Source organism: Streptomyces sp. NPDC051218, assembly GCF_044455475.1.
GTDB lineage: Bacteria > Actinomycetota > Actinomycetes > Streptomycetales > Streptomycetaceae > Streptomyces.
Genome location: NZ_JBITEU010000002.1, coordinates 223,964 through 451,478 on the forward strand (window position 1 = coordinate 223,964; position 227,515 = coordinate 451,478).

Genomic DNA, 227,515 nt, shown 5'->3' on the forward strand with positions numbered 1-227,515 from the left:
CTTCTCCAGGACGACGGTGTGCACGCCATGGAGTCGCAGCTCGCTCGCCAGCATCAAACCGGTGGGTCCGCCGCCGACCACGATCACGTCAATCATTGTTCTCATTTCGCTCAAGTCTGGCTCAGGCCGTCCTGGCTCAGGCGGATGATTGTGCGGCAGGACCGGGGCCTTGCCGCAAGGCCCCCCATGCGTTATAAGTTAAGAGTGGCAAGGAGTTCGAACACTCCTTGCCTTTGTCATGTCGGGCGTCGGACGCAGGACGCCGGGCTCACCGATGACTCACCACATTGATGACCCGCCCATTGGGATCACGTACGAAGAACCGGCGCACTCCCCACTCCTCGTCCCGCAAGGAATGCACGATCTCCGCGCCACTCTCGCGCACCGCCGCGTAGACCGTGTCCACGTCGTCCACTTCGACGCTCATGTCGGGCACGACGGGCGCCGTCTTGTCGTGGCTCATGAAGGTGACTTGGGCCGTGGGGTTGGATGGCGAGCCGAGCGTCATCACCCAGCCGAGGTTCATGACCTCCTCGAACCCCAGCAGGCCGTAGAAGTCCCGGCTCTCCTCCATGGCCTCGGTGCGGATGTCGGGCATGGCACGGCGGATGGGCATGGGGGCTCCTGACGGCTGAGGGGTCCGGCGTGCCCGTGATTCTCTCAGTGCGCCCGGCGCCGGCAACGGAACTTCGAGGGGCGGGGAGGCGTTGGCAGGAGGACGCGTGGAACGCGCGCGGACGAGCTAACAGGCAGTCGAGGTGGCACGGATGGCGATGTGGGACCGGATCAAGGACCAGGCCAAGGGTCTGCAGCAGTCGCAGGGGGCACGGAGCTCCGGCGGTCACGGACGCCCGGGGCCGGGATCGGGGTCGGGGTCAGGGTCCGGAGGGGGGTCGAAGGCGCAGCTCGTGGGCGTGCTCAAGTCCCAGCTCGCCTCCCTCAAGACGGAGCTCAAGAGCGGTGCCTACCGTGACGCCAGCATGGCCATGTGCGCCCTCGTCGCCGCGGCCGACGGCTCGGTCGACCCGGCCGAGCGCCAGCACGTGGAGTCGCTGATCCTGCAGAACGACGTCCTGAAGAACTTCCCGCCGGAGCAGCTGCAGCAGCGGTTCAACAAGCACGTGGACCAGCTGTCGTTCAACTTCCAGCAGGGCAGGACCGAGGTCATGCAGGAGATCGCCAAGGCGGCGAAGAAGCCGATGGAGGCCAAGGCGGTGATCCAGACCGGCTTCGTCGTCGCGGGCGCGGACGGGTACATCGCCCCGGCCGAGGAGCAGGTCCTGCGCGAGGCGTGCGCGGCGCTCAACCTCTCGCCGCAGGAGTTCGGTCTCTGAGGTCCGCACTCAGGAGGGGCCCGCACCCGAGGTGCGGGCCCCGGCCCCGCTAGAAGGTGTAGCGGGTGTGGCTGAACACCTGGCCGTCGTGCCCGAAGCCGTAGGCCGTGCCGGGTGCCACCGCGAAGAGCAGGTCGTCGCCCGTGCGGATATTGTCGCCGAAGCCGTGAAAGACGCCCTCCGGCGAGGTGATGTGGTCTTGGTACTGCGCCTCGAACGCGGTGATGACCGCCTCCTGCCGCGCCGGATCCGTTACCCGCTCGGCCGTGCCCTCGACCACGATGTCGAGTCCCTCGGAGAGCGAGTTGTGCCCCGTGGTGAGTACGCAGTGGGCGTTGCCGGCCAGGTTCTTCACCTTCTGCTCGCCCTGTCCGGAACTGAAGTGCAGCGCCCCGTCGTGCCAGGCGGCGATCAGCGGCGTGACGTGCAGCCGGCCGTCCGGCCGGACCGTGGTGATCCAGAAGACCTCGGCGGCACGCATCCTGCGCTGGGCTTCGGCCCAGTCGGTGGCGGTGACGTCCTCCGCTCCGGGGCGCGGGTTGAGCGCGGAACTGTAGCGGGCGTCCAGCTCGGTCTTGGGCTGCTTCAGAGCCATGCGGAACTCCTCTCTCCCTGTGACCAAGGCTACGCAGCCCGGGCCGGCGGCGCTCGGTGGACGCGCCCGGAGTGGAGTGGGCGAAGCCCTTGCTACTTCAGCACCTGACGACTAGTCATATGGCTAATCGGAACAAGGGTGGCCGTACCGTAGCGGCTCAACTCGCTGGAGGGCACGTGAAGTTCTCCGTCATATTCGAAGCGCAGCTCGCCGACCCCACCGTCGAGCGCGAGCATCAACTCATCCACGACAGCGTCGAACAGGCCGTCCTGGCCGAGGAGATGGGGTTCGACCGGGTCTGGGCGGTCGAGCACCACTCCCTCAAGTGGTACGCCCATATGAGCGCCCCGGAGATCTTCCTGACCTGGGTCGCGGCGCGTACCAGCACCATCCGCATCGGGCACGGCGTGGTCTGTATGCCGTTCAAGTTCAACCACCCGGCGCGTGTCGCCGAGCGCGCCGCCATGCTCGATCTGCTGTCCGGCGGACGGCTCGACCTGGGGGCGGGGCGTGGGGGGACGCTCCAGGAGACCTCACTCTGCGGCGTCGACAAGGAACGAACGACCCAGGAGGTCGAGGAAGCCCTCCAGATCATCGGCAAGGCCTGGCAGGGGGAGGAGTTGGAGCATCACGGCGCTCTGCTCGACATCGACCCGCATCCGATCCTGCCCCGGCCGCGGCAGACTCCGCACCCCCCGCTCTTCCTCGCCTGCAGCAGGACCGAGACCCTGACCCAGGCCGCCGAACTCGGCGTCGGCGCGCTGGTGATGGGCTTCGCGGGGCCCGAGTCGATCGCCGAGATGCGTACGGCGTACGACACCGCGATCGCGACCCGCGGCGACGCGCGCTTCGTGTCCAGTGTCGTGAACGACCACTTCTCCGTGCTCTGTCCGACCATCGTGCTCGACGACCGCGACGCGGCTCGGCGCGTGGGCATCCGTGGCCAGCGGTTCTTCGCGCAGTCCATCGGGCACTGGTACGGCGGCGCCGGCATCCCCGACGAGGCCGTGGTGGAGGGGGCCGATGAGGCGGCGGCGATGCGTGCGGCCGCCGAGCAGGTCGTCGCGCGGCTGCACGAGCACGACATCCCGGTCCGGCCCACCTCCACGGCCACCTTCAACGCGGACCACGCCTACGGGACCGCCGACGACGCCATCGCCTACGTGGAACGGCTCCGGGACGCGGGCGCCGACGAGATCATGTGCCTCATCCAGATGGGCACCGTCCCGCAGGACGCCTGCATGGAGACCCTGCGGCAGTGGGGCGAGAAGGTCATCCCGTACTTCCGAGCCCAGGAGGCGGGATGATGCCGACGAGCGGGGACGGCAACCCCCGGGAACCTGCCTCGCGTCCGCACGCCGCGAGTACGGGCGCCGCGAGCACGGGCGTCGCGAGGACGGACCCCGCGGGCACAGGCGCCGCGGGCACAGGCGCCGCGAGTTCGCACGCCGCGAGTCCGGCGGGGGCTGGCACGCACGCCGCGAGCACGCACGCCGCGAGTACGGCCGGAGCGAGCCCGGACCTTGCGAGTACGGACCCTGCGAGTCCGGCCGGGGCGCGCACGTACCCTGCGAACGCGGACGCCGCGAGTGCGACGGGGGCTGGCACGGGCGTCGCGAGTTCGCACGCTGCGAGTACGGACGCCGCGAGTGCGGCGGGGGCTGGCACGGGCGTCGCGAGTTCGCACGCTGCGAGTACGGCCGGGATGAGCCCGGACCCTGCGAGTACGGACCCTGCGACCACGGCCGGGGCGCGCACGGACCCTGCGAACACGCACGCCGCGAGCACGGCCGGAGCGAGCGCGCGCGGCGATCGCCTCGCCCCGGAGGCGCGGCCCCTGGTCGATGCCCTCGGTGCCGCCTTCCCCGACCTCGGCGGCACTGTCACGGACGCGGTCGAGGCTCGCCGCATCCTTGCCGCGACGCCTTCCGCCGCGAAGGCCGTGCCGACGGTGGGCGCCGTCGGAGACCGGCGCATCCCCGGCCCCGCCGGAGCTCCTGACCTGCCCGTACGCGTCTACCGCCCACCAGGGCGGACCCGCCCCCGCCCCACCGTCGTCTTCTTCCACGGCGGCGGCTACACCCTCTGCGGCCTCGACACCCACGACGCCACCGCCCGCACCCTCTGCGTGGAGTCCGGGGCCGTCGTGGTCTCCGTCGCCTACCGCCTCGCCCCCGAGCACCGCTTCCCCGCGGCCACCGAGGACGCCTACGCGGCCCTGTGCTGGGCCGCAGCCGAGGCGCGGGTGGGTGGCCTCGGCGGTGACCCGGGGGCCGTGGTGACGGCCGGGGACAGCAGCGGGGGAGCCCTCGCCACCGTGGCGGCCCTGATGGCGCGGGACCGGGGAGGGCCCGCCGTGGCGCTCCAGGTGCTGATCTACCCGTTGCTCGACGCGGGGCAGGGCAGCGGCTCGTACCGGTCGAACGCGACCGGCTACTTCCTCACCGCCGCACACCTGCGCTGGTTCTGGGAGCAATACATCGGCCCGGACGGCGACGGTGCCCACCCCTACGCCTCCCCGCTGAACGCCGACGTCACCGCGCTGGCGCCCGCGCACATCGTCACCGCGGGCTGCGATCCGCTGTGCGACGAGGGCGCCGCGTACGCGGACAGGCTGCATCTGGCGGGGGTGCCGGTGACGCGGGGGCATTACCCGGGGATGTTCCACGGCTTCCTGGGCTTCCCGAAGCTCCTGGACGATGCGCGGGCAGCGGTGGCGGAAGTGGCAGAAGCAGTCGCCTCGACGGTGTCCGACAGGAAAATCAGCGGTGATGTTGGGGGTGTCACAGGATAATCTCCCGAGCCCCCTCTTGTGGCGGAGAACCTCGCCCGCATACGGTGTTCTGACGCGAGGTTCTCCCGTGGAGGTTGACAAGTGACGGAAATTCTTGTGCAGAGGGTTGCGGAAGAGGCGGTTTCTCCCGCGAATGGGGGTGCCCCCATCGGAAGGGTCGTGGAGCACCCGGCCTGGCCGATGCTCAAGGACGCCGTGGAGGAGATCCGCCCGTGGCAGTCCGCGGACGGTTCGATCGACTTCGACGCGGAGGACGCCCCGGCGAGGTCCGTGGCCGAACTCGCCGTGGACCGCGTGATATCCGGGATCGAGCAGCTCGCCCCGCTCCTGCCGCACGACGCCGCGTACCACCAGGCGCTCGGCACGGACCTGCGGCGCTGGGCGGACGGCGGATTCCAGGTGCCGGACTTCCTCGACTCGCTGCTCGCCTTCCAGCCCGCGGCGCACCGCGAGGACGGCCTGCAGCACCTCGTGGTCTTCCCCATGTACACGCAGAACGGCAACCCGGACCGCAATCTCGAAGCGGTCGTGCTGCGCATGGTCTGGCCGGACTGGCTGGCCGAGCTCGAGCGCACGCGTTACGACAACCCGCTGTTCTGCGGCATCACCTTCGAGGACTTCACCGCCGGGTACGACACGAACTCGGCCGTGCTCTTCCCGGAGACCATCGCCGTGCGCGAGGCGCCCGAGCGCTTCAGCTGGGGCGGCATCTTCTGTGACCGCGAGGCGGCCCGTTTCCGCCGCGTCACCGAGGCCTCCGTGGAGATCCTGGGCCTCGAACTGCCCGACGACATCCGCGAGATGATCGGCGACCAGGACCGCTGCCAGCAGGCGTTCGTCCTGTGGGACATGGTCCACGACCGCACCCACAGCCACGGCGACCTGCCCTTCGACCCGTTCATGATCAAGCAGCGGCAGCCGTTCTGGATGTACGGCCTGGAGGAGCTGCGCTGCGACCTCACCGCCTTCAAGGAGGCCGTGAAACTGGAGGCCGAGGGCGTCCCGCAGGCGCGTGACGTGCAGTACGCCGTCCTCTTCGACCGGATGTTCCGCTTCCCGGTCACCGGCGACCGCGTCAAGAACTACGACGGTCTCGGGGGCCAGCTGCTCTTCGCGTACCTCCACAAGCACGACGTGGTCCGCTGGACCGACAACAAGCTCAAGATCGACTGGCAGCGCGCGCCGCAGGTCACCAACCAGCTGTGCGCCGAGATCGAGGAGCTGTACCGCGCGGGCATCGACCGCCCCAAGCTGGTGCACTGGTTCGCCGCGTACGACCTGGTGTCCCAGTACCTCGCCCCGCACCCCGGATCGCGCTGGGCCAAGGGACCCGACGCCCTGGATGTGCAGCTTCCGCCAAGGAAACTCGTCGACGACGTGCTTCCTGATGAATTTCCGCTCAGCATGTTCTATGAGGCGCTCTCCAAGAAGCTCAAGCATGTGATCGCCTCCACCAAGGGGATCACCGCGGCGCGCGCCGAGCAGGTCGCCGCATGAGCGACCGCACCAAGGAGGCGAGGACGATGTCCGCACTCGATGGAGCCGTGGTCGCGGTCGCGGGGGCTGCCGGGCCCGCGGGCCGGGCCACCCTGCTGAGGCTCGCCGAGGCCGGCGCCACGGTCGTGGCGTCCGACGCCGACGCGGCGCGTCTCGCGGAGGCCGTGGACGCCGCGCGGTACGCGCACGGCGGGGCCACCGTCATAGGCGACACGGTCGACCTCCTCGACCTGGGCGCGGCCCGGGAGTGGGCCACCCGCACCGAGAAGGAGTTCGGGCGGATCGACGGCCTGGTCCACCTCGTCGGCGGCTGGCGCGGCAGCGCGACCTTCGCCGAGACCGACCTCGCCGACTGGGACCTGCTCGAAAAGCTCCTGATCCGTACGGTGCAGCACACCACGCTCGCCTTCCAGGACGGCCTGCAGCGCAGCGACCGCGGCCGCTATCTCCTGATCAGCGCGGCCGGCGCCTCCAAGCCCACGGCGGGCAACGCGGCGTACTCCGCGTCGAAGGCCGCCGCCGAGGCCTGGACCCTCGCCCTCGGCGACGCCTTCCGCAAGGCGGGGGCCGAGCAGGGCCTGACGTCTGCGGCTGCCATCCTGGTGGTCAAGGCGCTGGTGCACGACGCGATGCGCGCGGAGCGGCCCAACGCGAAGTTCGCGGGCTTCACGGACGTCAAGGAGCTGGCCGAGGCCATCGCCGGAGTCTGGGAGCGGCCCGCCGGAGAAGTGAACGGAACCCGCCTGTGGCTGACCGAGAAGCCGTGACCGCTCGCGACACCCGTGACAGAGAAGCCGTGAACCCTCCGAAGACCGACGCACGCCGTCACCACGACCCGGGTGTACGGGGGTTCGCGAGCGACAACTACGCGGGCGCCCACCCGGAGGTGCTCGCCGCCATCGCGCTGGCCAACGGCGGTCACCAGATCGCGTACGGCGAGGACGACTACACGGCCAACCTCCAGCAGGTCATCCGCGGCCACTTCGGTCCCACGGCCGAGGCGTTCCCCGTCTTCAACGGCACCGGTGCCAACGTCGTCGCGCTCCAAGCGATCACCGACCGCTGGGGCGCGGTGATCTGCGCCGAGTCCGCGCACATCCACGTCGACGAGGGCGGTGCCCCCGAGCGCATGGGCGGCCTGAAGCTGCTCACGGTGCCGACGCCCGACGGCAAGCTCACGCCCGAGCTGATCGACAAGCAGGCGTTCGGCTGGGACGACGAGCACCGGGCGATGCCGCAGGTCGTCTCGATCGCGCAGAACACCGAACTGGGCACGCTCTACACGCCCGACGAGATCCGCGCCATCTGCGAGCACGCGCACAAGCTCGGCATGAAGGTGCACCTCGACGGCTCGCGCATATCGAACGCCGCCGCGTCACTCGACGTCCCCATGCGGACGTTCACGAACGCGGTCGGCGTGGACATCCTGTCCCTGGGCGGCACGAAGAACGGCGCGCTCTTCGGGGAAGCCGTCGTCGTCCTCAACCAGGACGCCGTCAAGCACATGAAGCACCTGCGCAAGCTGTCCATGCAGCTCGCCTCCAAGATGCGTTTCGTGTCGGTGCAGTTGGAGGCGCTGCTCGCCAAGGACCTCTGGCTGCGCAACGCCCGGCACGCCAACGAGATGGCGCAGCGCCTGGCCGAAGGGGTGCGCGCCGTCCACGGCGTGGAGATCCTCTACCCGGTGCAGGCCAACGCCGTCTTCGCGCGCCTTCCGCACGACGTGAGCGAGCGGTTGCAGCAGCAGTACCGCTTCTACTTCTGGGACGAGGCGGCGGGCGACGTCCGCTGGATGTGCGCGTTCGACACGCGCGAGGAGGACGTGGACGGGTTCGTCGCGGCCCTCAAGGAGGAAATGGCGCGCTGAGCAGCGCCCCTCGCTGACTGCATAGGTATACGGCTGGCCGCAATTGCATTGACTCACGGTCGGTCGTATTCCTATGCTCCCGTGCCATGCAGCTGATCCAGGAAAACCCTGACCTGTCGGCGTACTTGGCCGCCGACGAGGTGGTCGACCACCACCATCCACTGGTCCGCGAGACGGCGGCCGGTCTCGCACAAGCATCCGCCGATACATACGCATACGCCCACGCGGCCTTCGAGTTCGTGCGCGACGCCATCCCGCACTCGCAGGACTCGGGCCGTATGGAGGTCACCTGGCGCGCGTCCGACGTCCTGCGGGAGCGCACCGGCATCTGCACGGCCAAGTCCCACGCCCTGGCCGCTCTGCTGCGCGCCGAGGACATCCCGACGGCGTTCTGCTATCAGCGGCTGCGGGACGACAACACCAGCGGCTACTCCCTGCACGGCCTCGTCGCCGTACGCCTCGACGGCGCGTGGCACCGGCAGGATCCGCGCGGAAACATGCCGGCCGGGGTCGACGCACAGTTCCGTCTCGGCGAGGAACGGCTGGCCTGGCCCGTGAACCCGCAGTCCAATGAAGTGGACTATCCAGTCCTGTACGCTAAACCGAGTCCAGTGGCGCTCGGTGCGCTCAGGCAAGCCCGCGACCGGCTGCACCTCTGGAAGATCTACCCCTCAGAACTCTGACGCCCGAACTCTGACGCCCGAACTGTGAGGCACGACGGACCATGACCATCGACCTGACCGTCTCCGACGAGGTCCGCGCCCTCGCGCCCGGCTTCACCCACGTCGCCATCGAGGCCCACGGGCTCGTCAACGGCCCCAGCAGCGACGGGACTTCGGCCCTCCTCGACGAGGCCGCGCGCCGCCTCACCGAGCGGCTCGACGGCCGCGCCCCGCACGAGGACCCGCACATGGTGGCCTGGCGCGCGGCGTACACCGCCTTCGGCGCGAAGCCGTCGCGTACGCGCAACTCCGCCGAGGCGCTGGCCAAGCGGGCCCTCGCCGACGGTGGTCTGCCGCGGATCAACACCCTCGTCGACGTCTACAACGCGATCAGCGTCGCCCATCTGATCCCGGTCGGCGGTGAGGACCTCGACCACATCAAGGGCGGCATGCGTCTGGTGCGGGCCGACGGCACCGAGGACTTCGCCACCATGGCCGCGGGGGAGCAGGCCGTCGAGCATCCGGACGCGGGGGAGGTCGTCTGGTGCGACGACGAGGGCGTCACCTGCCGCCGCTGGAACTGGCGCCAGGGGCCGCGCACCCGCCTCACGGAGGAGTCGGTCAACGCCCTCTTCCTGCTGGAGGGGATGGGGCCGGACTCGGGCGTCGAGGAAGCGGGCGCCGAACTGGCCGAGCTGCTGGCGAAGTTCAGCCCCGGCGCGCGGCTCACCGTCCGCGCGCCGGAGCGGGCGTCCGACCGGCCCGCATAAGGGCCGAGCGCCCCGAGTAATCGATTCAGCTCGCCTCGGCGGCCTTCACCTCGGCGGGCGTCGGCGCGGTGCCGCCGAGGTGCGCCGGCATCCACCACGTGTCGTCCGGGCCCTTGGGGCGTACGGGATAGGCGCGCTGCGCGGCTTCGAGAAGCTCCTGGCAGCGCTCGCGCAGGCGCCGGGTGATCGCCCCCGCGAACTGGTCCTTCGGCGCCTCGACCGGCTCACCGACCCGGATCGTGATCGGGATGTGGCTGCGCTTGAAGTTGCGCGGCTGGCCCTTGGTCCACAGCCGCTGGGTGCCCCACAGCGCCATCGGGATCAGCGGGACGCCGGCTTCCTGTGCCAGGCGTGCGGCGCCCGACTTGAAGCTCTTCAGCGTGAACGACGGAGAGATCGTCGCCTCGGGGAAGACGCCGATGATCTCCCCGGCGCGCAGCGAGTCGAGCGCGTGCTGGTAAGCCGTCTCACCCTGCTTGCGGTCGACGGGGATGTGCTTCATCCCGCGCATCAGCGGACCGGAGATCTTGTGCCGGAACACGGACTCCTTGGCCATGAAGCGCACGAGCCGCTTCTGCGGCAGAGCCGCGAGGCCGTCGAAGATGAAGTCGAGATAGCTGATGTGGTTGCTGACCAGCACCGCGCCACCGGTGCGAGGGATGTTCTCCGACCCCTTGCAGTCGATCTTCAGGTCCCACGCCTTGAACAGCGTTCTGGCGGCACCGATGACCGGACGGTAGACAAGCTCTGCCATGGGAGGGGATGACCCTTCGTTTCTGCCTGGGGAGGGGGTTCCCGGCGGGAAGTTACGCAGCCGTAGGTTTTTCGGCGTTGCGCAGATCGTGCCCCAAGAACGGACCGCTGGCCACCCATCGTTCCCGGCGAGCGCGAGATTCTCGTCACGTTGGGAATGTCCACGGGCGCCGGGACGCTGAAGGCGGGGACGGTTGGATCATGACGCGAGGGGCGGGAGGCTGACGTGCGGATACGCGAGGTGGAGCTGGGGGAGCGGGCCACGCTCGTGCAATTCTCCAGCGCCTTCTGTCAGCCCTGCCGGGCGACCCGTCGTGTCCTCTCCGAGGTGGCCGCCATGGTCCCCGGCGTGTCCCACGTGGAGCTCGACGCCGAGGCGGAACTCGATCTCGTACGGGAACTGCGCATCCTCAAGACGCCGACCGTGCTGGTGCTCGACGCGGACGGACAGGTCGTGACGCGCGCGACCGGGCAGCCGCGCAAGGCCGATGTGATCGCCGCCCTCGGCAAGGCCGTGGGAGACCCGGGCCACGGGGGAGGAGGGGCATGACCCATACGCCTTTCACATCGCGGAACGGACTTGACTGCACCCCGCATCCATCGCCAGCCTGCTCCCATGCCTCCGGAGCTCCTTCTCCACGAGCGCGTCCACGTGGACCTCGCCCGTCATGCAAGTGCGCGCTGTCCGGGCTGCTGAGCAGCCACGGAATCGCTCGTACCTCCTGCAGAAGGACACGTCCATGACGGCCACGCCCGACCTCCGCACGCCCCAGCTCGCCTCCCCCGACCTCCTGCGCTCCGTCTTCCGGCAGCATGCGGCGGGGGTCGCGGTGATCACCGCGCAAGGCCCGTCGGGTCCCGTCGGCTTCACCGCCACCTCGCTCGTCTCGGTCTCCGCCGAGCCCCCGATGCTCTCGTTCGGCATCGGCACGCAGGCTTCCAGCTGGCCCGCGGTCTCCGAGGCCGAACACGTCGGCGTCCACATACTCGGCGAGCATCAGCTGGACCTCGCCACGACCTTCGCGCGCAGCGGCGCCGACCGCTTCGGCGGGGGCACGCGCTGGTACGAGGGGCCCGAGGGCGTCCCCGTGCTCGACGGCACGCTGGCCTGGCTGGTCTGCAGGGTCGCGGCGCGGGTGCCCGCCGGAGACCACCGGATCGTCGTAGCGGAGGCGGTGGTGGGCGACCCCGCGGGCGCCGGCCGACCGCTGCTGTACCACCAGGGGCGCTTCAACGCGCTGCGCGACTGATGGCCGGCAGGAGTTCCCGGACGACCCACTTCGCGACTGATTACAGAGCGTTGGGAAGGTCACAGTTCAAAGCGCTTGCTTAGTGGGAATGCAATAGGTGTACTGGCGAGTAATATTCTGGTCGGAGCGCGGGCCGCCCCGACCGGGATCCGCCCCTTCAGGCGCCTATGCTGCCTGCAGGAAGGCAGTGGCCAGAGCAAGGCAGCAGCCGAGTAAAGACGATGCAGTAGGAGAGCCGGCGTGAGCTTGAGGATCGTTGTCACCGTGAAGTACGTGCCTGACGCCACCGGCGACCGGCACTTCGCCGATGACCTGACCGTCGACCGGGATGACGTGGACGGCCTGCTGTCGGAGCTCGACGAGTACGCGGTCGAGCAGGCCCTGCAGATCGCCGACGAGGCGGATGACGCGGAGATCACCGTGTTGACGGTGGGTCCGGAGGACGCCAAGGACGCGTTGCGCAAGGCGCTGTCGATGGGTGCCGACAAGGCGATCCATGTCGAGGACGACGACCTGCACGGTACGGATGCGCTGGGTACCTCGCTGGTCCTGGCGAAGGCGATCGAGAAGGCCGGCTATGACCTGGTGATCTCGGGTATGGCGTCCACGGACGGGACCATGGGTGTGGTGCCGGCGCTGCTGGCCGAGCGTCTGGGTGTGCCGCAGGTGACGCTGCTGTCCGAGGTGTCCGTCCAGGACGGTGTGGTCAAGGGCCGCCGGGACGGTGATGCCGCGTCCGAGCAGCTGGAGGCGTCGCTGCCGGCGGTGGTGTCGGTGACCGACCAGTCGGGCGAGGCGCGTTACCCCTCGTTCAAGGGGATCATGGCGGCGAAGAAGAAGCCGGTGGAGGCTTGGGATTTGTCGGATCTGGAGCTGGAGGCCGAGCAGGTGGGTCTTGAGGGTGCCTGGACGAAGGTCGAATCCGCCACCGAGCGTCCCGCGCGTACCGCGGGCACGATCGTCAAGGACGAGGGCGAGGGCGGCAAGCAGCTCGCTGAGTTCCTCGCGGGCCAGAAGTTCATCTGAGCTTCAGCCACCCCTGAAATCCGCCCTACTTCTTCGTAACCGCAGGAGATTGAAGTCCCATGGCTGAAGTTCTCGTCTATGTCGATCACGTGGACGGTGCCGTCCGCAAGCCCACCCTGGAGCTTTTGACGCTGGCCCGCCGGGTCGGTGAGCCCGTCGCTGTCGCGCTGGGCAATGGCGCAGGCGAGACCGCTGCCGCGCTGGCCGAGCACGGCGCGGTCAAGGTCCTGACCGCCGATGCCCCGGAGTTCGCCGACTACCTGGTCGTGCCGAAGGTCGATGCGCTGCAGGCCGCCTACGAGGCGGTGTCCCCGGCCGCGGTGCTGGTGCCCTCGTCCGCCGAGGGCAAGGAGATCGCCGCGCGCCTCGCGCTGCGGGTCAAGGGCGGCATCATCACCGACGCCGTCGACCTGGAGGCCGACGGAGAGGGTGTGGTGGCCACGCAGTCCGCGTTCGCCGCGTCGTACACGACCAAGTCCCGGGTTTCCACGGGCACTCCGGTCATCACGGTGAAGCCGAACTCGGCCGCGGTGGAGGCCGCGCCCGCCGCGGGCGCCGTCGAGGCGCTGGCCGTGTCCTTCTCGGAGCAGGCCACCGGCACCAAGGTCACCGCGCGTACGCCGCGTGAGTCGACGGGCCGTCCGGAGCTGACGGAGGCCGCGATCGTGGTCTCCGGCGGCCGTGGTGTGAACGGGGCGGACAACTTCCACCTCATCGAGTCGCTGGCCGACTCGCTCGGTGCCGCGGTCGGCGCCTCGCGCGCGGCGGTGGACGCGGGCTGGTACCCGCACTCCAACCAGGTCGGTCAGACGGGTAAGTCCGTCTCGCCGCAGCTGTACATCGCTTCGGGTATCTCGGGCGCGATCCAGCACCGGGCGGGCATGCAGACCTCCAAGACGATCGTGGCGATCAACAAGGACGCCGAGGCCCCGATCTTCGACCTGGTCGACTACGGCGTGGTCGGCGACCTCTTCGACGTCGTCCCCGCCCTCACCGAAGAGGTCAACACCCGCAAGGGCTGAGCCTCTTCAGACGGTACGAGTACGAGGCCTTCGCCACCGCGCACAGCTGCGGCGGCGAAGGCCTCGCCGCGTCACAGGCTCAGCGAAGCCTGCACCGGCAGATGGTCGCTCGGGAACTGCCCGCCCTGCGAGAAGGTGTTGATGGCCGCCGAGTGGACCCGCACCCCGGGCGTCGCCAGGATCCAGTCGATCCGGTCGCCGTCCGGCACCAGCGGCTTGTATCCGTGGAAGGTGGCGTACGCCTTGCCGCGCTCGTCCGCCGCGTCCCACGTGTCGACGAGACCGGCGCCCAGCATCGTGTCGTAGACCGGGTTCTTGTGCGCCGCGACGTTGAAGTCACCCGTGACCAGGAGCGGCAGGGACGGGTCGAGCGCGGCGATCCGTTCGGCGATCAGACTCGCGGCACGCGTGCGTGCGTACTGACTCGCGTTGTCGAGGTGGGTGTTGAGGACGTACAGCTCTGTGTCCGTGCGCAGGTCGTGGAAGCGGACCCAGGTGACCATACGGATGGAACCGCCGCCCCAGGTGTTCGACCCGATGACGTCCGGGGTGTCCGAGAGCCAGTAGTGGTCGTACTCGACCGGCGCGAGTCTGCGGGTGTCGTAGAAGACGGCCATGAACTCGTCCCGGCTGCCGCCGGCCCGTCCGGTGCCGATCCAGTCGTAGTGCGGGCCCAGGTCCTGGTCGATGTCCCGTACCTGCTGGTAGAGGCCTTCCTGGGTGCCGATGACATGAGGGCGCGCGCGGCGCAGCAGTTCCCGGGTCACCGGACGGCGGTCGGCCCAGGTGTTGGGCGGCGTGGTGCTCGCGTAGCGGAGGTTGAACGACATGACCTCCAGGCGGCGTCCCGCGCGTTCCACCGCGTGGACGGGCGAGGCGGCCAGCGCGGTGGTGAACAAGGGCACGGCCACCGCGGCGAGCGCGGTCTGCAGGCCGAAGCGGCGCGTTACTCGGGTGTCATTCGGCACGCGGTCTCCTTCAGTGGGTGGCGGTCAGGATGAGGTGCGGGCACGCGAGTGCGGAAGCAGGATCTGAGACAGGGATGAACGGACGAGGTCCGGCAGACGAGAGGGTGTTGACCAGCGGGAAGGTCGCCGGATAACTTCGCCATGCGGATTGTTGATTCCGTGAAGCGGAAATCGAGCGATTTCGAGTAGTGGTCCCGAGTGTGTGGTCCCGAGTGTGTGGAGGGTGCAGGAATGGGTCAGCAAGAGAAGGTGGCAACGAGCCTCGCGGGCGCGGTCAGCGAGGGCATCAGTGCCTCCCTCGCCCCGGTGGACGCGGAGCTCGAGCGCCGCTACCCCGGAGACCCGGGCACCCGCCAGCCGGTCCACACCGTGTACGTCCCCGGTGAGCTCTTCGGCGCCGACACCATCCGTACGTGGGGCGACCAGGCCCTGAAGGCGCTCGACGAGCACGCTCCGGACGCCGCCACCTTCGCGTCCGTCCTCGGTCTCGCCGACGACCTGGCCGCGCCGGTCTACGACCGCGTACGCGCCAAGCTGGAGCGCGAGCCGATCGAGGACCTGCGCATCGACTTCGAGGACGGCTACAAGGGCGCGGACGAGGACCAGGACGCCGCCCGCGCGGCCCGCCTGATCTCCGAGGCGTACAAGAACGGCACGGCGGCCCCGTACATGGGCATCCGCATGAAGTGCTTCGAGGAGAATGTGCGCGACCGCGCCATCCGCACCCTCGACATCTTCCTTTCCGGCCTCATGGAGGCCGGTGGCCTTCCCGACGGCCTGGTCCTGACGCTGCCCAAGGTCACCTACCCCGAGCAGGTCACCGCGATGGTGCGCCTCCTGGAGGAGTTCGAGAAGGTGCGCGGCCTGGAGCCCGGCCGGATCGGCTTCGAGATCCAGATCGAGACCAGCCAGTCCATCCTCGCCACCGACGGCACCGCCACCGTGGCCCGCATGATCGGCGCCGCCGAGGGCCGCGCCACCGGCCTGCACTACGGCACCTTCGACTACAGCGCCTGCCTCCACGTGAGCGCCGCCTACCAGACCAGCGACCACCCGGCCGCCGACCACGCCAAGGCGATCATGCAGGTCGCCGCCGCGGGCACCGGCGTACGTGTCTCGGACGGTTCCACCAACGTCCTGCCCATCGGCACCACGGAGAAGGTCCACGACGCCTGGCGGCTGCACTACGGCCTCACGCGCCGCGCCCTGGCCCGCGCCTACTACCAGGGCTGGGACATGCACCCCGGCCACATCCCCACGCGCTACGCCGCCGTGTTCGCGTTCTACCGCGAGGGCTTCGAGCAGGCCGCCGCGCGCCTCTCCGCGTACGCCGCCCACCGCGAGGGCGGCGACGTGGCGGACGAGCCGGCCTCGGCCAAGGCGCTCGCCGGATACCTCCTGCGCGGCCTGGACTGCGGCGCCCTCGACGTCGGCGAGGTCACCCGGCTCACCGGCCTGACGCTGGCCCGCCTGCAGAGCTTCTCGGGCCCGCGCCGCGGCGACCTCACGCCGCACGGGAAGTAACTCCCGGCACGCAGTGTCACCCCTGCCCCGTCGTCTGTGCGCCACGCAAAGTGGTGTCACAGGGACGGGGCAGCGGTGACTTCGGGGGACAGGGAACAGACGGGCAGTGTGGGCAGCCTGGCTGCCGGGTGCTACCGCGTGACCGCGCGGCTCGGACGCGGCGGCATGGGCGTCGTCCGGCGCGCCGTCGACGCGGTGCTCGGCCGCGACAACGGCAAGCCGCTGCCCGGCCTCCCGGTCCGCTGACCGCGCGCCGCACCACCGGCCACCCACCGCGACCCGCCAATCGTCAGCCCGCGGGCGGCAGTTCACCCGACCCGCGCTTGATGAGGCGCGTCGGGAGTTCGATGCGCTCCGGGGCGTCGGACGCGCCGTCCAGCTGCCGGAACAGGCGCTCGGCGGCGGTCCTCCCGAGCTGCGCGGCGTCCTGCGCGACGACGGTCACGCCCGGCTGCAACAGATCCGCCAGCTCGATGTCGTCGAAGCCGACGAGGGCCACGGGGCGGGTCAGCCCGGCGAGCACCCTGACGACCGTCACCGTCACACGGTTGTTGCCCGCGAAGATCGCCGTGACGGGTTCGGAGCCGCCCAGCATCGTCCTGGTGGCCTGCTCGACGCGGTCCGGGGCGGTGGGGCCCAGGGACATCCACGCGTCCTCGACGGGGATGCCCGCGTCCTCCATGGCCGCGCGGTAGCCGCGCAGACGCTCTATCGCGGTGTGGATGCGCGGCTGGTCACCGATGAACCCGATGCGGCGGTGGCCGTGGGCGATGAGATGGGCGACGCCGTCGCGCGCGCCGCCGAAGCTGTCGGAGAGCACGACATCGGCGTCGATCTTCCCGGCAGGGCGGTCGACGAAGACGGTCGCGACACCAGCCGCGATCTCCGGCTCCAGATAGCGGTGGTCGTCGCCGGCCGGAATGACGACGAGACCGTCGACCCGGCGCGCGCACAGCGCGAGCACCAGCTCCTGCTCGCGGTCCGGGTCCTCGGCGCTCGACCCGTTGATGAGCAGCGCGCCGTGCGCGCGGGCCACTTCCTCCACGGCGCGGCTGAGCGGCCCGTAGAAGGGGTCGGCGAGGTCTTCGAGCACGAGGCCGATGCTGGCCGTGCGGCCCTTGCGCAGGACGCGCGCGCTGTCGTTGCGCCGGAAGCCGAGGGCGTCGATGGCCTCCTGCACACGGCGCTCGGTGTCCGGGGTGACGCCCGGCTCGCCGTTCACGACCCGGGAGACCGTCTTGAGGCCGACTCCGGCGCGGGCAGCCACGTCCTTCATGGTCGGACGGTTGCCGTAACGGGGCTCGGGTCGCTCGGGTCGGCTGGCGGTCTCGGCCACGGTGCGCTGTCCTGTCGTCGACGAAGGTGAGCTGAAAGTGGTGCGTAAGTGATGTGGCGTCGAGCATAGAACCTGGACAACGTTGTCAGATGCGAGAGAGACTGTCCATCACATTCTCCGGCCTGCCCTTTCACCAACAGAGCGGCCTGTCCATCCACCAGGAGATCTGACACTGATGCACACGGACCTCGTCGCCGCACTCGACATCGGCGGCACCAAGATCGCCGGCGCCCTGGTGGACGGGCGCGGCCGGATCCTGCTGCGTGCCCAGCGGCCCACGCCCGCGCGCGAGGACGGCGACACCGTGATGCGGGCGGTCGAAGAGGTTCTCGGCGAGCTCACACGTGCCCCGCTGTGGGGCAGGGCGCGCGCGGTCGGCATCGGCAGCGCGGGCCCGGTGGACGCGTCGGCGGGGACGGTCAGCCCGGTGAACGTCCCCGGCTGGCGCGGCTACCCCTTGGTCGAGCGGGTGCGCGCGGCCACCGGCGGCCTCCCGGTCGAGCTGGTCGGGGACGGCGTGGCGATGACGGCGGCCGAGCACTGGCAGGGCGCAGCCCGAGGGCACGACAACGCGCTGTGCATGGTGGTGTCCACCGGCGTCGGGGGCGGACTGATCCTCGGCGGCAAGCTGCACCCGGGCCCCAGCGGGAACGCGGGCCACATCGGGCACATCAGCGTCGATCTGGACGGCGACCCCTGCCCGTGCGGGGCGCGCGGGTGTGTGGAGCGCATAGCCAGTGGCCCGAACATCGCCCGGCGTGCGCTGGAGGGCGGATGGCGTCCGGGGCCCGACGGGGACACGTCCGCCGCCGCGGTGGCTCTCGCCGCGCGGGCCGGGGACCCGGTCGCCGTCGCCTCCTTCGAGCGGGCGGCGCAGGCGCTTGCCGCGGGCATCGCCGCCACGGCGACGCTCGTGGAGATCGACATCGCCGTGATCGGCGGCGGGGTGGCCAAGGCAGGGAACGTGCTCTTCGACCCGCTGCGCCGGTCCCTCAGGGACTACGCCACGCTTTCGTTCGTACGTCATCTGACCGTGGGCCCGGCCTTGATGGGGACGGACGCCGGCCTCGTGGGGGCCGCGGCGGCCGCGCTCAGCCAGGAGGACAGGGCTGTGGATCTGCGGCCCGCTGTGGGGAGTTGACCTCACGTGGGCCGGGCCGAACGACGTCGGCCCGGCCCACGGTCAACGGTCCACGCCGCTCAGCAGCTGAGGACGGGGTCCGCCCAGTCCGCGTGGTCGGAGTCCGAGCCGTCGCCGCCGTCCGTGACGACGAGGCGTACGACCTGGGCGCCGCTCACGTCGGCCGAAATGCCTTGTGCGGCATCGGCGTTGGTGAGGACGCCGGTGGACGCGGCCTTCTTGCCGTCCGCCCAGATCTCGAAGGCGACCGTGCCCTTCGGGTCCTTCTCGTCGTCGACGCCCACCTGCGCGGTGAACTTCTCGCAGGACGCTCCGGTGTAGTACTCGACGGCGCTGTCGGCATGCACCCCGAGTCCCTTGGCGTGGACGGCCCCGCCGATGGTGATCGGCTGGCCGTCACCCGCCTCGCTCTCGCCGTTGCTGGTGTCCTTCTCGACGGGCCCCCAGCCGTTGGCCGTCGACATCCACGGCAGGTCACTGACCGCCGAGTCGCCCGCGGGCGGCGCCACGACGACATGCGCCGTCAGCGGCAGCACACTCTCGGCGCGGCTGCCCGCGGGGGAGCGGTAGGTGGACCTGAGCGTGAGGTCGTACGCTCCCGGGGCCGTGCCCCGCGGTGCGGTCACCGACCACGACGTACTCAGTGACTTGCCCGTGGCCAGGGAGTTCGCGGTCGAGGGCGACGTCGCCCTGATCTGCCAGCCGGAGGGTCCCGCGAAGGTGGTGGACACCTTCCGCGCGGAGGTACGGCCGAGGTTGGTGACCTTCGACGTCAGCTTCGCGGGCTCACCCGCCTCCACCAACGGGGCGCCGCCCAGGCCGAGTTCGACGGCGGGCGGATTCTTCGCCCACGCTCCGTCGGCCGAGACGCGCAGCAGGACGGTGCCGTGCGCGGGGACGGTCGCGGAGATCTTGCCCGCCGTGTTGTAGCTCTTGTGCTTCCACAGATCCCGCAGCGTGTATCCGTCGGCGTCCGGGAGTCCGACGGCCTTCGCCGACGTGGCGATCGACTGGGCACTGCCTGTCTCGTTGAACAGCGCCACCGCCCGGCTGCCGTCCTTCATCTCCTTGGCGACGACCCAGCGGCCGCCCTCGGACGACAGGACCTCGCCCTGCTTGCCCAGCGGGTCCTGGTCGACGGCGATGACTTCCTTGTTGCCGATGATCTCGAACGTCTCCGGTGTGGCCTTGCGCAGGTCGGAGCCGATGAGCAGCGGCGCGGCCATGATCGACCACATCGAGAAGTGCGTGCGGTACTCGGTGTCCGTCATGCCGCCGTTGCCGACCTCCAGCATGTCGGGGTCGTTCCAGCGGCCGGGGCCCGCCGACTCGGCGAGCGGCAGGTTCTGCTTCATGATCGAGAGCATCGAGGACCAGTTGTCGCTGATGTCGCCGGTGGTGCGCCACAGGTGCCCCACGTCGGCGGCCCACTCCCAGGGCTTGTTCTCGCCCCACTCGCAGATGCTGTAGACGATGGGACGGCCGGTGGCCTTCAGCGCGTCACGCATCGCGATGTACCGCTTCTTGGCGTCAACGCCTTGGTTGTTGCAGTTGTCGTACTTGAGGTAGTCGACGCCCCAGTCGGCGAACTGCCGTGCGTCGCTGACCTCATGGCCGAGTGCCCCGGGGAACCCGATGTCGCTGCAGGTCTTGGTTCCGGCGCTGGTGTAGATGCCGAGCTTGAGTCCCTTGTCGTGCACGTAGTCGGCAACTGCCTTGATCCCGTTGGGGAATCGCTTGGGATCGGGCACCAGCTTGCCGTTCGCGTCCCGTTCGGGCAACGCCCAGCAGTCGTCGAGGTTGACGTACTGGTAGCCGGCCTCCTTGAGGCCCTTCTCGACGAAGATGTCCGCGATTCCCTTGACCATCGCCTCGTCGAAATCGGCCCGGCAGTGGGTGGAGTTCCAGTTGTTGAATCCCATGGGCGGGGTGAGGGCGAGACCGTCGGGGAGCTTCGCCCCGGCGGTGGAGGGCCGTGCGGCCGCGCTCCGTTCGCCCGTGTCACTCGCGCCGCCCGCGCCGTTCGCGCTGCCGGTGTCGCGCGCGGCGGCCGGGGCCGCGAGCCCTGCGGCGCACAGCAGAGCGGCGGCCAGCGATCCGACGACTCTTCGACGTGTGGTCCGGGATGAGATGCGGGGTGAGAGGTGACGCATCGTTACATTCCTCCGTACTCGCAGAAGTTGGGGGCTGCATGTACGTGTCAAAGGTGCGCGCTTACGGTAGGCCGTGTTGGACTCTGTTGGAAGAGGAGCCGTAACGGTTCGAGTATCCGGATGCCTAAACCCTTGACTGTGGGGGCGCTTGGGAGTGGGATCGCAACCCTCGCGTTCGGTTGTGTTCGTTTGCACCCCGAGGAGGGGGACATGGCACAGTCATCGTCCATGGGTCCTGCCACGCCTCGCAGCCTGTCAGGACATCGGATGTCCCGGCGGAACGTCCTGCGCGGTGCGGCCGCCGGAGCCGGAGCGGTCACCCTTCCGGCCCTGCTCACGGCCTGTGGTGAAGGCCCGGGCGGCAACAAGGACGAAGTCACGATGGGGTCCAACTCCTCGGACGCGGTGCCCAAGAAGGCGTTCGCGGCGGCCTTTGACGCCTATGAGAAGAAGTCGGGAAAGACCGTCAAGGTCAACACGACAGAGCACAACGAGTTCCAGCAGAACATCACGCGCTATCTGCAGGGCACGCCGGACGATGTCTTCATGTGGTTCGCGGGGTACCGCATGCAGTACTTCGCCGAGAAGGGCCTGCTGATCGACATCAGCGATGTCTGGAAGGGATTCAACGGCTTCTCGGACGCGCTGCGGGAGCAGTCCACACACGAGGGCAAGCAGTACTTCGTGCCGTATTACTACTACCCATGGGCCGTCTTCCACCGCAAGAGCCTCTTCGCGAAACAGGGCTACGAACAGGCCAGGACCTGGGACGAGTTCATCGCGCTCGCCAAGAAGATGAGCAAGGACGGCATACCGGTCGCCTTCTGCGACAAGGACGGCTGGCCCGCCATGGGCACCTTCGACTACATCAACATGCGCTTGAACGGATACGAGTTCCACAAGAGCCTGATGGCCGGCGAGGAAGCCTGGACCGACCCGAAGGTCAAGAAGGTCTTCGACCTGTGGCGTGAGCTCATGCCGTACTACCAAAAGGGCGCGCTCGGCCGTACCTGGGAAGAGGCGGGCCAGGGACTCCAGCAGCGCAAGACCTCCATGGCCGTCCTCGGAATGCCGCACCCCGGCCAGCAGTTCCCGGCGGACGAACGGGACGACATCGACTTCTTCGCCTTCCCCGAGATCGACCCGGCGCACGGTCAGGACGCCGTGGAAGCGCCGATCGACGGATTCCTGGTGGCGAAGAAATCGAAGAACGTCGAAGGCGCCAAGGAACTCCTGAAGTGGCTCGGAACACCGAAGGCGGAGGACGTCTATCTGGCCGGTGACCCCAACAACGTCGCGGTGAACGACGGCGCCGACACCAGCAAGTACAGCCCGTTGCAGAAGAAATCGGCCGAACTTGTCGCCGGGGCGAAGCAGATCTCCCAGTTCCTCGACCGCGACACCCGGCCCGACTTCGCGCAGACGGTCATGATCAAGGCGCTGCAGGACTTCATCGACAATCCCAAGGATGTCGACGGCCTGGTCAACAGCATCGAACGCCAGAAGAAGGACATCTTCTCCTCGGACGTCAGCTGAGTAGCGAGGGATCGCGCCCGTGCCGCAGAAACTCGTGTCGCAGAAGACCGCGCGGCGCGTCGGACGGCGGGGACCACGGCGCTTCACACGCCGTGACATCGCCGTGCTCGGCGTGCTTCTGGGAATTCCCGTCCTCCTTGACATCTTCATCATCTGGGGCCCCACCCTGGCCTCCGTCGGCCTGTCCTTCACGTCCTGGGACGGCATAGGCGAGATCCAGTGGGTGGGCGGAAAGAACTACGAGAGCCTGGTCGACAACTACCCGGCATTCTGGCCCGCCGTCCGCCACAACCTGCTGTGGATCGCGTTCCTCGGCCTGGTGGCCACGCCCTTCGGCCTGCTTCTCGCGGTGGTCATCGACCGCGGAGTCCGCTTCAGCCGCTTCTACCAGTCCGTGCTCTACATGCCGGTGGTGCTCTCGCTCGCCGTGGTCGGTTTCATGGCCCAGCTGATCCTCGGCACCGACCAAGGCGTGGTCAACACCATCCTCGACAACCGACAGGACCCGATCGACTGGCTCGGGAACTCCGACATCAACCTCTGGATGATGATGCTGGCCGCGAGCTGGAGGCATACGGGCTACGTCATGATCCTCTACCTGGCCGGGCTGAAATCCGTCGACCCCGCCCTCAAAGAGGCCGCGCAGATAGACGGCGCGAACGCCCGCCAGACGTTCTTCCGCATCGTCTTTCCGACCCTGCGCCCCGTGAATGTCATCGTCGGCGTCATCACGGTCATCGAGGCCCTGCGCGCCTTCGACATCGTCTACGCCGTCAACAAGGGCCGCAACGGCCTGGAACTGCTCTCCGTACTCATCACCGACAACATCATCGGCGAGGCGAGCCGCATCGGATTCGGCTCCGCCATAGCGGTCGTACTCCTGACCGTGTCGCTCGGATTCATCGTGACGTTCCTGGTCCAAGAACTGCGAGGTGCGCGCGACCGATGACCGCCGACATCCACACCACGCCGCTCTCCGGCACCTCCGCACCACCGGCCGAAAAGCCCACCGGCCGCAGCCGCCGCCCCGGCCGTTTCGGGGTGCACATATTCCTGATGGCGGTGACACTCGGCTTTCTGACACCCCTGCTCCTGGCCGTCTACGCCTCCCTGCGCCCGTACGAGGAAACAGCGGAGCACGGCTACTTCTCGTTCCCCAAGAGCCTGTCGTTCGACTACTACCGCCAGGCCTACAGCGATTCCGGGATGGGCAAGTACTTCACCAACACCTTGCTCATAGCGGTGCCCGCGGTCCTCGTCACGCTCTTCCTCGCCGCGTTCGTGGCCTTCGCCGTGTCCCGCCTGCGGTTACGCGGCGGGATGGTCCTCCTGATGCTGTTCACGGCGGGAAACCTGCTGCCGCCGCAAGTCCTCGTCACCCCGCTCTACGTCCTCTTCCTGAAGATCCCCCTGCCCTGGTGGATGTCCGATTCCCTCACCCTGTACGACTCGTACTGGGCGATCATCATCGTCAACGTCGGCTTCCAGATCGGCTTCTGTGTCTTCGTGCTCGCGAATTTCATGCGGACGCTGCCGCAGGAAATCCTGGAGGCGGCGATCGTGGACGGCGCGGGGGTGTGGACGCAATTCTGGCGCGTCACTCTTCCCTTGTGCCGCCCCGCGCTCGCGGCGCTGGGCACCCTGGAATTCACCTGGATCTACAACGACTTCCTCTGGGCCCTCATCTTCATCTCCAACCCCGACAAACTCCCGATCACGTCATCCCTGAACAACCTGCGGGGCCAGTTCTTCACCGACTACAACCTCCTGGCGGCGGGCTCGGTCCTGGTGGCGCTCCCCACGGTCCTGGTCTTCCTGCTCCTGCAGCGGCACTTCATCGCGGGACTGACGCTGGGGTCGAGCAAGGGGTGAGGGCGGCCGTCCGCATGATCCGGTCCGTGTCATGGGCCGGTGTTTCCCGCGCCGACCAGCCGGGTTGAGAGGGTCGCGGTGTGGCCACCGACAACCCTCGGCAGACGGAGCGCTCCGCATGAAAGCCCCGAAGCACGCGCGTGACATCCCCGGCCTGTGCTGGGACGAGAGGCCCGGCGACGTCCTGCACTGCACCCTCGGTCAGGACCACGCCGGCGACCACTTCCACGCCTACACCCGAACCAGGTGGCCCAACCGCGCCCGCGTTGCCCGGCCCGCGGCGAAGCCACGGTGAGTGCGCCTTTCACACGGGGTGTGAACGGAATGCATATATGCACCGTGCGCGCTCTCTCCCGCCAACGGCCTTCGCGAGGCAGGCTGTTGATGCTGCCCGGACCCCGCAGCGCCCCCCGAGCCGCTCCCCCCAGCGGCAGTGGAGAGCCCGTCGCCCCCCTGGCGCGGGCTCACCGCTGCCGGAGCGCTTCCTCCAGCGTGGAGACCGGCGACAGCATCGGGTTCAGGCCCGTGAGGCGCAGGACACGGAGTGTCAGGGGATCGGTGCAGACCACGGCGAGGCGGGCGCCTCTCGCCTTCGTGCGACGGCGTGCGCGGACCAACAGGCCGAGGCCGGAGCAGTCGAAGAACGCGATGTGGGTCAGGTCGATGACCACCGTGGTCGCTGTGCCGGCGGTGATGGGATCGAGGAGCGGGGCGATCCGCTGATAGGCCAACAGGTCGACCTCGCCGTGCAGTTCGAAGACGACAGCGCCGTCATGGTCGTACACCCGCGGTTGTTGCTCGGAGTCCTCGAAGGCGAATTCGTTCAGTGCATCGAGTTGCACGGTTCCCCCAGTGTCGGACATCGACCGGATCCTCGCGTGAGCGGAGCGCGTCGGAAGAGCCGGGTTCAGGTCACCAGGGGCTGGGGCGTCTGGCGGATCACGCTAGCGGGGGAGGGCACGCCCCGCAGTGAGGGAACGATTCATACAGGGCGACTGCCACTCGATGAGGTGAAGTGAAAACGAATCGCTTGACACTTTGTGGCGCCTTTCCGTCCAGAGAGCGGCCGCCTCATCAGGTGCTGGTTTCCATGGCAGGGTGTTGCGGGCAAGCCACAGGGGGCCAACAGAAGAGGGGGAACCGTGATCGTCTGGATCAACGGCGCGTTCGGTGCGGGAAAGACCAGCGCCGCACGGGAACTGATCGAGCTGATCCCGAACAGCACACTCTTCGACCCCGAGGTCATCGGCGGCGGACTGCGCGACCTGCTGCCGCCCAAGCGCCTCGCCGAGGTGAGTGACTTCCAGGACCTGGCGCTGTGGCGGCGGCTCGTCGTGGACACGGCGGCGGCTCTGTTCGCCGAGGTCGGTGGCGTCCTCGTGGTGCCGATGACCCTGCTGCGGCAGGACTACCGCGACGAGATCTTCGGCGGGCTCGCCTCGCGCAGGATCGCCGTACGACACGTCGTCCTCGCCCCGGGGGAAACGATCCTGCGCGAACGAATATCGGGGCGTCCCGCCCCGGATCCGCCGGACGGCGAGACGCGCGTACGGCAGTGGTCGTTCGACCACATCGAGCCGTATCGCGCCGCGCTCGCGGGCTGGCTCGGCGCCGACGCCCACCGCATCGACACCGGCGCGCTCACCCCCGTCGAGACCGCCGAGCACATCGCCGAAGCCGTACGCAGCGGGGCCGCGTCCGTCTGCGACATCGTGCAGACCCCCGAGCCCACCGCGGAGACACTCGCGGCCGGCGTGCTGCTCTTCGACGAGCGGGACCGGGTGCTGCTCGTCGACCCGACGTACAAGGCGGGCTGGGAGTTCCCCGGCGGTGTCGTCGAGCCGGGCGAGGCGCCCGCGCGCGCGGGCATGCGCGAGGTGGCCGAGGAGACCGGCATCCAACTCACCGACGCCCCCCGGCTCCTGGTCGCCGACTGGGAGCCGCCAAGACCGCCCGGCTACGGAGGGATGCGGTTCCTCTTCGACGGCGGCAGCCTCGACGGCACGCAGGCGCGGCAGATGCTGCTGCCCGGCCCCGAACTGCGCGACTGCCGCTTCGTCACCGAGGAGGAGGCGGCCCGCCTGCTGCCGTCCGTGCGCTACGAACGGCTGCGCTGGGCCCTGCGCGCCAGGGAGCGCGGGATTCCGCTGTACCTGGAGGCAGGGGTGCCGGTCGGCAGCCGGTGAGGGTCAGCGCGCGGCGTACTTCCGGAGGAAAAGCGCCTCGGCCACCGAGAGCCGCTCCAGCTCCTGGGGCGACACACTCTCGTCGACCGCGTGGATCTGCGCCTCGGGCTCGCTCAGGCCGATCAGCAGGATCTCCGCCCGGGGGTAGAGCGCCCCGAGGGTGTTGCACAGCGGGATCGAGCCGCCCTGGCCCGCGTACTGCATCTCCTCGCCCGGGTACGCCTCGCCCATCGCCTCCGCCATCGCCGCGTACGCCGGGCTCGTGGTGTCCGCGCGGAACGGCTGGCCCTGCCCGATCTGCTCGGTGGTCACCTGCGCGCCCCAGGGGGTGTGCGACTCCAGGTGCGCCTGGAGGAGCTTGGTGGCCTCGGCCGCGTCCACGCCCGGCGGTACCCGCAGGCTGATCAGTGCCCGCGCGGCCGCCTGTACGGACGGGGTCGCGCCGACCACCGGCGGGCAGTCGATGCCGATCACGGTGGCGGCGGGGCGGGACCAGATGCGGTCGGCGACCGTGCCCTTGCCGACCAGACGGACGCCGTCGAGGACCTTGGCGTCCTTGCGGAAGACGTCCTCTTCGTACTGAAGCCCGTCCCACACCTCGTCGCCCGTGAGGCCGTCGACCGTCGTCGAGCCGTCCTCCGCGCGCAGCGAGTCGAGGACTCGCACCAGCGCCGCGAGCGCGTCCGGGGCCGCGCCGCCGAACTGCCCCGAGTGCAGATTGCCCTGAAGAGTGTCGATGCGGACGCGGACGAGGGTCATGCCGCGGAGCGTCGTGGTGACCGTCGGCAGGCCGACCCGGAAGTTGCCCGCGTCGCCGATGACGATCGTGTCGGCCGCAAGGAGATCGGGGTGCTGCTCGGCGTACCGCTCAAGACCGCCCGTGCCCTGCTCCTCGGAACCCTCGGCGATCACCTTGACGGTCACCGGGACGCCGCCGTTCGCCTTCAGGGCGCGCAGCGCGAGCAGGTGCATCAGGATACCGCCCTTGCAGTCGGCGCTGCCGCGCCCGTACCAGCGGCCCGCGCGCTCGGTCAGCTCGAACGGCGGGGAGGTCCACGCCGCCTCGTCGAGCGGCGGCTGCACGTCGTAGTGCGCGTAGAGCAGCACGGTGGGAGCGCCCTCGGGGCCCGGCAGCACGCCGTACACCGACTGCGTGCCGTCCGGGGTGTCGAGCAGGGCCACGTCCTGGAACCCCTCGGCGCGCAGCGCGTCCGCCACCCAGTTCGCGGCGGCCTCGCTCTCGCTCCTGGGGAACTGGTCGAAGTCCGCCACCGACTTGAAGGCCACCAGTTCGGTGAGCTCCGCCTTCGCCTTCGGCATGAGAGCGGCGACGGTCTCGGCGATCGGATTCGGCGACATGGGCACGCTCCTCGTAGGTGCGACGTTGTTACGTATGTGGGTGTGTGATCCTCCCACAGGAGGGTGCCAGAGGTGCCCGCCGTAGGATGCCTTGGAAAGCGCGGCCAACAGCTGGATCGGGAGCGGTAGACCAACGTGAGCAGCGAGAACTCAGCGGACGACGCGCAGTACGTGTGGGACGTCGTCGTGGTGGGAGCAGGGCCCGCGGGGGCGTCGGCGGCCTATGCGGCAGCCGTCGCGGGACGCAGCGTCCTCATCCTGGAGAAGGCCGAACTGCCCCGGTACAAGACATGTGGCGGCGGCATCATCGGCCCCTCCCGTGACGCGCTCCCGCCCGGGTTCGAACTGCCCTTCAGGGACCGGGTGCACGCGGTGACGTTCTCCCTGGACGGCAAGTTCACCCGCACCCGCCGCTCGAAGCAGATGCTCTTCGGGCTGATCAACCGCCCCGAGTTCGACCAGCAACTGGTCGAGCACGCGCAGAAGGCGGGAGCCGAGCTGCGCACCGGCGTCACCGTCGCGCGCGTGGAGCAGCACGGCTCGGCGGTGCCCGACCGCCGGACGGTCGCGGTGGTCCTGCAGGGCGGTGAGGCGGTGCTCGCCCGTGCGGTCGTCGGGGCCGACGGCAGCGCGAGCCGCATAGGAGCACATGTCGGGGTGAAGCTCGACCAGGTGGACCTGGGCCTCGAGGCCGAGATCCCGGTGCCGCAGAGCGTCGCCGAGGACTGGGCGGGCCGGGTCCTCATCGACTGGGGCCCGATGCCGGGCAGTTACGGATGGGTGTTCCCCAAGGGCGACACCCTCACCGTCGGTGTCATCTCCGCGCGCGGCGAAGGCTCGGCCACCAAGCGGTATTTGGAGGACTTCATTGCCCGCCTCGGTCTCGCGGGCTTCGAGCCGAGCATCTCCTCCGGGCATCTGACGCGCTGCCGGAGCGACGACTCGCCTCTGTCGCGCGGCCGGGTCGTGGTGTGCGGTGACGCGGCGGGGCTCCTTGAGCCGTGGACCCGCGAGGGCATTTCCTTCGCGCTGCGCTCGGGTCGGCTCGCGGGGGAGTGGGCGGTGCGGATCGGCGAGGCGCACGACGCGGTCGACGCCCGCCGCCAGGCCCTGAACTACGCCTTCGCCATCAAGGCGGGACTCGGCGTCGAGATGAGCGTCGGGCGGCGCATGCTCACCGTCTTCGAGCGCCGTCCGGGCGCGCTGCACGCGGCGATCACCGGGTTCAGGCCCGCGTGGAACGCGTTCGCGAGGATCACCCGTGGCTCGACGACGCTCGGCGAGCTGGTGCGCAACCACCCGCTCGCGGGCCGGGCGCTGAGCGCGATGGACCGGTAGGCAGGGGGCTCACCTCGGCATGCAGGGGCCTCACTCCGTCATGGTGACGCGGAAGACGGGGTGGTCGTCCGCGGCCGCCACGATCTCCGCGTCCGTGGACTTCGCGGTGACGCCCTTGAAGTACTGGTTGACCTCCCAGCCCCACTTCTCCAGATAGCCGCGCAGCAGCGGAAGCTTCTGGGCGGCGGGGACCTCCTCGACCGTGAACGCGCGCACCTTGCGCCCCACGCGCAGCTCGCCGCCGCCCGCCACCCGCATGTTGCGCACCCACTGCGAGTGCCCACGGGCCGAGACCAGGTACTGGGCGCCTTCGTACGTGAACGGGTTGACCGGGATGCGCTGCATCTGGCCGCTCTTGCGGCCGCGCACGGAGAGCTCGGCCGAGCCGGCCAGGCTGATGCCGCGCCGCGCCAGCCAGCCGATCACGCTGTTGAGCCGCACGGCGAGCGGGCTGCCCTTGAGGTAGTAGGGGGAGCCGGAGTTCGAGCCGGTGCCGTGGGAGGGGGACGTGGACATGGTGACCGCCTGAGTCGGGGGGGCTTCCGAGAGCACTGCTCTCGCTTATGAGCAGTGTGCACGAGATGGGTGCTCCATTTCAAGAGCAGTGCTCTCGAAAATGTGCGGCGTTCTTGGAAGGGAGCGCTGCTCTTGTCTTGGTGCACCGCTCCGGTCTCATGGCACACTGCCTGTATGAGTAGCGCCACCAGCGGGGCCAGGGCCCGCGCCCGAGTAGAAGTCACCGCCGCCATCAAGGACGAGGCGCGCAGACAGCTGGCCGCCGACGGCGCCGCCAAGCTCTCGCTGCGCGCCGTGGCCCGCGAGCTCGGCATGGTCTCCTCCGCCCTCTACCGCTACTTCCCCAGCCGCGACGAACTCCTGACCGCGCTCATCATCGACGCCTACGACTCCCTCGGCGCCGCCAGCGAGGCCGCGCACGCCGGGGTCGCGTCGGCCGAACCCGTGCGGCGCTGGACGGTCGTGTGCGAGGCCGTGCGGTCCTGGGCGCTCGCGCATCCGCATGAGTACGCCCTGATCTACGGCTCGCCCGTCCCCGGTTACAGCGCGCCCGCCTCCACGATCGAAGCCGCCGCGCGCGTCGGGCAGCTGCTCATCGGCATCGTGCGCGACGCCCATCGGAGCCGCGGTGTCGCCGTGCAGCCGCTGCCGGGCGGGCTGCGCACCGAAGCCGAGCGGATGGCGGCCGATCTCGCGCCCGATCTGCCGCCGGCGGTGGTCACGGCGCTGGTCGCGGCGTGGGCCCAGCTGTTTGGGCTCGTGGGCTTCGAAGTGTTCGGACAGTTCAACCGCGTCGTCGAGGACCGCCCGGCGTTCTTCTCGTACGCGTCCGCTCAACTCGCGTACGGTGTCGGGCTGTTGGACCAGAAGCAGAGCTAGAGCTCCGCCCGGCGGGCACGCGCGCTCAGGCCGCCGGCACGGGAGGTGACGTTCGCGAGGTGAGGAGCTCCGGGTCCTGGCGCAGCATCCGCTCGTGCAGGGAGCGCAGCGCGGGGCCCGGGTCCGCGCCCATGGCGTCAGCGATCCGGCGCCGTGCCTCCTCGAAGGCGAGCAGGGCATCCGATGAACGGCCGGTGCGGTACAGGGCGTTCATCAGGAGCTCCACCGTGCGCTCGCGCAGGGGGTGCGCGGCCACGAGCCGGATGAGTTCGTGGACGTACTCGAAGGAGCGGCCGAGTTCGATCTCCCCCGCGATCCTGGCCTCCACGACGGTGAGCCGCTTCTCGCGCCACCGGAGCCGTTCCGCTGCCAGGTACGGGGCATTGAGGCCCTCCGCGAATTCGCCGCGCCACAACGTTTCGGCCCGGTCGACGAGTTCGCCCGCGTACCGCAACTGCCCGGCGCCACGCGCGGCGAGCGCCGCGTCGATCAACTGGCGCCGCTCCCGCAGGTCGTCGGCCGCCGCGCCGGAGAGGCGGTAGCCGCTGCCGGTCCACGCAAGGATCGGGCCCGCCGCGTTCGCAGCCCCGGCCCCACTCGCGAAGGCCCGTCGCAGCCCCGAGACGTACTTCTGCACCAGGTTGCGCACATGGGCGGGCGGTTCGTCGCCCCACACCGCGTCGACCAGGCCCTCGTACGAGATCGGGTGTCCGTCCTGCAACAGCAGTACGGCGAGCACCGCCCGCTGCTTCGGCGGCCCCAGTGGCACCTCTTCGCCGCTGCGCACCGCCCGCAGCGGACCCAGAAGTTCGAAGCGCATCCCCTCACCGACCATATGCCGAGGGTAACCCGGCGCCCACCTTCCAGTGGATCTTCCAGCGGCCCTTCCAGCGGTGACCGCGACCGTGACGGCACCGGATCGATCCCGCACGGGGATCGCGGGAGAGAGGCAGACAGCGATGCTGACCCGGCTCGGCCGTTTCGTGGTGCGGCGCAGCCGCGCCGTACTGATCGGCGTGGTATTGGCCTTCCTCGGCCTCGGCGCCTACGGAGCCGGCGCCCAGGCCGACCTCGACCTTGCGCGCTGGGACGCGCCGGGCACCGAATCCGTGCGCGCGGCGGACATCCTCCGGCAGGAGTACGGCACGGGCAACCCCAACCTCGCGCTCCTCGTCACCGCCCGCGACGGCGACGTCGACTCACCGCGTACGACCACTGCTGCCCGCCAACTGGCCGCCGAGGTACGGGACGTCCCCGGCGTCACGGATGTCAGCGCGTACTGGGATGGCAGAAGCCGGGCGCTGCGCGCCTCCGACGGCGAAAGCGCCCTGATCCTCACCCGCCTGGAGGGCAACGCCACCGACACCCGCGAGCAGCTCGCCACGCTCTCGCCCCAACTCGCCCGCACCACAGCCGATCTGACGGTCTCCGTCGGCGGTCAGGAGGAGATCTCCCGGCAGGTCGGCGAGCAGGCCCGCACCGACTTCCTGCGCGCCGAGATGTTCGCCCTGCCCGCCGTCGTGCTCCTGCTGATCCTCGTCTACCGGCGCACGGTGGCGGCCCTGCTCACCGTCGGCGTCGGGCTGCTCTCGGTCGTCGGCACACTCGCCGGGCTCCGGGCGATCGCGCAGGTCACCGAGGTGTCGACGTTCGCCGCGAATCTCGCCCTCGTCCTCGGTCTCGGGCTCGGCATCGACTACGGCCTCTTCGTCATCAACCGCTACCGCGAGGAACGGAACGCGGGGCACGCGCAGCCGGAAGCCGTGGTCCGCGCGACCGCCGCCGCCGGTCGCACCGTGATCTTCAGCGGGGTCACCGTGGCGGTCTCGCTCTGCGCGCTTCTGGTGTTCCCGTTCTTCTTCCTGAGCTCCTTCGCGTACGCGGGGGTCCTCGTCGTCGTCACCGCGGTGGCCGGAGCGCTCCTGCTGCTGCCCGCCGCGCTCGCCCGCTGGGGCCACCGCGTGGAGCGCCCGCGGCGCGCGGCGGCGAGCGGGTTCTGGCATCGGGTCGCACGCGCCGCGATGCGCCGCCCGATCGCCGCGGGCGCGGTGGTGATCGGGGTCCTGCTGCTCGTCGCGTCACCGCTGCTCGGCCTGCGGTTCGGGCTGCCGGACGAGCGCACGCTGCCCGCGGGTACCTCGTCCCGTACCACCTCCGAGACCATCCACGAGGAGTTCCCCGCCGAGCCGACCGACACCGTCCAGGTCGTGCTCCGGGAGACGCCGAGCGCCCAGGACACACGGCGATACGCCGCCGAACTCTCCCGCATTCAGGGCGTGTTCCAGGTCGACGCCCCCACCGGCAGCTACCAGGACGGCCGCCGTACGGGGCCTTCCACGGTCACCACTGGACCGGACGGCGCCCGTATTGCCGTCATCCCGTCCCAGGCGGCGATGTACGGCGATGTACCCGCCTTCGTCCACGCCGTCCGCGACACCCCGGCCCCCGCGTCCGCCCTGGTCGGCGGCTACCCGGCCGAGACCACCGATTTCCGTGCCACCCTCCTGGACCGCCTCCCGTACGCCGTCGGCCTGATCCTCGTCGCCACCTTCGCCATCCTCTTCCTGATGACCGGCAGCCTCCTCCTGCCCGCCAAAGCCACTGTGCTCAATCTGCTGAGCCTGTCGGTGATGTTCGGATGTCTGGTGTGGGTCTTCCAGGAGGGCAACCTGTCGGGGCCGCTCGGTTTCACGCCCACCGGGTCGATCGAGCCGAGCATCCCGGTGCTGATGTTCTGCGTCGCCTACGGACTGTCGATGGACTACGAGGTGTTCATGCTGGCCCGGATCAAGGAGGAGTACGAGCGGGTCGGCGACACGGAACAGGCGGTGGCCACCGGGATCGGGCAGAGCGCCCCGCTGATCACCGCGGCGGCCGCGATCCTCGCACTGTCGTTCCTCACGTACGCGACCGGAGGCGTCGTCTTCCTCAAGGAACTCGGCGTCGGCACCGCTCTGACGATCCTCGTGGACGCCACCCTCATCCGCGCCGTCCTGCTGCCCGTCGCCATGCGCCTCGCGGGCCGCGCCAACTGGTGGGCGCCGGGTCCGCTGCGCCGGCTGCACCGGCGCCTCGGCCTGCACGAAGGCGCCGAGGGGGACACGGAGAGCGGCAAGGCCCCCGACGTACTCCCGCGGGAGTATGCGTGATCGCCACGTCCGGCTGACGCCCGCCGCCCGCCGCGCGGTCTAGCGTGGCCGACATGGATGAGCAGCGCGAACACGGGCGCCGCCGTCCGCCCCTGCCCTGGGGCGGACCGGCGATGTGGCGGCAGGGGCCGCCCTGGTGGAACCGGCGCGGCGAGACAGGCGAGACAGGCGAGACCGGGGGCGCCGGCAGGCTTCCGTGGCTGACGACACTGGCGATCACCGTGTTCGTGCAAGTCGGCTCCAAGTACGCCACGGAGGGCCAGCTCGACGACCGGGAAGCGCTCGACACTTACGCCCGGCTGCTCCTGCTGGCGGGCACGGCCTCGCTCCTGCTCCGCCACCGCTACCCGATCCCGGTCGCGTACTTCACGGCCGGGACCGCGCTCGTCTACCTCGGGGCCGGGTACGCGTACGGCCCGGTCCTGATCACCGTCGCCGTCGGCTGCTTCGCCGCGGTGGTCGCGGGGCACCGGCGCGCCGCGTGGGGGGCCGTCGCGATGCTGTGGGCAGGGCATCTGCTGGTCGCGCACTGGCTCTATCGATGGCTGCCGCCGGACGGCGTCGGACAGCGGACCTGGGGCCAGGAAACCGTCGTCGCCGTCTGGGTCGTCGCCATCATCGCCGTGTCCGAGCTGGCCCGCGTACGGCGTGAGCAGTGGATGAGGGAGCGTGCGGAGCGCGCGCAGGCCGCCGAGCGGCGGGCCGACGAGGAGCGGCTGCGCATGGCCCGCGAGCTGCACGACGTCCTCGCGCACAGCATCTCCGTGATCAACGTCCAGGCGGGCGTCGGCCTCGCGTTGCTCGACTCCGACCCCGAGCAGGCGCGCACCGCCCTGACCACCATCAAGGCCGCGAGCAAGGAGGCGCTGGGGGAGGTCCGGCAGGTCCTGGACACCCTTCGCGCCCCCGGTGACGCGCCGCGCGCCCCTGCTCCCGGGCTCGACCGGCTGCCCGAGCTCGTCGAACAGGCCGCCGCTACGGGGCTCACGGTCGACGTCGACACGGAAGGCACCGCGAGGAAGCCGGCACCCGGCGTCGACCTCGCCGCCTTCCGCATCATCCAGGAGGCCCTCACGAACGTCGTACGCCACTCGGGATCGCGGCACGCGCGCGTGCTCGTGCGGTACGAGGCGGCGGCGCTCACCCTCAGGGTGGACGACGACGGCCCCGCCACCGGCGCGGACGCGGGCGGCAGCGGCAACGGACTCGCGGGGATGCGGGAGCGCGCCGCCGCCCTGAATGGCACGATCGAGGCGGGCGCGCGCCCGGACGGGGGCTTCCGCGTCACCGCCGTACTGCCCACCCGCACGGCACTTCAGGAGGACCAGTGATCCGCGTACTGCTCGCCGACGACCAGTCACTGGTCAGGGCCGGTTTCAAGGCGCTGCTCGACGCCCAGCGTGACATCGAGGTGGCCGGGGAGGCCGCGGACGGTGAGGAAGCCGTGCGCATGGTGCGTGAACTGCGCCCCGATGTCGTCCTGATGGACATCCGTATGCCGCTGCTCGACGGGCTCGCCGCGACCCGGATGATCACCGACGAGCCGGACCTGCACGAGGTCAAGGTGGTCATGCTGACCACCTTCGAGCTGGACGAGTACGTCTTCGAGGCGATCCGCTCCGGAGCATCGGGCTTCCTCGTCAAGGACACCGAGCCCGAGGAACTGCTGCGTGCCGTCCGCGCGGTGGTCGACGGCGATGCGTTGCTCTCGCCCGGTGTGACGCGCCGCCTCATCGCCGAGTTCGCGGCCCGCTCCAAGGAACCCGCGGGCGCCGAGCCGCTCGGTGAACTCACCGAGCGGGAGCGGGAGGTGATGGCGCTGGTCGGCATCGGCCTGTCGAACGAGGAGATCGCCCGCCGTCTGGTCGTCAGCCCGCTCACCGCGAAGACACACGTCAGCAGGACCATGGTGAAACTCGGCGCCCGTGACCGTGCCCAACTGGTCGTCCTGGCCTACGAGTCGGGTCTGGTCCGACCCGGCTGGCTCGGCTGACGCGTCTCGCGCCGGTGGCGTACGAGGATCGTCACCAGGACCGCGACGAAGACGACGGCCCCCGCGATGAGACCGGCCCGGACCAGGGCGCCCTCGCTGGGTGATGTCACGCCGAAGAAGAACGCCGGTGAGGCCACGGCCAGGCTCGTGAAGCCCGCGAAGGAGGTCGCGGCGAAGAGCGCGAAGCCGATCTCGACGGTGTCGGCGTCGCGCTCGGCCTGCGTTCTTCGCCCCATCCTCCGAGTGTGCGGTGCGAGCTCCCGGCGGGCAAGCAACTGCGCGCCGGGAGCGTTTCGTTGACCGCATGAGCGGTCAGTCGTTGACGGCCACCGGCTCCTTCTCCACAGCCGCGGGGGCCGACTTCGTGACGACGACCGTCTGCCGCGTACGCCTGGTCCGGGTCCGCACCCCGGTGAGGGTGATCAGCAGTCCCGCGACCGCGATCGCCGTGACCACGACCAGGCCGGGCCGGTAGCTGTCGAGCACGGCCTGCGGAGAGGCGTCGGCGCCGTGCGAGGAAGCGGTGATCACGGCCGTGACGACGGCGAGGAAGATCGCGCCGCCCACCTGGATCGAGGTGTTCAGAAGGCCCGACACCATGCCCTGCTCGTCGTCGTCCACGCCGTTGGTGGCCTGGATGTTGAGCGAGGGGAAGACCAGGGCGCACGCGAAGCCGAGCAGGATCATGGACGGCAACACCATGGACGCGTACGACGGGGTGAGGCTGACGCGCAGGAACAGCACGTACGAGGCGACGAGCAGGACGAAGCCCGCCACGATCACCCGCGGTGTGCCGAACCGGTCGATCACCGAGCCGACCTTCGTCGACGACAGGGCGACCAGGGCGCCCGCGGGCAGGAAGGCGAGCGCGGTCTCCAGGGCGGACCAGCCGAGCAGCGTTTGGAAGTACTGCGTGGCCAGGAACTGGAAGGAGACGTAACCGCCGAAGAACGTCATCGCGCCGATCTGCGCCCGGAGTTGAGGTCCCGAACGCAGGACGCCGAGACGGATCAACGGGCTCGGGCTGCGCAGTTCGATGCGTATGAAGACGGTGAGCAGCACGGCCGCGGCCAGGAACGACAGGAGGGTGCGGGCCGAAGCCCAGCCGGCCTCCGGTGCCTCGACGACGGTGAAGACGAGCAGCAGCATCGCCGCCGTGCCGGTGACGGCGCCCGGCACGTCGTAGCCGCCGACGTTCTTCTCGCGGGCGCTGCGCGGGATCAGCTTGAGTCCGGCGATCAGCGCGATCACGGCGATGGGCGCGGGCAGCAGCATCGTCAGGCGCCAGCTGGCCTCGGTGAGCAGACCGGAGAGGACAAGGCCCATGGAGAAGCCGGTGGCCGCGCAGGTGGTGTAGATGGTGAGCGCGCGGTTGCGGAGCGGGCCCTCGGCGAACGTCGTGGTGATGATGGAAAGCCCCGCGGGCGCGGTGAACGCCGCGCTCAGGCCCTTGATGAAGCGGCTCGCGATCAGCAGCGGGCCCGAGTCGACGAACCCGCCGAGCAGTGAGGCGAGCGCGAAGACGGCGAGGGCGATGAGGAAGACGCGGCGCCGCCCCAGCAGGTCGGCCGCCCTTCCGCCGAGCAGCAGGAGGCCGCCGTAACCGAGGATGTAGCCGCTGACGACCCACTGGAGGGTCGAGGTGGAGAGGTTCAGTTCGGAGCCGATGGAGGGCAGGGCGACGCCGACCATCGATACGTCGAGCGCGTCGAGGAACATCGCGGCGCAGAGCACGAGAAGAGTGCCCCACAGACGTGGGGACCAGCGCTCCGGGGACGCGGAGGCAGCTGTGAGCGGAGAAGTCATGCGGAGCACAGTACATGCACGTGCATTGAGTGCAAGTGCATTTAATGACGGTGCAATAAAGGACGCATTCTCTGCTACCGTGCGATGTCATGGCGGCGAAGAAGGCCGAGCAAGAGCTCGACAAGGCCGAGCAAGAGCTCGGAACGGCAGAGCGAGAGCTCGTGGACCGATGGCGCGGCATCCTCGCGGTGCATGCGCGCACCCTGTGCGAACTCGACTGCGCGCTGCGTGACTTCGGCCTCGGGGCGAGCGACTTCGAGGTGCTCGACGTGCTGTCCGAGGGCGCCGCGGCGGACGGCGACTGCGCCTACCGCGTGCAGGACATCGCGGGCCGGGTGCATCTGAGCCAGAGCGCCCTCTCCCGTCTCATCGGCCGCCTGGAGAAGGACGGCCTGGTGGAGCGCGCGATGTGCAGCGAGGACCGGCGCGGGGTACGGGTCGTACTCACCGACAAGGGGCGCGCACTGCACGCGAAGGTGCGGCCGCTGCAGCGCGCGGTCCTGGAGCGGATGCTGGCGGAACCCAGCTCCAAGTAGCCCGGGGCTTTCGCTCACACGCCCGAGGTCTCGGTCCACAAGGCGCTCAGCGTGGTGTCGCCGGTGACGTGCGGGATCGGCCCGCGGTTCCACAGCGCGAGGTAGAGGTGCTCCGCGGGCCCCGACAGCTCGCACTCGGCCGGACCACCGTCGCCCTCGCCCCGCACTGTGACGGGCGGTTCCTGCGACAGGTGCACGGTCCACACGGCGTCCGCGCCCGCGTCGGTGGCCCGGACGCGCAAGACCCGCGGTTCCTGCGTACGGACCCTGCTGCGCGAGCGCGCGTGAAAGCCGCGGAGCAGCTCGTCGATCCCGTCCGCGGCGAACTCCGTACCGATCGGCGACGGTGCGCCCCCGCGTGCGGACTCGGCGTCCACGCGGTGGATCGTCGTCTCGTGCGCCTGCCGCCGTGCCCAGAACTCGAGCGGGGAGGGTGCGGGCAAGAACGCCCAGCACCGCACGTCGGGCGCGGCGGCACGCAGCGTGGCGACCAGACCGCCGTGCGCCTGCCGGTACCAGTCGACCAGCTCGGCACCGTCCAGATCGGGCGCATCACCCAGGGGCAGCCGGTCATCGTGGCCCTCGGTGACATACGACGCGGCCCAGCGGTGCACCGCCCCCGTGTGCTTCAGCAGGTCCCGCACCGCCCAGTCCGGACAGGTGGCCACCTTGGCCTGAGGCCCGGCCGCTTCGGCGACGCGGGCCAGCAACTTGCCTTCGGCATCGAGAACTTCAAGGTGCTCGGAGATCTTCATGTGCGGGATTGTGCCGGACGGGGTGCGATCGAGCGCCGGCCGACCACCTTGCGGACACCGGCCTCATCGCCCGAGCTGATCCCGGCACAACGCCACGGTGACGGGGTCGGCCACACCGTCCGCCATCCTGCACACCACTTCGCCGTCGTAGGTCTGCCGCGGCCGCGCGGGACGCGGCGTCTCCGGGGCGGGAGGCCGCTCCGGACGCCGCACTGCGGGCCGGGGCGGTGACGGGGCCCGGTGGACGGGAGGCTGCGAAGCCGCAGGCGCCGGACGACTGTGGTCGACGCGGGCGGGCTTCGCGGGGCGGGGCGAATTCGCCCGGGATGGCGTGTCCTTCTTCCTGCCGGCGGGGTCGCCGACCTCGCTCTTCACCAGCGCGTCCCGGGCCGGGGGCTGCACGGCCGGGGAGCGGGACGGGACGGGGGCGGGGGCCTCACCGCCCGCAGCTGTGAGCGGTCGGCGAGGCGGCGGGCGATCCGGATCGACATGCGGTGTCAGGGAGGTACACCCCGCGGTACTCAGCAGGGCGAAGGCTACGAGGATGACGATCCGGCGGCGCACGGGACCCACCCTCTCCCAGGCCACCGGTGGAAGACGGACGGGTGCGAACGGACCACCGGACCGAGTGATCACGGTGTCTGGTGATGACGACGTGGGACGCACATGGCGCCACCTACGCCGACTGCAGCCCGGCGCGCAAATGCTCCACGGGTCCGTCAGTGGCGGGTCGTGTAGCCGATGAGGGCGGCGAGTGCTGCGAGTACGGCGACGCTGGTCAGGGCTATCGGCAGGGTGAACCAGTCGGCCATGAAGCCGATGGCGGGTGGGCCGAGGAGCATGCCGCCGTAGCCGAGGGTGGAGGCGGTGGCGACGCCGTTGGGGCCCGCGTGGGCGCCTGCGCGTTCGACGGCCACGGGGAAGATGTTGGCGAGGCCGAGGCCGGTGATGGCGAAGCCGATGAGGGCCAGCCAGACGGTGGGGGCAAGCGCGCCCAGGAGCATGCCCGCGGCGGCCGTGGTGCCGCCCGCGACCAGGATGGGGGTCTGGCCGAGGCGTTCGAGGAGGGTGGTTCCGCTGAGCCGGCCGATGGTCATGGCGAGGGCGAAGCAGGAGTAGCCGGCGGCGGCGATGCCGGGGTGGGCGGCCAGGTCCTGTTCGAGGTGGAGGGCGCCCCAGTCGGCGAGCGCTCCTTCGCCGAAGGCCGTGCAGAGCGCGATGAGGCCGAAGATGATCACGAGTCCGCGGGTACGGCTGTCCAGGCGGCGCGGGGTGCTGTCCTCGCCGCGGGCCTCGCTCGGCGCTGCCGGAGGTTCGAGGCGCAGCAGGGTGCGTCCCGCTACGGCGGTGACGATCAGGCCGATCACGGTGAGGCCGAGCAGGTGGCGGGTGGGGGAGAGGGAACCCGCGATGAGTCCGCCGAGCCCGGCACCGACCATGCCGCCCAGGCTGAACGCGGCGTGGAAGCTGGGCATGATCGGGCGCCGCAGGGCGGCCACGAGGTCGACGGCGGCGCTGTTCATCGCCACGTTGATGCCGCCGTAAGCGGCGCCGAATATCAGAAGCACGAGCCCCAGCGACAGTGCCGAGTGCGTCAGCGGCGGCAGCGCGATGCTCAGCGGCATCAGGACCCCGCAGGCCACGGTCACCGGATGGCTGCCGAAGCGGCGGCAGAGCCGTCCGGTCAGGGTCATGGTGATGACGGCGCCCGCGGAGACCCCGAGCAGAGCGAGCCCGAGGTCGCTCGCCGATGCGCCGGTCTGTTCCTTGATGGCGGGGATGCGGACGACCCATCCGGCGAAGATGAAGCCGTCGAGCGCGAAGAAGACGGTGAGTGCGACACGGAGCCGGGCCAGGCCCGGGGGAGTGGCCCGCGACGCTGCGGACGTGGTTTTGTTTAGTAGCGGCACAAAGTCAGAGTAGAGGTGCGCCCCCATGGCGTACAAGACAGTTCTCGTGAGGCGGCGGTCACCGATGGGCGGCCGACGTGCTCGGAGGGTGCTCATCGGAGGCGGCAGGCATGGGTGAGCGGAGCGGAGCGCTTCTGCGCGGGCGGGTGGGCATGCGTGAGTGGGAGGTTTTCGTGAGGTGGCTGTGGTGGGCGAAGGGCAGTGGGCCGGTGGTTCACGCGCAGATGACGACTGAACGGCGAGGCGGCGTACGGATCATGGGAGACTCGCCCTCATGAACGGCAAGGCTGCCCCCCGCACCGAGGGGGATCTGTCCACGCGTACGCGCCTGGAGCGAGGGCGCGGCGCGCTCGGTCCCGCTCTTGAGCTCGTCCACACCGGGCGCGCCCCGACCCGTGCCGTGCTCACCGCCGAACTCGGCGTCACCCGGGCCACGGCGGGCGCCGTCGCCGCCGAGCTGGAAGCGCTCGGCCTGATCAGGATCGACGCGAGGCCGAGCGCGCCCGCGGGCTCCCAGGGGCGCCCCTCGCACGGCCTCTCCATCGCGGACGACGGCCCGGTGGCGCTTGCCGCGCAGGTGCACTCCGATGGTTTCCGCGCCGCGCTCGTCGGGCTCGGCGGCCGGATCGTCGCCACCGCGCCCGGCTGCGAGACGATCGACGCCGACCCGGCGCAGGTGCTCGGCTCGGTCATCGACGCGGGAGCGCAACTGCTGCGGGAGACCGGCAGACGGTGCGTCGGGGCGGGCCTCGCGGTGCCATCGGCCGTCGCGGAACCGGAGGGCACCGCGCTCAACCCGCTGCACCTGGCGTGGCCCGCGGGCTCGCAGGTCCGCCAGATCTTCGCCGACTGTGTACGGGACGCGGGCATCGCGGGACCCGCGTTCGCCGCCAATGACGTCAACCTCGCCGCGCTCGCCGAGCACCGGCACGGCGCCGGGCGCGGCGCCCGCGATCTGCTGTGCGTGGCGACCGGGCACCGGGGGGTCGGCGGCGCGCTCGTCCTCGACGGGCGCCTGCACACGGGCAGTTCGGGCCTCGCGCTGGAGGTCGGCCACCTCACCGTCAACCCCGAGGGCCGCCCCTGCCACTGCGGAAGCCGAGGCTGCCTGGACGTCGAGACGGACCCGCTGGCCTTCCTCACCGCGGCGGGCCGCGAGCCGGGCCCCGAGGGACTGTTGCTGCAGGCCCGCGAACTGCTCCGGGACGGGGGCGCCGACCCGGCGGTCCGCGCGGCGGCCGAGGAACTCATCGACCGCCTCGGCCTCGGGCTCGCCGGCCTGGTGAACATCCTCAACCCGGACCGCATCATCCTGGGTGGCCTGCACCGCGCGCTCCTTGAGGCCGACCCCGAGCGGCTGCGCGCCGTCGTCGCGGACCGGAGCCTGTGGGGACGCAGCGGCGGCGTACCGATCCTGGCCTGCACCCTGGACCACAACAGCCTTGTGGGAGCCGCCGAGTTGGCCTGGCAGCCAGTCCTCGACGACCCCCTCGGGGCGCTGGGTTAGACGCGGGCGGCCTCCTTAGAGGAGGGCGTCTCCTTCGCGGAGGGGACCTGGGAATCAACTCCCGTCGCGGCGGGCTTGGTTCGGATATCGCGCAGCCGCTTCAGGTCGGGCAGCAGCGTGACCAGGCCGAGTGCGGCGAGTGCGGCGCCGATCCAGAGCGGCGCCCGCAGACCGAACGTATCGATGGCGGGGCCGCCCACGGACGTCGCGATGATGATGCCGAGGGTGATGAACGAGGAGTGGACCGTGTTCACCAGGGGCCGCGCGTTGCCCGTGCGCTGGACGCGGGTGACCAGGGCCGGGTTCATGGTGACCCCGACGAGGCCGATGCCCATCATCAACACCACTGCGGCCACGCTCAGTTGGGCGAACAGGGCGAACCCGGCGAGAAACGCCAGGTTGAGCAGCAGCCCCGTGAGCAGGACGGGCACGGCGTGCTGGTCGGCGAACCGGCCGACGATGGTGTTGCCGATGACGGTGGCCGCTCCGTACGCGATGAGCAGCAGCGGGACGGTGCCCGTGGAGAATCCGGTGACCTCGGTGAGGATCGGGTTGAGGTAGCTGAAGGCGGAGAACGTGGCGCCGATGATGAAGGTGCTCGTGGTGAGAGTGAGCCAGAGCCTTGGGTTTCGGAAGGCGCCCAGTTCCTGGCGCAGGTCGCCCCCGCCGTCGTCGGCGCGTTCCGTGCGGGGCACCCCGGCGAGGGTGGCGAGCGCGGCGGCCACGGTCAGGCCGGTGATGGCCCAGAACGCGGCGCGCCAGCCCAGGTGTTCACCGATGACGGTGGAGAGCGGAAGGCCCAGGAGCGTGCCCAGCATCAGCCCGTTGAGGGCCACCGCGATGGCCCTGCCCCGGACTTCGGGGCTGGTGAGCTGTGCGCACATGGAGATGGATACGCCGAAGAAGGCCTGCGACGCGATGCCAGTGATGACGCGGGCCACCAGCATGGTGCGGTAATCCGGGGCCAGGGCGGCGAGGACGTTGCCCGCGAGGAAGACCCCGAACAGGACCAGCAGGGCGGACTTCTGACGCATCTTCAACAGCGCGATCGTGAGAAAGGGCCCGCCGAAGGCCATCGCTGCGGCGAACGCGGTGATCAGATAACCGATCTCCGGAATCGTGGCGTCGAGTCCGTCGGCCATCTGCGGCATCAAACCGGCGACCACGAACTCACTGGTCACCATGGCGAAGATGCCGAGGGCCAGCAGATAGACGGCGCGGGGCATGGGGGCTCCAGTTGGTGGGTTGGGTAGGCGTGGGTTGTGTATGGGTGGGTTATGTACTGATCAGTGCAAAACTCGGGCATGCGGGAGCGAGGGTCGGGCGTGGTCGAGCGAGGTCGGGTGGTGCCGCACAGGCCGGTGAGTCAGTGCGTCAGTGCGTCAGTGCGTCACTGCGTCAGCGCATCCAAGGCGGTATCGGCGATGGCCGTCAGGGCCGCGCGATCGGCGCCGCCCTGCGCGGCGATCCGCATGCCTCCGATGATGGCGTTCAGGAAGCGGGCCAGGTCGTCCGGGTCCCGCGTGGAGGTGATGTCGCCGCCGCTCTGTCCTGTACGGATGACACCGCCGATGGCGGCCAGCCGCACGGCGAGGTCGCGTGCGAGCATCTCGGCGGTCTCGGGGTCGCGCCCGGCCAGCTCCACCGTCGTATTGACGGTCAGGCAACCGAGGCTGTGCCCGTCCTCCCCGTCCTCGCGGCATTCGAACTCGGAGTCGATGATGCGCGTGAACAGGGCGCGCAGGCGCTCCATCGGGGGGCGCTCCGCGTTCTCCAGGATCTCGACCTGGATGGCCGTCATGGAGTCCATGTAGCGGGCCAGGGCCCGCTGGAACAGTTCGTGTTTGCTGCTGAAGGTGTTGTAGATGCTGCTGCGGCCCAGGCCGGTGGCTTCACACAGATCCTGGGTCGAGGTGGCCTCGTAGCCGTTCGCCCAGAAGGCGTGCATCGCCGCGTCCAGGGCCCGTTCCTCGTCGAAGGTTCTCGGTCGGGCCATGTCGGAGACCGTACAGGTTTTGGAACGCCCAGTGCAATACCGATACCCGTGCGCCGGGCGGGGGTTACTCGGTAGGGGTTACCCCTTAAGCGGCTCTACTGGTAACTTCGATCGGCGGGGCGACAGGGCGAGAAGACGAGCGGATTCCCAACCAGCGGGAGGTCACCAGTGGCATGGCACTTGGCGGAGACATTCGAGACGCCGGACGGTTACGTGAAGTGGGCATCGTTCGGGAAGGGCGCCCCGGTGGTCCTCCTGCACGGTTCGCCGTTCTCGTCCTACATCTGGCGCGAGATCGCCCCCGCCCTGGCCCGTACGCGCAGGGTCTATGTCTGGGACCTGCTCGGCTTCGGGCAGTCGGAGCAGCGGGAGGGGCAGGACGTCGGTCTGGCGGCGCAGGGAAGGATCTTCGCCCGCCTGCTCGCGCACTGGGGGCTGTCCCGCCCCAGCATCGTCGCGCACGATGTGGGCGGTGCGGTGGCGTTGCGGGCGCTGCTTCTCGAGGGTTCGGAGTACGGGGACCTCACGCTGGTGGACGCGGTCGGCGGCGGTCAGTGGGGGACGGGTTACTTCAAGCTCATCCGTGAGAACGCGCACGTCTTCGAGCAACTCCCCGACTACGCCCACGAAGCGCTGGTAGCGAGCCACCTCCGTCACGCCACGCACAGCGGGTACAGGCCGGGCGTGCTGAGCACGTACCTCGACCCGTGGCGCGGCCCGCAAGGCCAGGCGGCCTTCTACCGCCAGTACCGCCAGTTCGCACAGTCCCAGACGGACGAGCTCGAGCCCCTCCTCGGTGGGGTGGCCGTGCCGACCCGCATCATCTGGGGCCGCGAAGACCGTCTGCTGCCTGCGGAGTTCGCCGAATACCTGCGGTCGCGGATCCCGGACGCCGCCCTGACCTGGGTGGAGGGTGCGGGCCACACCATCCAGGAGGACGCACCCGCCCGGCTGCTTTCCCGCTTGGCGGCGGACTTCCCCACCCCGGGCCTCTGAGCACGCCACCGCGGACGCCCTTGCGCCCACGCCACCGCGGACGCCGTTACGGCCACTCCGCTGCGTACGCCCCTACGCCCCTACGCCCCTACGCCCACGCCACCGCGAACGCCCGCGCCGGGTTCTCCCGCAGCATCCGCCCCACCACGTGCTTCCCCACGGCGAGTTCGAGCCGTGGGCGCACCCTGCGCAGCAGATGGGGCAGGCCGGGACCGCCGTTCACCGCGCGGGCCTTGGCCGTCGTCGTGTCGCCGCCCAGGAGCAGTTGGTCCGCGAATCCTGCCTCGGTCAGAGCCTGTACGGCATCCGGCATGCGCCAGTCCGTGGCGTGGTTGGCGCGGGAGGGCCCGTCGAAGGCGAGGTACGCGCCGGCTTCGGCCACCTGGTGATGGATCGCGAGGTCGGGGGAGCGGTTGAGGTGCCCGAGGACCAGGCGCTCCGGCGGGACGTTCAACTCGCCGCACAGCAAGTCGATCACGTCCAGTGCGCCTGTGCCGAGTTCCAGGTGCACGGTGATGGGCGCCCCCGTCGCGTGGTGGGCCTCGGCCGCCGCTTCCATCGTCCAGCGGGCGTGCGCGTCCAGACCGTGGAACCCGCCCGCGACCTTGATCAGCCCGGCCCGCACGCCGGTGTCTGCGATGCCCATGGTGATCTCCCGGACGAAGAGGTCCGCGAGTCCGTCGGTGCGCAGCCGGTCGAGCAACTCCGGTGTGTAGTTGCCCGCTTGGTGAAGCCCCGTTGCCGCGACGATTCCTACGCCCGCGGCCCGGGACAACTCGGGCAGGTCACCGGCGCGGCGCCCCATCCCGTGCGGCGTCCACTGGATCACGCTCTCGCCGCCCACTTCTCGGAAGGCCGCGAGCTCCTGGGCCGCCGCGGCGGGCGAGTCCAGCTCTTGGCCTGGGAGTTGAGGGCTCGTAAGGAAAAGATGGTCATGGGCGTCGCAGGTGCCGAGGTCTGCCGGATCGACATCCCCGAGAACTGTCCGGACTGTCCGGACTATCTGGTCTGTCGGGGCTGAGCGCGCCGCATGCACCCTCCGAACCGGGCTCACCACTGCTGCCCCCTGGGAAGTGCGTGTCGCTCCGGCGCGGACAGGTGCAGCACCTGGAAAACATCCCCCTGGCCCTTGGGCGACGGGTGGTCCCAGACCGAGAATTGCAGGGCCTCCCAGGTTCGCGGGTCGATGGCCGCGGCCGCGTAGATCAACCCGTCCTCGCGCGCCAACTGCCCTATCTCAGAACCGAGTTCGGCGGCGAGATCCCCGACGCGTACGCCCGCGGGGACACGCACACGATGTCGCATCGCCGACTTCGCTGTCGAGGCGGCATCCGAGGCGGGCCCCTCCGTGAACGCCAGGCCCGTCCAGTGCTGCACCTCCGGTCGCCCGAAGTCGTCCACGATGCCCTGGAACCCGGGGCCCCAGAGGAAGGAGTTCATGCCCTCGGGGGTGTTCCAGAGGTAGAACGGTGCGTACTGGTTGACGGGGGAGCCGTCGACGCCTCGTTCGCGGATCAGGTACGCCTTGGCGCCGAGACCCGGGTAGTCGTCCAGGAGATGGCCTTTGGTGGCGACCCTGTCGCGGATGACAGCCATGTCATAGTCGGCGGGTAGCGTGATCTCGTACTGCATCGCGTGCATGGTGGTTCGCTCCTCGGGCTCAGACCGCCGGGTACTCGTCCGCGCCCACATGGGCGTCCCAGTGCGTGGTCGTGCCGTCTTCCGACGCCTCGACAACTGCCAGGTGTGTCATAAAGGTTCGGGGCGCGGCGCCGTGCCAATGCCATTCGTCCGGCTCGATCCAGACGGTGTCGCCCGCGCGGATCGTCTCCGCCTCACCTCCCTTGCGCTGCACCAGGCCCTCACCCTCCAGGACGTGCAGGACCTGGCCGTGCGGATGGCGGTGCCATGCGGTGTGCGCTCCGGGGGCGAAGTGGACGTTGAACAGCCGTAGCCGCGAGGGGGACGGCGGCGCCGCGATCTCATCCAGCCATACGGTGCCGGTGAAGTTCTCGGCGGGCCCCGCCTGACTGTCGGGGCGGTTGCGAGTGATGTGCACTGCTCTTCAAATCCTTTACGGAGAAGGGGTGGTGGCTGCGAACAGGAGCGCGAGAAGGCCGCGCACGCCGGTGTCGAAGGCCGCGGGCGACCCCGAGGCGCGGGCCAGCACATAGCCGCCCTGAACCGTCGCGACGACCGTCGCCGCGACCGCCGGCGCGTCGAGCGTGGCCGCGAACTCGCCCCGCTCCTTGCCCTCTTCGAGAATCCCGGCGACGCGGTCGCGCAGCCAGTCGAGCGTCTCGGTGACGGGCGCGCGCAGTTCATCGCTCGCGATGACGTCCGGGTCCATCGTCAGCCGCCCGACCGGACAGCCGCGCAGCACGTCGCGCTCGCGCAGCAGATACGCCTCGATGCGTTCGTACGCCGATCCTGTGCCGCCGAGCGCACCCTCGGCCACGGCGCGCATCTCGTCCGCCGTACGCCTGATCGCGGCGAGCGCCAGGTCGGGCTTGCCGGTGAAGTGGTGGTACATGCTGCCCTGCCCGGCGCCCGCATGCTGCTGGATCGCCTTGGGGCTCGTGCCGACGTAACCGCGCTCCCACAGCAACTCGCGGGTGGACTCGATCAGACGCTCCGGGGTGCTCATGGAACTCACTGTACATACTAGTAGGTACAGAACGCCAGAGGTGCAGAGTCCAGCCCTCAGAAACGCAGCGCCCCGCCCCCGGAGGTACAGAGCCCCGCCCCCACGTACTCCCCCAGTGGTATGCGCAAAGCCGCTGGCCGTACGACGACTCGGACCCCCTCGGAGCGCGAGTCTCGAGATATCGCACGAGACCCCGCGACCCCGCACAAGTGACACGCTCCCGAGGAGATGGACACCATGAACACCCTGGCTCACTTCGACGGCGGGCCCGGCCCGTGGATCCTGTTCTTCCCGCTCATCTGGGCGGCCGTCGTCATCGGCGGCATCACCCTCCTGCGCCGCACCGTCTGGAAGGGCCGCCGCGCACCGTGGCAACGGGACGGCGCCGAGCGGAACGTACGCATCGACGAGAACTCGCCCATCGCCGTGCTCGGTCGCCGCTTCGCCTCCGGCGAGATCGACGAGGACGAGTACTGGCGGCGTCTCTCCGTCCTGAACGAGGAGTTCGGACGCACCTCCAAGGGTGGTGCGGCATGACCACCGCGACCGGGCGCCGCAGCGGCACCGCCACCGTCGATGCCGCCCGCGTCACCGATGCCGTCAAGATCTACGGCAGCGGCGACACCGCCGTACGGGCCCTTGACGGGGTGAGCGTCGGCTTTCCCGTCGGACGCTTCACCGCGATCATGGGCCCGTCGGGCTCGGGCAAGTCCACCCTGATGCACTGTGCCGCGGGCCTCGACACCCTCACCTCGGGGAGCGCCCACATCGGCGACACCGAACTCGGTGCGCTCGACGACCGCCACCTCACGCTGCTGCGCCGCGACCGTATCGGTTTCGTCTTCCAGGCCTTCAACCTGGTGCCGACGCTGACCGTCGCCGAGAACATCACACTCCCGATGGACCTCGCGGGCAAACGTGGTGACGCAGCGTCAGCTGAATGGACCGACGCCCTCATCGACGTGGTGGGGCTGCGCGACCGGCTCCACCACCGGCCCGCCGAACTCTCCGGCGGACAGCAGCAACGCGTCGCCGTGGCGCGGGCGTTCGCGGGCCGGCCAGATGTCGTCTTCGCCGACGAGCCGACCGGGAACCTCGACTCGCGCTCCGGCGACGAGGTCCTGCGCCTGCTCGGCCGCGCCGTACGACAGATGGGCCGCACCGTCGTCATGGTCACTCACGACCCGGTGGCCGCCGCCCACGCCGACGAGGTCGTCTTCCTGGCCGACGGCCGACTCGTGGACCGGATGGCGGATCCGACCGCCGACAAGGTCCTCGACCGGCTCAAGGCCTTCGATGCCAAGGGGGCACCGCCGTCATGAGTTCCACCTCTGCCATGAGTTCCCTCCGCTCGTCCGCACGCATCAGCTTCTCCTCGCTGCGTGGCCACAAGCGACGTTTCGCCGGTACGTTCCTCGCGGTCATGCTCGGTGTCGCCTTCCTGGCGGGCACGCTCGTCATGGGCGACACCCTGCGCGGCAGCTTCGACACGATGTTCGGCAACGCGACGAGCGGCACCGACGCCGTCGTCCGCAGTGCCGACACCATCACCACACCCGACGACAGCCAGGGCACCCGGCAGCCCGTCAAGACCTCGCTCGTCGAGAGGATCGAGCAGGCCGAGGGCGTCGCCGCCGCCGCGCCCAGCATCCAGGGCGCGGGCCAACTCCTCGGCAAGGACCGCGAACCCATCGGCGGCGAAGGCCCGCCCACCCTCGCCGGCAACTGGATCGACGACAGGGAGCTGAACGCCTATCAACTGGCCGACGGCCGTGCCCCCGCCAAGCCCGGCGAGGTCGTCGTCAACCGTGGCGCCGCCGAATCCGGCGACCTGAAGATCGGCGACACGACCACGCTGCGCACGCCGGACCCCGTCCAGGTGACGATCGTGGGCCTCGCGACCTTCGGCGGCGAGGACGGCATGGCGCAGACCACCTTCACCGGCATGACACAGGCCGACGCCGAGAAGTACCTGACGCCGAAGGCCGGTGAGGCCGCTTCCATCCAGGTGCGGGCCGGGCCCGGCGTGACTCAGCAGGAACTCGTCGACGCGCTGGATCCCGTACTGCCCAACGGAGTTGAGGCCATCACCGGCGAGGCGTCCGCGGCGGAGAACACCGAGAACATCTCCGGCCAGTTCCTGACGCTCTTCACCACCTTCCTGCTGGTCTTCTCCGGGATCGCCCTGCTCGTCGCCACCTTCAGCATCCACAACACCTTCGCGATCGTCGTCGCCCAGCGCACCCGCGAGAACGCCCTGCTGCGCGCGCTCGGCGCCTCGCGCCGCCAGGTCACCGCGGCGACCCTGGTCGAAGCGGGCGTGGTGGCCGTGGTCGCGTCCGTCGCGGGCCTGGCGGGCGGCATCGGGATCGCGGCCGGTCTCCAGGCCCTCTTCCCCGCCATCGGATTCCCCTTCCCCGAGGGCGACTTGGTGATCAGCGGCCTGTCGATGCTGCTGCCGCTCGTCGTCGGCATCGTGGTCTGTCTGGGCTCCGCCCTGCTGCCCGCCGTGCGCGCCGGACGCACCGCGCCCCTGGCCGCGCTGCGCGAGACCGCGGTCGACCACTCCGGGGCCTCGCGGAAGCGCGCCGTCGCGGGCACGCTCATCGCGCTCGCCGCCGTCGGGCTCTCGCTGACCGGCGTCCTCGTCAGCCCGTCCGTGTGGCTGGCGGGGGCCGGGGCGGTCCTCGCGCTCGTCGCGTTCGTGGTGCTCGGCCCCGTCGCTTCCTCACGAGCGGTACGTATTCTCGGCGGGCCCCTGGACCGGCTGCGCGGCGTCACGGGCGGGCTCGCCCGGCGCAATGCCCTGCGCAGCCCCAAGCGGACCGCCGCCACCGCGAGCGCCCTGATGATCGGCGTCGCCGTCGTCTCGCTCTTCACGGTCTTCGGCGCCTCCCTGAAGGCGACCATGGACCAGACGGTGAACCGCTCCTTCGCGGGCGACCTCGCCATCAGCACCCCCGGCTTCGGCGCCGGCGGCAGCGGACTCAGCCCCAAGCTGGCCCCCGCGCTCGCCGAGCGGCCGGAGGTCGCCACCGCGGTCGGGCTGGGCAAGGGCGCCGCGGAGGTCGACGGGGAAGGGCGCGCCCTGACGGTCACCGACCCGGGTCCCTTCGCCAAGTCCTTCGACCTGGGCAGGGTCGACGGGACCCTGGACGGCCTCGGCACCAACGGCATCGCGATCACCCGTGCGGAGGCCGAGAAGCAGGACCTGAAGGTCGGCTCCACGACCGAGCTCGCCTTCGCCGACGGCAAGAAGGCCACCTTCACCGTCCGCGCGCTGTACGGCCGGTCGGAGCTCGCGGGGGACTACGTCATCACCCGCGAGGCCTGGGCGCCGCACCGCATGCAGGACGCCGACAGCCTCGTCTCCGTCAGCTTCAAGGACGGTGTGAGCGCGGCCGACGGCAAGGCCGCGGTCTCCGAGGTGGCCCAGGAGTACGGCAATCCGGATGTGCAGACCCGAGGCGAGTACGCACAGTCCGCGGCGGGCGGCATCGACATGATGCTCACGCTGGTCTACGCCCTGCTCGCGCTCGCGGTCCTGATCGCCCTGCTGGGCATCGCCAACACGCTGACCCTCGCGATCCACGAACGGACCCGTGAGCTCGGCCTGCTGCGTGCCGTCGGACAGACCAGGGCGCAGCTGCGGGCCATGGTCCGCTGGGAGTCGGTGCTCGTCGCCGCCTTCGGCACGGCCGGTGGCCTGGTGCTCGGCGGCTTCCTCGGCTGGGTGCTCGTCAAGGCCTCGGACGGCGCGACGAGCAGTGCCTTCGCGTTCGCGGTGCCACCCGTGCAGCTGGCGGTGGTCGTCCTGGTGGGCCTGACGGCGGGAGCCCTCGCGGGTCTGCGTCCGGCACGGCGGGCCGCACGCCTGGACGTGCTGCGTGCCATCGCCACCGAGTGACGTAGGACGCCCGCTGCGCGGAGCCTGTCACCGCCCGGTCAGCCGACAACGGCCGACCGGGCGGGAGCATGTCCGGGCGCGTGCCCGTCGGCGAGGGACCGCGGTCCGACGCCCAGGTCCGCGAAGGGGCCCGGGGTGGCCGCGCCGTACGCCGCGAATCCGGACGGCACCGCCGCGGCGGTCGTGGGGGCCGGGAGAGTGAACCAGACGACCTTGCCCGTGTCACCGTCGGGGCGCACCCCCCAGCTCTCGCTGACGGCGGCGACCATGGCGAGGCCGCGGCCACAGGTCGCGAACGCCTCGGCGTCGTTGACCTCGGGCAGGCGGGGATCGTGGTCGTGCACGGAGACCGTGAGGCGGTCGAGCAGCAGCTCGATCTCCACGGTGCACGCCTTGTCCGGCTGTGCGTGCCGGTGCACGTTGGTCAGGAGCTCGGTCACACCGAGCGCGGCCTGGTCTATCAACGGATCGAGATGCCAGTAGCGCAACTGCGCCGATACGATTCTGCGTACCTGGCCGATCCGCGACGGCAGGGCCTGAAGCTCTACCGTGCAATACCTGCTTGGCTGGCTGATCACGGCTGCGACTCCCCGAATTGCGGTCCGGAAGAAGACGACGATCGGATCCAGCAGCGGCCGCGGGGTCTGCCGGCTGCTGTTCGCGGCCGGCGGGCTGGTTCGCAGCGTCATCGCCGGTGAACCCAGAGTGATGTGTGACCAGAGTGACTCAGGGGGTGCGGGCGTGCAACTCGCGCCGTCCCGGCCGGGTGAGCGGGGGCTCCTCAGGCGCGTGCTCTGCGGCCTCCGGCCCTGCGGACCGCGTCGATGAACCTGCCCACCGTGGGCGGCCCCGATTTGCCGGGTGCCGGATCGTGGTCGGCGAGGGTGAGCTGATAGCGCGTGCCGTTCAGTTCGGCAAGGGCGCGGTCGTCGGCGGCGAACCACGGCTTGCCGGCCCGCACCGCCTGCACCGGCGCGCTGTCGATCTCCCTGCCGTAACTGGTCAGCAGCTCGAACCTGCCGTCGGTGATACGGATTTGGCCCGCCCGGGTGAGGGAGCGCAGCCGTCGCCCGATCCGCACGCCTGTGGCCGTGAACTCCGGATCCGCCATGACGTTCCGCCCCCTTGAGCTTCGCTGTGTCGTTCCGTACGGGAACGCCTTCCCGTGCGGTGCAGTCTGCACGCATGGCAAGGCGAGCACCAGTGCGTATGAAGACGTGGTCACGGGTGGTCCACGTTCCCTCCCCAGTGTGCCGCGCCGCTGTGCCCACCGGGTGCGCCAGGTGTGCCTTTGAGGTGCTCAAAGGTGTGTTTATGCAGGTGAGAAGCGTGTGGAAGGTGCCTATGATCGAGGTGTCCTGCCCGCTCCGAGCGCGGCCAGGTTGACGCCAAGGAGCTGCCCGGTGAGCACCCCACAGCAGGATCGAGCCGACGAACCGATGACCACGCTCGACGTGGACCGCAGCGATGCGGAGTACCGGTCCTGGCTCAAAGAAGCCGTACGCAAGGTGCAGGCCGATGCCAACCGTTCCGCCGACACGCACCTGTTGCGTTTTCCGCTGCCGGAACATTGGGGCATCGACCTGTATCTCAAGGACGAGTCGACCCACCCGACCGGCAGCCTCAAGCACCGCCTCGCCCGCTCGCTCTTCCTCTACGGCCTGTGCAACGGCTGGATCCGGCCGGGGCGGCCGGTCATCGAGGCCTCCAGTGGCTCGACGGCCGTCTCCGAGGCGTACTTCGCGAAGCTGATCGGGGTGCCGTTCATCGCGGTGATGCCGCGCACGACGAGCGCCGAGAAGTGCCGGCTCATCGAATTCCACGGCGGCCAGTGCCACTTCGTGGACGACTCACGCATGATGTACGCCGAGTCGGCCGCCCTCGCCGTCGAGACCGGCGGGCACTACATGGACCAGTTCACCTACGCGGAACGGGCGACGGACTGGCGGGGCAACAACAACATCGCCGAGTCGATCTACCAGCAGATGAGGCTGGAGCGCTACCCGGAGCCCGCGTGGATCGTCGCCACGGCGGGCACGGGCGGCACGTCGGCGACCATCGCCCGCTACGTCCACTACATGCAGCACGACACCCGGCTCTGTGTCGCCGACCCGGAGAACTCGTGCTTCTTCGACGGCTGGACCCGTCACGACCCGGACGCCACCAGCGACTGCGGCTCCCGCATCGAGGGCATCGGCAGGCCGCGCATGGAGCCGAGCTTCGTGCCCGGCGCGATCGACCGCATGATGAAGGTGCCGGACGCGGCGAGCGTCGCCGCCGTGCGCGCCCTGGAGCAGGCGATCGGCCGCAAGGCGGGCGGCTCGACCGGCACCGGCTTGTGGAGCTCCCTGAAGATCGTCGCCGAGATGGTGGCCGAGGGCCGCACGGGCAGCGTCGTCACGCTCATCTGTGACCCGGGCGACCGCTACCTGGACAAGTACTACTCGGACGCGTGGCTCGCCGAGCAGGGACTGGACATCGCACCGTACGAGGCCGCGATCAAGTCACTGCTCGCGAACGGTACGTGGACCTAGGCGGCCTTCAACTCCCTTACCGAGGTCAGGCGTTGGCCGCGGTGAGCCGCCGGTCGAGGGCGGTGACGGCATCGCGGAAGGCGCGGCCCATGCCCGGCCTGCCGAGCTTCATGGCGATACGGAAGGGGGCCGTGCCGTCCGCGGCGAACGTCCACTGGACGCGGGTGCCGGTCCCGGCCGGGGTGAGCCGCCACTCCTCGAGGAGGGCGCGCAGCCCCGGGGCGTTCGACTCGTCGACGCGGTAGGCGTACCGCTGCGGCGCGTCCGCCGCGACGATCGTCTCCCAGAAGCGTGTGCCGCCCTTGAGCCTGACCTCGCGGCCCTTGCCGCCGTCCGCTCCGTCGGTGGGGCGGCACAGTGTGACCGCCGTGAACCACTCGGGCCAGCCGGCCGTGTCGTCGGCGAGCGCGCGGTACACCGTCTCGGGGGGAGCGCTCACCTTGCGTGCGAAGACCAGACGCAGCGGAGCGGATTCGGCGAACTCGAGCCCCACGGGCCTCAGTCGGCGTGCCATCGAACGCAGCCCCCAAGCGGAATCGGGTCGTTGACCGGGCACCGACACCATAGCTGGCGGGCCGTCAGATGTCTGCGGTGCTCCCGGCGTTCCCCGCCTGCCCGGCGCTCTCGTCCCGCTCGCCCCGCTCATCGGCCCCCGGCTCCTCGCGCTCACCCGTGACCACCAGGCGCCTCAGATGCTCGGAGACCTCCACCCGCGCCTGAGCGGGCAGCCCCGCATCCGTCACGAGCGTGTCGACCTGCTCCAGGGTGGCGAACGAACTCAGGCCCACCGTGCCCCACTTGGTGTGGTCGGCGACCACGATGACCCGCCGCGCCGACTGCACCAGACGCCGGTTGGTCTCCGCCTCCGCGAGGTTCGGTGTGGACAGACCGGCCTCCGCCGATATGCCGTGCACACCGAGGAAGAGCACGTCGAAGTGGAGCGCGCCGATCGCCTGGTCGGCGACCGGGCCGACCAGCGAGTCCGACGGCGTGCGCACACCGCCCGTGAGGACGACGGTGGCCGCGCCCTGACGCTGTCCCGACGTGCGCTGCGCGGAGTGGAAGACATCCGCGACCCGCACCGAGTTCGTCACCACCGTCAGGTCCGGCACGTCCAGAAGATGGTGGGCGAGCGCGTACGTCGTCGTGCCGCCCGAGAGCGCGATCGCCGTGCCCGGCGCCACCAGGGAGGCCGCGGTGCGCGCGATGTCCTCCTTGGCGTTCAGCTCCAGGCCCGACTTGGCCTCGAAGCCCGGCTCGTGCGTGCTCGCCTCGACCACCGGCACGGCGCCGCCGTGCACCTTCTCCAGGACGCCCTGGCGGGCGAGGGCGTCGAGATCGCGACGGATCGTCATGTCCGACACACCCAGCTTGCGGGTCAGTTCATTGACCCGGACCCCGCCCCTGCGGCGAACCTCGTCGAGGATCAAGGCGCGGCGCTGCTCCGCGAGGAGGTTCTGATTCTCACTCACGTCCGTCCCGGCCCTTCTGCCTCGTCACACCCGTCACCCCTGTCCATGGCGCTGCCTCATCCTCGCACGGGCCGCCGACAGGCGGGCCACCGCCCGATTCCGCGCGCTCACCCGGAACGGGGAGATTACGTGAGGGGAGGTGTGGACAGGGCCGGGAGCGGAGATCCTTGTTGCCTGACCACGCGCACGTTCGGGGGAACACGCGCACATCGGGGGAAGTGAACAGTGGCAGCTGAGCACAGAGAAGAGACGGCTCTCGAACTCCTCGTCCACGGAGTGGGGGGCACCACGCCCGAGGAGATGCTGGGCGATCCGAGGACCGTGCGGGTCTCCGGCGACGAGACGGCGGCCGTGTTCCGCCGCACCGAGGACGCCGACGCGGAGAAGCGACCGGACGACTACCGCGGCAAGCCGGTCCCGGAGGCCTACGTCTGGTGCAACCTCACCTCGGGGAACGGCTCGCGGGCCCTGTGGCTCCTGCTGCTGCCGTTCATGGTGGTCAACCTCGCGCACTGGATGCGCCCCACCTCCCGGCGCATGCGCAGGACGGCCCGGGTGTACGGCCTCCTGGTGCGCCTGACCGGACTCAGCCTGACCGTCCTGCTCGTCGCCGCCGCCTGCGAGGTCGCCATCGACCTCACGGCATGGCAGTGCGCCGGCACTCCCGCGTGCTCCGCCGACCGTTCCTGGCTCGGCTTCCTCGCGACCGACGCCTCCGGAGACGGCGGCTGGTGGAGCCGGCCCGGACGCCGCCTCGCGTTCGCCGCCCTGCTGCCCGCCGCACTCACCGGGCTGCTCTGGTACCTCTCCCACCGCACCTGGAGCGCGTACGAGTCGCAGACACCGCTGCCCCACCAGGCCGACCCGGAGGAGGAGGCCGGACGCACCGCGCTCGGCAAGCCCGGCTTCTGGTACGGGCGCCGCCTCGTGGCCCGCCTGCGCGCCGCGCACACGGCCGCCGGATTTCTCACGGTGGCCGCCGCGGTCGGCTCATCGGCCGCGCGCCACGACCGGCGCGCGGGAGGGCCCGCGCTGCTCGACGCCCTCGGCTGGATCCTGGACGTGACGCTCGTCCTGGGAGCGGGCATCGTCGTCCTGGTGGTCTGGCGCAGGGGGCGCAGCGAGAACAAGATCGACCGGCACCTCGACGAGAAGCTGATCCACCGACTCCCCCTTGGCGCGCTCACGCTGCTCGTCCTGACTCTCCTGTACGCCGGGTGGTCACGCCCCGACTGGACCTCCGAGGGCAGGCTGCCGGGCAACGCCACCTTCGGGGCCATCGCCCTCGGCCAAGGGCTCCTCGTCATCGCCCTCGCGGTGGTCGCCCGCCTCCTCTACCGCACGGCACCCGACCCGCGCACCGCCCTCCGCGGCTTCGCGGGCCCCGCCGTCGCGATGCTGGCCTGCGCGCTCGGCGGAGTGATGTCCGGAGGCGGCGCCCAGCGCGTCGCCGACTGGCTCGACGGCGGCGGAGAGCCCGGCTCCGGCGGCACCATCGACGGCCCGCCCGTCCTCCTGACCTGGCAGGCGTCCGTCATCCCGCCCCTCCTGGTGGTCCTTGCCGCGCTCTGCGGCTGGCTCGGCGTCCGCACCTGGCGGCGGGCACGCCGCGACCGCGCGACCATCCCACTCGAATACCCGGGCGAGCCGAAGGACACGGCCCGCAGCCGCCGCATCGCGGGCACGCGCGCGCGTGCCGCCCTCACCGACCGCGCCCCGCTCCTGGTCGGCATCTCATCGGCGGTGACACTCCTGCTCGGCGCGGGGGCGCTCGCCGGCGCCTGGATCAGCGGGGAAGTCCCCAGCGAGGCCGCCCAGGGGCTGCCCCTCTTCTTCGAAGGAGCCGCCGAGACCTCGCAGGCGCTCGGCTCCTGGCTGATCGGCTTCGGCTTCATACTGTTCGTGACGTGGGGCCGCCGCGCCTACCGAGACCCCTCCGCCCGCCGCACCATCGGCATCCTGTGGGACGTCGGCACCTTCTGGCCGCGCGCCGCCCACCCCTTCGCCCCGCCCTGCTACGCCGAGCGTGCCGTCCCCGACCTCACCTGGCGCATGCACACCTGGACCCGCGCGACGCGTGCCACGGGCGGCAGGCTCGTCATCTCCGGGCACTCGCAGGGCAGCGTCCTGGCCGCCGCAGCCGCCTGGCAGCTGTGGCCGTCCGTCCGCAAACGTGTCGCCCTCCTCACCTACGGCTCACCTCTGGAGCGGCTCTACGGACGGTGGTTCCCGGCCCACTTCGGCCCGGCAGCCCTCAGCTCCCTGCACCGCGAGGTCGACTGCTGGCGCAACCTCCACCGCACCACCGACCCCATCGGCGGGCCCGTCCGCGTCCAGCCCGACGGCGAAGGTCCGCAGGTCGACCGCGACGCCCTCAAGGACCCCCTGGCCTACGGCCGCACGGCGGAACACCCGCTGCCCGCACCGATCCTGGGCCACGGCGACTACCAGGCCGATCCCGCCTTCGCCGAGGAACGCGCCCGACTGCTCGCCCGGCTCAAGCCCGCCGTGCCCGCGCCACGCCCGCAGACCGCCGAGGGAACTCCAGGGCCCGCCGCGACGGTCACGGCAGCTCCGGCAGATCCTCCGGATACAGCAGAGTGAGATCGTCCGTGCTCGGCTCCTCGAACTGCGCGACCCGCCCCGCGTGCCGCTCCACCATCGCCTCGAACGTCTGGCGCGCGGTACGGCCGTTGCCGAACGCGGGGCCCTTCGGAAGCGCCGTGAAGTACTTCAGGAGGGCCTCGCCCGTCCCCTTGTCCAGGCGGTACTCGTGCTCATCGGCCTGCTGCTCGACGATCCGCAGCAGCTCCTCGGGGGAGTAGTCACCGAAGGTGATGGTCCGTGAGAAGCGGGACGCCACACCGGGGTTGACCGAAAGGAAGCGCTTCATCTCCGCGGTGTAGCCCGCGACGATCACCACCACCGCCTCGCGGTGGTCCTCCATCAGCTTCACCAGCGTGTCGATGGCCTCGCGGCCGAAGTCACGCCCGGAGTCCTCGGGCGAGAGCGCGTACGCCTCGTCGATGAACAGCACGCCCCCGCGGGCCCGGTCGAACGCCTCCTGGGTGCGGATCGCCGTCGACCCGATGTGCTCGCCCACCAGGTCGACCCGCGACACCTCGACCAGATGCCCGCTCTCCAGGACGCCGAGCGACGCGAGGATCTCGCCGTACAGCCGGGCCACGGTCGTCTTGCCCGTGCCGGGGGAGCCCGTGAACACCAGATGGCGGCGCACGGACGCGGCCTTGAGCCCCGCGAGCCGCCTGCGCCGCCCCACCTCGATCATGTCCGTGAGGGCACGCACCTCGCGCTTGACGCTCTCCAGGCCGACCAGGGTGTCGAGTTCACCCAGCACGTCCTTCGAGGAACGGGACGGCGGCTCGGGGGCCGCGGCCTTCGCGGGTGTCTGGTCCGCGCGCTGACCGGGGATCGCACCGAGCAACCCCACGGTCTGCGTGGCCGTCTGCGGGGCCGCCTCCTGCGCCGTGCCGGCCGCCGTCCGCACCCCGCCGCTCTCGTCGCTGGTGCAGTCCTCGACCAGCGGGCCATCCTCGGCGAACTCGAAGCCGCCGCGCGCGCACCGCTCCGTACGGCACTTCTTCAGCGTCGTACGGCAGCCGTCGATGACGTGGAAGCCGTACCCACCGCTGTCGTTCACCCGGCAGCCGTGCAGGCTGCCGCGGCCGCCCGCGGAGACGTAGAACCCCGCTTCCGCGGGTGAAGTCACCGTGCAGCGCTCGATGGTGGGGTCGGCGCCCTTGGTGACGATGACGCCCGTCTGGACGCCGTCGACCGTGCAGTTGGCCAGATTGCCGCCGCTGCCGTGGTCGCGGAACCACGCGCCGGTGGCGGCATCGCGGATGCGGCAGTCGTCCAGCTGCGCCGTCGCGCCGTCACTCACGGACACCGCCGTGTTGCGCACCTGGGAGAGATCGCTGTCGACGACGTCGGCGCGTGAGCCACGGTCCAGGACGAACAGCGCGTCCGGCACGTCGTGCACCCGGCAGGACTCCAGGACGACCGTCGCGCCGTCACTGACCCACACCGCGGGGTAGTCGCCCGTGCTGTCGTGGATCTCGCACTGATTGGCGTCCACGCGCGTGCCCGGGTCCCAGACCGAGAGGCCGTTGCGCCCGAACTGCCGCACGGTGGAACGCGTCAGGGTCAGGACCGAGCGGGAACGCAGATCGATCGCGTTCTCCGGGATGTCGTGGATACGGCAGTCGGCGAGCGTGAGGACGGCGTCCGTGTCGAGCGTGACGCCGTCGGACGTCGTGCGGTGCACGTCGCAGTCCGTCAGGTGCGCCGCGGCCCGGCCGGTGATCTGCACGCCCGAGCCCTTGACCTCGTACACCTCGCAGCCGATGGCCTCGAGGCCCGAGTGCTCACCGGTCACCGAGAGGCCCGCGCCGGACGCGTGATGCACCCGGCAGCGCTCGAGACGGGGGTGCGCGCCGCCGCGCACCGCGATGCCCGACTGCCCGGCCGATACGACCTCGCACTCCTCGAAGACACCGCCCCCGCCGTCGAGCACGGCAATGCCGATGCCGCCGGGATTGTCGACCGTGCAGCGCCGCACGGTCGGGCGGGCCCCGCCGCGCACTTCGATGCCGGCCGCGGAACGCGTCACCACGCGTACGTCGACGAGTTCGGGCGCCCCGTCCTCGACGAGCAGCGCGGGCGCGGCCGAGTCCTGGCCCTCCACGTGCAGGTCCTGCACCACGGCGGACGACCGGACGGTGAGCGGCACCCCGTCCGAGGGCGCGATGCGGACGGAGCCGGGGGAGCCCTCGGGGCCGCGCAGCGTCACCGCCCGCTGGACGACGAGGTTCTCGCGGTACGTGCCGGGGGCGATGGTGAGGACGTCACCGTCGCTCGCGGCCTCCAAGGCGGCAGCGAGCGATACGTACTCACCCGTGCGGCGCCGCCACCGCGAGGTGCCGGTGTGCGTCACCTGGACCGTGCCCTGTGCCATGGAGTTGCTCTGCCCCCACCTTGTCGTACGCGGGACCTCACGACCTCGCGCAAGGCGCCGAAGAGTTCGGCCGGTCCACCGTAGCGCGCGCGGCGAGGGCGAGTTGACCCGATCGCCAGGCTCTCACCTGGTCATCGCCGGTCTCCCACCGGCCCCGGGAGCCGGCTCCGGCGTCTCAGGAGCCGGTGCCGGTCCGCCCCCAGTCCGGCCCTGCCTTGTCCCAGGCCTGGTCCCAGCGGTCGTAGCGCCGCTGGACGATCCGCCAGACGACCAGCCGCCTGGCCCCTTCGACGAGTCCGGCCACCGCCACGGCGGCGCCTATTCCGGCCAGTGCCGCGTGCGTGCTCGCGGTCGCGTCGTCCAGCGGGCGGCCGACCACCTGGCCGCGCTCGTCCGTCCAGAGCCGGAAGCGGTCGCCCGGGTCGGGGGACCGGAGGGAGGCGAACACCGTGCCGGAGTGCGCGGTGCCGTCAGGGGCGGTCCATTCGGCGAGCACACGGCTGTGCCTGTCGCGCGCCGACGACGTCTCGGGGTCGGGGTCGACCGGGGGTCCCGACACCTTCTTGACCACCGTGCCGACGACTTCGTGCCGCACCTCGTGCTGTTTGCGCACCGACTGCTGCAGCGTGTCCCGCGAGGCACCGCCGATCGCGAAACCGGCCAGCGGCGCGGCGACGGCGATGAGCAGCACGGCCGCACAGGCCACCCAGGCTTCGACGAGGTCGGTCCTGCGGCGCAGCGGATTGTGCCGCCAGCGCCAGAGTCCGACGAGTGCTCGCACAGTCCTGCACCCCCTTCCGCCTTCCGCGTCCGTCATAACCGCGTACGGCACGGATCACGCGTCGACGGGGAGAAGAGAGAGGCACATCACTCTTCTCATCCTCGCTCAACGTCCGTGCCGTGCCTTCGAGTTCCCGGGCTGCGGACCTTCAATCGAGGACGGTGAACGCGTCACCGATCCGGATCGATCCGGTCGTTTCCGGCACCAGATTCTGGCCGAAGACCAGCTGGTCACCGAAGCGGCGGTGCTGGGCGAGCGTGCGCAGCGGCTCCTTGCCGCGCTCCGCGCTGCGCTGGTCGGTGGTGGTCACCACGCAGCGCCCGCACTTCTTGACCACGCGGAAGGTGACATCGCCGATCGCGACGCGCGACCAGTCGTCCTCGGCCCAGGGCGCCGTCCCGTCCACGACCACATTCGGCCGGAAACGGTTCATGGGCAGCGGCCCCTCGTCGGAGTGATCGCCCTGGGCGATGAGCGAGTTCAGGGCGTCGAGGGAGGAGAGCGTGGTCAGGAGCAGGGGATACCCGTCGGCGAAGGAGACGGTCTCGCCTTCGAGGGAGTACGCGGGATCGATGGGGCGCCGGGTGGCGGGGTCGTCGAGGTGGACGAGCCGGACGTCGGTGTCCAGATAGGCGCTGAACCACGCGTGCGCCGCCGCGTCGGCGGGCACCGCATCGACCTTGTCCTTCCAGATCTCCACCGTGAGGGTCTCGCCGGAGGGCGGCACGGCGACCGTCAGCGGCTCAAGGCCGGGCGCGGACATGCGTATGCCGCCGCCGGGCAGGAGCTCGGCGGTGGCCAACGCCAGCCTCGGATGCGGCCGTTGCGTGATGAGTTGCCCCGCGCTGTCGACCAGCATCCACCGTCGGTCACCCGCGAGCCCCCAGGGCTCGACGACGGCCTCACGCGGAGCGTGTCCCCCGACCGCCTTGAGCGGGTAGAAGTGGATCGAGTGCAGCGCTGGATTCGGCATGCCGCCATCCTGCCAGCAGCCGCTGACAGGGACGCATGCGGGCGAATCAGTAGCCGCGGTAGGGGCGGTTGTAGGGGTCCTCGTACGTCGCCGGGGCGGGGCGGGGTGCCGCGGGGCGCATGGCCTCGTAGCCCGTACCGGCCGGGGGACGCTGTTGTTGCTGCTGCTGGGGGCCCGGGTAGCCGCGCGGTGCCGATGGCTGCTGCGGGATGTACGGCGCGGGCGCCTGCTGCAGCGGTGCGGGCTGCTGCGCGTAGCCGTACGGGGGGTTGTGGTGGGACGGGGCTGCGGGCAGCGCGGGCAGGGCCGACTGCAGTGCGGGCAGGTGACTGCCCGTGTCGTACGCGGAGGGGACCCGGATCGGGGCGATCTGAGGAGTACCCCGCTCGGCGACAAGGGAGTCGTAGATCGGAGTGTCCGGGAAGGACGGCGCGGAGTAGTAACCGCCGCCATAGGTGGAGCGGGGGGAGGTCATGACACATAAGTTAAGCCCTTGATGTGCTGGTTGGGGAGACCGATAAGAGGGTTGTTTTACGTGCCGGTAGTGACCTGGAGTCCCCAATGCGAGCGAACTTAGGAAAAATCGGTCGCGCGGCGGCGTAGGGATCCTGTAAAAGCCAAGCTCCGTACGGGTTACCGGCGGTCGACGCACGGTTGACGTGAAGGCCGTGCGGCGGGGTGTCGTCGAGGGACATGGGCCTCCCAGGGGTCCGGGTAATAGGTTGGTCATGAACGGGACGGCGGTCCGGCCGGAAGTGGCGGCTTGCGATGCGAACTTGTGATGCGAACTTGTGATGGGGGCGGACATGACAATGCCTAAAGGATCGAATGTTCCCGTGCCGGCACCTGCCGTACGGGTCGAATTGGGATGGGCTTCAGGAGCCGGGGTGCCGGACGCCGACGCGTCGGCCCTGCTGCTCGCCACGACCGGGAAGGTCCGCTCGGACGACGACTTCGTCTTCTACAACCAGGCGGTCCACTCCTCCGGAGCGGTGCGCCACGAGGGCAAGAAGGCGGACGGCGGCCGGGTGACCGACGCGCTCGTGGTGGACCTCGCGCGCGTGGAGCCCGCCATCGAGACCGTGGTGCTCGCCGCCTCGACGGACGGCGGCACCTTCGGCCAGGTCCCCGGCCTCTTCATCCGGGTCGTCGACGCGGCGAGCGGCGCCGAGATCGCGCGTTACGAGAGCGAGGACGCGACCGTGGAGACGGCGTTCGTCCTCGGCGAGCTCTACCGCCGCCAGGGCGCGTGGAAGTTCCGCGCCGTCGGGCAGGGGTACGGCAGCGGCCTCCAGGGACTCGCCACCGATTACGGGATCTCGGTGGACGAACCGCAGCAGGCGCCGGCGCCCGCCCCTGCCGCGGTACAGCCTCCGCCGGCTCCCGCGGCCCCGGTTCAGGCCCCGCAGCCGCCGGCCCAGGCGCCCGCCGCCCCCGCGGGCCAGCCCGTGCGCCTCACCAAGGTCACGCTCACCAAGGACGCGCCGTCCGTCTCGCTCACCAAGCAGGGCGGCACATCCGGAGCGATGCGCGTGAACCTCAACTGGGAGGTGCGCAAGCAGTTCAAGGGCTGGGCCAGCAAGCTCGGCCGTGCCGTGGCGATGCACGCGGACCTCGACCTCGACCTGTGCGCCCTGTACGAACTGTCCGACGGCCGCAAGGGCGTCGTCCAGGCGCTCGGCAACGCCTTCGGATCCCTCGACCAGCCCCCGTACCTGCTGCTCGACGGCGACGACCGCACCGGAGCCGTGTCCAGCGGCGAGAACCTCACGGTCAACCTCGACCACATCAAGGACTTCAAGCGCATCGTCATCTTCGTGACGATCTACGAAGGAGCGCGCAGCTTCGCCGACCTGAACGCCACGGTCACCCTGCAGCCGCAGCACGGCGCCTCCATCGACTTCTCGCTGGACGAGTGCACGGTGCCCTCCACGGTGTGCGCGCTCGCGCTGATCACCAACAACAACGGCGACCTCTTCGTCCAGCGCGAGGCCCGCTATCTCGTGCCCGAGCGTGGCGTGAGCCCGCAGCGCACCATCGACTACGCGTACAACTGGGGCATGAACTGGACGCCCGGCAGGAAGTAGCCGCCTTCGAGGGGGCGCTTCACCGCTGTTCGGGAGCGGGGTCGGGGCGGGTGTACGTCCGCCCCTTCCACGCCGCTCCGCGCCCCCTGTAGTGCTGCACCGCCGAATCCACCGTCATGAGGAGATAGAGGAGAGCGGTGAACGGCAGCAGGGGAGCGAGCCAGAGAGTCTGCCGGTAATAGCGCAGCATCGGGAGGTACGTCGCCGTCATCACGCACCACGCGGCCCCGCCGAGCGCGGCGGGCACCGCGCGGCCGGTGAGCAGACCGCCGAACAGCACGGCCGGGGGCGCCAGATAGATCAGGGCGAGCCCCAGGACCGTACCGAGCAGGATCAGGGGACTGTGGCGCAGTTGGGCGTAGGCGCTGCGCGAGACCATCCGCCAGAGGTCGCCGAGCCCGGGGTAGGGGCGCACGCTGTCCACGCGCTCCGCGAGGCCCAGCCAGATGCGGCCGCCCGAGCGCTTCACCGCCCTGGCGAGCGTCACGTCGTCGATCACCGCGTGCCGGATGGAGTCCGGGATCCCCGCGCGCTCGGCCGCGGCCGTGCTCACCAGGACGCAGCCACCCGCCGCCGCGGCCGTGCGCGAACCCCGCTCGGCGATCCAGCGGAACGGATACAGCTGCGCGAAGAAGTACACGAACGCCGGGACGACGAGCCTCTCCCACCCGGTCGCGACGCGCAGCCGCGCCATCTGCGAGACAAGTGCGAAGCCGGCCGTCTCCGCCGCGGCGACCAACTCCCGCAGACTGTCCGGCTCATGGGCGATGTCCGCGTCCGTGAGCAGCAGATACCGCGGCTCACGCGCGCGTGCCAGGGCGATTCCGTGGCGCACGGCCCACAGCTTGCCGGTCCAGCCGGGCGGCGGCTCACCCGGTGATCCGACGGTCAGCGGCAGGCCGCCGTGCCGGTCGGCAAGGGACCGGGCCAGTGTCCCGGTGCCGTCCGAACTCCCGTCGTCGACAAGGAAGATCTCAGCTTGCCCCGGATAGTCCTGCGCGAGCAGCGAGGGCAGGCTGTCCGGCAGCACGGCGGCCTCGTCACGAGCGGGGACGACGACGCAGACCGAGGGCCAGGTGTCCGGGTCGCTGCGCGGCGGCAGCCGCAGGTCCGTGCGCCAGAAGAAGCCCTGCCCCAACAGCAGCCACAGCCAGGCGGCAAGCGATGCGACGGCGGTCCACACAACGGCGTCCATCCGCCGCAGTCTGCCCCACACCACCGGGCGCCGCAGGCCCATCGACTATGGTGACCGGGTGAAGATCGCGCTCATTGACTCCGGTATCGGCCTGCTACCCGCCGCGGTGGCGGTGCGTCGTCTGCGGCCGGACGCCGATCTTGTCCTCTCGTCGGACCCCGACGGGCTGCCCTGGGGACCGCGCACCGCCGAGGACGTCACGCAGCGCTCGCTCGCCATCGCCGAGGCGGCCGCCGCGCACCGGCCCGACGCCCTGATCGTCGCCTGCAACACCTCTTCCGTGTCGGCCTTGCCCGCCCTGCGCGCCCGGTTCGAGCCGGACCTGCCGATCATCGGGACCGTACCGGCGATCAAGCCGGCCGCGGCGGGCGGCGGGCCCATCGCCATCTGGGCGACCCCCGCCACCACCGGAAGCCCCTACCAGCGCGGCCTCATCGAGGAGTTCGCCGGTGGCGTCGGCGTCACCGAGGTGCCCTGCCCCGGCCTCGCGGACGCCGTGCAGTCCGCCGACGAGGCGGCCATCGACAGGGCGGTCGCCGCCGCGGCTGCCCTCACCCCGCGTGATGTAAGGGCCGTCGTCCTGGGCTGCACCCATTACGAGCTGGTCGGGGAGCGCATCCGCGCCGCCCTCCAGCAGCCCGGACTCCCGCCCCTGGTCCTGCACGGCTCGGCCGGAGCGGTGGCCGCCCAGGCACTGCGCAGGGCCGGGCAGCTCCCCGGCACCGGCACGGAAAGCGGCGCGGAAGGCGGCCTGACGGTGATCCTGAGCGGCCGCGCCGCCGAGCTCCCCCTCGCCGCCCACACGTACGCCGAAGGCAGGCTGCTCGCGGCGGCGGCTCCCGCCCGCTGAGGCCCCGCCCCGCCCCCGCGTACAGAGCGGTCCCGTCCGTACAAACGGAGTGGTAACGCTCCGCGATGCCGTGCCTTCCCTCCGGAACGTCGGTACTCTCGGTCGCATGAGGGACCACACTCACGGTGAGCGGGGCAGCACAGAGGCCCCGCCGGACGTCTGGACCGGAAGCGCGACCAACCGCGTGCAGTGGCTGCTGGCGCTCGCCGGCGCCCTGTGCCTGGCGCTGGGGATCGAGCTGGCCGTCGACAACATGTGGACGTCCGGGATCGCGGCCCTCGCCATGTCGGTCGTGGGGTGCATCGCCGCCGGACTGCTGATCCTTTTCGGCACCCTCGCCTTCGTCCATGTCGCCGTGAAGGTCGACAAGGACTGCCTGGAAGTGCGCTGCGGGCACATGGGCGTGCCGCGCCGCCGCATCCTCCTCTCCCACGTGGTGGGGGCCGAGTTCGCGCAGGTCGTCTGCCCCAGACAGTGGGGCGGCTGGGGTTACCGCTCGCGGCCCGACATCGGCACGGCCGTCGTGGTCAGGCGCGGTGAGGGCCTCGTCCTCAGCCTGGGCGACGGCCGCAAGTTCACGGTCACCGTCGACGACGCCGAAGCGGCCGTCCGGTTCATCCGCCGCCGCCTGTCCACGGTGCGGAGCCCGGCGGCCTGATCTGCGCCTGTTCGTCGCCCAGCGGGCGCGCCGTGGCGATGCCCGCGAGATAGCCCGCACCCGTCGTCACCGCCGTGAGGCTCAGCGCGTTGCCGACCGAGGCCACGGAGGCCAGCGCCGTCAGGGCCGCGCCCGCCGAAAGGACGACCTGGGTGGAGCGCGGCGAGCGGTACAGGGCGTACAGAAGCCAGCAGAAGACCGCCGCGAGGAGACCCACGCCCACCAGGCCCTGCTCGGCAGCCTGCTGCCACAGCGCCGAATGGGGCTTGCCGTCGGCAAGGAGATGCTCGGCCACCGTGGGGCTGGCGTCGGCGAACCGGCCGGGGCCGACCCCGAGCGCCGGTTCCCGGCCCGAGAGCGCGAGCGCGTCCTGCCACAGCTGGACCCGGTGCCCGTCGAGCTGCCCCTCCAGGGACGCGCTCAGCCCCTCCGGAAGTACGTCGTCGGCGATCGCCCACGTCAGTGCGGTCACCACAGCCGTCGCCAGAGCGAGGCCCGCGAGGCCGAACACCCTGCGCCGCATCAGAGCGGTCGCCAGCGAACACAGCAGGATCCCGGCACACGCCACGAAACCGGCCACCGAACCGAGCACCGCGGCGGCCACCATGACCCCCACGGCCAGCAGCCGCATCGCGAGCCGCGCCGAGGGCCCGCGGGCGGCCCATGCCGCGGAGCAGGCCGCCCCCGAGGCCAGGATCAGGAGCGCGGCCGTGGCGCCGGTGTGGCCGAGCGGCGCCGCGCTCACGGGATCGGGCGAGAGCTGCGGGGCCGCCGCCGCGAGGCCGACCCCGACCAGCGCACCGGCGCAGGGCGCGGCGACCGGCAGCAGCGCACCGCAGATCCGCCCGCCCGCGTACCCCGCGGCCACGGCGAGCACCGCGAGGAGCACGCCCTCGGGACGGCCGCCGTGCACTCCCGCTGTGATCAAGGTCCAGGCCGCGCACACGCCGAGCAGTGCGCAGCCGGTCGCGTCGGACGCGCTGCGCCGCTCGTACGTTCCTGATGGCCCCGCCGTCGCGGCCGTCCCCGCTGTCCCCACCCCGTCGCCCCCCGCCGTTTGACGGGCCCCGAACGCTGTGGCTCGATCCGGCCGCAGGTCAGGGACTCGGGCACACCGTAGTCGCTGGGACCGTGAGATGTGGACATCTTGCGCAGGAACGATCCGTCGATCGTTAGGCCGAAGCCTTCAGCGACCGGCGACCGGCGCCCGCGGTGGCGGGTGCAGCACCGGCAGCCGGGCACGACCGTCCTGTCTCAGTCCACGTGACGCGCCGTAGACTCCCCGAGTGACCGCCACCACCACCTCCGTAGACGAGTCGGAGCAGCTCGGACCGCGGCCCGCGCCCACATCGCGCGGGGCCCGCTTCCTGCGAGCGCTCGTCCCGGCCGCCGCGGCGGCACTCTCCGGAGTGCTGCTCTACGTCAGCTTTCCGCCACGCACCCTGTGGTGGCTCGCCCTGCCGGCTTTCGCGGTGTTCGCGTGGTGTCTGCACGGCCGCAGCTGGAAGGCGGGCCTCGGACTCGGCTATCTCTTCGGCCTCGGCTTCTTGCTGCCGCTCCTGGTGTGGACCGGAGTGGAGGTCGGGCCAGGACCCTGGCTTGCGCTCGCCGCCATCGAAGCGATGTTCGTCGCCCTCGTCGGAGCGGGCATCACGGCCGTCTCCCGGCTGCCCGGATATCCGCTCTGGGCCGCCGCCCTCTGGATCGCCGGTGAGGCGGCACGCGCGCGCGTGCCCTTCAGCGGATTCCCGTGGGGGAAGATCGCCTTCGGGCAGGCGGACGGTGTCTTCCTGCCGCTCGCCGCGCTCGGTGGCACCCCAGTACTCGGGTTCGCGGTGGTCCTGTGCGGCTTCGGCCTGTACGAGGTCGTCCGGCTGGTGTACGCCGCCCGCGGCACCCGGGGCGTACACCGCGGCGCCGCGGCCGCCGCCCTGCTCAGCGTGCTCGTACCGGTCGCCGGCGCCTTCGCGGCGCGCCCGCTCGTCAACGACGACGCCGAGGACGGCACCGCGACCGTCGCCGCCATCCAGGGCAATGTCCCGCAGGCCGGCCTGGAGTTCAACGCCCAGCGTCGCGCCGTCCTCGACCACCACGTGCGCGAGACCGAGCGGCTCGCGGACCGGGTGAAGGCGGGCAAGGCGAAGCAGCCCGACTTCGTCCTGTGGCCGGAGAACTCCTCCGACATCGACCCGTTCACCAACCCCGATGCCCGCGAAGCCATCGAGCGCGCGGTCAAGGCGATCGGCGCCCCCATCTCGGTGGGCGGGGTCGTCGAGACCAAGGAGGGCAAGCTCTTCAACGAGCAGATCCTCTGGGACCCGAAGAAGGGCCCCACGGACACCTACGACAAGCGGCAGATCCAGCCCTTCGGCGAGTACATCCCGATGCGCGGCATCGTCGGCTTCTTCAGCAGCGACGTCGGCATGGTGCGCCAGGACTTCAGCCGCGGTTCACAGCCCGGTGTCTTCACCATGGCGGGCACGAAGGTGGGCCTCGCCACCTGTTACGAGGCCGCGTTCGACTGGGCCGTGCGCGACACCGTCACCCATGGCGCGCAACTGATCTCCGTACCCAGCAACAACGCGACGTTCGACCGCAGCGAGATGACCTACCAGCAGCTGGCCATGTCGCGGATCCGCGCCGTCGAGCACAGCCGCACGGTCACGGTCCCGGTGACCAGCGGCGTCAGCGCGATCATCATGCCGGACGGCCATGTCTCGCAGAAGACGAAGTGGTTCACCGCCGACTCGCTCGTCCAGGAGGTGCCGCTGCGCTCGTCGCAGACCCCGGCCACCCGGCTCGGCGTCCTGCCCGAGGGCATCCTCGTGCTGATCGCCGCCGGCGGTCTCGGCTGGGCGGTGACGGGCGCCGTGCGGGCCGGGCGCACCCGTCAGGCCGGTTAGGGTCGACGGCATGGCAACTCCTGACTTCATCCACACGATCCGGGCCGACGCGGGCCAGCAGTTGTTGTGGCTCCCCGGGGTCACTGCCATCGTCTTCGACGACGAGGGCCGAGTGCTCCTCGGGCGGCGCTCCGACAACGGCAAGTGGTCCGTCATCGGCGGCATCCCGGACCCGGGGGAGCAGCCCGCGGCCTGCGCCGTGCGCGAGGTCTTCGAGGAGACCGCGGTGACGTGCGTGCCCGAGCGCGTCGTGCTCGTCGAGGCCCTGGAGCCGGTGACGTACCCGAACGGCGACACCTGCCAGTTCATGGACATCACCGTGCGCTGCCGCGCCACCGGCGGCGAGGCCCGCGTCAACGACGACGAGTCACTCGAAGTGGGCTGGTTCGCCGTCGACCAGCTGCCCGACCTGCACGAGTTCGGGGTCTTCAGGATCAAGCAGGCCATGGCGGAGGAACAGCCCACCTGGTTCGACCGCTCCTGAGCCCGATTCGACCGCCCTGAGCCCGCCGGGACGGAGGTGTCAGCCCGCCTTGATCATGTCGGCGCACTTCTCGCCGATCATCATGGTGGTGATGCACGGGTTGACCGCGGGCAGGAACGGCATGACCGACGCGTCGGCGACGCGGAGCCCGCTGACGCCCTTGACCCGCAGTTCGGGGTCGAGCGGCGAGTCCGCGTCGTCCGTCGCCCCCATCCGCACGGTGCCCGCCGGGTGGTAGACGGTGTTGTGGGTCTGGCGGATGTAGGCGAAGAGCTCGTCGTCGGTCGTGGCCTCGGGGCCCGGCGCGAGTTCGGTGCCCGCCCAGTCCGCCATTGGGGCCTGCGCCGCGATCTCCCGGGCGAGCCTGAGGCCGTACGTCATCACGCGGATGTCGTGCTCGTGCGTGAAGTAGCGCGGGTCGACCATCGGCTTGTCGCGGAAGTCGCGGGTGCGCAGCCGGACCGTGCCCATGGAGCGGGCCCGGGTGACGTTCGGGGTGAGGCAGAAGGCGTTGTCGGTGGTCGGGTAGCCGCGCCGGTAGGTGTTCATGTCGAAGGGCACCGAGCCGTAGTGGAACATCAGGTCCGGGCGGTCGAGGCCCGGTTCGGTGTCCGCGAAGATGCCGATCTCCCACCACTGGGTGGAGGAGGTGACCATCGGCTGCTTCGCCTCCCACATGATCACGCCCTCGGGGTGGTCCTGGAGGTGCGCGCCGACCCCGGGGGAGTCCACCCGCACGTCCACGCCGCACTCCCGCAGATGCCCGGCGGGGCCGATCCCCGACAGCATCAGGAGCTTCGGCGAGTCGATGGCACCGCAGGACACGATCACCTCGCGGCGCGCCGTGACGCTGCCGCTGTGAATGGTGTCGGGCTCCAGGTACTCGACGCCCGTACAGCGTCGGTTGTCGTCGAACAGCAACTGCCTCGCCTGGAGGCCCGTGCGTACCTCGAGGTTCGGCCGCTTGCCCAGGATCGGGTGCAGATACGACACCGATGCGGACGAACGGGTGCCGTCCGGACGGGAGTTGATCTGGAACCAGTGGGCGCCGCGCACCACCGTCCTACCGGTGTTGAACGGCGTGGTGGGGATTCCGGCCGCCGCGCACGCCTCCAACAGGGCTGAACCGCAGGGGTCGTTCGGCGGGACGTTCATGATGTTCACCGGGCCGGAGCGGCCGTGGTGGTCGCCGGGCGCCTCGTTGGTCTCCAGGCGCTGGTAGAGGGGAAAGCAGTCCGCCGCGCTCCAGCCCGTACAGCCGAGTGAGCCCCACTCGTCGAGGTCCTCGGCAGGGGCCCAGAAGGCGATGCAGGAGTTGTGCGACGAGCAGCCGCCGAGCACCTTGGCGCGGGCGTGCCGCATGAAGCTGTTGCCGTTCTCCTGCGGCTCCACCGGGTAGTCCCAGTCGTAACCGGACTCCAACAGGGCCATCCACCGGTCCAGTTGCAGGACGTTGTCGTCGCCGACGTCGGAAGGCCCTGCCTCCAGTACGCAGACGCTGACGTCCGGGTCCTCGGTCAGCCGCGCGGCGACGACGGCGCCTGCCGTGCCGCCGCCGACCACCACGTAGTCGTACTCGGACCGAGGGCTCTTAGCGGGCATGGTGACTCCAGATCAGCGACGGATCAGCGGGGTTCAGGGGGCGGCCGGCGGCGACGGGGGAGTGGTGGGGTCGGCGGCCTCTTCTTCGAAGCGGTGCTCGGCGAGTACGCCCGCCTTGTGCCGCTGCACGAACCAGTAGTAGGCGAAGCCGCCGCAGGCCACGATGCCGATGAAGAGGAACGCGCCCCAGCGCAGGTACCAGTGCTGCGGTCCCGTCGCGTTGTAGACCTCCGCGCGGGGCCAGGCCAGGTTGAGGGACATGGCCGCGCCCCAGAGCACGGCCAGGATGTTGACGGGCAGGCCGAACCTGCCGAGCGAGAACTTGCCCTCGACGGGCTGCCACTGCCCGCGCAGACGCCTGATCAGCATCGGCAGGGTGACCAGCAGATAGGCCAGGTAGATCATGATGATCGCGATGCTCGTGATCACCGAGAAGATCTGCGGCTGGTTGATGTTGATCACCAGGATGGCTACGCCGACGACACCGATGACGATCGCGGGCAGTACGGGGGTCTTGAAACGCGGGCTGACCTTGGCGAGCAGCGAGGAAGCGGGCAGCGTGCCGTCGCGGGCCATGGCGAACGCGAGCCGGATGCCCGCCGCCTGGACGGCGAGCTCGCAGACCGTGATGGCGACGACCACGCACCAGAGCACGATCTCGCCGATCGTGGAGCCGAGCGTGCTCAGGACCACGTACTGCAGGCCGTCCACGGACAGTTCCTCCGCGTGCAGGTCCGGCACGGCAAGGAGCGCGAACAGCAGGATGAGCCCGCCGATCAGGAACGAGAAGATCAGCGCCCGCAGGATCGCCCGCGGGGCGTTGCGGCTCGGGTCGAGTGACTCCTCGCCGAGCGAGGACGCGGTGTCGAAGCCGTACATCACGTACGCCGAGGCGAGCGACGCGGTCAGGAACGCCCCGAAGTAGCCGAGGTTCTGGCCCTGGCCCAGGCCGCCGGTCTCGGTGATGGCGCTGGGGCCGCGCGTGATGTGGGCGGCGAGCAGCACGATCAGGACGACGGCCGCGATCAGCTCGATGAGCACGCCCGCGGAGTTGATCCGGGCCATCAGCTTGACGCCGAACGCGTTGACCAGGGTGGTGAACAGAATCAGCACGGAGCCGAGCAGCACCGCGTTCTTCGCCGCGTCGGTCGTACCGCTGCCGTCCCCGATGAACTGGAACGTGTCGGAGATCTGCGGCAGCGTGATCTGGTACGCGAGGGCGACCGCCGCGAGGGACACCATGGTGGCCGTCAGCATCATCCAGCCGCCGAGCCAGCCGACGTGCTTGCCGCCGAGCTGCTTGGCCCAGTTGTAGACGGACCCCGCGACCGGGAAGCGGGCGGCCAGCTCGCAGAAGCAGAGGGCCACCATCAGCTGGCCGGCGAAGACCATCGGCCAGGACCACCAGTAGGCGGGACCGCCGAAGCTCACACCGAAGTAGAAGAGCTGGAAGGTACCGGTCAGGATCGAGATGTAGCTGATCCCGGCGGCGAAGGTGTGGAAGTTGCCCAGGGTGCGCTTGAGTTCGGGCCGGTAGCCGAGCTTGCCGAGCGCGGCGTCGTCGTCCTGGTGCTGCTGCCGGGCTGCGTCGGCGGCCTCGGCGCCCTTGCCGGGATCCGTGCTCATTCGAACCACCTCTGTGGTGTCGGGGCGAGGTTGCGCCAGATGTGCTTGGCCTCCTGGTACTCGGCGAGACCGGCCGGTCCCAGCTCGCGCCCGAAGCCGGACTGCTTCATGCCGCCCCACTCCGCCTGCGGCACGTAGGGATGGAAGTCGTTGATCCATACGGTTCCCGCGCGCATCCGGGAGGCCACGCGGTGGGCCTTGCCGGTGTCCTGCGACCAGACGGCGCCCGCGAGTCCGTAGACGGTGTCGTTGGCGAGCGCGACCGCCTCGTCCTCGTCACGGAACCGCTCGACGGTGAGCACCGGGCCGAACGACTCGTCGGTGACCACGGACATGCCGGGCGTGCACTCGTCGAGCACGGTCGGCGGGTAGTAGTAGCCGTCCCGCAGCGCCGGATCGTCGGGGCGTGCGCCACCGCAGCGCAGCACCGCGCCCTCGGCGACGCCGGCCGCCACGTACGCCTCGACCTTGTCGCGGTGCGCGGCGGAGATCAGCGGCCCCGTGCGGGCGTTCAGGTCGAAGGGCCCGCCGAGCCGGATCTGCTGCGCGCGCTCGACCACGGCGTCGACGAACGAGTCGTGCAGCTCGTCCTGGACGAGGAGCCGTGCCCCGGCCGAACAGACCTGGCCCGAGTGCAGGAAGATCGCCATCAGGGCGTAGTCGACCGCCGTCTCGAAGTCCGCGTCGGCGAAGACGATGTTCGGGTTCTTCCCGCCCAGTTCCAGGGCGACCTTCTTCACCGTGGGCGCCGCCGCGGCCATGATGCGCCGCCCGGTGACGAGCCCGCCGGTGAACGACACCATGTCGACCCGCGGGTCCTCGCTGAGCGGCGCGCCCGCGGTGGGGCCGGCGCCGAGGATCAGGTTGGCGGCGCCGCCCGGCAGCCCGGCCTCGGTGAGCAGGCGCATCAGGATGATCGAGGTGTGCGGGGTCAGCTCGCTGGGCTTGAGGACGAAGGTGTTGCCCGCGCCCAGCGCCGGGGCGACCTTCCACGCGGTCTGCAGCAGCGGATAGTTCCAGGGTGTGATCAGCGCGCACACCCCGACCGGCTCGTGCACCACCCGGCTGTCCACCTCCGGGCTTCCGGCGTCGACGACCCGGTCGGTGCCGCCCGCCGCCGTCAAATTGCCGAAGTAGCGGAAGCAGTTCGCGATGTCGTCCATGTCGTACTCGCTCTCCACGAGCCGTTTCCCGGTGTCCAGGGATTCGGCGCGGGCGAGCGCGTCCTTGTCGCGTTCGAGGAGGTCGGCCACGCGCAGCAGCAGACTGCCGCGGTCCGCCGCAGGGGTGCTCGGCCACGGCCCGCGGTCGAAGGCCTCACGCGCGGCGGCGATCGCCGCCGCCGCGTCCTTGGGCCCGGCCTCGTCGACGGTCGCGACCAGGGTGTTGTCCGCGGGACAGCGGATCTCCCGTGTCTGCCCGTCCACGGCAGTGGTCCATGTTCCGCCGATGAACAACTCCGGCATGACGGCTCCTCGGGGGTGGGATGCGCGGGTGCTCCACGAATGGACGGTAAGGAGAACGGGCCGCGAACGCACTACAAGAGCCGCTATTCGGCGCAGCCGCTTCTTTCCGTCCCCTCCGGCCCCCGCGGGACCAGGCGTCCCAGTTGATCGGGTGCGGGCTCCTTTCGATAGCCTGAAGGCACGATGAACCGGCTGATCACGTCATGGGGCGCGTACGACCTCACACGATTTCCCGAGGACCCTCGCGACCCCCTGCGCGCCTGGTCCGCCGCCGACGCCTACCTGCTGCGCCATCTCGCGGGCGAGGACGGCGGGCCCGCCGGGTCCGAGGAGGCGGCGAAGCCCGTCGACCTCTCCGGCACCGTGGCCGTCGTCGGCGACCGCTGGGGCGCGCTGACCACCGCGCTCGCCGAGCACGGGCCGACGCTGATCACCGACTCGTTCCTCGCGCGGGAGGCGACGCGGGCCAACGTGGCGCGCGCCGGGTTCGCGCCGGACGCCGTGCGGCTCTCGACGACCGGGGACGCCCCGCCGAGCCGGATCGACGTCCTCCTGGTCCGGGTGCCGAAGAGCCTCGCCCTCCTGGAGGACCAGCTGCACCGGCTCGCGCCCGCCCTGCACGCGGGCACGGTCGTCGTCGGCACCGGCATGGTCACCGAGATCCACACCTCCACCCTCGACCTCTTCGAGCGGATCATCGGCCCTACGCGGACGTCACTGGCCCGGCAGAAGGCGCGGCTCATCTTCAGCACGCCGGATCCGGAGCGCGAGGCAGGCCCCAGCCCCTGGCCGCGCAGCTACGTCCTCGACGACGACTCCGGGGCGGGAGCGGGCCTGACGGCCGTCAACCACGCCGGGGTGTTCTGCGCCGAACGGCTCGACATCGGCACCCGCTTCCTTCTGCAGCATCTGCCGACCGGCAGGGGAGCCGAGGGGAGAGGCGCGCACATCGTGGACCTGGGCTGCGGCAACGGCGTGCTCGGCACGGCCGCCGCCGTCGCCGACCCCGAGGCCACGGTCACCTTCATCGACGAGTCCTACCCCGCAGTCGCCTCGGCGGAGGCCACCTTCCGTGCGAACGCCGCCGAGACCACGCGTGCGCGATTCATCGCGGGCGACGCGCTGTCGGCGGTGCCTGCGGGCTCCGTGGACCTCGTCCTGAACAATCCGCCGTTCCACAGCCACCAGGCGACCAGCGGCGCGACCGCCTGGCGGATGTTCGCCGGGGCGCGTGCGGCGCTGCGCCCCGGCGGTGAGCTGTGGGTCGTCGGCAACCGCCATCTCGACTACCACGTGAAGCTGCGGAAGCTCTTCGGCAACTCTCAAGTCGTCGCGGGCAACCCGAAGTTCGTGGTCCTGCGGGCGGTCAAGCGCGACCGTTGACCCCCTCTCGCGGGGTGCGTCCCTTCCGCCTCAGGCGTCGAAGGCGGTCGCCCGGGTCACCTTCTCCCAGGCGGCGATCTCCGCGCGGACCGAGTCGAGGTGCCCGACGACCGCGTCCACGGCGTCCTCGCCCAGCGGCAGGCGAAGGGGCGTCTCGTCGGCGTCGAGCGCGGTGATGATCGCCGCGGCGGCCTTCGCCGGGTCGCCGGGCTGCTCGCCGTCGCCGCCCGCGACCATCGCGCGGGTGGCGCCCGCGGTCTCCGCGTAGTCCGGGATCTCGACGGGGCTCGCGCTGGTGTTGCCGAACAGTCTCGTCCGGAACGCGCCGGGCTCCACGACCAGGACCTTGATGCCGAGCGGTCCCACCTCGGCGGCCAGTGCCTCCGACATCCCTTCCAGGGCGAACTTCGTGCCGCTGTACGCCGAGAAACCCGCGAAGGACATCTGGCCGCCCATGCTGCTCATCTGCACGATCGCTCCCGAGCGCCGCGCCCGCATGTGCGGAAGGACGGCGCGGGTCAGCGCGGCGGGACCGAAGACGTGCACATCGAACAGGGCGCGCAGCTCGGCGTCCGAGTCCTCCTCAAGGGCGCCGACGTGGCTGCGTCCCGCGTTGTTCACCAGCACGTCGATGCGGCCGTGCCGGTCGGCGATGTCACGCACGGCGGCCTCGATGCCGGCCGTGTCCGTCACGTCGAGGGCGAGGGCCTCGACCTGGTCGGGGTGGGCGGCGACCAGGTCGTCCAGGGACGACGCGTTACGGGCGGTGGCCACGACCACGCCGCCCGCGGCGACGGCCGCCTCGGTGATCGCCCGGCCGAAGCCGCTGGTCGCGCCCGTCACGAGCCATACCTTCGTCATCTCGAACTCCCTTGCGGTGTCGGCCGGTTCGTTCGTCCCCGGCTCTGTGGATCATCCTGCGGCCGAATGGGATGGACCGTCCAAGACTTGACGTGATAGCTGATGGTTATGGACCTTCACGGCAGGGACGTGCACAGCAGGGATCTCCGCTATTTCGTCGCGGTGGCACAGGAGTTGCACTTCACGCGCGCCGCCGAGCGGCTCTTCGTCTCGCAGCCCGCGCTGAGCAAGCAGATACGGGCGCTGGAACGGCAGCTGGGCGCCGAGCTGTTCGCGCGGGGCCACCGCGGCGTGCGCCTCACCTCCGTGGGCGCAGCGCTCCTGCCGCAGGCGCAACGGGTGCTCGAACACTGGCGGTCGGCGATCACGGCGGTGGAGCACGCGAAGGCCGGGGAGCGGGCGACCCTCGCCGTGGGCATGAGCACGCGACCGGCGCGCGGGGGTCTCCTCCCGGCGATACGGTCCCGCTTCGGCGACTCCCTCCCGGAGGCCGAGATCAGGCTGCGTCAGGTGAGCTGGGAGGACGCGAGCGCGGGCCTCGCGGACGGCACGGCGGACGTGGCCTTCATCTGGCTGCCGCTTCCCGACCTGGAACGCTACGACTGGGTGGTGGTCGCCGAGGAGCCGCGCCATGTCGCCCTACCCGTGACGCACCGCCTCGCGGACCAGGACGAGGTCGACTTCGCCGACCTCGTCGACGAACCCTTCCTCGCGCTGCCCGAGAGCGCGGGTGCGCTGCGGGACTACTGGCTCGCCCTGGACGCCCGCGCGGGCCGCCCGCCCCGCGTCGGTGCGGAGATCGCCGGCACCGACGAGACGTACGAGGCGCTGGTGGACGGCAGAGGTGTCTGTCTGGTCGCGGAGGGCAACGCCCCCCTGATCACGCTCGGCGGTGTCGTCACACGCCCGGTCCGCGGCATCACGCCCAGCAGGTTCGCCCTGGCCTGGCGGGCGGGCGAGGACAGCCGCCCGCTGGTGAGCGCGTACATCAAGGCGTGCGGGGAGGCGCTGGGGCGGGCGGCGTAGAGGCCCGCGAGCAGGCTGCGCGGACGCCCGCGGACACCCGCCCAGACGCCCGCGGACCCATCTCGTCGCATCTCGCCCCAACCGTTGACCTTGCCCCAACGCCCCCTTACCGTTTCGGCGTTCGGAGTATCAGATGGCGTTCGAAATAACGGACGTCGGCGCTAGGGGAGCCGCATGAGCCACAGTGAAGTACCCAGTCGCAGAACCGTGTTGAAGGGGACGCTGGCCGCAGGGGCCCTCGCCGCCGCACCCGCCCTCACCCAGGCGCCCGCCCACGCGGCAACCGGGGCCCCGGCCTCCCGGGCACCGGCCTACCGCAACCCGCTCGTCGAGCAGCGTGCCGACCCGCACATCCAGCGCCACACCGACGGCCACTACTACTTCACGGCGACGTCCCCCGAGTACGACCGCATCATCCTGCGCCGCTCCCGCACCCTGCGGGGCCTGACGCGGGCGGACGAGTCCGTCATCTGGCGGCGGCACACCAGCGGCGACATGGCCTCGCACATCTGGGCGCCGGAACTGCACCACATCAACGGCAAGTGGTACATCTACTTCGCCGCGGCACCCGCCGACGACGTGTGGAAGATCCGCATCTGGGTCCTGGAGAACGCCAACGCCAACCCTTTCAAGGGGACGTGGACGGAGAAGGGGCAGCTCACCACGGCGTGGGACACCTTCTCGCTCGACGCCACCACCTTCACGCACCGCGGCAGCCGCTACCTCGCCTGGGCGCAGTACGAGCCCGGCATGGACAACAACACCGGCGTCTTCCTCTCCCGCATGGCCGACCCATGGACCCTGACGGGCCCTCAGACACGCCTGACCACACCCGAGTACGCCTGGGAGTGCATCGGCTTCAAGGTGAACGAAGGACCCAGCGTCATCCAGCGCAACGGCCGCGTCTTCCTCACGTACTCGGCGTCCGCGACCGACTTCAACTACTGCATGGGGCTGCTCACCGCCGGCGCCCGCAGCGACCTCATGGACCCCGCGTCCTGGACCAAGACACCCACCCCCGTCTTCACCAGCAACGACAAAACCAAGCAGTACGGCCCCGGCCACAACTGCTTCACCGTGGCCGAGGACGGCCGCACCGATGTCCTCGTCTACCACGCCCGCCAGTACAAGGACATCGTCGGCGACCCCCTGAACGACCCCAACCGGCACACCCGCATCCAGAAGTTCGGCTGGAAGCCGGACGGCACACCGGACTTCGGCATCCCGGTCGCCGACGCCGCGTCCTAGAGCAGCGGCCCGAGAAAACGCCGCACGAAGGCGTTGCGGAACTTCCCCGCCGGGTCGAGGCGTGCGGCGAGCGCGGCGAAATCGGCCGCGTGCGGATATCGGGCGCCCAGCTCGGCGGGGTCGGCGGCGAACACCTTGCCCCAGTGCGGCCGGGGCGAGAACGGGGCCAGGCTCTCCTCGACGCGTGCGACCACCGGGAGCACGGCCGACGCGTCAGGCACCCAGGTGAAGTGGAACGCCACGGTGTCGCGGCCGTGCGCGGGGCTGAGCCACTGGGTGTCGGCGGCGACCGTGCGCACCTCGCACACCTGAAGGACGGGCGCCACCTCGCCCCTGTGGGAGTCCAGGGCGTGCAGAGCCGCCAGGGCGTGCTCGCGCGGCAGCAGATACTCCGACTGGAGCTCGGCACCACTGCTCGGCGTGAACTCGGCCCGGAAGTGGGGCAGCCGCTCGTGCCACGGCCCCGGAACGCCCAGCTGCTGGGTGCAGTTGACGGCGGGCATACCCGGCACCGGATGCCGCGGGGCGGTCGCGGGCGCCGCCCAGGGAAAGTCCACAGGCGCCTCGCCGCGCTGCTTGAGCCACACCTGGTCGAAGCGCGGCCCGCGCCAGTCGGTGAACAGACTCACGCTGTAGGCCGCCGACGTCACCGCATCGAAGTCGAGCCCCTCCAGCGGGAGTTCGCCGAACACACGCTGGCTCACCCGGAAATCCGGCTCCAGGTCGAGAGTGAGCGAGAGGATCACGCCGAGCGCGCCGAGAGAGACGACGGAGCCGTCGAACCCGTCGTCGCCGCGGTTCAGCACGACCGTCTCCCCATCGGCGGTGACCAGCTCCACCGCCCGCACGATCTCCGCCAGCGACTGATTGCCGTTGCCGGATCCGTGCGTCCCCGTGGCGACCGAACCGGCCACGGAGATGTGCGGCAGCGAGGCCATGTTCGGCAGCGCGAGACCGAACGAGGCCACATACCGGGCGAGTTCGGCGTACCGCACACCGCCGGACACGCGCACGGAGGACGCCGAGGTGTCCACGTCGATGGACGGCTCAAGAGCGGAGAGGGAGAGCAGGGCCGCCCCCGCCGCGCCACCGTCCACGTCGGCGATCCGGTTGAACGAGTGGCCGCTACCGAGCACCCGCACCTGCCGACTGCCCGCGACGAGCGCCCGCAGGGCGGCCAGTGACGCGGGCCGGTGCAGCTCACGCGCCGAGAAGGTGATGTTCCCGGCCCAGTTGGTCACGGCGCGGTCCCGCCCGGTCGCCAAGCCGTCGGTCATGTTCGGGTCCCTCCCTCACGGCCGCGGAGAGGAAGCAGTCCGCGGCCTCGTGCTTGTACGGCAGCGTGCGTCAGATGCGTCAGGCCGAGCCGCGGATCACGAGCTCCGTCGGCAGGATGACCGCGGCCGGATCCTCGCCGCTTATCCGGGCGAGCAGCACCCGCACCATCTCGGCGCTGATGCGGTCCCACGGCTGGCGGACCGTCGTCAGCGCGGGGCGGGCGGTCAGGGCTGCGGGCGAGTCGTCGAACCCGCCGACCGCGACGTCCTCCGGGACGCGGCGGCCCGCGCGGTGGAGGGTGGTGAGTACGCCCTGCGCCATGAGGTCCGATGCGACGAACACGGCGTCCAGGTCCGGGGCCCGTTCCAGGAGCTGGGCCGCCGCGGCCTCACCGCCCGCCCGGCTGTAGTCGCCGGACGCGATGAGCCGTTCGTCGGCCTCGATGCCCTCCTCGGCGAGGATCTCCCGGTAGCCCGCGAGGCGGTCCACACCGCCAGGGGTGTCCAGCGGCCCGGTCACCGTGCCGACACGGCGCCGGCCGAGGGAGAGGAGGTGGCGCACCATGTCACGGGCGCCGTCCCGGTCGTCCGCGGCGACATAGCTCACCTTCGACGCCTGGCCGATCGGCTTCCCGCACGCCACCATCGGAACCCCGGCCTCCCGCAGCTCGTCCGTGACGGGGTCACCGGAGTGGCTGGAGACCAGGAGCACCCCGTCGACATGGCCCGCGGTGATGTAGCGCATGATGCGGCGCCGCTCGTCCGGGGTGCCGGCCAGCATCAGGAGCAGCGGGATGTCGTGCGCGGCGAGCGCCTGCGTACAACCCCTCAGCAGGACATTGAAGTTGGGGTCCTCGAAGAAGCGCTCCTGCGGTTCGGTCAGGAGGAAGCCCACCGAGTCGGAGCGGCCGGTTATCAGCGAGCGGGCATGCCGGTTGACGACGTAACCGGTCTTGCGGATGGCCGCGTTCACGGCCTCCTGGGAGGAAGGGCTCACGTAGTGACCGCCGTTGAGTACGCGGGACACCGTGCCGCGCGAGACACCGGCCTCGCGGGCCACGTCATGGATCGTCGGCGGCCTGCGCCTGCCCCCCGTTGCGTTCATGGTCACGACTTTACGGCTCCGGACAGCAGGTCCAGGCTCCAGAAGCGTTGGATGACCAGGAACAGGGCGATGAGCGGTATGACGGCGAGCAGTGCGCCGGTGATCACGAGGGTGTAGAGCGCGGGGGTGTTGGAGCCCTGCTCCAGGAGCGTGAACAGGCCCAGCGTGATGGGGAACTTCTCGTCGTCGCTGAGCATGATGTAGGGGAGCAGGAAGTTGTTCCACACGGCCACGAACTGGAAGAGGAACACGGTCACCAGGCCGGGCACCATCATCGGCAGCGCGATCCGGGTGAAGATCCGCCACTCGCTCGCGCCGTCCATCCGTCCCGCTTCCACGACGTCGCCGGGGACGGCCGAAGCGGCGTAGATCCGGGCGAGGTACACGCCGTAGGGGGAGAGGATCAGCGGCATCAGGACCGAGGCGTACGAATCGGTGAGGTCGGCCTTCGCGAGCAGGAGGTACTGCGGGACGGCCAGGATGACCGGGGGCATCAGGACGCCCGCCATGAGGACGTTGAAGACGGTCTCGCGTCCTCGGAACCGGTAGATCGCGAGGGCGTAGCCGCTGATCGCGGAGACGGCCGTGGACAGGAGCGCGCCCAGGCCCGCGTAGAGCGCGGAGTTACCCATCCAGCGCCAGTAGACGCCGTCGCGGTAGGCGGAGAGGTCCGTGATGTTGTCGGTGAAGCCGCTGCCGGGCCAGAAGGTGAACGTGGAGAAGAGTTCGCGGCCCGACTTGGTGGAGGCGATCACCACCCAGAGCACGGGCAGCAGGCAGTACAGGGCGCCGAGCAGCAGTACGGCGGTCGGAAGGACGGCGATCCTCCGGGGCGCGGGCGGGCCCTGGGCGGTGCCGGGGGTGGTGCCCGCGGCGGGCGCGGCCTTGCGGACGGCGAGCACACTCATCGGGCCGCCTCCTTCTTCGTGCGGGAGTTCGCGGCGCGCAGGAACCCGAAGGACAGGACGAGCGTGGCGACCGCGATGATCACGGCGGTGGCCGCCGCGGAGCTGATGTCGCCCTTGCCGAAGGCGTCCTGGTACACCTTCATCAGTGGACTCCAGGTGGTGGAGACGGAGTTGGTGAGGGGCTTGAGGGTGGTGGGCTCGCTGAACACCTGGAGCGTCGCGATGATCGAGAAGAAGAAGGTGAGCACCAGTGAGGGCGCCACCATCGGGATCTTGATCCGCAGCGCGATCTGCAGCTGGGAGCAACCGTCCAGCTTCGCCGCCTCGTGCACCTCGGCCGGGATGGACCGCAGTGAGGTGTAGATGACGATCATGTTGAAGCCGGTGCCGCCCCAGACCGCGATGTTGGAGAGCGCGAGGTAGAGGGGGCCACCGTCGAGCAGGTCGGGCTGTGGCATGCCGAGCTTGTCGAGGACGTGGAAGAAGGGGCTGACGTCCTGGAGGTAGAGGAACCCCCACAGGAGCGCGGCGATGACCCCCGGCACGGCGTACGGCAGGAAGATCGCGAGGCGCGTGAAGGGCGTGAGGCGCACCCGCTCGGTGTCCAGGAGCAGGGCGAAGAGCAGGGCGAGGCCGAGCATCACCGGGATGACGATGGCGCCGTAGCCGAGGACGCGCAGCGTGCCGTGCAGGAGCTCGGGGTCGGTGAGTGCGTCGGTGTAGTTGCCGATCCCGGCCCAGACCTCGCGCCGGGCGTCCTTGCCCAGGCCGAGGCCTTTCACCTCGACCTTGTGGAGGCTGAGCCAGAGTGCGTAGCCGATGGGCAGCGCGAAGAAGAGCGCGAAGAGCAGGGTGGCGGGGAGCAGGAACGCGTACGGGGCGCTCTTGAGTCCGTACGCGGACCGGCGGTGGGGGCGTGCGGGTGGCGCGGGGGTGGTCACGGCGCGACTCCGAAGCCCTGCTTCTTCAGGTCGGCGACGGTGGTGTCCTGCATGGTGTCCAGGGCGCCGCCGAAGTCGGACTTGTTCTTGGCGGCCGAGCCGAAGGCGTCCTTGAAGGTGGTGTAGGCGACGTTCACGTTCGGGCCCCAGGCGCCGGGGGCCGCGGTCTTCGCGATCTCGGCGGCCTGCGGGTAGAAGTCCTTCTGGTCGGCGAAGAAGGCCGGGGGCTCGGCGAAGGCGCCGCTGGTCTGGGCCGCGGTGGCGGCGGGGTAGATGCCGCCTTCCTTCGCGAGCGCGTCCAGTGCCTTCGCGTCGGTGTTGAGCCAGGCGGCGAACTTGGCGGCGGCCGTCTTATGGTCGCTGTCGGTGGTGACGGCGGTCGAGGAACCGCCCCAACTGCCCGTGGTCTTCTTGCCCTTGGTCCACTGGGGGAGCGGGGCCATGGCCCACTTTCCCTTGGTGTCGGGGGCGGCGGTGGTGAGGGTGCCGGGCGCCCAGACCGCGCTGACCCAGGCGATCTGCTTGCCGGTGTTGAGGGCCTTGTTCCAGGCGGGGGTGTACATCGGCTGGTTGTCGATGGCGCCCTCCTTGACGAGGCCGCCCCAGAAATCGGCGACCTTGCGCGTGGGGCCGTCGTCGATGCCGACCTTCCATTTCTCGCCCTTGGTGGTCCACCACTTGGCGCCCGCCTGCTGGGCGAGGCCCGCGAAGAGCCCGGAGTCGTTCGCGGAGAACGTGGTGAGATCCTTGTCCGGGGCCTTCTTCTTCAGCGCGCGGGCGGTCTCGGCGAACTCGTCCCAGGTGGCGGGCGCCTGGAGGTCGTACTTCTTGAAGAGGTCGGCGCGGTAGTAGAACATCATCGGGCCCGAGTCCTGCGGCACCGCGTACACCGCGTCCGAGCCGAGCGTCGTCTGCTGCCAGACGCCTTCGGGGAACTCGCCCTTCACGTCGTCCACTTCACCGGAAATGTCGGCGAGGGCGTCGTTGCTGACCAGGGTCGGCAGGGCCTGGTACTCGGCCTGGACCAGGTCCGGGGCCTTCTTGGCCTTGTGGGCGGTGAGGATCTTGGTGACGAGGGTGTCGCCGGACGCCTGCTTCTTGACCGTGACCTTGATCTGTTCCTTCTTGCCGGGGCCCGCGTTCCACAGGTCGACGACCTTGTCCATGCCGGGCGTCCAGGCCCAGTACGTCAGGGAGGCGGGCCCCGATTCCTCCTGGCTGCCGTCGTCCGACGAGCCGCAGGCGGTGAGGGTGGCGGCGCCGAGGGCGAGGGCGAGCGAAGTGGCGTGGAAGCGGCGGTGCTTCGTGAACGGCATGGATGGTCTCCCCTTACCGGGTGGCTGTGCGCCGACTGCGTCGAGCGGCCTGCCACGCATCTGTGAGCGTTCACAGTAGAGAAACATCCAGGACACTTGTCAATGGTTGTTGCTGTGCGGTTATGTTGAACTCGGAACCGCGAAAGTGTGTGTGCACGTTCCCAATTGATGTGTCCAACCGATGCTTCCCATTGATCGACGACTCGGGAGAGATCCATGCCGGAGAACACCCCCACGGGCCTGACCGGGCTCGCCTTCGGTGGGGATTACAACCCCGAGCAGTGGCCGGAATCCGTCTGGCCCGAGGACATGGCGCTGATGCGCGAGGCCGGCGTCACGATGGTGAGCGTCGGGATCTTCTCCTGGGCGCTGCTCGAACCGTCCCCCGGTGTCTATGAGTTCGGCTGGCTCGACCGGGTCCTCGACCTCCTGCACGAGAACGGCATCCGCGCCGACCTCGGCACCCCGACGGTCGCGCCCCCCGCCTGGTTCTACCGCGCACACCCCGCCGCCCTGCCCGTCACCGCCGAGGGCATGCGCCACGAGTTCGGCTCACGCGGCGCCATCTGCCACAGCAACGCCGCCTACCGCGAGGCGTCCTCCGCCATCACCGAGCAACTCGCACGCCGGTACGCCGAGCACCCCGCGCTCGCGATGTGGCACGTCCACAACGAGTACGGGGTGCCGGTCTCCGCCTGCTACTGCGCCTCCTGCGCCACCCACTTCCGGGGTTGGCTGCGGACGACGTACGGGACCGTGGAGGCGGTCAACGAGGCCTGGGGCACGGCCTTCTGGGGGCAGCGCTACGGCTCCTTCGAGGAGATCGAGCCGCCGCGTGTCACGCCCACGGTCGGCAATCCCGCGCAGGCCCTGGACTACCGCCGGTTCGCCGACGCGACCCTGCGCGAGAACTTCGTGCGCGAACGCGACATCCTGCACCGCCTGGCCCCCGGCGCGCCCGTCACCACCAACTTCATGACCGCCCTCAGCCAGTGCGACTCCCTGGACTACTGGGCCTGGGGCCGTGAGGTCGACCTCGTCACCAACGACCATTACCTGATCACCGACGGCCGCCGCACCCACGTCAACCTCGCCATGGCCGCAGACCTCACCCGCTCCGTGGCGGGCGGTGCACCCTGGCTGCTCCTGGAGCACTCCACGTCCGGCGTCAACTGGCAGCCCCGCAACCCCGCGAAGGCCCCGGGGCAGATGGCCCGCAACTCCCTGGCCCACGTCGCGCGCGGCTCCGAGGGCGCGCTGTTCTTCCAGTGGCGGCAGTCGCGGCGCGGCGCGGAGAAGTTCCACTCGGCAATGCTGCCGCACGCCGGAACGGACTCCCGGGTCTGGCGCGAGGTCGTCGAACTGGGCGCGAGCATCGCCGAGTTGGCGCCCATGAAGAGCACCCGAACCGTCCCGGCCGTGGCGATGCTGTGGGACTGGCACTCCTGGTGGGCGCAGTCCCTGCAGTGGCACCCCAGCGAGGACCACGACGCCCGGGAGCGAGCCGACACGTTCTACGAGGCCCTGTACGACCGCCACCTCACCGTCGACTTCGCCCACCCCGAGGCCGACCTGTCGGCGTACCCCCTGGTCATCGTCCCCGCGCTGTACCTGGCGACGGAGGCCGCGGCGCTCAACCTCGAGGAATACGTGGCCCGGGGCGGCACCCTCCTCGTCTCCTACTTCTCCGGCATCGTCGACGAGCACGACGCCGTGCACCCCGGGCCCTGCCCCGGCGCCCTGCGCGATGTGCTCGGCCTGACGGTCGAGGAGTTCTCGCCGCTGCTCGACGGAGAGACGGCACGCATCACAAGGCCCGACGGCGCCGAAATGACCGCGGACGTGTGGACGGAGTTCGTCGTACCGCGGGGCGCCGAGACCGTGTGGACCTACGCGGACGGCCTGGCCGCGGGGCACCCCGCCGTCACCCGCAACCAACTCGGCGAAGGCACGGCCTGGTACCTCTCCACGCGCCTGAGCGCCCACGATCTCGACGCCCTGCTCGGTACCGTCTGCGCCGACGCGGGCGTCACCGATCGGCCCGAACTCCCGCGTGACGTCGAGGTGGTGACGCGGCGGGGCGCCACCGGCACCTACGTCTTCGCCATCAACCACACCGAGACCGACGCCAAGGTGCCGCTCGACGCCCACGGCACCGAACTCCTCACCGGCGAGCGCGCCGCCGGACGGTTGGGCGTGCCCGCGGGCGCCGTTCGGGTCGTCCGCCTCGACGGCTGACCCGAAGTCCATCTGATCACTTCACCCGACCCCATGTACCGCGAAGTCGAAGGGACATCGACGATGCACGGAAACGGAACATTCAGCTCAGGCACCACCCGCAGAGCGGCCCTGGCAGCGGCACTGGGAGGCGCCGCCGCCATGGCCCTGCCCGCACGGCCGGCGAGCGCCGCGTCCACCCTCACCAACGGTGGCTTCGAGAGCGGCACCACCGGCTGGAGCACCTACGGCACCTCCGCCGCCTCCTTCGCGGAGGCGGGCGGCCGCACCGGGAGCCGGCGCCTGACCCACTGGTCGGCCTCGGCGTACAAGGTCGAGACGTACCAGTACCTCACCGGTCTCACCAACGGCACGTACACGCTCACTGCCTGGGTCCGCTCCAGCGGCGGACAGAGATCCGCGTACCTGGCTCTCAAGAGCGGCACCACGGAACAGCGCACCGACCTGCCGCCCACCCCGAACGGGAAGTGGCTGCGCATCGTCACCTCCGTCAAGGTGACGGGCGGCGCATGCACCGTGCGCCTGTACTCCGACGCGCACGCGGGGAACTGGGCCAACTTCGACGACATCACCCTCACATCTGGGACAACCAGCCTGTCCATCAAGGGTGCTGACGTCTCCTCACTCAAGAAGAACGAAACCTTCGGCGGCGTGTACCGCACCGGCTCGGGCGCCACCGCCGACGCCCTCGCCGTACTGAAGTCCGCCGGGATGAACTACGCCCGCCTGCGCGTATGGGTCGACCCCGCCGACGGATACTGCGACAAGGCTCGCGTCCTCACCGTGGCCGAGCGCGTCAAGGCGCACGGCATGAAGCTCCTCGTCGACTTCCACTACTCCGACACCTGGACTGATCCCGGCGCCCAGACGATCCCCTCGGCCTGGTCGGGGCACTCGTACGCCCAGTTGAAGACCGACGTGTACGACCACACGTACGACGTACTGAACGCACTCAAGGCGCAGGGCACCACCGCGGACATGGTGCAGATCGGCAACGAGCTGAACGGCGGCATGCTGTGGCCGACCGGTTCGACCTCCGACTGGGCGCAGCTGGCGGGACTGCTGACGGCGGGCGCGACGGCCGCCAAGGACGTCTCGTCGAGTACGCGGGTCGCTCTCCACCTCGCCAACGGCGGCGACAACAGCCTTTACCGCACCTGGTTCGACAACGCGGTCTCCCGCAACGTGCCGTTCGACATCATCGGCCTTTCCTTCTACGGCTACTGGCACGGCGCCCTGTCCGACCTGCAGGCCAACCTCGATGATCTCGCGGCGCGCTATGCCAGGCCGCTCTTCGTCGCCGAGACGGCCTACCCCTTCCGCCTGGACAGCGACGACGGCTGGGAGGACGTCATCGACAGGGCCGACGAACTCGTCGGCGGCTACCCCGCCACCGAGGCGGGCCAGGCGGCATGGTTCCGCGACATCCAGAGCGTCGTGGAGGCGGTTCCGTCCGGCCGCGGCCTGGGTGTCTTCTGGTGGGACGCCACCTGGACCGCCGTCAAGGGCAACGGCTGGGATCCGACGGACCCCTCGACGGGCAACGCCTGGGAGAACCAGGCACTCTTCGACTACGACGGTGTGCCCACCGAGGCGATGGGCGCGTTCACGCACCGCTGAGTCGGCGGCTCAGGCCCGCATCACCAGCCGGTCCACCGCGGGGTTTCCCGAGGCGTAGGGGACCGGCAGGAGGCCGGGGTCGGCGGCGCCGGTCGTGTACAGCGCCTGTTCCAGGCCGGTGATCAGGGGCTGTACGTCGACCGGTGGGCGGACCACCAGGCGCAGGAAGCGGCTCGAGCTGCCGATCTTGTTGCCGCACTCGCGCACCAGGATGCCGTGCTCCGCGAGCAGCCGGTCCCGCAGGACCGCTCCGTCGACCCCGTCGGGCAGGCGCACGTACACGAAATTGCCCTGCGAGGGATAGCTGGTGAGGCCCGGGAGCCGGCCGAGGAGCCAGATCATCTCCTGGCGGTCACGGCGTACCTGACGCAGGCTCAGGTCATAGGCGTGGCGGTGCTGTCTCAGCATGAACACCACGGTCTCCGCAAAGGAGTTGAGGTTCCATTTCGGCAGTGCGGCGCGCACCCTGCCGGCCAGTCCCGGATTGGCGACGAGATAGCCGAAGCGCACGCCGTGCAGTCCGAAGTTCTTGCCGAGGCTGCGCAGCACGATGACATTGGGCCGCAGGACCGCCTCTTCGGCGACACTCGACTCCGGTCCCGCGTCGGCGAACTCCAGGAACGACTCGTCCACGACGACCAGGTCGAGATCGTGCAGCGCGTCGATCAGGGCGAGAACGGAGCGGCGCGGCAGGAGGCCCCCGTCCGGGTTGTTGGGATTGCAGATGACCGCGGTGCGGGAGCCGCGGGCCCGTACGAAGTCGACGAAGGCCGCCGGGTCGAGCGCGAAGCCGTCGGCCTCCGGAAGGAGGTACATGTCGACCCGCTTGCCGGTCTCCATCGACTGATCGGTCCACCGCCCGAACGTCGGTACGGGCACCGCGAGCGCTTCGCGCACCAGCAAATGGTCGATCCAGGTGATGAGTTCGGTCGAACCGTTGCCCATCACGACGGTCTGCGGATTGAGCCCGAGAACGGCACTGAGCTCGGCGGTGATGGTGTCGGCGCCGCTCGGGTAGTACGTGAGGATGTCCCGCAGCCGCCCGCCGAGCTCCTCGTACATCTCGGGTGTGGGGAAGTACGGATTGCACGGGATGCAGAAGTCGACGAGCGGCCGTCCGCTGTCCGCCGCCGCCCTGTTCAGCGCGGAGTACGAGGGGCTGTGCGCGGTGGACGCGCGGAAGAGTGCGGTGACGTTGCCCGCGTCTGCCATGGGAGGACTCCGGATGGGGGAGGGTGGTGTCTCCCGTACATACGTACGCGGGTGAGGGTGCGCTCAACTCGTGTGCCGACGGCTCGTGTACCGACGACTGTCAGCTCCGTGGAATCCAGACCCGCATGGCTCCGTCGTCGCGGTTCGCCCACGCGTGGTACGGCACCGCGGTCAACGGCGTCGGCGTCCCGTCCGAGCGGTGGTGGCCGGTGGTGGTGACGACCGTGACGCCGTCCAGGAGGTCCGGGCGGTGCTCGGCGACGGTGCGGGCGGCGGGCTCCAGCGTCACCTCGTCCAGGCGCAGGCCCGGCCGCTGATCGACGCTCTCCAGGCAGTACACGAGGGGCCCGCGCTCGATGGCCAGGCAGCCGCGTACGGCGTCGACCCGTGGGTCCGGTTCCGTGAGCCGCACGTCGAGGGCGAGATCCAGGACGACCCGCTCGCCCGGGAGCCAGCGGCGGCGTATCCGCAGCCAGCCCCCGTCGGTCTCGGTGCGGTCCTGCCCGTCCGGTGCGGACACCGTGAACTCGGCGCACCAGGAGGGGATGCGCAGCGAGAGCGTCCATGCGCGATCGACGGGCGCCGCGTCGACGGTGACCGTGACGCGGCCCTTCCAGGGGTAGTCCGTCTCGACCGTCACGGCACTTCCCGCGTCCGTCGCGTACGACCCCGTGGCGTACTGGTGCAGTTGCAGGCCCTCCGTGTCGCCGCTCGCCACGTAGTGGGGGAGGGAGGCCAGCAGCCGCATGACGTTCGGCGGGCAGCAGGCGCAGCGGAACCACGACGTGCGGCGGGCCGAGCTGTCTCCGGGATGGCTCTCGTGATCGTCGCGCACCTGGAGCGGGTTGACGTACAGCCAGCGGTCCCCGTCGAGAGCGACGCCGGACAGGAAGCCGTTGTAGAGGGTGCGCTCGACGAGGTCTGAGTAGCGGGTCTCACCCGTGAGCAGCGCCATCCGCCAGGACCACTGCACGGAGGCGATGGCCGCGCAGGTCTCCGCGTACGCACGGTCCGGCGGCAGCTCGAAGGGTTCGCCGAACGCCTCGCCCTCGTGACGTGCTCCGACGCCACCGGTGAGATAGGTCTTGGTGGCGGCCATGGCGTGCCAGAGCCGCTCCAAGGCATCGCGCAGTGTCGCGTCGCCGGTCTCCATGGCCAGGTCGGTGGCCCCCGCCAAGAGGTACAGCTGGCGCACGGCGTGCCCCGTGACGGTCGGCGCCTCCCGCAGGGGCAGGTGGTCCTGCCAGTACGCCGGGCCCGGATCGCGGGCGCGGTCGATGCCCTGGGCGAGCAGTCCGTGGCCGCGGCGGTCGACGAAGTGCCCGGCGAGATCGAGGAACCGCCGTTCACCGGTCTCGCGGTACAGCTCCACGAGGGCGGTCTCGATCTCCGGGTGGCCGCACACGCCGTCGAGCTTCTTGTCCGCCCCGCTGTCCCTGCCGAGGACGGAGTCGACATGAGTGGCGAACCGGACGGCCACGTCGAGGAGTTCACGTCGGCCCGTGGCCCGGTGGTGGGCGATACCCGCCTGGATCAGATGCCCCGCGCAGTACAGCTCATGGCCCCAGTCGAGCTCGCGCCAGCGCCGTTCGGGGTGGGCGACCTGGTAGTACGTCTGGAGGTAGCCGTCTGTGTCCTGGGCCTCGGCGACGAGCGCCGTGAGGCGTGCCACCTCCGCGGCGAGACCGGACGGGCCGGGTGCGTCGGCCAGCTGCCAGGAGGCGGCTTCCAGCCACTTGTGTACATCGGAGTCCTGGAAGGGGAAATCCCCGGTGAAGGTCACCGAACCCTCCGCCGCCGCACGGAGGTTGGCGAGGTTGCCCGCCTGTTCGAGGCGCTCGGGCCCCTGCGGGATGCTCACCGAGGCGTTGGTGTGGCGTCGGGCGGCCCAGAAGCCGCCGACGATGCGTGCGGTGGCCGCAGGGCGCAGGACGGTGGGGGCGTGGGCGTGAAGCCGGATCGGCCCCTGAGTGGTGTCAGGGCCGGGGGAGCCGCGCGGCCCAAGGGGGCCAGGGGAGCCCGGGGGTATGTGCGGGGGCGTGAGATCGGGCATGGGTGCCATTCCTCGGTGCCAGGGCGCGTTCGATATCCAGAACATCGTTCGGACATCAGCTGGTGCCGCTGACGCTACCGTGGGGCGCCCGGCGCGGGGGAGGGGTCGACCGCATCCGTGCGGGCATGGCGGGGATGGCGGGCATGGGCGAGCCCCCGCCCGATGGGGGCGGGGGCTCATGCACCAGGTACTGAGGGTGCCCGTGGGTGCTAGAGGGTGCCCGAGGCGGAGATGGCGATCTCGGCCTTGGTGGCGCCCGACTGCGAGCCGAAGCTCTCGATCTTCTTGACGAGGTCCATGCTGGCCTGGTCCGCGACCTCACCGAAGACCACGTGCTTGCCGTCGAGCCAGCTCGTGACGACCGTGGTGATGAAGAACTGCGAGCCGTTCGAGTTCGGGCCGGCGTTGGCCATCGAGAGCAGGCCCGGCTTGGTGTGCTTGAGCTGGAAGTTCTCGTCGGGGAACTTCGCGCCGTAGATGCTCTTGCCGCCCGTGCCGTCGCCGGCGGTGAAGTCGCCGCCCTGGAGCATGAAGTCCGGGATGACGCGGTGGAACTTCGAACCCGCGTAGCCGAAGCCCTGCTCACCGGTGGCGAGCGCGCGGAAGTTCTCCACCGTCTTCGGCACGACGTCGTCGAAGAGGTTGAACGTGATGCGGCCTTCCGGCTGGCCGTTGATGGTGATGTCGAAATAAGCCTTGATTGTCATGGTCCTCATCCTGTCATTGCCCTGTCCCCACTCGCCAACCGAACCCCCCGAAGAGCCTGCCTCTACCCCTTTGACCAGGCATGACGGCGTTTGTTCCCAGGGTGCGCGCCGCGCCGGACGATCTTCTTCAGCCGGTTCTGACCCTCATGAAGGTGATCGAGTTCGCCGGGAACGTGTAGGAGAACGTGTCGGACACACCCCGGAACGTCGAGGTCACCGGCTTGACCGGAGTCGCGTCCTTCGTGTTCTCCGCGGCCGGGTCGGCGGCGAGCGTGGTCACCCTGGCGCTCGGCCCCACCTTCGTGGCCGTGCCGAGGGCGATCTTGGTGCGCGCATCCGAGCCCTGCGCGTTGACGACCTTGACGATGAGGTCGCCGGTGGCCTTGTCGCGGGTGACGACCTGGCGGAACGGCTCGGCGGGCTTGTCGTCCGTGAAGGAGCCCCACTTATCGCCGTCGATGAAGAGGGTCACCTGACGCCCGCGCACCTCCACGCGCAGGTCGTAGCTGCGGCCCGTCTCGATGGTGGTCGTGTCCTGGACCATGGTCTGCTTCGCGCCGTCGACGCTCTTCTCGACGGCCGACTGCGTGTTGTTCCAGCCGCCCAGGTTCCACCAGTAGTGGTTGCCGGTGTCCTTGACCCCGAAGGCGACCATGAAGCCTTCCTTGCCGGACTTCTTGGTGGCCTTCACGCTCAGGTCGTAGTTCTGCCAGCTCTTGTCGCCCGCCGTGACCAGAGTGTTCTCCGCGGCCTCGTCGGACTGCACGTACGCACCGTCCTGGACGGCCCACGTGCCCTTGTCCGCAGCCTTGCTCCACTGCTCGTCACCGCCGGAGAAGTCGTCGGTCAGCAGCGTCCTGCCGTCCTCACCGGTGACCTTCACGTCGTCGTACGCGGCGCTGGTCGCCCACGTGGACAGGCCGACGGCGCCGGTGATGGGGCCGGACGTGGCGGGGGTGCCGGAGGCCGTGGACGGCACGACCTCGTCGCCGACGTTGCGCATGAAGAGCTTCTGCGTCTCGTAGTTGGCCGAGCCCCATGACTGGTCGTTGTCGTACCAGATCATGTTCGGCTTCCACTGGACGTAGTCCTCGTTGGCGAGCAGCGGGGCGTACGAGGCGAGCTTGACGACGTCGGCGTTGCGTTCAATGCCGGTCATGAAGGCCGCTTCGGACAGGGCGTTGGAGAACTTGTTGCCCTGCGAGGCGTACTCGCCGAGGAAGACCTTCGGGTCCTTGCGGTCGTAGGAGTCGTAGCGGTCGTTGTTCTCCAGGAACCACTGCGGGCTGTTGTAGTAGTGCTCGTCGACCATGGCCACGCCCGCGTCGCGGTTCAACTGCCAGGCCTTGTCGAAGATCGAACCGCTGTCGTCGGGGCCGGAGTTGGAGATGACGGTGAGGTCCGGGTACTTCGCCTCGATGGCCGCGCGGAACTCCTTGAAGCGGGCGAAGAACTCCTCGGGGAGGTTCTCCTCGTTGCCGACCTCCAGGTGGGTGAGGCGGAAGGGCTTCGGGTGGCCCATCGCCGCCCGCTTCTTGCCCCACTCGCTCGTCGCCGGGCCGTTGGCGAACTCGATGAGGTCCAGGGTGTCCTGGATGTGCCGCTTCAGGAGGGCCGGGTCGTCGGTGGCCTTGTTCTGTCCGCAGCCGGTCACCAGGGCGGGCACGACGGGCAGGGGCATGGCGCCGGTGTCCTCGGCGAACTGGAAGTACTCGTAGTAGCCGAGTCCGTAACTCTGGTTGTAGCCCCAGAAGTTTGCGTTGGTGGCGCGCTGCTCGACCGGCCCAATGGTGTCCTTCCACTGGTACGAGCGCTTGCGCTGCCAGCCGGTCGTCTCGTCGTACGCCTCGTGGGAGCCGGTGTTGACCAGGCAGCCGCCGGGGAAGCGCAGGAAGCCGGGGTCCAGGTCGGCGATCTTCTCGGCGAGGTCCTTGCGCAGGCCGTTCGCGCGCCCCTTGTAGGTGTCGCGCGGAAAGAGGGAGATCTCGTCGAGCGCGACGGGGGCGCCCGAGGCCACGGTGAGCCGGCCGGTAGCCGAGGTGCGGTCCGCGGTGAAGGAGGCCCGGTACTTCGCCCAGCCGCCGCGCGCGGTGACACGGCGGGCCGGGGCCAGGTCGCCGGAAGCGTCGCGCAGGCCGAGGGTCAGCGGGGCCTTCCGCGCGCCGCCGGTGCGCGCCCAGACCGAGAAGTCGTAGCGCTTGCCCTTGGTGACCGCGATGCCGGTGTTGTAGCCGGAGTTGGTGACGGAGGAACCGCCGTCCAGGGACAGGTAGTTGCGGTTACGGGCATTGAGGCGGCCCTCGTCGTTCACCACCTTCGCTGAACCGGAGCCGGCCGTGTCCCACGAAGTCAGCGGCGTATAGGCCGCATTGTCGGCGGTGGAGTACTCGAAGGAGCGGTTCTGGACGAGTTCGGCGTAGAGGCCGCCGTCCGCCGCGCGGTTGATGTCCTCGTAGAAGACGCCGTACATCGAGTCGTCGATCTTCGCGCCGGTGCGGGTCGGGTCGACGTCGATGGTGTAGTCGGTGGGCTCGGCCGCGGCGGTGGGTCCCGCGGCGAGCGTTCCGGCGAGCAGAGCCCCCAGCGTGAGCCCGAGCCTCCATCGTCTGCGTGCCATGCGTACCCCAGTCTTCGTGCGGTATTTCGAACATCGATCAGTGGGTCGAACGGCAACTTAGGTAGCGAGGGGCGGCGCGTCAACGCATTGCGCAGGAAGAGGCCCAGGTGCGTCCTGGGGTTCGTGATGTCGAACAACTTCCCAGTAATTCGGGGGACTTCGCCCCTGGCTCTGTCCGAACCGTTGACGCGCCCCGCGATCGACCTTACGGTCCCGTTCGAAGTTGCGAGCAGCATTCGAAATATCGAACAGAAGTGAGCCGCAATGTCACCACCCCTCCCCAGCCGACGAGGTGTGCTCGGCTCCGTCGGAGCGCTCGCCGTCGCGGGCAGCTTCGGACTCGCCGCAGCGAACCGCAGCGCGTCCGCGATCGCGTCGGACGCGGACGTACGGGTCCGCTACTGGAACCTGTTCTCCGGCGGCGACGGCGCCAACATGATCGCGATGCTCGACGCATTCCGGGCCGCGCATCCCCGCGTCGCCGTCAAGGACTCGACCCTCCAGTGGGGCAACCCGTACTACACCAAGCTCGCGATGGCCGCCTCGGGGAATCGCGCACCCGACCTCGCGGTGATGCACCTGGGCCGCATACCCGGCTTCGCTCCCGGACAGCTCCTCGACCCCTGGGACGTGCGGCTGCTCGCCAAGTACGGTGTGCGCGAGGCGCACTTCGACCCCCTGCTGTGGAAGCGCGCCCTGATCGACGGCAAGCTCTACGGGCTTCCCCTCGACATCCACGCCTAGCTCTGCTTCTACCGCAAGGACATCTGCCGGCAGGCGGGACTGCTCGACGCCGACGGCGATCTGGCCGATGTGACCTCGCCCGAGGAGTGGTTCAAGGTGCTCAAGGCGGCGAAGAAGGCCGTCAAGGGCGACGTCCACACCATCGGCATCAAGGCCGACGAGCCGAACTTCTCCTGGTGGTTCTTCCTGTCCTTCTACACCCAGCTCGGCGGCACCTGCCTCAGCGCCGACGGCCGGGACGTCACCCTCGACACCGACAAGGCCACCCAGGTCCTGGAGTTCCTGCGCCGGCACCTGACCGACGGCTACTCCACCGCGATCGGCATCGCCGACGCCGAGGCCTTCGTCAACGGCTCCGCCTTCACCTGGGAGGGCAACTGGTCGGTGCCCGTCTTCAGCGGCGCGAAGCTGAAGTATGGCGCGACCCCGCTGCCACCCGTCTTCGGGAAGCCCGCCACCCACACCGAGTCGCACTGCTTCGTCCTGCCCCACCAGTCGCAGCGCGGCGGCGCCACCAACGAGGGCGCGCACCAACTGGCCGCATACGTCGTCAAGAACGCCACCGCCTGGGCGCGCGGCGGGCACATCCCCGCCCACCTGCCGACGCTCGACGACAAGAAGTACCTGGCCCTCGAACCACAGTCCGAGTACGTCTCCGCGATGGAGCACATGGCGGTCGAACCGCCGGCCTGGTTCGCGGGCTCCACCGGCCTCCTCGCCCAGCGTATCGGCCCCGTCATCGCCTCCTCCAACGTCGGCTCCGCCAAGCCCGACGCCACCGCGCGGCGCATGAAGGACGTACTCGAACAGCTGGTCGCGATGAAGAACCCGATGGAAGGCAGATCCGCCACCGAGGGAGGGAGCGCCGCATGAGCGCCGTCGACACGGCGGTCGCCCCGGCCGCCGTACGGACCGCCCCTGCGGCGGACGCCGATTCGCTGAGGGCCCGGCTGACGCGTCGCGTCCAGCACGGCGGCTGGTTCGTCGCCCCGTTCCTCGCCCTGTTCGCGCTGTTCGTGCTGCTCCCGATCGGCCGTGGCCTGTGGCTGAGCTTCACCGACGCCAACATCTCCGGCACGGGCGCACGCTTCGTGGGCCTCGACAACTACCGCGAGGCCCTCGACAGCCCCCTCCTGTGGGACTCCCTCGGCCACAGCGCGTACTTCACCCTGCTCGTGGTGCCCTGCATCGTCGTCCTCGCCTTCCTCCTCGCGATGCTCGCCCACCACATCGAGCGCGCCAAGTGGCTCTGGCGGCTCTGCTTCTTCGCCCCTTTCCTGCTGCCGTCGACGGTTGCGGGAAACCTGTGGCAGTGGCTGTTCAACCCGGCCACCGGGATGATCAACCACGTCTTCGGCCTCGACACGCCCTGGCTGACCCAGAAGTCCACCGCCCTGCTCGCCGTCGTGATCACCACGCTGTGGTGGACGGTCGGCTTCAGCTTCCTGCTCTTCCTCGCCGCCCTGCAGAGCATCCCGCGACACCTGTACGAGGCCGCCGAGCTCGACGGCGCGGGCGCCTGGCAGCGGATGGTGCACATCACCCTGCCCATGCTGCGCAACATCACCGGCCTCGTGATCACGCTGCAGATCCTCGCCTCGCTCCAGGTCTTCGACCAGGCCGTGGTGATGCAGGACTTCGGGCCGGGCCCCGAGGAAAGCACCCGGACGTTCGTCCAGTACACCCTCGAAGAGGGCTTCACCGCCTACCGCGTGGGCTACGCCTCGGCGATCTCCATCATCTTCTTCGTGCTCATCGCGGCCGTCGCCCTCGGCCGGATGTGGCTCCTGCGCAAGCGTGAGGAGGGCGTGCGATGAGCACCACCACCCTGAGCAAGACGGCCGTACGCAAGAAGAAGTGGACCCCGAGCCAGATCGTGCTCACCGCGCTCGGCGTTCTCGTTTCCGCGCTGTGGATGACACCCCTGCTGTGGGCCCTGTTCACGTCGCTGAAGTCGGAGACCGAGGCCGTCGAGGTGCCCACCCACTGGGTGCCGGAGGAGTGGACGGGCCAGGCGTGGAAGGCGCTCTTCGACAGCGGCAACATCACCAACTGGTTCGTGAACTCACTCGTCGTCTCGGTCTGCGTCACCTTCATCGTGGTGTTCGTCAGCGCGCTCGCCGGGTACGGCTTCGCGCGCACCGAGTTCCGGGGCAAGAACGTGCTCCTCGGCCTGGTGATGGCGGGCCTGATGGTGTCGCCCGCCGTGCTCGGCGTCCCGCTCTTCACGACCGTCCAGTCCATGGGGATGGTCGACACCTACTGGGGCATGATCCTGCCGCAGTGCGCGCCCGCCGCGATGGTCTACATCCTCTACAAGTTCTTCCAGTCGATCCCGCACGAGCTGGAGGAGGCCGCGTACATCGACGGCGCCGGACGCTGGCGGGTCTTCTTCACCATCGTCCTGCCGCTGTCCAGGCCCTCGCTCTCGGCCGTCGGGATCTTCACGTTCATCGCGTCCTGGAACAACTTCCTGTGGCCGTACATGGTGACCAACAACCCCGACCTGATGACGATGCCGAACGGCATCGCGACCGTCATGAACTCCTACGGAATCCAGTGGGCGCAGCTCATGGCGGGCGGCCTCATGGCGGGCCTTCCGCTGATCGTCGTCTTCGTCTTCTTCCAGCGCCAGATCGTCAGCGGCGTGGCCCACACGGGCCTGGCCGGCCAGTGACCCCCGTACGTACCCCTGCACAGCAGCCCCGTTGAAAGGTTCCGCATGGCGCCCCGCACCGCACGCTTCACCCTCGACCCCGCCTTCACGGTCGGCGAGGTCGCCCCCCGCCTCTTCGGCTCCTTCGTCGAGCACCTCGGCCGCTGCGTCTACACCGGCATCTACGAGCCGGGCCACCCCGCGGCCGACGAGGACGGGCTGCGCACCGACGTGCTCGGACTGATCCGCGAGCTCGGCGTGACCGCCGTGCGCTACCCCGGCGGGAACTTCGTCTCGGGATACAAGTGGGAGGACTCCGTCGGCCCCGCCGACGAGCGCCCGCGCCGTCTCGACCTGGCCTGGCACTCCACGGAGACCAACCGCTTCGGGCTCTCCGAGTACATCGCCTTCCTGCGCAAGATCGGCCCGCAGGCCGAACCGATGATGGCGGTGAACCTCGGCACGCGAGGCGTCGAACAGGCCCTGGAACTCCAGGAGTACGCCAACCACCCCTCCGGCACCGCCCTGTCCGACCTGCGTGCCGCGCACGGCGACAAGAACCCCTTCGGCATCCGCCTGTGGTGCCTGGGCAACGAGATGGACGGACCGTGGCAGACCGGCCACAAGACCGCCGAGGAGTACGGGCGCCTGGCCGCCGAGACCGCGCGGGCGATGCGCCAGGCGGACCCGGACGTCGAACTGGTCGCCTGCGGCAGTTCCGGTCAGGCCATGGAGACCTTCGCCGCGTGGGAGGCCACGGTCCTGGCCGAGACCTATGACCTCGTCGACCACATCTCCCTGCACGCCTACTACGAAGAGACCGACGGCGACCGGGACTCGTTCCTCGCATCCGCCGTCGACATGGAGTCCTTCATCGAGAACGTCGTCGCCACCTGCGACCACGTGGGCGCCCGCCTGAAGTCCAAAAGGAAAATCAATCTGTCCTTCGACGAGTGGAACGTCTGGTACCAGTCCCGGCCGCACCCCGAGGTCGAGGAGAGTCTGCGCGACTGGCCCGAGGCGCCGCGTCTCCTGGAGGACAACTACACCGTCACCGACGCGGTCGTCGTAGGCTCGCTCCTGATCGCTCTCCTGCGGCACGCCGACCGTATCGCCGTCGCGTGCCTGGCCCAACTGGTCAACGTCATCGCGCCGATCATGACCGAGCCGGGCGGGCCCGCCTGGCGGCAGACCACCTTCTTCCCCTTCGCGCAGGCGTCGCGGCACGGCCGCGGCAAGGTACTCGACGTACGCGTGGACTCGCCCGCGCACGAGACGCAGAAGTACGGCGAGGTGCCTCAGCTGCACGCGACGGCCGTCCGCGCCGCCGACGGCACCGTCACCGTCTTCGCGGTCAACCGCAGCCAGAGCGAGTCGCTACCCCTCGAAATCGCCCTCCATGGCCTTGAGTTGAGAGCCGTCATCGAGCACAGCGCCCTGGCCGACGCGGACCCGGACGCCCGCAACACCCTCGCGGAGCCGGAGCGCGTGACCCCGCACGGCGTCACCGGAACCACACTCCAGGACGGCACGCTGCACACCGTCCTGGAGCCGCTGTCGTGGAACATGATCCGGCTGGGCTAGAGCTTGCCCGAAGCCGACCGGCACGCCCGCCACCGCGGCCACGCCCATCCGTCCGGCCTTCGCGCTCGTCCTGCGCGCTCTGTGAGCGGGCTCAGTAGGCGACGGGCCAACCGGAGCTCCAGTTCAGGAGGTTGACGCCGAACTTCGGAGTGCCGTTGTCCTGACCGTCGTAGTAGTGGTAGGCGAGCAGGTCGCCGTCGGTGTCCTTCAGGATCGACTGGCCGCCGGGGCCGATGTAGCGGCCGTGGCTCTCCTGGACCGGGGTGCCGCCGTTGTTCATCATGCTGACGCCGTTCTTGTCGACGTACGGCCCGGTGACGCCTGAGGAGCGGCCCACCTTGATCTTGTACGTGGAGCTGGTGCCCGCACAGCACGTGTCGTACGAGGCGAACAGGTAGTAGTAGCCGCCCCGTTTGACGATGTAGGGCGCCTCGACGGCCTGGGTGCCGGTGGGCCGAGAGGCGAGTGAACGCCGGGCCGTATCGCCCGCGTACTGCTTGCCCGTCGAGGGATCGACCCTGATCATCTTGATCCCGGTCCACCAGGAGCCGAAGGACAGCCACCACTTGCCGTCGTCGTCGACGAAGAGGTTCGGGTCGATGGCGTTGTAGTCGCTGGAGGTGGTCGAGGTGTACACGGCGCCGTAGTCGGTCCAGGAGCCGGGCTCACCGGTCGTGGAGGCCGCAAGGCCGATGGCCGACTTGTTCGAGCCGAACGACGAGACGGAGTAGTACATCAGGTACTTGCCGCCGTGGTGCGAGATGTCGGGCGCCCAGACGTCCCCGGTGGAGTTGTAGTTGTTCCACCAGCTCGGCCGGGAGGGGAAGGCGGAGCCGTTGCGGCCGAAGGCGATGCGGTCGGTGGACGTACGCAGTTGCAGGCCGTCCCCGGTCGAGTAGAGCAGGTACTTGCCCGACGAGGTGCGGGCCATGGTCGGGTCGTGCACGACGATGTCACCGGTCACCCGGCCGGGGTTCGGGTAGGCGGTCGCGCTGCTCGGTACGAGGGCGAGCAGGGCGGCGGCAGGCAGCGCGACCAGGGCTCTGCGCCGGAAGGTGGGCCGGAAGGCGGTGGGGGTGCGGCTGGGGCTGTGGGTCACTCCGGTCTCCTGGGGGATCGACCACGGGGTTGGCAGGGGCCCGGAGCGTGAGCACCGGGCCCCCAAGGGGTGCGGGCTGTGACGTGTGCGGCTCCGCCGCGCGGGCACGGTCGGCCGCGGTGCACCCGCAGACGAATGCCAGTTGCGCTACAGCTGCGGGTACGCGTTCTTCAGGAGCTCCTGGAACTGGGCCGAGAACCACTTCCCGGAGATCGGAGCGTCCGCGAGCGCCCCCGAGGGGTTGAAGCCGTTGCGGGGGTTGCCCTCGTACGTCGGGTCACACATGCGGTCGAAGCCCTTGCCCTCGTCGTTCGGGATCTCCTTGCTCGACCCGTCGGACTCGCCCGGCGGCTTCATCCACACGTAGGCGTCGATGCCGGACTCCGGAGCGGTCGTCGGCCGTTCGCCGAGGCCCGCGCCCGACTGGTTGCACCAGTTGCCTATGTGGATGCGCCGGTCGTAACGGCCGCCCTCCACATAGGTGTTGACGTCCGTGGTGGGGCCGGGGCCCGCAGGGCGGTCCGCGCCGCCCCAGCCGTTGCGCGAGGTGTCGATGAGCATGCCGATGTCGGACCTGAAACCGGTGGAGACGAGCTGGTTGCGGAATGTCCGGGCGAAGGTGAGCTCGTCGACGGAGCGGTTCCAGTCGACCCACGTGGACTCGCGGACCGACCGGCCGTTGACGGTGTCGCCGATCTTGAAGTTGTTCTCCTTCAGGGCGCTGTAGTTGGCCGTGTTGGTGATGAAGCCGTGCACGTTGTCGACGCTGCCACCGTCGGAGGTCGCCGCCTGGTGCATGACCTGGGCGGACGCGGCGAAGTTGTCGTCCCAGCCGATCCAGCCGTGGTGGCCCGCGTCCACGTAGTTGTAGACGTTCGGCACGGCGCCGAGCTCGCGCAGCGCGTAGCCGACGCCCTTCACGTAGTTGCCATTGGCCTTCATCACGTCGCACTCGGGCGTCGCGGTGGGGCGGCTGCCGGTGTTGGTGACCAGGTTGGGCAGCGAGTCGATCTCGACGGTCGTGACGACGCGCAGGTTCGCGTACTTGGTGTCGGCGAGGATCTCCGCGATCGGGTCGATGTAGCCGGTCTTGTACTTGTCGATCTCGGTGGGGCCGAGCTCGCCGTTGGAGGCGAGCGCGGCACAGTCCCGTCCCGGCAGGTTGTAGATGACCAACTGGATGACGCCCGCGCCCTGTTGGAGCGCCTCGTCGAGGTGGTCGCGCAGGCCCATCGAATCGCCCGCGCCCTCGATCGCGGCTATCCGGTCGAGCCAGACGCCGGTGGGCTGGTTCGCGATGGCGTCGCCGCCCGGCTCGGCGGCGGCCTTCGCCGACCACTCCGGGTTCACATAGGGCTTGGCGCCCGCGTACGGATTGTCGACGCGCGCGGCCGCTGCCTGGGCCGTGGTCGAGGTGCCCGCGCTGTCGCTCACGGCGAGGGCGGTGCCGCCGGTGGTGGCGAGGACGGTGGCGAGCGCGGTCAGGAAGAGGGCGCGGGATCTGCGGTGCCCGGTGTGCGTACGGCTCATGGTGGGGGTGGTTCCCTTCGGGTGTGGGATGACGGGTCAGATGGGTGGGACGGACGGTCGGGTGCGGGGTGGACGGGTCAGCCGGCGAGCGCGGCCAGATGGTCGCGGAGTCCCGCGCCGAACGCGGTCGGCGTGCCGTCGTAGGAACTGATCAGGGCGGGGCCCGACGCGCAGTTCCAGGTGTTCCAGGTCCAGCCGAGATACGAGGCCTGGTGCGCGTCGAGCCACTTCATGACGGAGTCGATGAAGCCGTGGGAGCAGGTGTTCTCGCCGATCTCACCTGCCACGAGCGGCACTTCGGCGGCGACCGGAGCGAGCTGTGCGTCCCAGCAACTGCTGGTGGAGCACGCGTTGAAGTTGTAGACGTGCCAGGCGGCGGCGAGATTGCCCGCCGGGTCCGTGGGCTTGTGCTCCAGCCAGCCGCCGAGGTCGTTCGAGTACGCGATGCCGGCCGCGAGGACGAGATTCTCCGCGCCCGTCGCGCGCACCGCGTCGAGCAGGTCCTGCATACCGGCGACCTCGTAGCCGATACCGGGGCAGGATCCGCCGTCCCGCCAGCAGTCCCATGCCTGCTCGGTGGTGGGCGTCGCGCGGTCCGGGTAGGGCTCGTTGAACAGGTCGAGGACGACCGCCGGATCGTCCTTGAAGGTGTTCGCGACCGAGGTCCAGAACTCCGGGGTGTATCGCGCGTTGGGCATCGGCTTCTGGCAGCTTGCGTGCACGTCCGGGCAGCCCGCCGAGTCGCCGGTGTACTGACCGTGGGACCAGTGCAGTTCGACGATCGGTGTCATGCCGTGGTCCTGGACGCGCCGGACCAGTTCCTCGATGGCGGATGTGTAGTTGGCGCCCGCGTAGCGCGGGTCGATGTTGTCGGTTCCCAGCCAGCACTCCTCGTTGAGCGGGATGCGTACGGTGTTGGCCTTCCAGTCCGCGATGGCCTGGACGGAGGCGTCGTCGACCGGGCCGTCGAAGATGCCGTAGCCCTGGACGCAGGCGAACTCGCCGCCGGAGCGGTTGACTCCGAGCAGGCGGTGCGTGGCGCCTTCGGCGTCGACGAGGCGGTTGCCGTCGGCGTGCAACACGGGGGGTGGTGTGGCCGTGACGGGCGCTGCGCCCGCCGTCGGCAGGGCGGAGGGCATCGCGAGTCCGGCGGCGATGAGGACGGTGCCCGCAAGCACGGCGAGGGTCCGGAGCAGACATGGGGGGCGGGGCATGAGCGACTCCTCGGATTGAACCGGAATCGCTCCCACTGGTGCCGTGGAAGCTAGCAGGAAGTCGCCGCCGAGAACAGAAAGGTTGGCGGATTTCTCAGATTCCCTGGATATCCACTGTCGAATTAATTCGACAACTCCCTTTCGTGTGAGGGCTCTTGACATCGGGCCCGTCCGGCTGAATTTTGGGAGCGCTCCCACTGGTTCCCCCGCTCCCCAAGCGGAGCCCGCCCCCCATCGAGCCGCGCTGGCCCCCGTCCTAGTGGCGCTCGACCCCGCAGGCCAGACCACCTCTACGCGAAGATCACGGATATGCGAACGGCTATTTATCGCCGGACGGTATTCCCTACCACTCCGTCGAAACCCTCGTTGTCGAAGCCTCCGATCACGGTCATGAGACGCAAGGCCAGCGGCGACCGGGCACGTTTCAACGCGGCCTGGGAAACCATGGAGAAATTCATGATCCCGACCCACGCCGACCAGCCGACGAACAGTTTCTACAATGCGGCGAAACCGGCCACGTACGCCCCCGACGCCGACGCCCGTGATCCACGGATCTACGGGCGGGTGTACATGTCCACGAACGGGCGTGGCATCGTTTACGGGGACGGCAACTCCCTTGGCTGACAAGGCCAGTCGAAGCGCTTCGACGTGCCTATGGACAGTGCATGGGTGTCCCTCTAGGGTCGAGGTGGCGGCCCCAAGTCGAAGCGCTTCGCCACCGCCTCACGCCCCCCAGGAGAGCCGAATGGTCACCCTTGCCGAGGTAGCCCACCACGCCGGAGTCTCGGCCAGCACGGTGAGCTACGTACTCAGCGGCAAGAGGTCCATCTCCGCCTCCACCAAGGACCGCGTCGAACGGTCCATCCGCGAGCTCGGCTACCACCCGAACGCCGGGGCCCGCGCCCTGGCCAGCAGCAGGTCCAACATCATCGCGCTGATGGTGCCGCTGCGCACCGACATGTACGTGCCGGTGATGATGGAGATAGCCATCGCCGTCGCCACCACCGCACGCACCCACGGGTACGACGTGCTGCTCCTGACCGGCGAGGAGGGGCCCGACGTGGTCCGGCGCATCGAGGGCAGCGCGCTCGCCGACGCGATGATCCTGATGGACGTGGAGCTGCACGACGAGCGCCTTCCGCTCATCCGAGAGGCCGACCGGCCCGCCGTCCTCATCGGCCTCCCCGCCGACGCCACGGGCCTGACCTGCGTCGACCTCGACTTCGTGGCGACAGGCGCCCAGTGCGTCGAGCACCTCTCCGGGCTCGGCCACCAGGAGATCGCCGTGATCGGCGAGGCGCCCGCCGTGTACGAGCGGCACACCGGGTTCGCCGAGCGCACGCTGGACGGGCTGCGCGGGCGGGCCCGGGAGCTCGGCGTGCGGGTGCTGCACCGGCCCTGCGACGGGTCGTACGACGCGCTCGCCGCGACCCTGTCCCGGATCTTCGACGAGCGCCCCGGCACCACGGGGTTCGTCGTGCAGAACGAGTCCGCCGTGGAACCCCTCCTGAGCCTTCTGCGCCAGCAGGGCCGTGCCATCCCGGAAGACGTATCCGTCATCGCCATCTGCCCCGACCAGGTCGCCACCCAGGCCTCGGTGCGGCTCACCTCCGTCGCCATCCCCGCACAGGAGATGGGGCGCCAGGCGGTGGAACGGGTGGTCGCGAAGCTGCGGGGGCAGGGAGATGACGAAGTGGCTCTGCTCGTACCGGAGTTGACGGTGCGGGCGAGCTCGGGGCCTGGGCCCGCGAAGGGCTGACGCGGAGCCGTGGGGTGAGTCGGCCGCGGTGCGGCCGATTTCTGTTGTCGGTGCCTCACTCAGGGAGTGGAGAGCGTCGGCCGCGGCGCCTTCGCCATGCCCGAGCCGATGAAGAAGCTCGGGTGCGGCGGTTGGTTGTAGGCCGTGTTCTGCCAGGCGAGCGCGGTGCGGTACTGGAGGTCGTGGAGCAGTGTGGTGATCTTCGTGCGCGTCTCGTGCGGGGTGGAGTAGATCCGCAGCGCCTTGTTGTCGGAGGTGCGCCACACGACCTCCTCGCGCCAGTCGCCGAGGATGTCGCCGGACAGGGCGGGGGTCGCCTTCGTGCCGTTGTTGGACGCCACGGACGCCCCGGTCAGGAGGCGGGTCTCGCCGCCCGTGCCGTACTTGTCGATGCGGGTGCCGTCGAGGAGTTCGCGGGTGGTGTCGCCGTCCCACCAGTTCACGAAGTTGATGCTGGAGGGCTCGCGGCCGACCGAGGCACCGGCCGGCGAGCGCAGGGTGCTGTCGGCCGCCGACCACGACTCGGCGCCCGCCGAACCGGCGTGGACGTCGGCCGACACGCCCCGGCCGTTGTCCGAGCCGGACGCCGTGGTCCACAGGCGCTGCCCCGTACGGGCGTCGGCCATCCAGGAGCCCGGCTTGGAGCTGTCCTCGGACACCTTGAAGTACTCCAGGCCCGTGCGTGAGGGATCGAGGTCGCCGACGTGCCCGGCGTCGCCGTGGCCGAGCTTGGTCGTCCACAGGCCGCTGCCGTTGTCGTCGACGGTCATCGCGCCGTAGACGATCTCGTCCTTGCCGTCGTCGTCGACGTCCGCGACCGACAGGCTGTGGTTGCCCTGGCCGTCGTACCCCTTGCCGGTGTTGGTCGAGGAGTTGGTGTCGAAGGTCCAGCGCCGGGTCAAGGCCCCGCCCCGCCAGTCCCAGGCGGCGATGACGGACCGCGAGTAGTAGCCGCGCGCCATGATCAGCGACGGCCTGCTGCCGTCGAGATAGGCGGTCCCGGCGAGGAAGCGGTCCACGCGGTTGCCGTAGCTGTCGCCCCAGCCCGCGACGTTGCCGCGCGCCGGGACGTAGTCGACCGTGTCCATCGCGGCGCCGGACCTGCCGTCGAACATGGTCAGGTACTCGGCCCCGGCCAGGACGTAGCCGCTGGAGTTGCGGTGGTCGGCGGACGCGCTGCCGATCACCGTGCCCGCGCCGTCCTTCGTGCCGTCCGCCGTCTTCATGGCGACCTCGGCCCTGCCGTCGCCGTCGTAGTCGTACACCTGGAACTGCGTGTAGTGCGCGCCCGAGCGGATGTTCCTGCCCAGGTCGATCCGCCACAGACGGGTGCCGTCCAGCTTGACGCCGTCGATGACCGTGTTGCCTGTGTAGCCGGACTGGGAGTTGTCCTTGGCGTTGGTGGGCTGCCACTTCAGTACCAAGTCCAGGGCGCCGTCCCCGTCGAGATCGCCGACGGAGGCGTCGTTCGCCTCGTAGGTGTACGCCACGCCGTCCGGGGTCGTGCCCCCGGCGGGCGGCGTGATCGGCACGTCCTTGTAACCGGCGCGGAACTGCACCGCGTGCACGGAGTCGCCCCCCTGCTCGGTGCCGTCGACCACCGCGCGCACGGTGTAGTCGGCGCTGTTCGGGGCGCCCGCGTGGAAGTAGTTCGTCGAGCCGGTGACGGGGGAGGAGTTGACCTTCGTACCGCCTCGGTAGACGTTGAAGGCCACGTCGTCGTCATCGGTGCCGAGCCAGCGCCAGCTGACCAGGTTGCCGGCGTCGGTGTGCACGCTGACCACACCCCGATCCAGCGCCTCGGCCTGGCGGGTGGTGGCCGCGGACGAGGTCGACGACAGGGCGATGAGCCCACCGGCGGCGAGGGCGCCCGCGACGACGGCGGTGATCAGGACCCGGACGCGGGCCCGCCGTCCTCTTCGGCCTCCGGGACGGTGGCGTTCGGTGTACGGGTGCTCGGCCATGGGTGCTCCTGCGGGGAGAGACAGTGCCTCGACTCAGTCGCCGCGGGAGCCACCAAAGGTTGCCGCTTGTACGAACCCTTGGCGGAAGAGGTGACCTACCGTCAGGTCGAGGGCGGCGACGGCCGCCACCTGACCGTGCGGTCCGAGGGGCGGGTGGAGGCGAACCGTGCCGGATGACTCCATACCGCCGGGCTCAGATCTGACTGGGATCCCGTACGTTGTTCGATCTCTCGCACAGACGTTGCTATGCTCGCGCACCGCACTTCGGCGGCACGGGGGCCACCAGCGCGTGTGCAGAGCCGCGCGAGCGCAGAAAGAGGTCACCCGTGGGCACAGCCGTCGACGACGCAGCCGCCGCGGAGTTCCACGACTTCTTCGAGCGGCACTACGCCGAACTCGCCCGCCTCGCCCACATGTTGACCGGAGAGAAGGACGCTGCCGACGACCTCGCGGCGGACGCCCTGGTCGCGCTCTGGCACCGCTGGGACCGGGTGCGCGCCGCCGACCACCCGGGAGCGTACGCCCGTGGAGTCGTCGCCAACATGGCGCGCAGCCGCATCCGCAGCGCCGTCCGTGAGCGCCGACGCGTGGCGCTGTTCTGGGGGCAACGCGCGGAGGGTGTGGACGACCCCGACGTACCGGCGGTCGTCGATGTCCAGGAGGCGTTGCGGACGCTGCCCTTCCGTAAGCGGGCCTGTGTGGTCCTGCGGCACGCCTTCGACCTGTCGGAGAGGGACACCGCGCTCACGCTCGGAATATCGGTGGGTACGGTGAAGAGCCAGACGTCCAAGGGGATGGCGGAGCTGCAACGGCTTCTGGGTGACCTGGCCGCGTCGCAACTCGTGGGAGGGAGGCAGTGATGGACGACGTACGCAAGCAGCTGCGCGATGCCGCGTCCGAGCACCACCCCGACCGGGAGCGGATGCTCGCCCGGGTCGAGCGAGGCATGGAGCGTGACGCCGTCGACCCCGGTGCCCCGTCCCGCGGCAGGCTGCCACGGCCCGCCCCCTGGCTGCGGATCGCGGGCGCGACGGCCGCCGTGGCCGGTGTCTTCGCACTCGGCGGCTACGCCGTCGCCTCCGTCGTCCAGGGCGAGGAACCGCCGCCCAGCACCGTGGGCACCCCGCCTGCCCCCGACTCCTCGTCCGCGCCCGGCCCCGCCACTTCCGGGGACGACGAGAACGCCAAGCCGAGTTCACCGGCCGAGCCCCCGCACCGTTCGGGCGACGCGACGACGAAGGCGCCGGACAAGGGCAAAGGCAAGGACAAGGGCAAGGGCAAGGGCGAGGGCGAGGGCGAGGGCCAGGACGCGGACCGGCCGCCGGAGAAGGCCGACCCCCCGTCCGGCACACAGCGCGTGGCGCCGGACGCCAAGAGCGTCGAGGACGGCTACCTCTGGAGCGACGGTTCCATCGACCCGCAGAGCAACGACTTCTGGGCGCAGAGCACCCTCACCTTCAAGACCGAGAAGCCGCTCGCCGCGCTCACCGTCGAGCTGCGCGTGGCGCAGACCGGTGGCGTCACCGACACGGGCAACTGGCGCTCTCCGCCCGCCGACGACTTCACCGTCTCCGTGCGCGAGCAGGGCGGTGAGCTGGTCTACCGCTGGACGCTGAAGGCGGGCCGGACCGTCCCCGCGGGGGAGCACGTCTTCGCGGGGCAGTACCACCACGCCGAGGGCGGCAGGGACGCCGGCGATGACACGTACGCGGCGGAGGCGACCGCGTCGGGCCAAAGAGCAGCAGTACGCGGCGACTTCGCCCGCACGTCCTAGGGGCCCGCCGAAATATCTGGCGGAGGCGGCAACCTTCCGCATCCGGGCGGCGACCAGCAGACGCAAGGTCATCCCCCCAGCGAAAGAGCGGTCCCCATGACCACGCAACGAGCCGAACTGCGCAAGAGCCGCAAGCGCCGCCTGACCCGCCGCCGTGTCGTGGGCGCGGCGGGCGGCGCGCTCCTGCTGACCGGCGCCACCCTCGGCGCCAACGTGCTGCTCTCCCCGGCGGGAGCTGCGACCGCCGCGGCCGACTGGCCCACCCCCACCGGCGACAAGGCCGTCACCAGGACCATCGAGGTGTCCGGCACCTACGACGGCGGACTCCAGCGCTTCTACGGCAGCGGAGACCTCGGCGGCGACGGCCAGGAGGAGGGCCAGGACCCGATCTTCAAGCTGAAGGACGGCGCGGTCCTCAAGAACGTAGTGATCGGCAAGCCGGCCGCCGACGGCGTGCACTGCTCGGGCAGCTGCACCATCCAGAACGTGTGGTGGGAGGACGTCGGCGAGGACGCGGCCAGCTTCAAGGGCACGTCGACCAGCTCGACGTACACCGTGACCGGCGGCGGCGCGAAGAAGGCCGACGACAAAATCCTCCAGTTCAACGGCGCGGGCAAGCTGCACATCACCGGCTTCCAGGTCTCGGACTTCGGCAAGCTGGTCCGCTCCTGCGGCAACTGCTCCAAGCAGTACAAGCGCACGATCACCATCAACGACGTGGACGTGACGGCGCCCGGCAAGTCCCTGGTCGGCATCAACACCAACTACGGCGACACGGCGACCCTGAGCAAGATCCGCATCCACGGCGACGACGACAAGGAGATCGAGCCCTGTATCCGCTACACGGGCAACGACTCGGGCGACGAGCCCGACGAGACGGGCAGCGGTCCTGACGGGACGTACTGCAAGTACAGCGCGTCGGACATCAGTTACCAGTAGGCGCGAGGTCCGGGCCACCGGCGACCGGCAGGTCACCGGTGGCGTCAGGAGGGTGTCGCAGGCGTGGCCCGTGCGAGCAGCCCGTCGACGAACGCGCGGAGCCCCTGGGGGTAGATGTCCCGTGCGGCCAGCGCGGCCCATCGGACGCCGATGGCGGCCAGGTGGGGCACCCGGGAAGGGTCCAGGTCGTCGCGGTAGGCGAAGGGCCGGCCGGCGGAGAGCCTGCGGGCGGAGTGGGCGCGGACGAGCACCTCGCCCCGCATGCCCGAAGCTTCGCGGCTGTCGTGGGCCTGGCACCGCTGCTGGCCGTCGTCGAACTTGGGCGCACTCTGCTGGGGCCGGGGCCGGTCGACCGCGGGCATGTCTGGACCGTCGTCATCGCGGGTGCGGCCGGTCTCTTCCTGCGGCTGCTGTTCTCGGCCGCGTCGTCCGGGATCGGGCACATCGTCGACGGGCAGGTGCAACTGACGTTCCGTCGGCAGCTGGCAGCCCGCCTCGGGCGCGTGCCGATCGGCTGGTTCTCCCGGCGCCGGACCGGCGAACTGGCCAAGGTGGTGGGGGAGGACGTGGGCGCCGTGCACCCGTTCATCGCCCACACCCCCGGCGAACTCGTCTCCGCGTTCGTCGTGCCCCTGGTGTCGCTGGTCCATCTCTTCACCGTCGACTGGCGGCTCACCCTGATCACGCTGATTCCCGTGGTCCTCGCGGTGGCGCTCGTCCCCCTGATGATGACGCCGACGCGGCTGCGCGAGCAGGAGGAGTTCGACGCGGCCATGGGGCGGATCTCCAGCTCCGTCGTCGAGTTCGTGCAGGGCATCGCGGTGGTCAAGACGTTCGGCGGATCCGGGCGCGCCCACCGCACCTTCCGCACGGCCACCGACGCATTCGTCGGCACCTTTCACCGGTGGGTGCACGGCATTTCCCGTATCGCCGCCGGGATGCAGCTCGTGCTCTCGCCGCCGTTCGTCCTGCTCGTCGTCCTGATCGGCGGTGCGTCCCTGATCACCGAAGGCGGCCTGGCCCCGGCCGATCTGCTGCCCTTCCTGCTGCTCGGCCTCGGCCTGACCGCTCCGGTGGCGGCCCTGGGCCACGGCTTCGACGAGATGCAGGCGGCCCGGCGCGCGGTCGGCCGGATCCGGGACGTGCTCGACGTGGAGCCGCTGCCGGAGCCCGCGCACCCCGCCGTCCCACAGGGACACCGGGTGGAACTGCGGGACGTGCGCTTCGGGTACGAGGCCGATCACGAAGTGCTGCGCGGGGTCGACCTGGTGCTCGAACCGGGGACGGTCACCGCGATCGTCGGGCCGTCGGGAAGCGGAAAGTCCACCCTGGTGCAGCTCTTGCCGCGGTTCTTCGACCCGACCCACGGCTCGGTCGCCGTCGGCGGTGTCGACCTCCGCGAGCTCGGCAGCCGTGAGCGCCTACCTCGCCCTCGACGGCGACGTCGGTGTCGCCGAGGTCCTGACGATCCTGGTGCTCGCCGCCCGCCGCGCCGACCCGCTCCTCTCGCTGTCGGACATCGGGGGAAGACTCCGCGGCGCGCGTTCCGTGCTGGTGAAGCTCGACACGGTCCTGAGCACCGAGCCGCTACCGGAGCCCTCCGAACCCGTCGAACCGGCAGGTCACGGCCTGGAGTTCGCGTCCGTCACCTTCCGGCACGGGGAGCGCACGGTATTCGACGACGCGTCGCTGTCCGTGCCCCAGGGGCAGCGGCTCGCCGTCGTCGGACCCTCGGGTGCGGGCAAGAGCACCCTGCTGCACCTGCTCGCGCGGTTCTACGACGTGGACGCGGGGGCGGTACGCGTGGGAGGCGTGGACGTGCGCGCCGTCAACACCGAGGCCCTGATGGCGCGGATCGCGATCGTCTTCCAGGACGTCTACCTCTTCGACGGCACGATCGAGGAGAACATCCGCATCGGCCGTCCCGACGCCGACGAGACCGAGGTGCGGGCGGCGGCGACAGCGGCACACCTCGACGAGGTGATCGAGCGACTGCCCGGCGGATGGGGGACCCACGTGGGCGAGGGCGGCGCACTCCTCTCGGGCGGTGAACGCCAGCGCGTCTCGATCGCACGAGCGCTCCTGAAGAACGCGCCCATCGTGCTCCTGGACGAAGTGACCTCCGCCCTCGACCCGGTGAACGAGGCCGCCGTCCACGAGGGCATCGAACGCCTGATGGCGGGCCGGACGGTCGTGATGGTCGCGCACCGCATGCGGACCGTCCAACGCGCCGACCGCCTCGTCTTCCTCGACGGCGGCCGGATCGTGGAGGAAGGCAGCCACGACGAACTGCTGCGCCACGGCGGCCGCTACGCCGATTTCTGGAACATCTCCCTGACATCGGCGGCGAGTGATTGAGTCGATCTCATGAATCGGTGCCCCATGCATCGGCTCCTCGGGATCGAACACTCAGGGGGACCCGCTTGCTCCGCTCGCATCTGACGGCCGCCACGCTGCTCAGGGTGTCCGCCGAGGGGGCCGCGACCGCGCTGGTGCTCACCATGCAGGCGCGCACCGGGGACGCGGCGAGCGCCGGATTCGTCCAGACCGCGATGATGCTTCCGTACGTGCTGAGCGGGCCGGTCATCGGCCACGCGCTCGACCGGACGGACCGGCCGCGCCGTCTCGTGATCGCGCTGGCGTGCGGCTACGCCGCCGCGATCGCCCTGCTGATGACGTCGGCGGGGCGCTCGCCGCTGGTGCTCGTGCTGATGGTGGCCGCCGTGGTCGGCTGCGTCGAGCCGATCGTGGCGGCGCTCACCAGCCTGCTGCCCAGGTTCGTGCCCGCCCAACGGCTCTCGCGCGCGTACGGCCTCGAGGCGTCGAGCTACAACGTCGCTGCCCTCGCCGGGCCGGGGCTGGCAGCGATGATCGCCGCGTTCGCGGGAGGAGGGCAGGCCGGGATCGTGACCGTGGCCGCCGCCGTGCTCGGCCTGCTCTTCCTCCCTCTGCTGCGGATCCCGCCACCGGAGGCCCGGCCGGATGTCGCGCGGGAGCGGACGCGGACCGGAGTCGCACAGGTCGTGACGGGCGGACTCTCGGTGCTCGGGGCCAACCGGGTGCTGCGGGCCCTGACGGTGTCGACGATGTTCGCCTGGTTCGGATACGGCGGCTTCGCGGTGGCGGCGGTGCTGCTCGGCCAGGACATCGGGGCGGGGCCCGCGGCGGGCGGGCAACTCCTCGCCTTCTTCGCCGTGGGATCCCTCGCGGGGACGCTGGCCGCGTCGCGGTGGCTCACGCCACGCGGGGCCGAACGGGTCGTGCTCATGGGGCTGTTGGGGTTCGGTACGGCCGTGGCCGCGTTGACCATGGTGCCGTCACTGCCCTGGGCCTGGGCCGTCTGCATCGGGGCGGGTCTGGCCGAGGGGCCGCTCTTCGCCGCCACGTTGATGCTCCGTCAGCGCGAGTCGCCGCCGGACCGGCTCGGGCAGGTCAACACCACCGGCGGCAGCCTGAAGATCGGCGCGTCCGCCGGTGGCGCCGCGCTGACCGGGGTGTTCGCCGGTCAACTCGGCGCGGACGGCCTGATGCTCGGCATCGCCGTGTTCCAGCTCGTGGGGGCGGCGCTGTGGCTGTGGCTGCTCAGTGGCCCTTCCATGCCGGTGTCCAGCCCGCCAGGTAAGCGGCGCGCGTCGCGGATCCGGCCTGGGCGCGGGTGAGTTGGGGCCGGTTCGCGGGGACCGTCACGGCCGCGCCCGGCCCCGAGTTGCGGTACTCGGCGAACCGCTGGGCCTGCCACGGATGGGCGTCCCGCATGTTCGCGTACGGGCTCACCGCGTCGATGCCCGGCCCCAGACGGGTGTCGCGCACCGTCAGCATGGGGCGGGCCGTCGTGTCCGAGCTGGGGACCCAGGGCCGGGCCAGCTTGTAGTACGCGTCCGGGGCGCCGCTCGTCACCCGGCTGCGGGTGACGAGGTAGCCGCGCGGATTGGCGACGGCGGTGGACGGCGCGAAGACGAAGCCGTGCGGGGCCGATGGCAGGTCGCTCCGGGAGAGCGTGTGGAAGCGGCAGTACTCGAAGACCGCGGTGGCCCGGCCGAAGACGAAGTCGACGTCGCCCTCCACGTAGCAGTCACGGAAGTACTGGCGGGCGAAGGCACCCAGGTCCGCGCTGTCGGCGTACAGCGTGTCCTGGTGTCCCAGGAATCGGCAGCGGAAGAACGCCGAGCGGTCGCCGGTCACCTTCAGGGCGACGGCCTGGGTTCCGGTGTAGTCGGGGTGATCGGCCCGCAGCCAGTCGTTGGCGAACGTGATCGCGTGGGCCGTGAAACCGGCGGCCCGCACAGACGTCGTGGCCGAGCCGCTGGTGCCGTGGGTGCCGGACCCGTCGGGCTTCGGGGTACCCGCCGCGTTGTCGTACACGATCACTGTGTCGCGCGGGTCGCCGCTCGCGCCGACGAGCGTGAGTCCAGCCTGCGTCTCGGGCACGGTCACCGTCTCGCGGTACGTGCCCGGGGCGAGGACCAGCGTCCAGCCTGGACCGGCGGCGGCGTGCACGGCGGCCTGGACGGTGGTGTGGTCGCCGTGGCCCGTCGGGTCGACGTACAGCGTCCGCCGGGCGGGGCGGGGTGCGGAGGCACGGGCTGCTGCGGTGTGGCCGAGGGCCAGGGCGGCGCCGGCGCCCGCGCCCGCGGTGAGCAACGTGCGGCGGCTGAAGCTGGATCCGATGGGGACGGGGGAGTGGTACGACGGCATGGCTGATCCTTCGCTGTGCGGCTCGGTGAGGAGGTACCGGGGGAGGGAGAGGCGTCAGCGGCTCTTGCCCGCGCCCGCCCGATGCGCCAGCAGGGCGGGCAGCTTGCGCGGATTGTCCACCCGCGTCCGGAGGTTCGGGGTCCAGCCCGCACCCGAGGCGAGGGCCTCCTCGGGCATCTCCGCGTTGTGGACGGCGATGAGATCGACGCGCTTGCCGTTGACGTAGTTGGCGGCGGCGGTGACCGGCGCCTCCTTCCACTTCTTGAGGATCCTCCCGGCGCTGACCCCTGCCGGAAGCGTGAACGCGTTGTTCTGGGCGACCAGTTGGGATTCCTGACCGATGCCGAACGAGTACTGATAGCCGCCCGCGGGGACGATGTAATGGTTGTTGTAGGCGTCGACCTGCCCGAAGCGGACGCGCGGTGCCCGCTCGACGATGTTCCGGAAGACGTTGTGGTGCAGGGTGACCCGCAGCTTGCCGCGGTCCGTGTCGCCCGCACTGTCGCTGTTGCCGATCATCAAGGTCTTGTCGTGGTCGGCGAAGACGTTCCAGGAGACGGTGACCAGGTCGGCGCCGCGTACGACGTCCAGCTCGCCGTCGTGCTGCTGGTAGAGCTCGCCGTAGTAGGACGGCAGCGAACGGTCGGGGTGCTCGCCGTCGGTGAACGTGTTGTGGTCGACCCACACATGCGTCGAACCGTGGACGACCATGCTGTCGTACTCGGAGTTCCAGGCCCCTCTGTCCCCGTCCGTGGGATCCCACTGCGGGAAGCAGTCGAGTGGGCTCTCCAGCGTGAGATCGCGTACGACGACGTTGTCCACGCCTTGGATCTGGAGGCTGCCGCCGACGATTCCGGCGTCCCTGCCCACGCCCACGATGGTGGTGTCCGCCGGGACGTACGCCTTGATCGCCGCGCCCTGCCGGGCCGCCGAGGCCGCGCGCAGGTCCTCCTGCGCACCGCTGACCGGCGTGTCACGTCCCCACACGGCGGGGTCGTAGTCCGCGAGGTACCGGTCGAAGTCGTAGCCATCGGCCTCGAACGCGGAGCAGCCCGCGGCCGTGGCGTTCAGCGTGCCCTCGACCTTGATGATCCGGGGAGCGCCGGGGTCGTCCGCGAGCGCGACCCGCAGGTCCTGCCAGGTGCCGACGGTGTAGACGTGCGCCCGGTCGGCCCCGGCGCCGCCGGTGGTCCCGCCGTCGGCGGACGCCCAGCCGTCGCGGGGCGGCAGCACATCGCGTGCGTCGGCGGCCGATGCCGGGGCGCTCGTGACGGCCACGACCAAGGCGGTGCATCCCGCGAGCAGCGCGAGAGATCTTCGTGCAGCCACGCTCGTCCTCCTCGTCATCCTCGTCGTTCTCGTCGTCGTCCTCATCGTCACGGTCCTTCCGGCCAGGTGATCCAGGAGTCGGGTATCGGGGCGTCGAGCCTGCGCACGTCGCGTGGCGCGAGCCCCCCGCGGTGCAGCAGCTCGGCCGCCACCAGGCGGGCCATGGCGATCGCGCCCGGCGGATTGAAATGCGTGTTGTCCTGCTCGACGGCGGTCCAGTTGAAGTACGCCTTGGTCTCCTCGACGCCGAGCTTCTGCCACAGGGCCAGCGACAGGGCCTGGACGTCGAGCAGCGGCACGTCCTCGGCCTCGGCGAGCGCCCGCATCGCCGCCGGGTATTCGCCGTGGGTGGGCAGCGCGGTGCCGTCCGCGTCGAACTTCCTGCGCTCGACGGCGGTGGCGAGCACCGGCCGCGCGCCACGGGACCGCGCCCCGTCGACGTATTGCTTCAGGTAGTCCTGGTAGGTGGTCCAGGGCTCGGTGTAGCGCGTGGGGTCGGCGCTCTTCTCGTCGTTGTGCGCGAACTGGACGACCAGGCGGTCGCCGGGCCTGATCGCCTCCAGGATCACGGCGAGGCGGCCCTCGTCGACGAAGCTCTTCGAACTCCGGCCGTTCATCGCGTGGTTGGCGACCTTCAGGCGGCGGTCGTGGAGGAAGAAGGGGAGGGCCATGCCCCAGCCGGTCTCGGGCGCCGCGTCGGAGTACTTCTGCGCGGCGGTGGAGTCTCCGGCGATGTGGAGCGTGCTCGCGGGAGCGGTCTTCGACGAGCGGGCGAGGGCGGCCGGGGCCCCGGCCGCCGCGAGCGGAAGGCTCGCGAGGGCCGCGACCGCACGGCGTCGGCCGACGCCGTGCGCGGGGCGCGATGTCACTTGTTCTGGTCCTTCCACTCGGCCTGAGCCTTGTTGAGCTGCTCGGCGAGGGTGTCGAGGAAGTCCTTCGCGGACATCTTGCCGAGCAGGACCTTCTGGTAGTTCGGCTCGTTGTCGGCCTTGCTGATGGTGTTCCAGTCGGGCAGGTAGTACGGCAGCTGAACGACCTTCAGAGAGCCGTCGTTGAGTGCGGCGGCGGCCAGCTTCGTGGGCTCGGCCTCGGTCACCCAGGCGTCCTTGGAGGCGGCGGTGTTGGAAGGGATGGCGCCCGCCGACTTGTTCCACTTGCTGTTGGACTCGTGCGAGGCAGCGAACTCGATGAACTTCCAGGCGGCGGCCTTCTTCTTGCTCGACTTGAACAGGCCAAGGCCGTCGACGGGGTTGGAGACCTGGACGCGGACGCCCGCGTCGGTCGTCGGGTTGGGCAGACCGCGGAATTTGCCCTCGCCGAGCGCCTTCACGTGGTCCGCGTAGGAGCCGAGGTTGTGGCTGAGCATGCCGATCTGGCCCGTGTCCCACTGGGCGTTCATCTTCTTGAAGTCGTTGTTGACGTCGGCCGCGGGTGTGTTGTTCTTGTAGAGCGCGACGTACTTCTTCAACGCCGCTACGTTCTTGGGGTCGTTGACGGTGGTCTTGTCGCCTTCCCAGAACGACCCGATGCCGGACTGGCCGTAGGCAGCGTCGAGCGCCTGCGCGATGGAGCCCTCGCCGCCGCGGATGGTGTACCCGAACTTGTTGTCGCCCTTGGCGGTGAGCCTCTCGGCCGCCGTGTAGAACTTGCCCCAGGTGGTGGGGGCGTCGAGGCCCGCGGCCTTGAACAGGTCGGTGCGGTAGTACAGCACGCCGTTGCTCGCGGACGTGGGCACCGTGAAGAGCCGGTTGCCGCCGCCCGCAGCGCGGACGCTGTCGACCATGCCCGGGTTGAGCTTGCCCTCCAAAGAGCTCTCGCTCAGCCGGTCGTCCAGCGGCTCCAGGGCGTCCTGCGCGGAGATCCCGGCGAGCATGGCGGCGCCGACACCACCGACGTCCGGCAGGCCGCCGCCCTGGATGGCGGTGTCGTACTTGGACTGGACGCTCTCGGCGGGGATCGGCACGTACTTGACGTGGATGTCCGGGTTCTTCGCCTCGAAGTCCTTGATGATCTCCTTCCAGACGTCGGTGCGGACACCGCCGTTGTTGTCCCAGAAGGTGATCTCGCCCTTCCCGGAACCCTCCTTGCCCTTGTCCCCGCCGGCGCCGCTGCCGTCGTCGCCACAGGCGGCTGCGGTCAGCGCGAGCGCGGCGGTGAAGGCGACGGCGGCCACGGCACGACGGCTTCTGTCTCTGCTGCTGATTCCACGGATGGTGATGTTCATGGTCGGCTCTCTTCGTCGGGTGTACGGGGGTCGTGCGAGGTGATGTCAGGTCAGGGGCGGGTCGTTCCGATCGCCTTCCGCGGTCCGGAGAACCTCTTCACCAGGCGGGGCACGGCTGCCGCCGGGTCGAGGCGGTAGGCGTAGAAGTCGCGCGGCTCGAAGGCCGCGCCGTGCGCGTCGTGACGGCCCGTCGTGTTCTTCGTGATCGAGCCGCGCTGCACCAACTCGGCCGTCGCGTCGGCCTGGTAGGGGTGCTGGACGTCCTCGTAGAAGCTGTTCTCGATGACCATCCGCGTCCTGCCGCGCGCCCAGTTGCCGTAGGTCCACAGCGGGTCGCCGTCGGTGACCTGCGCCGACACGTAGTTGTTGTAGAGGTGCGCGTAGGCGCAGTTGTCCGCCGAGGGGTTGCGCTGCTTGGTGCCGCTGAACCAGTTGTGGTCGATGGTCACCTGCGTCTTGACCTGGTCGGTCCAGCCGATGCCGAACGCCTTGTTGTGGTTCTCGAAGCGGTTGTACGAGACGGTGACGTACTGGCTGTCCTTGCGCAGGTCGATCAGGCCGTCACCCATGCGTGTGAGCCGGTTGTGGTCGATCCAGACGTGGTCGACGGAGTCCAGTTGGATCGCGTCGAAGTCCTGCGTCTTGCCGTCCCAGTCGCCCTCGACGTACGAGTCGCGGATGGTCAGGTTGCGGATGATGACGTTGCTCGTGCCGGGGTTCAGGTGCAGCTCGCCGTGGACGATCTCGCCGGATCCGCCGACGCCGACGATCGTCTTGTCCGATGCCACCACGATGTCCGAACCGAACGGCTCGACGGCGACCGTGCCCTTCACGCGGATGACGTAGGGCTCGTCGGCGCCCGCGTACTCGGCGAGCGAGGCCTGGTCGGTGACGGTGACGACCTTGCCGCCCGCGCCCCCGGTGGTCCCTCCGGCCAGCGAGGCGAAGCCGTGCGCGGTGCCGGAGAGGTTGTCGTGGGCCGGTGAGGCCGCGGCTCGAGCCGGCGGGTCGTGCACGGTGCTCAGGCCGAGGACGACGGCCAGAGCGGCCACCGCTGCGAGGGCGCGGGCTCCGAGGCGTCCGGTGCTGTGCAGGTGTTGCTCCATTGCGGCTCCCAACAGGCTCACGGGTGAGGTCGGTCATGCGTGATCCGGAAGTGCGTGAACAGGGCGGTCCCGGCCCCGTTCCGGCCCGCCGGGGCCGTGGCGAACAGGCCGAGCAGCGCGCCCACCCACCGCCACGGCGTCGCGGCGAAGACCTGGCCCGAAGGGCGGAATCCGTCGCCGGTGTCGGCGGAGAAGCGGCAGCGGGCGCCGTCCGCGATGTCGATCCGCAGCCGCGCGGTGCCGTCGGGGGCGGGGCGCGGATGCTCGGCGTCGCGCTCCCGTTCGGCGACGGACTCGGCGAACCGGTGGACGAGCCGGGCCGTCCCGTCGCCGTCGCGTGCGAGGCCGATCCAGTGGAAGGCGTCACCGAGCACCGCGAGCCCGGCCCTGGCATCGGCCGCGGTGCCGTCGAGCCGCAGGCCGACCTCGACGGTGCATGGCGTGAGCGGAAGCCGCTGGGTCAGCACGTGCGGCAGGAGGCGCAGGTCGTGGGCGTCCGCCGACCGGACACAGGCCAGTCGCAGGCCGTCCGCCGCGTGGGAAGTCGTCCAGCCCGCACGGGGGTTGGCGGACCACTGCCACTGGCGGCCGTGGCGTCCACCGGGGAAGTCGTCGTCGGTGGCGGGCGCGGACGTGGGCTGCGGGGGCAGGGCGGGCTTCTCGTGTACGTCGACGGGGGCGCCGCCGTCCCCGATCACCGGCCAGCCGTCCGTGCCCCAGCGCAGCGGCTGGAGGTGGACGACGCGCCCGTATGCGCCGCGCTGCTGGAAGTGCAGGAACCAGTCGTCGCCGGACGGGGTGCGCACCCAGCCGCCCTGGTGGGGGCCGTTGACGGCGGTGTCGCCCTGCTCCAGGACGATCCGCTCCTCGTAGGGGCCGTGGAAGGCCCGGGAACGGAAGGCGCCCTGCCAGCCGTGCTCCACGCCACCGGCCGGGGCGAAGATCCAGAACCATCCGTCGTGCCGGTAGAGCTTGGGCCCCTCCAGCGTGAACCAGCCGGGGAGCCGGTCGGCGTCGACCAACACCGCTCCCTCGTCGAGGAGTTGCCGTCCGTCAGGGCTCATGCGGTGACCGGTGAGCCGGTTCTTGACGCCGGAGCGCGACTTGGCCCAGGCGTGCACCAGATATGCCTCGCCGCGCTCCTCGTCCCACAGCGGGCAGGCGTCGATGAGGCCCTTACCCGCCTTGACGAGGTGCGGGGCGCTCCAAGGTCCGCGGATGTCGGGGGAGTTGACCTGGAAGACGCCGTGGTCGGGGTCGCCCCAGAAGATCCAGAAACGCCCCTCGTGGTACCGGATCGAAGGCGCCCACACCCCGCAGTCGTGCCGCGGCGCGGCGAACGACTCCGCGGGTTCCAGGCGCTCCAGGGCGTGCCCGATCAGGGTCCAGTTCACCAGGTCGCGCGAGTGCAGCAGCGGCAGGCCCGGGGCGCGCCCGAAGCTGGACGCGGTGAGGTAGAAGTCGTCGCCGACCCGGACGACATCGGGGTCGGACCAGTCGGCGGCGAGGACCGGATTGCGGTAGGTCCCGTTGCCGAGGTCGCCCGGGCCGAGGTCGCCCGGCCTGATCGCCCCCGCCGCGTTCACGCGGTCACCGCCTTGCGGACGAGCCCCGCGGCCTCGGTCCGGCTCGGGCGGCCGTCGGAAACGACGGTGATGACACGGCGTACGACGGTCTCGCCGGGGCCGATCGGCAGGCGCCGCGTATGCGCGAGCGAGGAGCCGACGCCGGGATACTCCGCGGTCCGCACGAACCACGGGTCACGCCGCGTCTCGGGCGTGGCCCCGGCGAAGACGAGCGTCCAGCCCTGGCCGGTGAGGGCCACCCAGTCGGCCGTGGCCCCGTGCGCGGCGGCCTCGCCGTCGGCGTCCGCGGTGAACACCTCGGGGGCCTGCCGTTCCTTGGGGGCACGCCAGAAGAAGCCTCCGTAGGCGGCGCCGGGGCGGCCGTTGGTGGCCGGGCTGCCGATCGAGATCTCCGCAGCGGCCGGGTTGGTGAGGGAGAACGTGAAGTCGAGCGCCCAGGCGGACGTGGTGAGGGGCGTGACGGCGACGGTGCGCCGCTCGCGCAGCAGTTCGCACTCACCGTCGAGCCAGCCGATCTCCTCGACGAACCCGTCGGGGTCGCGCAGCTTGAACTCCAGGTGGCGCTGTTCGCCGTGGTTGTCGAGCTCGGTGGGCCCCTGGTCGCGCACGTAGGTGCGCCCGCCCCAGAAGTTGCGGCCCGCCGCGTCGGGCACGGCGACGCCCACACCGAAGTGGTGCGGGTGATCGGCGGGGCCGAACTCGGTGACGGGCAGGCCGCCGAAGGTGCGGACGGGGTGGAGATAGGGGCGGGGCGCGAGGCGGGGGCCCGCCGAGGGGTGGATGACGTAGCGGCCTACGGGGCGGCCCGAGCAGCGCAGCAGGAGCGCGGTGTCGGTCGCGGTTCTGTTCATGGCGTTCTCACCTCGGTGGGGTCTCGGCGGGGGAGGAGTGAGCGGTTGAGGGGTGAGCGGTTGAGGGGTGAGTGATGGAGGGGTGAGCGGTGGAGGATGTGGGGCCGGGCTGGCCGGGCAGCGCCCAGAACGTGCCGAGCTCGGCGAAGCCGCACAGCGTGTCGGCGCTCGCCGCGACGAGCCCGTCGATGCCGTGCACGACCCGGCGCCGCACGCCTTCGTGCTCGCCGGGCACCGTGCGCCACGCCTCGGCCGGCAGGGGGCGCGGACCGGGCGCCACGCGGATCGCCTCGACGACCTTCATGAAGGCGCCCGTCGACGCCGGCGGAACCAGCAGCTCGGCGCGGCCCGCGAGATGGTCGACGAGGTTCTCCAGGAGGTCCGTCCGCCCGTGAAGGACCTCCTGGGGCCCGTGCCCGGCGCGCTGCACGAGCACCCGGTCCTGCTTGTACCAGAAGGTGATGCGGCCCCGGGTGCCGTGGACGATGACGTACGGCTCGTCGGACCGCTCGGCGCAGAGGGTCGCGGCGACACCGATGCGGCCGCCGCGCGCGGTGGTGATCCCCACGAACGAGGTGTCGTCGGACTCGATGGCGTTGGCGCGAAACAGCTCCGGTTCCACCCGCGTGACGTCCTCGCCCCGCGGGGACCCGTCGACCGCCAGGGCGGTGGCGACGGCGTGGGCGAGGGGGTTGGTCAGGACCCCGTCCACGACGTACACGCCGTCCAGGCGGCGCCGCCCGGCCCAGGGAGCGCGCCGGTAGTACGCCTCGTCACGGGCCCAGGCACCCGCCGCGCCGACGCCCATCGGCTGCCCGATCACCCCGTCGGCGACCAGGGCGCGGATGGCGGGCACGGCGTGCGAGCCGAGCGACTGGAACCCGACCTGACAGGCCACCCCCGCGGCGGCCACCGCGTCGGTGATCCGCCGGAAGCCGTCGTACGAAGGGGCGGGCGGCTTCTCCAGGAGCAGGTGCACGCCTCGCTCGGCGGCGGCCACGGCCAGGTCGGCGTGGGTGGGGATGGGCGTGCAGATCACGGCGACGGCGGCTCCGGTGGCGTCGAGCAGTCCCGCGAAGTCCGCGGACTGGGCGGGCTGGCCGAGCCCGTCGAGCTCCGCATCACTCAGCGGTGCGAGCTCGCAGATCCCCACGAGGCGTACGAGACCCGCCTGTTGAAGACGCCGGATGTTCTCCAGGTGCCATCTGCCATGCCCGCGCGCACCGGCAAGCACGACGGGGACAGGAGCGGTGCTCATCCCTTCACCGCCCCGGCGCTGAACCCCGTGACCAGCCACTTCTGGATGAAGGCGAAGACGATCACGACGGGCAGGGCGGCGATGACGCCGCCGGCCGCGAGCGCTCCGAGGTCGACGCTGTCGGCGCCCATCAAGGTGGCGAGACCGACCGGGATCGTCTGCTTGTCCTGGTTGGAGAGGAACATCAGGGCGAACAGGAAGTGGTTCCAGCTGTGCACGAAGGCGAAGGAGCCGACCGCGATCAGACCGGGCCGCAGCAGCGGCAGCACGACGGCGCAGAAGGCGCGGAAGCGTCCGCAGCCGTCGACCCAGGCGGCCTCCTCCAGGGAGTACGGCACGTTCTTGATGAACCCGCTGATCAGGATCATCGAGAGCGGCAGCTGGAAGACGGCCTCGGCGATGATGACGCTGCCGAGCGAGTTGATCATCTGGAGGTTGGCGAAGATCTGGAAGAGCGGCACCAGCATCAGCGCGCCGGGGATGAACTGCGAGCACAGCAGCGCCAGCATGAAGCCGCGCTTGATCTTGAAGTCGAAGCGGGCCAGGGCGTAGCCCCCGGCGAGCGCGACGAGCGTCGTCATCAGCATCGACAGGACACCGACGATGAGGCTGTTCTGGAAGAAGAGCGCGAAGCTCCGCTCGGTCCACACCTTGTCGAAGTGCTCGAAGGTGACCGGCCAGGGGAGCAGCGAGGTCGAGCCCGCCGGGCGGATCGCGAAGAGCAGCATCCAGTAGAACGGGATGAGCGTGAAGAGGAGGTAGAGGCCGAGCGGGAGATAGATCTGCCAGCGGGGCGCCTCGTCCCAGGGGCGCCGCCTGGGTGTGCGCGGGCCGCCGTCGCGCGGCCTGACGGGAGCGGTGGTGTCCGCCATGGCGGCGTCCCTGTCCAGGTGCTGAGTGGTCGTCACTTGTCCTGACCTCCGAACTTGCTCAGCCGCAGATAGACCATCGAGCAGAAGAGGAGGATCACGAACGCGATGGAGGTCAGTGCGGAGGCGTAGCCGAAGTCGTGCGAGTCGACGGCGATGGACGCGATGCGCAGGGGCAGGGTCGTCGTCTCACCGGCGGGTCCGCCGCCGGTGAGGGTGTAGAGCAGGTCGACGTTGTTGAACTCCCAGACCGCGCGAAGGAGCGTGGAGAGGATGATCGCGTCCTTCAGGTGCGGCAGGGTGATGTGGAAGAACTGCCGGAAGCGGCTTGCGCCGTCCACCTCGGCGGCCTCGTACAGGTCCTTCGAGACGGACTGCAGGTCGGCCAGGATGAGGATCGCGAAGAAGGGGACCCCGCGCCAGAGCTCGGCGACGACGACGGCGGGGAAGACGGTGCTGGTGTCCGAGAGCCACGACGTGCCGTACGTGCCGATCCCCATGTCCGCGAGGTAGCGGGTGATGCCGGTCTGGGAGTTGAAGATCAGCAGCCAGATCGTCGAGGTGAGTACGCCGGAGACGGCCCACGGCGAGAAGACCAGGGCGCGGGCCATCGCACGGCCGATGAAGGTCTGGTTGACGATCAGCGCGAGCCCCAGGCCCAGGAGCAATTGCAGGACGACCTCGACGGCCACCCACTGGAGGCTGAAGCCGAGCGTCTGCCAGAACTGCGGGTCCTCGGTGAACGCGGTGACGAAGTTGTCGAACCCGGCGAAGCCGTCGCGCCAGGGCTTGGTGGGGTTGTAGTGACGCAGGCTGTAGTAGAAGACGCTGATGACCGGGTAGGCGATGAAGCCCAGCATCAGGAGCCCGGCCGGCGCGATCAGCAGATACGGGAGGCGGCGCGGGGTCGCTCCCGTTCGGCGCCGGCGCGTACCCGGCGTGCGGCGCCGGGGCGGTGGCTGCGGTGGCGCTTTCGCCACGGCTGAGGCCATGTCTGCTTCTCCGTTCTCATGGGCGGCACACAGTCCGCGAGATGAAGCGCTTCGCAGACGTTGTTCGAGATCTCGTACAAATAGAGAGCTGCCGGGGCGGGGCTCAGCCCGCGTACGGGTCGGGGACCTCGCCCTCGCGAGCCAGGAACTCGAAGTCGCAGCCGGTGTCGGCCTGGGTGATCTGCTCGCTGTAGAGCGCGCCGTAGCCGCGCCCGTAGCGCGCGGGCGGCGGCGTCCAGGCATCCCGCCGCCGCGCCAACTCATCGTCGGACACGGCGAGATGGAGCGAGCGCGCCTCGACGTCGAGGGTGACCAGGTCTCCCGTGCGCACCAGGGCGAGCGGGCCGCCCACGTGCGACTCGGGCGCGATGTGCAGGACACACGTGCCGTACGACGTGCCGCTCATCCTCGCGTCGGAGATCCGCACCATGTCGCGCACCCCCTGTTTGAGCAGGTGATCGGGGATCGGGAGCATGCCGTACTCGGGCATCCCGGGGCCACCCTTGGGGCCCGAACCCCGCAGCACGAGGACGTGGTCGGCGGTGATGCCGAGTTCCGGGTCGTTGATGGTGCGCTGCATCTGCTGGTAGTCGTCGAAGACCACCGCGGGGCCCGTGTGCCGCTGCAGGTGCGGCTCGGCGGCGATGTGCTTGATGACGGCGCCGTCCGGACAGAGGTTGCCGCGGAGCACCGCCACTCCGCCCTCGTCGGCCAGCGGCTTGTCGCGCGGCCGGATGACCTCGGGGTTGTGCACGACGGCGCCCGCGAGCTGCTCGCGCAGGCTGTCATGGGCGACGGTCGGCCGCTCCAGGTGCAGTACGTCGGTCAACTGGGCCAGGAACGCAGGGAGTCCGCCCGCGAAGTGGAAGTCCTCCATGAGGTACTGCCCGCCGGGGCGCAGGTTGGCGAGCACCGGCACGGTCCGCGCGATCCGGTCGAAGTCGTCGAGCGTGAGCCGGACGCCGCTGCGGCCCGCCATGGCGATCAGGTGGATCACCGCGTTGGTGGAACCGCCGAGCGCGAGCACGGTGGCGACCGCGTCCTCGTAGGCGTCGGAGGTGAGGAACCGCGACAACTTCAGGTCCCGTCGGACGAGTTCGACGATCCGCATGCCGGATGCGGCCGCCATCCGGTCGTGCCCGGAGTCCACCGCGGGGATGGAGGAGGCCCCGGGCATCGTCACGCCGAGGGCCTCGGCCGCCGCGGTCAGCGTGGAGGCGGTGCCCATGGTCATGCAATGGCCGGGGGAGCGGGCCAACCCGCTCTCCAGCTCGGCCAGTTCACAGTCACCGATGAGGCCGGCGCGCTTGTCGTCCCAGTACTTCCACATGTCGGTGCCGGAACCGAGCACCTCGTTGCGCCAGTGGCCGGGGAGCATGGGCCCCGCCGGCACGAAGACCGTCGGCAGGTCGACGCTCGCGGCGCCCATGAGCAGGGCGGGCGTCGTCTTGTCGCAGCCGCCCATCAGCACGGCGCCGTCCATCGGATAGGACCGGAGCAACTCCTCCGTCTCCATGGCGAGGAGATTCCGGTAGAGCATCGGCGTCGGCTTCTGGAACGTCTCCGAGAGCGTGGAGACGGGGAACTCCAGGGGGAAGCCGCCCGCCTGCCACACCCCGCGCTTGACCGCCTGGGCGCGGTCGCGCAGGTGGACGTGGCAGGGGTTGATGTCGGACCAGGTGTTGAGGACCGCGATGACGGGCTTGCCCAGATGCTCCTCGGGCAGATACCCGAGCTGCCGGGTGCGCGCCCGGTGGCTGAAGGACCGCAGGCCGTCCGTGCCCCACCACTGGTGGCTGCGCAGCTCTTCGGGCCTCATGCGGACCACGCCTTCACCAGGGCCGCTATCTCGTCGCGCCGCTCCTCGGGCAGCTCCCGGCTCGGCGGGCGCACCTCGCGGCGGCACAGACCGAGCGCCGCAAGGGCTTCCTTGACGACCGTGACGTTGTCCGCGGACTGGTCGGCGGCGCGCAGCTCCTCGAAGCGGCGGATCCGCTCCCAGACGTCCATGGCCGCCGGATAGTCCCCGGCGCGCAGCGCCTGGAGCATGCTCAGCGACACCTCGGGGGCGACATTGACCAGGCCCGAGGTGAAGCCGGTGGCGCCGACGGCCCAGTAGGCGGGCGCGTACAGCTCGGCGAGCCCCGCCACCCACACGAACCGGTCGAGCCCCGCGTCCCGGGCGAACGCGGCGAAGGCGGCGGCGTCCGGAGTCGCGTACTTCGCGCCGATCACGTTGGGGCACAAGTCCCCGAGATCCGCCAGGCGTTCGCCGGCGAGGCGCGGATTGCGGATGTACGGGACGACACCCAGCTCGGGCACGGCGTCGGCGACGGCACGGTGGTAGTCGACCCAGCCGTCCTGCGACACGTACGGATGCACGGGCTGATGGACCATCACCATGTGAGCGCCGGCGTCCCGCGCATGCCGGGCCGCGGCGATCGCCGTCGGCAGATCATGGCCGACGCCGACGAGCACGTACGCGCCGCCGCCTCCCGCCTCCTCCATGGTCAACTCGGTCACCAGGCGCCGCTCCTCGGGACTCAGCGCATAGAACTCGCCGGTGTTCCCGTTCGGGGTGAGCGTGCGCACGCCCCCGTCGGTGAGCCGCCTGACCAGGGCGCGGTAGGTGTCACGCTCCACCGATCCGTCCTCGGCGAACGGAGTCACCGGGATCGCGACCACATCGGCGAGCGCCGAACGCAGCTCGCCGAAACGGGAGAAGCGGGAGTCGGGGGTCGGGCCGGTCATGAAAGCTCCCCTTCCGGGAACGCCCGCCGCACGAACGAGGCGATGTGGTCATGGAGTCCGCGAGCCGCCGCGTCGGCTTCCCCGGAGAGCGCGAGCCGCAGGATCTCCCGGTGCTCGGCCGCCTCCCGCTCCCAGGAGGGCAGCGTCGCCCAGGCGACGGCGGAGACCAGGGCCGCCTGGTCGCGCACGTCGTCGAGCATCCGGGAGAGCAGCGGGTTGCCGCACGGGACGTAGAGAGCGCGGTGGAACTCCCGGTTGGCCAGGGAGCGTTCGGCCGCGTCGGCGGCCGAGTCAGCACGCTCCAGTGCGTCGCGCGCCTCCTCCAGGAGGGCGCCGCTGCGGACGGTGCGCCGCAGGGCCTCCGGTTCGAGGAGCAGACGTACGTCGTAGACCTCCTGCGCCATGGCCGCGTCGACCGTGCGCACGGTGGCGCCCTTGTACTGGCTCATGACGACGAGGCCGGTCCCGGCGAGCGTCTTCAGCGCTTCCCGTACGGGTGTCTTGGAGACGGCGAACTGGGCGGCGAGCTCGGTCTCGACGAGTGGCTGGCCGGGTGCCAACTGCCCGGTGAGGATGCGGTGCTTGACCGCCTCGAGCACGTACTGCGTGCGCGAGGGGATGGGGTGGGGCGCAAAGTTCATCGATGCTCTCAGTCGTCGTGCGGCCTTCGTGCGGTCATCGCTCAGGGCCGTCGTGCAGTCATCGCGTATCGCGTCTCATATATGACGTACGAAGTACGACGCGATGAAGCTAGGGCGCCGACCGGTCCGCGTCAACGTTTCGCGCAAGAAAACTCGTTCGAAATATCGGAGTTGGAGCCCGCTGCCTCGAAGCGCTTCGACTGTTACCGCCCGAACCGTTGACGTACTCGTCGCGGCTCCCTACCTTGTCCCGGCAAGCGCTTTCCTAAAACGATTCAATCGCGTAGCGGAGGACGAACTGTGCCGACGAATGGGGAAGTTGACAGGCGCGGCCTGTTGAAGCTGGCCGGTGGCTCCTTGGCGGCCCTCGGGCTTACCGCGGCGGGCTGCGGTGGCGGAAGCGGATCCGGGGACGGGACCGTCACCATCCGGTACGCGTGGTGGGGCTCCGACGACCGCGCCAAGCGGATCAACCGCACCATCGAGCTCTTCGAGAAGAAGCACCCGAAGATCAAGGTGAAGACGGACTTCCAGCCCTACCTCGACTTCTGGAAGAAGTTCAACACCCAGGCGTCCGGCGGGAATCCGCCCGACGTCTTCCAGAACGCCATCGGCTTCCTGCGCAAGTACGACCAGCGCAACGTGCTGCTCGACTTGAACGCGCAGGCCAAGGCGGGCAACTTGCGCCTGGACGGATTCCGGGCCGGTCTGGAGAAGTTCGGCGAGGTCGACGGCAAGCTGCTCGGCGTCCCCGTCGGCAGCAACTCCATGGCCCTGGTGATCGACAAGCCGGTCTTCGAGAAGGCCGGTGTCACCCCGAAGATGGGCTGGACCTGGGACGATTTCCACACCGCGATGGAGAAGATCCACCAGCAGGGCAGGGCGGGCGACAGCGGACTCTACGGCGTCATGTACCTCTACGACCCCTACCTGCGCCAGCAGGGCAAGGCCTTCTTCACCAAGGACGGCCTGGGCTTCGACGAGGCCGACCTCAAGGAGTGGTGGACCAAGGGGTACGCCGGGGTGAAGTCGGGGATCTACGCCGACCCCAAGAAGGTCGCCCAGATCAAGCCCAAGTCGGCCGTGGCCGCCGAGATCGCCGCGTCCGAGTTCACCTGGGACAACTTCACCGTCCGCTACAGCGCCGAGGGCAAGAGCACGTACGGTCTCGCCCCGCTCCCGACCACCGACGGCAAGAAGACGGGACAGTACCTCGGCTCGCTGATGCTCAGCGGCTCCAAGCGCACGCAACACCCCAAGCAGGTCGCGCAGTTCATCGACTTCATGGTGCACGACCCCGAGGTCGCCAAGATCATGGGCTACGACCGCGGTGTGCCCACCACGACCGCGCAGTACGAGGCGTACAAGCCGGCCGGGGAGAAGGACAAGGTGATCGCCTCGGTCAACAAGGAGATCGCCGCGTACGAGGAGCAGCTGGTCGACTCCGGTGTCCTGGAGACCATCACGCCGCACCCGGCGGGCGCGGACGTCTGCGAGGCGGCGTTCCTGCGCATCGCGGAGGAACTGGCCCTGGGGGAGCGGTCGGTGGACGAAGCGGTGAAGCAGTTCTTCACCGAGTGCAAGACCGCGCTCGGTTCCTGATGGGCGGCACGATGACGTCCCCCCAGGCCTCAGTGGCCCCGCCCACCCCCGAGAAGCCCTCGCCGCCGGGCGGCCGACGCCTCCCCGAGGCCGCCCGGCGGCGACGGCGGGGCGAGAACATCGCCGGGTTCCTCTTCATGTCGCCGTGGCTCGCGGGCTTCCTGCTGCTCACGGCAGGACCCATGGCCGCCTCGCTCTACTTCGCGTTCACCGACTACAACCTGTTCGACGCACCCAAGTGGATCGGCCTCGACAACTTCACCGAGATGTTCGGCGACCCGCGATGGCGCAAGTCGGTGGAGGTGACACTCTGGTACGTCGTCGTCGGCACCCCGCTCAAGCTGGCCGCGGCCCTCGGCGTGGCGCTGCTGCTCAACCAGAAGCGGCGCGGCCAGGCCTTCTACCGGGCCGCGTTCTACGCGCCCTCCTTGATCGGGGCCAGCGTCTCGATCGCCGTCGTCTGGAAGGCGATCTTCTCCGACGACGCCATCGTCGACCGTACGCAGCGGGCGATCTTCGGCATGGACGTCGGCGGCTGGACCGGCGACCCGCAGTGGATCATCTACAGCCTGGTGGCGCTCACCGTCTGGCAGTTCGGCGCACCGATGGTCATCTTCCTGGCCGGCCTGAAGCAGGTGCCGCGCGAGCTGTACGAGGCGGCGGAGGTGGACGGCGCGGGCACCTGGCGGCGGTTCTGGAACATCACGCTGCCGATGATCTCCCCGGTCCTCTTCTTCAACGTTCTCCTGGAGACCATCCACTCCTTCCAGATCTTCGCCTCGGCGTACATCGTCGGCGGCGGTGCGGGCGGCAACGCCTGCGGTCCGGCGGACGGTTCGCTCGTCTACACCTGCTATCTCTACGTCCAGGGCTTCGAGAACAGCCGGATGGGCCTCGCTTCAGCCATGGCCTGGATGCTGCTGCTCGCGGTGGCACTGGTGACGGCGGTCCTGTTCTGGTCCCAGAAGCGCTGGGTGCACTACGAGGAGGGCGCCCGATGACCGCGTCGCACGCAGCAAAGCCGGCCGCGGATCCGGGGCTCGCTTCCCATCCGCGACCCGGCCGCCGACGGCGATCGGCCGGTTCGCTCGCCTGGCACATCGGGTCCCTGGCGGTCCTCGCCGTGGTCCTCTACCCCGTGATCTGGGCGCTCGGCGGTTCGTTCAAGCCGAACGACGAGATCGTCGGCAGCCTCGACCTGTTCCCGACCGACCCCATCGTCGCGAACTACGCCGGTCTGGCCGACGGGATCGCCGACATCTCCATCGCCACCTTCTTCTCCAACTCCCTGTATCTGGCGCTCGGTTCGGTGGCGGGAGTGCTGTTCTCCTGCTCCCTCGCGGCGTACGCCTTCGCGCGGATCAGGTTCGCGGGCCGCAATCTGCTGTTCGCCCTGATGATCGGCACCCTGCTCCTCCCGTACCACGTGCTCCTGATCCCGCAGTACGTGCTGTTCCAGAAGATGGGCCTGATCAACACCTACACGCCGCTCCTGCTCGGCAAGTACCTGGCGGTCGACGCCTTCTTCGTCTTCCTGATGGTGCAGTTCATGCGGAACCTGCCCAAGGAGCTGGACGAGGCGGCGCGGCTCGACGGCTGCGGGCACCTGCGGATCTACTGGTCGATCGTGCTTCCGCTGTGCAGGCCCGCGCTCATCACCAGCGCGATCTTCACCTTCATCAACTCCTGGAACGACTTCATGGGGCCGCTGATCTATCTCAACGACCCCTCGAAGTACACCGTTTCGCTCGGCCTGAAGATGTTCGTCGACCAGGAGGGCCTTGCCAACTACGGCGGCATGATCGCCATGTCCCTCGTCGCGCTGCTGCCCGTCCTCGCGTTCTTCCTGGCCTTCCAGCGCTACCTGATCGACGGTATGGCCACGTCGGGACTGAAGGGCTGAGGCCGCGTGAGCGGGACATCCATCAGAAGGTCCGTCTTCATGGACCGCTTCGGCACCTTCGCCGAATGCCTGCTGACCGGGGTGTGGATCGCGCTCGCCGCCCTGCCCCTGGTCACACTCCCCGCCGCCTTCGCGGCGGGGTCCCGCCACCTGAACCGGCACCTGGCCCACGAGACCTCCGGGTGGCGGGAGTTCACCGCGGATCTGCACGCGGCGGCCCGGCGCGGCTGGCTGGTGGGCCTCGCCGGCTGGGCGGCGCTCGCCCTGCTCCTCGCCGACATCGCGTTCGTACGGGCGGGGCTTCCCGGCGGCGCGTTCGTCGGCGCGGTCGGGGTCGTCGCTCTGTTCGTCCTCGTCGTCGCGGGGCTGCGGGCGGCCGCGACCTGGGGCCCCGGGGCGTCGTGGCGCGCGCTCCTGACCGGAGCGGTGCGCCGCACGCTGCGCGACCCCGCCGGTTCGCTGGTGATCGTGTGCGGATTCGCCGTGGTCGTGGGGTCCGCGTGGTTCGCACTGCCGCTCGCGGCACCCGCCCTGGGGATGGTCGCGGCGGCCGCTCTGGCCGTCGAGCGGCGTGGCGCGGCGGCCTGACGCCCGCGTTCCGCAGCTGATCCCGTCCCCGCCCGCACGTCTGGATCTGTCCTGCCCATGCAAAGCCATCCAACGAGAAAGGACCACCATGTCTCCGATCCCCCGCAGGTCCCTGCTCAAGGCCGCCGCCGTGGCCGGTGCCGCCGCGCAGTTCAGCTGGGTGCTCGGCCGTGGCGACGCCGAGGCAGCACCCCGTGTGGCAGCGGACGAAGGGCCCGTCGCCATCGGCTGGCTGGAGAAGGGCGGGCTCGGTGCCGCACCGGGCTCCACCTTCGGCGTCCCGTGGCCCAAGGGCGCCCACCCCGCCGGGCAGAAGTTCGCCCTCGCCACCGCCGACGGCAAGGACGTTCCCGTACAGACTTGGGAGACCGCACACTGGCCCGACGGCTCGCTCAAGTGGAGTGCGCACGCGGTGGGCCCGACGGCGGCAGGCACCGAGAAGTTCACCCTCAAGGCGGGGACACCCGCTGCACCGGACAAGAAAGTCAAGGTCACCGAGACCCGTCGGGCGATCACCGTCGACACCGGCGTCATCAAGGCCGTCATCGCCAAGGACGGCGAGCGGCTCGTCGAGTCCGTCACCCGCGACGGCGTGCAGATCGCCACCGACGGACGGCTCGTTCTGCTCCGGCAGGGCGATCTGGACGACGGCGACCGGGGCGACGCCAAGTGGGACCGCTTCGACGGTGAGGTCAGCGGGGCCAAGGCCGAGCAGGAGGGTCCGGTACGCGCCGTGGTCCGCATCGACGGCAAGCACCGCAGGGGAAGCCGCAGTTGGCTGCCCTTCAGCGTGCGGCTCTACTTCTACGCGGGCGCCGACTCCTTCCGCATGGTGCACACCATCACCTACGACGGCGACGCGGAGAAGGACTTCATCCGCGGCCTGGGTGTCCGCTTCAGCGTGCCGATGCGCGACGCGGCGTACGACCGGCACATCCGCATCGCGGGCGAGGGCAAAGGTTTCCTGACCGAAGCGGTCAAGGGGATCACGGGCCTGCGCCGCGACCCGGGCGCCGCCATCCGCACCGCCCAGGTCAAGGGCGAGAAGCTGCCGGACCCGGCGACCTGGGACCAGCGGGTCACCACCCGCCTGCAGTACATCCCCACCTGGGGCGACTACACCCTCTCCCAGCTCTCCGCCGACGGGTTCACCCTGCGCAAGCGGACCAAGCCGGGGCACACCTGGATCACGGCGGGAGGCGGCGGCCGGGCGAGTGGATTCGGGTACGTCGGCGGGGCCGGCGGCGGATTCTCCTTCGGCCTGCGCGACTTCTGGGAGAAGCACCCCGCCCAGCTGGACATCCGGGGCGCCGCCGGTGACGAGGCCGAGGTCACCCTCTGGCTCTGGTCGCCCGAGGCGCAGCCGATGGACCTGCGCACGTACCACGACGGCATGGGCCAGGACACCTACCCCAAGCAGATCGAGGGCCTCGACATCACCTACGAGGACTACGAACCCGGCTTCGGCACCCCGTACGGCATCGCCCGCACCAGCGAGCTGATGTTCTGGGCGAACGCGGCCACGCCCTCGGCGGCCACCCTCGTCGGCCAGGCCGCCGCCGTCCGTACCCCGCCCCAGCTGGCCGCCGCCCCCGAACACGTGACGAAGGCGGGCGTCTTCGGCGGTCTCTTCTCGCCCGTCGACCGCTCCACGCCCGCGAAGGCGACGATCGAGGACCACCTCGACTTCCTCTTCACGTACTACAAGGACCAGGCTGAACAGCGCCGCTGGTACGGCTTCTGGGACTACGGCGACATCATGCACACCTACGACGAGGACCGACACCAGTGGCGGTACGACGTCGGCGGCTACGCCTGGGACAACTCCGAGCTCTCGCCCGACCTGTGGCTCTGGTACGCCTACCTGCGCTCGGGCCGCGCCGACATCTTCCGCTTCGCCGAGGCCATGACCCGGCACACCGGCGAGGTCGATTCCTACCACCTCGGCAAGTGGGCGGGCCTGGGCACCCGGCACGGTGTGCAGCACTTCGCGGACAGTGCGAAGCAGCAGCGGATCTCCACGGCCGTCTACCGCCGCCCCTACTACTTCCTCACCGCCGACGAGCGGGTCGGCGACCTGATGCACGCCCTGGTCGACTCCGACGAGACGTTCCTCGTCCTCGACCCCCTGCGCAAGATCCGCACGGAGCCGTACGAACCCGACCGCAACGCCCTGTCCATCGGCTTCGGCACCGACTGGAGCGGACTCGCCGCGGCCTGGCTCACCGAGTGGGAACGAGGCGGCCCCAAGGCGGACAAGGCCGAGGCCCGCCTGCGCTCCACCATGGAGACCATCGCCGCCCAGCCCAACGGCTTCGTCCAGGGCAGCGGTCTCTACGACCTGGACACCGGGAAGTTCGCGGTGGCCGCCGAGCCCGCCGTGAACGTCTCGCACCTGTCGGCGATGTTCGGCCTGGTCGAGATGTGCGCCGAACTCATCGACCTCGTCGACCAGCCGAAGTTCAAGGAAGCCTGGCTGGACTACTGCCGCTATTTCAACGCCACCAAGGCCGAGCAGAAGGAGCGCTACGGCAAGGACTTCGGCAGCCTGCTGCTCTTCCAGGGGCACTCCCGCCAGGACGCGTACGCCGCTTCTCAACTGGAGGACGAGAAGCTCGCGGCGCGCGCCTGGCAGAAGTTCCACGAAAGCGACGGCTACACGAAGGCGATGAGCTGGGCCAGGACGGACCTGGAGGGCCCTGCGGTCCTGGAGCCCGGATACGAGAACCTGCGGATCAACACCAACGAGACCGCGCTGTTCGGGCTCGCCGCCATCCAGAACCTCGCCCTGGTCGGCGACGAACTCCCCGGCTAACCGCCGGACACGGTCAGGGAGTTGGTGGTGAAGTCCAGGCCGCCGGCCGAGCCGCTGATCTCGTAGCCGAACTGCACGTCGCCGATGGTCTCGTTGCCCATCCAGCCCTTGGTGTTCTTGATCCACTTGAGGATCGGGAGGATGTCGACGGTCCCGGACGAGGAGTCGGAGGTGCGCAGGAAGGAGAACACCTCGTTGGCGCCGTTGGTGCCCTTGTAGACCGCCCAGGTGTGACCGCCCAGGCTCACGGTGCCCTGGGCGGTGCCGAGGGGGCCGACGTTCCCGTTGTAGTTGACCCAGAGCATGATCTCGTAGTCGTAGCCGGTGTCCCAGATGTCGTACGAGGAGTTGTAGTCGCCCGCCGACGGGACCTTGACGTCGTACGAGCTCTTCAGCGAGGACAGCGAGTCGACGGGCTTGCCGATGACCTTCTTGGAGTTCGGGTAGGACTTGATGCCGCTGGTGTTCGGGTGGTCGGCGCGCACGCTCCACTTCGTGCCCGAGTCCGCGGATATGCACTGGCTGCCCGCGCCCGAGCCCCAGATGTTGTTGTAGAGGGTGTAGCCGTTCAGGCTGGTGTTGCCCCACTGGTCGCAGGAGCTCCAGACGGCGGCCTGCGCGGGGGCGGAAGCCATGCCGAGCACCGCGCCCAACGCCAGTGCGGGGGCGAGCAGCAGGCGGGTGAGGGTGCGGCGGGGGTGTCGTGTCATGTGTCGTCTCCAGGGTGGGGGGAGGGCCGTGGGTCCGGGTCGGAACCGCGGTCGTCTTGGGCGGTGGGGCGCAGGACGGCCACACCGTGGCGGCCCAGGGTGATCGCACCCTCGGCCGCGCGGCCGGTCAGCAGATCGAGATGCCGGCCGGGCAGGGGCACGGTCACCGGCTCGCGGCCGTGGTGCAGGAGGAACAGGAGGTCGCCACGGCGTACGGCCTCCACCGCGCGGGGGAGGCCTGCGAGCGGGGGCCGTACGCCTGCTTCGGCGGCCACGCGCGCGAGCAGGTCGCGCAGGGCCTCGGGCTCGGGGAGCGTGGACAGGTACCAGGCGCGGTCGCGGCGCAGCAGCGCGGGAAGACCGTCGAGTTCGCCGCCCCGGTAGGCGGCGATCGTCTTCGCGCTGTCGTCGGCCTGCAGCTCCTCCGACCAGAGGGTGCCGGTGAACTCCCCGCAGTCCACGCTCTCCCCGGCCTCCAGCGGCCACCATTCGTGCACGGTGCGGATGCCGAACAGCGCGCGGAGCCGGGCGTCCATCCCGCCCGGCCGCACCCGGTCGTCCGCGTCGGCGACGCCGGTGAGGAAGCCGCAGACGAGGGTGCCCCCGTCGCGCACGTACGTCAGGAGGTTGTCGATCGCGGCGTCGGTGAGGAGATAGAGGTGCGGCACGGCGACCAGGCGGTACGGGGTCAGATCGTGCTCGGGGTGGGCGAAGTCGACGGGGGTGTTCGCCTCCCACAGGGCGCGGTGCCAGGCGCCGAGCACCTGCGCGTGGTCGACCAGGGAGGAGGGACGGCCCTCCTGGCCGCTCGCCCACCAGGAGTCCCAGTCGTGCAGGACGGCCACCTCGGCGGTGACGCGGCTGCCCGCCACCTCGGGGCCCACCCGGGCCAGCTCGGCGCCCAGCTCCTTGACCTCCTGGAAGGCGCGGCCGTGCTCGCCCGCGTGGCTCAGCATCCCGGAGTGGAACTTCTCCGCGCCCTGCCGGGACTGGCGCCACTGGAAGTAGCAGACGGCGTCCGCGCCGCGCGCCACCGCCTGCCAGGACCAGAGGCGGTTCAGGCCGCGCGGCTTGGGATGGTTCACGCCGCGCCAGTTGACCGGGCCCGCCGCCTGCTCCATCAGCATCCACGGGCCGCCGCGCGCCTGCGAACGGGTCATGTCCTTTACCAGCGAGCCCTGTTGGGCGCCGAGCGGGTCCTTGGGGTCGGGGTAGATGTCGACGGAGACGACGTCTTCCTGGGTGGCCCACCTCCACGCGTCCTGCCCCGCCCACAGCGGCATGAAGTTGGTGGTGACCGGCAGGTGCGGGGTGTGCGCGGTGACGATGTCCCGCTCGGCGCGGAAGCATTCGAGGAGGGCGTCGGACGTGAAGCGCTTGAAGTCGAGCACCTGGGTGGGATTCTTCAGGTAGTGGGCGCGGCGGGGCGGCAGGATCTCCGCCCAGCTGTCATAGCCCTGGCCCCAGAAGGCGCTTCCCCAGGCCGAGTTGAGCGCGTCGATCGAGGGGTACTTCGCCCGGAGCCAGCGGCGGAACGCGGCCGCCGCCTCGTCGCCCCAGTCGTAGGTGCAGTACTCGTTGTTGATGTGCCACATCGTGAGCGCGGGGTGGTGCGCGTACCGGGCGGCCAGGTCGTCGGTGATCGCGGCGGCGTAACTGCGGTAGACGGCACTGGAGTGTGCGAAGTGCTGGCGCGATCCCCACCACTCGACCTGCCCGTTCTCGTCCCTCGGCAGCGTCTCGGGGTGCAGCCGGCCGAGCCAGGGCGGGGGAGCGGAGGTCGGGGTGGCGAGGATGACGCCGATGCCGTGCGCGTGCAGCAGGTCCATCAGCCGGTCCAGCCAGCCGAACTCCCTTGCACCCGGGCGCGGTTCGAGTCTCGCCCAGGAGAAGACCCCGACGGTGACGGAGTTGACCGAGGCCTCGCGCATCAGGCGTACGTCGTCGAACCAGACCTCCTCGGGCCACTGCTCGGGGTTGTAGTCGCCGCCGAACAGGATGCGGCCGCGGGTGGTGTCGTCGAGGGAAGGCATCGGTGGGGTCAGCCCTTCACTGCGCCGGTGAGCATGCCCTGCTTGAAATGCCGCTGCACGAACGGCGAGAGGACGGCGACCGGCAGCAGCGCGAGGACCATCACGGCCATCTGGATGGCGAGCGGCGACAGATGTCCGGTGTTGATCGCCTGACTCAGGCCCGTCGGCCGCTGCTGCTTGATCACCAGCTGCTGCATGACGTTCTGCAGCGGCATCATGTCCGGGTCGCTGAGGTAGATCGACGCGTTGAACCAGGCGCTCCAGTAGCCCACCGCGTAGAAGAGAGTGATCACCGCGATCACCGCGCGGGACAGGGGCATGACGATCCGCCACAGGATGCGCAGGTCACCGGCCCCGTCGATGCGGGCGCTCTCGATCAGCTCCTGGGCCGTGCCCATGAAGAACGCGCGAAGGACGAGGATGTTGAAGACGTTCAGGGCGCTCGGCAGGATCAGCGACAGATAGGTGTCCGTGAGACCGAGGCCCTGCACCACCAGGTAGGTGGGGATGAGCCCGGCGCCGAAGAACATCGTGGCGACGACAAGGAGCAGGATCGGACGGTGCAGGACCGACCCAGGGCGCGAGAGACCGTACGCGCACAGGACGGACACCACCATGCTGAAGAGCGTGCCGACGACCGTGACGCCCACGCTGACCAGGGTGGCCCGCGACACCTGGCCGCCGCCGAGCAGCTCCTGGTAGTGGACGAAGGTGACACCCCGGGGGATCACCACCAGGCCGCCGGTCTCGGTGATCGTCCTGACCGAGGAGAGGCTGGTGACGACCACCACCCACACCGGGAAGAGGACCGCCAGACAGACCAGGGTCAGTGTCACGCCCTTGGTGGCGAGGCCGGCCCGCGTCGGGGGCTCCTCCCACACCGGACGCAGACCGGTCCTGCTGCCCGGCTTGATGCCGAAGTTCAGCACGCTCACCGCTTGTACACCCCCTGCTCGCCCATGAGGTGGGCGGCCTTGTTGGCGCCGAGCACCATCAGGAGGCCGAAGACGCCCTTGACGATGCCGATGGCGGCGCCGTAGCCGAAGTTGCCGTTGTCCAGGCCGGTGTTCCACACATAGGTGTCCAGGACCTCGGAGGCCGTGGGGCCCACGGCGGTGCGCTGGAGCAGGATCTGCTCGAAGCCGACCGTGAGCGCGTTGCCGACCTGGAGCACGAGGAGCAGGGCCACCACCGGTCGCAGGGCGGGCAGTTGGATGTGCCACATGCGCCGCCAGCGGTTCGCGCCGTCCATCGCCGAGGCCTCGTACAGGTCGGGGCTGACGGCGGCGAGCGCGGCGAGGAAGACGATGACGCCCCAGCCCGCGTCCTTCCAGACCATCTCGAAGGTGACCAGGAACTTGAACAGGCCCGGGTCGGTCATCAGGTCGAAGCCCTCGTGCCCGTGGTCCCGCAGGACCTGCGCGACCAGGCCCGCCCCGCCGAACATCTGCTGGAAGACCGTGATGACCAGGACCCAGGAGAAGAAGTGCGGCAGATAGAGGATCGCCTGCGCGACCGCCCGCACCCGGGGGCGCACGAAGCTGTTGATGAACAGCGCGAGCGCGATCGGCAGCGGGAAGAACAGCGTCAGCTGGATTGTGAAGATCGCCAGGGTGTTCCTGACCGCCTGCCAGAACAGCCGGTCCTCGACCATGTGCCGGAAGTGCTCGACGCCGATCCAGGGGCTCTGCGTCATCGCCCGGAACGCGTTGTCGGCGATGTAGGGGTCGTAGTCCTGGAAGGCGACGACGTTGCCGATCAGCGGCACGTAGTTGAAGACGAGGAGGAGTAGCAGCGCGGGCAGCACCATCAGGAGCAGTACGCGGTCGCGGCGCAACCGGTGCCGCAGCGGGACGCGGGGCGGTGCCTTCTTCTTGGCGGGGGGCGCGGCTTCGGCCGGCGGCTCGGGCGCCGACCGGGTCTCGTCACGCGCGTGAGCGGTGCTCTGTGCCATCTCAGGACGCCGAGTCGCTGGTCGCCCCGGTCTCGTCGAGCAGCTTCTGGTACCAGTCGCGCAGCTTGTCGCCGCCGCCCGACTTCCAGTCCGAAGCCGCCTGCTGCATGTCGGAGACCTTCTTGCGGCCCCGCACGATGTCCTTCTCCAGGTCCTCGAACTCGGCGTTCAGCTCGGTGTACCGGGTCGGCTCAATGATCATCATGCCGTGGAAGAGCGGCTTCTTCGTGTGCCCGCCCTGGCGCTGCTGCCACCCGACCATGCCCTCGGTGACGTCCGGCAGATCGGGATAGGCCACGAAGGGAGCGGGCGACGCCAGGTACTCGTACGTCGAGAAGACCTCGTTGTTGCCCTTGCCGTTCTTGGTGAGGACGCCGTCCTCGTACGTGTGGTGGACACCCTCGACGCCGTACATGCGAAGGCGCTGCTCCTTCGAACCGTAGGGCGCCGCAGTGAAGTTGGCGAGGGCGAGGATGTCGCGGACGGTCTTCTCGTCGGCCTTCTCGCTGATGAACGTCCAGATGTCGGCCGGCGGCCGCGCGTACAGCGTCGGTGCTCCGCCGTCGGCGGCGAAGTAGTCGAAGGCCTCCATGCGGAACTTCTTGTTGTCCACGCGCTGCACGGCAGCCTTGCCGTACCAGTCGGAGAGGTCCTGGCAGTACATCCAGACCTTGCCCGCCGCGCACAGGTCGCCGATGCTGCCGGTCTCGGCCTTCGCGTCGGGGTGGACGAAGCCCGCCGAATAGAGCTTGCGCGACCACTCCAGGGCTTCGAGGTACTCGTCGGTCTCGTAGCGGTTGACCAGTTTGCCGTCGACGAGCTTCCAGTAGTACGGCTTCTCGGGCAGCACCCCGAAGATGTTCCAGGCGGCCCAGGACATGTCACCGCATGCCCACACCTTGCTCTTGGGGGCGTTGAGCTGCTTGCACAGGTCGTAGAACCCCTGGGCGCTGGTGGGTGCTTCGAGCCCCTCCCTCTCGAAGAGGTCGGTGCGGTAGAAGGGCGCGATGTTAGGGGTGGTCGCGGAGGGCATCGGCAGGCCGCGCAGCTTGCCGCCGAAGATGGAGCGCTGCCAGGCGCCGCTCGGGATCGCCGCGAGGTTCGGGTACTCCTTGACCTTGTCGCCGCTCAAGTACGGCCCGAGGTCGAGGAACTTGTTGGCGATGGCGCTCGGTATCTTGCCGGTCAGTTCCCAGCCGGGCACGACCACGGCGTCCGGGACACTGCTGGAGGCGAGGACGGCGCCCAGCTTCTGGCCGTACGTGTCGCCCTGCTGGTTCTGCCACTTGACGCGGACACCGGCCGCCTCGTCCATCGCCGTCCAGTAGGGGTTGCCCTGCTTCGGGACGTTCCCCCAGATCGGTGCCATGACGGTGAACTCGCCGCCCTTGCCCAGCTTCTGCGACACCGAGGTCTTCAACTCCGCCGCGGGCAGGGCCTTGGTGAAGCCTGCCGCCGAGCCGTTCTTGGCGGGGATGTCCGGGCCGACGAGCTGCGACGCGGTGTACGCGGGGAGCAGGTCCTTGAGCTTCTTCCCCGTCGTGGTGCCCTCGTTCTTCGACCCGCTGCCTCCGCAGGCCGCGAGCAGAGGCGCTCCGCCGGCCACCGCGATCGCGGCGAGGCCCGAGGAGGCGAGGAAAGATCTCCGGCTCGAACGAGAGCTGCTGGAGAGGGAGTTCGGCGTCATTGCGTCAACCCTTCGTGGCGCGTGCCCGGACACACGGCGGTCACCGCCGGTCGGCTTTCGAAGCGCTTCGATATTGCTGCGAGGTTAAGTGAAGGCCTGGGCCGTAACAAGAGGTGTTGCGCGAATGCCGCCTTGACATCGGCTTGAGCTGGGCCGAGCATCGAAGCGCTTCGAAGAACAAGTCGAAGAGCAAGCCGAAGAACCAGCCGAAGAATGACCACGCGTCACTTCCACCGTGCCCACCGCTCGCCAAGGGGACCCGCACGTGACCGCAAGCCCGCCGCCTTTCCGTGACCCCGAACTGCCCCTGGACCAGCGCGTGGACGACCTGCTGTCCCGGCTGACCACCGACGAACGCGTCGCGCTCCTGCACCAGTTCACGCCCGGCGTCGAAAGACTGGGCATCGCCCCGTTCCGCACCGGACAGGAAGCCCTGCACGGCGTCGCCTGGATGGGCCCCGCCACCGTCTTCCCGCAGGCCGTCGGGCTCGGCGCCACCTGGAACGACGACCTCGTCCGCCGCATCGGCGAGGCCGTCGCCACCGAGGCGCGCGCCATGCGCGCACGGGACGACCGCGTCGGCCTCAACCTCTGGGCGCCCACCGTGAACCTCCTGCGCCACCCGCTGTGGGGCAGGAACGAGGAGGGCTACTCGGAGGACCCCCGGCTCACCTCCGCGATCGCCGTCGCGTACACCCGGGGCCTGCGCGGCGACCATCCGCACCACTGGCGCACCGCCCCCGTGCTCAAGCACTGGCTGGCCCACAACAACGAGACGCGCAGGGACACGTCGTCCGCCTCCGTGCGCCCGCGCGTCCTGCACGAGTACGATCTGCGGGCCTTCCGCGCCGCCGTCGAGGCGGGCTCCGTGGCCGGGGTGATGCCCGCGTACAACCTGGTCAACGGCCGCCCCAACCACCTCTCGCCCTACCTCCGCGAGCACCTGCGCACCTGGACCGACCAGGATCTCTTTGTCTGCTCCGACGCGGGCGCACCCAGCAACCTCGTGGACTCCGAGAAGTACTTCGACACCCACGAGGAGGCCACCGCGGCGGCGCTCGTCGCGGGCGTGGACAGCTTCACCGACCACGGCACCGACGCGAGCATCATCACCGGGCGCATACAACGGGCCCTGGCACAGGGTCTGTTGAGCCAGAACGACATCGATACGGCGGTGCGCCGTCAGCTGTCCGTCCGCTTCCGGCTCGGCGAGTTCGACCCCGGCCAGGGGCCGTTCGCGGACCCGGCGTCGCACGCCTTCGACACCCCCGGACACCGCGCGCTCGCCCAGGAGGCGGCCGAGCAGGCCGTCGTCCTGCTGAAGAACGACGGGCTGCTCCCGCTGGACGAAGGGACCCGGATCGCGGTCGTCGGACTCCTCGCCGACGCGTGCAAGACCGACTGGTACAGCGGCACCCTGATCCACCGCAGCACCCCCCTCGACGGACTGCGCGAGCGCTTCGGCGCCGAAGGCGGGGACAGGGTCACCTTCACCGAAGGCGTCGACCGGGTGCGCCTGAAGTGCGCGGACGGCTGGCTCCAGGTGCCGCACCACGAGGAGGGCGAGCGTGCCGACGGCGCCGGGATCGCCCTGGACCCGGCGCTGCTCGCGGGCCGCACCGACCTGCCGCCGCTGACCTGCGGCCCCGAGCCCACCGAGTTCGCCCTCGTCGACTGGGGAGGCGGCGCCTGGACCCTGCGCGCCCCCGACGGCCGCTACCTCTCGGTCGCCGACGACGGCTTCGTGCGCGCGTCGGCGGACCAGCCCGGCGGCTGGGTCGTACAGGAGACATTCACGCTGGTCGACCACGGGGACGGGTACCTCATCGCGCACACAGGGACAGGTGGGTACGTCTCTGTCGCCGCCGACGGCGTGAAGGTTGCCGACGAGCCGCAGCTCTTCACCGTCGAGATCCTGGAGCGCGGCGAGGACGCAGTGGCTCGTGCCGCCGCACGGGCCGACACGGTGATCGTCGTTGCCGGGAACGACCCGCACATCAACGGCCGCGAGACCGAGGACCGCACCACGCTCGCCCTGCCGCCCCACCAGGAACGGCTGTGGCGCGCCGCCCGCGCCGCCAACCCCCGCACCGCCCTCGCCCTGGTCTCCGCCTACCCGTACGCGGTCGCCGACGCCCACGCCCAGCTCCCCGCACTGCTGTGGACCGCGCACGGCGGCCAGGCCGCGGGCTCCGCACTCGCCCGGGTGCTCGCGGGTGACGTGTCCCCGGCCGGCCGCCTCCCGCAGACCTGGTACGCCGCGGACACCGACCTGCCGGACCTGCTCGACTACGACATCATCGGCTCCCGGCAGACCTACCTCTACTTCGACAAAACCCCGCTCTACCCCTTCGGGCACGGCCTGGGCTACTCCTCCTTCGCGTACGAGGACTTGGTGGCCGCCCGCGAAGGGGAGCGGCTGCACGTCGCGTTCACCGTCACCAATACCGGGTCCCGCGCCGCGGACGAGGTGGCTCAGCTCTACACGCGGGCGCCCCGGGAAGCCGCCTCGCTCTTCGCCCTGCCGCACCGACAGCTCGCCGCACACCGCCGCGTCCATCTCGCGGCCGGTGCCGCCTGCCGTCTGGAGTTCCAACTGCCCGTGGCCGACCTGGGGTTCTGGGACGTGCGGCACGACCGCTGGGCCCTGGCTCCCGGCGCGTACGAGATCCAGGCCGGGGCCTCCAGCGCCGACATCCGGCTCAGCACCGCCGTGGACATCGACGGGGACCCGATCGCCGCGAGGCCGGTGCGGGGTGCGGGTCTCGCGGCGACCGGTTACGACGAACAGCACGGAACCGAGATCGTGGACCGCGCCAGGACATCGGGTGACGCCGTACGGTCACTGGACGACGGAACGGGGGAACTCCTCTTCCGCGCCTGCGACTTCGGCGAGGGAGTGAGCGGCGTGTCGGTCGAGGCCGCGGGGTCCGGGGCTGTCGACCTCATCTCGGGCAGCACCGCCACCACCGTCACCGTCCCCGCGACCGGCGGCCCCTACGACTACGCCACACTCACCTCCGGCTTCACCGTCTCCGGAGTGCGCGATCTGCGCGTGCGGCTGCGCGGCCCCCTGCGGCTCGCCCGGCTCACCTTCACCGCAACCACCCGTACCACCGACACCACCGCCCGGCCGAGGGAGACCGCATGAAGTTCACCGACGGCTTCTGGCTGATGCGCGACGGGGTGCGCGCCTCGTACGCGACAGACGTGCGCGAGGTGCGCGAAGGCGAAGGACGGTTCACCGCGTACGCCGCCGTCCACCGGGTCCGCGAGCGCGGCGACACCCTCAACACGCCGCTCGTCACCGTCGAATGCTTCTCGCCCGCCGAGGGCGTGATCGGCGTACGGGCGACACATCACGCGGGAAAGGCGGCGCACGGACCGGAGTTCGGCCTGAACGCCACCGAAGGCGCGGGGCGCGTGAAGCGCGAGGGCACGGTCACCGAACTCACCAGCGGACCGCTCACCGTACGCCTCGACAGCGACGAACCCTGGGGCCTGGAATTCCTCGACGCCGACCGGCGGCGGCTGACGGCCGTCGAGCGCAGGGGCACCGGCTTCGCCACCGCCCCCGACGGCAGCCACCACATGATCGGTCAACTCGCCCTGGGTGTGGGGGAGTACATCTACGGCCTCGGCGAACGCTTCACCCCGTACGTCAAGAACGGCCAGAACGTCGACATCTGGCAGGCCGACGGCGGCACCAGCAGTGAGCAGGCCTACAAGAACATCCCCTTCCACCTCTCCTCGCGGGGCTACGGCGTCTTCGTCAACCACCCCGGCAGGGTCTCGTACGAGATCGGCTCCGAGTCCGTCGGGCAGGTCCAGTTCAGCGTCGAGGACCAGTCGATCGAGTATTTCGTCATCGCCGGCCCCACCCCCAAGGACGTCCTGCGCCGCTACACCGCGCTGACCGGCCGCCCCGCGCTGCCGCCCGCCTGGTCGTTCGGCCTGTGGCTGACGACCTCCTTCTGCACGCCCTACGACGAGGAGACCGTCACGGCCTTCGTCGACGGCATGGCCGAGCGCGACCTCCCCCTCGGTGTCTTCCACTTCGACTGCTTCTGGATGCGCGAGTACCAGTGGACCGACTTCCGCTGGGACCCCGAGGTCTTCCCCGACCCCGAGGGCATGCTGCGCAGGCTCCGCGAACGCGGCCTGAAGGTCAGCGTGTGGATCAACCCGTACATCGCGCAGAAGTCCCCACTGTTCGCCGAGGCGGCCACCGAGGGCTACCTCGTCCGACGGCCGAACGGCGACATCTGGCAGTGGGACCTCTGGCAGCCCGGCATGGCGCTCGTGGACTTCACCAACCCGGCCGCCCGCGAGTGGTACTCGGGCCACCTGCGTACCCTGCTCGACCAGGGCGTCGACTGCTTCAAGACGGACTTCGGCGAACGCGTCCCCACCGACGTGGTCTGGCACGACGGTTCAGATCCCGCACGCATGCACAACTACTACGCGCAGCTCTACAACAGCACGGTCTTCGAACTCCTGGAGAAGGAACGCGGCCCCGGGGAAGCCGTCCTCTTCGCCCGCTCCGCGACGGCCGGCGGTCAGCAGTTCCCCGTGCACTGGGGAGGCGACTGCTTCGCCTCGCTGGGTGCCATGGCCGAGTCGCTGCGCGGCGGCCTCTCCCTCTCGCTGTCCGGCTTCGGCTTCTGGAGCCACGACATCGGCGGCTTCGAGGGCACCCCGGACCCGGCGGTCTTCAAACGCTGGCTCGCCTTCGGACTGCTGTCCTCGCACAGCCGGCTGCACGGCAACGTCTCCTACCGGGTGCCGTGGGCCTTCGGCGACGAGGCGGTCGAGGTGGCCCGGAAGTTCACACGGCTCAAGCACCACCTCATGCCGTACCTGTACGCCACTGCCGTCGAGGCCCACCGCACGGGCGTCCCCGTCATGCGCCCGATGCTCCTGGAATTCCCGGCCGACCCCGCATGCCGCGCCCTGGACCGCCAGTACATGCTCGGCCCCGACCTCCTGGTCGCCCCGGTCTTCACCGCCGAGGGCGACGTCGAGTTCTACGTGCCCGAAGGCACCTGGACCCACCTCCTGACCGGCGAGACGGTCCAAGGTCCGGGTTGGCGCCGGGAGACCCACGGCTTCGACAGCCTCCCCCTGTATGTGCGCCCCGGCGCGCTGCTCCCGCTGGGCGCCGACACCCGGCGCGCGGACGGCGACTGGCTCCAGGACCTCACGCTCCTGGTCACTCCGGACACACCGGACGGTACGCAGATCACCGTGCCTGACCTGGCGGGCCGGCCCGCGGCCGTATTCCGCGCCGCACGGGACGGCGCGGAGGTCAAGGTCACGGTGGAGGGGAGCGCACGCCCCTTCGCGGTGCGGACGGCGGCGGACTGGCCGGACCTGGGCGGCAACACTTCGGCGGTCGGCGGCGACAAGGACATGTAAGCAAGGGGACGTCGACGGGCTCGACGTACACCGTCTACGGCGGTGGCGCGAAGAAGGCCGACGACAAGGTCTTCCAGTCCAACGGCGCCGACCCCCCCAAGACAGGCACGGGCCCCTACGGCAAGCGCTGCAAGTTCACGTCGGCGGACATCAGCTACAAGTAGCGGACACGGCTCTGCGGCACGGCCCGCATCGGGCCGTGCCGCAGAGCAGTTGTCAGGAGCGCGGATGCCTATGTGCCGAGCAGCCGGTCGTACTCGGCCCGCGTCACCGGCAGGACCGTGCCGTGCCGGGCCCCTGGGGGCAGGCCGGTGTTCTTGGTCTCGGTCCACTTGCCCGACGCGAGGTCCGTCGTCTCGAAGAGGACGTAACCGCGCCCGCCGAACTCGTCGATGAGCATGTACCACTTGTCCCCGGTGTTGGACCTGAACACCGCGGGCCCCTCACCTCGGTCGATGACGCCCTTGCCGATGCAGTCGGCCACGAAGTCGTACGACGTGTCCGTCAGGCTCCGCGACCTCTCCGCGGTGATGAACTTCGAGCAGGGGGTGCCCGAAGCCGGGTCACGCTCGTCCTTGGTGAAGCGGTAGTAGTCGCGGCCGTCCTTGACCACCGTCGAGTCGATCACCGAGTAACCCGGGTCGTTCCAGACCTTGGCCCTGCTGAAGGTGCGGAAGTCCTTCGTCGTCGCGTACAGCATCTTGTTGTACGTCGACCCTGTGTGGCCCGGATCGTCGGCGGCGTACACCTTGGAGGCCCAGAAGACGACGTACGCCTTCTGCTTCTCGTCGTAATACGCCTCCGGGGCCCAGGTGTTGCCCGCCGTGTCCGGGGCGACCTTCACCAGGCGCTGGTCGGTCCAGTGGACCAGGTCGGTTGACTCCCACACCATGATGGACCTGCTGCCGGTGCGCTGCACCTGGTCCCAACTGCCGCCGCTACCGCCGTACATCCGCAGGTCGGTGGCGATCTGGTAGAACTTGTCGCCCTTCGGGGAGCGGATGATGAACGGATCGCGCAGCCCCTTGGTGCCGAGCTGCGAGGTCAGCACCGGCTTGCCGCCGTTCAACTCCCGGTACTGGGTGGGGTCGTTGCCGTGGCTGAGTGCCATGCGGATCTGCTCGCCGTCCGCGGTGCCTTCGCCGGTGAAGTAACTGAACAGGTAGCCCGCGTACTTCTGCTTGGCATGGGCCGGCTCCGCGTGCGCGGGCGCCGAGAGCAGACCGGCCATCAGGGCCAGGAGCGGGATCAGAATTCTCGGGCGCACGGCTCAGCGCGCCGAGAAGGTGTGCACCGTGCTGGACCGGTAGGTCTGGCCGGGGCGCAGCACCGTCGAGGGGAACTTCGGCTGGTTGGGGGAGTCCGGGAAGTGCTGGGTCTCCAGGCACAGGCCGTCGCCCTGCCGGTAGGTGCGTCCCGAAGGCCCGGTGAGCGTGCCGTCCAGGAAGTTCCCGGAGTAGAACTGCACGCCCGGCTCGGTCGTGGCGATCTTCAGGGTGCGCCCCGACTCCGCGTCCCGCAGCGCCGCGAAGTGCTCGGGGCGCTTGGTGATGCCCTTGTCCAGGACCCAGTTGTGGTCGAAGCCCTTGGCGGTGACGAGCTGCTCGTGCGAGACCCGGATGTCCTCGCCGACCGTCTTCGCGCGCCGGAAGTCGAACGGCGTGCCCGCCACCTTCGCAAGCTCGCCCGTCGGGATGAGACCGGCATCGGTGGGCGTGAACCGGGAGGCGGCCAGGGCGAGTTCGTGGCCGTAGATGTCGCCGCTGCCCTCGCCCGCGAGGTTGTAGTACGTGTGGTTGGTCAGGTTCACCACGGTGGCCTTGTCCGTGGTCGCCGCGTAGTCGATGCGCCAGTCGCCGCGGGCGGTGAGGGTGTACGTCACCTTCACGCGAAGGGTCCCCGGATAACCCATCTCGCCGTCGACGCTCACGTACCGCAGGACGAGACCCACGCCCGTGGAGTCCGCGAACGGCTCCACGTCCCACACCCGCGTGTCGAAGCCCTTGGCCCCGCCGTGCAGGCTGTTCTCACCGTCGTTCACGGAGAGCTGGTGGGTCCTGCCGTCCAGGGTGAAGCGGCCCTTGGCGATGCGGTTGCCGTAGCGTCCGATCAGCGCGCCGAAGAAGGTGGTCCCGGCGACGTACGCCTCGATGGTGTCGTAGCCGAGGGAGACGTTGGTGTACCGGCCGTGGCGGTCCGGGAGTTCGAGGGACTGCACGATACCGCCGTACGAAAGCACCTTCATCCGGGTGCCGCCGTTGGCGAGGGACCAGCGGTACACCTTGGTGCCGTCGGCCAGCTTGCCGAAGAGTTCCTTGGTGGGCGTACGGCCGGAACCCGGTGACGCGTACGAGGCGCCCGCGCCGGCAACGGTGAGGCCCACGGCAGCGGCCGAGGCCAGGACGGTACGTCTGCTCGTTTCCATGTGCGGCTCCAGACAGGGAGGTTGGGGAGAGGACTAACGACCGACCTTGCGTTTGTTCCAGACGTCGAAGCCGACCGCGGCCAGCAGCACCAGACCCTTGATGACCTGCTGGTAGTCGGTGCCGATGTTGACCAGGGACATGCCGTTGTTCAGGACGCCGAGCACCAGGCCGCCGATCACGGCGCCCATCACCGTGCCGACGCCGCCGCTCATCGACGCGCCGCCGATGAACGAGGCGGCGATCGCCTCCAGTTCGAAGTTCAGGCCCGCCTGCGGGGTACCCGCGTTCAGTCGCGCCGCGTAGACACAGCCCGCGAGGGCGGCCAGCACACCCATGTTGACGAAGATCAGGAAGGTGACGCGCTTGTCCTTGACGCCGGACAGCTTCGCCGCCGCCTTGTTGCCGCCGAGCGCGTAGACGTGGCGGCCGACGACCGCGTTGCGCATCACATAGCCGAGGGTGATGAGCAGGCCGCACATGATGAGGAGGACCACGGGTACGCCGTGGAAGCTGGCGAGAGTCAGCGTGAAGGCGATGACGGCGGCGGAGATCGCCACCAGCTTGGTCACCCACAGGCCCGTCGGCATCACGTCGAGGTCGTACGCCAGCTGCTGCTTGCGGCTGCGCCATTCACGGAACAGCAGGAAGGCGACCGTCACCAGACCCAGCACCAGCGTCGGGTTGTGGTACTGCGTGTACGGGCCCATCTCGGGGATGAACCCCTTGGCGATGTTCTGGAAGCCCTCGGGGAACGGCGAGAGCGACTGGCCCTCCAGGACGATCTGCGTGAGACCGCGGAAGAGCAGCATCCCGGCCAGCGTCACGATGAACGACGGGATGCCGACGTAGGCGATGAAGAAGCCCTGCCACGCTCCCGCCACCGCGCCGATCAGCAGCGAGAGGACGAGCGCGAGCACCCACGGCATGTCGTGTTTGACCATCATCACCGCGGACATGGCGCCCACGAAGGCGACCAGCGAGCCGACGGACAGGTCGATGTGGCCGGCGATGATGACGATCATCATGCCGATGGCCAGGATGAGGATGTAGCCGTTCTGCTGGATCAGGTTGGACACGTTGTTCGGCAGGAGCAGCGTGCCGTCGGTCCAGATCTGGAACAGGATGACGATGAAGGCCAGGGCGACGAGCATGCCGTACTGGCGCATGTTGGAGCGCACGCTCTGCAGCAGCAGAGCCCCGGCGGACTCCTTGGCGGACGGCTTCGACGACGTGTCGCTCGGTGGCGTGGTCGTGGTGGTCATGGCGGATGCCTCAGCTTCTGTTCTTGGTCATGTGGCGCATCAGGAGTTCCTGGGTGGCGTCCGCGCGGTCGACCTCACCGGTCAGCCTGCCCTCGGCCATCGTGTAGATCCGGTCGCACATCCCGAGCAGCTCGGGCAGTTCGGAGGAGATGAACAGCACCGCCTTGCCCGAGGCCGCCAGCTTGTCGATGACGGTGTAGATCTCGTACTTCGCGCCGATGTCGATGCCGCGCGTCGGCTCGTCGAGGATCAGGACCTCGGGGTCGGCGTGGATCCACTTGCTCAGGACGACCTTCTGCTGATTGCCGCCGGAGAGCCGCCCCACCTGCTCGAACACGGTGGGTGCCTTGATGTTCATCGACTTGCGGTAACGCTCGGAGACGGAGCGTTCGCGGTGCTCGTCGACGAAGCCGTCCTTGCGCCGCATGCCCGGCAGCGAGGCCAGGGAGATGTTGCGGTTGATGTTGTCGATGAGGTTGAGGCCGTACTGCTTGCGGTCCTCGGTGACGTACGCGATCCCGGCGTCGACCGCCGCGGGGACGGTCTTCGTCACGACCTGGCGCCCGCCGACGGCCACCGTGCCCGCGACGTACTGCCCGTAGGAACGCCCGAAGACCGACATCGCGAGCTCCGTGCGGCCCGCGCCCATCAGGCCCGCGATGCCCACGATCTCGCCGCGCCGCACGGTCAGCGACACGTCGTCGACGACCTTGCGCTGGTGGTCGACCGGATGCCGTACCGTCCAGCCGCTCACGGACAGGGCGAGGGAGCCCGCATCATCGCCTTCGTAGGTCGTGCGGTCGGGGAAGCGGTGGTCGAGGTCGCGGCCGACCATGCCGCGGATGATGCGGTCCTCGGCCACCTGCGGTTCGGACGTGGGGGTCTCGCGGACCGTCAGGGTCTCGATGGTCCGCCCGTCGCGCAGGATCGTCACGGAGTCGGTGATCGCCCTGATCTCGTTCAGCTTGTGCGAGATGATGATGCAGGCGATGCCCTGATCGCGCAGCTCCAGGATGAGGTCGAGGAGCTTCGCGCTGTCCTCGTCGTTCAGGGCGGCCGTCGGCTCGTCGAGGATGAGCAGCTTCACCTCCTTCGACAGGGCCTTGGCGATCTCCACGAGCTGCTGCTTGCCCACACCGATGTCGGCGACCGGAGTCTGCGGCTTCTCGCTCAGACCGACCCGCTTGAGCAGCGTGCTCGCCCTGCGCAGCGTGTCGTTCCAGTCGATGAAGCCGCGGGTGCTCTGTTCGTTGCCGAGGAAGATGTTCTCGGCGATGGACAGGTACGGGACGAGCGCGAGCTCCTGGTGGATGATCACGATGCCGTGCTTCTCGCTGGCGCGGATGTCCTTGAAGGCCACCTGCCGGCCCTCGAAGTGGATCTCGCCGTCGTAACTGCCGTGCTCGTGAACGCCGCTGAGGACCTTCATGAGCGTCGACTTGCCCGCGCCGTTCTCGCCGCAGATCGCGTGGATCTCCCCGGCGCCCACGGTCAGGTTCACATCGGAGAGCGCCTTGACGCCGGGGAACGTCTTGGTGATGCCGCGCATCTCCAGTACGGGGCCGCTCATGAGAGTTGTCCGGCCTTGAAGTAGCCCTCGTCCACGAGGAGTTGGGTGTTGGACTTGTCGATGCTGACCGGGTCGAGGAGAAAGGACGGCACGGTCTTCTTGCCGTTGTTGTAGTCCTTGGTGTTGTTGACCTTGGGCTTCTTGTCGTTCAGGACCGCGTCACCCATGGACACCGTCTGCGCGGCCAGCTTGCGGGTGTCCTTGAACACCGTCTGTGTCTGCTCACCGCGGATGATGGACTTCACCGAAGCGAGCTCCGCGTCCTGCCCCGTGATGATCGGCAGCGGCTGGCTCTTGGAGCCGTACCCCGCGCTCTTCAGTGCGGAGATGATCCCGATCGATATTCCGTCGTACGGCGACAGGACCGCGTCGACCTTCGCGGAGCCGTAGTTCTTGCTGATCAGGTCGTCCATGCGCTTCTGCGCGGTGCCGCCGTCCCAGCGCAGCGTGGTGGCCTGGTTCATCTTCGTCTGCTTGCTGCGGACGACGAGCTGGCCGCTGTCGAAGTACGGCTGGAGCACCTTCATGGCGCCGTTCCAGAAGTACTTGGTGTTGTTGTCGTCCGGCGAGCCCGCGAACAGCTCTATGTTGTGCGCGTCGCCGCCTTTCTCGGGCTTGCCCAGCTTCAGCTTGTCGACGATGTACTGGGCCTCAAGGCGGCCGACGCGCTCGTTGTCGAACGACGCGTAGTAGTCGACGTTCTCCGTGCCGAGGATGAGGCGGTCGTACGAGATCACGGGAATGTCCGCGTCCGCCGCGCGCTGCAGGACCTCGGAGAGGGCGGAGCCGTCGATGGCGGCGACCACCAGGAGACTGCGCCCCTTGGTGATCATGTTCTCCAGCTGGGCGATCTGGTTCTCGACCTTGTCGTCGCCGTACTGCAGATCGGTCTTGTACCCGGCCTTCTCGAACTGCTTCGCCATGTTGTTGCCGTCGGCTATCCACCGCTCGGATGACTTGGTGGGCATGGCGAGTCCGATGGTGCTGCCCTTGCCCTCGTCCGGCTTGTAGCGGCTGCCGCCCAGGGCCTCCTGGCCGCAGGCGGTCAGGGAGCCGAGCAGGACGACGGTGGCCGCGGCTGCGGTGAGACGCACTTTTCTGGAGGTGCGGTCGGTCATGGATCAGTCCTCTTCCGGGACGGGGAAGCGCTGGAGCTCGCCGGGCAGCCGTGCGCCGAGCGGGGACATCCCGCCGTCCGCGCCGTGCCGGACCAGCAGGTCGAGGGCGAGACGACCGCGGCGGACCCGCTCACGGGCGGTGGCCAGGGTGTGGTCGCGCAGGTGGGCACCGTAGGGGTAGATGCCGGGGGACTTGCTCAGGCCGAACTTGAGGTAGAGCGGGGCGCCGCGCCTGATCAGCTCGGCCGCCTCGTACATCCGGACGTAGCCGCCGAGGTCGTCGGGCGCCTCGACGTACAGGTCCATCGGGGCACGGCTGGCCCGGCGGATCTCCGTGAGGTGGTCCAGGGTCAGGTCGGAGGGGATGTTGAGGGAGTCCGCGCCGAGCCGCTCGTGGACCGCGTAGGAGGCCGGGTTGACCGGGCCGATCAGGGCCGACACCTTGAAGGTCGTGTCGGCGGGAAGCACGCCCGCGACGCGCAGCCGGTGCAGCGTCCACAGCACGCCCTCGTCGGCGACGAGCAGACAACGCACCCCCAACTCCGTTGCCCGTACGGCGTCTTCGACGCACCCGGCGAGCGCGTCATGGCCGCGCGAGCGAAGACCGGCGCCGCCGGAGTCGGTGCGGGTCGCGGCGCCGATGTCCCAGGTGCCGCGTGGCCCGGTGAACAGGCAGAGCTCGATGTCCCGCTCGGCGCAGGCCTCCACCATCTCGGTGATCTCGTCGTCCGAGAGCATCCAGATGCCGCTGCCCTGGCTGATGCGGTGAATTGGGACGTCGAGCCGTGAACTCTCCTTGAGGACGACGGCGAGCGCCTCGGGCCCCTCCACGGAGGGGATCTCGGTGCGCCAGGTGCCGCCGTCGGGGAACGCGTGCGGCGACGTGTCGGCCGGGTCGACGGCGGGTACGGGGTGCCCGATGCGGGCGAGGGCGTCGACGCCGGGGCGGCGGGGTGCTGACGGGCTGGTCACGGGGCTCCCATACGCTGTGAATTCCGCTGTGTTCGATATTTCGTACGTCGGTCGGTTCAAGGGCGCTGCGTTTCACGTGGTCCGCGGGGGCGTCTCAGGGGCGGAGCAGCACCTTCCCGGTCTTCGGGTCGCCGCCGCCGACCAGCGCCACTGCCTCGCCGAACCGCTCCAGCGGGAACTCGTGCGTGATGAGCGGCGCCGGGTCGAGCAGTCCGAGCCCGAACGCGCGGACCGCGTCCGACCAGGCGCAGGACGGTGCGCCGAAGACGCTGCGCACCTGAAGCTGACTCAGCGAGAGATGCACCGGATCGATGCCGACGGCGCCCGGCGTGAACATGCCGGTCAGCACCACCCGGCCGCCCCTGCGTGCGAGGAGGCAGGAGGCCGCGGCCGTGCTCGGCGCGCCCGCGGTCTCCACGACCAGGTCGAAACGGCCGTGGTACGCCTCCGATTCGGCGGGCGTCAGGCTTTCGCTCGCCCCGAAGTCCAGCGCCTGGCGGCCGCGCTCGGCCCGCGGGTCGACCACGACGAGTTCGCCGGGCGACGAGGCGGCGAGCAGCTGCACCGCGAGCATTCCGAGGGTGCCGGCGCCGACCACCGCGATCCGCTCGCCCGGCATCGGCCGCCCCGTCCGTACCGCGCCCGCGATCACCGCGGCGGGTTCGAGCAGGGCCGCGGCGGCCAGGTCCGCGTCGGCGGGTAGGAGGTGCAACAACCGGGCGGGTACGACGACGTGGTCGGCGAAGGCGCCGGGCTCGGTGAAGCCGGTCTCCGCGTATCCGCCGCCGCACAGGCTCGTCTCGCCCTCGCGGCATCGCTCACAGGTGCCGCAGGCACGGAACCCCTCCGCGACCGTCTTCTGCCCGACGAGGGCCGGGTCGACGCCCGCGCCGGTGGCCTCGACGGTGCCGGACCACTCGTGCCCGGGGACCACGGGATAGCGGACGTAGGCGGCGTCGCGACGACCCTCGTACACCTCGCGGTCGCTCATGCAGATCCCGGCGGCGGCCACCCGGACCACGACCTCACCGGGTCCCGGCTCGGGCCGCGACCCGACCGTGAGCCGGTGCGAGCCCGGCCGGTCGATGACGATCGCACGCGAACCGGTGAGCGCGTGTGAGTCGGTGCTCACTTCGCGGCCGCCTTGGGGGCGCGCTTCTCCCAGCCCTCGGCCCAGAGGTCGAACCGAGCCTGCTGCTGCGGGAACTCGGCTGCCGCGTCCGTGTCGAGCTCGACACCTAGGCCCGGCTCGTGCGACACCTCGAAGTAGCCGTCGACCACCTGCGGCGCCCCCTTGACCACCTTCTTGATCTCCGCGTCCGCGAAGTCGTTGAAGTGCTCCAGGATCTTGAAGTTGGGCGTGCAGGCGGCGACTTGGAGCGATGCCGCCGTCAGCACCGAGCCGCCGACGTTGTGCGGGGCGACCAGCGTGTAGTGAGTCTCCGCGGTCGCCGCCAGCTTGCGCGTCTCCAGGATGCCGCCGATGTGACCGAGGTCAGGCTGGATGACGTCGGCGGCCTGGGACTCGAAGAGCTCGCGGAACTCGATCCGGTCGTGGATGCGCTCGCCGGTGGCGATCGGCATGTCCACCTTGGCGGCGACCTTCTCCAGTGCCTTGAGGTTCTCCGGCGGCACCGGCTCCTCCAGCCAGGCCGGCTTGAACGGGGCGAGATCCCGCGCGAGGCGCACGGCGGTGGACGGGCTGAACCGTCCGTGCATCTCCAGCATCAGCTCGGCGTCCGGACCGATCGCGTCCCGCACCGCCTCGATGAGCGAGACCGCGTACGACGTGCCCGCCTGGTCGAGCTCGTAGTGACCGGTCCCGAACGGGTCGATCTTCAGGGCGCGGTAGCCGCGCTCCATCACGGCCTGCGCGGCCTTGTGGTAGGCCTCCGGAGTGCGCTCGGTGGTGTACCAGCCGTTCGCGTACGCCTTGACCTTGTCGGTGACCTTGCCGCCCAGGAGCTGCCAGACCGGCACCCCGAGCGCCTTGCCCTTGATGTCCCAGCAGGCCATCTCCACACAGGCGATGCCCGACATGACGATCTCGCCGGCCCGGCCGTAGTCGCCGTACTTCATCCTGCGCACGAGGTCCTCGACCGCGAACGGATCGGACCCCACGATGTGATTGGCCGCCGCCTCGCGGAGGTAGCCGAGCAGTGCGTCGGTGTGGCCGAGCATGCGGGTCTCACCGACGCCGGTGAGCCCTTCGTCGGTGTGGACCTGGACGTAGGTGAGATTACGCCACGGCGTTCCCACCACGTGCGTGCTGATTCCCGTAATACGCAAGGCAGTTGCCCCTTGGTTGTTCGGTATTTCGTCACACGTTCGAAATGTTGGCGTGACCGTATTCACGCAGGCGGCAGGGTGTCAATGGGTCGAGCGAAACGCTCTTGGGTTCGCGGGTGCGCCCCTCGGGGCCGTTGCGCATCGAACGTCGCTGTGTCTAGCCTGTGTTCGTCATATCGATCGTTGACCGAAGTTTCGGACGCATCTGCAGGCCTGACGCGGACGCGATTTCGGCCGCACGGGTGGGAGGCCGACCATGGGACGACTCGTTCCCGCGGTGACCAGGGCGCTGGACATACTGGAGCTGTTCCTGGAGGGCGACGGGACACTGTCCGCCCCCGAGGTCACCCGCAGACTCCAGCTGCCGCGCACCACCGTGCACGAACTGCTCACCACCCTCGCCGCCCGTTCGTACCTTGTCCAGATCCCGGACCAGACGGGCCGCTACCGCCTCGGCGTGCGCGCCTATCAGCTCGGCAGCCGGTACGCCGAGCAGCTCGATCTGGCCGCCGAGGGCCAGCAGGTGGCCCGCGAGGTCGCCGAGACCTGCGACGAGACGGTCCACGTGGCGGTCCTTGAGGACACGGACGTCATCTACATCGCCAAGGTGGACTCCACGCACGCCGTGCGCATGGTCTCCGCCGCCGGCCGCAAGCTGCCCGCCCACTGCACGTCGGTCGGTAAGATGCTGCTCGCCTCACTGCCGCAGACGGAGCTCGAATCCCGGCTCGCGGGGCGGGAGTTGGTGGCCATGACGCAGAACAGCATCACGGAGCCGGACGCACTGCTCGCCGCGCTCGTCGACATCAGGGAGCGCGGTGTCGCGGCCGAACACCGGGAGTCGAACCCGGACGTCAGCTGCGTGGCCGCCCCGGTCCGTGACAGCGCGGGCCACGTCGTCGCGGCGCTCTCCATCTCCGTGCCGATGATCCGCTGGAGCGAGCAGCGTGAACAGGAACTGGCGGAGCTTGCCGCCAAGGGCGCGGACGACCTCTCGGAGCGCCTCGGCCACCGGGGACGCTAGTGCGCCGACTCCAGGTCCAGCAGCCGCCGCTTGGCCTCGAGGCCGCCCGCGTACCCGGCCAGCGAGCCGTCGGCACCGATGACCCGGTGGCAGGGGCGGACGACGAGCAGCGGGTTGCGCCCGATCGCCGTGCCCAGCGCGCGGACCGCCATGCGCGAGAGGCCGAGCTGTTCGGCGAGCTTCCCGTACGTGGTGGTCGTGCCGTACGGGAGGGTGTCGAGGGCCTGCCAGACCCGCCGCTGGAAGTCGGTGCCGACGCCGCTCGCGTACTGGATGTCGAAACGCGTCAGCGTCCCGTCGAAGTACGCGCACAGCTGCCCGGCGATCACGGCGAAGGCCTCGTCGTCGCGCACCCACCCGTCCTGGACGACGACGCCGCCCTTCTGCCCCGGCAGGGACAGCGAGGCCAGCGCGGTGCCGCCGGACGCGGTGGCCGACTCCTCGCCGACCAGCAGCAGCTCGCCCAGCGGGCTCTCGACGGTCGTGTAGACGGCCTTGGCCATGACCTTGCTCATCAGATGCTCCCTCTTACCCCGGCGACCTGACCCCGGTGACGTCCCCAATTCTGCGGGGTGCGGGAGCGCGCGGCTGGCGGGAATCGGACGTGGCGCTCATGAGGGTGTCAGGGTCAGACAGGCGCCGTTCGTGCGGTCGGACGAAGGTCCGGTCTCCAACAGCAGCTCGCCGGGCTCCACGACGGACTCAAGTGCGCGGTCCAGCGAGGCCAGGGTATCCGCCTCGACGACGAAGGCGACCTCGGCCCGTTCGCCGGGGGCCAGGTCCACGCGGGCGAAACCGCGCAGCTCACGGACGCGCGGCCAGGAGCAGGACCCCGAGAGGCGGCGCACATAGAGCTGCACGGTCTCCCGCACGGCACGCTCGCCCGTGTTCCGCACGGTGACCGAGCAGGTGAGGGCCGGATCGCCGACCGGGGCCTCCGCGCGCGAGAGCCGGGGCTCCCCGTACTCGACGGTCGTGTACGAGAGCCCGTGGCCGAAGGCGTGCAGCGCGGTGGCGGGCTGGTCGACGTAGCCCCGGTAGCCGTGATCCTTGGCGTTGTAGAACACCGGGAGCTGGGCCGCCGAACGCGGCACGGAGACGGGCAGGCGTCCCATGGGCTCCGCGCACCCGAAGAGCACGTTGGCGAGCGCCCGCCCGCCCCACGGCCCCGGATACCAGGCCGAGAGCACGGCACGGGCCCGCCCCGAAAGCTCCGGCACGGCATGCGGCCGCCCCTGGACGAGGACCACGACGACGGGAGTGCCAGTGGCGGCCACGGCGTCGAGCAGCGCCAACTGGGCTGACGGGAGACTCAGTTCGGCAAGGTCGACTCCCTCGCCGCACGTCATCCCCGCCGGGGCGCCGGATGCCACGAGCGCCGCCCCATTGCTGTCGAAGCGCGTGTCGGCCTCCCGCGCGCTGGACCCGCCGAGCACGAGCACGGCCGTGTCGGCGCCGGCGGCCAGCGCCACCGCGTCCGCGATCTCGCCCCGGTCGCCGCCGACGAGATCGCACCCTCGCGCGTACGTCACCTCGACGCCCGGCGGCGCCACCGCCCTGATGCCGTCGAGGACGGTGAGCCCGGTGCCGGGGCGCTGCGGCGCGGTGTAGTCGCCGAGCTGCTGGGGGAGCGAGTCGGCGTTGGGGCCGATGACGGCGATGCGGGAGGGAGCAGCCGCCAGGGGGAGGGTCGCCCCGTCATGGCTGAGGAGGACGACGGACTCGCGGGCCAGGCGCTCGCTCAACTCCTCCAGGGCATGTGAGTTCTCGCGGGGCTCCCCGCCGACGTAGGGCCGCTCGAAGAGACCCAGACGGAACTTCAGCGTCAGGACGCGGGTGACCGCGGCGTCCAAGGCGTCCTCGGAGACCAGGCCCCGCTCCACCGCCTCCGCGAGCCGCGGGAAGCAGCCGTCCCACAGGCTCAGATCCGTGCCCGCGTGCAGGGCGAGCGCGCCCGCCGCCACCGGGTCACCGGCGAGGCGTACGAGGCGGTCGAGCGCGCACCCGTCGGCCATGACCAGGCCGGTGAATCCCCAGCGCTCGCGCAGCAGACCGGTGAGCAGCTCACGGTTGGCCGCGCAGGGCAGACCGTCGTACTCGTTGTAGGCGGCCATGGCGCCCGCGGCTCCGGCGCGGATCCCCGCCCGCGCCGCGACCAGGTGGATCTCGTGGAGTTCGCGCGGTCCCAGCTCCGTGGCCGCGCTGTTGCGCCCGCCGACCGTCGCGCCCTGCCCGGCGAAGTGCTTGAGGACGACCGCGGCCCGGTCCGGGGCGTACGAGGTGCCGTCCCCCTGCATGCCCCGCACCAGAGCCTGGGTGAACCGCGCCGCCAGGTAGGGGTCCTCGCCGAAACACTCCTCCGCGCGGCCCCAGCGCGGGTCGCGCACCAGGTCCAGCGCCGAGACGAGCGCGACGTGGGCGCCCCTGGCGCGCAGCTCGGCCGCCGCGCCCGCCGCCGCGGCCTCGTACAGATCCGGGTCCCAGGTCGCGCCCACGGCGAGGTTCACCGGCAGGACGGTGCCGTCCAGGGCCTGGTGGCCGTGCGGGACCTCCTCGACCAGGAGTACCGGGATGCCGAGCCGGGTGTGGGAGACGACGTGCCGCTGCACCGAGTCGGCGACCCGCGCCGCGTCCGCCGCCGTGATGCCGTCGGCGAACGCCACCCCCGACCACGGGTCGGCACGCTGCAGTCCGTACAGCGCGCCCATCCCGTCGAACGCGGCGACCTCGGCACGGAAGGCCTCCGTCAGGCGGTGGCCTTCCCAGGCGTCCGCCGTGCGCTCGTAGGCGTCCCAGCCGTACATCCGCTGGTTGACCTGGCCCACCTTCTCGGTGAGCGTCATCCGGGAGAGCAGGTCCCGCACCCGCTCGGCGACCGGGGCGGCGGCATCCCGGTACAGCGGCGCGCTCATCGCTGTTCGAGGACGCGCACGCCGAACGGGGCGAGCCGCACCTCCTCCACCGCCTCTCCCGTCTCCAGGTCGTGCAGCGAGCCGTCCACCGCCGGGTGCACCGTCAGCTCCTCGTCCGACTGGCCGACCAGCCACACGAACCGCCGCCCGTCCTCGTGCACCAGGACGTCCGCCGAGACGTACGGGTCGTCGACCGTCACCGGGCGCTTCACGCCCGCCAGTTGAGCCAGCGCCGCGTACAGCCGGTGCGTCTGCTCCGGGTTGATACGGGCCGTGCGGGCGGCCATGTGCTCCAGGGGGTAGGTGGCAAGGACCGTGCGGCCGCGTCCCGTCTCGTTCACCAGCAGTGCCGGGCGGCCGTGCGCGTCCTTCGCCACGACGCGCGCGCCCGTCGGGATGACCGGCAGGTAGGCGCGGCTGTCCTCGTTGCCCGCCACCGGGAAGCGCAGTGTCTCGCCCGCCGCGATGCCGCCGAACTCCTCGGTGAACGTCAGATCGAGAACGTCGTCCTCGATGGGTTCGGCCACCCCGTAAGAGAGCTGGAGCTCGACCCCGAAGAGTCCGTCCAGGCCGTCGAACCACGGGCCGCGCGTCCCGGGGTGCTCACCGGAGCAGAACGACAGGTACACGGTGGCGCCCTCGCGGGCCCGCCGCTCCAGCTCGCGCCGCGTCCGGGTCGTCAACTGCCGTGTGGACGGCAGGAGATACAGCGCGGCCTCTCCCGGGAGCCCGTCCGCCTCCCGCGTGAGGGCCACCGGCAGATCGGCCCCGCGCGCGGCGACGTACCCCTGATGGAGGGAGGTGAAGATCAGGGGCCGGTCGGCGGGGCGGCTGTAGGGGTAGCCGCGCTCCAGGAACGCGGGCACGACGAGCGCCGCGTCCGCGTCCGAGCGGCGGCAGCGGGCGAAGTCGACCTGCTCCAACACGCGTGAGAACGAGTGGAGTTCGATGAGCGGGGTCTTCGGGGCGCCGGTGTTGTCCGTGATGCCGAAGTGCATCTCGAAGGGGTGGTGGTCGTACGGCGACTGGTCCCACAGGTCGTCGTAGTCGGTGTTGTTCCACGCCATCCAGCCGGTCGCGCCGCCGAGGAGGGAGTTGTGGAGCGTCTGGCGGTAGTAGATCCCCGCGTTCTCGGCCGACACGGTGTCCGTCGAGAGGCCGAACTCCTCCAGGATCACGGGCTGTTCGGTGACCGCTGCCAGCTCGCACTCGAAGGCGGCGCGGTAGTGCTGACGCACGCGGTCCGTGTCGGAGCGGTACACGTGCGGGCCCACGAAATCGACGTACTCGGCGGTGTCCCGCAGCGAGAAACCGTTGTCGCGGCCCGTCACCTCGATGCCCCACGCGCCGTCGCCGAGCGAGACCGGCTGTGTGCCGCCCGCGGCGCGCACCGCGTCGCACATGAACTGCGCCCAGGCGGTGACGACGTCGCTCGACGGCGGATCCACCTGGTAGATACGGCCGTAGCCCGGCATCTCGTTGGTGATGAGCCAGCCGGTGACCCCCGCGTGGTCCTTGAAGCGGCGCGTCATCTGCGACACGAACCACGCCTGGCGGCCGACCAGCCACACGTCCTCGTAGAGGTCGCGGCCCCCGCGCCACGCCGGGTCCCAGTTCTCGCCGGACATGTGCCCGACGATGAAGGTGGGCACCGTCCCCATCCCCAACTCGGTGTGCGCGTCGAGAAAGTCACGGAAGCGCTCGCACAGCTCCTCGTCGATGCGGTGCGGCTCGGGGTGGAAGTCCGGCCAGTAGAAGAACGAGCGGGTCATCGTCAGGCCGTGCTCGCGCAGCACGGCCAGTTCCTCGCGGACCGTCTTCGGGTCGTAGTTCCGCCACATCAGCGGACCGCCGGTGCGGGACCAGAAGTTGGCGCCGATCCAGGGCAGGACGGCGGAGTCATGGGTGAGGTGGGCGCTGTGGCGTCGCATGGGGTACTCAGGTCTTTCCGTACGGGGGTGAAGAGGTACTCAGAGGTGCTTGATGGTCACGAGGCGGGCCCCGTCGACTCGCGGACGACGAGGCGGGGCCGGTCGTCGAGAGGAACGTGCGGCACGTCCTCACCGCACTGGGCGAGCAGCGCCCGCGCGGCAGCCGCGCCGACCCGCTGCACCTGCTGGTCGACGGTCGTCAGCCGCGGATGCAGCCAGCGGCCGATCGGGAGGTTGTCGTAGCCGACGACGGACAGGTCGTCCGGGACGCGAAGGCCGGAGCGCTGAGCGGCTCCGATACCGCACACCGCCATGGAGTCGTTCGCGTACATGACGGCGGTGGGACGCTCCGCCATGCCGAGCAGCTCCTCGGTCGCGGCGACGGCCGCCGCCTCGGAGAAGTCGGTGCTCAGGACGGCGGCGGGGTCAAGTCCCTTGCTCCGCAACGTCTCTTCGAAGACCGCGCGGCGCTGCCCGGTGTGCAGCAGTTCGCCGGGCCCCGACACATAGGCGATGCGCCGGTGGCCGAGCCCCATGAGGTGGTCGACGGCTTCGTGTATGCCGGCGCCCTGGTCGCCCAGACCCACGGTGGGCACGGGTGTGTCCGGGTGGGGCGCGCCGAGCAGCACCGCGGGCAGACCCAGACCGCGCAGCAGCGGCGGGCGAGGGTCGTCGGCGCGGGCGTCGGTCAGGACGGCGCCGTCGACGCGGCCCTCGGCGGCCAGGCGTTTGTACAGCGCGCTCTCCTCCGCCACGTCCGTGACCAGGTGGAGGAGCAAGCCGTAGCCGCGCGGGGCGAGTTCGCCCTCCAGACCGGTGATCAGCTCGCCGAAGTGCGGGTCCGCGCCGAGTACGTCGGTGGGGCGGCGCACGACGAGGGCCAGCGTGCGGGTCCTTGCGCTGCGCAGCGCCGTGGCCGTCGCGCTGGGCGACCAGCCGAGCTCGGCTGCGGCGTCCAGGATGCGGCGCCGGGTGGCCTCCGAGATGCGTCCCTTGGCATTGAAGGCCTGCGAGACAGCCGCCGTGGAGACCCCGGCCGCCGCGGCGACGGCCTTGATCGTGGGGCGCCCGCCGCCGTCCCTCCGGGATGCTTCCGACCCGCTCACATCTTCACCGCCCCACTGACGAGGGCCTGCTGCATCCGCTTCTGCAGCACCGTGTAGACGGCCCATACCGGTACGAGAGTCAGTACCGTACCGGCGGTCAGCACCCCGTAATCCGTCCCCGTCAGGGACTTGAGGGTGGGCAGGGCGACCTGCACGGTGCGCTGGGACGGGTCGGGGCCGATGATCACGAGCGAGTACAGATACTCGTTCCAGAAGGTCAGGAAGTTCAGGAGCAGCACCGTCGCGATGCCGGGCAGGCACATCGGCGTATAGACGTGGCGCAGGACCGCGAAGGTGGAGGCGCCGTCCATCCGCGCCGCCTCCTCCATCTCCTTGGGGATGGTCCGCATGAACTGCACCAGGATGACGACGGACAGCGGCATCGCGGTGGCGGGCAGGAAGAGCACCATGAACATGCGCGTGTGGAACAGACCGGTGGCCGCCGCGAGCAGGAACGTCGGAAAGAGAGCGGCGAACGTCGGGATGAGGAAGCCCAGCGAGAAGACCTTCTCCACGAACGCGCCGAGCGGGCCCGTCGCACGGGCGATCGCGAAGGCGGCCGGAATCGCCAGGGCCAGCGTCAGGGCCAGCGAAAAGGCCGTCACCAGAGCCGAGTTGACGACCGCGAGCCCCAGATCGGCGCTCTCGAAGGCGGTGCCGAAGTTGCCGAAGGACAGCGAGGTGGGAAGCGAGAAGGGGCTTGCGAAGATCTGCTCGTTGGTCTTGAAGGCCGAGGCGAGCAGGTAGTAGAGGGGGACGACGAGCAGCGCCGCGTACGCCCACGCCAGGATGTGCGCGGGCAGCCAGGACTTTCCGTGCTTCAAGGTGACCGGCTCCGATCGGGGTCAGTAGTTCTGGCGGAACGCGCGGCGGATGGTGAGCAGACCGACGAGACCGACCAGGAAGAGGATCACGCCGACGGTCTGGCTGTAGCCGAGGTCGGCGGCGATGAACGCCTTCTGGTAGACGAGGAACGACAGCGTGGTCGACGAGCTGCCGGGCCCGCCCTGCGTGAGCAGCAGGACGTGCTGGGCCGACCCGAAGAACGTCCAGAGGAACTGCAGCATCGTCACCACGCCCACGTACTCCCGGATGACCGGGAAGTGCACGCGCCACATCGTCCGCCAGTGCCCGGCGCCGTCCAGCTGTGCCGCCTCACCGAGTTCCTCGGGCACACTGCCGAGCCGCGCGGCGAACAGAACGGCCGTGAAGCCGATCCCGCCCCAGATGTCGAGCACGATCAGACAGCCGAGCGCCGTCGAGGGAGAGGCCAGCCAGGCATCGGTCACCGAGCCGAGCCCCACCGACTTCAGCGCGCCGTTGACCAGTCCGTCGGGGGACAGGGCGGCGTAGAACACCATTGCCTTGGCCGGGGTGGAGATCAGGCCGGGTATGAACAGGAGGTAGCGCAGGACACGGTGCCCCGGCGGCTTCTGCGCCACGTAGTAGCCCAGCATGTACGCGCACACGATCATGATCGGGAGCGCTACGGCGAGCTGGACCGCCGTGTTGCGCACGGCGTCCCAGAACACCGGGTCGTCGAGGACCGTACGGACGTTGTCGAACCCGGCGAACGAGACGGGCTGGAGCATGCCCGGCCAGCGCAGGGCCGCGATCACGAAGATCGCGATCATCGGCCCGACCATGAAGACCAGGTACCAGACCAGGGCGGGGACGGCGAGGATCGTGCCGCCTTCCTGGCGGCGTTTGCGGGTCGGGGGCTCGGCGGGGGCAGCGGGGCGGACCTCGGTCCCGCCCGGCGTCGACATCGTTGTCGTCATCTCGGGTGACTCCCAGAAGGCTCGGGCAGCTCGGACGGACGGCGGCTCATGCGGTGCGGTACGCGGCTTCGAGCACGGAACGCACCTTGGCGGGGCTCGTGCCGCGCGTGAACGCCGTGCTGGTCGCGGTGATCAGCGGCTGCGTCGCGGCCGGCGGGACGTATACGTCGGGCAGCAGGGCCTCGCTGACGTCGTCGCCGAGCTTCTGCGCGTCGGCGACCAGCGGGAAGTCCGTGCTGAGCGTGTCGGAGCGCAGGGCCATGTCGCGCCCGCTCTCCTTGATGAACCGCGAGACGGTGTCGGGCCGGTACATGAAGCGCAGGAACTTCTCGACCGCGTCGAGCTTCTTCGTGCCGTTCGGGCTGATCCAGAAACCGATCAGGGTGTACGTCCGCAGGATCGTCGGTTTGGCGTGTGCGGCGTCCGGCGCGAGCGGCCAGCCGCCGACCTCGGTGTGCCGGGCGACCTTCTCCGGGACTTTCGCCAGTGCCGACGACATCGCGGACTGGATGGCCGCCGCTTCGGTGTTGAACTGCGTCGTCATCGTGTCGGACGTCAGGCCCTGCGCCTTGTCGGCGAAGACACCCGCGTCGCGCAGCGCGGTGAAGTACTCGATGCCGTCGCGGGCGCCCCGGCTGCCGCTGAAGTCGCCGCTCGTGAACACCTTTCGCGCCTCGTCGGGGGAGAGGAAGGTCTGGATGATCTGCGCGAGGAGCTTCTGGCCCGTCCAGTCGTTGCCGCCGACGGTCACCGGCGCGATGCCCTTGGCGCGGAGTTTGCGGGCGGCGGCGATCAGCTGGTCGCCGGTGGTGGGGACCGCGTCGACACCGGCCTTGCCGAGCAGCGCGGTGTTGTAGGCGACCGGCCAGTTGGTGGCGAAGTACGGGAAGGCCCGAAGCCGTCCCTTGCCGTCGGTCCAGGCGTCCAGGGCGACGGGCAGGACGCGCTTTCGCAGCCCCCAGTCGTCCATGTACCCCTTGACGTCGACGGTGGCCCCGACATCGGTCCAGGCCAGCGTCTTGTCGTAGAGGTTCACCATGACGACGTCCGGCTCCTTGCGGGCGAGCCGTGAGGTCTCGTAGACCTGCGCGAGGTCGTCACCGTTGACGAGGTTCTTCACCTTCAGGCCCGGGTTCTCCTCCCGGAAGGTGTTCAGGGCGGACAGATACGTGGGCGAGCCCGGCGCGGTGGTGCCGAGCTGGCTGTGCACCACGAGTGTGTCGGGATCGGAATCCGCCGACGCCAGCGTGGAGCAGCCGGCGACGGCGGGCAGGGTGGTGGCGGCGGCCAGGCCTGAACCTGCGGCGAGGAAGCCGCGCCGACTCATCGTTGAGCGCACAGCGGGATGTCTCCAACCAGGACGATGACAACCAGGGGTTAATCGATATACCTGCGGGGGTGCGAGGAGCGTAGGAGGGCTTCGCCGAACGGTCAATGCCCTGTTGCGCACCGTGAATCTTCCGGCGAATGCGGCAATCCGGGCGCTGGTCGGGCGCAGGCTCGGCGCACGCTTTTATGCAACTAGTTGCACAACAGGTGATGCGTCGTCTAGAACAGTCGTGACGACCATCGCGCACGGAGGCCCCGCATGAGCCGCTACCCGAACCTGCTGAACCCCCTGGACCTGGGCTTCACCACCCTGCCCAACCGGGTCCTGATGGGGTCCATGCACGTGGGCCTCGAAGAGGCGCCGGACGGCTTCCGGCGGATGGCGGAGTTCTACGCGACCCGTGCGCGCGGCGGCGTCGGCCTCATCGTCACGGGCGGCATCGCCCCGAACGAGCTCGGCCGCCCCTGGGACGGCGGCGCCAAGCTGACCACCGAGGCGGAGGCGCAGGAGCACGCGGGCATCACGGCCGCCGTGCACGCCGAGGGCGGCAAGATCGCCATGCAGATCCTGCACTTCGGGCGGTACGCCTACCACGAGGGCCTCGTCGCGCCGAGCGCGATCAAGGCGCCGATCAGCCCCTTCGTGCCGCGCGCGCTTGAGGACGACGAGGTCGAGCAGACCATCGAGGACTTCGTGCGCGCAGCCTCGCTCGCCAAGCTCGCGGGCTACGACGGCGTCGAAGTCATGGGCTCCGAGGGCTACTTGATCAACGAGTTCATCGCGGCCCCCACCAACCAGCGCGACGACCGCTGGGGCGGCGCCTACGAGAACCGCATCCGCTTCCCCGTCGAGATCGTGCGCCGGATACGCGAGCGCGTCGGCGCGGACTTCATCATCATCTACCGCCTCTCCATGCTGGACCTCGTCCCCGGCGGCTCGACCCTCGAAGAGGTCGTCCACCTCGCCAGGGAGATCGAGGCCGCGGGCGCCACGATCATCAACACCGGCATCGGCTGGCACGAGGCGCGCATCCCCACCATCGCCACGTCGGTGCCGCGCGGCGCGTACACCTTCGTCACGAAGAAGGTCATGGGCGAGGTCTCCGTCCCGCTCGTCACCACCAACCGGATCAACACCCCAGAGATCGCGGAGCAGTTGCTCGCCGACGGCGCCGCCGACATGGTGTCCCTGGCCCGCCCGCTGCTCGCCGACCCGGACTTCGTGGCCAAGGCGAAGGCCGAGCGGTCCGATGCCATCAACACCTGCATCGGCTGCAACCAGGCCTGCCTGGACCACACCTTCAACCTGCAGATCACTTCCTGCCTGGTGAACCCGCGCGCCTGCCACGAGACCGAACTCGTCCTCGCGCCGACCCGCACCAAGAAGCGCGTCGCCGTCGTCGGCGCGGGCCCGGCAGGCCTCGCCTTCGCGGTGTCGGCGGCCGAGCGCGGCCATGACGTCACGCTCATCGACGCCGCGTCCGAGATCGGCGGCCAGCTGAACGTCGCGCGCAAGGTGCCCGGCAAGGAAGAGTTCGACGAGACCCTGCGCTACTTCCGCACCCAGCTCGAACTGCACGGCGTGGACGTCAAGTTGAAGACCCGCGCCACGGCGGAGGACCTCGCGAAGGCGGCGTACGACGAAGTGGTCGTCGCCACCGGAGTCACCCCCCGCACCCCCGAGATCCCCGGCATCGACCACCCCAGCGTGGTCGGCTACCTCGACGTGCTGCGCGACAGCGCGCCCGTGGGGGAGCGCGCCGCGATCATCGGCGCGGGCGGCATCGGCTTCGACGTGGCCGAGTACCTCACCGACAGCGGCGACAAGGCGAGCCTTGACCCGGCGACGTACTTCCGGCAGTGGGGCGTCGACATGGACTACAAGGACCGCGGCGGCCTGACCGCGCCCGACCGCCCCACCCCGCCGCGCTCCGTGCACCTGCTGCAGCGCAAGACCTCCAAGGTCGGCCAGGGCCTGGGCAAGACCACGGGCTGGATCCACCGCACCGAGCTGCGCCACCGCGGCGTCACGATGGTCGCCGGCGCGAGCTACGACCTCATCGACGACGCGGGCCTGCACATCACCGTCGACGGACAGTCCACCGTCATCCCCGTCGACACGGTCGTCCTCTGCTCGGGCCAGGACCCGCGCCGCGACCTGTACGAGGAGCTGCTCGCCGGCGGGCACAGCGCACACCTCATCGGGGGCGCGGACGTGGCGGCCGAGCTGGACGCCAAGCGGGCCATCAAGCAGGGCACGGAGCTGGCTGCGGCGCTGTGACCGCCGCGCCGTAACCCCGGGCGCCCGCTCCGGGTGCCGTACCTAGGATGGCCGCCATGTCACTCCCGCACGCGATCCTCACCGCCCTGCTAGAGAAGCCTTCGTCGGGGTTGGAGCTGACCCGCAGGTTCGACAAGTCGATCGGCTACTTCTGGTCGGCCACGCACCAGCAGATCTACCGCGAGCTGGGAAAACTGGAGCGGGACGGGGCCATCCGCGCCCTGGAGCAACAGCAGGCGACCCGCGGCCAGAAGAAGGAGTACGAGGTCCTGCCCGCGGGCCGCGCCGAGCTGGCCCGCTGGACGGCGGCGAGCCAGGACCCCAAGCCGCTGCGGGACACGCTGCTGCTGCGCCTGCGGGCGGCGGCGGTCGTCGGAACGGACGGCATCGAGGCGGACCTGCACCGCCATCTCGCTCTACACCGGCGGCAGTTGGCCGAGTACGAGGAGATCGAGAAACGGGACTTCCCGCCGGGGAAGGACGCGGTGGAGGACCGGCTGCGGCATGTGGTGCTGCGGGCCGGGATCGACCTGGAGACGTTCTGGACGCAGTGGCTCGAGCAGACCCTGGAGGAGCTCGGGGCGCCGGAGGCGTGAAGCCTTCCTCGGGTGTTCCTCGGGTGTTCCTCGGGCCCTCGGTGTTCCTCAGGATGACGGCTGCCGTCGGCCCGGCGTGACGGGGTCGACGGCAGCTGCCTCTTCGGTGGCCCTGGATCAGAGCCGGTGCTGCGCGCCGCGGCGACGCAGGTACCAGGCGCCACCGCCGCCCACGGCAAGGACCACCAGGGCCCCGCCCGCGGCGAGGGTGAAGGTGCCGTAGTCCTCGCTGCCGCCCCCGAGACCGCCCCGGACGCCGCGCGGGGGCGCCGTCGTGGAGCGGGTCGTCGGCGACGCCGATGCCCCGACGGTGATCGTCTGCGAACCGGCTGTCGTACCGTCCTCGCAGATCACGGCCACCGTGTGGAGACCGGTGCTCACGTTCTGCCAGGACGCGCTGCCGCCGGTGAGCGGCATCTGCCTGCCCGCGGCGAAGCTTGCCTGGCCATTGCTCATCAGCGAGGCGTTGCCCCCGTCGGGGCAGGCCGCCGTGGTCACCGTGACCGTCGTTCCCCTGGCGGTGACCGAGATTCCTCCGGGGGCGGCATGCGCCGACGGAGCGGTCAGTGCCATCGGAAGCGCAGCCGCGGCGGCGATGGTCAGGCCGGAGCGGACGAATATCTGAAGTGTGCGCATGAGTGTCTGCCCTCCGGTGGCACGGGAGGCGGTACATCCCATGCGCCGCCGGGGGTCGGGGAGCGCCCGTGCTACCTGCCGATGAGTCAACGTGCCAATCTCCCCGGCCGCATGCGGACAGCGACCGGGCAGGTGACGGAATCCTCCGGACGGCCGACAGCTGATGGGCGGGACACGGCTGACCCGGTGTCAAGGGCGTCGGCCCGTGGTGACCTTCCGCTCGGGGGTGAAGCCGCCCCACGTCCCGTCGGGGAGCTTGGCCCGGAGCCTCACCCGGTGGGTGTCGCCGGGCTCCTTGCCGATGTAGAAGCTGTGCGTGGCCTTCTTCCGTGGCGCCGTACCGCCGAACACCAGCGAGGTGGCGCTCTTCCCGTCGAGGTGGATCTGGTACTCGGCCACCGCGCCGCCGGTGTCCGGCGGCGTCCAGGCCAGCTCGATGTAGTACGCCCCGTCGGTGTGCCGCGTCTTCGCGCGGAAGTCCGTCGGCGCGGTGCCGCGCCCGTCGTCCCGGCCCGCCGCGGTGGTGAGACGGACGGTACGGCTGGCGGGGGACGCGTTGTCGGCCGCGTCGAGCGCCTTGACGGTGAAGCGGTAGGCCGTGCCGGGACGCAGCCCGGTGACGAGGGTGCGCAGCTCGCTCCCGCCCACACTGTGGATCTTTGACGTGCCCTGATAGATCTCGTACGAGGCGACGCCCTGGTCGTCCTTGGACGCGCCCCAGGACAACGTCACCGCCCGGCTCCCCTCCACCGCGCCCCGCGGTGAGCCGGGGCGCGAGGGCGGCTTCCGGTCCGCGGCGGTCGCGGCCGGCGTGGTGACCGTCAGCTTCTTGCTGGCCTCGCCGACGTTCCCCTCGGCGTCCCGGGCGCGGACGGTGAAGGTGTAGGCGGTGGACGGCTTCAGACCGCCGACGTCCACCATGTGCTTGCCGCCGGACACGCGCTCGACCCTGGTGGACCCCCGGTACACGTCGTAGCCGGTGACTTCGGTGTCGTCCGTCGCGCGGTTCCACATGACGTGGGCGGTGGTGGCGCTGCCCGCCTGGACCGTGACGCCTCTGGGGGCTGCCGGGGGCCGCACGTCCTTCGCGTCCTTGTCGCCGCCCCAGGCGCAGGCGGTGAGGGTGCAGGCGGTGACGGCGAGGAGTGCGGAGAGGGCGGGGAGGGCGGAGAGGCGGGTGAAGGGGGTGGACAGGTGGGGGGTCCGTCGCACGGTCGTGCCTTCCACTCGGGCGGCATTGGTCCGGACCTATTTCCACACAGGTGTCGGGTGCACATCAAGGGGTGCGCGTGCACCGTCCGGGCATCGCGCGGGTGGCCGAGGTGTAGGACCCGGGACAGCTTGGGATGTCTGGTCAGGTGCTACCGGCTGCCGGCCGCCGGTCCCCACTTGCCCGACCGGCCGTCAGTTACCTCCCAGGGAAGGCCCTTTCACATGCGTATCGGAGACGCGGCACTCGCCGCCGCTGTCGGAGTCGTCCTGCTCGTCCCCGCTTCACTGCCCGCCGCGGCGTATCCGCAGGAGCGTAAGTCGCCTGCTGTCAGGGATGGTTCACCGGCTCCGGTCAGCCAGGAGGGGCCCGTCTCCGCGGCCGCGCTCCTGGCCAGGACCACGACCTGTCAGCAGATTTCGCTCGGCAAGTACCGTACGGACGCCGGAGCTCCCGCGAACGTACCCGTCTGCGGAAAGCGGGGCGCGGTGTTCTGGAAGGCCGACATGGACATCGACTGCGACGGACGGCCGAGCAGGGCCTGCAACCGCCGCACGGATCCGCTGTTCCAGGACGCCACCGCGTTCCAGGAATCGGGCGGCCGCCAGCTGAGCGCCGAAGGTCTTCCGTACGTCGTCGTGCCGGGCGCGAGCCGCATCTGGAGCCACACGCGGCACGGCATCACCGGCGGCTCGGTCGCCGCCGTCATCCACGGGGGCAAGGTCCTGTACGCCGTCGTCGGCGACACGGGACCCACCGACCTCATCGGCGAGGCGTCGTACGCGGCGGCCAAGTCCCTGGGCATCAACCCCGACCCCCGGTCGGGCGGCACCGGCGCGGGCGTCACCTACATCGTCTTCAACGGCCCCAAGGCGTCCCCCATCGAGAGCCACCGGGCCGCGGTCGCCCGGGGCGACGCGCTGGCCCGGCAGTTCCTCGCCCAGAACTGACCGCCCGGCCTCACACCTTCCGGTAGGAGTACGCCTCGACCGCCGCGGCCTCCACCGCCGCGATGTCGGCGCCCGCGGAGGCGGCCACCACCGCCGCGACCGCGCCCTCCACGAAGGGGGCGTCCACCAGGCGGGCGCCCTCCGGGAGCTCGTCACCCTCGGCGATCAGCGCCTTCACGGTCAGGACCGCACTGCCCAGATCGGTGAGGATCGCGATGCCCGCGCCGCCGTCCACCTTCGCGGCGGCCGCGGCGATGAGCTCCGAGCTGGTGCCGAGGCCGCCGTCCTCGGTGCCGCCGGCGGCGGCCACCGGCGCGGTCGTCCCGCCGCCCGCAAGCCCCGTGGCAAGGGCGGCGACGGATTCGGCGACGGGGCCGCTGTGCGAGACGAGGACGATGCCGACCAGCTTGTCGTCATGCACGGCCGGCCTCCGCGGTCTGCGCGAGCGCGTCGAAGAGCAGCGCCGACGAGGTCGCCCCGGGGTCCTGGTGCCCGATGCTGCGCTCGCCCAGATAACTGGCCCGGCCCTTGCGCGCCTGGAGCGGCGTCGTGGCCAGCGCGCCTTCGTCGGCGGCGGCGCGCGCCGCGCCGAACGACTCCGAGAGCGCGTCGACCGCGGGCACGAGGGCGTCCAGCATGGTCTTGTCGCCGGGCGCCGCGCCACCGAGCGCGCTGACGGCGTCGACGCCGGCGCGCAGCGCGTCGGCGAACTCCTGCTCGCTGACCTCGGCCGCGTCACCCAGGGCCTTGCCGGTACGGCGGAGCAGCGTCCCGTACAGCGGCCCCGACGCACCCCCCACGGTCGAGATCAACTGCCGTCCCGCCAAGGTGAGCACGGCCCCGGGCGTGGCCGGTGCGTCCTTCTCCAGAGTGGCCACCACGGCGGCGAACCCGCGCTGCAGATTGCTGCCGTGGTCGGCGTCGCCGATCGGCGAGTCCAGCTCGGTGAGCCGCTGCGCCTCCCGGTCGACGAGTGCGGCGGCCGAGGTCAGCCAGTGACGGAAGAATGCGGCATCGAGCACGGAAACTCCTTGCGCGGTAGAACAGTCGGGCACGGTCGGGTACGGAACTGCCATGTGTCGTACGTGGTGACGGCTGGGGGATCAGATACCCCAGCGAAGCCCCGCCGTACGCACCGGGGCGTTCCAGAGCCGCAGCAGCTCCTCGTCGACCTGGCACAGGGTGACGGAGGCCCCGGCCATGTCGAGCGATGTCACGTAGTTGCCGACCAGCGTGTGCGCCACGACGACACCGCGCTCGGCGAGGACGCGCTGGACCTCGGCATTGAAGCCGTACAGCTCCAGGAGGGGAGTGGCCCCCATGCCGTTGACGAGCACGAGCACGGGATTGCGCGGTTGCAGGTCCCCCAGCACCACGTCCACGGCGTAGTCCGCGATCTCGCTCGACGTCATCATCGGGCGCCGCTCACGGCCGGGCTCGCCGTGGATGCCGACGCCCAACTCCAGCTCGCCGGAGGGCAGATCGAAGGTGGGGCTGCCCTTGGCGGGCGTGGAGCAGGCGCTGAGCGCGACGCCGAAACTCCGCGCGTTCTCGTTCACCTGCCGCGCGATCGCCTCCACCCGCTCCAACGGCTGGCCCTCGTCGGCCGCCGCCCCCGCGATCTTCTCCACGTAGAGCGTCGCGCCGGTGCCGCGGCGGCCCGCCGTGTAGAGGCTGTCGGTGACGGCCACGTCGTCGTTCACGAGGACCTTCGCGACCTGAATGCCCTCGTCCTCGGCGAGCTCCGCCGCCATGTCGAAGTTGAGGACGTCCCCCGTGTAGTTCTTCACGACGAACAGCACCCCCGCCCCGCTGTCCACGGCGGCAGCGGCCCGCACCATCTGATCCGGCACGGGCGAGGTGAACACCTCACCGGGACATGCGGCGGACAGCATCCCCGGACCGACGAACCCACCGTGCAGCGGCTCATGACCGGAGCCTCCGCCGGAGACGAGGGCGACCTTCCCCTCGACGGGGGCGTCCCTGCGCACGATCACGCGATTGTCCACGTCGATCGTCAGATCGGGATGCGCGGCCGCCATACCCCGCAGCGCGTCCGCCACGACCGTCTCCGCCACGTTGATGAGCATCTTCATGGGTACCTCCTGTGAGCTGTGCCGGTCTGCGATGGAGTCTACGAGTGCGGCTCGCCAAGGGCATCGGAGACGCGGGGGCACAGCTGGCTCACGGCCGCTCCCGGGTGCGGCGCCGGCCGGCCGGCAGGGGTACGGGCTCGACTCCCGGGATGACGGTGTTGGTCAGGGTGCCGATGCCCTCGACGGTGAGGCCGACGGTGTCACCCGGCCGCAGCGGCCGCGGGGTCCGCTCGCCGCGCAACCCCCACAGTTCGGCGAGGCATCCACCGTTTCCGCAGGTCCCGGAGCCGAGGACGTCACCGGGCACGACCCGGGTGCCGCGCGAGGCGTAGGCGGTCATCTCCTCGAAGGTCCAGCTCATGTTGGACAGCAGGTCCTTGCCGACCACCTGGCCGTTGACCTCGGCGGTCAGCGCCAGCCGCAGGAAGCCGTCGGCATCCCGGTAGGGCTCCAGTTGGTCGGCGGTGACCAGGTAAGGGCCCAGGGTCGTGGCGGTGTCCTTGCCCTTGCACGGGCCGAGGCCGACCTTCATCTCCGCCGACTGCAGGTCGCGGGCCGACCAGTCGTTGAACACCGTGTAGCCGACGATGTGGTCGCGCGCCTGCTCGGGGGTGAGGTCGCGGCCCTCCCGCCCGATGACGGCGCCAACTTCGAGTTCGAAGTCCAGCACGGCTGCCCCGGGCGGCACCGGCACATCCTGGTGGGGGCCGTAGATCGCGTGGGGGTTGGTGAAGTAGAAGGTCGGAGACGCGTACCACTGCTCGGGTACGCCGCCGGTTCCCTCCACGGAGCGGCGTACGCCCTCGACATGTTCCTCGAAGGTGACGAAGTCCCGTACCGACGTGGGCTGGAGGGGAGGGAGCAGGCGAACCTGCGAGACATGCGGGCCGGGCGGCGCGTCGAGGGCGGCAGCGCCCGCGGCGAGCAGTCCGGGAAGGCCGCCGGTTTCCGCGAGGAGAGCGGTGAGCGAGGTGACCCGGGGCAGGGGGAAGAGGGTGCCGTCGTCTTCCACGACGGCCACCCGGTGGCGCTGTTGATGCTCGTAGGCGGCGAAGCGCATGGTGCGGCTCCCGGCGGAGTGGAGGGCGGATCAGACCGGCGGCGCGACGAACACGCCGCGGTCGACGTCGTTGAACGACTCCTTGGCGATCAGCTCGTTCATGGCGTTGGCGGTGCCCCACTGGTCGGTGACCTCGGGCTCGGAGAAGTCGTAGACGTGGGGATGCCAAGTGTCCTCGTCCAGGTCTTCCAGCTCGGTGGTGTACTCGACGGTGTTGCCGTGCGGGTCGAGGAAGTAGGTGAAGGTGTTGTCCCCGGCCAGATGCCTGCCAGGCCCCCAGATCTTCCTGAACCCGGCGCGCATGACCCGCCCCGATCCGCGCATGTACTCGTCGATGCCGCGCATCTCGAAGGAGATGTGGTGCAGGGCGGTGTGCGGGCCTCGGGCGATGGCCATCGAGTGATGCTGGTTGCTGATCCGCATGAAGTGCATGACCTCGCCCATGTGCGGCGAACTCAGGCTGTCCGAGAGGCGGAACCCGAGGTGGCGCTCGTACCACTCCCGAGTCCTGTTCAGATCGGGGGAATTGAGCACCACGTGCGAGAGCTTGACGGGGATGGCCTCCTTCTCCTCGATCTTGCGGTGCTCCCGGACCTCGACATCGGCGGAGACTTCGATGGTGCGCCCGTCGACGTCGAAGAAGCGGAAGCCGTAGCCGCCTCCGGGGGTGTCGACCTTGCCGGGCTGCGAGACCAACTGGACGTCAGCGGACAGGAGTTGTTCGGCCAGTGCGTCGACATCGGCCGCGCTCGCCGCGCCGTAGGAGACGAGGTCGAGGCGCTTCTCCTCGGCCTTGCGCAGTCGGACGACGTACTGCTCGGGCGAGCCCTCCGCTGCCAGGAACGAGACCCCGGAGTCCTCGGCGACCTTGGACAGGCCCCAGACGCCGGAGTAGAAGTCGAGTTGCTTGTCGTAGTCGGGTACGGCGAGATCGACGTGCCGCAGATGGGTGAGCAGACGTGCGCTCATGGGTTTCTCCTCAGGCGGGGTTGATGTCGAGCAGGGCGGCGGCGTTCGCGCCGCGTACGGCGTCGAAGTGGTCCTCGGACAGGCCGGCCGACCGCAGGGCCCCGACCGGGTCGCCGCTCCCCATGTCGAAGGGGAAGTCGGACCCGAGCAGGACACGGTCTGCTCCCGCGACGCGGACCAGTTCCCGCAGGACGTGCGGGTCATGGACGAGGGAGTCGAAGTACAGCCGGGCGAGGTAGCTGCTCGGCGGGTGCGCACAGCCCGCGCGCGCGTCGGGGCGGGCCGACCAGGCGTGGTCGGAGCGGCCGATGTGGGTGGGCAGATAGCCGCCGCCGTGCGCCGCGATCACCTTCAGGCCTGGGTGCCGGTCGAGGACTCCGGAGAAGATGAGATGGGAGAGGGCGACGGCGTTCTCGGTGGGCTGGCCGACGGTGTTGGACAGGTACCACCGGTCCAGACGGCCGTCGAGCGTGCAGCCGAAAGGGTGCAGGAAGATCAGCGCGCCCGTCTCATCGGCGCGGGACCAGAACGGCTCGTAGACCGGGTCGGACAGCTCGCGCCCGGGTGCGTGACTGGAGATCTCCACGCCGGACAGGCCCTGTTCCAGGGCGTGTTCCAGGGCGCGCACCACGTGAGCGGGGTGCTGGAGCGGCACGAGCCCCAGACCGCGCAACCGGCCGGGAGCGGCCGAACAGTGCGACGCCGTCGCCTCGTTGGCCAGCCGGTACACCTTTTCGGCCGTCTCCTCACCGGTCCAGTAGTGGTAGTGCGAGGGGGAGGGGCTGACGAGCTGGAGATCAACGCCCTGCTCGTCCATCGCGGCCAGACGTACGGCGGGGTCGGTCAGCGCGGGGATGCGTTCGCGCACCATGGGGCCGCTCACCGCGAGGGCCTCGGGGCCGTTGCGGCGAGTGTCCAGGGCCCGGGACGCCTCGTGTCCGGGCAGGCCCGCGACGAGCGCCTCGACCTCGGGCAGCAGGACGTGGGCGTGCACGTCGACGGTGGGCGTGCTCACGGCAGCTGCCTGAGCATCGCCATGGTCCGGCCCATCACGCCGGGCACGTCGGCGTCGCGTACCCCGTCGAGCTGCCACTGCCCGATCTGTACGGACGCCTCGACCACCGGACGCACCCGTGCGACGCGCCGCTCGAAGTACGCCTGGAAGAGCGCGTCGTCCCAGACGTCGGACCCGGTGAGCAGCTGGGCGAGTACCCAGGCGTCCTCCAGCGAGAGGGCGGCGCCCTGCGCGAGGGTGGGCGGGCAGCAGTGGGCCGCGTCGCCGATGAGCACGACGCGTCCGCGGTGCCAGGAACCCTCGACGAGCATCCGGTCGAACCACGTGTAGTTGACCTGCGCGGGGTCGGTGATGTGCTCGGTGATCTCCGGCCAGAAGCCGCCGTAGGCGGAAGCCAGGCGGCGCATCTCGTCGGCGTAGGACTCGGCCGGTATCGCGGCGCGGTCGCGGTTGGCCTCGACGACGAAGGCGTACAGGGTGGTGTCGCTGGTGGGGCAGTAACCGGCGATGTAGGCCGGGCCGCCGTAGGCCAGGTCGGCGCGCGTGACGCCGGCGGGGCGCGGGGCGGCGACCCGCCAGATGGCCATGCCGGTGGGCTCGGGAACGGCCGTGATGCCGATCGCCGCGCGGGTGGCGGAGCCAAGGCCGTCGGCGGCGATCACCAGGTCGTAGCGCTGTTCGGAACCGTCGCTGAGGCGGACCAGGACGCCGTTCGCGTCCTGGTCGACGAGGTGGGCAGTGGTGCCCAGGCGGACGGATGCGCCGCTGGAGCGCACGGCGCCGATCAGGATCTGCTGAAGGTGGGGGCGCTGGATGCCGACGGTGGCGGGCAGGTCGTCGCCGCCGGTGCGCAGGTCGTCGGCGGCGTGCAGTACGGCACCGTCCGGCGAGACGATACCGACCGAGCCGAAGCCGAAGCCGGACGCCTCGACCTGGTCCCACACGCCGAGTTCGCGCAGTACGCGCAGGGCGTTGCCCTGGAGGGTGATGCCGGAGCCTGCGGTGGCGTTCCAGTCGTCCTTGGCCTCGATCAGGTCCACCGCGACACCGGCGCGGCGCAGCAGGATCGTGACGGCGTTGCCGGCCGCGCCGCCGCCGACGACCAGGACACTGCGGGGTTGAGTCATGTGAAGTTCCTTGCTTCTGGCGCTACTTGACGGCGTGGGGCTACTTGACGGCGATCGGATTGACGGGCGAGCCGACCGCGCCGGTGATGGGCAGGGGCGCGGCGGTGAGCCAGAACTCGTACACGCCGTCGGCGGCGCAGTCATCGGCGAGCGCGTCCAGGTCCCACATCTCGCCGATCAGCAGACCGATGTGGGGGATGGCGACCTGGTGCAGCGGCTGGAAGGCGTGCTCGAACTCGCTGGGCCGCACCTCGAACCCCCAGGTGTCGGTCGCGATCGCGGCGATCTCGCAGCCGTGCAGCCAGCCTGCGGCGGTGAAGGAGAGACCGGGGGCCGGGCCGCCCGCGTAGTCGCCCCAGCCGTCGCGGCGCACCCGGGCGAGCTGTCCGGTACGCACCAGCGCGATGTCGCCGCGGCCCACACGCACGCCCTGGGCCTCGGCGGTCGCCGTCAGCTGCTCCCCGGTGATGGCGAAGCCGTCGGGCAGCTCGCCCTCCGCCCCGAGAAACCGGCCGACGTCCAGGAGCACGCCCCGGCCGGCGACATGCGGCGCCATGTGCTCGATGCCGGTGACCAGATCGCCGTCGGAGGTGACGACCTGCTCGGCGGCGCGTCCGTTCCACGCCTTGCCGTGGTCGAAGATGTGGCCGAGGCCGTCCCATTGGGTGGAGCACTGGAGCGGCATGGCGATCACGTCGTCCGCGCCGCCGATGCCGTGCGGGAGCCCTTGGTTGCCGAGGGCCGCGTCGGTGCCGGTGTCCAGCATGGTGTGGACGGGGTTGGTGCGCCGCCGCCAGCCCTTCTGCGGGCCGTTGATGTCGAAGGCCTGGGAGAGGGAGAAGCTCACACCTCGCCGGACCAAGGCGGCGCCTTCGCGGCGCTTGGCCTCGTCGAGGAAGTTGAGCGTGCCGAGGACGTCGTCCTCGCCCCAACGGCCCCAGTTGGAGGTCGCCTTGGCGGTGCGCGCGATGGAGCCCTCGGGGTCGTGGCGATCCGGATTCACCGCGCCGCCTCCGCCACGCAACGGGTGCGCTGGCCGCCGAGCCCGGTGATGGAGCCCTCCATGACGTCGCCGTCGCGCAGCAGCCGGCCCCAGTGCATGCCGTTGCCGGCCGGGGACCCGGTCAGCACCAGGTCGCCGGGGAGCAGGCGCGCGGCCTGGGAGGCGTAGGACACCATGCGGGCGACGTCGAAGATCATGTCCTTGGTGGACTCGTCCTGCATGGTCTCGCCGTTCAGCCTGAGCAGCAGCCGCAGGTCGCCGGGGTCCGCGATCGACGCGGCGGGCACGATCCAGGGGCCGAGCGGCGTGAAACCGGGTGCGTTCTTGCTGCGCAGCCAGTCCGTGCCGATCTGCGGCATGTCACGGCGGAAGACCGTGGCCCGGTCGGTGAGGTCGTTGGCGATCGTGTAACCGGCGACGTGCTCCAGGGCCTCCGACACGGAGACCCGATGGGCCGGCCTGCCGATCACGGCCGCCAACTCCAGCTCCCAGTCGGGCTTTTCGGCCCATGCGGGCAGCATGACGTCATCGTACGGGCCGGTGATGGCGCTCGGCAGTCCGATGAAGACGTACGGCAGATCCTCGGCCGCCCGGCGGTCCATGATCTCGGCGGCCTCGGCGCGCCGCTCCTCATCGGTCCGTTCGTCGGACGGGTCGCGGTGGGCGACATGCAGGTCGATGACGTGCTGCCGGTAGTTGGCCCCGGACTGGAACACCTGACGTGGCTCGACGGGGGCGTGCACGCGGAAGTCCGTCAGAGGCTTCCACCGTGCGTGCGCTCCGCCGCCTTGACCGGCCAGCGCGGCCAGACGCGCTTCGGCCGTGGCCCAGTCGTCGAGGAGCCCCCGAATGGACAAGTGCCTGTCGTTGAAGGCGTCTTGGAGGTTGGTCACCTGGCGGTCCGGCGTGACGAGAGCGGGGAAAGGGGGCCCGTCCGGGACCGAGAGCGTGGCGAGGGCGAAGGGTCCTGCGAAGGGTGCGGACGCGGCTTCAGATTTCACGGACATGTCCTCCTGGGTGCGGTGTGACTAATCTGGACCCGTCACACGCAATCAGGGAAATCGATTCTGTGGATGACAGGCATCCACAGCAGTTATCTCCGCTGGTCAACCGCGGTTGTTCCCCCTGGTCAACGCCCTGCAGCAGAAGGAAGTCCGGTGAATCTGGCCAGCCTCGACCTCAACCTCGTCGTCGCCCTCCGTGCGCTCCTCGAAGAGCGCAACGTCACCCGCGCCGGGGAGCGCGTCGGCATCAGCCAGCCCGCGATGAGCGCGGCCCTGGCCCGGCTGCGCCGGCACTTCGACGACGACCTGCTCGCGCGCGTCGGCGGCCACTACGAACTCACCGCCCTCGGCCAGGTCCTCCTCGACCGCACCTCCACCGCGTACGACCTGCTGGAGCGCCTCTTCGCCAGCCAGGCCCATTTCGACCCGGCAAGGGAGCGACGCGAGTTCAAGCTGGTGGCCTCCGACTACGCCGTCGCCGTCTTCGGCGCCGAACTCGCCCGCGTCGTGCATGAGGAGGCCCCCGGCATCCGGCTGCGCTTCACCCAGACCCCGGCCACCGTGGTCGACGACACCGCCAGCCTCCTGAGCGCCACCGACGGCCTGCTCATGCCGCACGGCGTCATCAGCGGCTTCCCCGCCACCGACCTCTACGCGGACCGGTGGGTCTTCCTCGTCGCGGACGACCACCCCGACGTCGGCGACCGCCTCACCCGTGAGGACCTGGCCCGGCTGCCCTGGGTCACCTACCAGCGCACCTACGACGCGCCGGCCGTGCGCCAACTCAGCATGCTCGGCGTCGAACCCCGGGCGGAGGTGTCGGTCGACAACTTCCAGCTGCTGCCGCTCATGGTCGCGGGCACCCGGCGCATCGCCCTCGTACAGGCCCGCCTGGCCCGGCTCCTCGCGCCGGTCACCGCCGTGCGCGTCCTGGAGCCGCCGTACGACGCGGTTCCGCTGCGGGAGGCCCTGTGGTGGCACCCCGTGCACACCCACGATGCGGCCCACATCTGGCTGCGCGAGACGGCGGCCCGGGTCGGCGGCCGCATGATCGATTCCCGCACCCTCGACTGATCGTCGCTCCTGCCGCGGCATGTGCCAGTGGCCTCTTTCGGCCGTTGTTGCGGGGTGTCCCCCTGGCGGTCTTCGGCCGCCAAAACGGCTTGTTGGAGGGGGTGTCGGGCTCTCTGCGGACACCTGCACAGTCGGTGTGCCGCAGGGGGTGGCGGTGCTTGGGGCGGGGCGTTCGGGTGAGTCCGGCCAGAGCGTGTGAGCGGCTTATTGCAATCAGGTCGCAACTACTTATTGATGGCCAGAAGGCGACCGGGGGGCCTTTGCGGCGCCAGGGGCCAGGGGTGATCGTGTGGGAAGCGGAGGGCTTCCCTCTGCGGCAGGAGCCTGCTGCGGTCGATCCCCGCGGCATGGTTCGAATGCACCTCATCCCGACGTGACATTCCCTCCCCGTACTCACCCGACAGGGGCCACACCCCGGCCCCGGCAAGGGAGTTGGTCAAGACGATGCATGGTGAACGCCCTCCGGACCGGCGAGACGTCCGGGATGATCCGGTCACCGTCGCGGTCGCGGGCGCCGAGTTCGGCTGGGGCAGCTCGGGCAAGCTGAGCGCCGTCCTGACCGCGCTGCGCGAACGGTCCGCTCGCCCGCTGAGGTTCATCGGCCTCGCGACCGGCCTCGGCCGCCCGTTGCTGTCTCGGCACGGGGTCGAGCACTGGTACGACCTGCCGGCCGAGGCTTCCGCGGGCGACAGGGCCGATGCCGTGGCCAAGGTCGTGGAGGCGGAGCGGATCGGGGCGGCCGTCGTCGTGCTCGACGGTCCCGCGGCCGTGGCCCTGGAGACAGCGGGCGTGCCGACCGTGTTCGTGGACAGCCTGCCGTTCCTGTGGACCGAGGGCGACCTGCCCGAACTCCCGCTCGAGGTCTCCGTCTACTGCGCGCAGCAGTGCGTCGAGTTGCCCCAGGAGTGCATCGGCGTCCTCGGATCCGTACGCGACCTGCGCTGGGTCGAAGCGGTGATCGGCGCTCCCCCCGAGGTGCAGCGGCCCCGGCGCAGCCGCCCGGAACCGTTCCGGCGTGCCCTGGTGAACCTGGGCGGTCTGCGCGCCCCCGGCCTGGCCGACTGGACGCGCTATCCGGAGATCGTCCTGCCCGCGGTGCTCGAAGCCCTCGGAGCCCATGGTGTCCGTGAGGCGCACGTGGCGGGCAATCTGCCCGCCGAGCTGGCCGAGCGGCTCCGTGCGGCGGGCCACGGGGGCCTCGGCGTGACGGCGGGCCCGCTGTCCCACGCCGAGTTCCTCCACCGCCTCGCCGACTGCGATGTCCTGCTGACCTCGCCGGGGCTCACCACCTTGCTGGAGGCCGGCAGCCTCGCGGTGCCCACCGTCTGCCTGCCGCCGCAGAACCTCAGCCAGATCTTCAACGGCCGCTTCCACAGCAGTGCCGTCCATGGCGACGTCAGAACCGTCTGGCCGCCGGAGGTCTTCGCCGAGGACGAGGCCCTGGCGCGCCGGTCGCAGGGCGAGGACGCGGCCCTGCGGGTCATCTACGACGGAATCGCCGCCGCCGCCGAGCCGCGCAATGCCCCACGGAACGTAACCGCCGTACGCGAGAGCGTACTTGAGGCTCTGGGGCGGGCGTCGTCCGGCGCCGCATGGGGAGGCCTCGCCGCCCAGGTCGGCACCCGTGGCGCCGCCCAGGTGGCCGACGCCCTGCTCGACGTACTCGACAGGGAGCCGCGCCCCGGCCCCGCCGGGCCCACGGCTCCGCGTACCGTCCAGGAAGGCATCGACGTACATGACTGAGCGTCAGCGCTATCTCTTCATCAGGATCCTGGAAGCCTGCAACGCGGACTGCTTCATGTGCGAGTTCGCGCTCTCCCGTGACACCTTCCGCTTCTCACTCGACGACTTCGCCGAACTGCTGCCCAAGGCCCGCGCGGCCGGCGTGGGCTATGTACGGTTCACCGGCGGCGAACCCCTCATGCATCAGGACGTCGTCGAGCTGGTACGGGCGGGCACGGACGCGGGCATGAAGATGTCCATGATCACCAACGGCATGATGCTGCCGAAGAAGGCTCCGCAGCTCGCCGACGCGGGGCTCGCCCAGGTGATCGTCAGTCTCGACGGCGGCTCCGCGGCGACCCACGACGTCTACCGGCGTTCCCCGGGCATGTTCGACAACGGCCTGCGAGGGCTGCGCGACGCCGCGGCACTCGGCGTCCTGCCCCGGGTCAACACCGTGGTCGGGCCGCACAACTACACGGAGATGCCGGACCTGCAGAAGGTGCTCACCGAGGCCGGCGTCGAGCAATGGGAGCTCTCCGCCCTGAAGTTGGAGCGCTCCATCACCTACCCCGACCCCGATCATGTGCGCGCGATCTGCGACCCGATCTACGACGCGGACCCCAACGCCCTCCTCGTGCCGCTCGGCAAGCGCTTCTACGGAGACACCCCGCAGGAGCAGGAGCGCTATTTCGCCGAGTCATTGACCCCACGGGCCTCGGAACCGCTCTGCCACGTCGTGGACGACGTGATCTACATCGACGGGAAGTACGGCCGCATGTACGCCTGCAGCTGCCTTCCGCACCGGGAAGGGGAGGACCTGGGCGGTGCCCCGCTGCGCGAAGGCGGCGCCATCCACCTGGACACACCGGTCTTCCGGACCCACGCGAACTTCTTCCGCGAGCGGGGACCCGACATGTGCGGCGGCTGCTCCACCACGGCCGCCGGTTACAGCGACGACGTCGCCCGGCTCGGGGTGGCGGCGCCGTGGCAGTACTGAGCTCCGGCGGGGCCGCCCCGCCGCCGTCCGGTCCCGCCCCGCGCCGGGCGCTGCTGGTGTCACGGGACGATGAACTCGACTCGCTGCTCGCCGGGCGACGTATCGCCGCGCACCTGGGCGAACTCGAGAGGACGGAGGACGGGGGCGGGACCGGCGAAGACGGGCCGCCGCCGGACGTGGCCCTGGTCTGCGACGACGATGCCGCCACCTGCCGCCTCCTCGACCTGGGCGTACCGGTCGTGCAGTTGTCCTCGGGACACCGGGTCACCGTCACCCCCCTGACAGAACGGGCCGAAGGAGCACTGCACCGTGTGCACCGCCCGGGATGGCTCCCGGGGCCGTGGCCCGCGACACCGGGCGGCGCGCGCACCACCGGCGTGCTCGCGCCCGCACGCATGACGCGCGGGCGCCGGCGGAGCGGCACCCTGCTGCTGCTCTCGCTGTGGGGCGCCCCGGCCGGGGACGTGGAGACGTTCACCTCCGATGTGCTGCGGCAGCTCGCCGCGGAGGCCGTCGGCCGCACCCAGCGGTGCGAGGTGGTCTGCGACACCCGCGTCGAGCGGGTGCGTGCCGCCCTCGAAGGGATGGACGGCGTACGAGTCATGCGCGCCGCCGACACCGACGTCGACGCCCTGCACGCCGACACCGAACTGCTCCTGGCAAGCCCCACGTTGGGCGCGGTGGCGCTCGCCCAGGCCCGGCGCGCGCCGCTCGCCTTTCTCCCGCCGCTCGGCGACGCGCAGCGCGACCTGGCCGACCGCGTCGCCCGCGCGGCCCACATCCCCATGGCCGCCGATCCGGGAGACCCCGCCCTCTGGGATCCCGAGGCGCCGGACCTATGGGCCTCGCTCGACGGCGCCGCGGACGACCTGCGGGGCGCACAGCGCGTCGCCCGCACCCTGCGCCAGCTCTCCCTCGCACCCCTGTGACAGGTCACCCACCCGCCGAACCTGGAGACACCATGTACCGCACTCCTGGAGCCACAGACGCGGACCGCCACCCCGTACCGGACCGGCCGGAGATTCCCGAGATCACAGAAGCGGAGTGGAACGACTGGCGCTGGCACATGCGCAGGCGTGTCACCAACGTCGACAAGGCACGGCAGTGGATCAACCTCACCGCCGACGAGGAACGAGCCATCGACAAATCGGCGGGCAAGTACCGCTGGAGCGTCACCCCCTACTACGCGTCCCTGATGGACCCGGACGACCCCACCTGCCCGATCCGGCAGCAGGCCGTACCCGCGCTCGGTGAACTTGCGGAGTTCAGCGGCGCCGAGGTCGACCCCGTGGGCGACATGTTCTACCGCAGGACGAACCGGGTGGTGCACAAGTACCCGGACCGGGTGATCATGCTGATCACCGAGGCCTGCCCGGTCTACTGCCGGCACTGCACGCGCAAGTTCCACACGACCGACGTCGACGGCAGCTACTTCCGGGACAACGAGGGCGAGTCCTTCGAGGAGGACCTGCGCTACATCGCCGAACACCCCGAGATCCGGGACGTGTTGCTCACCGGCGGCGACCCGCTCTCGTACCGGGACGGCAAACTGGAGGAGATCATCTCCGGCCTCCGGGCGATCCCCAGCGTGGAGATCATCCGGATCGGCAGCCGCTTCCCCGTCCTGCTGCCCCAGCGCGTCACGGACGAGCTGTGCGAGATGCTCGCGCGCTACCACCCGGTCTGGCTGAACACGCACTTCAACCACCCGAAGGAGATCACCCCCGAGTCCGCGGCCGCGGTCGACCGACTGCTGCGCCACGGCATCCCGGTGGGAAACCAGACCGTGCTCCTTCGCGGAGTGAACGACGACGTCACGACGATGCGCACGCTGATGACCGAGCTCCTGCGCATCAGGGTCCGGCCGTACTACCTCTACCACTGCGACAACGTCACCGGCGTGTCCCACTTCATGACCTCCATCGAGAAGGGCTGGGAAATCATGGAGGGCCTGCAGGGACACATCACCGGCTTCGGCGTCCCGCAGTACGTCCTGACGACGAAGATCGGCAAGATCCCCATCGCCCAGCCGTACTTCTCCCGCGTGCCCGAAGGCCTGCTCCTCCGCAACTACCGAGGCCAGGAGATGGTCGTCGACGCCTCGGTGCACCCCATCACGGAGGCTGACGCGACATGACCCTCGACAAACGGCTCGGGCTGCGCTTCCTCCCGTATGGCGCCAACTACCTCGACTGGCCCGACATGCACGAGCTGCGTGCGGCGATCGAGCACGGGGTTCTCTTCCGCTACCAGACGGAGACCGAGAGCGTCGCCTCGCGCCTCGAACGGCGGGTGGGCGAACGGCTCGGCGCGGGCCATGTGCTCGCGGTGCACAACTGCACCGAGGCGCTGCGGCTCGCTCTGGTGTCCACCCGCCCGCGCGTCGGCGATGTCGTCCACATACCGGCGGTCACCTTCGTCGCCGTGGCGGGCGCCGTCCTCTCCAGCGGCCTCATCCCGGTCCTGGTGGACGTCGACGATTCGCTCTCCATGGACACCTCGCTGATCCCGGAAGGCGCTCAACGGGCCATCGTCGCCCACATGGAGGGCACCGTCGCGCCCCTGCCGGACGGCGTCCCGTACGTCATCGAGGACAGCGCGCAGGCACTCGGCGCCACGTTCCCCGACGGGCGGCACACCGGGACCCGTGGCTACGCGGGAACGTTCAGCTTCCACCACAACAAGGTGCTGACCTCGGGGGAGGGCGGCCTCCTCGTCACCAACGACCCGGCCGCCTGGGAGACGATGCGCTGCTACCACGACCACGGCTCCGCCCGGGTCCCCGGCCGCTACCCCACCTGGAACGAGGACGCCTACTACGGCGAGAACCTGGTCACCAGCGAGGCGGTCGCGGCGATCCAGTACCAGCAGTTCCGCCACCTCGACGAGGTGCTCTCCGGCCTCGAGCGCCACCACGCCATCGCCATGGACGATCTGCCCGAGCGCTCCGGGCTCGACCTCCTGCCCCGGGCGGCGGGTGACGTGAAGATCAGTCTCCGGTTCCGTTGCGAGAGCCGGGAGTTACGCGACGCCGCCGTGACGGCACTCACCGAACGGTCCATCGCCAACTGGACGCTCAACAAGTACCTGTTGCCCGACCATCCCGTGGTCGCGGGCCGGCGATCGCTCTACGCCGACGGCTTCCCCTGGAACCTCGCCCCCGACAAGACGCTCGCCCTCAGCCGCGACGGGTTCGCCAGGACCCGGGACCTCCTCGACCGCACCCTGTGCGTGCCCCTCTCCCCGGAGCTCTCCGAAGCCGAACAGGCCCTCGCGGTCAAGTCGGTCCGGCAGGCACTGGAGGCCGCGTGAACGCGCCGCCGGTGCTCCTCATGGCGGACGACCGCGCCTCCACCTTCACCCGGTACGCGGTGGACGCCCTGCCGGGCCGGCTGGCTCTGCTGCGGTTCGCCTCCGCGCGCCATGACCTCACGGACGCCTACGTACGCCAGACCGCGCACATCCCCGCGTTCTGGGTGAACGAACGCCTGCCCCTGGAGGAGGAGGCGGCCCGCTACCGTGCCTGGGCCGCGGAACTCCCCGCGTTACCCACGCGGTTCTGCAATCCCTCCGAGCCGCGCCAGGACATCGCCCAGCGGTTCGCCTCGCTGGTGGGTCTGCCGCACCTGACGGAGCATCAAGTGAGCTGGGTGCGCGACAAGGAGGCGATGAAGGACAAGTTCCGCGAGCTGGGCCTTCTCACCGCACGGTACGCGCGCGTCTCCACCACGGACGAGGTCGAGAGGTTCGCCGCGCGGTGCGGCTGGCCCGTCGTACTGAAACCCGTGGACTCCTTCGCGTGCGTCGACACCTTCCGGCTCACCGGCCCCGAGCAGCTTCCCGACCTGGCCATCAACGGCCGTTCCTGGCTGGTCGAGGAGCATCTGGGCGGCACGGAGTGGGAGGTGTGCGCGCTCATCCACGCGGGCGAGGTCCTGGACGCGTGGCCGAGTGCGATGCCGTGCCGCCCGCTGGACATCGTCGACGGCGCGATGAACGCCAACATCAGTGTCGCCACCGACGAGGGCCCGCCGCTCGACCTGCGGGGCATGCTCCAGCGGATCGTCACCGGCATGGGGATCGACCACGGGTACGCGCACATGGAGTTCTTCGTCGTCGGTGCCGAGGTGTACGCGGGCGAGATCGGGGTGCGCCTCGCGGGCTGCGAGATCACCGCCAACCACGGGTACGCCTACGGCTTCGACGTGTTCGGCGCCACGCTGGACGTCCACCTCGGCCGCCGCCCCGCCCTGGAGTACTCCGATCGGTGCTGCGCGGGCGACCTGCTGCTGCCGCTGCCGGGCTCGGGCCTTGTGCACCGGATCACTCCCGAGGAGGAACTCCTCGGCCTGCCCGGGGTGGTCAGGAGCGTCCTTCGATACCGCGAAGGGGACCTCGTGGAAGCACGGCGTGCCTCGCACAACGCGTCCGGGTACGTCCACGTGACCGGAAGGTCGATCGCCGAGGTGGAACAGCGCATGCGCGACGTACTCGACGCCTTCACGATCGAGGTGACGACCCAGGCGCCGGCGGCCAGAACGCTCCAGCACTGAGCGCCCTCCCGGTACACACCGGGTCGACCTCGTTCGCACTCACCACCATCACCACGGAACAGGAACCATGGAAGTGAAGCCGAACGGTCTTGCCCGCCGTCTCGTCGCCCTGCTCACGCGCCGCCAGGTCGCGGGACCCGCCTGGTGGAGCGTGGTCTCCAGGCTGCCTGTCTATCTCATGTCCCTCGCCATGGTGCTCGTCGTGCGCGAACAGGGCGGCAGCTACGCCCAGGCCGGGCTCGTCTCCGCCCTCTACACCATCGGCATGGCGCTCGGCAGTCCGCTCATCGCCCGCCGGGTCGACCGGCGGGGCCGCAGGGCCGTCCTGGTGGCGACCGGAGCGCTCTACCCGGCGGCGCTCGCCGCGCTGGTGTGGACGACCGAGCCGGGCGACTGGACGCAGCCGGTGCTCGCGGTGCTCGCCGGGATCACGCTCCCCCCGGCGAACGCCTGCATGCGCTCGCTGTGGGCGCGGCTCCCGCTGCGGGACGACGAGCGGGAGACCGCCTACCTGTGGGAGGCGCTGCTCACCGAAGTCCTCGTGATCGGGGCGCCGTTGATGCTCGCGGTACTGATGCTGACGGGGTCCGCCGGGGCGGCGCTGACCACCGTCGCGGTGATCGGCGGCGCCGGAGCGATCGGGCTCGCCTTCACCCGCGTACCCGAAGGCACCGACGGCGCGACGAAGGCGGCGGACGCCCCGGTGGACGAGGCCGGCCGCAGCGGACTGCTCGGCCCGCTGCGGTCTCGGCCGATGCTCGCACTGACCGCCGTGATGGCGCTCAGCTCCGTGCCCATCGGGCTGATGACGCTGGCCATCCCCGCCTTCGTCGACGACCACGGCTCACAGGGCAGCACCGGCCTGGTGTACGCGTGTTGGGGCATCGGCAGTGCGCTCGGCGCCCTGTGGCTCGGCCGCTCCCAGTCCGAGGTCGCGGTGCATCTGCGCTTTCCACGCCTGGTGCTCGCGTTCGCCGTCGGCACGGGCCTTCCGCTGCTCGCGACGTCCCAGCTGACGCTCGCCCTCGCGCTCGCGGTCGGCAGCGTACCCATCGCGCTCGTCTCCGCGAGCGAGATGACGCTGGTCAGCCTGCTGGCGGACGGCCGTTCGCTGACGGAGGCCTTCACCTGGGCGTCCCTGGCGACGGTGGTGGGGGACGCGCTCGGCCAGCAGGCGGGCGGCCTCCTCATGGAACCGGCGGGCCCACGGGGCGTCTTCGCCGTCGCCTTCGCCACGTCACTCCTCGCCGCCTGCGTGGCCTTCGCCTGCCGAAGCCTCATGGGACGCCCGGCAGCGGCCCGCGTGCCCACCGAGGCGGGGGAGCGGTGACCGGGCATGCAGCGGCACGCCCGCCCCCGGCGCCCCCGTTCCCGAACAGCCGTCCGCCCCTCACGCACGTCACTCCTCGCAGGGCCAGCGTAAGAACACGAGGTAACGCTTCATGAAGTCTGCCGTCTCCCGACAACACCACGAGCCGTCGCGCACCGTATCGGGCACCGCGCTGTTCAGTCCGGTGAAATTCGCCGATCTCCCCGTGGCCGTACGGGAGTTCCTTGCCGACCCGGACCGGCAGCCGATCCCCGTCCCGGTCGACGAGCGGGATGACCTGGTCCACAGCGTCGGGCTCGCCTCGCGCCTCTACTCCGGTGTGCGACGGCCCGCCCCCCTGGACTTCGGTGTCGTGCTCGGCCGGGCGGAGCTGGCCGACGGGGTCGTGGAGCTCGCCCGGCCGCTCGCTCGTGAGTGGCTCACCGAGGACGACCTCGCCGGGTTCCGCGAACGGCCCCCGGGCACGCTCCTGTTGGTGGGCACCTACGCCCGGCTCAACCTCGACCCCGTGCGCCCGCTGCTCCTCGCCACCTACCGGGACGCCCGGCGCGGACTCTCCCTGCTGAGCGGCCGCGACGGCGCGTCCGTGGCCTGGAACGTCGCCAAGCAGTACGCCCACGTGTCCGAAGACCTCGACGCGCTCGGTCTGTTCACGGACACCGACCGGCCGCCGCGGCTCCCCGGGGTCAAGGTCTTCGACGACCGTGACTTCGAGCGCGACGACATCCAGGCCGAGATCCTCGGCACCCAGTGGCGCCGCGTCGTCTTCCAGGGCCACGGCAAGGACGACAGCATCAACCTCGGCGAGTTCACCATCTGCGGACTGAACGAGTCCGCGACCGCCCGGCCGGGCGTCCTGGCCCCTCGCTGCGCCTACGGTCTTCCCTGCTACAAACCCGAGGACAAACTCGTCCCGCTCAACAAGGTCGAGGCGACGGAGCTGGTCCTCAGCGCCTGCAACAGCGGCCCGCTCGCCGACCTCGCGCTCTACGACCCCAAGTACCAACTCCTGCTCAACGCCCTCGACAGCCCGGCCCGCACCGTCGTCTCCGCCGTCTCCGTGCACGACTCCGACCGGCCCGAGAACGTCGCCTGGATGCTCGCCGCCGCCACCGGCGCCGACTCCGTCGACACCCTCAACGCCAGCCTCGCGGGCTCGCATCCGTACCCCGCGTTCATGCGCTTCGGGCTCCCGGGCAGCCCGGACGAAACGCCTGCGCCACCGGCCCCCTCCGACCACGCGCCCGACCCGCTGGTCCTCACCGTCGGCCGCCGGCTCTCCGCCCTGCTCGGCTCGGAGCTGCTGCCGCACAACCACTCCCTGCGGCCCCGCCTCGGCAAGCTCGCCCGCAAGGTGGACCTCCTGGTCTCCCGGCCCACCCACCTCGCCGACCAGACACCGGACGAGATCCGCTCCTCCCTCTCGGCGGACCTCCAGAGCCTCGACCATGTGATCGCCGGGCAGGTCTCGGAGAACCCCGAGAACGAGATCATGAACTACCCCGCGCACTTCGGCGACCGCAGCTCACTGGACCCCGATGTGCGCGAGGTCGTCTGCCACTGCGGGCGTCCCGCCCAGGAGTTCGCAAGGCGCGGACTCCTTCCGCACGTCCTCGACACCCTCTGCGTGGTGTGCATGCGCTGCGGCGATGTCACCTTCCGCGTTCCCGACGCGCCGCAGCTCCTCGCCCACGCGGCCGACGAGGTGACCCAGGGCGGCGTACTCGAAGTGCGCGCCTCCCTCACCGCTGCCCGCCCCGGCCCCGTACGCCTCGGTCTGTTCCTGCCGAGCTATCTGCGTGACGACACCACGGTGGAACCGGCGAAGGTCAAGGTCCGCGCCTCGGACGAGCACGCGCGGGACGTCGTGTTCAAGGTGCGGTTCGCACCCGACACCGCCCCGCAGGCCTACTACTTCACGGTTTTCGCCGTGCAGGACCTCGCTGTCTCCACCGCCCGGCGGCACTTCGGCGTCGTCCCGGGCCATGACTGAAGAAGGCGCCACGACCACCACCCCGGCACTCACCCGACGAAGGACGGTTGTCATGGAGAAGACCCCCGAGAAGAAGACCTCCGAGAAGAAGACCCCCGAGAAGAAGACCTCCACGCCCGAGATCGAACTCATCGACCACGACGGCGAGTTGACCCTCAGCATCGGCGGCGAGCAGGCCATGCAGGCCTGGGAACGCGACCTGATGTGGGCCAGCGCCGACATGCTCTGCGGCCACGGCAAGGACTTCTACGAGGTGGGCCTCGGCCTCGGCCTCTCGGCCCTGCGCATCGCCGAGCACCCCGCCACCCGCAGCCACCGGGTCCTCGAACTCTTCGGAGAGGTCGAAGACCTGTTCCGCGAACAGCACCCGAAGCTCCCCGAGACCCTCTCCATCGAACGCGGCGACTTCTTCCAGCGCGTCTTCGATCTCGACACGGAGAGCATCGACGGCATGTTCTTCGACCCCGCGCTCGACATGGAGGTGTGGAAGGACGCGGAACTGTGGCGCAAGACCATGCCGGAGGTCGTCCGCGCGCTGCGCCCCGGCGGGGTCTTCATCCCCTTCTTCAGCACCAAGCCCGAACTGCGGTGGCAGTACGTCGAGCACTTCCGCACCATCCGCGTGGAGCGGCACCCGTACACCGCGTACGCCACCACCGAGTACACGTACGGCACCTCGGGTGACGCATACATCCAGTGCTTCTACAAGGACTGACGGGGGCCACGTGCACAGCACCTACGAAACCGTCGAGGACGCCTACCTGACGGAGCTGCGCAGCACCTATCTCGGCGCGGCGTTCCGCAACGCCCCGCGCGGCTTCCCCAGCCGTGAGCGACTGGGCGCCGGCTTCCTGGTCCGGGATCCCGTGCAGCGCCATGTCGCGCTGCCGGGGCGCAGGTCCAACCTGGTCTTCAACTTCGCCGAAGCCCTCTGGTATTTGTCGGGCTCGGCCGACCTGGAGCTCGTCGCCCACTACGCGCCGAGCATGCGCAAGTACTCGTCCGACGGCGCCACCCTGACCGGCACCGCCTACGGGCCACGGATATTCGACTACCGGGGGACAGGCCTCGACCAGTGGCGCAGCGTCATCGATGTACTGGCGGACGACCCGGACAGCAAACGCGCGGTGGTGCAGATCTTCCACCCGGGCGAGCTGCGCGAACCGGGCAACATCGACGTCGCGTGCACCCTCGCCCTGCAGTTCATGCTCCGTGAGGGGAAGCTGCACGCGGTCGGCTACATGCGCGCCAACGACGCCTACCGCGGCATGGTGAGCGACGTCTTCTCCTTCACCTTCCTCCTGGAGATGCTCGCCAGACAGCTGGGTGCCGAGGTGGGAAGTTACGTCCATCAGGTGGGCTCCCTGCATGTGTACGACAGTGATGCTTCGCTCGTGGAACGGGTCCTGCGCGAGGGCGCCGGCGACACCGACTCGGAGCCGTTCCCCGCGATGCCCGCAGGGGACAACTGGCCGCACGTGCGCGACGTGCTGCGGATCGAGGCACAACTGCGCGCCGACCGGCTCCGGCTCGGCCCCGCCGCGCTGCGCGCCCTGGACCTGCCCCGCTACTGGCAGGACGTGATCGGACTCTTCGAGCTGCACCGTCAACTGACCTTCGAGCCATTGACGGACCGTGAGCTGCTCGACGAACTCCCGCCCCTGTACCGCCGGATGATGCTGTGCCGATGGCCCCGTACCGCTGCCGACCAGGAGGTCTCCGCATGACCACGACTCCCGCCCGCGAGCTCGCCGGTGAACTCGGCGTCGACACCCTGTTCCTCGCGGGGCCTTTCCTCCAGCTGCTCGATCCCGCCACCGGCGAGATGCCGTCGCGGACGCGGGCGCCCTTCGCCTCCCTGATCGAGCACTTCGAGGGGCACGGGTTCAGCGTCCACAACGCACACCGCCGTGAGGCATGGGGCGCCGAACTGATGGCCCCCGCCCAATGCACCCCGCTCGACCAGGAGGAGATCCGGAAGGCCGACGTGTTCGTGGCCTTCCCCGGACTCCCCGCCTCTCCCGGCACCCATATAGAGATGGGCTGGGCCAGCGCCTTCGGGAAACCGATCGTGCTGCTGCTCGAGGAGGGCAAGGAGTACGCGTTCCTCGTCCGCGGGCTGCACGCGGTGGCGACGGTCGAGTACGTCGTCTTCAGCGACCTGGAGGCGGCGCTTCCCGACGTCGACGAGGCGGTACGGCGTGCGATCTCGCGGCAGCGGGACGCGGCGGACCTGAGCGGCTGAGCCGGAAGAAGCCCCCGTCAGTGCGCTGACGGGGGCCACTGCCTACGCGAAAGGCACGGGCGAAGAGGCGGGTCTACGGTGAGAAGCGGGGAACCCGATCCCCCTCTGCACCTCGAGACGCGGGAGGCGAACCGCCCATGGCGATCGCGACCTACACCCTGGTTGCGCTGGACTGCCCGGAGCCCGAGCCACTGGCCCGGTTCTACCAGGCCGTGCTCGGCGGTGAGATCCGGCCGTACGACGAGGACTGGTACGACCTGCATGTGCCGGGCGGCGCACGCATCTCCTTCCAGCGCGCACCGGACCACCGGCCGCCCAAGTGGCCGCAGGGGGCGTCGGATTCGCAGCAGCTGCACCTCGACTTCACCGTCACGGACATGGAGAAGGCGCACGACGAGGTACTCGCCGTGGGGGCGACACCGCTCGACCTCGACGACAACGGCGGAAAGCGGGGCTGGCGTGTCTATGCCGACCCGGCGGGACACCCCTTCTGCCTCTGCCAGGGGTGACTTCTGACCTCGGCCTAGGAGGCCTTGGGCTGCCGCACGCCGCGTAGAGCCTCGATCAGCTCGTCCCGGTTCATGGACGAGCGGCCGGGGACATCGGCGTCGGCGGCCCGGCGCTGGAGCTCGGCCTTCGTCAGTCCGTCGAGCTCCGCCTTCTTCGTGCCCGCGCCCTTCTTCGCGTGCGAACCCGCGGACTTTTTCGAACCTGGGGACTTCTTCGACCCCGCGGACTTCTTCGAGCCTCCCGGCTTCTTCGCCCGGTCCACGCTTGCCTTGAGGGCATCCATGAGGTCGACGACGTTGGTGGACTCCGCGGCCGGCTCCGCCTTCTCGACCTTCTCGCCCTTGCGCTTGGCGTCGATGAGGGCGGCCACCTGCTCCTGGTAGGTGTCGTGGAAGTCGTCGGGGTTCCAGTCGATGCGGAGCGTGTCGACCAGCTGGCGTGCCATCTTCAGCTCGCGGTCGGTGACCTTCGTCTTCCCGGGCAGGTCGTCGATCTCCTTGCGCGGGTCACGGATCTCGTCGGCCCAGTGGAGGGTGTGCAGCGTCAGGAGACCGCCCTCGGCCTTCACCGCGACCAGATACTGGTGATTGCGCATCACGAACGTGGCGATCCCTGCTCTGTCCGCCTCGGCCAGAGCCTTCTCCAGCAGGGCGTAGACCTTGGCGTACTCCTTGCCCTTCGGGCCGAGGTAGTAGGTCTTGTCGAAGAAGACCGGCTCGATCTCCTCCAGGTCGACGAAGCCCGTGATCTCCAGTGTCTTGGAGCGCCCCGGCGCGATGTCGTCCAGCTCGTCCGGCTCGACCAGTACGTACTCGTCCCCGGCGTCGTAGGCCTTGACGATGTCGTCGAGCGCCACTTCGTCGCCGGTGCGTTCATTCACCCGTTTGTTGCGCACCCGGTCGGACGTGCCGCGCTGCAACTGGTGGAAGCGGACGGTGTGGCTGTCCGTGGCGGTGAACATCTGCACGGGCAGGGAGACAAGGCCGAACGTGACGGTCCCGCTCCACACCGGACGTGCCATCGCTGCGTCACCCCTTTCGGTCTCCTCTCATGGCACACCGGGAGGGGGCGTGGCGCATCCCGAAGAAGAGGGCCCCGGGACACCTCACGAGGCGTCGCGGGCGGCCTCCGCCAGCTTCCGGTCGAGGGCGGCCCGGACGAGCGCCGCGGCGGTCACGCCCGCCTTCTCCTCGCCCGCGAGCCGCAGCAGCGCGGACGTGTCCCGGGGCAGCCCGAGGCGCTCGGCTCCTTGCAGCACCTTGGCGTCGAAGCGGGGCGCGTACTCGGTCCACACGTCCTGCACCTCGCGCAGGAAGATGTCCGCGCCGGTGGGCCCGAGGCCCGGCACTTCACGCAGCAGCCGTTCCAGGGCCGCCGCGTCGCCGTCGGCCTTCTCCCGCAGCCTGCGCAGGTCCCCGCCCCACTCGTCGAGCACGATCCGGGCTCCGTCGCCGAGCTGGGTCGCGGTCCGCTCGTCGTAGCGCCGGTAGCCGCCCCGCCCCAGGGCGTCGACCCGCTGCTGCCAGGTGGCGTCGGCCATCTGCCGCGGACCTCGCATCCCGGCCTCGTACAGCGCACGGGTGCTCGCCACCGCTACGGATGCCCGGATCCGGGCGCTGAGCAGGCAGGACAGGACGAGCGTGCGATAGAGCGGCTGAGGGGTGTCGGTCAGTCGGATGCCCGCCTCCGCCGCGTACGTCCGGCCGGACGTCCTGAGCAGTTCCCTCATCACAGCCTTCTGAGCAGCCTTCTGACCGGCCATGTCCACCCTTCCTCGTTCAGTGCCGCGGGCCTTTGTGGTCCTGGTGACGGTGGTGCAGGGCCGAGAGGACGGCCAGGGCGAGAAGGGCGAGGAGAGCGAAGAGGATCGCGAGGCCCGCCAACGCCCATGGGCTGGGAGGTTTGCCGCTCACGGAACGCGTCGCCCACACCCCGAAGAGCACGGCGAGAGCCAGGAAGAGCGGTGTGTAGAGGTAGGTGAGCAGGTGGCGCAGACGGTGGGCGCGGTGCGTGTGCGGCCCGGCGCTCGTCAGGCCGGGCTCCGGCCGCGGGCGTGACTCCGTCTGCGGGTCCGACTCCGTCTGCGGGTGCCCGCGGCGGCCGGGGCGTTCGCCTTTCATGGCTACCTCCAGCAGCTGAGGGCGCAGGCTGCCGTGAGTCCTTGTCAAGCTCAAGGATAGTCCTGCCGGGCCGCCCTGCCGGGATCATGCCGGATGGCCGGGGGAGAGGTCGGTGACGTCGCTCAGGCGCAGCAGCTCCCCGTGCGGCGGCGGGTCCGCGCCGGCTTCCACCGGCGTGAGATGAAAGCCCACGTGATCTCCCCAGTCGGCATGCCGCTCGATCCTGCCGACCCACCAGGCGCAGGAGTCCATGAGCACGGGAGCCCCGCCCGTGCGCGGCTCCCAGCGGACGTCGGCGAACTTGTCGACTCGCTCGCCGCACTCGCCACCGAACAGTTGTGCGAGTCGATGCTGGTCGCGTCCGATGAGATGCACGCCGAGGAACGCGGCGTCCCGGGCCACCTGATACGTGTGGTTCGCCCGGGACAGCCACACCACGAAGCGAGGCGGCTTCAACGCGCACTGCGAGGCGAAACCGACCAGGCAACCGGCCGGCGCACCGCCCTCGGCAGCCGCCGTCACCACGTACATCGGGTAGTCGAGGCGGTCGGTGAACCCGTCGACATCCACCACGGCGTCCACCTTTCCTAGGCCGGGGAATCCGGGGTCTCGCGCGGTTCCAGGGGATGTGTGGCGGGGCCGTGCAGGACCGAGCCGTCCGTCGCGAAGCGTGAGCCGTGGCAGGGGCACTCCCAGACCCGCTCCGCGTCGTTGAACTGCACCAGACAGCCCAGGTGGGTGCAGCGCGCGGACAGCGCGGTGGCGTTCCCGTCCTCGTCGCGGTACACCGCGCAGCGCTTGCCCTGCAGGCGTACGACGGCTCCGCTGCCCGGGGGGATGTCGGTCAGCGAGTCGACGTGGCTGGTGTGCAGCCGGTCGCCGATGAAGTGCTTCGCGGCGGACGCCTGGTAGGAGGCGATGCGGCCCGCGTCGCGGACGGGTGGCAGGCGGCGCGGGTCGTACAGATCGGTCCAGGCGGGCCGTGGTCCACCCGCGATCTGGGCGGTGAGCAGGCGCCCCGCCATCACGCCGTTGCTCATGCCCCAGCCGCCGAAGCCGGTGGCGACGAAGACGTGCTGGGTGCCGGGGTGGGCATGGCCTACGTACGGCAGCTGGTCGGCGGAGTCGTTGTCCTGCGCCGCCCATCGGTAGGCGTCGCCCTGCTCGGCGAAGTGCGGCAGATGCTCGCGCGCCCAGGCCTCCAGGCGGTCGAACCGTCCGCGCACACCGCCCGCGCCCGGCTCGAACGACTCCCCGGTGACGATGAGCAGCCGTCGCCCCTCCTCGTAGGGGGCACTGCGCAGCGAACGCGTCCCGCCCTCCGGGGTGATGTACATGCCCGTGGGCGCCGCGTCCGAGGGCACGGGCGCCGCGATCACCAGCTCCCGGTGGGGCTTGATACGGGTGAAGAGCAGGGTGCGGTCGAAGACGGGGTAGTGCGTCGCGATGACCGTGTCGCGTGCCTCGACCGTGACACCGGATTCCGTGGTGACCCGGCACCGGGCGCCGTCATGCAGGTCCGTGACCCGGGCCCGCTCGAAGATGCGTCCCCCCTCGCGGGTGATGTGCTCGGCCAGGGCAAGGAGGAACTTCCGTGGATGGAACTGCAGTTGGCCCTCGACGCGTACCGCACCCGCGACATCGAAGGGCAGCTCCGTCTCGGTCACGAAGGACGCGTCGAGACCGGCCCGCCGGGCGGCATCCGCCTCCTGCCGCAGCTCGTCGACGCGTGCGGGGTCCTGGAGGTAGGTGAAGGCGGGGGCGCGCTCCAGCTCCGCGTCGATGCCGAGCTCGGCGCAGAGGGCGGCGGTCCGCTCGACCGCCTCCTGCTGCGAGAGGGCGTAGAGCCGGGCGTCGTCCGCGCCGTGCTTCGCCTCGATACCGGCATAGATGAGGCCGTGCGCCGCGGACAGTTTGGCCGTGGTGTAGCCGCTCACGCCCGCCGCGATCCGGTCCGCCTCCAGGACGACGACGTCCAGACCGGCGCGGACCAGGTCCCAGGCGGTGCAGAGACCGGCGATACCGCCGCCGACGACCACGACGTCCGCCGTCAGATCCGCGTCGGGTGCCGGATACCCGGTGCCGGGCGTGGTCGCCATCCAGTACGACTCGTCAACTGTGCGGCGTGGGGTGGTCATGTCTTCTCCTGGGGGACCGGTGGCACGTGGTCATCACTGCGCTGATGGGGACGGGTACCCCCGGCGAGGAGTCTCAGTGATCGGGTATCCGCCTCGGACGTACTGCCGAGGGGCGCACCCAGTAACTGGGTACGCCCCTCGGGGGATCACGCGGTCCGCGCGTCAGACCAGGTCGTCTTCCATGCCCTGGCGGTGCTGCGCGCGAGCGTCGCCCGCTTCACGCTCCTGCTGGCGGCGCTGGCCCGGCTGCGCCGGGTCCTGCGGGCGCTGACCCCGCTGCGGGGGCTCCTGGCGCCCGGGGGTCTGACGGGACGGATCGGCGGACCGCTTTTGCTTGCCCATGAGTTCACTCCTCGTGAGGGCGGATTGGTTTTCTCATCGTGGCACGCGTCGTAACTCACTGCATGTCAAGCGATTGCATAGCGTGATTATGCCTGGTGGGGGAGGGTATGGAGGCCGGGTCATCCGTTCCGTCCGGCGGCCGAGCACGCCGAGCACCGCGGACCGCCAACTAGCTGGCCGTGCGCGGCAGGACGCCCCCGGGAGATGGTGGAGCCGAGGAGTTACCCGAGGGCCGGAGGTTCCCATGGAGAGCGGCGAAGGCGCGCAGGGGCTGCGTTGTCTGGTGACCGGAGCGACCGGATACATCGGCGGGCGGCTGGTGCCCGAACTGCTCGACGCCGGGCACCGGGTGAGGTGCCTCGCCCGCTCGCCCGCGAAGCTGCGCGACCACCCCTGGGCCGGGCGGGCCGAAGTGGTGCGGGGCGACGCTTCCGACGCCGAGTCGATCGGCGCGGCCATGCGGGACATCGATGTCGCGTACTACCTCATCCACTCGCTCGGCACCGGCCGCGGCTTCGAGAAGACGGACCGCACGGCGGCCCGCATCTTCGCCGAGCAGGCCCGCGCGGCGGGCGTGCGGCGCGTCGTCTACCTCGGCGGGCTCATCCCCGCCGGAGTCCCGGAGGAGGAGCTGTCGCCGCATCTGCGCTCCCGGGCCGAAGTGGGCCGCATCTTCCTGGAGTCCGGCGTGCCGGCCACCGTGCTCCGCGCCGCAGTGATCATCGGCTCCGGCTCCGCGTCCTTCGAGATGCTGCGCTACCTCACCGAACGCCTGCCGGTGATGGTCACGCCGAGCTGGGTGCGCACCCGGATCCAGCCGATCGGCGTGCGCGACGTCCTGCGCTATCTCGTGGGCAGCGCCACCATGCCGGACGACGTCAGCCGCCCTTTCGACATCGGCGGCCCCGACGTCGTCACCTACGCCGACATGATGCGCCGGTACGCGGCGGTGGCGAAGCTGCCGCACCGCCTCATCCTGCCGGTGCCCATGCTGTCCCCGCGCCTCTCCAGCCACTGGGTCGGCCTCGTCACCCCCGTACCGGCGTCGATCGCCCGGCCCCTCGCGGAGTCCCTGCGGTACGAAGTCGTCTGCCGCGAACACGACATCGCCCGCTACGTCCCCGACGAGCCCGGCGTCCCGATCGGCTTCGACAGGGCACTCTCGCTGGCCCTGGAACGCGTCAAGGACGCCCAGGTCAGCACCCGTTGGTCGTCCGCGTCGCTGCCGGGCGCCCCCAGCGACCCGCTGCCCACCGATCCCGACTGGGCGGGCGGCAGCCTCTACGCCGACCGGCGGGAACGGACCGTGGACGCCTCGCCGCAGGCCCTGTGGCGCGTCGTGGAAGGCGTGGGCGGCGACAACGGCTGGTACTCCTTCCCGCTCGCCTGGGCGGTGCGCGGCTGGCTCGACCGGCTCGTCGGCGGGGTCGGCCTGAGGCGGGGACGCAGGGACGCGCAGCGGCTGCGGGTGGGGGACTCGCTGGACTTCTGGCGGGTCGAGGAGATCGAACCGGGGCGGCTGCTGCGGCTGCGCGCCGAGATGCGGCTGCCGGGCCTGGCCTGGCTGGAGATGTACGCGGAGGAGGACGGCGAGGGCCGTACCCGCTACCGGCAGCGGGCGCTGTTCCACCCGCACGGCCTGCTGGGGCACGCGTACTGGTGGAGCGTCTCGCCGTTCCACGCAGTGGTCTTCGGCGGCATGGCCCGCAACATCACCCGCACGGCCGAACAACGCACTGCGAAAACCGCCGCCACAGCGGCTGCGGAGCCCACCCGGGAGTCGTGAACCCCTGACGTCCTCCGGCGCTGGGGGCGGCGGTGTGCGCCGCGGGCGGCTGTGCGCGACGCGGGCCGGGGCGTCCCGCTGTTCGTGTACGGCGACGGGCCAGGGGAAGCGCTTCGCCCCGGGCGGCGGTTGCGTGCGCCCCGGCCCCATCGCCGAACTGGCCGAGGGCCGCGACCGCTTCGGGCAGGCTCGCGGCGCTCGGCCGGCTCGGTCCTGCCGCGCGCAGAGCTTTCGGCCGGACGTTCCTATCCGAAGCCGAGTTCGGGGTCCGTGCCCGTCAGTTCGCAGCTCGCGGCCCACAGGTGAGCGGCGACGGCCGGGTCGGTCATGTGTGCGGGGACGGGTTCGAGGCGTGGCCGGCCGCGCAGGCCGAAGGCTCTCGGCCCCCACAACTGACCTCCCCGTACCTCCGCGTCGAGAACGGCACGCACGACGGGCCACGCGCCCGCGTCCTTGCCCTGCACCAAGAGCCCGGCGGGCAAGGACCGCAGCCGCTCGCCGGGGGACGTCGCGTGTACCGGTGGGCGGGAAGGGGTGAGGGAATTCAGGGCGCCGCCCGGGTGGGCCACCACACTCAGCACCGTGCTACCGACCGCACGCAGGCGGCGGTCGAGTTCGAAGCCGAAGCACATCTGCGCCAGCTTCGACCGGCCGTAGGCGCGCTTGGGCCGGTAGTCCCGGGAGGACTGCAGATCGCCCAGGTCCAGCCGCTCGGAGCGCGCCGCGAAGCTGCCCACCGTCACGACGCGGCCCGCCGGAGCCGAGGACAGCAGGGGAGCCAGCCACTGGGTGAGCGCGAAGTGACCGAGGTGGTTGGTGGCGAACATCAGCTCATGCCCTTCCTCGGTCTCGCGCCGCGGCGGGTCGTCGAGCGCGACCCCCGCGTTGTGGACCACCGCGTCGAGATGCGCGAGATCCAGTCCGTCCACGGCGCTCTTCAGGGACGACAGGTCGGCGACGTCAAGTCGCAGGTGCCGCAGCCGTGCGCCGGGGACGCGCGAGCGGATCGACGCCATGGCGGCGTCGGCCTTCGCGGCGTTGCGGCTGCCGAGCACGACGACGGCACCGGTGGCGGCGAGCTGCTCCGCGGCGAAGTAACCGATTCCGGCGTTCCCCCCGGTGATCAGGAAGTTCCTGCCCTCGGCGGTCGGCAGCCGGTGAACGTCCCACGCTCGGCTCTGGGATACGGAATTCACGGTGGGCTCCTGGCGTTCGGGGTGGCGTGCTCAGGGGGAGCACCGATCGACCCGCCCAAGGTCGCATCCCCCACCGACACACCGCCGACAGATCAAGGTCACCGCCGACATGCGTCCGACGCCCCCGCCGGGCGGCTGATCGCCCCCGCGTCGGAGTGAGAGCCTTGGCTCGACGAAAGGACAGCACCACATGACTCCCCCCACCGATCTGGCCCCCGCCGAGGCGGCCGCACGCCTCGACCGCTACACCGTCATCGACGTCCGCAGCCCCGGCGAGTACGCCTCCGGCCACCTGCCCGGAGCCCACAACATCCCCGTCGATCACCTGCACATGGCGCTGCCCGAGCTCAAGGCCGCCGCTGCCCGTGGCGAGCTCCTGATGGTCTGCGCCTCCGGGAAGCGCTCCGCGTCCGCGTGCGACGAGCTGGCCGCCGCCGACATCCCCGCCGCCACCCTCGCGGGCGGCACCACGGCCTGGGCCGAACAGGGCCACCCCCTGCACCCCTCGGAGGGCGCGCCGACGGCTTGGCCGATGGAGCGCCAGGTGCGGCTCGCCGCCGGGGCTCTTGTCGTCCTCGGTTTCGCCGCCGGAACCCGCTTGCGGCCCGCGCGCTGGCTGGCCGCGGGTGTCGGCGCCGGCCTCGTCTTCTCCGCCGTCACCGACAGCTGTGGCATGGCCGCCGTGCTCGCGAGGCTTCCCCACAACCGCCCTCGCGCCACTGACCTCCGCACCACGCTGGAAGCCCTCTAGCCTCCCGGCGTTTCAGCTTCAGCGAATGCGCCGCACCCGGTGCCGCCGGGTCGTGAGGCGAACGTCCGCCTCCAGGACGCGGGGTCCGGTCGCCGCCCGTGCCTCCGCGATGGTGCCCCGGGCGAGCTCGCGCAGCACCGCTTCGGGGGAGCCGTCGGGCTCCAGGACCAGCGTGATGCGGGCGTGCAGCCGCCGGGGGCGTCCGAGGAGTCGTACGTGCGCGCGGGCCACGCCGTCGACGGCTCGGGCGCGTTCGGCCATCGCGGAGGCCAGGGCCGTGGCGGAGAGCGTGATCCCGGGCTGCCCGAGCGGGAGTTCGCGCAGCCGGCCGGTGCGGATCTGGGCGGCCGCCCAGCAGAGGAACAGGACGGCGAGGAGGGCCAGCGCGGCGATCACGACGGGCGGCCACCAGCCGTGGTCACGCCACCGGCCGAGCATCTCCTGGTCCAGCCACACCCGGTCGGCGCCGAGGCGGGGCAGGGACGCCGGCAGCCGCTCGCGGACGGGAGCGACGCTGGAGGCCAGAGCCGCCCCCAAGGCCAGGAGAACTGCCGCCGCACAGAGCAGAGTCACCCGGTTCGTGCCACTACGGAGTCGGCTCATCAGAGACACTCCTCCCCCTCGCGCCGGCCCCGCTCCCGGGCTCGGCACCACTCCTGGGCCCTGCCCTGCTCCCGGGCCCTGTCTCAGCCCCGGGCCCGGACCCTGCCTCGGGTACGGACCCGCACCCGGGTTCTGCCGCGGGCTCGCTCCCTGCCCCGGACCCGGACCGTGCCTCGCTCCCTGCCCCGGACCCGGACCGTGCCTCGCTCCCTGCCCCGGACCCGGGCCCGCTCCCGGACCCTGCCCCGCTCCCTGCCCAGGGCTCTGCCGAGGCCCCGGCCCCCGCAGGGTCGCGCCAGCCAGGTGCCGTGCCTAGGCGCACGCGCAGCCGCAGTGGTCCGGCGAGGCCGAGTTTCGCTGTCGTCGTGTCGGCGGCCTCGGTCATCGCCCGGCGCGCACCCTTCAGCTCGCCGAACTCGAGCCCGGCGCGCACCCGCGCCGTACGGCGGCCGACCTTCACCCGGACCCTGCCGACGCCCGGTACGCCGGTTACGGCATCCCGCAGCAGGACCGCGACCGCCCGCCGGTCCAGGGCCGCGCGCACCCCCGGCAGCGGCGGCCTCATCGGGAGGACGCCGCGACGGCCCGGCGTGAGGGCGAGGGCCAGCAGCCAGACGCCGAGCGCGAAGACGGCGATCGCCACGAGGACGCCCGAGGTCGTGCCGCCGTAGGGCCCGTGCGTGCCGAGCCACTCCATCAACCGGACCCGCCATCCTGCGGGAGCCTGGCCGGCCGCGTGCACGGACACCACGTCGTACAGCAGCACCCCGCAGACCGCGGCGGCGAGCACGGCCAACACCCCGACGGGCAGGCGGCGTTGAGACCAGGGGCGGTGCGCACGCCCAGCGACCTGCCCGGCGGCCTCGATGGGCGATGCGGGCCGCTCGCGGCGGGACAGGCCCCGGGACAGCCCCCGTACGCGAATCCGCGCCGAGGACACGGTGAGTCCGGTGAGCCGCTCCGTGCGCTCGGCGACGTGCGACCGTACTCTCTCGCCCGCCTCGTCGAGCACGGCGGGATAGGCCAGCGTCACCGTGACGCCGACCTGCGCCCGCCTGCCGCGCACGGCCGCCGAACCCCCCTCGACCTCGACCGCGCCGGGCGCGAGCGCCTCCGTCGCGGCGCGCTGCGCGATGCGGCGCACCGCGCGGACCGCGACGGTCGTCGTCCCGCGCTCCGCCGCCGGCGTGGTCACCGCCGCTCCCGGTCACGCCCGCCGAGGAAGGCGCGTATGTCCGTGCCGTTGTCGACAAAGCGCCCCAGGACGAAGCCGACCGCGCCGAGCGCGGCGACCAGAAGGAATGCGCCGAAGCCGCCGAACCACCCGGCGAATCCCAGGGCCATGCCCGCCATGAGGCCGACCAGAGCTGTGCTCACCACTCACCTCACACCACAGAAGGGGATCGTCACGTTTTGCCCGCGGGGCGGCGCCCCGCCCTACTCGACGCGGGTCTCGGCGCCGGAGTCCGCGCTGTCGTCCTCGGGCAGATGGACGTCGTTGACGGCGACGTTCACCTCGACCACTTCGAGCCCCGTGATGCGCTCCACCGCCGAGATGACGTTCTCGCGCACGTCGTGGGCGACGTCGGTAATGGGCACGCCGTACTCGACGACGATGTCGAGGTCGATCGCTGTCTGCCGCTCACCGACCTCGACCTTCACCCCACGGCCGACGTTGGGGCGCCCGCCGGGAACGCGGTCGCGCACGGCGCCGATGGTGCGGGACAGGCCGCCTCCCATGTCGAAGACGCCGGGGATCTCGCGGGCCGCCATGCCGGCGATCTTCACGACCACGACATCGGCGATGGACGTCTTGCCCCGCGTCGCCGCGGGCTGCGCCGCGCCGGTGGCTCCGCTGACGGTGGTGGCTCCCGGAGTGGTGCGGCGAAGCTCACCGCCGAGGTCCTTCTCGGTGCTGCCGGGTGCTGCTGTGTTGGAGGTGAGGTCCTGCGTCGTCATGGTGGCGTCTCCTCGTCGTCGGGTTGTCCACCTCTTCATCTGCTCCGACCCGAGTACCCCGGCTCCGTTACGCGCCTCGCGGGAATTTCCCGCCCCGGCATGTAGCGTTCCTGGGCCGCGTAACGCGGCGGGCCCTTCGTGTGTCGTAGGAGCACGACCGGAGTGAGAGGAGCCGCGTGTGCCGGGCGACCGGGGCGGAACAGCCGAGGAAGCGGACGCGAAAGCCGACGAAGCGGACGCGAAAACCGAGGAAGCGGACGCGTCGTCCACACATGACGACGGACTGCTCGCCGTGCGGGCCGCGGAGGGCGACGAGGAGGCCTTCGAGGCCCTCGTGCACCGGCACGCGCCCATGGCGCTGCGCCTCGCGACGCGCCTGCTGGGGAGCCGCCCCGAGGCGGAGGACGCCGTGCAGGATTCCTTCGTCAGCGCCTGGCGCAAGCTGCCTGAGTTCCGCGGGGACGCGCGGTTCGGCACGTGGATCTACCGCATCGTCACCAACCGCTGCCTGAACCTGCTGCGCTCGCGGCGGCCGGTCGTGGCCCTCGACGCACTGCCCGAGCCCGCCGCGCCGGAGCACGAGGTCTCGCCGGCGCGGGCGGCCGAAGGGTACGCCGCCGTGGCGGACCTGGGCCGGGCGATGGCGGGCCTGTCGCCGGAGCAGCGGGTGTGCTGGGTGCTGCGCGAACTCGACGGCGCGTCGTACGAGGTCATCGCCGAGACGGTCGGCATCAGTCCGGAGGCGGTCCGCGGCCGTGTCTTCAGGGCGCGGCGTTATCTGACGGAGGCGATGGCCGCATGGCGATGAACGGGGAAACAGGACGGGACGACGAGCGGGAGGCGGGCTTCGGAGTGCTGCCCGAGGACGAACTGCTGCCCTGCGGGCGCGAGTTGTCGCACGTATGGGAACAGCGCGAGGCGGGCGTGCCCGACCCCCACGCCGACGGCTGCCCGCACTGCACGCAAGCCCTGAACGCCCTGCTGCGCCTGGAGGGGATCGTCACTCAGGCGCGCGACACGGCGCCGCGGGAGCAGGACACCTCCGCGCTCGCGGGGCGTGTCATGGACGTGGTGCGTCTGGAACTGCGGCCGGGCAGGACGCTGCCCCTGGGCGACGAGGACGAGGACGCGTGGATCGTGGAGGCCGCCGCGGCCAGGACGGTCCGGGCCGCGGCGGAGTCGCTGCCGGGCGTGCGTGCGGGCAGCTGCCGCATCGAACCGCTCGACGAGCCCGCGCCCCCGGCGCCCGCGGGCCGCCTCGCGCGCGGGCCGGTCAGGATCCGGATCGAGGTGCAGGTGCCGCTCACGTGGCACCTCCAGGAGGTCGCGGACCTGGTGCGCGACCGGGTGCGTGACGCGGTGGACGACGAGCTCGGCATGCGGATCGCGGTCGTCGACGTGACGATCGCCGACGTCATCGATGATGCCGGTGGCGACAGCACGGAAGGGCGGCGGCGATGAGCGAGCGAGACGTTGCGCGCAGGGTGGCGGAGGCCGTCATAGAGGCAGTGCTCGGCACCCCGGGTGTCGCCTTCCTGCGGCCGGGCCTCGCGGACCTGCTGCGGTCGTCGGCGGTGCTGCGGCGCGGCCTGCCCAGCACTCCGCCGGGCTCCGCGGGAGTACAGGTGCGGCGGGAGAAGGACACCGGGTCCTTGAGCGTGGAGGTGTACGTCGTCCTGCACCGGGGGCGCCGGAGCCTGGACGTGACGCGGGAGGTGCGTTCGGCCACGGCGAAGGCCGTCGAGCGCGTGACCGGTGAGCCTGCCGTCCCGGGCATCACCGTCACGGTCACCGGCCTGGTCTGAGGCCCTCCTCCGTGGGGGAGGGGCTGACATTCGTGCTACTGGTGAGTAAGGTCGCGGGTCGAGGAACGGAGTTGCCATGACCCGCACGTTCACAGTGTCCCGCAGCATCCTGGTCGAGGCGCCGCCTCGGACGGTGTACGAGCAGGTCAGCCAGCCCGCTCTGATGGGGCGCTGGAGCCCCGAGAACCTCGGGGCGACCGTGCCCGGAGGTGAGGCACCCGCCGCCGTCGGCCTGGTCTTCGACGGTCACAACAAGCGGGGCCCGTTCCGCTGGACCACGCGCTGCACGGTGACCAAGGCCGAGCCGGGGCAACGCTTCGCCTTCCGCGTGCACGCGATCGGACTGAAACGCCCCCGGCTGCGTGCGCCCATCGCCACCTGGGAGTACTGCTTCCAGGAGAGCGAGGGCGGCACCAAGGTGACCGAGACCTGGACGGACGACAGGCGGTCCTGGCCCACCTTCGTGGCCAACGCCTTCGACCGTCTCGCCACGGGCGGGCGCACCTTCGCGGTCTTCCAGGTCGGCAACATCGACAGGACCCTGAAGAACCTCAAGCGGGAACTGGAGGAGGCGGACTGAGCTACGCCCGCACCGTCGCGGAGCGTTCCTCGGGGGCGCCGCCCTCCGGTCCCGTGATCGGAGCGACCGGTGTGTCGGCCGCGCGAACCCAGCGCGGCCCCTCGGGCCCGAACACCCCGCGCGGCTCCGGGAACGCCCCGAGCAGGGCGAGGTGGAGGACCGCCGCGACGGCCGCCCCCAGCGGAAGGCTGATGTCGGCGCCGTTCGCGAGGTCGCCGAGCGGCCCGACGAACTGTCCCGGAATGTTGGTGAACAGCACGCCGGTCACCGCGCCGGTCCACCAGGCCGCCATGCCGCGCCAGTTCCAGCCACGGGCGAACCAGTAGCGGCCGCCGTGCTGCCTGCGCGTGAAGACCTGCAGCGCTTCGGGGTCGTACCAGCCGCGCCGGGTGACGTAGCCGAGCATCATGACGATCATCCACGGCACGGTGCAGGTGATGATCATCGTGGCGAAGGTGGAGATCGCCTGGACGAGGTTGAACCCGAATCGGCCCACGAAGATGAACGTGATGGACAGGACGCCGATCAGGACCGTGGCCCGCACGCGGCTGAGCCGCGGGAACACCGAGGAGAAGTCCAGGCCGGTGCCGTACAGGGCGGTGGTGCCGGTCGACATGCCGCCGATCAGCGCGATCAGACAGACCGGCAGGAAGTACCAGGCGGGCGCGATCGCGAGCAGACCGCCGACGAAGTTGGGGGCCGCCGGGTCCATGTACTTCGGCGCCTGCTCGGCGATGATCGCCGCCGTCGCCAGACCGAAGCCGAACGGCAGCACCGTGGCGACCTGCGAGAGGAAGGCCGCGCCCATCACCTTGCGGCGGGGGGTGTCGGCCGGGATGTAGCGCGCCCAGTCGCCCAGGAAGGCGCCGAAGGAGACCGGGTTGGACAGCACGATCAGCGCGGCGCCGATGAAGGACGGCCAGAACAGGTCCTGGGTCGCCCGGTCGGCGTCCGCGGTGAAGATCCCCGCGTACGAGGGGTCGAAGTCCCCCGCGAACGCGACGAGGCCGAGCACGAACAGCAGGGTCGCCGCCACCACCGCGACCTTGTTGACGAGCAGCATGAAGCGGAAACCGTAGACACACACGGCGAGGACGAGAGCGGCGAACACCGCGTACGCGCAGCCGTAGGCCACGTCACTCTCCGGCACCCCGAGCAGCCGGTGCGCGCCGCCGATGAGCGCGTCGCCCGAACTCCACACCGACAGGGAGAAGAACGCCACGGCGGTGAGCAGCGAGAGGAAGGAACCGACGATCCTGCCGTGCACGCCCAGATGCGCCGACGAGGAGACGGCGTTGTTCGTGCCGTTGCGCGGCCCGAACACCGCCATCGGGGCGAGCAGCAGCGCACCGATGAACAGCCCGAGGAGCATCGCCGCGAGCCCCTGCCAGAAGGAGAGTCCGAACAGGATCGGGAACGCCCCGAGCACACAGGTGGCGAAGGTGTTGGCGCCGCCGAACGCGAGACGGAACAGGTCGAGCGGCCCCGCGGAGCGGTCCGCGTCCGGGATGCGTTCGACTCCGTGCGTCTCGACCTCGGTGACGGACGGAGATGGCTCCTTGGGCACAGGCGGCTCCCTGGGTGACAGCACCATGAACGCGCCAGGTGCTGTGGCGGAAAGTGCAGGGACCGTAAACGCCGTGGTCCCCGCCGCACCAGTGCCCGATTCGCACTGCGCGAGCCGACGCGGTGGATGAATCGCACACCCACCCGCGTGAACCGCCCCTACAGCGCGTCGAGTTCGCGGATCACTGTCATGTCGTCGAAGGGGATGAGCTGTTCGCCGACGATCTGGTGCGGCTCGCTGCCCTTGCCCGCGACGAGCACGATGTCACCACGCCGTGCGGCGGTCAGCGCGCGCGAGATCGCCGCGCGGCGGTCGGCCACCCGGTGGAAGGGGGTCCCGGTCGACGCCAGGCCGGGAACGATCTGGTCCAGGATTGCCTCGGGATCCTCGCCGCGAGGGTTGTCCGATGTGAGGACGCACAGATCGGATCGACGGCCCGCGATCTCGCCCATCTGGGCCCGCTTGGTGATGTCACGGTCGCCGCCGCAGCCGAAGACGGTGATCACCGACCCGGTCGCGAAGCCGCGGATCGTGGCGAGGACCTTCTCCAGCGAGTCGGGGGAGTGCGCGTAGTCGACGATCACGCAGACCCCCTGCGCGGTGGTGAAGCGTTCGAGCCGGCCCGGAGTCGGCGGCATCCGGTCCAGGGCTGCGACGAGGGCGGGAAGGTCATGCCCGAGCAGATGGCACGCGGCGAGGGTGGCCAGGGCGTTCGACACCGAGAAGCGGCCCGGTATCGGGATCGCGGCGGGGTACTTGCGGCCGTCGTGGTGGAGCGTGAAGCGGGTGCCCGCCGCGTCCACGGCCAGGTCGCTCGCCCGGTAGTCGGCCGGTGTGTCCAGGCCGTAGGTGGTCACCGCGCCGGGCATCAGGGCCATGATCTCGGTGCTGACAGGGTCATCGGCGTTGACCACCGCGCGGTCGCACAACTCGGCGAAGAGGCGCAGCTTGGCGTTCTTGTAGTGCTCCATCGTCCCGTGGTCGTCCAGGTGGTCCTGGGTGAGATTGGTGAAGACGCCGATGTCCACGGGTACATGGTCGAGGCGCCGCTGCAGCAGACCCATGGACGTGGCTTCGAGCACCACGCTGCTGGTGTCCCGGTCGCGCATATGGCCGAGGAGGTAGTGCAGATCCGGCGACTCGGGGGTGCTCAGGACGGACCGCGGCATCGGGATCCGCTCCGTGCCGATCCGGCTTCCCGAGGTGCCGATCACCCCCACCTTCGCGCCCTCGGCCAGCCTGAGCGCCGACTCGATCATGTACGAGACGGAGGTCTTGCCGTTCGTCCCGGTGATCGCCACGACGTCCATCGCGCGGCCGGGGTCGCCGTAGTACCGGGAGGCGGCGAGCGAGGCGGCCGCCCGTGCGTCGGTCACCCGCACCACGCACACGTCCCGTCCGGCGGGCTCCACCTCCGGCAGCGCGCCGTCCTCGCAGAGGACCGCCACCGCCCCTCGTTCCAGTGCCAGGCCGATGCCCCCGGGTCCGCCCTCCTCGTGGCCGGGAACGGCGACGTACAGCGATCCTGACGCCACTTGTCCGGCGTCGAAGGTCATTCCCGCGGTGACCGGGACGCCCGGGTCACCGTGCAGAACGTGGTGGTCGTGTCCGTCGAGCAGTGCGCTGAGCTTCACAACAGTCCCCTCGAAGGCGGTCCGGGCACACCGCGCACGCCCGGCCGGAGGGGCGGGGCGGGGCGACGGCGAACCGGAATCCGCGGTGATACGCGTTGGGCGAGCTGGCCCCGCAGGGGGATATCTGCGTGCGGCCCGAGGGCCAGGACGGCCGAGGGCGCTACCCGCGCGCCGCGCGGCTGGTCGCAGAGGACCGGATCCGGGTCGCGGAGGGCTGATCACGGGTGGCCGGGCGGAGCAGGGACCTGCCCGACACCGCTTCAGTGTACGGCCGCGGGGGCCGGCCACGGACGTACCGGAATACGCCCGGCGATCTCCGCCTCGGCTCCCCGTCAACTGTGAGCATGCGAAAGGGTATTGACGCGGACCCGTCACTCGGTATGGTCTAGTCCAACGGTAGGAGCCATTCCGGGCAGCTGCAGCTCCCGGTCGCCGGTGCGATCACTGGTGGGTTCCTGTCGCGCCTCTTCGCGCCCCACCCCCACCCCCCACTCGCGTGCGAGAGACGAACCCGCATCCTCCCCCCCCACCACGTGACGGGCGGCCGTGCACCTGCATGCGCCGGCCCGCCAAGGAGTGATCCCCCATGCGTCTTCGTGTCCTTGCCGCGCTGACCGCGACCGCGTCGGCCGCCGCGCTCACCCTGCTGACCCTCGCGCCCAACGCCTCCGCGGAGAAGGCGGAGTCCGGCAAGCGGGCGGCGGCGGAATTCCTCGTCAGCGAGGCCCAGTTCAACCAGATGTTCCCGAACAGGAACTCCTTCTACACCTACAGCGGTCTCACGCAGGCGCTCAGCGCCTACCCCGAGTTCACCCAGACCGGCAGCGACACCGTACGCAAGCAGGAGGCCGCGGCCTTCCTGGCGAACGTCAGTCATGAGACGGGCGGTCTGGTCCACGTCGTCGAGCAGAACACCGCCAACTACCCGCACTACTGCGACAGTTCCCAGCCCTACGGCTGCCCGGCGGGCAACGACAAGTACTACGGGCGCGGCCCGATCCAGCTCAGCTGGAACTTCAACTACAAGGCGGCCGGCGACGCCCTGAACATCGACCTCCTGAACAATCCCGACCTCGTGCAGAACGATTCGGCCGTGGCGTGGAAGACCGGCCTCTGGTACTGGAACACGCAGAACGGCCCGGGGACCATGACGCCGCACAACGCCATGGTCAACAGCGCGGGATTCGGCGAGACGATCCGCAGCATCAACGGAACCCTGGAGTGCAACGGAGCCAACCCCGGGCAGGTGCAGAGCCGGATCGACAACTACACCAAGTTCACCGGCATCCTCGGCGTCACGCCGGGCGACAAGCTCAGCTGCTGACGGCCCGGACCGCCCAGGGAAAGCTCCCCTCGCCCCGTCGGCTCCGACCGATGGGGCGAGGGTGATTTTCGGCCAACATTAGTGCAGCGCTCAACCGTCGGCCGGGAGGGGCTGGTTGCCTCAGTAAGTGATCAATAGCCTGGTGCGCGTTGCCTGTTTTCGACCTAGGAGCCACATGTCCACCGCGCAGCAGGTCCCCGACATCCTCTCGCCCGAGTTCGCCAAGGACCCGTACCCCGCCTATCGAGCGATGCGGGAGAGCGCGCCGCTGTTCTGGCACGAGGCGACGCAGAGCTGGATCATCTCGCGGTACGAGGACGTCGAGCGGGTGTTCAAGGACAAGGCCTCGCAGTTCACCACCGACAACTACGACTGGCAGATCGAGCCCGTACACGGCAAGACGATCCTCCAGCTCAGCGGCCGTGAGCACTCCGTGCGGCGCGCGCTCGTCGCACCGGCCTTCCGCGGCAGTGACCTCCAGGAGAAGTTCCTGCCCGTCATCGAGCGCAACTCCCGTGAACTCATCGACACCTTCCGGCACACCGGCAGCGTCGACCTGGTCGCGGACTACGCCACCCGTTTCCCCGTCAACGTCATCGCCGACATGCTCGGCCTGGACAAGGCCGACCACGCGCGCTTCCACGGCTGGTACACCACCGTCATCGCCTTCCTCGGCAACCTGGCGGGCGACCCCGAGGTCGCGGCGGCCGGCGAACGCACCCGGGTGGAGTTCGCCGACTACATGATCCCGATCATCCGGGAGCGCCGCGACAACCTCGGCGAGGACCTGCTCTCCACGCTGTGCGCCGCCGAGGTCGACGGTGTGCGCATGAGCGACGAGGACATCAAGGCCTTCTGCAGCCTGCTGCTCGCGGCGGGCGGCGAGACCACCGACAAGGCCATCGCCAGCATCTTCGCCAACCTCCTGATGCACCCCGAGCAGCTCGAAGCCGTCCGGCAGGACCGCACCCTGATCGCCCGCGCCTTCGCCGAGACCCTGCGCCACACGCCCCCCGTCCACATGATCATGCGGCAGTCGGCGACCGACGTCGAGGTCACCGGCGGCACGATCCCCGCCGGGGCCACCGTCACCTGCCTCATCGGCTCGGCCAACCGCGACGAGCGGCGCTACGGCGACCCCGACCGCTTCGACATCTTCCGCGAGGACCTGACGACGACGACCGCGTTCTCCGCCGCCGCCGACCATCTCTCCTTCGCCCTCGGCCGGCACTTCTGCGTGGGCGCGCTGCTCGCCAAGGCCGAGGTGGAGATCGGCGTCGGCCAACTCCTGGACGCCATGCCGGACGTACGGCTCGCGAAGGGCTTCGACCCCGTGGAGCAGGGTGTCTTCACCCGGGGGCCGCAGTCGCTGCCGGTGGAGTTCACCCCCGTCACCGACTGACGCACCGGGGCGCCGCCCGAAGGCGGCGCCCCGGCTCCGTTTCAGTGCGCCACAGGTGTGAACTGCACCGGCAGCGACGTCAGACCGCGCATCCAGATGGACGGGCGCCAGGTCAGCTCGTGCGGCTCCACCGCGAGGACGAGGTCGGGCAGCCGCTCCAGGAGCGTCTCGACCGCGGTCCTCGCGATGACGTCGGCGAGCAGCGGGGCCGGGTAGGGGCAGCGGTGCTCGCCGTGGCTGAAGGACAGGTGCGCGGAGTTCTCCGGGCCGACATGCGACTCGGGCCAGATCTGAGGGTCCGTGTTGGCCGCGGCGAGGCCGAGCACCAGACAGTCGCCCGCCCGGATCTGCCGTCCGCCGAGCTGGGTGTCGCGCACCGCCCAGCGGCCGATGAAGTTCTGGGTCGGGGTGTCGAGCCACAACACCTCGTTGAGGGCCTCGCCCACGCTCAGGCGCCCGCCGGACACGTTCAGGGCGAACCGCTCGTCGGTCAGCATCAACCGCAGCGTGTTGCAGATCCAGTTGGCCGTCGGCTGCTGCGCCGCCGCGATGATGGAGATCAGGTCCTGGACGATCTCCTCGTCGGTGAGGCCCGCCGAGTGCGTCAGCATCCGCGACGTGACGTCGGCGCCCGGCTTCTCGCGCTTCTCCTTGACCAGGAGCTGGATGCGCTCCGCGACGCGGGTGTACGCCGCCACCGGGTCGTCGCCCTCGTGCGCGTCGAGCGAGATCCGCAGGTCGTCCACCAGCTGCTGGGTGTCCGTGCTCGCTTCCGGCATGCCGCACATCTGCACGGCGGCGATCATGGGCAGCGCGTGCGCGTACGCGTCCATCAGCTCCGCCTGGCCGCTGCCGGCGAACTCGGCGATGAGCCGGTCGGCGATCCGGGCGCTGTCCCGGGCGAGTTCGAACTGGTCGACCCCTTCGAGGGCCTCCGTGATGACCCCCGCCCGCCGCCGGTGCTCCGCGCCCTCGGTGAACAGGACCGACGGCTGGTATCCGACGAACGGGAGCAGCGGCCAGTCCGCGGGTATGTGCTCCCACTGGTTCCAGCGCCGCGAGTCGCGGGCGAACAGCTCGTCGTGGCCGGTCACGTAGCTGACCTCGGAGTAGCCGAGCACCAGCCACGCGGGCACGTCACCGTCGAGGAGCACCGGCGCGACGGCGCCGTGTTCCCTGCGCAGGCTGCGGTAGAGCTGCGAAGGCGTCTGCTGGTACTCCAGACCGCCCAGGCGCACCGCGCCCGTGCCCGCGTGGGCCGGGCACCCGGGCGGCGGGCTCTGCTCGTAAGGGGATCCGGTCGGCTCGGTCACGGTGTCATCTCCTGGGCCATGGCCAGTGCGTAGAGGTGGTCCACGAGGGTGATCAGGACGTCCTTGCCCGACGATCTCACCCGGGCGTCGCAGTCGATCAGCGGCACATGGTCGGGCAGCGCCAGGGCCTGGCAGATCTCCTCCAGGGAGTGCGTGGAGGTGTCGTCGTCGAAGCGGTTGACGGCCACCACGAACGGCGTCTTGTGGTGTTCGAGCCGGTCGATGGCGTACCAGGACTCGTCCATGCGCCGCGTGTCGACCAGAACGACCGCGCCGAGCGTGCCCGCGAAGAGCCGGTCCCACAGGAACCAGAAGCGCTCCTGGCCGGGAGCGCCGAACAGATAGAGCACCACACGCTCGTTGAGGCTGATGCGGCCGAAGTCGAACGCCACCGTCGTGGTGGTCTTGGCGGCGACGTCCGCCGTCTCGTCGACGCCGATGCCGGCCTGTGTCATCACCTCTTCGGTGTTCAGTGGACGGATCTCGCTGACCGACCGGACCAGCGTGGTCTTGCCGACCCCGAAGCCGCCCACGACGACGATCTTCAGGCCGGTCTCGGCAGTGTCGGAAAGGGGCGTACGGGAGGGCAGCTCAGATGTTGCGGAGCCCATGGAGCACCTCCTTGAGAAGGGCGGAATCGGGGATCGAGGCGGCCGAGCCGGCCGCGCGGGGATGGCGGGCGGTGATCCGGCCCATCGCGAGCAGGTCACCCAGGAGGATCCGCACCACCGTGATCGGCAGCTTCATCTCCGCGGCGATCTCCACCACGGCCGTCGGATGCCGGCACAGTTCGAGGATCCGTACGTGCTCCGACTGCATCCCGGCAGTGGGCTCGCACTCGCTCACCACCAGCGTGACCAGGTCGAACGAAGCGTCGTCGGCGCGGCTGCGACCGCCGGTGACCGTGTAGAGCCGGTCCGGATCACCGATGTCCACGGGCCTGCGCGGCGTCACGAGGAGCCGCTGCCTTCGCCCTGACCGCGCGGCTCGGCGCGCAGATGTTCACCGATCTGCTCGACCAGTTCGGTCATCTGATGCCCCACGACACCCGGGTCGGCGTTCTCCTCCGCCACCACGGCCAGGTGCGCGCCCAGACCGGCTTCGACGATGAAGAGCAGCCCGCCGTGGAACTCGGTCATGGAGTGCCGGACACCGCCGGTCCCGTCGCCGAACTCCATCGAGGCACCCTGGGCCAACGCCTGGATGCCGGAGCAGATCGCCGCCAGCTGGTCAGCCTGGTCGAGCGTCAGATGCTCGCTCCAGCACAGCTTCAGGCCGTCCCGGGAGAGCACCAGGGCGTGCCGCGTACCGGGGGTGCGCTTCAGGAGGCTCTGCAGGAGCCAGGTCAGGCTGTTGTCAGTGGTCTGCATGGTAGGCGGGGCGAGATGCTCGGTTCTTCCGGTCACCTGCCCGTCCCTCCAATCTCACGATTTCGAGCGGGGAAGGGGGGCGCCAGAGCCCGGGCGCCGTGCGGGTGGCTTCGGTCTACTCGGTGGGCGGCGGCCCGGAATCGGCGGGGGACTCGGGAGCCGCGGGGGAGCCGGGCACGTCGCCCGCGGCCCGCCGCGCGCGGTGAAAGGCACCGAAACGCGAACCGGCGTCCCGCGGCGGAAGCCCCGCGTCCCCGGAGAGCGTCCCCGCTCCGGCGGCGGCGTCGGACGCCGCCCTGCGCTGCTCGCGCTCACGCTCCGCCTCGGCCATCGTGCGGCCCGGGGCGCGCACGGGCAGGCCGTTGGTCGTGGCGGCCGCGGGGCGGGAGTGCTCCGGCTGGGGCTGGGGCTGGGTCTCCGTACCGGTGGGCTGAACGGGGGCGGCTTGTTCCGGGGTGACGGCCGGGGCCTCCGGGGTCGCCTGCGCGGGAACTGCCGGCGCGGGAGCCGTCGCCGCCTGTGCGGGCGCCGGTTCGACGCTGCGGGGAGCGAGCTGCTGGGGAGCGGGGTCACGCTGCTGGGCCAGGAGCTGGGGCGGCAGGAGCACCACGACGCCGGTGCCGCCGCGCGAGGACGGCCGGAAGTTGACGCTCATGCCGTACTTGGCGGCGAGGCGCCCGACCACCGCGAGACCGAGCCGGGTGCCCTGCAGCGATGCCAGGTCATTCACGTGCCCGGAGACCGCTTCCTCCGCGCGGCGCATGGCCGCGTCGGCCATCTTCAGGCCGCTGTCCTCGATCGTCACGACGATCCCGGCGCTGCGCTCCTCCACATAGACGTGCACCTCGTCGATGGGCGGCGAGAAGTTCGCCGCGTTGTCCATCAGTTCGGCCAGGACGTGCATGACGCCCTCCGCGGCGAACCCGGCGATCGCGACAGTGGTCGAGCAGTGCAGTCGCACGCGCTGGTACGCGGAGATCCGGCCCACCGCGCCTCGCAGGATGCTCTCCATGACGATCGGCTTGTTCCAGGCGCGGCTGGAGCGACCGCCCATGAGCAGGGCGAGGCGGTCGGTCATGAGACCCAGCTGCGACGTGCTGTGGTCCAGGCGCAGCAGATCGCCGAAGACCTCGACGCCGTGCCGCTCCTGCATGTCCCGCAGGTCGGCGAGCATGCTCACGGACTTGGCCTGCACGCGGCTCAGCGCCTTGGCGGACGCCGCCTGCGCGGCCGCGGCGCGCCGCTCGCTGTAGGCGAGTTCCCGTACGAACGATTCGGCGGGCACCCGGAGCAGGGGATTGCGTGGCCACTCCAGACCGGCGAGCACCGTGTCCGCGGACGCGCCCTCACGCAGCCGCTCGATCGCGGTCGGCAGCGTCACCCCGGTCAGCTGGTCCAACTCCTCGGCCGCAAGGGCGAGTTGACCCTGGGCCTGGTTGCGTCGGGACTCGACGTCGGCCGCGTGCCGGACGGTCTCCTCCACCACGGACGCGAACACGTGGATGACCTGGCGCAGTTGCGGGTCCGACGGCGGAGAGGTCTGCGCCAAGGTCTCGGTGGCACTCGTCCCGTCGCGCAGCCGCTTCACCACGGTCGGCAGCGTGACGTTCACCAGATGCGCGGACTCGGCGCCCTGGCGCGCCAGCTGCGCCTTGAGGGACGCGGCCTCGGAGCGGTCGGCGGCGGCGGCCCCGCGGACCCGCTTGACGAGCAGCGAACTCGTCACGAGCGTGATCGCCAGACACAGCCAGCCGGTCAGGACCGAAGCCACCGTCCAGACCCGGGCGTCGTCCGGCGCCATGACGCCCGCGACGGCACCGGCCGCGGCGGTCACCACCAGCACGACCACGGGCAGGGCCGACGCGGGCCGGCGCGCCTTCTCTATTCGGTGCGGGCTGGGAGGAGCAGGCACGGGCATTCAGCGGTCCCTCGGTCCTTGAGTGCAGGTAAGCAGCGAGCCGACCGATGTACGCATCGGTCGTGGGTCCGGCGGAAACGCCAAAGGGGACGGCGATCTTCCGGACCACACATCGCGCCATGCTAGTCACCCCGCGGCGCGCGCAGGACAGGGAGGCGGAAGAGGCCGTCGAGACGAGGCTTTCGTCGTGATCTCGCCCCTCGAACATGGCGCCGTGATAGAGGAGTTCGACCCCGACGGCGACGGTGAACCCCGACGGTGACGGCAGGTCAGTCGACCGCCGAGGTCTCGGAGATCTCGTACGCCTCGAGGCCGGGAGTCGCGAGGAGGCCCGCTACGCAGGCCGCCGAACCGCCGACGTACGTACTCACCAGATCGACGTCACCGGCCACGCACCAGGCACGGTCGTCGGGCCACCACAGGTCGGGAAGTTCGGGCACCCCCTCATCGGGTTCGCCGCCCGGTGACGCGGGCGAGTCGGCGTCGTCCAGCGGCCCGGAGAGCAGGATCTCGTCGCGGCCCGGCGTGCGGAACACGGGGCAGCCGTCCCAGTTGTACTGGCCGTATCCCTCCCAGAGCCCGTACCAGCAGCGGTCGGGGGTGCGGGTGTGCCGGGCGAGGACGGAGATCAGGGTGCGGGCGACGTGGGCGGGGGTCGGGCCCTCGTCGGGGTGTTCGTCCCAGACGCCGGGGACGGCCGGCGTGTCGTCGTTCCGGTAGAGGCGGCCCTCGAAGCCGATCAGCTCGTGCCATCGCGTGGCCGCCGACACCGAACGGCCGTACGCGGCGGCCACTTGGTCCCACCGCACCGGCCGAGTGCCGAGCCAGGCCGGGTGGAGGACGCGCGCGTACGCGTCGAAGCCGGGCGCGCAGACACCGGCGACCGTGCCGAACCCGTCGTCGTGGGGCGGGCGTTGCTCCAGCCAGCGCGCCGGCGACAGGTCGCGCCGCTCGACGCGGAGACGGCCGTAGACGGACGGGGACGGGCTCTGGTCGACGAGGCGCATGCCCCCAGTGTCGCCCGCGCGAGGACACCCGTGCGCCCGCCGGTGGATGCCGATTGAGGCGGGCCGAGCGGGGCACTCGGACAGTCGCGGCATGGTCGGGCGGGACGGCCACCGCCGCCTCTGTGCCGATCTACGACGACGCATGCCGATCCACGTCGATCCATGCCGACAGAAGAGGAACCCCCATGGGTGTGAAGAAGACCGCTGTCCTCGTCCTGGACTGTGCGAAGCCGGAGGAGCTCGCGGAGTTCTACGCGGGGTTGCTCGGCGGCACGGCCAGCATGGGCAACGACCCCGATTATGTAGAGGTCTACGACGGCCAGGGCATCTGCCTCGCGATCCACCGGGACTACGGCTACGCGCCCCCGAGCTGGCCGCGGCCCGAGGACGCGCAGCAGGCGCACCTCAGGATTCTGGTGGACCGCGGCGACATGGACGAGGCGGAGCGGGAGGCCATCGGCCTGGGCGCCCGGCCCGTGGACACCAAGGACAACTCCGGCCCCAGGGACACCCGGACCTACAGCGACCCGGCGGGCCACTCGTTCACCCTCGCCGTGTCCGCCGAGCCGAGGCCGCCCCGCTGAGCGTGCGCAGGCGGGGGCCGCCCCGGGTACGTCAGTGGCCCCTGCTCAGTCGGCGACCCCTGCTCAGTCGGCGGGCTCGTCCGGCACCGGCTGGTCCGGGCGCACGCCGCCCGAGTGCGGTGCGCCGCGCCGGCCGGTGCCCGCCTCGTCCGTGTCCGGTACGTCGTCGTCGGCGTCCGGGGCGTTGCCCGTGGTGGCCGACTCGTCGTCCGGCTCCCAGTGGTCCTCCTCGTCCGACGCCTGCTGATCGGGCAGATCCCTCGGTACGGGCGTCTCGTCCTCGCCCCGGGTCTCGGGCAGCTCCTCGCTCACGGTGATCCCTCCAGTCCTCGTCACTTCGTTCCGCGTGGTCTCACGGCGGCTTCCGCTGCGGAGGCGCGGCTACCCACCGTGGTGGCGGCGACACCTCGTACTGCTTCACGGTGGACCGCAGACGCCGTGTCGGCCACACGAAAGGGGCCGGTTGCCCGGCCGTGTCCGGGCAGAGACGGCCAGGGCGGCCGCGGTCATCGCCGACAGGAGCCCCCAGACCGGAACGAAGCTGCCGGTGAGGTCCTTGAGCAGGCCGAGCACCGGTGGCATCACGACGATGGCGATCTGGTTGACGGACATGGCAAGGCCGAGGGCGAAGCCCGTCCGGTCCGGCGGAGCCGTCTCGGTCACGTGGGCGACCCAGGGGCCGTACCAGCCGAACCCGAAGAAGCCGAGCCAGACCAGCGTGCAGCCGGCAACCGCGGGCGATCGGCCGAGCGGTGTCATCAGCACGGCCATCGCGGCGATCACGGCGGCCATGCAGAGGACGAGCGAGCCGTACCGCCCGGACCTGGCGCGGTCGCTCCACGCCGCCAGGGCGATACGGCCGATGACGCCCGCGCCCTGGACCGCCACGAGGACGAGCGCCGCGGTCCCGGGTCCGACGGACGCCGTCTCGTGCAGGTACAGCACGGTCAGGACGCCCGCGCCGTACTGCACCGAGATCAGGCTCGAACCCGAGACCACGATCCGCACCATGGCCGGTTCACGGAGCATCCGAAGCCGGGCGCCGAGCTGCGATCCGAGCGAATCGCGCCCGGAGGGCCGGGGAGCGGCGGGGGCGGCCGTGGCTGGTGGGACCGGCGGGGCCGGCGGGACCGGCGGTCTGCGGTAGAAGCCCATGAAGACACCGGCCCCGAGGAGTGCGACAAGGCCGCCCGCCACGAGCGTGGCCCGCCGGCCGTGCGCGTCGGCGATGAGAGGCAGCAGGGCCGAGGCCAGTGCCGCGCCCAGCGGCAGCCCCGCCTGACGGATGCCCATGGCCAGGCCCCGCTGGGACGTGTCGAACCACGACGCCACCGACTTGCTGCCGCCCGGCTGCACGGTGCTGTACCCCGCGCCGACGACCAGCAGCACTAGGAGCAGCGACAGATACCCCGGCGCCACGCTTCCCACGAGCAGGCCCGCGCCGACCACGGCCGCGCCCACCCCGACGACCCAGCGCTCGTTGCGGCGGTCGAGGAGCTCCCCGGCCGCGAGCAGCCCGACCAGCGGAACCAACTGAGCCGCGGAGACCAGCAGGCCCAACTGGACCGTGTTCAGGCGCAGATCACGCTGCAGGTGGAGGCCCATCGCCCCGATGCCCTGCACGAAGAAGCCCGCGGCGGCCTGGGTGAAGGTGGCGATACCGAGGATGGCCCACCGGTACCGCCACGCGCGGTGCGCCAGCTCGGGAAGGGCTGTCACGGTCGCCAATACAGGGCGGGATCGGGGTGGTTGACGAAGCCGAGGTCGCGATAGAGCGGCTCGCCCTCATGGGAGGCGTACAGGTCCACGCGGGCCACCTCGCGTTCCCGGAACCAGTCGAGCAGGCCGAGCAGAAGCGCGCGGCTGTGCCCGCGCCGCCGGTGCGCGGGGTCGGTGACCACGCCGATCACCAGACCGACCCGGCCGCTCAGCAGGTGCGGGCCCGGCAGCCGTTGCTCGACCGAGCCGATGGCGCATGCGGCAAGGCGGCCGTCGCCGCTGCCACCTCCGTCACCCCTGCCACCTCCGTCGCCGTCCACGACGAGGATCCGCATGCCATTGCCATCCACGGCCAACTGGCCCTTCAGGACGACGGCCAGGTCGTCCTGCCAGGCGGCGCCTCCCGATGTCGATGTCGATGACGATGTCGGGGAGAAGTACTCACCGCCGAGATTCTCGAACAGCAGGGCGCGCAGGCGCACGAGCTCTGGCAAGTCGTCCTGCGTCGCCGGGCGTATGCGGGCGCCGTCTTCGGTGCGTTGTGACATGCGGATCAGCCTGATGTAATGGTCTTGTGCACCTCAACCCTTACGGCGAGGAGGTCGTGAATCTGGCCGCCGACCTCGCCAACCGGCGCCCGGAGACCGCCGACGAGCTCGCGGAGCGCTGCCGCGCCGCCGGACTCGCTCTGGAGCGGCCCGTCGCGCCCGAGGATCTCGGCCGCACCCAGGACGCGTTGGACGAGTGGGAGAAGGTCGTCGACGCGACCGACGAGGAGGAGCGCGCCGAGCTGCTCAACCGGATGCTCGCGGCATCCGCCGCCCACCCCCGGCTGACCGACCACGCCGGTTCGGGCTGGCATCTGCACTACCGCGACGACCGGCAGCCCCTCGGCGCCCTGCTGTTCCAGCTGATCTCCGTCGGTACGGCGCTGCATCTGGCGGGGCGTGGCATGCACCGGCTCCGGCGGTGCGCGGTGACCGAGTGCGCCACGATCTTCGCCGACACCTCACGCACCGGGCGGCAGCGCTACTGCTCCCAGCGGTGCGCCAACCGTGACGCGGTCCGCAGACACCGGGCGCGCTCCACGGGCCGAGACGACTGAACGCGGGCCGGATCGCGGGGAACGGGGCCTGTTCTCCGGCCGGACTTCTGGTATTCACTCCTGGGATCGATCGCCGTCCGCGCGCTCACGTTCGCTGCGGGTGTCCCTACGCGACCCAGGAGTTCCCGTGGCCCTTGCACGCCGTCCGTTCGGAGCCGCAGCGAAGGCGTCGGTGGTGGCCGTCGCCGCCGCGGGGCTCCTCGCCCCCGGTGTCGTCGTCGACCGGTACGGTGACGCCGCGGCCGCCGCCCCGTCAACTGCCGCTGTCCCGGGGCCGATCGCCGACTGGCAGCACGACCGCCTGGCCGCCGGGGTCGATCTCTACCAGGGGACCGTCTCGGGGCGGCCCGGGGCCGACCACTGGACGGTCACCGTGCGCGCGAACGGCGCTCACCTCGCCGCCGAGCCGGAAGCGGAGACGCTGGCCGGGCGGGTGCGCGCGGCGGGGTTCGGCGCGCGTGCCGAGACGGTTTCGTGGCCGCGGGGATCCGACAGGACCGGCGTGATCGGGGTGCGGGTGCGGGTGGGGGAGTACGACGCGCGTGCCGAGGCCGACGCCCGGCAGAAGGCGCTCGCCGCCGCCGGGTTCGACGCGGTGAGCGAGTGGACCGGAGCCGACGGCGCGCCCGGCACCGGAGTCGCCCGGGTGAAGGTGGCGGTCATCGACCCGAAGCGCTACGGCGGTGCGATGAAGGGCACGTACGGCACGGGTGTGGCCGGCCGCGAGACGGTGAGCGCCATGGCCGCGGGCGACGACGCCCTGCTCGGCGTCAACGCGGGCTTCTTCGTCATGGAGGGCAAGGACGGGGTGCCGGGCGCGGCGGCCGGAATCGCCGCGTACGACGGGGAGTTGCAGAGCGCGGCGACCAACGGCCGGATCGCGGCGGTGCTGCGTGGCGATGGTCTGCGTCCGGAGTTCAAGAAGCTGAGCACGGAGCTCCGGGTCCGCGTGGGGTCGGCGTCCGCGGTCGTGGACGGCGTGAACCGTGTCCCGGGCCTGGTCCGCAACTGCGGAGGTGTCGGTGGCGACGCCCCGACCGAGCGTCCGCAGCACGACGTGACCTGCACCGACCCCGACGAGATCGTGAAGTTCACCGACGAGCTCGGCGCGCACACCCCGGCAGGCGAGGGAGTGGAGGCGGTCCTCGACGCGAGCGGGCGCGTACGAGAGGTGCGTGCGCGCGGCGGCGCGGTACCGGAAGGCGGCAGCGTCCTCGCGGGCATCGGCTCCGGCGCCACCTGGCTGCGGACGCACGCGAAGCAGGGCAGCGTCATGAAACTACGGGAACGCATCCTGGACGAGCGGGGCCGAGAGCTGAAGCTCGGCCCGCAGGACGACATCGTCAACGGCGGCCCCGAGCTGGTGCGCGGCGGCAAGGTCGCGGTGAACTACGCCGCCGACGGCATCGAGCGCGCCGGCGCCCGTTCCTTCGCGTACACCTGGGGCATCAAGCGCAACCCGCGCATGCTCCTGGGCGTCGACCGGCAGGGCCGGATGCTCCTGGCGGCCACGGACGGCAGGCAGCCCGGCCACAGCGACGGGTTCGGCCTGGGCGAGGGCGCGGAGCTGATGAAGTCGCTCGGCGCGGTACGGGCCATGGCCCTGGACGGCGGCGGCTCGGTCACGATGACGGTGCACGGCAAGGTGATCAACTCTCCGTCGGACGGAACGGAACGCGCGGTGGGAGACGCACTGCTGCTCACGCGGTGACCGCGTGCGCCCGCCCGCAGAGCCCTCGTCACCGCCAGGAACAGCGGGCCGGACCTTGTGGGAACCGGACAGCAACCATCCGTGGCGGCACTTACTACGGAGTGTGACGGAGGCTACGGGCTGTGATGCCCGCAATGCGGGGCCGCTTCGTGGAAGGGGGTGGTCACGAGATATCTTGATGTCGAGCAATGTTGCAGACGTGGAGCGGAGCACCCGGTGACTGACTCGACCATCATCTACACCCAGACCGACGAGGCCCCGGCCCTCGCGACGTATTCGTTCTTGCCGGTGGTCAGGGCCTACGCCTCGACGGCAGGGGTCGCCGTGGAGAGCCGTGACATCTCCCTGGCGGGGCGCATCATCGCTCTCTTCCCCGAGTTCCTCGAGGAGAGCCAGCGCATCGACGACGCCCTCGCCGAGCTGGGCGAGCTGGCCAAGACGCCCGGCGCGAACATCATCAAGCTGCCGAACATCTCGGCCTCGACCCCGCAGCTGAAGGCGGCCGTCGCCGAGCTCCAGTCGCAGGGCTACGCGCTGCCGAACTACCCCGAGGACCCGAAGACGGACGCGGAGAAGGACATCCGCGCCCGCTACGACAAGGTCAAGGGCAGCGCCGTCAACCCGGTCCTGCGCGAGGGTAACTCCGACCGCCGCGCCCCCGCCTCGGTGAAGAACTACGCCAAGGCGCACCCGCACCGCATGGGCGCCTGGACGAGCGACTCGAAGACGAACGTCGCCACGATGGGCGTCGACGACTTCCGCTCCACCGAGAAGTCCGCGACCATCGCCGAGGCCGACACGCTGCGCATCGAGTTCACCGGCGAGGACGGCAGCACCACCGTGCTGCGCGAGTCCGTACCGGTCCTCGCGGGCGAGGTCGTCGACACCTCCGTCATGCGCGTGGGTCCGCTGCGTGAGTTCCTCACCGCTCAGATCGCCAAGGCCAAGGCCGACGGCGTGCTGTTCTCCGTGCACCTCAAGGCCACGATGATGAAGGTCTCCGACCCGATCATCTTCGGCCACGTCGTGCGCGCCTTCTTCCCCAAGACGTTCGCCGCGTACGGCGAGGCGCTGGCCGGCGCGGGCCTGAGCCCGAACGACGGTCTGGGCGGCATCCTCAACGGCCTCGACGCGCTTCCCGAGGGCGAGCAGATCAAGGCGTCCTTCGAGGCCGAGCTCGCCGAGGGCCCGGAGCTCGCGATGGTCGACTCCACCAAGGGCATCACGAACCTGCACGTGCCCTCCGACGTCATCGTCGACGCCTCGATGCCCGCGATGATCCGCACCTCCGGCCACATGTGGGGCCCGGACGACGGCGAGCACGACACCCTCGCGGTGCTGCCCGACTCCAGCTACGCCGGCGTGTACCAGGTCGTCATCGACGACTGCCGCGCCAACGGCGCCTTCGACCCGGCGACGATGGGCTCGGTGCCCAACGTCGGCCTCATGGCGCAGAAGGCCGAGGAGTACGGCAGCCACGACAAGACCTTCGAGCTCGCCGCGCCCGGCAC

At 70.5% G+C, this 227,515-nt stretch carries 199 protein-coding genes and 6 pseudogenes (2 of these 205 cut by a window edge); 91 read left to right on the plus strand and 114 right to left on the minus strand.

Annotated features, from left to right (window positions below):
* Both rox and ACIBCK_RS07440 read right to left on the minus strand, forming a co-directional pair.
* Window positions 1-96, minus strand: partial view of a rifampin monooxygenase gene (gene rox / locus ACIBCK_RS07435; protein WP_399388868.1) — the beginning only. 1,359 nt of this gene lie to the left of the window's left edge; the window shows 96 of its 1,455 coding nt (coding positions 1-96); its start codon is at window positions 94-96; its stop codon lies beyond the left edge, outside the window.
* A 172-nt stretch (window positions 97-268) separates the two neighbouring features.
* Window positions 269-616, minus strand: coding sequence for a VOC family protein (locus tag ACIBCK_RS07440; protein WP_399387633.1), 348 nt, complete (start codon window positions 614-616; stop codon window positions 269-271).
* Between the two features lie 151 nt (window positions 617-767).
* Between ACIBCK_RS07440 and ACIBCK_RS07445 the strand changes: the two genes are divergently transcribed.
* Window positions 768-1,334: a tellurite resistance TerB family protein gene (locus ACIBCK_RS07445; protein ID WP_399387635.1), complete on the plus strand. Its 567-nt coding sequence runs from the start codon at window positions 768-770 to the stop codon at window positions 1,332-1,334.
* 49 nt (window positions 1,335-1,383) lie between these two features.
* Here ACIBCK_RS07445 and ACIBCK_RS07450 read toward each other — a convergent pair whose 3' ends face one another.
* Window positions 1,384-1,929: a pyridoxamine 5'-phosphate oxidase family protein gene (locus ACIBCK_RS07450; RefSeq protein WP_399387637.1), complete on the minus strand. Its 546-nt coding sequence runs from the start codon at window positions 1,927-1,929 to the stop codon at window positions 1,384-1,386.
* A gap of 176 nt (window positions 1,930-2,105) precedes the next feature.
* On the opposite strand from ACIBCK_RS07450, the gene ACIBCK_RS07455 reads away from it, so the two are divergent.
* From ACIBCK_RS07455 to ACIBCK_RS07485, 7 genes are all read left to right on the plus strand, one after another.
* The gene (locus tag ACIBCK_RS07455) at window positions 2,106-3,236 is read left to right on the plus strand and encodes an LLM class flavin-dependent oxidoreductase (RefSeq protein ID WP_399387638.1); all 1,131 of its coding nucleotides are present in this window, start codon (window positions 2,106-2,108) and stop codon (window positions 3,234-3,236) included.
* A 398-nt stretch (window positions 3,237-3,634) separates the two neighbouring features.
* The gene (locus ACIBCK_RS07460; protein WP_399387640.1) at window positions 3,635-4,723 is read left to right on the plus strand and encodes an alpha/beta hydrolase; all 1,089 of its coding nucleotides are present in this window, start codon (window positions 3,635-3,637) and stop codon (window positions 4,721-4,723) included.
* Between the two features lie 81 nt (window positions 4,724-4,804).
* On the plus strand, window positions 4,805-6,220 hold the full coding sequence (locus ACIBCK_RS07465) for a DUF6421 family protein (RefSeq protein ID WP_399387642.1): 1,416 nt from the start codon (window positions 4,805-4,807) through the stop codon (window positions 6,218-6,220).
* Window positions 6,217-6,987 carry an SDR family NAD(P)-dependent oxidoreductase gene (locus ACIBCK_RS07470; protein ID WP_399387644.1) on the plus strand — a complete coding sequence of 257 codons (771 nt, stop codon included), beginning with the start codon at window positions 6,217-6,219 and terminating at the stop codon, window positions 6,985-6,987. The genes ACIBCK_RS07465 and ACIBCK_RS07470 overlap by 4 nt, the downstream gene beginning before the upstream one ends.
* Before the next feature lie 29 nt (window positions 6,988-7,016).
* The gene (locus ACIBCK_RS07475; RefSeq protein WP_399387646.1) at window positions 7,017-8,087 is read left to right on the plus strand and encodes a threonine aldolase family protein; all 1,071 of its coding nucleotides are present in this window, start codon (window positions 7,017-7,019) and stop codon (window positions 8,085-8,087) included.
* Between the two features lie 86 nt (window positions 8,088-8,173).
* Window positions 8,174-8,770, plus strand: a complete 597-nt coding sequence (locus tag ACIBCK_RS07480) for a transglutaminase family protein (RefSeq protein ID WP_399387647.1) — start codon at window positions 8,174-8,176, stop codon at window positions 8,768-8,770.
* Between the two features lie 41 nt (window positions 8,771-8,811).
* Entirely contained in the window at window positions 8,812-9,519 is a 708-nt protein-coding gene (locus ACIBCK_RS07485; RefSeq protein WP_399387649.1) for a B3/4 domain-containing protein, read from the plus strand.
* Window positions 9,520-9,544: 25 nt separating this feature from the next.
* On the opposite strand, the gene ACIBCK_RS07490 is transcribed toward ACIBCK_RS07485, so the two are convergent.
* Window positions 9,545-10,273 (minus strand): lysophospholipid acyltransferase family protein, encoded by a 729-nt coding sequence (locus tag ACIBCK_RS07490; protein ID WP_399387651.1) that lies wholly within the window; start codon window positions 10,271-10,273, stop codon window positions 9,545-9,547.
* A gap of 225 nt (window positions 10,274-10,498) precedes the next feature.
* On the opposite strand from ACIBCK_RS07490, the gene ACIBCK_RS07495 reads away from it, so the two are divergent.
* The 4 genes from ACIBCK_RS07495 (at window position 10,499) to ACIBCK_RS07510 (ending at window position 13,570) form a co-directional block, all read left to right on the plus strand.
* Complete coding sequence (locus ACIBCK_RS07495; protein WP_399387652.1) at window positions 10,499-10,822, plus strand: thioredoxin family protein; 324 nt, start codon at window positions 10,499-10,501, stop codon at window positions 10,820-10,822.
* 190 nt (window positions 10,823-11,012) lie between these two features.
* Window positions 11,013-11,522 carry a flavin reductase family protein gene (locus ACIBCK_RS07500; protein ID WP_399387654.1) on the plus strand — a complete coding sequence of 170 codons (510 nt, stop codon included), beginning with the start codon at window positions 11,013-11,015 and terminating at the stop codon, window positions 11,520-11,522.
* Between the two features lie 240 nt (window positions 11,523-11,762).
* Window positions 11,763-12,548 (plus strand): electron transfer flavoprotein subunit beta/FixA family protein, encoded by a 786-nt coding sequence (locus ACIBCK_RS07505; RefSeq protein WP_399387656.1) that lies wholly within the window; start codon window positions 11,763-11,765, stop codon window positions 12,546-12,548.
* Window positions 12,549-12,607: 59 nt separating this feature from the next.
* A complete protein-coding gene (locus tag ACIBCK_RS07510; RefSeq protein WP_399387658.1) occupies window positions 12,608-13,570 on the plus strand; it encodes an electron transfer flavoprotein subunit alpha/FixB family protein in 963 nt (320 codons plus the stop codon).
* Window positions 13,571-13,641: 71 nt separating this feature from the next.
* On the opposite strand, the gene ACIBCK_RS07515 is transcribed toward ACIBCK_RS07510, so the two are convergent.
* Complete coding sequence (locus tag ACIBCK_RS07515) at window positions 13,642-14,538, minus strand: endonuclease/exonuclease/phosphatase family protein (protein ID WP_399387660.1); 897 nt, start codon at window positions 14,536-14,538, stop codon at window positions 13,642-13,644.
* A 231-nt stretch (window positions 14,539-14,769) separates the two neighbouring features.
* Here ACIBCK_RS07515 and ACIBCK_RS07520 point away from each other — a divergent pair, with 231 nt between their 5' ends.
* The gene (locus ACIBCK_RS07520) at window positions 14,770-16,062 is read left to right on the plus strand and encodes a DUF6986 family protein (RefSeq protein WP_399387662.1); all 1,293 of its coding nucleotides are present in this window, start codon (window positions 14,770-14,772) and stop codon (window positions 16,060-16,062) included.
* Between the two features lie 289 nt (window positions 16,063-16,351).
* Here the strand turns inward: ACIBCK_RS07520 and ACIBCK_RS07525 are convergent, their stop codons facing one another.
* The gene (locus tag ACIBCK_RS07525; protein ID WP_399387664.1) at window positions 16,352-17,338 is read right to left on the minus strand and encodes a LacI family DNA-binding transcriptional regulator; all 987 of its coding nucleotides are present in this window, start codon (window positions 17,336-17,338) and stop codon (window positions 16,352-16,354) included.
* A 235-nt stretch (window positions 17,339-17,573) separates the two neighbouring features.
* On the opposite strand from ACIBCK_RS07525, the gene ACIBCK_RS07530 reads away from it, so the two are divergent.
* A complete protein-coding gene (locus tag ACIBCK_RS07530) occupies window positions 17,574-18,539 on the plus strand; it encodes an ROK family protein (protein ID WP_399387665.1) in 966 nt (321 codons plus the stop codon).
* 59 nt (window positions 18,540-18,598) lie between these two features.
* On the opposite strand, the gene ACIBCK_RS07535 is transcribed toward ACIBCK_RS07530, so the two are convergent.
* Complete coding sequence (locus ACIBCK_RS07535; RefSeq protein WP_399387667.1) at window positions 18,599-20,692, minus strand: NPCBM/NEW2 domain-containing protein; 2,094 nt, start codon at window positions 20,690-20,692, stop codon at window positions 18,599-18,601.
* A gap of 267 nt (window positions 20,693-20,959) precedes the next feature.
* Here ACIBCK_RS07535 and ACIBCK_RS07540 point away from each other — a divergent pair, with 267 nt between their 5' ends.
* From ACIBCK_RS07540 to ACIBCK_RS07555, 4 genes are all read left to right on the plus strand, one after another.
* Entirely contained in the window at window positions 20,960-22,228 is a 1,269-nt protein-coding gene (locus ACIBCK_RS07540) for an ABC transporter substrate-binding protein (protein ID WP_399388870.1), read from the plus strand.
* Between the two features lie 19 nt (window positions 22,229-22,247).
* Window positions 22,248-23,177: a carbohydrate ABC transporter permease gene (locus tag ACIBCK_RS07545; protein WP_399387669.1), complete on the plus strand. Its 930-nt coding sequence runs from the start codon at window positions 22,248-22,250 to the stop codon at window positions 23,175-23,177.
* Window positions 23,174-24,100 (plus strand): carbohydrate ABC transporter permease, encoded by a 927-nt coding sequence (locus ACIBCK_RS07550; protein ID WP_399387670.1) that lies wholly within the window; start codon window positions 23,174-23,176, stop codon window positions 24,098-24,100. Before ACIBCK_RS07545 ends, ACIBCK_RS07550 begins: the two co-directional genes overlap by 4 nt.
* Window positions 24,101-24,218: 118 nt before the next feature.
* Window positions 24,219-24,395: a hypothetical protein gene (locus ACIBCK_RS07555; protein WP_399387671.1), complete on the plus strand. Its 177-nt coding sequence runs from the start codon at window positions 24,219-24,221 to the stop codon at window positions 24,393-24,395.
* A 169-nt stretch (window positions 24,396-24,564) separates the two neighbouring features.
* Here the strand turns inward: ACIBCK_RS07555 and ACIBCK_RS07560 are convergent, their stop codons facing one another.
* Complete coding sequence (locus ACIBCK_RS07560; RefSeq protein WP_399387672.1) at window positions 24,565-24,963, minus strand: STAS domain-containing protein; 399 nt, start codon at window positions 24,961-24,963, stop codon at window positions 24,565-24,567.
* A gap of 279 nt (window positions 24,964-25,242) precedes the next feature.
* On the opposite strand from ACIBCK_RS07560, the gene ACIBCK_RS07565 reads away from it, so the two are divergent.
* A complete protein-coding gene (locus ACIBCK_RS07565) occupies window positions 25,243-26,286 on the plus strand; it encodes an NUDIX domain-containing protein (RefSeq protein ID WP_399387674.1) in 1,044 nt (347 codons plus the stop codon).
* A gap of 3 nt (window positions 26,287-26,289) precedes the next feature.
* Here ACIBCK_RS07565 and ACIBCK_RS07570 read toward each other — a convergent pair whose 3' ends face one another.
* Window positions 26,290-27,645, minus strand: coding sequence for a dipeptidase (locus tag ACIBCK_RS07570; RefSeq protein WP_399387676.1), 1,356 nt, complete (start codon window positions 27,643-27,645; stop codon window positions 26,290-26,292).
* A gap of 135 nt (window positions 27,646-27,780) precedes the next feature.
* On the opposite strand from ACIBCK_RS07570, the gene ACIBCK_RS07575 reads away from it, so the two are divergent.
* A complete protein-coding gene (locus tag ACIBCK_RS07575; RefSeq protein WP_399387678.1) occupies window positions 27,781-28,983 on the plus strand; it encodes a geranylgeranyl reductase family protein in 1,203 nt (400 codons plus the stop codon).
* A 30-nt stretch (window positions 28,984-29,013) separates the two neighbouring features.
* Here the strand turns inward: ACIBCK_RS07575 and ACIBCK_RS07580 are convergent, their stop codons facing one another.
* Window positions 29,014-29,499, minus strand: a complete 486-nt coding sequence (locus tag ACIBCK_RS07580; RefSeq protein WP_399387680.1) for a nitroreductase/quinone reductase family protein — start codon at window positions 29,497-29,499, stop codon at window positions 29,014-29,016.
* A gap of 174 nt (window positions 29,500-29,673) precedes the next feature.
* Between ACIBCK_RS07580 and ACIBCK_RS07585 the strand changes: the two genes are divergently transcribed.
* Entirely contained in the window at window positions 29,674-30,378 is a 705-nt protein-coding gene (locus ACIBCK_RS07585) for a TetR/AcrR family transcriptional regulator (protein WP_399387682.1), read from the plus strand.
* Between the two features lie 25 nt (window positions 30,379-30,403).
* Here the strand turns inward: ACIBCK_RS07585 and ACIBCK_RS07590 are convergent, their stop codons facing one another.
* Window positions 30,404-31,213 (minus strand): BTAD domain-containing putative transcriptional regulator, encoded by an 810-nt coding sequence (locus tag ACIBCK_RS07590; RefSeq protein ID WP_399387684.1) that lies wholly within the window; start codon window positions 31,211-31,213, stop codon window positions 30,404-30,406.
* Window positions 31,214-31,337: 124 nt separating this feature from the next.
* On the opposite strand from ACIBCK_RS07590, the gene ACIBCK_RS07595 reads away from it, so the two are divergent.
* The 3 genes from ACIBCK_RS07595 to ACIBCK_RS07605 are packed head-to-tail and all read left to right on the plus strand — an operon-like array spanning window position 31,338 to window position 35,520.
* A complete protein-coding gene (locus ACIBCK_RS07595; protein ID WP_399387686.1) occupies window positions 31,338-33,527 on the plus strand; it encodes an MMPL family transporter in 2,190 nt (729 codons plus the stop codon).
* 53 nt (window positions 33,528-33,580) lie between these two features.
* Complete coding sequence (locus ACIBCK_RS07600) at window positions 33,581-34,858, plus strand: sensor histidine kinase (RefSeq protein ID WP_399387688.1); 1,278 nt, start codon at window positions 33,581-33,583, stop codon at window positions 34,856-34,858.
* Complete coding sequence (locus ACIBCK_RS07605) at window positions 34,855-35,520, plus strand: response regulator (protein ID WP_399387690.1); 666 nt, start codon at window positions 34,855-34,857, stop codon at window positions 35,518-35,520. The genes ACIBCK_RS07600 and ACIBCK_RS07605 overlap by 4 nt, the downstream gene beginning before the upstream one ends.
* Here ACIBCK_RS07605 and ACIBCK_RS07610 read toward each other — a convergent pair.
* Together ACIBCK_RS07610 and ACIBCK_RS07615 are read right to left on the minus strand one after the other, a co-directional pair.
* Window positions 35,481-35,756: a DUF6332 family protein gene (locus ACIBCK_RS07610; protein ID WP_399387692.1), complete on the minus strand. Its 276-nt coding sequence runs from the start codon at window positions 35,754-35,756 to the stop codon at window positions 35,481-35,483. The genes ACIBCK_RS07605 and ACIBCK_RS07610 overlap by 40 nt on opposite strands.
* Before the next feature lie 76 nt (window positions 35,757-35,832).
* A complete protein-coding gene (locus ACIBCK_RS07615) occupies window positions 35,833-37,326 on the minus strand; it encodes an MFS transporter (RefSeq protein WP_399387694.1) in 1,494 nt (497 codons plus the stop codon).
* Between the two features lie 89 nt (window positions 37,327-37,415).
* Here ACIBCK_RS07615 and ACIBCK_RS07620 point away from each other — a divergent pair, with 89 nt between their 5' ends.
* Window positions 37,416-37,862 (plus strand): MarR family winged helix-turn-helix transcriptional regulator, encoded by a 447-nt coding sequence (locus ACIBCK_RS07620; protein ID WP_399387696.1) that lies wholly within the window; start codon window positions 37,416-37,418, stop codon window positions 37,860-37,862.
* A gap of 14 nt (window positions 37,863-37,876) precedes the next feature.
* On the opposite strand, the gene ACIBCK_RS07625 is transcribed toward ACIBCK_RS07620, so the two are convergent.
* Window positions 37,877-38,617: a maleylpyruvate isomerase family mycothiol-dependent enzyme gene (locus tag ACIBCK_RS07625; protein ID WP_399387698.1), complete on the minus strand. Its 741-nt coding sequence runs from the start codon at window positions 38,615-38,617 to the stop codon at window positions 37,877-37,879.
* Window positions 38,618-39,336: 719 nt separating this feature from the next.
* Complete coding sequence (locus ACIBCK_RS07630; protein ID WP_399387700.1) at window positions 39,337-40,527, minus strand: MFS transporter; 1,191 nt, start codon at window positions 40,525-40,527, stop codon at window positions 39,337-39,339.
* A 274-nt stretch (window positions 40,528-40,801) separates the two neighbouring features.
* Here ACIBCK_RS07630 and ACIBCK_RS07635 point away from each other — a divergent pair, with 274 nt between their 5' ends.
* Window positions 40,802-42,034 carry an ROK family protein gene (locus tag ACIBCK_RS07635; protein ID WP_399387702.1) on the plus strand — a complete coding sequence of 411 codons (1,233 nt, stop codon included), beginning with the start codon at window positions 40,802-40,804 and terminating at the stop codon, window positions 42,032-42,034.
* Here the strand turns inward: ACIBCK_RS07635 and ACIBCK_RS07640 are convergent.
* Both ACIBCK_RS07640 and ACIBCK_RS07645 read right to left on the minus strand, forming a co-directional pair.
* The gene (locus tag ACIBCK_RS07640; protein ID WP_399387704.1) at window positions 42,031-43,260 is read right to left on the minus strand and encodes an MFS transporter; all 1,230 of its coding nucleotides are present in this window, start codon (window positions 43,258-43,260) and stop codon (window positions 42,031-42,033) included. The two genes, ACIBCK_RS07635 and ACIBCK_RS07640, sit on opposite strands and share 4 nt — an antisense overlap.
* A 164-nt stretch (window positions 43,261-43,424) precedes the next feature.
* On the minus strand, window positions 43,425-44,030 hold the full coding sequence (locus tag ACIBCK_RS07645) for a TetR/AcrR family transcriptional regulator (protein WP_399387706.1): 606 nt from the start codon (window positions 44,028-44,030) through the stop codon (window positions 43,425-43,427).
* A gap of 168 nt (window positions 44,031-44,198) precedes the next feature.
* Between ACIBCK_RS07645 and ACIBCK_RS07650 the strand changes: the two genes are divergently transcribed.
* Window positions 44,199-45,026 carry an alpha/beta fold hydrolase gene (locus ACIBCK_RS07650; RefSeq protein ID WP_399387707.1) on the plus strand — a complete coding sequence of 276 codons (828 nt, stop codon included), beginning with the start codon at window positions 44,199-44,201 and terminating at the stop codon, window positions 45,024-45,026.
* An 88-nt stretch (window positions 45,027-45,114) separates the two neighbouring features.
* Here ACIBCK_RS07650 and ACIBCK_RS07655 read toward each other — a convergent pair whose 3' ends face one another.
* Genes ACIBCK_RS07655 through ACIBCK_RS07670 form a run of 4 tightly spaced genes read right to left on the minus strand, consistent with a single transcriptional unit; the run spans window position 45,115 to window position 47,673 of the window.
* Entirely contained in the window at window positions 45,115-46,029 is a 915-nt protein-coding gene (locus ACIBCK_RS07655; RefSeq protein WP_399388872.1) for a phosphotriesterase, read from the minus strand.
* A gap of 47 nt (window positions 46,030-46,076) precedes the next feature.
* Window positions 46,077-46,667 carry a DUF4865 family protein gene (locus tag ACIBCK_RS07660; RefSeq protein ID WP_399387709.1) on the minus strand — a complete coding sequence of 197 codons (591 nt, stop codon included), beginning with the start codon at window positions 46,665-46,667 and terminating at the stop codon, window positions 46,077-46,079.
* Window positions 46,668-46,686: 19 nt separating this feature from the next.
* Complete coding sequence (locus ACIBCK_RS07665; RefSeq protein ID WP_399387711.1) at window positions 46,687-47,085, minus strand: cupin domain-containing protein; 399 nt, start codon at window positions 47,083-47,085, stop codon at window positions 46,687-46,689.
* Between the two features lie 15 nt (window positions 47,086-47,100).
* On the minus strand, window positions 47,101-47,673 hold the full coding sequence (locus ACIBCK_RS07670; RefSeq protein ID WP_399387713.1) for a TetR/AcrR family transcriptional regulator: 573 nt from the start codon (window positions 47,671-47,673) through the stop codon (window positions 47,101-47,103).
* Window positions 47,674-47,910: 237 nt separating this feature from the next.
* On the opposite strand from ACIBCK_RS07670, the gene ACIBCK_RS07675 reads away from it, so the two are divergent.
* From ACIBCK_RS07675 to ACIBCK_RS07685, 3 genes are read left to right on the plus strand one after another with little or no spacing between them, the layout of a single operon-like run.
* On the plus strand, window positions 47,911-48,210 hold the full coding sequence (locus ACIBCK_RS07675) for an SHOCT domain-containing protein (RefSeq protein WP_399387715.1): 300 nt from the start codon (window positions 47,911-47,913) through the stop codon (window positions 48,208-48,210).
* On the plus strand, window positions 48,207-48,995 hold the full coding sequence (locus ACIBCK_RS07680; protein WP_399387717.1) for an ABC transporter ATP-binding protein: 789 nt from the start codon (window positions 48,207-48,209) through the stop codon (window positions 48,993-48,995). Before ACIBCK_RS07675 ends, ACIBCK_RS07680 begins: the two co-directional genes overlap by 4 nt.
* Window positions 48,996-49,009: 14 nt before the next feature.
* Window positions 49,010-51,580 carry an ABC transporter permease gene (locus ACIBCK_RS07685; RefSeq protein ID WP_399388874.1) on the plus strand — a complete coding sequence of 857 codons (2,571 nt, stop codon included), beginning with the start codon at window positions 49,010-49,012 and terminating at the stop codon, window positions 51,578-51,580.
* Between the two features lie 38 nt (window positions 51,581-51,618).
* Here ACIBCK_RS07685 and ACIBCK_RS07690 read toward each other — a convergent pair whose 3' ends face one another.
* Both ACIBCK_RS07690 and ACIBCK_RS07695 read right to left on the minus strand, forming a co-directional pair.
* Window positions 51,619-52,158 carry an ATP-binding protein gene (locus tag ACIBCK_RS07690; protein WP_399387719.1) on the minus strand — a complete coding sequence of 180 codons (540 nt, stop codon included), beginning with the start codon at window positions 52,156-52,158 and terminating at the stop codon, window positions 51,619-51,621.
* Window positions 52,159-52,361: 203 nt separating this feature from the next.
* Window positions 52,362-52,691: a hypothetical protein gene (locus ACIBCK_RS07695; RefSeq protein ID WP_399387721.1), complete on the minus strand. Its 330-nt coding sequence runs from the start codon at window positions 52,689-52,691 to the stop codon at window positions 52,362-52,364.
* 328 nt (window positions 52,692-53,019) lie between these two features.
* Between ACIBCK_RS07695 and ACIBCK_RS07700 the strand changes: the two genes are divergently transcribed.
* Entirely contained in the window at window positions 53,020-54,114 is a 1,095-nt protein-coding gene (locus ACIBCK_RS07700; protein ID WP_399388876.1) for a PLP-dependent cysteine synthase family protein, read from the plus strand.
* Window positions 54,115-54,139: 25 nt separating this feature from the next.
* Here ACIBCK_RS07700 and ACIBCK_RS07705 read toward each other — a convergent pair whose 3' ends face one another.
* Complete coding sequence (locus ACIBCK_RS07705) at window positions 54,140-54,628, minus strand: SRPBCC family protein (RefSeq protein WP_399387723.1); 489 nt, start codon at window positions 54,626-54,628, stop codon at window positions 54,140-54,142.
* A gap of 64 nt (window positions 54,629-54,692) precedes the next feature.
* On the minus strand, window positions 54,693-55,586 hold the full coding sequence (locus ACIBCK_RS07710) for a DeoR/GlpR family DNA-binding transcription regulator (RefSeq protein ID WP_399387725.1): 894 nt from the start codon (window positions 55,584-55,586) through the stop codon (window positions 54,693-54,695).
* A gap of 225 nt (window positions 55,587-55,811) precedes the next feature.
* On the opposite strand from ACIBCK_RS07710, the gene ACIBCK_RS07715 reads away from it, so the two are divergent.
* Window positions 55,812-58,190 carry a hypothetical protein gene (locus ACIBCK_RS07715; RefSeq protein WP_399387727.1) on the plus strand — a complete coding sequence of 793 codons (2,379 nt, stop codon included), beginning with the start codon at window positions 55,812-55,814 and terminating at the stop codon, window positions 58,188-58,190.
* Here ACIBCK_RS07715 and ACIBCK_RS07720 read toward each other — a convergent pair.
* The 4 genes from ACIBCK_RS07720 to ACIBCK_RS07735 all read right to left on the minus strand — a co-directional run bounded on the left by ACIBCK_RS07720 (window position 58,150) and on the right by ACIBCK_RS07735 (window position 62,793).
* On the minus strand, window positions 58,150-60,564 hold the full coding sequence (locus ACIBCK_RS07720) for a right-handed parallel beta-helix repeat-containing protein (protein WP_399387729.1): 2,415 nt from the start codon (window positions 60,562-60,564) through the stop codon (window positions 58,150-58,152). The genes ACIBCK_RS07715 and ACIBCK_RS07720 overlap by 41 nt on opposite strands.
* Before the next feature lie 175 nt (window positions 60,565-60,739).
* Window positions 60,740-61,345, minus strand: coding sequence for a hypothetical protein (locus ACIBCK_RS07725; RefSeq protein WP_399387731.1), 606 nt, complete (start codon window positions 61,343-61,345; stop codon window positions 60,740-60,742).
* 148 nt (window positions 61,346-61,493) lie between these two features.
* Window positions 61,494-62,318 carry an MOSC domain-containing protein gene (locus tag ACIBCK_RS07730; protein ID WP_399387733.1) on the minus strand — a complete coding sequence of 275 codons (825 nt, stop codon included), beginning with the start codon at window positions 62,316-62,318 and terminating at the stop codon, window positions 61,494-61,496.
* Between the two features lie 46 nt (window positions 62,319-62,364).
* A complete protein-coding gene (locus ACIBCK_RS07735; protein ID WP_399387735.1) occupies window positions 62,365-62,793 on the minus strand; it encodes a DUF6643 family protein in 429 nt (142 codons plus the stop codon).
* A 319-nt stretch (window positions 62,794-63,112) separates the two neighbouring features.
* Here ACIBCK_RS07735 and ACIBCK_RS07740 point away from each other — a divergent pair, with 319 nt between their 5' ends.
* Complete coding sequence (locus ACIBCK_RS07740) at window positions 63,113-64,405, plus strand: TerD family protein (protein WP_399387737.1); 1,293 nt, start codon at window positions 63,113-63,115, stop codon at window positions 64,403-64,405.
* Window positions 64,406-64,424: 19 nt separating this feature from the next.
* On the opposite strand, the gene ACIBCK_RS07745 is transcribed toward ACIBCK_RS07740, so the two are convergent.
* A complete protein-coding gene (locus ACIBCK_RS07745; protein ID WP_399387739.1) occupies window positions 64,425-65,600 on the minus strand; it encodes a glycosyltransferase in 1,176 nt (391 codons plus the stop codon).
* A 58-nt stretch (window positions 65,601-65,658) separates the two neighbouring features.
* On the opposite strand from ACIBCK_RS07745, the gene ACIBCK_RS07750 reads away from it, so the two are divergent.
* Complete coding sequence (locus tag ACIBCK_RS07750; protein WP_399387741.1) at window positions 65,659-66,450, plus strand: glutamate racemase; 792 nt, start codon at window positions 65,659-65,661, stop codon at window positions 66,448-66,450.
* A gap of 106 nt (window positions 66,451-66,556) precedes the next feature.
* Window positions 66,557-67,108, plus strand: coding sequence for a hypothetical protein (locus ACIBCK_RS07755; RefSeq protein ID WP_399387743.1), 552 nt, complete (start codon window positions 66,557-66,559; stop codon window positions 67,106-67,108).
* On the opposite strand, the gene ACIBCK_RS07760 is transcribed toward ACIBCK_RS07755, so the two are convergent.
* Entirely contained in the window at window positions 67,065-68,147 is a 1,083-nt protein-coding gene (locus ACIBCK_RS07760; protein ID WP_399387745.1) for an O-antigen ligase family protein, read from the minus strand. The two genes, ACIBCK_RS07755 and ACIBCK_RS07760, sit on opposite strands and share 44 nt — an antisense overlap.
* Before the next feature lie 247 nt (window positions 68,148-68,394).
* On the opposite strand from ACIBCK_RS07760, the gene lnt reads away from it, so the two are divergent.
* Both lnt and ACIBCK_RS07770 read left to right on the plus strand, forming a co-directional pair.
* Window positions 68,395-70,011, plus strand: coding sequence for an apolipoprotein N-acyltransferase (gene lnt, locus ACIBCK_RS07765; RefSeq protein WP_399387747.1), 1,617 nt, complete (start codon window positions 68,395-68,397; stop codon window positions 70,009-70,011).
* 10 nt (window positions 70,012-70,021) lie between these two features.
* The gene (locus ACIBCK_RS07770; protein WP_399387749.1) at window positions 70,022-70,495 is read left to right on the plus strand and encodes an NUDIX hydrolase; all 474 of its coding nucleotides are present in this window, start codon (window positions 70,022-70,024) and stop codon (window positions 70,493-70,495) included.
* A 39-nt stretch (window positions 70,496-70,534) separates the two neighbouring features.
* Here ACIBCK_RS07770 and ACIBCK_RS07775 read toward each other — a convergent pair whose 3' ends face one another.
* Genes ACIBCK_RS07775 through ACIBCK_RS07785 form a run of 3 tightly spaced genes read right to left on the minus strand, consistent with a single transcriptional unit; the run spans window position 70,535 to window position 75,189 of the window.
* Window positions 70,535-72,097 carry a GMC family oxidoreductase gene (locus ACIBCK_RS07775; RefSeq protein WP_399387751.1) on the minus strand — a complete coding sequence of 521 codons (1,563 nt, stop codon included), beginning with the start codon at window positions 72,095-72,097 and terminating at the stop codon, window positions 70,535-70,537.
* Between the two features lie 33 nt (window positions 72,098-72,130).
* Window positions 72,131-73,723, minus strand: coding sequence for an APC family permease (locus tag ACIBCK_RS07780; protein WP_399387753.1), 1,593 nt, complete (start codon window positions 73,721-73,723; stop codon window positions 72,131-72,133).
* Window positions 73,720-75,189, minus strand: a complete 1,470-nt coding sequence (locus tag ACIBCK_RS07785) for an aldehyde dehydrogenase family protein (protein ID WP_399387755.1) — start codon at window positions 75,187-75,189, stop codon at window positions 73,720-73,722. The genes ACIBCK_RS07780 and ACIBCK_RS07785 overlap by 4 nt, the downstream gene beginning before the upstream one ends.
* 183 nt (window positions 75,190-75,372) lie before the next feature.
* On the opposite strand from ACIBCK_RS07785, the gene ACIBCK_RS07790 reads away from it, so the two are divergent.
* Window positions 75,373-76,572: a methyltransferase gene (locus tag ACIBCK_RS07790; RefSeq protein WP_399387757.1), complete on the plus strand. Its 1,200-nt coding sequence runs from the start codon at window positions 75,373-75,375 to the stop codon at window positions 76,570-76,572.
* Window positions 76,573-76,602: 30 nt separating this feature from the next.
* Here ACIBCK_RS07790 and ACIBCK_RS07795 read toward each other — a convergent pair whose 3' ends face one another.
* Window positions 76,603-77,433 (minus strand): oxidoreductase, encoded by an 831-nt coding sequence (locus ACIBCK_RS07795; protein WP_399387759.1) that lies wholly within the window; start codon window positions 77,431-77,433, stop codon window positions 76,603-76,605.
* 102 nt (window positions 77,434-77,535) lie between these two features.
* On the opposite strand from ACIBCK_RS07795, the gene ACIBCK_RS07800 reads away from it, so the two are divergent.
* On the plus strand, window positions 77,536-78,459 hold the full coding sequence (locus tag ACIBCK_RS07800) for a LysR family transcriptional regulator (RefSeq protein WP_399387761.1): 924 nt from the start codon (window positions 77,536-77,538) through the stop codon (window positions 78,457-78,459).
* Between the two features lie 174 nt (window positions 78,460-78,633).
* Window positions 78,634-79,707 carry a family 43 glycosylhydrolase gene (locus tag ACIBCK_RS07805; protein ID WP_399387763.1) on the plus strand — a complete coding sequence of 358 codons (1,074 nt, stop codon included), beginning with the start codon at window positions 78,634-78,636 and terminating at the stop codon, window positions 79,705-79,707.
* Here the strand turns inward: ACIBCK_RS07805 and ACIBCK_RS07810 are convergent.
* The 5 genes from ACIBCK_RS07810 to ACIBCK_RS07830 form a co-directional block, all read right to left on the minus strand.
* Window positions 79,704-80,984: an FAD-binding protein gene (locus tag ACIBCK_RS07810; protein WP_399387765.1), complete on the minus strand. Its 1,281-nt coding sequence runs from the start codon at window positions 80,982-80,984 to the stop codon at window positions 79,704-79,706. The genes ACIBCK_RS07805 and ACIBCK_RS07810 overlap by 4 nt on opposite strands.
* A 79-nt stretch (window positions 80,985-81,063) precedes the next feature.
* Complete coding sequence (locus ACIBCK_RS07815) at window positions 81,064-82,095, minus strand: LacI family DNA-binding transcriptional regulator (protein WP_399387767.1); 1,032 nt, start codon at window positions 82,093-82,095, stop codon at window positions 81,064-81,066.
* Window positions 82,092-82,997, minus strand: coding sequence for a carbohydrate ABC transporter permease (locus ACIBCK_RS07820; protein WP_399387769.1), 906 nt, complete (start codon window positions 82,995-82,997; stop codon window positions 82,092-82,094). Before ACIBCK_RS07820 ends, ACIBCK_RS07815 begins: the two co-directional genes overlap by 4 nt.
* Window positions 82,994-83,938 carry a carbohydrate ABC transporter permease gene (locus ACIBCK_RS07825; RefSeq protein WP_399387771.1) on the minus strand — a complete coding sequence of 315 codons (945 nt, stop codon included), beginning with the start codon at window positions 83,936-83,938 and terminating at the stop codon, window positions 82,994-82,996. Before ACIBCK_RS07825 ends, ACIBCK_RS07820 begins: the two co-directional genes overlap by 4 nt.
* Window positions 83,935-85,254: an ABC transporter substrate-binding protein gene (locus tag ACIBCK_RS07830; RefSeq protein WP_399387773.1), complete on the minus strand. Its 1,320-nt coding sequence runs from the start codon at window positions 85,252-85,254 to the stop codon at window positions 83,935-83,937. The genes ACIBCK_RS07825 and ACIBCK_RS07830 overlap by 4 nt, the downstream gene beginning before the upstream one ends.
* Before the next feature lie 216 nt (window positions 85,255-85,470).
* Here ACIBCK_RS07830 and ACIBCK_RS07835 point away from each other — a divergent pair, with 216 nt between their 5' ends.
* Both ACIBCK_RS07835 and ACIBCK_RS07840 read left to right on the plus strand, forming a co-directional pair.
* A complete protein-coding gene (locus ACIBCK_RS07835; protein WP_399387775.1) occupies window positions 85,471-87,492 on the plus strand; it encodes a beta-galactosidase in 2,022 nt (673 codons plus the stop codon).
* Between the two features lie 63 nt (window positions 87,493-87,555).
* A complete protein-coding gene (locus ACIBCK_RS07840; RefSeq protein ID WP_399387777.1) occupies window positions 87,556-89,112 on the plus strand; it encodes a glycosyl hydrolase 53 family protein in 1,557 nt (518 codons plus the stop codon).
* 9 nt (window positions 89,113-89,121) lie between these two features.
* On the opposite strand, the gene ACIBCK_RS07845 is transcribed toward ACIBCK_RS07840, so the two are convergent.
* From ACIBCK_RS07845 to ACIBCK_RS07860, 4 genes are all read right to left on the minus strand, one after another.
* Window positions 89,122-90,324, minus strand: a complete 1,203-nt coding sequence (locus ACIBCK_RS07845) for a pyridoxal phosphate-dependent aminotransferase (protein ID WP_399387779.1) — start codon at window positions 90,322-90,324, stop codon at window positions 89,122-89,124.
* Window positions 90,325-90,424: 100 nt separating this feature from the next.
* Window positions 90,425-92,377, minus strand: a complete 1,953-nt coding sequence (locus tag ACIBCK_RS07850) for a glycoside hydrolase family 127 protein (RefSeq protein ID WP_399387781.1) — start codon at window positions 92,375-92,377, stop codon at window positions 90,425-90,427.
* Between the two features lie 209 nt (window positions 92,378-92,586).
* A complete protein-coding gene (locus ACIBCK_RS07855; protein WP_399387783.1) occupies window positions 92,587-93,084 on the minus strand; it encodes a peptidylprolyl isomerase in 498 nt (165 codons plus the stop codon).
* 127 nt (window positions 93,085-93,211) lie between these two features.
* Complete coding sequence (locus tag ACIBCK_RS07860) at window positions 93,212-95,701, minus strand: alpha-L-arabinofuranosidase C-terminal domain-containing protein (RefSeq protein WP_399387785.1); 2,490 nt, start codon at window positions 95,699-95,701, stop codon at window positions 93,212-93,214.
* Between the two features lie 264 nt (window positions 95,702-95,965).
* Between ACIBCK_RS07860 and ACIBCK_RS07865 the strand changes: the two are divergent.
* The 4 genes and pseudogenes from ACIBCK_RS07865 (at window position 95,966) to ACIBCK_RS07880 (ending at window position 100,685) form a co-directional block, all read left to right on the plus strand.
* Window positions 95,966-97,318: pseudogene (locus ACIBCK_RS07865) on the plus strand (extracellular solute-binding protein).
* Window positions 97,315-98,262, plus strand: coding sequence for a carbohydrate ABC transporter permease (locus ACIBCK_RS07870; RefSeq protein WP_399387787.1), 948 nt, complete (start codon window positions 97,315-97,317; stop codon window positions 98,260-98,262). Before ACIBCK_RS07865 ends, ACIBCK_RS07870 begins: the two are co-directional and overlap by 4 nt.
* Window positions 98,259-99,122, plus strand: a complete 864-nt coding sequence (locus tag ACIBCK_RS07875; protein WP_399387789.1) for a carbohydrate ABC transporter permease — start codon at window positions 98,259-98,261, stop codon at window positions 99,120-99,122. Before ACIBCK_RS07870 ends, ACIBCK_RS07875 begins: the two co-directional genes overlap by 4 nt.
* Window positions 99,123-99,167: 45 nt before the next feature.
* Window positions 99,168-100,685 (plus strand): alpha-N-arabinofuranosidase, encoded by a 1,518-nt coding sequence (locus ACIBCK_RS07880; protein ID WP_399387791.1) that lies wholly within the window; start codon window positions 99,168-99,170, stop codon window positions 100,683-100,685.
* Between the two features lie 91 nt (window positions 100,686-100,776).
* Here ACIBCK_RS07880 and ACIBCK_RS07885 read toward each other — a convergent pair whose 3' ends face one another.
* From ACIBCK_RS07885 to ACIBCK_RS07895, 3 genes are all read right to left on the minus strand, one after another.
* A complete protein-coding gene (locus tag ACIBCK_RS07885) occupies window positions 100,777-101,784 on the minus strand; it encodes an arabinan endo-1,5-alpha-L-arabinosidase (RefSeq protein ID WP_399387792.1) in 1,008 nt (335 codons plus the stop codon).
* Between the two features lie 147 nt (window positions 101,785-101,931).
* The gene (locus ACIBCK_RS07890) at window positions 101,932-103,314 is read right to left on the minus strand and encodes a glycoside hydrolase family 6 protein (RefSeq protein ID WP_399387794.1); all 1,383 of its coding nucleotides are present in this window, start codon (window positions 103,312-103,314) and stop codon (window positions 101,932-101,934) included.
* A gap of 77 nt (window positions 103,315-103,391) precedes the next feature.
* A complete protein-coding gene (locus ACIBCK_RS07895; RefSeq protein ID WP_399387796.1) occupies window positions 103,392-104,528 on the minus strand; it encodes a glycoside hydrolase family 5 protein in 1,137 nt (378 codons plus the stop codon).
* A 288-nt stretch (window positions 104,529-104,816) separates the two neighbouring features.
* Here ACIBCK_RS07895 and ACIBCK_RS07900 point away from each other — a divergent pair.
* Window positions 104,817-105,065, plus strand: a pseudogene (locus ACIBCK_RS07900) (glycoside hydrolase family 48 protein); the annotation flags it as partial.
* A gap of 208 nt (window positions 105,066-105,273) precedes the next feature.
* Complete coding sequence (locus ACIBCK_RS07905) at window positions 105,274-106,287, plus strand: LacI family DNA-binding transcriptional regulator (protein WP_399387797.1); 1,014 nt, start codon at window positions 105,274-105,276, stop codon at window positions 106,285-106,287.
* Window positions 106,288-106,346: 59 nt separating this feature from the next.
* On the opposite strand, the gene ACIBCK_RS07910 is transcribed toward ACIBCK_RS07905, so the two are convergent.
* Window positions 106,347-108,251, minus strand: a complete 1,905-nt coding sequence (locus ACIBCK_RS07910) for a rhamnogalacturonan lyase (protein ID WP_399387799.1) — start codon at window positions 108,249-108,251, stop codon at window positions 106,347-106,349.
* 326 nt (window positions 108,252-108,577) lie between these two features.
* On the opposite strand from ACIBCK_RS07910, the gene ACIBCK_RS07915 reads away from it, so the two are divergent.
* The 6 genes and pseudogenes from ACIBCK_RS07915 (at window position 108,578) to ACIBCK_RS07940 (ending at window position 114,623) form a co-directional block, all read left to right on the plus strand.
* Window positions 108,578-109,111 (plus strand): SigE family RNA polymerase sigma factor, encoded by a 534-nt coding sequence (locus ACIBCK_RS07915; RefSeq protein ID WP_399387802.1) that lies wholly within the window; start codon window positions 108,578-108,580, stop codon window positions 109,109-109,111.
* Window positions 109,111-110,025, plus strand: coding sequence for a hypothetical protein (locus ACIBCK_RS07920; RefSeq protein ID WP_399387804.1), 915 nt, complete (start codon window positions 109,111-109,113; stop codon window positions 110,023-110,025). The genes ACIBCK_RS07915 and ACIBCK_RS07920 overlap by 1 nt, the downstream gene beginning before the upstream one ends.
* A 96-nt stretch (window positions 110,026-110,121) precedes the next feature.
* A complete protein-coding gene (locus tag ACIBCK_RS07925) occupies window positions 110,122-110,964 on the plus strand; it encodes a pectate lyase (protein WP_399387805.1) in 843 nt (280 codons plus the stop codon).
* Window positions 110,965-111,248: 284 nt separating this feature from the next.
* A pseudogene (locus ACIBCK_RS07930) lies at window positions 111,249-112,322 on the plus strand (ABC transporter transmembrane domain-containing protein); the annotation flags it as partial.
* Window positions 112,323-112,374: 52 nt separating this feature from the next.
* A pseudogene (locus tag ACIBCK_RS07935) lies at window positions 112,375-113,322 on the plus strand (ABC transporter ATP-binding protein); the annotation flags it as partial.
* Between the two features lie 65 nt (window positions 113,323-113,387).
* Window positions 113,388-114,623, plus strand: coding sequence for an MFS transporter (locus ACIBCK_RS07940; RefSeq protein ID WP_399387807.1), 1,236 nt, complete (start codon window positions 113,388-113,390; stop codon window positions 114,621-114,623).
* Here the strand turns inward: ACIBCK_RS07940 and ACIBCK_RS07945 are convergent.
* From ACIBCK_RS07945 to ACIBCK_RS08005, 13 genes and pseudogenes are all read right to left on the minus strand, one after another.
* On the minus strand, window positions 114,547-115,659 hold the full coding sequence (locus ACIBCK_RS07945; protein WP_399387809.1) for a pectinesterase family protein: 1,113 nt from the start codon (window positions 115,657-115,659) through the stop codon (window positions 114,547-114,549). The genes ACIBCK_RS07940 and ACIBCK_RS07945 overlap by 77 nt on opposite strands.
* A gap of 54 nt (window positions 115,660-115,713) precedes the next feature.
* Entirely contained in the window at window positions 115,714-117,006 is a 1,293-nt protein-coding gene (locus tag ACIBCK_RS07950) for a polysaccharide lyase family 1 protein (RefSeq protein ID WP_399387811.1), read from the minus strand.
* Window positions 117,007-117,035: 29 nt separating this feature from the next.
* Entirely contained in the window at window positions 117,036-117,857 is an 822-nt protein-coding gene (locus tag ACIBCK_RS07955) for a rhamnogalacturonan acetylesterase (RefSeq protein WP_399387813.1), read from the minus strand.
* Window positions 117,854-119,212 carry an ABC transporter substrate-binding protein gene (locus tag ACIBCK_RS07960; protein WP_399387814.1) on the minus strand — a complete coding sequence of 453 codons (1,359 nt, stop codon included), beginning with the start codon at window positions 119,210-119,212 and terminating at the stop codon, window positions 117,854-117,856. The genes ACIBCK_RS07955 and ACIBCK_RS07960 overlap by 4 nt, the downstream gene beginning before the upstream one ends.
* 62 nt (window positions 119,213-119,274) lie before the next feature.
* A pseudogene (locus ACIBCK_RS07965) lies at window positions 119,275-120,318 on the minus strand (polysaccharide lyase family 1 protein); the annotation flags it as partial.
* 17 nt (window positions 120,319-120,335) lie between these two features.
* A complete protein-coding gene (locus ACIBCK_RS07970) occupies window positions 120,336-121,904 on the minus strand; it encodes a family 43 glycosylhydrolase (protein ID WP_399387816.1) in 1,569 nt (522 codons plus the stop codon).
* On the minus strand, window positions 121,901-122,755 hold the full coding sequence (locus ACIBCK_RS07975) for a PmoA family protein (RefSeq protein WP_399387818.1): 855 nt from the start codon (window positions 122,753-122,755) through the stop codon (window positions 121,901-121,903). Before ACIBCK_RS07975 ends, ACIBCK_RS07970 begins: the two co-directional genes overlap by 4 nt.
* Window positions 122,756-122,762: 7 nt before the next feature.
* On the minus strand, window positions 122,763-124,013 hold the full coding sequence (locus tag ACIBCK_RS07980) for a Gfo/Idh/MocA family protein (protein ID WP_399387820.1): 1,251 nt from the start codon (window positions 124,011-124,013) through the stop codon (window positions 122,763-122,765).
* Window positions 124,010-124,885, minus strand: a complete 876-nt coding sequence (locus tag ACIBCK_RS07985; RefSeq protein WP_399388877.1) for a carbohydrate ABC transporter permease — start codon at window positions 124,883-124,885, stop codon at window positions 124,010-124,012. The genes ACIBCK_RS07980 and ACIBCK_RS07985 overlap by 4 nt, the downstream gene beginning before the upstream one ends.
* A gap of 32 nt (window positions 124,886-124,917) precedes the next feature.
* A complete protein-coding gene (locus tag ACIBCK_RS07990) occupies window positions 124,918-125,874 on the minus strand; it encodes a carbohydrate ABC transporter permease (RefSeq protein WP_399387822.1) in 957 nt (318 codons plus the stop codon).
* A 103-nt stretch (window positions 125,875-125,977) separates the two neighbouring features.
* On the minus strand, window positions 125,978-127,693 hold the full coding sequence (araD, locus tag ACIBCK_RS07995; RefSeq protein ID WP_399387824.1) for an L-arabinonate dehydratase: 1,716 nt from the start codon (window positions 127,691-127,693) through the stop codon (window positions 125,978-125,980).
* Complete coding sequence (locus ACIBCK_RS08000; protein ID WP_399387825.1) at window positions 127,690-128,625, minus strand: dihydrodipicolinate synthase family protein; 936 nt, start codon at window positions 128,623-128,625, stop codon at window positions 127,690-127,692. Before ACIBCK_RS08000 ends, araD begins: the two co-directional genes overlap by 4 nt.
* A complete protein-coding gene (locus tag ACIBCK_RS08005; protein WP_399387827.1) occupies window positions 128,622-129,266 on the minus strand; it encodes a GntR family transcriptional regulator in 645 nt (214 codons plus the stop codon). Before ACIBCK_RS08005 ends, ACIBCK_RS08000 begins: the two co-directional genes overlap by 4 nt.
* 300 nt (window positions 129,267-129,566) lie before the next feature.
* Between ACIBCK_RS08005 and ACIBCK_RS08010 the strand changes: the two genes are divergently transcribed.
* The 5 genes from ACIBCK_RS08010 (at window position 129,567) to ACIBCK_RS08030 (ending at window position 136,174) form a co-directional block, all read left to right on the plus strand.
* Window positions 129,567-130,868: an ABC transporter substrate-binding protein gene (locus tag ACIBCK_RS08010; protein WP_399387829.1), complete on the plus strand. Its 1,302-nt coding sequence runs from the start codon at window positions 129,567-129,569 to the stop codon at window positions 130,866-130,868.
* A gap of 11 nt (window positions 130,869-130,879) precedes the next feature.
* Complete coding sequence (locus ACIBCK_RS08015) at window positions 130,880-131,869, plus strand: carbohydrate ABC transporter permease (RefSeq protein WP_399387831.1); 990 nt, start codon at window positions 130,880-130,882, stop codon at window positions 131,867-131,869.
* Window positions 131,866-132,771, plus strand: a complete 906-nt coding sequence (locus ACIBCK_RS08020; RefSeq protein ID WP_399387833.1) for a carbohydrate ABC transporter permease — start codon at window positions 131,866-131,868, stop codon at window positions 132,769-132,771. The genes ACIBCK_RS08015 and ACIBCK_RS08020 overlap by 4 nt, the downstream gene beginning before the upstream one ends.
* Before the next feature lie 39 nt (window positions 132,772-132,810).
* Window positions 132,811-133,359, plus strand: a complete 549-nt coding sequence (locus ACIBCK_RS08025; RefSeq protein WP_399387835.1) for a hypothetical protein — start codon at window positions 132,811-132,813, stop codon at window positions 133,357-133,359.
* Window positions 133,360-133,447: 88 nt separating this feature from the next.
* Entirely contained in the window at window positions 133,448-136,174 is a 2,727-nt protein-coding gene (locus tag ACIBCK_RS08030) for a Tat pathway signal sequence domain protein (RefSeq protein WP_399387837.1), read from the plus strand.
* On the opposite strand, the gene ACIBCK_RS08035 is transcribed toward ACIBCK_RS08030, so the two are convergent.
* Genes ACIBCK_RS08035 through ACIBCK_RS08055 form a run of 5 tightly spaced genes read right to left on the minus strand, consistent with a single transcriptional unit; the run spans window position 136,171 to window position 142,558 of the window.
* Window positions 136,171-136,884 (minus strand): hypothetical protein, encoded by a 714-nt coding sequence (locus ACIBCK_RS08035; RefSeq protein ID WP_399387839.1) that lies wholly within the window; start codon window positions 136,882-136,884, stop codon window positions 136,171-136,173. The genes ACIBCK_RS08030 and ACIBCK_RS08035 overlap by 4 nt on opposite strands.
* Window positions 136,881-138,917 carry a beta-galactosidase gene (locus tag ACIBCK_RS08040; RefSeq protein WP_399387840.1) on the minus strand — a complete coding sequence of 679 codons (2,037 nt, stop codon included), beginning with the start codon at window positions 138,915-138,917 and terminating at the stop codon, window positions 136,881-136,883. The genes ACIBCK_RS08035 and ACIBCK_RS08040 overlap by 4 nt, the downstream gene beginning before the upstream one ends.
* An 8-nt stretch (window positions 138,918-138,925) precedes the next feature.
* A complete protein-coding gene (locus ACIBCK_RS08045; RefSeq protein ID WP_399387842.1) occupies window positions 138,926-139,852 on the minus strand; it encodes a carbohydrate ABC transporter permease in 927 nt (308 codons plus the stop codon).
* A complete protein-coding gene (locus ACIBCK_RS08050; RefSeq protein ID WP_399387843.1) occupies window positions 139,849-140,871 on the minus strand; it encodes an ABC transporter permease in 1,023 nt (340 codons plus the stop codon). Before ACIBCK_RS08050 ends, ACIBCK_RS08045 begins: the two co-directional genes overlap by 4 nt.
* Window position 140,872: 1 nt before the next feature.
* Window positions 140,873-142,558, minus strand: a complete 1,686-nt coding sequence (locus tag ACIBCK_RS08055; protein ID WP_399387845.1) for an extracellular solute-binding protein — start codon at window positions 142,556-142,558, stop codon at window positions 140,873-140,875.
* Window positions 142,559-142,823: 265 nt separating this feature from the next.
* Between ACIBCK_RS08055 and ACIBCK_RS08060 the strand changes: the two genes are divergently transcribed.
* Genes ACIBCK_RS08060 through ACIBCK_RS08070 form a run of 3 tightly spaced genes read left to right on the plus strand, consistent with a single transcriptional unit; the run spans window position 142,824 to window position 148,140 of the window.
* On the plus strand, window positions 142,824-145,709 hold the full coding sequence (locus tag ACIBCK_RS08060; protein WP_399387847.1) for a glycoside hydrolase family 3 C-terminal domain-containing protein: 2,886 nt from the start codon (window positions 142,824-142,826) through the stop codon (window positions 145,707-145,709).
* Window positions 145,706-147,976, plus strand: coding sequence for an alpha-xylosidase (gene yicI, locus ACIBCK_RS08065; protein ID WP_399387848.1), 2,271 nt, complete (start codon window positions 145,706-145,708; stop codon window positions 147,974-147,976). The genes ACIBCK_RS08060 and yicI overlap by 4 nt, the downstream gene beginning before the upstream one ends.
* Window positions 147,922-148,140: a pectate lyase gene (locus tag ACIBCK_RS08070; RefSeq protein WP_399388879.1), complete on the plus strand. Its 219-nt coding sequence runs from the start codon at window positions 147,922-147,924 to the stop codon at window positions 148,138-148,140. The genes yicI and ACIBCK_RS08070 overlap by 55 nt, the downstream gene beginning before the upstream one ends.
* Window positions 148,141-148,217: 77 nt before the next feature.
* Here the strand turns inward: ACIBCK_RS08070 and ACIBCK_RS08075 are convergent.
* From ACIBCK_RS08075 to ACIBCK_RS08110, 8 genes and pseudogenes are all read right to left on the minus strand, one after another.
* Window positions 148,218-149,207 (minus strand): annotated as a pseudogene (locus ACIBCK_RS08075) (glycoside hydrolase family 43 protein); the annotation flags it as partial.
* Between the two features lie 39 nt (window positions 149,208-149,246).
* The gene (locus ACIBCK_RS08080) at window positions 149,247-150,401 is read right to left on the minus strand and encodes an aldose epimerase family protein (protein WP_399387850.1); all 1,155 of its coding nucleotides are present in this window, start codon (window positions 150,399-150,401) and stop codon (window positions 149,247-149,249) included.
* Between the two features lie 33 nt (window positions 150,402-150,434).
* Window positions 150,435-151,664 (minus strand): multiple monosaccharide ABC transporter permease, encoded by a 1,230-nt coding sequence (gene mmsB / locus ACIBCK_RS08085; protein ID WP_399387852.1) that lies wholly within the window; start codon window positions 151,662-151,664, stop codon window positions 150,435-150,437.
* Window positions 151,665-151,674: 10 nt separating this feature from the next.
* Entirely contained in the window at window positions 151,675-153,234 is a 1,560-nt protein-coding gene (gene mmsA, locus ACIBCK_RS08090) for a multiple monosaccharide ABC transporter ATP-binding protein (RefSeq protein ID WP_399387854.1), read from the minus strand.
* Window positions 153,231-154,352, minus strand: coding sequence for a multiple monosaccharide ABC transporter substrate-binding protein (gene chvE / locus ACIBCK_RS08095; protein WP_399387856.1), 1,122 nt, complete (start codon window positions 154,350-154,352; stop codon window positions 153,231-153,233). Before chvE ends, mmsA begins: the two co-directional genes overlap by 4 nt.
* Before the next feature lie 3 nt (window positions 154,353-154,355).
* Window positions 154,356-155,324: a hypothetical protein gene (locus ACIBCK_RS08100; protein WP_399387858.1), complete on the minus strand. Its 969-nt coding sequence runs from the start codon at window positions 155,322-155,324 to the stop codon at window positions 154,356-154,358.
* Between the two features lie 94 nt (window positions 155,325-155,418).
* The gene (locus ACIBCK_RS08105) at window positions 155,419-156,456 is read right to left on the minus strand and encodes a zinc-binding dehydrogenase (protein WP_399387860.1); all 1,038 of its coding nucleotides are present in this window, start codon (window positions 156,454-156,456) and stop codon (window positions 155,419-155,421) included.
* Window positions 156,453-157,613 carry a mandelate racemase/muconate lactonizing enzyme family protein gene (locus ACIBCK_RS08110; RefSeq protein WP_399387861.1) on the minus strand — a complete coding sequence of 387 codons (1,161 nt, stop codon included), beginning with the start codon at window positions 157,611-157,613 and terminating at the stop codon, window positions 156,453-156,455. Before ACIBCK_RS08110 ends, ACIBCK_RS08105 begins: the two co-directional genes overlap by 4 nt.
* A 256-nt stretch (window positions 157,614-157,869) precedes the next feature.
* Between ACIBCK_RS08110 and ACIBCK_RS08115 the strand changes: the two genes are divergently transcribed.
* Complete coding sequence (locus ACIBCK_RS08115; protein WP_399387862.1) at window positions 157,870-158,637, plus strand: IclR family transcriptional regulator; 768 nt, start codon at window positions 157,870-157,872, stop codon at window positions 158,635-158,637.
* Here the strand turns inward: ACIBCK_RS08115 and ACIBCK_RS08120 are convergent.
* The 7 genes from ACIBCK_RS08120 to ACIBCK_RS08150 all read right to left on the minus strand — a co-directional run bounded on the left by ACIBCK_RS08120 (window position 158,634) and on the right by ACIBCK_RS08150 (window position 167,706).
* Window positions 158,634-159,152 (minus strand): methylated-DNA--[protein]-cysteine S-methyltransferase, encoded by a 519-nt coding sequence (locus ACIBCK_RS08120; protein WP_399387864.1) that lies wholly within the window; start codon window positions 159,150-159,152, stop codon window positions 158,634-158,636. The genes ACIBCK_RS08115 and ACIBCK_RS08120 overlap by 4 nt on opposite strands.
* A 96-nt stretch (window positions 159,153-159,248) precedes the next feature.
* On the minus strand, window positions 159,249-161,549 hold the full coding sequence (locus tag ACIBCK_RS08125; protein WP_399387866.1) for a glycoside hydrolase family 3 N-terminal domain-containing protein: 2,301 nt from the start codon (window positions 161,547-161,549) through the stop codon (window positions 159,249-159,251).
* On the minus strand, window positions 161,546-163,480 hold the full coding sequence (locus ACIBCK_RS08130; protein WP_399387868.1) for a cellulase family glycosylhydrolase: 1,935 nt from the start codon (window positions 163,478-163,480) through the stop codon (window positions 161,546-161,548). Before ACIBCK_RS08130 ends, ACIBCK_RS08125 begins: the two co-directional genes overlap by 4 nt.
* Before the next feature lie 56 nt (window positions 163,481-163,536).
* Complete coding sequence (locus tag ACIBCK_RS08135) at window positions 163,537-164,586, minus strand: LacI family DNA-binding transcriptional regulator (RefSeq protein ID WP_399387870.1); 1,050 nt, start codon at window positions 164,584-164,586, stop codon at window positions 163,537-163,539.
* Window positions 164,583-165,410 (minus strand): carbohydrate ABC transporter permease, encoded by an 828-nt coding sequence (locus ACIBCK_RS08140; RefSeq protein WP_399387872.1) that lies wholly within the window; start codon window positions 165,408-165,410, stop codon window positions 164,583-164,585. The genes ACIBCK_RS08135 and ACIBCK_RS08140 overlap by 4 nt, the downstream gene beginning before the upstream one ends.
* A gap of 21 nt (window positions 165,411-165,431) precedes the next feature.
* Window positions 165,432-166,367, minus strand: coding sequence for a carbohydrate ABC transporter permease (locus tag ACIBCK_RS08145; RefSeq protein WP_399387874.1), 936 nt, complete (start codon window positions 166,365-166,367; stop codon window positions 165,432-165,434).
* A 46-nt stretch (window positions 166,368-166,413) separates the two neighbouring features.
* Complete coding sequence (locus ACIBCK_RS08150; RefSeq protein ID WP_399387875.1) at window positions 166,414-167,706, minus strand: ABC transporter substrate-binding protein; 1,293 nt, start codon at window positions 167,704-167,706, stop codon at window positions 166,414-166,416.
* A 249-nt stretch (window positions 167,707-167,955) separates the two neighbouring features.
* On the opposite strand from ACIBCK_RS08150, the gene ACIBCK_RS08155 reads away from it, so the two are divergent.
* Window positions 167,956-169,977 (plus strand): FAD-dependent oxidoreductase, encoded by a 2,022-nt coding sequence (locus ACIBCK_RS08155; protein ID WP_399387877.1) that lies wholly within the window; start codon window positions 167,956-167,958, stop codon window positions 169,975-169,977.
* Window positions 169,978-170,033: 56 nt separating this feature from the next.
* The gene (locus ACIBCK_RS08160) at window positions 170,034-170,573 is read left to right on the plus strand and encodes a PadR family transcriptional regulator (protein WP_399387879.1); all 540 of its coding nucleotides are present in this window, start codon (window positions 170,034-170,036) and stop codon (window positions 170,571-170,573) included.
* Window positions 170,574-170,690: 117 nt separating this feature from the next.
* Here ACIBCK_RS08160 and ACIBCK_RS08165 read toward each other — a convergent pair whose 3' ends face one another.
* Both ACIBCK_RS08165 and ACIBCK_RS08170 read right to left on the minus strand, forming a co-directional pair.
* Entirely contained in the window at window positions 170,691-171,209 is a 519-nt protein-coding gene (locus ACIBCK_RS08165; RefSeq protein WP_399387881.1) for a hypothetical protein, read from the minus strand.
* 189 nt (window positions 171,210-171,398) lie between these two features.
* Window positions 171,399-172,421, minus strand: coding sequence for a fibronectin type III domain-containing protein (locus ACIBCK_RS08170; protein ID WP_399387883.1), 1,023 nt, complete (start codon window positions 172,419-172,421; stop codon window positions 171,399-171,401).
* A gap of 222 nt (window positions 172,422-172,643) precedes the next feature.
* Here ACIBCK_RS08170 and ACIBCK_RS08175 point away from each other — a divergent pair, with 222 nt between their 5' ends.
* A complete protein-coding gene (locus tag ACIBCK_RS08175) occupies window positions 172,644-173,369 on the plus strand; it encodes a glycoside hydrolase family 75 protein (protein ID WP_399387885.1) in 726 nt (241 codons plus the stop codon).
* Between the two features lie 10 nt (window positions 173,370-173,379).
* Here the strand turns inward: ACIBCK_RS08175 and ACIBCK_RS08180 are convergent, their stop codons facing one another.
* The 9 genes from ACIBCK_RS08180 to ACIBCK_RS08220 all read right to left on the minus strand — a co-directional run bounded on the left by ACIBCK_RS08180 (window position 173,380) and on the right by ACIBCK_RS08220 (window position 181,646).
* Window positions 173,380-173,790, minus strand: coding sequence for a PTS-dependent dihydroxyacetone kinase phosphotransferase subunit DhaM (locus ACIBCK_RS08180; protein WP_399387886.1), 411 nt, complete (start codon window positions 173,788-173,790; stop codon window positions 173,380-173,382).
* On the minus strand, window positions 173,783-174,391 hold the full coding sequence (gene dhaL, locus ACIBCK_RS08185; RefSeq protein WP_399387888.1) for a dihydroxyacetone kinase subunit DhaL: 609 nt from the start codon (window positions 174,389-174,391) through the stop codon (window positions 173,783-173,785). Before dhaL ends, ACIBCK_RS08180 begins: the two co-directional genes overlap by 8 nt.
* Window positions 174,392-174,472: 81 nt before the next feature.
* The gene (gene dhaK, locus ACIBCK_RS08190) at window positions 174,473-175,465 is read right to left on the minus strand and encodes a dihydroxyacetone kinase subunit DhaK (protein WP_399387890.1); all 993 of its coding nucleotides are present in this window, start codon (window positions 175,463-175,465) and stop codon (window positions 174,473-174,475) included.
* An 88-nt stretch (window positions 175,466-175,553) separates the two neighbouring features.
* A complete protein-coding gene (locus ACIBCK_RS08195; RefSeq protein ID WP_399387892.1) occupies window positions 175,554-176,525 on the minus strand; it encodes a fumarylacetoacetate hydrolase family protein in 972 nt (323 codons plus the stop codon).
* A gap of 30 nt (window positions 176,526-176,555) precedes the next feature.
* Window positions 176,556-177,494: a VOC family protein gene (locus ACIBCK_RS08200; RefSeq protein WP_399387894.1), complete on the minus strand. Its 939-nt coding sequence runs from the start codon at window positions 177,492-177,494 to the stop codon at window positions 176,556-176,558.
* Window positions 177,495-177,504: 10 nt separating this feature from the next.
* Window positions 177,505-178,509: an amidohydrolase family protein gene (locus ACIBCK_RS08205; protein WP_399387896.1), complete on the minus strand. Its 1,005-nt coding sequence runs from the start codon at window positions 178,507-178,509 to the stop codon at window positions 177,505-177,507.
* Window positions 178,506-179,636, minus strand: coding sequence for an FAD-dependent oxidoreductase (locus ACIBCK_RS08210; RefSeq protein WP_399387898.1), 1,131 nt, complete (start codon window positions 179,634-179,636; stop codon window positions 178,506-178,508). Before ACIBCK_RS08210 ends, ACIBCK_RS08205 begins: the two co-directional genes overlap by 4 nt.
* A gap of 40 nt (window positions 179,637-179,676) precedes the next feature.
* On the minus strand, window positions 179,677-180,639 hold the full coding sequence (locus ACIBCK_RS08215) for a cyclase family protein (protein WP_399387900.1): 963 nt from the start codon (window positions 180,637-180,639) through the stop codon (window positions 179,677-179,679).
* The gene (locus tag ACIBCK_RS08220; protein ID WP_399387902.1) at window positions 180,636-181,646 is read right to left on the minus strand and encodes a fumarylacetoacetate hydrolase family protein; all 1,011 of its coding nucleotides are present in this window, start codon (window positions 181,644-181,646) and stop codon (window positions 180,636-180,638) included. The genes ACIBCK_RS08215 and ACIBCK_RS08220 overlap by 4 nt, the downstream gene beginning before the upstream one ends.
* A 150-nt stretch (window positions 181,647-181,796) precedes the next feature.
* On the opposite strand from ACIBCK_RS08220, the gene ACIBCK_RS08225 reads away from it, so the two are divergent.
* From ACIBCK_RS08225 to ACIBCK_RS08285, 13 genes are all read left to right on the plus strand, one after another.
* Window positions 181,797-182,717 carry a LysR family transcriptional regulator gene (locus ACIBCK_RS08225; RefSeq protein ID WP_399387904.1) on the plus strand — a complete coding sequence of 307 codons (921 nt, stop codon included), beginning with the start codon at window positions 181,797-181,799 and terminating at the stop codon, window positions 182,715-182,717.
* A gap of 444 nt (window positions 182,718-183,161) precedes the next feature.
* Window positions 183,162-184,460 carry a hydroxymethylcytosylglucuronate/cytosylglucuronate synthase gene (locus ACIBCK_RS08230; RefSeq protein ID WP_399387906.1) on the plus strand — a complete coding sequence of 433 codons (1,299 nt, stop codon included), beginning with the start codon at window positions 183,162-183,164 and terminating at the stop codon, window positions 184,458-184,460.
* Window positions 184,453-185,439 (plus strand): cytosylglucuronate decarboxylase, encoded by a 987-nt coding sequence (blsE, locus tag ACIBCK_RS08235; protein WP_399387907.1) that lies wholly within the window; start codon window positions 184,453-184,455, stop codon window positions 185,437-185,439. Before ACIBCK_RS08230 ends, blsE begins: the two co-directional genes overlap by 8 nt.
* Window positions 185,427-186,368, plus strand: coding sequence for a CGA synthase-related protein (blsF, locus tag ACIBCK_RS08240; protein WP_399387909.1), 942 nt, complete (start codon window positions 185,427-185,429; stop codon window positions 186,366-186,368). The genes blsE and blsF overlap by 13 nt, the downstream gene beginning before the upstream one ends.
* Window positions 186,369-186,400: 32 nt before the next feature.
* The gene (gene blsG, locus ACIBCK_RS08245) at window positions 186,401-187,576 is read left to right on the plus strand and encodes an arginine 2,3-aminomutase (protein WP_399387911.1); all 1,176 of its coding nucleotides are present in this window, start codon (window positions 186,401-186,403) and stop codon (window positions 187,574-187,576) included.
* Window positions 187,573-188,751, plus strand: coding sequence for a DegT/DnrJ/EryC1/StrS family aminotransferase (locus ACIBCK_RS08250; RefSeq protein WP_399387912.1), 1,179 nt, complete (start codon window positions 187,573-187,575; stop codon window positions 188,749-188,751). The genes blsG and ACIBCK_RS08250 overlap by 4 nt, the downstream gene beginning before the upstream one ends.
* Window positions 188,748-189,992 (plus strand): ATP-dependent carboxylate-amine ligase, encoded by a 1,245-nt coding sequence (locus tag ACIBCK_RS08255; protein WP_399387913.1) that lies wholly within the window; start codon window positions 188,748-188,750, stop codon window positions 189,990-189,992. Before ACIBCK_RS08250 ends, ACIBCK_RS08255 begins: the two co-directional genes overlap by 4 nt.
* Before the next feature lie 67 nt (window positions 189,993-190,059).
* Complete coding sequence (locus ACIBCK_RS08260; protein ID WP_399387915.1) at window positions 190,060-191,322, plus strand: MFS transporter; 1,263 nt, start codon at window positions 190,060-190,062, stop codon at window positions 191,320-191,322.
* Between the two features lie 112 nt (window positions 191,323-191,434).
* Entirely contained in the window at window positions 191,435-193,315 is a 1,881-nt protein-coding gene (locus ACIBCK_RS08265; protein WP_399387917.1) for a hypothetical protein, read from the plus strand.
* Between the two features lie 52 nt (window positions 193,316-193,367).
* Window positions 193,368-194,030 (plus strand): class I SAM-dependent methyltransferase, encoded by a 663-nt coding sequence (locus tag ACIBCK_RS08270; RefSeq protein WP_399387919.1) that lies wholly within the window; start codon window positions 193,368-193,370, stop codon window positions 194,028-194,030.
* A 10-nt stretch (window positions 194,031-194,040) separates the two neighbouring features.
* Complete coding sequence (locus ACIBCK_RS08275; RefSeq protein ID WP_399387921.1) at window positions 194,041-195,042, plus strand: thymidylate synthase; 1,002 nt, start codon at window positions 194,041-194,043, stop codon at window positions 195,040-195,042.
* The gene (locus tag ACIBCK_RS08280) at window positions 195,039-195,560 is read left to right on the plus strand and encodes a nucleoside 2-deoxyribosyltransferase (RefSeq protein ID WP_399387924.1); all 522 of its coding nucleotides are present in this window, start codon (window positions 195,039-195,041) and stop codon (window positions 195,558-195,560) included. The genes ACIBCK_RS08275 and ACIBCK_RS08280 overlap by 4 nt, the downstream gene beginning before the upstream one ends.
* 137 nt (window positions 195,561-195,697) lie before the next feature.
* A complete protein-coding gene (locus tag ACIBCK_RS08285; RefSeq protein ID WP_399387926.1) occupies window positions 195,698-196,069 on the plus strand; it encodes a VOC family protein in 372 nt (123 codons plus the stop codon).
* A gap of 14 nt (window positions 196,070-196,083) precedes the next feature.
* On the opposite strand, the gene ACIBCK_RS08290 is transcribed toward ACIBCK_RS08285, so the two are convergent.
* The 6 genes from ACIBCK_RS08290 to ACIBCK_RS08315 form a co-directional block, all read right to left on the minus strand.
* Entirely contained in the window at window positions 196,084-197,091 is a 1,008-nt protein-coding gene (locus tag ACIBCK_RS08290; RefSeq protein ID WP_399387928.1) for a Ku protein, read from the minus strand.
* 84 nt (window positions 197,092-197,175) lie between these two features.
* The gene (locus tag ACIBCK_RS08295) at window positions 197,176-197,832 is read right to left on the minus strand and encodes an endonuclease (RefSeq protein WP_399387929.1); all 657 of its coding nucleotides are present in this window, start codon (window positions 197,830-197,832) and stop codon (window positions 197,176-197,178) included.
* Window positions 197,833-197,848: 16 nt separating this feature from the next.
* A complete protein-coding gene (locus tag ACIBCK_RS08300; RefSeq protein ID WP_399387931.1) occupies window positions 197,849-198,190 on the minus strand; it encodes a hypothetical protein in 342 nt (113 codons plus the stop codon).
* Between the two features lie 84 nt (window positions 198,191-198,274).
* Window positions 198,275-198,763, minus strand: a complete 489-nt coding sequence (locus ACIBCK_RS08305; protein WP_399387933.1) for a flavin reductase family protein — start codon at window positions 198,761-198,763, stop codon at window positions 198,275-198,277.
* Window positions 198,764-198,777: 14 nt separating this feature from the next.
* Window positions 198,778-200,328, minus strand: a complete 1,551-nt coding sequence (locus ACIBCK_RS08310) for an FAD-dependent oxidoreductase (RefSeq protein WP_399387934.1) — start codon at window positions 200,326-200,328, stop codon at window positions 198,778-198,780.
* A 162-nt stretch (window positions 200,329-200,490) separates the two neighbouring features.
* Window positions 200,491-200,670: a hypothetical protein gene (locus ACIBCK_RS08315; protein ID WP_399387936.1), complete on the minus strand. Its 180-nt coding sequence runs from the start codon at window positions 200,668-200,670 to the stop codon at window positions 200,491-200,493.
* A 244-nt stretch (window positions 200,671-200,914) separates the two neighbouring features.
* Between ACIBCK_RS08315 and ACIBCK_RS08320 the strand changes: the two genes are divergently transcribed.
* Window positions 200,915-202,456: an SDR family oxidoreductase gene (locus ACIBCK_RS08320; protein WP_399387938.1), complete on the plus strand. Its 1,542-nt coding sequence runs from the start codon at window positions 200,915-200,917 to the stop codon at window positions 202,454-202,456.
* A 245-nt stretch (window positions 202,457-202,701) separates the two neighbouring features.
* On the opposite strand, the gene ACIBCK_RS08325 is transcribed toward ACIBCK_RS08320, so the two are convergent.
* Window positions 202,702-203,652, minus strand: a complete 951-nt coding sequence (locus ACIBCK_RS08325) for an SDR family NAD(P)-dependent oxidoreductase (RefSeq protein ID WP_399387940.1) — start codon at window positions 203,650-203,652, stop codon at window positions 202,702-202,704.
* A 190-nt stretch (window positions 203,653-203,842) separates the two neighbouring features.
* Between ACIBCK_RS08325 and ACIBCK_RS08330 the strand changes: the two genes are divergently transcribed.
* The gene (locus tag ACIBCK_RS08330; RefSeq protein WP_399387942.1) at window positions 203,843-204,403 is read left to right on the plus strand and encodes a rhodanese-like domain-containing protein; all 561 of its coding nucleotides are present in this window, start codon (window positions 203,843-203,845) and stop codon (window positions 204,401-204,403) included.
* A gap of 18 nt (window positions 204,404-204,421) precedes the next feature.
* Here ACIBCK_RS08330 and ACIBCK_RS08335 read toward each other — a convergent pair whose 3' ends face one another.
* From ACIBCK_RS08335 to ACIBCK_RS08350, 4 genes are read right to left on the minus strand one after another with little or no spacing between them, the layout of a single operon-like run.
* On the minus strand, window positions 204,422-205,006 hold the full coding sequence (locus tag ACIBCK_RS08335; protein WP_399387944.1) for a hypothetical protein: 585 nt from the start codon (window positions 205,004-205,006) through the stop codon (window positions 204,422-204,424).
* Window positions 204,990-206,201 (minus strand): DUF6286 domain-containing Asp23/Gls24 family envelope stress response protein, encoded by a 1,212-nt coding sequence (locus tag ACIBCK_RS08340; protein WP_399387946.1) that lies wholly within the window; start codon window positions 206,199-206,201, stop codon window positions 204,990-204,992. Before ACIBCK_RS08340 ends, ACIBCK_RS08335 begins: the two co-directional genes overlap by 17 nt.
* Window positions 206,198-206,383, minus strand: a complete 186-nt coding sequence (locus ACIBCK_RS08345) for a hypothetical protein (protein ID WP_399387948.1) — start codon at window positions 206,381-206,383, stop codon at window positions 206,198-206,200. The genes ACIBCK_RS08340 and ACIBCK_RS08345 overlap by 4 nt, the downstream gene beginning before the upstream one ends.
* A gap of 60 nt (window positions 206,384-206,443) precedes the next feature.
* Window positions 206,444-206,965, minus strand: a complete 522-nt coding sequence (locus tag ACIBCK_RS08350; protein WP_399387950.1) for an Asp23/Gls24 family envelope stress response protein — start codon at window positions 206,963-206,965, stop codon at window positions 206,444-206,446.
* A gap of 283 nt (window positions 206,966-207,248) precedes the next feature.
* Here ACIBCK_RS08350 and ACIBCK_RS08355 point away from each other — a divergent pair, with 283 nt between their 5' ends.
* The 4 genes from ACIBCK_RS08355 (at window position 207,249) to ACIBCK_RS08370 (ending at window position 209,350) form a co-directional block, all read left to right on the plus strand.
* A complete protein-coding gene (locus ACIBCK_RS08355) occupies window positions 207,249-207,773 on the plus strand; it encodes an RNA polymerase sigma factor (RefSeq protein ID WP_399388880.1) in 525 nt (174 codons plus the stop codon).
* Entirely contained in the window at window positions 207,764-208,426 is a 663-nt protein-coding gene (locus ACIBCK_RS08360; RefSeq protein ID WP_399387952.1) for an Asp23/Gls24 family envelope stress response protein, read from the plus strand. Before ACIBCK_RS08355 ends, ACIBCK_RS08360 begins: the two co-directional genes overlap by 10 nt.
* Window positions 208,423-208,770 (plus strand): Asp23/Gls24 family envelope stress response protein, encoded by a 348-nt coding sequence (locus ACIBCK_RS08365; RefSeq protein ID WP_399387954.1) that lies wholly within the window; start codon window positions 208,423-208,425, stop codon window positions 208,768-208,770. The genes ACIBCK_RS08360 and ACIBCK_RS08365 overlap by 4 nt, the downstream gene beginning before the upstream one ends.
* Window positions 208,771-208,846: 76 nt before the next feature.
* Complete coding sequence (locus ACIBCK_RS08370; protein ID WP_399387955.1) at window positions 208,847-209,350, plus strand: SRPBCC family protein; 504 nt, start codon at window positions 208,847-208,849, stop codon at window positions 209,348-209,350.
* Between the two features lies 1 nt (window position 209,351).
* On the opposite strand, the gene ACIBCK_RS08375 is transcribed toward ACIBCK_RS08370, so the two are convergent.
* Window positions 209,352-210,944, minus strand: a complete 1,593-nt coding sequence (locus tag ACIBCK_RS08375; protein ID WP_399387957.1) for a purine-cytosine permease family protein — start codon at window positions 210,942-210,944, stop codon at window positions 209,352-209,354.
* 131 nt (window positions 210,945-211,075) lie between these two features.
* On the minus strand, window positions 211,076-212,551 hold the full coding sequence (locus ACIBCK_RS08380) for a UDP-N-acetylmuramoyl-L-alanyl-D-glutamate--2,6-diaminopimelate ligase (protein ID WP_399387959.1): 1,476 nt from the start codon (window positions 212,549-212,551) through the stop codon (window positions 211,076-211,078).
* Between the two features lie 586 nt (window positions 212,552-213,137).
* On the opposite strand from ACIBCK_RS08380, the gene ACIBCK_RS08385 reads away from it, so the two are divergent.
* Complete coding sequence (locus ACIBCK_RS08385) at window positions 213,138-213,875, plus strand: chitinase (RefSeq protein WP_399387961.1); 738 nt, start codon at window positions 213,138-213,140, stop codon at window positions 213,873-213,875.
* Between the two features lie 175 nt (window positions 213,876-214,050).
* Entirely contained in the window at window positions 214,051-215,277 is a 1,227-nt protein-coding gene (locus ACIBCK_RS08390) for a cytochrome P450 (protein WP_399387963.1), read from the plus strand.
* Between the two features lie 41 nt (window positions 215,278-215,318).
* Here the strand turns inward: ACIBCK_RS08390 and ACIBCK_RS08395 are convergent, their stop codons facing one another.
* The 6 genes from ACIBCK_RS08395 to ACIBCK_RS08420 all read right to left on the minus strand — a co-directional run bounded on the left by ACIBCK_RS08395 (window position 215,319) and on the right by ACIBCK_RS08420 (window position 220,885).
* The gene (locus ACIBCK_RS08395; RefSeq protein WP_367039077.1) at window positions 215,319-216,590 is read right to left on the minus strand and encodes a cytochrome P450; all 1,272 of its coding nucleotides are present in this window, start codon (window positions 216,588-216,590) and stop codon (window positions 215,319-215,321) included.
* Complete coding sequence (locus ACIBCK_RS08400; protein WP_399387965.1) at window positions 216,587-217,201, minus strand: GTP-binding protein; 615 nt, start codon at window positions 217,199-217,201, stop codon at window positions 216,587-216,589. Before ACIBCK_RS08400 ends, ACIBCK_RS08395 begins: the two co-directional genes overlap by 4 nt.
* Window positions 217,182-217,544 carry a DUF742 domain-containing protein gene (locus tag ACIBCK_RS08405; protein ID WP_399387967.1) on the minus strand — a complete coding sequence of 121 codons (363 nt, stop codon included), beginning with the start codon at window positions 217,542-217,544 and terminating at the stop codon, window positions 217,182-217,184. The genes ACIBCK_RS08400 and ACIBCK_RS08405 overlap by 20 nt, the downstream gene beginning before the upstream one ends.
* Entirely contained in the window at window positions 217,541-217,960 is a 420-nt protein-coding gene (locus ACIBCK_RS08410; RefSeq protein WP_367039075.1) for a roadblock/LC7 domain-containing protein, read from the minus strand. The genes ACIBCK_RS08405 and ACIBCK_RS08410 overlap by 4 nt, the downstream gene beginning before the upstream one ends.
* 115 nt (window positions 217,961-218,075) lie before the next feature.
* The gene (locus tag ACIBCK_RS08415; RefSeq protein WP_399387969.1) at window positions 218,076-219,878 is read right to left on the minus strand and encodes a sensor histidine kinase; all 1,803 of its coding nucleotides are present in this window, start codon (window positions 219,876-219,878) and stop codon (window positions 218,076-218,078) included.
* Window positions 219,879-220,147: 269 nt separating this feature from the next.
* Window positions 220,148-220,885: a hypothetical protein gene (locus ACIBCK_RS08420; protein WP_399387970.1), complete on the minus strand. Its 738-nt coding sequence runs from the start codon at window positions 220,883-220,885 to the stop codon at window positions 220,148-220,150.
* A gap of 185 nt (window positions 220,886-221,070) precedes the next feature.
* Here ACIBCK_RS08420 and ACIBCK_RS08425 point away from each other — a divergent pair, with 185 nt between their 5' ends.
* Window positions 221,071-221,469: a VOC family protein gene (locus ACIBCK_RS08425; RefSeq protein ID WP_399387972.1), complete on the plus strand. Its 399-nt coding sequence runs from the start codon at window positions 221,071-221,073 to the stop codon at window positions 221,467-221,469.
* 63 nt (window positions 221,470-221,532) lie between these two features.
* Here the strand turns inward: ACIBCK_RS08425 and ACIBCK_RS08430 are convergent, their stop codons facing one another.
* The 3 genes from ACIBCK_RS08430 to ACIBCK_RS08440 form a co-directional block, all read right to left on the minus strand.
* The gene (locus ACIBCK_RS08430; protein ID WP_367039071.1) at window positions 221,533-221,781 is read right to left on the minus strand and encodes a hypothetical protein; all 249 of its coding nucleotides are present in this window, start codon (window positions 221,779-221,781) and stop codon (window positions 221,533-221,535) included.
* A 105-nt stretch (window positions 221,782-221,886) separates the two neighbouring features.
* Window positions 221,887-223,188, minus strand: a complete 1,302-nt coding sequence (locus ACIBCK_RS08435; RefSeq protein ID WP_399387974.1) for an MFS transporter — start codon at window positions 223,186-223,188, stop codon at window positions 221,887-221,889.
* The gene (locus ACIBCK_RS08440) at window positions 223,185-223,736 is read right to left on the minus strand and encodes a GNAT family N-acetyltransferase (RefSeq protein ID WP_399387976.1); all 552 of its coding nucleotides are present in this window, start codon (window positions 223,734-223,736) and stop codon (window positions 223,185-223,187) included. Before ACIBCK_RS08440 ends, ACIBCK_RS08435 begins: the two co-directional genes overlap by 4 nt.
* Window positions 223,737-223,762: 26 nt before the next feature.
* Between ACIBCK_RS08440 and ACIBCK_RS08445 the strand changes: the two genes are divergently transcribed.
* From ACIBCK_RS08445 to ACIBCK_RS08455, 3 genes are all read left to right on the plus strand, one after another.
* Window positions 223,763-224,293, plus strand: coding sequence for a CGNR zinc finger domain-containing protein (locus tag ACIBCK_RS08445; protein ID WP_399387977.1), 531 nt, complete (start codon window positions 223,763-223,765; stop codon window positions 224,291-224,293).
* A gap of 127 nt (window positions 224,294-224,420) precedes the next feature.
* A complete protein-coding gene (locus ACIBCK_RS08450) occupies window positions 224,421-226,004 on the plus strand; it encodes a phosphodiester glycosidase family protein (RefSeq protein ID WP_399387978.1) in 1,584 nt (527 codons plus the stop codon).
* A 216-nt stretch (window positions 226,005-226,220) separates the two neighbouring features.
* A protein-coding gene (locus ACIBCK_RS08455; RefSeq protein WP_399387980.1) for an NADP-dependent isocitrate dehydrogenase crosses the window boundary here: on the plus strand, window positions 226,221-227,515 show its 5' portion. Its footprint extends 925 nt past the window's final position; only the first 1,295 of its 2,220 coding nucleotides appear in the window; its start codon is at window positions 226,221-226,223; its stop codon lies beyond the right edge, outside the window.

Excerpts from the sequence above, each read along its gene's own strand:
- ACIBCK_RS07775 (WP_399387751.1), bottom strand. The coding sequence starts at position 72,097 with ATGCCCGCTAAGAGCCCTCGGTCCGAGTACGACTACGTGGTGGTCGGC.
- ACIBCK_RS07785 (WP_399387755.1), bottom strand. The coding sequence starts at position 75,189 with ATGCCGGAGTTGTTCATCGGCGGAACATGGACCACTGCCGTGGACGGG.
- ACIBCK_RS07740 (WP_399387737.1), top strand. The coding sequence starts at position 63,113 with ATGGGGGCGGACATGACAATGCCTAAAGGATCGAATGTTCCCGTGCCG.
- ACIBCK_RS07670 (WP_399387713.1), bottom strand. The coding sequence starts at position 47,673 with ATGAGCACCCCGGAGCGTCTGATCGAGTCCACCCGCGAGTTGCTGTGG.
- ACIBCK_RS08175 (WP_399387885.1), top strand. The coding sequence starts at position 172,644 with ATGCGTATCGGAGACGCGGCACTCGCCGCCGCTGTCGGAGTCGTCCTG.
- ACIBCK_RS07805 (WP_399387763.1), top strand. The coding sequence starts at position 78,634 with ATGAGCCACAGTGAAGTACCCAGTCGCAGAACCGTGTTGAAGGGGACG.
- ACIBCK_RS07780 (WP_399387753.1), bottom strand. The coding sequence starts at position 73,723 with ATGAGCACGGATCCCGGCAAGGGCGCCGAGGCCGCCGACGCAGCCCGG.
- ACIBCK_RS07445 (WP_399387635.1), top strand. The coding sequence starts at position 768 with ATGGCGATGTGGGACCGGATCAAGGACCAGGCCAAGGGTCTGCAGCAG.
- ACIBCK_RS07580 (WP_399387680.1), bottom strand. The coding sequence starts at position 29,499 with ATGTCCACGTCCCCCTCCCACGGCACCGGCTCGAACTCCGGCTCCCCC.
- ACIBCK_RS07570 (WP_399387676.1), bottom strand. The coding sequence starts at position 27,645 with ATGTCGCCGAATCCGATCGCCGAGACCGTCGCCGCTCTCATGCCGAAG.
- ACIBCK_RS07810 (WP_399387765.1), bottom strand. The coding sequence starts at position 80,984 with ATGACCGACGGCTTGGCGACCGGGCGGGACCGCGCCGTGACCAACTGG.
- ACIBCK_RS08230 (WP_399387906.1), top strand. The coding sequence starts at position 183,162 with ATGCATGGTGAACGCCCTCCGGACCGGCGAGACGTCCGGGATGATCCG.
- ACIBCK_RS08365 (WP_399387954.1), top strand. The coding sequence starts at position 208,423 with ATGAGCGAGCGAGACGTTGCGCGCAGGGTGGCGGAGGCCGTCATAGAG.
- ACIBCK_RS07685 (WP_399388874.1), top strand. The coding sequence starts at position 49,010 with ATGAGTTCCCTCCGCTCGTCCGCACGCATCAGCTTCTCCTCGCTGCGT.
- ACIBCK_RS07820 (WP_399387769.1), bottom strand. The coding sequence starts at position 82,997 with ATGAGTGTGCTCGCCGTCCGCAAGGCCGCGCCCGCCGCGGGCACCACC.
- ACIBCK_RS08280 (WP_399387924.1), top strand. The coding sequence starts at position 195,039 with ATGACCACGACTCCCGCCCGCGAGCTCGCCGGTGAACTCGGCGTCGAC.
- ACIBCK_RS07755 (WP_399387743.1), top strand. The coding sequence starts at position 66,557 with ATGAGGGACCACACTCACGGTGAGCGGGGCAGCACAGAGGCCCCGCCG.
- ACIBCK_RS07460 (WP_399387640.1), top strand. The coding sequence starts at position 3,635 with ATGAGCCCGGACCCTGCGAGTACGGACCCTGCGACCACGGCCGGGGCG.
- ACIBCK_RS08425 (WP_399387972.1), top strand. The coding sequence starts at position 221,071 with ATGGGTGTGAAGAAGACCGCTGTCCTCGTCCTGGACTGTGCGAAGCCG.
- ACIBCK_RS08115 (WP_399387862.1), top strand. The coding sequence starts at position 157,870 with ATGGGACGACTCGTTCCCGCGGTGACCAGGGCGCTGGACATACTGGAG.
- ACIBCK_RS07800 (WP_399387761.1), top strand. The coding sequence starts at position 77,536 with ATGGTTATGGACCTTCACGGCAGGGACGTGCACAGCAGGGATCTCCGC.
- ACIBCK_RS07980 (WP_399387820.1), bottom strand. The coding sequence starts at position 124,013 with ATGAGCACCGCTCCTGTCCCCGTCGTGCTTGCCGGTGCGCGCGGGCAT.
- ACIBCK_RS08015 (WP_399387831.1), top strand. The coding sequence starts at position 130,880 with ATGACGTCCCCCCAGGCCTCAGTGGCCCCGCCCACCCCCGAGAAGCCC.
- ACIBCK_RS07790 (WP_399387757.1), top strand. The coding sequence starts at position 75,373 with ATGAACCGGCTGATCACGTCATGGGGCGCGTACGACCTCACACGATTT.
- ACIBCK_RS07795 (WP_399387759.1), bottom strand. The coding sequence starts at position 77,433 with ATGACGAAGGTATGGCTCGTGACGGGCGCGACCAGCGGCTTCGGCCGG.
- ACIBCK_RS07660 (WP_399387709.1), bottom strand. The coding sequence starts at position 46,667 with ATGCACGCGATGCAGTACGAGATCACGCTACCCGCCGACTATGACATG.
- ACIBCK_RS07450 (WP_399387637.1), bottom strand. The coding sequence starts at position 1,929 with ATGGCTCTGAAGCAGCCCAAGACCGAGCTGGACGCCCGCTACAGTTCC.
- ACIBCK_RS08400 (WP_399387965.1), bottom strand. The coding sequence starts at position 217,201 with ATGGGCTCCGCAACATCTGAGCTGCCCTCCCGTACGCCCCTTTCCGAC.
- ACIBCK_RS08375 (WP_399387957.1), bottom strand. The coding sequence starts at position 210,944 with ATGGTGCTGTCACCCAGGGAGCCGCCTGTGCCCAAGGAGCCATCTCCG.
- ACIBCK_RS07705 (WP_399387723.1), bottom strand. The coding sequence starts at position 54,628 with ATGGCACGCCGACTGAGGCCCGTGGGGCTCGAGTTCGCCGAATCCGCT.
- ACIBCK_RS08025 (WP_399387835.1), top strand. The coding sequence starts at position 132,811 with ATGGACCGCTTCGGCACCTTCGCCGAATGCCTGCTGACCGGGGTGTGG.
- ACIBCK_RS07550 (WP_399387670.1), top strand. The coding sequence starts at position 23,174 with ATGACCGCCGACATCCACACCACGCCGCTCTCCGGCACCTCCGCACCA.
- ACIBCK_RS07830 (WP_399387773.1), bottom strand. The coding sequence starts at position 85,254 with ATGCCGTTCACGAAGCACCGCCGCTTCCACGCCACTTCGCTCGCCCTC.
- ACIBCK_RS08145 (WP_399387874.1), bottom strand. The coding sequence starts at position 166,367 with ATGACGACAACGATGTCGACGCCGGGCGGGACCGAGGTCCGCCCCGCT.
- ACIBCK_RS08080 (WP_399387850.1), bottom strand. The coding sequence starts at position 150,401 with ATGGAAACGAGCAGACGTACCGTCCTGGCCTCGGCCGCTGCCGTGGGC.
- ACIBCK_RS08020 (WP_399387833.1), top strand. The coding sequence starts at position 131,866 with ATGACCGCGTCGCACGCAGCAAAGCCGGCCGCGGATCCGGGGCTCGCT.
- mmsA (WP_399387854.1), bottom strand. The coding sequence starts at position 153,234 with ATGAGCGGCCCCGTACTGGAGATGCGCGGCATCACCAAGACGTTCCCC.
- ACIBCK_RS08420 (WP_399387970.1), bottom strand. The coding sequence starts at position 220,885 with ATGCGCCTCGTCGACCAGAGCCCGTCCCCGTCCGTCTACGGCCGTCTC.
- ACIBCK_RS07520 (WP_399387662.1), top strand. The coding sequence starts at position 14,770 with ATGGGTCAGCAAGAGAAGGTGGCAACGAGCCTCGCGGGCGCGGTCAGC.
- ACIBCK_RS07905 (WP_399387797.1), top strand. The coding sequence starts at position 105,274 with ATGGTCACCCTTGCCGAGGTAGCCCACCACGCCGGAGTCTCGGCCAGC.
- ACIBCK_RS08055 (WP_399387845.1), bottom strand. The coding sequence starts at position 142,558 with ATGACGCCGAACTCCCTCTCCAGCAGCTCTCGTTCGAGCCGGAGATCT.
- dhaK (WP_399387890.1), bottom strand. The coding sequence starts at position 175,465 with ATGAAGATGCTCATCAACGTGGCGGAGACGGTCGTGGCGGACGCGCTG.
- ACIBCK_RS07620 (WP_399387696.1), top strand. The coding sequence starts at position 37,416 with ATGGCGGCGAAGAAGGCCGAGCAAGAGCTCGACAAGGCCGAGCAAGAG.
- ACIBCK_RS08315 (WP_399387936.1), bottom strand. The coding sequence starts at position 200,670 with ATGGGCAAGCAAAAGCGGTCCGCCGATCCGTCCCGTCAGACCCCCGGG.
- ACIBCK_RS07945 (WP_399387809.1), bottom strand. The coding sequence starts at position 115,659 with ATGCCGTCGTACCACTCCCCCGTCCCCATCGGATCCAGCTTCAGCCGC.
- ACIBCK_RS08035 (WP_399387839.1), bottom strand. The coding sequence starts at position 136,884 with ATGACACGACACCCCCGCCGCACCCTCACCCGCCTGCTGCTCGCCCCC.
- ACIBCK_RS07745 (WP_399387739.1), bottom strand. The coding sequence starts at position 65,600 with ATGGACGCCGTTGTGTGGACCGCCGTCGCATCGCTTGCCGCCTGGCTG.
- yicI (WP_399387848.1), top strand. The coding sequence starts at position 145,706 with ATGAAGTTCACCGACGGCTTCTGGCTGATGCGCGACGGGGTGCGCGCC.
- ACIBCK_RS08360 (WP_399387952.1), top strand. The coding sequence starts at position 207,764 with ATGGCGATGAACGGGGAAACAGGACGGGACGACGAGCGGGAGGCGGGC.
- ACIBCK_RS08300 (WP_399387931.1), bottom strand. The coding sequence starts at position 198,190 with ATGAAAGGCGAACGCCCCGGCCGCCGCGGGCACCCGCAGACGGAGTCG.
- ACIBCK_RS08125 (WP_399387866.1), bottom strand. The coding sequence starts at position 161,549 with ATGAGCGCGCCGCTGTACCGGGATGCCGCCGCCCCGGTCGCCGAGCGG.
- ACIBCK_RS07600 (WP_399387688.1), top strand. The coding sequence starts at position 33,581 with ATGGATGAGCAGCGCGAACACGGGCGCCGCCGTCCGCCCCTGCCCTGG.
- ACIBCK_RS08290 (WP_399387928.1), bottom strand. The coding sequence starts at position 197,091 with ATGGCACGTCCGGTGTGGAGCGGGACCGTCACGTTCGGCCTTGTCTCC.
- ACIBCK_RS08440 (WP_399387976.1), bottom strand. The coding sequence starts at position 223,736 with ATGTCACAACGCACCGAAGACGGCGCCCGCATACGCCCGGCGACGCAG.
- ACIBCK_RS08310 (WP_399387934.1), bottom strand. The coding sequence starts at position 200,328 with ATGACCACCCCACGCCGCACAGTTGACGAGTCGTACTGGATGGCGACC.
- ACIBCK_RS07440 (WP_399387633.1), bottom strand. The coding sequence starts at position 616 with ATGCCCATCCGCCGTGCCATGCCCGACATCCGCACCGAGGCCATGGAG.
- ACIBCK_RS07560 (WP_399387672.1), bottom strand. The coding sequence starts at position 24,963 with ATGTCCGACACTGGGGGAACCGTGCAACTCGATGCACTGAACGAATTC.
- ACIBCK_RS07880 (WP_399387791.1), top strand. The coding sequence starts at position 99,168 with ATGGCGCCCCGCACCGCACGCTTCACCCTCGACCCCGCCTTCACGGTC.
- ACIBCK_RS08250 (WP_399387912.1), top strand. The coding sequence starts at position 187,573 with ATGACCCTCGACAAACGGCTCGGGCTGCGCTTCCTCCCGTATGGCGCC.
- ACIBCK_RS07890 (WP_399387794.1), bottom strand. The coding sequence starts at position 103,314 with ATGAGCCGTACGCACACCGGGCACCGCAGATCCCGCGCCCTCTTCCTG.
- ACIBCK_RS08040 (WP_399387840.1), bottom strand. The coding sequence starts at position 138,917 with ATGCCTTCCCTCGACGACACCACCCGCGGCCGCATCCTGTTCGGCGGC.
- ACIBCK_RS08335 (WP_399387944.1), bottom strand. The coding sequence starts at position 205,006 with ATGAGCCGACTCCGTAGTGGCACGAACCGGGTGACTCTGCTCTGTGCG.
- ACIBCK_RS07925 (WP_399387805.1), top strand. The coding sequence starts at position 110,122 with ATGACCACGCAACGAGCCGAACTGCGCAAGAGCCGCAAGCGCCGCCTG.
- araD (WP_399387824.1), bottom strand. The coding sequence starts at position 127,693 with ATGAGGCCCGAAGAGCTGCGCAGCCACCAGTGGTGGGGCACGGACGGC.
- ACIBCK_RS08410 (WP_367039075.1), bottom strand. The coding sequence starts at position 217,960 with ATGCAGACCACTGACAACAGCCTGACCTGGCTCCTGCAGAGCCTCCTG.
- ACIBCK_RS08030 (WP_399387837.1), top strand. The coding sequence starts at position 133,448 with ATGTCTCCGATCCCCCGCAGGTCCCTGCTCAAGGCCGCCGCCGTGGCC.
- ACIBCK_RS08155 (WP_399387877.1), top strand. The coding sequence starts at position 167,956 with ATGAGCCGCTACCCGAACCTGCTGAACCCCCTGGACCTGGGCTTCACC.
- ACIBCK_RS07700 (WP_399388876.1), top strand. The coding sequence starts at position 53,020 with ATGACCACGCTCGACGTGGACCGCAGCGATGCGGAGTACCGGTCCTGG.
- ACIBCK_RS07850 (WP_399387781.1), bottom strand. The coding sequence starts at position 92,377 with ATGCCCGATCTCACGCCCCCGCACATACCCCCGGGCTCCCCTGGCCCC.
- ACIBCK_RS08285 (WP_399387926.1), top strand. The coding sequence starts at position 195,698 with ATGGCGATCGCGACCTACACCCTGGTTGCGCTGGACTGCCCGGAGCCC.
- ACIBCK_RS08415 (WP_399387969.1), bottom strand. The coding sequence starts at position 219,878 with ATGCCCGTGCCTGCTCCTCCCAGCCCGCACCGAATAGAGAAGGCGCGC.
- ACIBCK_RS08005 (WP_399387827.1), bottom strand. The coding sequence starts at position 129,266 with ATGAACTTTGCGCCCCACCCCATCCCCTCGCGCACGCAGTACGTGCTC.
- ACIBCK_RS07770 (WP_399387749.1), top strand. The coding sequence starts at position 70,022 with ATGGCAACTCCTGACTTCATCCACACGATCCGGGCCGACGCGGGCCAG.
- ACIBCK_RS07720 (WP_399387729.1), bottom strand. The coding sequence starts at position 60,564 with ATGGCACAGGGCACGGTCCAGGTGACGCACACCGGCACCTCGCGGTGG.
- ACIBCK_RS07615 (WP_399387694.1), bottom strand. The coding sequence starts at position 37,326 with ATGACTTCTCCGCTCACAGCTGCCTCCGCGTCCCCGGAGCGCTGGTCC.
- ACIBCK_RS07645 (WP_399387706.1), bottom strand. The coding sequence starts at position 44,030 with ATGGCCCGACCGAGAACCTTCGACGAGGAACGGGCCCTGGACGCGGCG.
- ACIBCK_RS08320 (WP_399387938.1), top strand. The coding sequence starts at position 200,915 with ATGGAGAGCGGCGAAGGCGCGCAGGGGCTGCGTTGTCTGGTGACCGGA.
- ACIBCK_RS07625 (WP_399387698.1), bottom strand. The coding sequence starts at position 38,617 with ATGAAGATCTCCGAGCACCTTGAAGTTCTCGATGCCGAAGGCAAGTTG.
- ACIBCK_RS08295 (WP_399387929.1), bottom strand. The coding sequence starts at position 197,832 with ATGGCCGGTCAGAAGGCTGCTCAGAAGGCTGTGATGAGGGAACTGCTC.
- ACIBCK_RS08370 (WP_399387955.1), top strand. The coding sequence starts at position 208,847 with ATGACCCGCACGTTCACAGTGTCCCGCAGCATCCTGGTCGAGGCGCCG.
- ACIBCK_RS07500 (WP_399387654.1), top strand. The coding sequence starts at position 11,013 with ATGACGGCCACGCCCGACCTCCGCACGCCCCAGCTCGCCTCCCCCGAC.
- ACIBCK_RS07730 (WP_399387733.1), bottom strand. The coding sequence starts at position 62,318 with ATGCCGAATCCAGCGCTGCACTCGATCCACTTCTACCCGCTCAAGGCG.
- ACIBCK_RS08195 (WP_399387892.1), bottom strand. The coding sequence starts at position 176,525 with ATGCGCTTCGCCGCCTACGAGCATCAACAGCGCCACCGGGTGGCCGTC.
- ACIBCK_RS07695 (WP_399387721.1), bottom strand. The coding sequence starts at position 52,691 with ATGGCGGATCCGGAGTTCACGGCCACAGGCGTGCGGATCGGGCGACGG.
- ACIBCK_RS07635 (WP_399387702.1), top strand. The coding sequence starts at position 40,802 with ATGAACGGCAAGGCTGCCCCCCGCACCGAGGGGGATCTGTCCACGCGT.
- ACIBCK_RS07920 (WP_399387804.1), top strand. The coding sequence starts at position 109,111 with ATGGACGACGTACGCAAGCAGCTGCGCGATGCCGCGTCCGAGCACCAC.
- ACIBCK_RS07510 (WP_399387658.1), top strand. The coding sequence starts at position 12,608 with ATGGCTGAAGTTCTCGTCTATGTCGATCACGTGGACGGTGCCGTCCGC.
- ACIBCK_RS07910 (WP_399387799.1), bottom strand. The coding sequence starts at position 108,251 with ATGGCCGAGCACCCGTACACCGAACGCCACCGTCCCGGAGGCCGAAGA.
- ACIBCK_RS08260 (WP_399387915.1), top strand. The coding sequence starts at position 190,060 with ATGGAAGTGAAGCCGAACGGTCTTGCCCGCCGTCTCGTCGCCCTGCTC.
- ACIBCK_RS07845 (WP_399387779.1), bottom strand. The coding sequence starts at position 90,324 with ATGGCAGACGCGGGCAACGTCACCGCACTCTTCCGCGCGTCCACCGCG.
- ACIBCK_RS07860 (WP_399387785.1), bottom strand. The coding sequence starts at position 95,701 with ATGGCACGCAGACGATGGAGGCTCGGGCTCACGCTGGGGGCTCTGCTC.
- ACIBCK_RS07470 (WP_399387644.1), top strand. The coding sequence starts at position 6,217 with ATGAGCGACCGCACCAAGGAGGCGAGGACGATGTCCGCACTCGATGGA.
- ACIBCK_RS08220 (WP_399387902.1), bottom strand. The coding sequence starts at position 181,646 with ATGTCCGTGAAATCTGAAGCCGCGTCCGCACCCTTCGCAGGACCCTTC.
- ACIBCK_RS07870 (WP_399387787.1), top strand. The coding sequence starts at position 97,315 with ATGAGCGCCGTCGACACGGCGGTCGCCCCGGCCGCCGTACGGACCGCC.
- ACIBCK_RS08270 (WP_399387919.1), top strand. The coding sequence starts at position 193,368 with ATGGAGAAGACCCCCGAGAAGAAGACCTCCGAGAAGAAGACCCCCGAG.
- blsE (WP_399387907.1), top strand. The coding sequence starts at position 184,453 with ATGACTGAGCGTCAGCGCTATCTCTTCATCAGGATCCTGGAAGCCTGC.
- ACIBCK_RS07680 (WP_399387717.1), top strand. The coding sequence starts at position 48,207 with ATGACCACCGCGACCGGGCGCCGCAGCGGCACCGCCACCGTCGATGCC.
- ACIBCK_RS07555 (WP_399387671.1), top strand. The coding sequence starts at position 24,219 with ATGAAAGCCCCGAAGCACGCGCGTGACATCCCCGGCCTGTGCTGGGAC.
- ACIBCK_RS08130 (WP_399387868.1), bottom strand. The coding sequence starts at position 163,480 with ATGCGACGCCACAGCGCCCACCTCACCCATGACTCCGCCGTCCTGCCC.
- ACIBCK_RS07485 (WP_399387649.1), top strand. The coding sequence starts at position 8,812 with ATGACCATCGACCTGACCGTCTCCGACGAGGTCCGCGCCCTCGCGCCC.
- ACIBCK_RS08210 (WP_399387898.1), bottom strand. The coding sequence starts at position 179,636 with ATGACTCAACCCCGCAGTGTCCTGGTCGTCGGCGGCGGCGCGGCCGGC.
- ACIBCK_RS08385 (WP_399387961.1), top strand. The coding sequence starts at position 213,138 with ATGCGTCTTCGTGTCCTTGCCGCGCTGACCGCGACCGCGTCGGCCGCC.
- ACIBCK_RS07855 (WP_399387783.1), bottom strand. The coding sequence starts at position 93,084 with ATGACAATCAAGGCTTATTTCGACATCACCATCAACGGCCAGCCGGAA.
- ACIBCK_RS07895 (WP_399387796.1), bottom strand. The coding sequence starts at position 104,528 with ATGCCCCGCCCCCCATGTCTGCTCCGGACCCTCGCCGTGCTTGCGGGC.
- ACIBCK_RS07610 (WP_399387692.1), bottom strand. The coding sequence starts at position 35,756 with ATGGGGCGAAGAACGCAGGCCGAGCGCGACGCCGACACCGTCGAGATC.
- ACIBCK_RS07990 (WP_399387822.1), bottom strand. The coding sequence starts at position 125,874 with ATGGCCTCAGCCGTGGCGAAAGCGCCACCGCAGCCACCGCCCCGGCGC.
- ACIBCK_RS08165 (WP_399387881.1), bottom strand. The coding sequence starts at position 171,209 with ATGCGCACACTTCAGATATTCGTCCGCTCCGGCCTGACCATCGCCGCC.
- ACIBCK_RS07875 (WP_399387789.1), top strand. The coding sequence starts at position 98,259 with ATGAGCACCACCACCCTGAGCAAGACGGCCGTACGCAAGAAGAAGTGG.
- chvE (WP_399387856.1), bottom strand. The coding sequence starts at position 154,352 with ATGACCGACCGCACCTCCAGAAAAGTGCGTCTCACCGCAGCCGCGGCC.
- ACIBCK_RS07975 (WP_399387818.1), bottom strand. The coding sequence starts at position 122,755 with ATGAACAGAACCGCGACCGACACCGCGCTCCTGCTGCGCTGCTCGGGC.
- ACIBCK_RS08120 (WP_399387864.1), bottom strand. The coding sequence starts at position 159,152 with ATGAGCAAGGTCATGGCCAAGGCCGTCTACACGACCGTCGAGAGCCCG.
- ACIBCK_RS08000 (WP_399387825.1), bottom strand. The coding sequence starts at position 128,625 with ATGACCGGCCCGACCCCCGACTCCCGCTTCTCCCGTTTCGGCGAGCTG.
- ACIBCK_RS08160 (WP_399387879.1), top strand. The coding sequence starts at position 170,034 with ATGTCACTCCCGCACGCGATCCTCACCGCCCTGCTAGAGAAGCCTTCG.
- ACIBCK_RS07540 (WP_399388870.1), top strand. The coding sequence starts at position 20,960 with ATGTCCCGGCGGAACGTCCTGCGCGGTGCGGCCGCCGGAGCCGGAGCG.
- ACIBCK_RS08350 (WP_399387950.1), bottom strand. The coding sequence starts at position 206,965 with ATGACGACGCAGGACCTCACCTCCAACACAGCAGCACCCGGCAGCACC.
- ACIBCK_RS08050 (WP_399387843.1), bottom strand. The coding sequence starts at position 140,871 with ATGGCACAGAGCACCGCTCACGCGCGTGACGAGACCCGGTCGGCGCCC.
- ACIBCK_RS07530 (WP_399387665.1), top strand. The coding sequence starts at position 17,574 with ATGCACACGGACCTCGTCGCCGCACTCGACATCGGCGGCACCAAGATC.
- ACIBCK_RS07595 (WP_399387686.1), top strand. The coding sequence starts at position 31,338 with ATGCTGACCCGGCTCGGCCGTTTCGTGGTGCGGCGCAGCCGCGCCGTA.
- ACIBCK_RS07675 (WP_399387715.1), top strand. The coding sequence starts at position 47,911 with ATGAACACCCTGGCTCACTTCGACGGCGGGCCCGGCCCGTGGATCCTG.
- ACIBCK_RS07985 (WP_399388877.1), bottom strand. The coding sequence starts at position 124,885 with ATGGCGGACACCACCGCTCCCGTCAGGCCGCGCGACGGCGGCCCGCGC.
- ACIBCK_RS08390 (WP_399387963.1), top strand. The coding sequence starts at position 214,051 with ATGTCCACCGCGCAGCAGGTCCCCGACATCCTCTCGCCCGAGTTCGCC.
- ACIBCK_RS07585 (WP_399387682.1), top strand. The coding sequence starts at position 29,674 with ATGAGTAGCGCCACCAGCGGGGCCAGGGCCCGCGCCCGAGTAGAAGTC.
- ACIBCK_RS07840 (WP_399387777.1), top strand. The coding sequence starts at position 87,556 with ATGCACGGAAACGGAACATTCAGCTCAGGCACCACCCGCAGAGCGGCC.
- ACIBCK_RS07735 (WP_399387735.1), bottom strand. The coding sequence starts at position 62,793 with ATGACCTCCCCCCGCTCCACCTATGGCGGCGGTTACTACTCCGCGCCG.
- ACIBCK_RS07640 (WP_399387704.1), bottom strand. The coding sequence starts at position 43,260 with ATGCCCCGCGCCGTCTATCTGCTGGCCCTCGGCATCTTCGCCATGGTG.
- ACIBCK_RS07535 (WP_399387667.1), bottom strand. The coding sequence starts at position 20,692 with ATGCGTCACCTCTCACCCCGCATCTCATCCCGGACCACACGTCGAAGA.
- ACIBCK_RS08200 (WP_399387894.1), bottom strand. The coding sequence starts at position 177,494 with ATGAGCGCACGTCTGCTCACCCATCTGCGGCACGTCGATCTCGCCGTA.
- ACIBCK_RS07960 (WP_399387814.1), bottom strand. The coding sequence starts at position 119,212 with ATGAACATCACCATCCGTGGAATCAGCAGCAGAGACAGAAGCCGTCGT.
- ACIBCK_RS07480 (WP_399387647.1), top strand. The coding sequence starts at position 8,174 with ATGCAGCTGATCCAGGAAAACCCTGACCTGTCGGCGTACTTGGCCGCC.
- ACIBCK_RS08330 (WP_399387942.1), top strand. The coding sequence starts at position 203,843 with ATGACTCCCCCCACCGATCTGGCCCCCGCCGAGGCGGCCGCACGCCTC.
- blsG (WP_399387911.1), top strand. The coding sequence starts at position 186,401 with ATGTACCGCACTCCTGGAGCCACAGACGCGGACCGCCACCCCGTACCG.
- ACIBCK_RS07950 (WP_399387811.1), bottom strand. The coding sequence starts at position 117,006 with ATGACGAGGAGGACGAGCGTGGCTGCACGAAGATCTCTCGCGCTGCTC.
- ACIBCK_RS07525 (WP_399387664.1), bottom strand. The coding sequence starts at position 17,338 with ATGAAGGACGTGGCTGCCCGCGCCGGAGTCGGCCTCAAGACGGTCTCC.
- mmsB (WP_399387852.1), bottom strand. The coding sequence starts at position 151,664 with ATGACCACCACGACCACGCCACCGAGCGACACGTCGTCGAAGCCGTCC.
- ACIBCK_RS07835 (WP_399387775.1), top strand. The coding sequence starts at position 85,471 with ATGCCGGAGAACACCCCCACGGGCCTGACCGGGCTCGCCTTCGGTGGG.
- ACIBCK_RS08265 (WP_399387917.1), top strand. The coding sequence starts at position 191,435 with ATGAAGTCTGCCGTCTCCCGACAACACCACGAGCCGTCGCGCACCGTA.
- ACIBCK_RS07590 (WP_399387684.1), bottom strand. The coding sequence starts at position 31,213 with ATGGTCGGTGAGGGGATGCGCTTCGAACTTCTGGGTCCGCTGCGGGCG.
- ACIBCK_RS07490 (WP_399387651.1), bottom strand. The coding sequence starts at position 10,273 with ATGGCAGAGCTTGTCTACCGTCCGGTCATCGGTGCCGCCAGAACGCTG.